Here is a 225444-nt window from a genome sequence, read left to right on the forward strand (position 1 = left end):
GTAGTCGGTGACGTCGAAGCCGGCCGAGTCGTCCGCCAGGACGTTCGAGACGCTGTCGTTCAGCGCGCCCCACACGCCCGTGATCTGCATGACGGTCCAGAAGACGGCCACCGCGACGACGCTGACGATCATGAGCGCCACCGAGACGACGAACGCCATCTTCGTGACGGTCCACGGCTCGACGTGCTTGACCTTGAGCTTCGCCGAGCGGCCCGCGGCGGGGTCGGTCGCGACGGCGGGCTTCGCCTGCTTGGCGGGCTGCGCCTTGGCCACGGGCGCGGCCTTCTGCTCCGGCTGCGGGGTCGCCGGCGCGGGCGTCGGTGCCGTCGGCGTGGGTGCCGTCGGGGTCGGCGCAGGAGGCGGCGGTGCGACGGCCGGAGCCGTCACGGCAGCAGCAGCCGCGGCGGCCGCGGGCTTGGCACCCTTCGCCGGGGACTTCTTCGACACAGGAGCGGGCTTGGTCGGCTCGGGCTTCGCCGGCGCGGCCGACTTCGGCGCGCCGTCGGCGTCCACGGCCGACTGCAGTCGGGTGTCCTCGTCGACGGAGGTCTTCGGAGCCGGCTGGTCGTCACGCACCGCCGGGATCACCGCGGTCGAGTCCGGTTCCGCCTTCGTGGTGCGGGCGTACTCGTCCTTGCTGATCGGGCGGCGGGCCGTCACGGTCGGAGCCGTGCCATTGGCCTTGGCGCCCTTCGCCGCGGCGATGGCGTCCTTCTGGCCGCTGCGCTGCTGCTCGTCAGTCACTGTCATCCCCGCTCACGGTCGGCTGCTGCTCGTCAGGGGCCTCTTCCACGTCCTCACCATCGCTGACCGACACGTCGGTGTTGCGGGCGATCGTGACCACGCGGTCGTTCCCCTTGAACTTCACGAAACTCACCCCCATGGTGCCACGGCCCTTCACAGGAACGCCGGACACGAGGCTGCGAGTGATCTGGCCCGACTCCGTCACGCTGATGACGTCGTCGTCGTCGCGGAGCACCAGGCCCCCGACCAGTTCACCACGCGATTCGGTGATCTGCATGGCCTTGATGCCCAGGCCGCCGCGGCCCTGGAGGCGGTACTCGTCGATCTTGGTCTTCTTCGCGAAACCACCGTCTGTGACCGTGAAGACGTACAGCTGACGCGAGGCGTCCTCGCTGCCCTCCTCGTCGGCTCCGGCCCGGATGACGTTCATCGACAGCAGCGAGTCGTCGCCGCGGAACTTCATGCCCGTGACGCCGCCGGTGGCCCGACCCATCGGCCGGGTGTCGGTCGCGCGGAACCGGATCGACTGCGCCTTGCGGCTGATCAACAGGATGTCGTCGTCGTCCGAGACCAGCTCGGCACCGATCAGCTCGTCGTCCTCATGACGGAAGTTGATCGCGATGACGCCGGCCTGCCGCGGGCTGTTGTAGTCCGACAGTCGCGTCTTCTTGACCAGGCCCTGACGCGTCGCGAGGACGAGGTACGGCGCCTGCTCGTAGTCGCGGATCGCCAGCACCTGCGCGATCTGCTCATCGGGCTGGAACGCGAGCAGCCCGGCGACGTGGCCGCCGCGCGCATCTCGGCCGCCCTCGGGCAGGTGGTACGCCTTCGCCCGGTAGACCCGGCCTGCGGTCGTGAAGAACAGGATCCAGTGGTGCGCCGTCGTGGAGAACACGTGGTCCACGACGTCCTCGCCGCGCAACGACGCACCGCGCACGCCCTTGCCGCCGCGGTTCTGCACGCGGTACAGGTCGGACTTGGTGCGCTTGGCGTAGCCGCCCTTCGTGATCGTGACCACGAGCTCCTCATCGGGGATGAGGTCCTCGTCGGACAGGTCGCCGTCGGCCGCGATGATCTTCGACCGGCGGTCGTCGCCGTACTTGTCGACGATCACGGCGAGCTCCTCGCCAACGATCTCGCGCTGACGGACCTCGCTGGCCAGGATCGCCTTGTACTCGGCGATCTCGACCTCGATCTCGGCGAGCTCGTCGATGATCTTCTGACGCTCGAGGGCGGCCAGCCGGCGCAACTGCATGTCGAGGATCGCGCGCGCCTGCAGCTCGTCGATCTCGAGCAGAGCCTGCAGTCCCGCACTGGCCTCGTCGACCGTGGGGCTGCGGCGGATCAGCGCGATGACCTCGTCGAGCTGGTCGAGTGCCTTGGCCAGTCCGCGCAGGATGTGGGCGCGCTCCTCGGCCTTGCGCAGGCGGTACTCGGTCCGGCGCCGGATGACGTCGATCTGGTGGTGGATCCAGTGCGACACGAAGCCGTCGAGCGTCAGCGTGCGCGGCACGTCGTCGACGATCGCCAGCATGTTCGCGCTGAAGTTCGTCTGCAGGTCGGTGTGCTTGTAGAGGTTGTTCAGCACGACCCGCGCGACCGCGTCCCGGCGGACCTCGATGACGATGCGACGGCCGGCGCGGTCGCTCGACTCGTCGCGCAGGTCGCTGATGCCCTGCACGCGGCCCGTCTGGGCCAGCTCGGCGATCTTGCGCATGAGCGCATCGGGGTTGACCTGGTACGGCAACTCGGTCACGACGAGCTGCATGCGGCCCTTCGTGTCCTCCTCGATGTTGACCACCGCGCGCATCGGCACCGAGCCGCGGCCCGTGCGGTAGACGTCCTCGATGCCCTTCGTGCCGACGATCAGCCCGTGCGTCGGGAAGTCGGGGCCCTTGATCCGCTCGATCAGCGCCTCGAGCAGCTCCTCGCGCGACGCCTCGGGGTGCTCGAGCGCCCACTGCACGCCCGCGGCGACCTCGCGCAGGTTGTGCGGCGGGATGTTCGTGGCCATGCCGACCGCGATGCCGGCCGAGCCGTTGACGAGCAGGTTCGGGATGCGCGACGGCAGAACCGTCGGCTCCTGCGAGCGCCCGTCGTAGTTCGCCTTGAAGTCGACCGTCTCCTGGTCGATGTCGCGCACCATCTCCATCGCGATGGGATCGAGCTTGCACTCGGTGTACCGCATCGCGGCCGCGGGATCGTCGCCCGGGGAACCGAAGTTGCCCTGGCCCTGGATCATCGGCATCCGCATCGACCACGGCTGCGCCAGACGGACGAGGGTGTCGTAGATCGCGGTGTCGCCGTGCGGGTGGTACTGACCCATCACGTCACCGACGATGCGGCTGCACTTGCTGAAGCCGCGGTCGGGCCGGTAGCCGCCGTCGAACATCGCGTAGAGCACCCGGCGGTGCACGGGCTTGAGCCCGTCGCGCACGTCCGGCAGCGCGCGCGCCACGATGACGCTCATCGCGTAGTCGATGTACGAACGCTGCATCTCGTCCTGCAGTTCGACCGGTTCGATCCGGTCCCGTTCGGTGGGGGTCTCGGTCACTCTTCGATCCTTCGCTGAGTGTGGATGGGGGCAGGGCGTCTCGCGGCTCGACTAGATGTCGAGGAAGCGGACGTCCTTGGCGTTGCGCTGGATGAACGAGCGCCGCTGGTCGACGTCCTCGCCCATGAGAATCGTGAAGATCTCGTCGGCCTGCAGTGCGTCGGCCAGGGTGACCTGACGCAGGAGGCGGCCGTCGGGATCCATCGTGGTCTCCCACAGCTCGCTGGCGTTCATCTCGCCGAGACCCTTGTAGCGCTGGATCGGGGCTTCCTTCGGCAGCTTGCCGCCGGACGCCAGGCCCGACTCGACCAGCGCGTCGCGCTCGGAGTCGGAGTACGCCAGCTCGTGCGACCGGTTGGTCCACTTGATCTTGAACAGCGGCGGCTGGGCGAGGTACACGTGGCCGGCGTCGATGAGCGGCTTCATGAACCGGAACAGCAGCGTCAGCAGCAGCGTCGTGATGTGCTGGCCGTCCACGTCGGCGTCGGCCATCAGCACGATCTTGTGATAGCGCAGCTTGGCGACGTCGAAGTCCTCGTGGACGCCGGTGCCGAGCGCGCTGATGATCGCCTGGACCTCGGTGTTCTGCAGGATCTTGTCGATCCGGGCCTTCTCGACGTTGAGGATCTTGCCGCGCAGGGGCAGGATCGCCTGCGTCGCGGGATCGCGACCGTTGCGCGCCGAGCCGCCGGCCGAGTTGCCCTCGACGACGAAGATCTCGCACTCCTCCGGGTTGCGGCTGGAGCAGTCGATCAGCTTGCCCGGCAGGCCGCCACCGGAGCCGAAGCCCTTGCGGTTGCGGGCCAGGTCACGGGCCTTGCGCGCGGCGACGCGGGCCGCGGCGGCGTCGATCGACTTGCGGACGATGTTCTTGCCCTCGGCGGGGTTGCGCTCGAACCACGCACCGAGCTCGTCGTTGAGGACCTGCTGGACGAAGCCCTTCGCCTCGGTGTTGCCGAGCTTGGTCTTGGTCTGGCCCTCGAACTGCGGCTCGGCGAGCTTGACCGAGATGATCGCGGTCAGGCCCTCGCGGATGTCGTCGCCGGTGAGCCGGTCCTCCTTCTTCTTGACGAGATTGTTCGTCTCGGCGAAGCGGTTGACCGTCGTGGTGAGCGCGGCACGGAAGCCCTCTTCGTGCGTGCCGCCCTCGTGCGTGTTGATCGTGTTGGCGAAGGTGTGCACCGACTCGCTGAAGCTGTCGTTCCACTGCATCGCGAGTTCGAGCGACAGGCCGTTCGCGTCGTCCTCGCGCTCGAGGCTGATGACGTCCTTGTGGATCGGCGCCTTGCTGCCCACGTTGATGTGGTTGACGTAGTCGACCAGACCGCCGTCGTAGCGGAACGTGACCTCGCGCTCGACCTCGTCGACGACGCCCTCCTTGGGGTCGTCCTCCTCGGCGTGCCGCTCGTCGCGCAGCGTGATCTCGAGGCCCTTGTTCAGGAACGCCATCTCGCGGAAGCGCGTCTTGAGGGTGTCGTAGTCGTACGTCGTCGTCTCGAAGATGGTGTCCGAGGCGTAGAACGTCGTGGTGGTCCCGGTCTCGTCGGTCTCCTCGTGGCGCACGAGCTCGGCGTCGGGCACGCCGTAGGTGAACGACTGGGTCCAGCGGTAGCCGTCGCGCTTGATCTCGACGTACATCTTCGTCGACAGCGCGTTGACGACCGAGACGCCGACGCCGTGCAGACCGCCGGAGACCTTGTAGCCGCCACCGCCGAACTTGCCGCCGGCGTGCAGCGAGGTGAGCACGAGCGTGACGGCCGGGATCTTCTCGATCGGGTGCTCGTCGACGGGGATGCCGCGGCCGTCGTCGACGACCTTGACGCCGCCGTCGGGCTGCAGCACGACGAGGATGTTGGTGGCATATCCGGCGAGGGCCTCGTCGACCGAGTTGTCGACGACCTCGTACACGAGGTGGTGCAGGCCACGCTCGCCGGTCGAGCCGATGTACATGCCGGGCCGCTTGCGGACCGCCTCGAGTCCTTCCAGGACTTGGATGTTGCTTGCGTCGTATGTCGCGGGAGTCTCGGGCGCCTGGGTCACCAATCCAGTATACGGGCCCATTGTGTGCGTCCCACGATGCGACACCTCGTGTGGAGCGTGGGAAGTTCGTCCCCAGATGCCGTTGAACGGCGCCAGAAGGCCGCTGAGACGCGATGCGAGGGGGCCGACCATGGTCCTCATCGCCCGTGGGGCTGTTGGGGCGACCTCGGGCCCGCCTGTGTCCTCGTGGGCTCGGACCGGTCTGGCATCGTGGCGAGGTGAGCACGCAGGCAACCTCGGGCCGATCGGTCACGGCACCCGCCCTGGCCGTGGGCGCGCTGGCGTTCTCCGCCTTCGTGGCACTGGTCGACGTCGCACTCTGGTCGGCCTCCGGCCAGGCCGCGGACGACCGGGCGATGGCCACGGTCGTCGCCGGTCGCGAGGCGCAGCTGACCGTGTTGAGCATCCTCGGTCGCGTCGCGGTGGGGGCCGTCGCGGTCGTCGCCGTCGGCTGCCTCGTCATCGCCGTGGCGCACCGACGCGTGCGGGCCGCGCTCGCCGCGGTGCTGGTCTTCGTGGGCGCGAACCTCACGACGCAGGTGCTCAAGCACGGCGTGCTCGATCGACCCGATCACGGTCTGGGCGTGCACAACTCGATGCCCAGCGGTCACGTCACGATCGTCGCGGCGGCGGTGGCGGCCCTCATGATCATGGTTCCGCCGGCCGCCCGGGCCGCGGTCGCCGGCCTCGGCACCTTCGCGACGGGCCTGACCGGGCTGTCGACGATCGTCGCGGGGTGGCACCGCCCGGCGGACGTCGTCGCGGCGCTGCTCGTGTGCCTGGGCTGGTGCGCGGTCGGCGTGGTCTTCCACGGCGGCACGCGAGGCCGCTCCGACGCGGTCCTGCTCACGGCACTGAGCGGAGCAGTCACCGCGCTGTTCGGCATCGTGCTGATCGGGGTGCGACCGGTCTCCGGACTCGACGGATTCGTCGAGGCCTCGCTCGTCCTCGGTGCCGTCGCGCTCGCGTCGGCGGTCGTGATCTGGCTCATGGCCTGGCTCAGCCCGGCCGTGCCTCAGCCGTAGGTGTCGCGCGGACCGCGGCCCTTGATCGACCGGGGGCCCTTCTTCCAACTGGGTGCCTGCGGTCCCTTCACGTCGATCCGCAGCACCTGACCGTCGCCGAGCTCGTCGTTGAGCTTCGCGACGAGGCGCGGGGCGAGGAGCTTGATCTCCTTGGCCCAGGCCGTTGAGTCGGTGCGCAGATGCACGATGCCGTCCGCGAACTCCCGCACGTGACAGTGCTGCGCCACCTCGGGACCCACGATCGTGGCCCAGTCGGTGAACACGCGGGCCGCCGAGAGTCGATCGCTCCAGCCCTGGTCCGAAACCAGCTCGCCGAGCACGTCACCGAGGGCCACCGCGTCCTCGCGCCCGGGCCGACGGGCCTTCGGACGCTTGCGCACGGGTCGCTTCCGGCCGGTCGCGGCCGGCATACCGGTGCGGTAGGCGTCGGCGATCTCGCGGGCCAGCCGCAGGACGTCCTCGTCCGGGTCGTCAGACACGAGCCGTGACCTCGCCGGCGGCGACCGTGAAGGACCGGCCCACGAGCTCGGCCGGCACGTCACCCTCGACGGCGGCCGTGATGAGGACCTGCTCGGCCGAACCGACCCGCTTCGCGAGCCGCTGGCGGCGATCGCCGTCGAGCTCGGCGAACACGTCGTCGAGGATCAGGATCGGGTCGTCGCCGTCCTCGCGCAGCAGGGCGAACGCCGCCAGGCGCAGGGCGAGCGCAAGCGACCAGGACTCCCCGTGGCTCGCGTAGCCCTTCGCCGGCAGGTCGCCGATCGCGAGGACGACGTCGTCGCGGTGCGGTCCCACGAGGCTGATCCCGCGCTCGAGCTCCTCCCGGCGGCGGCGGCCGATCTCGTCCAGGAGTGCCTTCGCGAGGTCGTCGGGATCGCGCAACTGCTCGATCCCCTCGACGGAGGGCTTGTACGTCAGGGTGACGACCTGCCGATCGGCGGCCGCGCCCGCGGCGACGTCGCGGTAGGCCTCCGTGACGTGGGGACCCATCGCGTCGAGCAGGGCGAGCCGGGCCGCGACCAGCTGCCCGCCGGTGCGGGCCAGGTTCTCGTCCCAGATGTCGAGCGTCGAGATCTCGACGTTGCTGCGCCGGCCGGCCGTCTTCAACAGGGTGTTGCGCTGCTTGAGGACGCGCTCGAAGTCCGCCTTGACGCCCCCGAGCCGGGGCGTCTGCATCACGATGAGGTGGTCGAGGAAGCGCCGCCGGTCCGACGGGTCGCCCTTCACGAGCGCGAGGTCCTCGGGCGAGAACAGCACGGTGCGCACGATCCCCATGACGTCGCGCACCCGCGGCAGGGCGTTGCCGTTCACGCGGGCGCGATTGGACTTGCCCGGCGTGATCTCCAGCTCGACGAGCGCCGATCTGTCCTCCCGCTGCAGGCGGGCGCGCACGATCGCGTGGTCGGCGCCGGCGCGCACGAGGGGCGTGTCGGAGGACACCCGGTGCGAGTCGAGCGAGGCGAGGTAGTCGATCGCCTCGACCAGATTGGTCTTGCCCTGGCCGTTGGCGCCGATGAACGCGACCGGCCCCGGCGCGAGATCGACCTCAGCGGTGGCGTAGGACCGGAAGTCCGTCAGGTCCAGCCGGGTCACGTGCACGGGGCCAGCCTACGGTCGGCTCGTCACGCCGGTGGCACGTCCGGCGACTCCTTCGCGGCCTGCACCGCGTGGCCGCCGAACTGCTGACGCATCGCCGCGACGGCCTGCATCGCGGGCGACTCCGGCTGACGGGACACGAACCGTGCGAACAGCGACGCCGCGATCGTGGGCGCCGGCACGGAGTTCGCGATCGCGGCCTCGACGGTCCAGCGTCCCTCGCCGGAGTCCTCGGCGTAGCCGCGGATCTTCGACAGGCCCGGATCGTCCTCGAGCGCCTTGACCAGCAGGTCGAGCAGCCAGGAGCGGACGACCGTGCCGACGCGCCACGAGTCGAAGACCTCGGTCACGTTCTCGACCATGTCGACCTTCTCGAGCAGCTCGTAGCCCTCGGCGTAGGCCTGCATCATGGCGTACTCGATGCCGTTGTGGACCATCTTGCTGAAGTGCCCGGCGCCGACCTTGCCGGCGTGGACGAAGCCGTTCTCGGCATCGGGGCGCAACGCGTCGAACGCGGGCTGCACCTTCGCGATGTCCTCGGCCGATCCGCCGGCCATGAGCGCGTAGCCGTTCTCCAGGCCCCAGACGCCGCCACTGACGCCGCAGTCGACGTAGCCGATGCCCTTGTCGGCGAGCAGCGCCGCGTGGATCTCGTCATCGGTCCACCGCGAGTTGCCGCCGTCGACCACGACGTCGCCCTCGGACAACAGTCCGTTGAGCTCCTCGACCGTGCTGCGGGTGGGTGCTCCGTGCGGGACCATCACCCAGACCACCTTGGGACTGGGCAGCTGGTCGACGAGTTCGGCCAGCGATCCCACGTCGCTGACGGATGGGTCGCGGTCGTATCCGACGACGGTGAGTCCGGCGTTGCGCATGCGCGTACGCATGTTTCCGCCCATCTTGCCGAGTCCGACGAGTCCGATGTGCATGGCGCCTCCTGACGTCGTGGTGGACGTGCTCAGTTCTGCAGTCGCACGGGCATGATGAGGTAACGGAACGCCCCGTCGGGGTCCGCTCCGACCTCGGCGACGCCCGACATGGCCGCGGGCTTCGTGTGCTGCGTGAACGACAGGTGCACGACGGGCTCGGTCATGACCGAGAGCCCCTCGAGCAGGTAGCCCGGGTTGAAGCCGATCGAGATGTCGTTGCCCTCGATCGTGGCCTCGATCGACTCCGACGCCTGCGCCTCGTCGCCGCTGCCGGCCTCGAGCAGCAGCTGCCCGTCGGCGAACGACAGCCGGACCGGGGTGTTGCGCTCGGCGACCAGGGCGACGCGCTTCACGGCATCGACGAAGGTCTGGGTGCTCACGTAGGCGACGGTCTCGGACTGCGCCGTGAAGAGCTGGCGCACGCGCGGGAAGTCGCCCTCGAGCAGCCGGGTCGTGGTGCGCCGCAGGCCACCGGCGACGGTGCCCTCGAAGCCGATGAGTCCGTCGCCGGCGTCCCCGCCGGACACGGCGATCGTGATGTCGCTGCCCGCGGTGAGTGCCTTGGCGGTGTCGGACAGGACGCGCGCGGGCACGAGTGCGCGGGCCGAGATGTCGGAGGCCTCGGGGTACCAGGCCAGGTCGCGCAGGCTCGCCCGGAAGCGGTCGGTCGCCATGAGCGAGATCGTGGAGCCCTCGAGCTCGAGCCGGATGCCGGTCAGCAGCGGCAGCATCTCGTCGCGCGAGGCGGCGGCGCTGGCCTGGGAGACGGCGGTGGCGAAGTCCTCGGACTTCACGGTGCCCGAGGCGGTCGGCATGGCCGGCAGCTGCGGGTACTCCTCGACGGGCATCGTCTGCAGGCTGAACTTCGCGCTGCCGCACGTGACCTGCACCTTGGTGCCGTCGTGGGCGATGTCGACCGGCTTGCCGGCGGGCAGGGCGCGGACGATCTCGGCGAGCAGTCGGCCCGAGACGAGGGCCTTGCCCTCGTCGACGACGTCGGCCGGCAGCGTCGCGCGGGTCGACGTGTCGTAGTCGAATCCCGACAGTCGCAGCTCGTCACCGGAGGTCTCCAGCAGCAGTCCGGTCAGGACGGGGACGCTGGGCCGGGTCGGCAGACTGCGGGCCGTCCACCCCACGGCGTCGGCCAGGGTGTCGCGATCGATGCGGAACTTCACTGCTGCTGCCTCTCATTCGTCCTGTCGAATCCTGCCACGGCGAGCGGTTCTCCACACTCATGGGTCGTCGTGACTTCTACGTGTTCTGCGGTGTTGTTACTTGTCGTCGTCGTAGTAGGGCCTGTGGATGCTGTGGACAACCACTGTTTCCACTGGTCAGGGGCTGATGGGGCCGTGGACAGCCGTGTGACTCGTGTGGTGCACCGTCACATCGCGCCTGTGGACGAACATCGGCTGTTCACATCGCATTCACATGCTGGCGGTTTCCACCCACGGAATCGGCACGTTCGTGCACAGGTCGATCCCCAGTTGTGTGGAAGGTCGGCGTGCACGGCGGCGTCAGGACTGCCGTGCTTGCTGCCGGATGCGCGCCGTCAGCTCGGTGACCTGGTTGTACACGGCGTGCTTCTCGGCCATGAGCTTGCGGATCTTGCGCTCGGCGTGCATGACCGTCGTGTGGTCGCGATCGCCGAACTCACGGCCGATCATCGGCAGCGACATCTCGGTCAGCTCGCGGCACAGGTACATCGCGATCTGGCGAGCCAAAGCGAGGTTGCGCGAGCGGTTGGTGCCGCACAGCTCCTCGATCGTGAACTCCGAGTACGCGGCCGTCTGCGCCATGATCATGCCGGCGGTGATCTCGGGGTCGTCACCCTCGGCCACGAGGTCCTTCAGGACGATCTGCGCGAGCTGCAGGTCGACCGTCGTGCCGTTGAGGTTCGCGAAGGCGGTGGCTCGGATCAGCGCACCCTCGAGTTCACGGATGTTGGTCTGGACCTTGCTGGCGATGAACTCGAGCACGTCGGCCGGCACCGTGAGCTTCTCGGTCGCGGCCTTCTTGCGCAGGATCGCGATGCGGGTCTCGAGGTCGGGCGGCAGCATCTCGGTCTGCAGTCCCCACGAGAACCGGTTGCGCAGGCGTTCCTCGAGCGTGCGCAGCTCCGACGGCGGACGGTCGGACGTCATGACGATCTGCTTGTTCTCGTTGTGCAGCGCGTTGAAGGTGTGGAAGAACTCCTCCTGCGTCGCGTCCTTGTTCTCGATGAACTGGATGTCGTCGACGAGCAGGACGTCGATCTCGCGGTACTTGCGGCGCAGCGCCGGCGTGCGGTTCTCACCGATCGCGTTGATGACGTCGTTGACGAACTCCTCGCTGCTGACGTAGCGGACGCGCGAGGACGGGTACAGGTTGATGACGTAGTGGCCGATGGCGTGCAGGAGGTGGGTCTTGCCCAGGCCGGAGTCGCCGTGGATGACGAGTGGGTTGTAGGCCTTGCCCGGTGCCTCGGCCGCAGCGACGGCGGCCGCGTGCGCGAACCGGTTGGAGGACCCGATGACGAAGTTCTCGAACTGGTACCGGGAGTTGAGCCGGGCCTCGGCGATGTTCGCGCGGTGGGGCGGTCCCTGCGAGGCGGTCGGCCGGCTGACCCAGCTGGGCGTCAGCGAGTCGTCGTCGTCCTCGAAGTCGTCATCCTTGTCGTCAAGTCTATTTGTCGACTTGTCCACTTGTTGCTCAGCGGCTTCTGTGGGGCGAGGCAGCGCCGTGGCGACGGGATCGGGCGAGTCGTCGATCACGTCGGGATCGATCGTGACGACCAGGCGGGTGTCCTCGCCGACGCGCGTCGTGAGCGCCTGCTCCAGGGCGGGCCTGACGCGCGATTCGAGCTGGGCGCGGGACAGGTCGTCCTGCACCGCGACGATCAGGATCCCGTTGTGCAGCGAGAGCGGTTGGGCGGCATAGACGAAGACCTTCGCGCCGGGGGAGAGGGTTGCGACCGAATCCCGCCAGACGGACTCGAGATCGAGGTGATCCACGTCGTGCACCAGCACAGCCTTCCTGCCCCCGGGCACCCACAAGGCAGCCAGGACGTCCCGAGTCGAGGCGATGGTCGAGGGACCATCGCCGAGTTGTTCACACTGTTGTCCACAAGTTGTGCACGAAGCGTGCGGGCGGCACGTGCGTCGACGCGCGAACACCTGTGGATATCCGGTGACGCTAGCAGTCGTCATCGGTCGGTCACAAGCGAAAGTGCACATTTGTGAAGCACCTTCGGCGTGTCGAGTGGACGATACTCGAGGGGAGACGCTATTGCTGGGGGTTTGGGTCAGTTTGACCCGGTCAGGCCGCCCCCCGTACCGTAAAGGAGTCGTCTCGCACGACGCCCGCCGCGTGCCCGCGAACACTTCCGTCGTGGGCGAGCGGTGGCCACCTCAACACCCCGGCCACGATCCACCGAAGGACCTCTTGTGAGCAAGCGCACCTACCAGCCCAACAACCGCCGTCGCGCCAAGAAGCACGGCTTCCGTCTTCGCATGCGCACCCGTGCCGGCCGCTCGATCCTGTCGTCGCGGCGCAGCAAGGGCCGCTCGAAGCTCTCGGCCTGAGACGCACGGCGAGCCAGCACCGTGCTGCCGCGCGTGCACCGCATGCGCGACGGTGAGGTCTTCCGCCAGGCGATTCGCCGCGGAGGCAAGGGTGTCGAGCCCGACCTCGTCGTCCACGTGGGTGGACCAGTGGAACCGACGGACGTCACGTCCGTCGGTTTCGTCGTGTCCAGGAAAGTCGGTCGTGCCCACGACCGCAACCGCGTGAAGCGTCGCCTGCGTCACCTCATGCGCGACCGGGTGTCCTCGGTTCCCTCGGGCGCGCGGGTCGTGGTGCGGGCGCTGCCCGGTGCGGCGCAGTGCTCGTCGTCCGTCCTCGGTGCCCAGCTCGACCGGGCGCTCGCCACGGCGTCGTCGCGGATCCGGCCATGATGCGCTGGATCCTGGCAAGCCTGCTGCGCGCCTACCGTTTCGCCATCAGTCCGATGTACGGGCAGGTGTGCCGCTACCACCCCAGCTGTTCGGCATATGCTCTCGAGGCGGTCGAGACCCACGGAGCCCTCAAGGGCACCTGGCTCTCGATCCGCCGACTGGGCCGCTGCCACCCGTGGGCCGCCGGCGGGTACGACCCCGTACCGTCCGTCGCCCGTGATCGAGGAGAGGCATGTTCGACTTCCTAGGCGACATCGGCTCGGCCGTCATGACGCCGCTGTACTACTTCGTCTCCGGCATCATGCTGGTCTGGCACCGCTTGTTCTCACTCGTGCTCCATCCCGACTCGGGCTGGACGTGGGCGCTGTCCATCGTGGGTCTGACCATCACGATCCGCGCGATGCTGATCCCGCTGTTCGTCAAGCAGATCAACTCCAGCCGGAACATGCAGCTGATCCAGCCGCAATTGCAGGAGCTGCGTAAGAAGTACGGCCACGACCGTGAGCGCTTCGCCCAGGAGCAGATGAAGCTCTTCCAGGAGACGGGCACCAACCCGTTCTCCTCCTGCATGCCGTTGCTGCTGCAGATGCCGATCTTCTTCGCCCTGTTCCGGGTGATCAACAAGGCGGCGCACAACGAGGCGCTCGGCTTCCTGAGTCAGGCCGACGCTGAATCGCTCTCGTCGGCGAAGTGGCTCGGCGGCGACCTCGCGTCGTCCTTCACCTCGAGCGACAACCTCGAGACGAAGATCATCGCGATGGGCATGGTCATCGCGATGTGCCTCACGCAGTTCTTGACGCAGAAGCAGCTCATGACCAAGAACATGACGCCCGAGGCATTGAACGGGCCGTTCGCCCAGCAGCAGAAGATGCTGCTGTACATCCTGCCGGTCGTCTTCGCGGTGTCCGGTGTGGCATTCCCGCTGGGCGTGCTCGTGTACTGGACCACCTCGAACCTGTGGACGATGGGCCAGCAGTTCTGGGTCATCCGGAACAACCCGGCTCCGGGCACCCCGGCGTTCGCGGCGAAGCAGGAGCGTGACCGGGCCAAGGGCAAGAAGGTCCAGGAGGATCCACTCAAGAGCCCTGCGCCCGAGGTCGAGGAGAAGCCGAAGAACCCGCCGCGGCAGCAGCCGAAGAAGAAGACCCGCGATCAGCGACGGAAGTCGACCGGGTCGAATCCCCCACCGAACACGAACGACTCGAAGAATGACGACGCCAAGGAGGACGGCGATGAGTGACAACGACCTGGAGCGCGAGGGTGACATCGCGGCGGACTTCCTCGAGGAGCTCCTCGACATCGCGGACCTCGACGGCGACATCGACATCGACGTGGACGGCGATCGTGCCGCCGTCGAGATCATCGGCGGCGAGCTGACGCACCTCGTGGGTCGCAACGGCGAGGTGCTCGATGCCCTGCAGGAGCTCACGCGCCTGGCCGTGTACCGCGAGACGGGTGAGCGCAGCCGCCTGATGCTGGACATCGCGGGCCATCGCGCCACGCGCAAGACCGCTCTGGTCGAGGTCGCGGGTGACGCGATCGCCAAGGTCCAGGCCGGCACGGAGTCCGTGAGCCTCGAGCCCATGTCGCCGTTCGAGCGCAAGGTCGTCCATGACGCCGTCGCGGCCGCCGGTCTGCGCAGTGAGTCCGATGGCGCGGGCTCGGATCGTCACGTCGTCGTCCTTCCGGCCGAGTGACTGTTTCACGTGAAACAGCGTTCGGCGAGCGGTTACCGCTCGCTGAGCAGTACGTCGAGCTCCTCGCCACGGGCGGGGTCGAGCGTGGTCTGATCGGTCCGCGCGAGGTTCCCCGCCTGTGGGACCGGCACGTGCTGAACTGCGCCGCGCCCGTCGTCCGGGTGCCCGAGAACGCCACCGTGGCCGATGTCGGCTCCGGCGCCGGCCTCCCCGGACTGGTCTGGGCGATCGCGCGACCCGACTTGCACGTGACCCTGATCGAGCCGCTGCTGCGCCGAACGTCCTTCCTGGAGGAGGTCGTCGAGGAGTTGGGTCTGGACAACGTGGCCGTCCTCCGGGCTCGGGCCGAAGACGTTCACGAGCAGTACGACGTCGTCACCGCGCGTGCGGTGGCCGCTCTGGAGAAGCTCGCGCGGTGGTGCATGCCCCTCGTGCGGCCGGGCGGCGTGCTGCTGGCCCTCAAGGGCCGCACCGCTGCTGAAGAGATCACGTCCGCGCGCGCCACCCTCGGTCGACTGAAGGCCGGGGATATCGTGGTGGCCACGTACGGGGAGTCGTGGGGGCTCGAAGTTCCCACGACCGTGGTCGAAGTTCAGTGTCGATGACCGACGGTACGTGGGCCGATGTTCCACGTGAAACACGACAGGAGCAGGAGTGAGTATTCCGACAGCAGCGGACTTCGCCGATGAGTTCGCCGACACCGAGAGTTCCACTCCCCTCGCCGACCAGGCCGGCCACCATGTCGAACTGATGGAGCGTCTCGCCCGGTCCGGCCGCTACGAGAAGCCGCGTCGCACCCGGGTCTTCGTCGTCGCGAACCAGAAGGGCGGGGTCGGCAAGACGACGACCTCTGTGAATCTCGCCGCCGCGATGGCCGCCCGTGGACTCAGCGTCCTGATGATCGACCTCGATCCCCAGGGCAATGCCTCGACCGCGGCCGGCATTCCGCACGCCTCCGGTACGCCGGGCACGTACGAGGTGCTGCTCGACGAACTGCCGATCGAGCGGGCGATCCAGACGAGCCCGGACGTTCCGGGACTGCACGTCGTTCCGGCCACGATCGACCTCGCCGGCGCCGAGATCGAACTCGTCGGGCTCGAACAGCGCGAACGGCGCCTCCGTGGCGCGATCAGGCGCTATCTCGCGGGTGCCGGCGCCGGAATCGACTACGTCTTCATCGACTGCCCCCCGTCCCTGGGCCTGCTGACCGTCAACGCGATGGCCGCCGCCCGGGAGGTGCTCATCCCGATCCAGTGCGAGTACTACGCGCTCGAGGGCCTGAGCCAACTGCTCAACAACATCGGACTGGTGCAGCAGCACCTCAACCCCGACCTCGACGTCTCGACGATCCTGCTGACGATGCACGACGCCCGCACGAATCTCTCCTCGGACGTCGCGAACGAGGTGCGCAGCCACTTCGGCGACCGGGTGCTCTCGACGGCGATTCCCCGGTCGGTGCGCATCAGCGAGGCGCCCGGGTACCAGCAGACGATCATCACGTACGACCCCAGTTCGACCGGAGCCCTCTCGTACCTCGAGGCAGCCCGCGAGATCACGCAGCGTGGCGCCCCGAGCGTCGACCAAGGAGGCCTGTCATGAGCAACTCCCGTCCCGGTCCCAGCCGTCCCGGCCTGGGCCGAGGCCTCTCGGCGCTGATCCCGACCTCGCCGGCGGCGGCGCAGAAGGCCGGACTGGCCGAGGTCGAGGGCGCTCACCTGCGGGAGATCCCGGTCGGGCAGATCCAGCCGAACCCCCGCCAGCCGCGGACGGTGTTCGACGAGGAGGCGATGGCCGAGCTCGTCCACTCGATCACCGAGATCGGACTGCTCCAGCCGATCGTCGTGCGCCAGACGGATCCCGAGCGGTACGAGCTCATCATGGGCGAGCGGCGCTGGCGGGCCACCCAGAAGGCCGGCCTGGCGACGATCAGCGCCGTCGTGCGGGAGACCACCGACGAGGACCTGCTGCGCGACGCGCTCCTGGAGAACCTGCACCGGTCACAGCTGAACCCCTTGGAGGAGGCGGCCGCCTACCAGCAGCTGCTGGAGGACTTCGGCTGCACGCAGGAGGAGCTGTCCGAGAAGATCGGACGCTCCCGGCCGCAGATCACGAACACGATCCGGCTGCTGAGGCTCCCCCCGGCGGTCCAGCGCCGCGTGGCGGCGGGCGTGCTGTCGGCGGGCCATGCCCGAGCCCTGCTGAGCGTCCCCAACCCGGAGCTGCAGGACCGGCTGGCCTCGCGAGTCGTCGCGGAGGGCATCTCCGTGCGGCAGTTGGAGGAGATCGTCCGGTTCGGCGACGAGGACTCCACGCCGGCGGCGCGAAAGCTCGCGACCCGGCCGACCTCACCGCGCCTGGGTGAGCTCGCACACCGGCTCTCCGAGCGCTTCGACACCCGTGTGAAGGTCGATTTCGGCAAGTCGAAGGGCAAGATCATCGTCGAGTTCGCCACGATCGGCGATCTCGAGCGCATCGTCGAGCTGATGGACCCGGCGGCGCCCACCACCTAGGCATCGATACATAAACAAATCCCCTTGTCGACAAATCGACAAGGGGATTTGTTTATCAGTTTCAGGTCAGGAGACGAACTCCGAGAGCTCGGTGAGGATCGCCGACTTGGGCCGGACGCCCACGATCGAGCGGACCAGTTCTCCCTTGTAGTAGAGGTTCATCGTCGGCAGGCCCGTCACGCGGTACTGCGCGGGGGTGACCGGGTTGGCGTCCGCGTCCATCTTGACGATGGTCAGGGCGTCGCCCTTCTCACCGGCGATCTCCTCGAGGATCGGGGCGACCTGACGGCACGGGCCGCACCAGGACGCCCAGAAGTCGACGAGGACGGGCCCGTCGGCCTGCAGGACCTTGCTCTCGAAGTCGGCGTCGGTGACGGCTGCGATGTCTGCCATGTGCTGCTCCTTGCTGGTGCTGGTGGTCTTGGATGGGTCAGTCGGTGAGGGCGACGGCCCGCTCGGGCAGGCCGGCGGCCTCGAGGTCGGCGAGGAACCGCTCGGCGTCGAGCGCCGCCTGGCACCCGGTGCCCGCGGCGGTGATCGCCTGGCGGTACGTGTGGTCGACGAGGTCGCCCGCGGCGAAGACGCCCGTGAGGTTGGTCGCCGTCGAGCCGGGCTGCGTCAGGACGTAGCCCTCGTCGTCGAGGTCGACCTGGCCGACGAGCAGCTCCGAACGCGGGTCGTGACCGATCGCGATGAACAGTCCGCTGACGTCCAGGCGGCGGGTCTGACCGGTCTCGGTGTCGCGCAGGACGACGCCCTCGAGCAGTCCGTCGCCCACGAGCTCGGCGACCTCGCTGTTCCACGCGAACTCGAGCTTGTCGTTGGCGTACGCGCGGTCGGCCATGATCTTGCTCGCGCGCAGCTCGCCGCGGCGGTGGATGAGCGTGACCTTGTCGGCGAACCGGGTCAGGAAGGTGGCCTCCTCGACGGCGGAGTCGCCGCCGCCGACGACCGCGATCTCCTTGCCGCGGAAGAAGAAGCCGTCACACGTCGCACACCAGCTGACGCCATGGCCGGACAGGAGGTCCTCGCCCGCGATGCCGAGCTTGCGGTAGCCCGAGCCCATGGCCAGGATCACCGCACGCGCGCGGTACTCCGAGCCGTCGGCCAGGCGAACGGTCTTGATCTCACCGGTCAGATCGGCCGAGACCACGTCGTCGGCGATCAGCTCGGCGCCGAAGCGCTCGGCCTGTGCCCGGAGGTTGTCCATGAGCGCCGGGCCCATGATGCCGTCGGGGAAGCCGGGGAAGTTCTCGACGTCCGTCGTGTTCATCAGGGCGCCACCGGCGGTGACGGAGCCCTCGAAGACGAGGGGCTCGAGGTTGGCGCGTGCGGCGTAGATCGCCGCCGTGTACCCGGACGGGCCGGAGCCGATGACGATGAGGCTGCGGACGGTGTCCGTCGTGGTTTCGGTCATGAAGAGGTGCTTTCGATCGGGTTCACGTGGTGCAACGGATTCTAGGTGGTGGTTGTTCCCCGGCGGCGGTCCGTCCGGCTAGCGTCCACGCACGGTGGCACCGCGGATCTCACCGCGGTACTCGCCCTCGCCGACCTGCGGGAGGGCGCGCAGCCACACGACGACGTAGCGCGTCCGGATGTTCGCCGGCAGCGCGACCGAGACGTCCTCGCCGGCGCCGTTGAGGGTGGACACCTCGCGGAGGTCCTCGAGGTCCTTCGGCGGGGCGGTGATCGTCGACGGCGGGGTCAGGATCGACAGGTCCGTGGGACTGCCGGCGAGCCGCAGGCGCACCTGGTCGACCTCGCGCGTGGTGCCGAGGTCGAGCACGACCCCGACGCCGTCCTTGAGACCGCCGAGGTCGGGCCGCCCGAAGTACGTGTTGGTCTGCCAGCCCGTCGACGGGTCGTCGTCGATGATCGCCGCGGTCTGGTCGGGGTTCTCCTCCTGATCCTCGCCCTGGGGGTCGAAGTCCAGCACCCGGTCGATCGGCAGGACCCGCACCGGGGCGTCCGGCTCGCTCTGCGAGTACGGGTCGCCCTGTTGGCCGGACTCGCGTCCGACGAGGAAGGCCAGTACGCCCGAGAGCACCGCCGCGGTCAGCAGGCCCAACAGGATGAGCGCGCGATCGCCGTGGGTCATCTGCCGCGCGCGTGAGCCGAGCCGTTCGAGCGCCGTGGGCGGCTTGGGATCGTAGGCCTTGGGTCGCCGGCGCGGCGGCTCGAGGCCGGGCGGGGGCCCGGAGGGCTCGATCACGGGGTCGAGGCGCAGCAGGTCGGGCGACGTCACGTAGCCGACGGAGTCGTCGACGAACTCCTGGCCCTCACGCGCACCGTAGAGCGCGCGGGAGATCTCCGAGGCCGTCGAGAGGGCGGAACGCTGGTGCCGGGCGGGCTCGAGGATCCGGTCGCAGATGTCGTCCACCTCGCGCACGACCCCCGCGCGCACCTGCCGGGGCCGCAGCAGGTGGCCGTGCTCGGTGGGTGCGGCGCGGAGCCCGTCGACGTGACCGCCCGGCCAGCGACTGACGAGGCAGGCGTAGAGCAGCTTGCCGAGCGCCGCCACGTCCGCGGCCCGGTAGGCGGCCACGTCGTCGGCGGAGTCCTGGTGGTCGACCGGCGCGAGCGCCGTCGCGACGCCGAGACCGACGATCCGGACGGCGCCGCTCTCCTTCAGCAGCACCTGGTGGGGCGTGAGGCGACGGTGGACGAGCCCGTGCTCGTGGGCGTGCGCGATCGACTCGGCCACCTCGGCGACGATCGCCGCGGCGCGTTGGTTCGGCAGCGGGGACTGGGCCAGCAGGCGGCTCAGCGGCGTCGCCTTGGCCCACTCGCGCACGACGACGTGGACGCCGTCCTCGTCCTGCAACAGGTCGAGGACGCGCAGGAACCGGTGGTCGGTCACGGTCGTGGAGTCACGCGCCGCCTGCAGGAAGTTCGCGCCTCGAGGATCGTCCGACGGCAGCAGCTCGACGCGCACGTTGCGGTGCAGCACGAGGTCCACGGCCCGCCAGTTCGACGCGCCGAGACTCTCTCCGACGAGGTCGGCCAGCTCATAGCGCCCCGCGAGGACGTCACCGGAGACGTGGGGTCGCCGGTCGCTCATTCCAGGGCCTCCTCGGTACGGCACGTGCCGACCCTGCCATCGTACGTTCGTCAGTTGCGTCGCAGGACCGTTGCGACGACATAGCGCAACTCTTCGATCCGCAGCAGCCGCGCACCGACCACGACCGTGGCGGCTCCCGCGAGGCCGATGACGAGCAACTCGATCAGGGACCAGGCCCAGCCCGCGTCCGGCCACGAGAGCGGACCGGCCCACAGCCAGCGGCCGGCGAGCATGACGGCGGCGGCGCCCGCGCACACGAGGGTGATGCGGACCAGGAAGCGGACGGTCTCGGGGTCGGCGAGGCGGCCGATCCGCCGGGACAGCAGCGACGCGGAGAGGATGAGGCCGAGCGTGTAGGCCAGGCCGTACGACAGGGCCAGCCGGGTCGACACCTCGATGGGCTCGGCGCCGCGCGTCATGAGCAGTGCCAGTCCGATCGAGGCGCCCGCGATCACGGCCTGGACCCAGAACGGGGTGCGGGTGTCCTCGAGCGCGTAGAACCCGCGCAGCACGAGGTAGTGGATGCTGAACATCACCATCGACAGCGCGAAGGCGGAGATCGTCGTGCCGATCGCGTGGGTGTTTCCACGAGCCGCCCCGAAGCCGGCCAGCACGGCCGCGATCTGCTGACCCATGCAGGCGACCGCCACGGCGATCGGCAGGATGAGGACGAGCGTCAGGCGGATCGTGCGACCCAGCTCGAGCCGGAGCCGTTCCAGCCGGTGGTCGGCGGCCAGCGCCGCGAGGGTCGGGATCACGGCGGTCGCGAGCGAGACCGTGATGACGCCGTGCGGGACCTGCGTGATGAGGAAGCCCACGTCATAGACGACCTGCCCGGCCCCGTCGACGTTGCGCTGCGCCGCCTCGAGGTCGGCGCCGCCGGCGATGCGGATGATCGCGAAGTACGAGATCTGGTTGACGACGATGAACGCCAGGGTCCACGCTCCGAGCCGCAGCGTGTGCCCGAGCCCGACCCCGCGGAAGTCGAAGCGCGGTCGGTACGTGAAGCCGACCTGGCCCAGGTACGGCACGAGCACGAGCGCCTGGACGACGATGCCGAGCGTCGAGCCCACGCCGAGTAGCCACACCTCGCCGCTGCTGAAGCCTCCGGCGGCGCCCGGCTCGGCGACGCCGAACACGAGCGCGTACAGCACGAGGGCCGCGAGGGCGACGAGGTTGTTCACGATCGGCGCCCACATCATCGGGCCGAATCGCTGCCGCGAGTTGAGGATCTGGCCGACCAGCACGAACGCGCCGTAGAAGAAGACCTGCGGCATGCACAGCAGCATGAGCAGCTGGGCGGACTCGCGCTGCTGCGTGAACTCGTCGGTGAACATGTACTGCTTGAACACAACGTGCATGAGCACCGGCACGGCCACCATGAGGACGACCGTCGCGACCGCCAGGACGGTCAGGCCGAGCGTGATGACCCGGTTCGCGTAGGCGTCGCCGCCGTCCTCGTCGAGCTTCATGGCCCGCACGAGCTGCGGCACGAGCACGACGTTGAAGATGCCCCCGGCCACGAGGATGTAGAGCGAGTTCGGGATCGAGTTCGCGACGTTGAAGATCGTGCCGTTGAGCGCCGTGCCGATCACCGCGAGCAGCATGAGCGAGCGCAGCAGGCCGGTGAAGCGCGACACGATCGTGCCCAGCGCCATCCACGCGGAGGCCCGCGCGAGGTTCGGGTCGCTCATCCGTGCCCCTCGGTGCGCCGCCGCCGGCCCAGGAACCGCCGGGCCCACGTGGCCACGAAGAGCACACCGGCCGCGGCCATCGTGATCCACACGATGAGGCCCACCTTGCTCGACCGGATGTTGAACACGGCGGGACTGCCGAACGTGTCGCCGTCGGACGACATAAGGCGGGCCGTGACGGTGCTGGACGTCTGCTCGCCGAGGTCGACCTCGACCGTGACCGTGTGCCGCTCGCCTGCCGCCAGCTCGACCGGGGCGACGTCGTCGAGCTCGAGCGACGGGTTGTCCGCATCGAGGTCGAGCCCGACCTGGACGGTGTGGTCGGTGGCGTTCGCGATCGTGAGTGGGAAGCCGCCCTTGCTGCTGCTGAGCGTGATGGTCGAGGGGCTGTCGATCGAGATCCCGGCCAGCTCGCGGTCGATGTCGGCCACCTGCCGGCGCACCTCGTCCGCCGCCTGCATCGGGTGGGACCGCCACCGGACCGAGAGCGTCGCGGCGATGTCGCGGTCGAACGTCGGCTTCTCGTCGTCGACGACGAGGTCGGTGGCCAGGTCGGCGCGGTCGGAGAGCGTCGACACGAGGTCGAGGTGGGCGCTGCTGAGCGACTCGGTGTCGACCCGCTTGGGGACGTCGCCGGTGTAGCTGACGGGCGACGATCGCACGAGATCGCCCGCCGTGACGGGCCGGGTGAGGCCCGAGCTCCCCTGGGTCGTCAGGGCCCCCGAGAGGACCGGACCGGCACCGGCGCCCGGGTCCCAGCTGGGATCGACGAACGTCAGGGCGTCGGCCCGCGAGCTGGAGTCGGCCGAACGCGAGAGGACGCCGAGCGAGGCATCGGTGAGGACGCGCTGGCGCAGGGTCACGGGCGTCTCCGCGCCGGGCGTGTCGGGCAGCGCGCCGTTGACGACGAGCGGCAGCGGTCCGTGCGTGGTCTCAAGGTTCACGACCGAGCCCAGTCGGGGCTCCCAGTCGGGAACGGCCTGCCGTGAGACGACGGTCGGGGTGTCGCCGCGGCCGCGGATGTCCTCGAGCATGCCGATCGTCGTGCCGGCGATCGTGGGCCACTCGGCCCGCGAGCCGCTCAGCGCGTGCTCGGTGAGCGCCTCGTTCGTGGCGTCGTCCACCCGCGCCCACAACTGGTCGGCGTGCTCGGGGTACCGGCTGAGCGCGAGCGTGTCGGGTCGGGCGTAGCCGACGATCCAGGTCGTGGAGGACAGCGCCAGCTCGCGCAGGTCGTCGAGCCACGTGGTGACCCCGTCGGCCTGGTCCTGCGAGATCTCGACGTCCTCGGTCGTGTTCGCGGGATCGGTCAGCTCGGAGAGGACGTCGAGCAGGGACGGGTCGAGCACGACCGTCCGCCCCTCGCGGGGGGTCTGGGTCGCCGCGTCGAGGTAGTGGCGCAGTTGCCCGGACCCGGCGGAGGACGCGACGGCCGCCAGATCGGGGTCGGCGGCGTCCCACGTCGGCGTGAACGCCCACACGAGGCCCGCCGCGATCGGGGTCTCGGGATCGGCGACCCACGGCAGGAAGGTCGTGGCGCGGGTGACCGCGGTGTTCGAGCGATCGCCGTCGTCGTCGGTGGCGAGGACCTGCACGCCGACGGGATAGACGCCCTCGGCGCCGGTGAGGCCGAGCTGCGACACCGGCACGGTGACCTCGAAGCGGACCTCGGCGCCGGGCGCGAGATCGCCCACCTCGTCGAACGTCCCGGCTTCGACGACCCGCTCGCCCGTGTAGGACTGGCCGTCCTCGATCGCCTGCTCGATCTGCTCGCGGCTCGTGAACGGGCTGCGGGGGATCACGAGGTACGCCTGGACGGCGGTCCACGGCGTCGAGCCGGTGTTGCGCACGACGCCGCCCATCGTGATGGTGGCGCCGGCAGACAGTCGTGACGGCGTGAGCTGGTCGATCCGCACGGCGAGCGACCCGTCGGCCGCCGATGCCGACGACGCGGGGACCGCGATCACGGCCGACAGGGCGACCACGAGGGCGGTCAGCCAGGCGCGGATCGTCACGACGTCATCGTAGAGGGCTGACCGGCGGTGTCCCGGCGACCTCAACGGGCCGCCCACCAGGCCTTCAACGCCTCGATCGCCTGCTCCTCGGGCAGCGGCCCGAGATCCATCCGCAGGTCGAGCAGGAATCGGTACGCCTCCCCGACCTCCCGGCCGGGACCGATCTGCAGCAGCTCCATGATCTGGTTGCCGTCGAGGTCGGGGCGGATCGACTCGAGCTCCTCCTGCGCGGACAGGTGTGCGATCCGGGCCTCGAGGGCGTCGTACGTGCGCTGCAGCTTCAGTGCCTTGCGCTGGTTCCGTGTCGTGCTGTCGGCGCGGGTCAGGATGTGCAGTCGCTCCAGCTGGTCACCGGCGTCGCGGACGTAGCGTCGGACGGCCGAGTCGGTCCAGTCGCCGGAGCCGTAGCCGTGGAACCGCAGGTGCAGCTCGACGAGGTGCGAGACGTCGTCGACGATCTCGTTCGGGTGGCGCAGCGCGCGCAGCCGCTTGCGGGTCATCTTGGCGCCGACGACGTCGTGGTGGTGGAACGTCACGGTCCCGTCGTCGAGGAAGCGCCGCGTGCGGGGCTTGCCGATGTCGTGCAGCAGCGCCGCGAGCCGGATCGTCAGATCGGGGCGCTGGTCGAGCCGGTACTCGAGCTCGATCGCCTGCTCCAGCACGGTGAGCGAGTGCTCGTAGACGTCCTTGTGCCGGTGGTGCTCGTCGCGCTCGAGCCGCAGGGCCGGCAGTTCGGGCAGCACCCGATCGGCCAGGCCCGTGTCGACGAGCACCCGCAGGCCCAGGACCGGATCGGCCGACAGCAGCAGCTTGTTCAGCTCGTCGCGGACCCGCTCCGCCGAGACGATCTCGATCCGGTCGGCCATCTGCGCCATCGCGCTCGTGACGTCGGCCGCTGCGACGAAGCCGAGCTGGCCGACGAACCGTGCCGCGCGCATCATCCGCAGCGGGTCGTCGCCGAACGAGACCTCGGGCCCGATGGGGGTGCGGATCGTGCGGTCGGCGAGGTCGTCGAGTCCGCCGTGCACGTCGACGAACTCCAGGCCCGGGAGGCGGACGGCCATCGCGTTGACCGTGAAGTCGCGCCGAGCGAGGTCGTCCTCGAGCCGCCGGCCGAAGGCGACGACCGGCTTGCGTGAGGTCGGGTCGTACTCGTCGGCGCGGTAGGTCGTGATCTCGAGCTGGTGGTCGTCCTTGCGCAGCGCGATCGTGCCGAACTCGCGTCCCACGTCCCATGTGGCGTCGGCCCAGCCGGCGACGACCTGCTCGATCTGCTCGGGAGTGGCCGACGTCGTGAAGTCGAGGTCGGTCACGGGCCGGCCGAGCAGCGCGTCGCGGACGGGTCCGCCGACCAGCGCGAGCTCGTGCCCGGCCTCGGCGAACCGGCGACCGACGTCGAGGAGAACGGGGTGCGCCCCGACGAGCTCGTCGACACGGGTGCGCTCGTGCGCGGTCATCTCGGCCACAGCAGTCCAGTCTACGGGAGGCGTCATCCACCAACTCCTGGAACACGTCCCGCCTCGCGCGGCCCGATCGGCGTCGATCCCGCCCCAAATGTCGTGGCCGAGCGGGCGCGGGCGTCACGTAGACTGGACCCATGGACTCCTGATCTGCCGCCCGCCCACCCGCGACCCGGAGATCGTCCATGTCCTCCTCACCTTCCCTGACCCTGTCCCACGTCTCGTTCGCGCTGCCGACCGGCCGTGTCGTCCTGCGTGACCTCTCGTTCGCGATCGGACCCGGTCGCCACGGCATCGTCGGCGCCAACGGCAGTGGAAAGTCCACGCTGCTGAAGCTCCTGACCGGCGAGCTCGTGCCCACGTCGGGCGTGGTGACGCGACCCGACGACGTCGAACACCTGCGGCAGGACCCGGCCGTCGACCCGGACGCGAGCGTGGCGGACCTGCTGGGTGTCGCGCCGGTGCTCGCTGCCCTCGCCGCGATCGAGGCCGGATCGGTCGACCAGCGCGACTTCGACACCGTCGGTGACGACTGGGACCTGCGGGCGCGCATCGAGGCACTGCTCGACCGGGTGGGCCTGGGTGCGATCACCCCGGATCGTGCTGCGCGGTCCCTGTCGGGAGGCGAGCTGATCCTGGTCTCGTTGACGGCGCGGCTGCTGCGGCGGCCGGCGGTCCTGCTGCTCGACGAGCCCACGAACAACCTCGACGCGGCGACTCGGCAGCGACTGCTCGACGTCGTCGACGACTTCACCGGCACGCTCGTGGTGGTCAGCCACGACCGCGAGCTGCTCGACCATGTCGAGGACGTCGCCGAGGTGCACGACGGTCGGGTGCGCTGGTTCGGCGGCGGGTTCGCCGGCTACGAGGAGGCGATCGAGGTCGAGCAGGAGGCCGCCCGCCGGGCCGTCGCCAACGCCGAGGCGGACGTGCGCCGGCAGCGCCGCGACCTGATGGAGCAGCAGACGAAGCAGGCCCGCCGCGATCGCCAGGGCCGGGCGCACGGCGCCGACCTGCCCAAGATCGTCGCCGGGGCCTACCAACGCCGCGCCGAGGTGACCGCGGGACGGTTGCGCGGCATGCACGAGCAGCGGCTCGACGACGCCCGGTCCCACCTCTCGGCGGCCGAGGACCGGGTCCGCGACGACGACGAGATCCGCGTCGACCTGCCCGGCACGGCGGTCCCGCCGCGGCGCGAGGTCGCGCGGGCCGTGGGCCTGCGGCCGGCCCACGGCGATCTCGTGCTGGACCTCGACCTGCGTGGTCCCGAACGGGTCGCGATCGTTGGTCGCAACGGGGTCGGCAAGTCGTCGGCTCTGCGGGCGTTGCTCGGACTGGAGCCGGCGTGGTCCGGGTCCGCCGAGGTGCTCGTGCCGTGGCGGTACCTGCCGCAGGACCTCGCCGTGCTCGACCCGGCACTCAGCGTCGTGGACAACGTGCGCCGATTCGTCCCCGAGGCCGAGGAGCGGCAGGTGCGGGCCCGACTCGCGCGGTTCCTGTTCCGGGGGCGGTCGGCCGAGCAGGTCGCCGGGACGTTGTCCGGCGGCGAGCGCTGGCGGGCCACCCTCGCGGCGCTCCTGCTCGCCGAGCCCGCGCCCCAGCTGTTGGTCCTCGACGAGCCGACGAACAATCTCGACCTCGCCGGCCGGCGCCACCTGACGGAGGCCCTCGACTCCTACGAGGGTGCGCTGCTCGTCGTCAGTCACGACGAGCCCTTCCTCGCCGACCTCCATCTGGATCGCCGCATCGAGGTCTGATGCGGGGCCGCGGGCGGACATGACGAAGGGCCGGTCCCGTGCGGAACCGGCCCTTCGACGTGATCAGCCCTGCAGGGCGAAGCAGGGCTCGGAGTAGTCGTAGCCCTCGGCCGTCGGTCCGGCCTTCATCTCCTGCGTGATCGAGACGCCGGTCGGCGCCTTCGCGTCGACCTTCGAGATGACGCTCTGACGCCACGCGACGTCGTTCGGCTCACCGGTCTGGTTGAAGGCGTCGTCGGGCAGGATGCCCTCGTAGTCGACGCTGTCCAGCTCGGTCGAGGCCTTCACGAGGTTCTCGCGCGAGATGCCGCCGTCCATGTCGGCCGCGGCCTTGAGCGCCGCCAGCAGCGGGTACTCCCACACCCAACCGGCGGTGTAGCCGTCGCTCGGGGCCTCGACGTCGCCGAGGGCCTCGCGCATCGCCGCGTGCCCGTCGGTCTCGGTGCCCCACGGACCCCACGGACCGGCCTGGAAGTACATCGCCTCGAGCGCCGGCTTGGCCTCGGTCTGCAGCAGTGCCGGGTTCCACGTCGGGCTCGAGCCGACGACCGTGCCCTGCCAGCCCTGCGCGGCGGCGCCGCCCAGGATCGTGGCCATCTCGGCCGGGCCCGTCGTGACGTAGACGAGGTCGGGCTTCTCCTTGAGGACCGCCGCGACCGCGCCGGCCTGGTTGTCCTGACCGGTCGCCGTCTCGATGTCGACGAACTCGAGGCCGTGCGCCTCGGCGGCGACCTTGACGCCCGCGGACGCGTCTCCGCCGTAGTCGTTCGGGTAGTGGATCGCGAGCACCTTGGCCTTGACGCCACGGTTCTCCACGGCCCAGTCGACGCCGTTCATGGCCTCGAAGCAGTAGTTCGCGCCCGACTGCAGGATCTGGTCCTCGAAGTCCCACGCCGAGTTCCACGACGCCGGGATGCCGATGACGTCGTCGGACTTCATGTCGTCGAGGATCGCGAGGGTCTGCGACGAGCCGAGGGTCTGCGCCAACGCGAGGATGTCGTCGCGCATCTCCTGGTACTTCTTGTTGTGGATCTCCGGGTTGTACTCCGCGTCCGCCACGTACTTCTCGACGTTGACGTCGTAGCCGCCGACGCCGCCGTCCTTGTTCACCTTGTCCCAGAACGCCTTCTGGGCGTCGGTGATCGGGACGGCCAGCGGCGCGAACGGACCCTTCGTGAGGTCCGAGATCACGCCCAGGTAGATGCAGCCGTTGTCCTTGTTCACCGCTTCGGGGCAGGCCTCGTCGGTGATGCCCGGTCCCGCTGCGCTGCTGTCGTCGTCGCCTCCGCCTCGACAGCCGGTCAGCACGAGGGCCGCCACCGCCGCACCGGCGACCACGCGGGTCAACTTTCGGTGTTGCTTCATCGTTTCTTCCTCCTGGGTGTGGGTGACGCGACGTGCGCCACTCGTGACGGCCTCCCTGATGACAGAGCGCCGGGTCTAGTAGGAGAAGGGCCAGCCCTTCCAGTAGTTGCGGATCCGGGTCCAGATGCCGAAGAGTCCGCGGGGTTCGAAGATCAGGAAGCCGATGATCAGCGCGCCGTAGAGGATCGCCTCGAGCTGGAACACCGTCAGGACGCTCTCCAGACCGGGGATCTGGTGCGCGATGGCCTGCGAGATCTTCGGCAGCAAGGCGATGAAGAGGGCACCCATGATCGAGCCGCTGATCGTGGCGACACCGCCGATCAGCACCATCGCGAGGTACTGGATCGACAGCAGCAGGCTGAACGCACCGGGTTCGAAGACGCCGACGACGGCGTAGTACAGCGCGCCGGTGACGCCGGCGAAGAACGACGACATCGCGAACGCCATGAGCTTGTACTTCGTGAGGTCGACCCCGACGACCGCGGCCGCCACGTCCCGGTCGCGGATCGCACCGAACGCCCGGCCGATCCCCGAGCGGGCGATGTTGCGGCCCAGGATCGCGAACACGATGAGGAAGACGAGCGCGAGGAAGAACTGCGCCTGGTAGCGCGAGAGGCCCTCGATCGGCTCCATCGAGGCGAAGTCGATGCCGAGGATCTCGAGCTGGGCGCCGCGACGTCCGACGCCCGGACCGCCGGTGATCGACCGCGCCTCACGGAAGATGTGGTCGCCGATGAACACCAGGCCGAGGGTCACGATCGCGAGGTAGAGCCCGCGCAGCCGGACCGCGAGCGGTCCGACTAACAGGCCCGCGAGCGCCGCGACGATGCCGGCGGACGGCAGCCAGATCCAGATCGGCAGGCCGTAGCCGACGAGCTGGCCGTCGGGGTCGCCGCCGAGGACCGCGCCGGTGTACGCGCCGACGCCGACGAAGAAGGCGTGGCCGAGCGAGACCTGCCCCGCGTAACCCGTGACGAGGTTCAGACCGATCGCGCCGACGGCCGAGATCATGCCCAGGATCAGCACCTGCAGGAGGTCGTCGGTCAGCAGGAACGGCACGAGGAACGAGGCGATCACGAGGCCGACGACTCCGCGCCGCTTGGCCGGGGTGTTGGCCAGGGTGAGGTCCTGCTCGTAGCTCGTGCGCAGCAGCGGGCGGCCACGGACGCCGGTGGACCGGCGAGCCTGCGTCGAGTTGCTCATACGCGCTCGACCTCCTTCGTGCCGAAGAGGCCGTAGGGCCGGATGAGCAACACCACGAACATCAGGGCGTAGGGCGCGACGAGCGCGAAGTTGTTGCCGAGCCACGGCGCGACGTCCGGCTGGTAGACGGCGGTGAGCGACTCGACGATCCCGACGGCCAGGCCACCGATCACGGCACCCTGGATGCTGTCGAGTCCGCCGATGATGATCGCCGGCAGCGCCTTGAGCGCGATGATCCAGGTGTTCTGCTCGAGCCCGGCGCCGCTCGTCGCGACGAACGTGCCCGCGATCGCCGCGAGACCTCCGGCGATCGCCCACGCGAGTGCGAAGATCGCGCCGACCCGGATGCCCTGTGCGAGCGCCGTCTCCTGGTTCAGCGCGGTGGCGCGCATCGCCAGGCCGGCCTTGGCGTAGCGGAAGAACAGCGCCAGGGCGACGACCGTGATCGCGGTGACGATGATGAGCGCCATGCGCTGGTGCGAGATCGACAGTCCCCAGAACTCGTAGCGCTCGCTGCCGTTCGGGAAGGCGATCGACCGGGGGTCCGGGCCCATGTAGCGGTTCGCCAGGATGCGCAGCACGATGTCGACGCCGATCGTGATGATCGCCAGGGTGAACACCGGCTTGCCGACCATGGGGCGCAGCGCGAGCCGCTCGACGATCATGCCGAGCACCGCGCCGAACACGATCGCGACGGCCAGCCCGGGCCAGAACGACAGACCCCACACGGACGTCGCGTGGTACGCGGCGAGTCCGCCGCAGACCATGAGCGCCGGCTGGGCGAAGCTGATGACGTGGGTCGCCTTGTAGATCATGACGAACCCGAGCGCGAGCAGCGCGTAGATGGAGCCCTGCGCGAACCCGTTCAACAGGGACTGGAAGAACGTCGTCATGCCCTCACCCCCGCCTCCGAGGTCGTGTACATGCCCTCGATCTCGTCGTGGAAGCGCTCGGCGATCGCGGAGCGCTTGATCTTCTGGGTGGCGGTCAGCTCGCCCGTCTCGTGGTCGAGCTCCTTCGGCAGCATCGAGAACCGCTTGATCGTCTCGACGGCGGCGAACTTGCGGTTCGTCTCGTCGACGATTTCCTGCACGAGCGCGACCACCTCGGGCTTCTCGGACAGGTCGCGATAGGTCGTGAACGCGAGCTTGCGCTCCTGCGCCCAGTTGCCGACCGTGTCGAGCTCGATCCCGATGAGAGCCGTCAGGTACTTGCGCCGGTCGCCGATCACGATCGCCTCCTTCACGTAGGGCGATGCCTTGAGGCTGTTCTCGATCTCGCTCGGGCTGATGTTCTTGCCGCCGGCCGTGATGATGATGTCCTTGATCCGATCCGTGATCTTGACGTGCGTGCCGTCGACCCACTCGCCGACGTCGCCCGTGTGCAGCCAGCCTTCGGCGTCGATCGTGCGCGCCGTGGCCTCGGGGTTGTTCCAGTAGCCGGCGAACGTGCCCGCGTGGCGGGTGAGGATCTCGCCCGACTCGTCGTCGATGCGGACCTCGGCGCCGACCTGCGGCTCGCCGACCGTGCCGACCTTGACCCGGCCGGCCATGTTGGCGGTGGCGATCGCGGAGTTCTCGGTCATCCCGTAGACCTCGTGCATCCGGATGCCGATGCCCATGAAGAACTCGAGCACCTCCGGCGCGATCGGGGCGGCGCCCGATGCCGCGTAGCGCACCTTCGCCAGGCCGAGTCGCTCGCGCAGTGGCCGGTAGAGGCACACCCAGCCGACGGCGTAGACCGCCCGGGTGGCGCCGGTGTGGCGACCCTCGTTCGCCACGAGGGTGCGACCGATCCACGCCGCGCGCGACATCCAGAACTCGAAGCTGCGCCGCTTGAACCACGAGGCGCCGCTCATCCGGATGTGCACGCCGGCCGCGATCTTCTCCCAGATCCGCGGGACGCCGAACAGGATCGTCGGCTGGACCTCGCGCAGCGCCTGCTGCACCGTCTCGATCGACTCGGCGAAGTTCACCTGCGAGCCGACGGCGGCGTTGAACCACGTCGTGAAGACGCGTTCGGCGACGTGGCACAGCGGCAGGTACGACACGACGAGGTCGCGGTCGCTGGCCGGCGGGTCGACGAAGGCACCCCCCGACTGCAGGGTCTCGATGACGAACTCGATGTTCGAGATCGTCAGCATCGCGCCCTTGGGCGGGCCCGTCGTGCCGGACGTGTAGACGAGCGTCGCGAGGTCGTCCGAGGTCGCCGCCTCGATCCGCTCGGTGAGCGCGTCGGGGTGGTCGGCACGGTGCTGCTCGCCGAGCGCGATGAAGTCGTCCCAGAACAGCAGGCGCTCGTCCTCGTAGCGCCCCCGGATACCGCGCGGCTCGAGGTAGACGACGCTGCGCAGGGCGGGCAGGTCGTCGGCGATCTCGAGCCACTTGTCGACCTGCTCCTGGTCCTCGGCGATGAGCACGCAGGTGCCGGAGTCGCGCAGGACGTGCAGCACCTCGGGCGCCGGGTTCGTCGGGTAGAGGCCGACGGTCGCCGCGCGCGCGGCGGTGATGCCGATGTCGCTGAAGAGCCACTCGCGCCGGTTCTCGCTGTGGATCGCGACCCGGTCGCCGGGCTCGACGCCCAGGGCCAGCAGGGCGTGCCCGACGAGTGTCGCGCGGTCCCAGTAGCGCGCCCAGGACACCTCCTCCCACAGTCCGTGGTCCTTCTCGCGCATCGCGACGCGGTCGGGCGTCTCCTGCGCGCGGGTCCTGATCCGCTGGGCCAGGGTGTTCCGGGCCACGGTGCTCGTCATGCGAGTTCCCCCTGCACCTGCTCGACGACGGAGTCCTCGACGGGCCCGAGATAGGCCCGGATGACGTCCGGATGGTTCTGCACCTCGAGTGGGGTGCCGGTCGCGACGGGCTTGCCGAAGTCCATCGCCATGACCCTGTCGGCCAGTCCCATGACCAGTCCCATGTCGTGCTCGACGAGGATCATCGGAACGTGCAGCTCGTCGCGGATGTCGAGGATGAATCGCGCCATGTCCTCGGTCTCCTCGCCGTTCATGCCGGCGACGGGCTCGTCGAGCAGCAGCAGCTTCGGCTCCATCGCGAGCGCGCGGCCCAGCTCGATCCGCTTCTGCACGCCGTAGGGCAGCATCCCCACGGGCAGCTGGCGGTAGCTCTCGATCTCGAGGAAGTCGATGATCTCCTCCACGCGACGCCGGTTGACGACCTCGTGGCGCTTGGCCTTGCCGAACCAGGCCACGGCGGACGGCCAGCCGTAGCCGAGGTGGCCGTGCCGGCCGAGCATGAGGTTGTCGACGACGTCGAGGTTCTCGAACAGCTCGATGTTCTGGAACGTGCGCGCCATGCCGAGGCCGGCGATCTGGTGGGGCCGGAGCCCGCGCAGGTCCTGGCCGGCGAAGTCGACGGTGCCCTGCTGGGGCCGGTACACGCCCGAGAGCACGTTGAAGATCGAGGTCTTGCCGGCGCCGTTCGGGCCGATGACGGCGAACAGCTCGTCCTCGAAGACGTCGAAGTCGACGCCCTGCAGCGCCTTCACGCCGGAGAAGCTCAGCGAGACATCCCGGACGGAGACAACAGGTTCAGACATCGGTACTCCCGAGAACGGATGGACGGTTGGTCGGCTCACCCGAGCGGGCCGGACCACGGCTCAGCCAGAGGGAGGCGGTGTGCGTACCGGGGAAGCGCCACGGGGCCAAGGGCGTGTCGGCCAACTGCCGACGTTCAGGTGACGGCATCAGGACAACCAGCGCTTCCTGCGCTTGTAGTGCTTGATGTCGCGGTAGTTGGTGGCCAGCTCGCCGCGACCGAGGTAGAAGTCGCGGATGTCCTCGTCGTCGAGCAGTTCGGCGGCGGGCTTGTCCATCACGACCTTGCCGTGCTCCATGACGTAGCCGTGCTGGGCGATCGACAGCGCCATCGTGGCGTTCTGCTCGACCAGCAAGACGGTCGTGCCGCGCTCGTTGACCTGCACGACGATGTCCTTGATCTGCGAGACGATGCGCGGGGCCAGGCCCAGGCTCGGCTCGTCGAGCAGGATGATCTCGGGCTGGGCGACGAGGGCGCGGCCCATCGCGAGCATCTGCTGCTCGCCGCCGGACAGGTAGCCCGCCGTGTTGCGACGCCGCTCCTTGAGCACGGGGAAGAGCTCGTAGACCTCCTCGATCCCCTCGGCGAGTCCGCCCTTGCGGGTGTGGCCGCCGACGCGCAGGTTCTCCTCGACGGTGAACTCGGCGAACACGCGCCGGCCCTCGAGGACCTGCCCGAGCCCGGCCGACACGATCTTCGGCGCGTCCCACGTGGTGATGGGGGTGTCCTTGAGCCGGACCTCGCCCTTGGTGATCTCTCCGTCGTGGATGTCGAGCAGGCCCGACAGGGCCCTCAGCAGCGTGGTCTTCCCGGCTCCGTTGGCGCCCAGGAGCGCGACGATGCTGCCGTCCGGCACCGTCAGGCTCACGCCACGAAGGACCAGGATGACGTCGTTGTAGACGACTTCCAGGTTCTTGACCGTCAGCAAGCGTTTTCCTCCTCGACGATCGACTTCTCGATCGAAAACGTGAGCACATCCTCACACAGGGTGTGAGTCAAGTCACCATCTATCCTCACATAGTGTGTAAATAGTTTCGCCCCGGGCTCGTCCGGGACGGAGGACGATGGAGCGGTGAGCACCATGGAGTACCGGCAGACCGACGGCCGCATGCAACGCAGCGAGCGCACCCGGGCCCAGATCGTCGCGGCGCACGCGGCTCTGCTGCGTGAGGGCGTCCTGCGGCCCACCGCCGCGCAGATCGCGGACCGGGCCGGTGTCTCGCGCCGCACCCTGTGGTCGAACTTCAAGGACATGGAGGGCCTGCTCCAGAGCACCGTCGAGCACTGGTTCCGCCTCGATGACGAACTGCGCGCCGAGATCGACCTCGACGCCCCGCTCGACGAGCGGATCACCCAGTTCTGCGCCGAGCGCGAGCGCCGCCTGGTGAACATCTCCCCGGCCGCCCGGGCGGCACTGCTGGCCGAGCCGTGGTCAGCGGCCCTGCGCGACAGCCGCGACGGGCACATCGGACGGGTGCGCGCCGACCTCGAGCGAGCCTTCGCCGCCGAGATCGACCGGGCCGCGGAGCCGGACCTGCTGCTCGACGCCCTCACGGCCGTCACGAGCTGGAACGCCTGGTCGCTGCTCGCCGACGACCACCACTACTCGTCGCAGCGGTGCCGCCAGATCATGGAGCTCTCGCTGCGCTCGCTGCTGTCCGCCTGAGGGCGGTCGACCCGAGCTCGGGTCAGCCGCGGGCGCCGAGCGTGGCGGCGCCGATGATGCCCGCGTTGTTGCGGTGCGTCGCCGGGACGATCGGGGTGCGCAGGTTGAGCAGGGGCAGGAAGTCGTCGGCGTTCTTGCTCACGCCGCCGCCAACGACGAACAGGTCGGGCGACAGGATCTTCTCGAGGTGCGCGAAGTAGACCTGCAGGCGCTCGGCCCACTCCTGCCAGGAGAGTTCCTCGCGCTCGTGGGCGCTCGCGGCGCACCACTTCTCGGCGTTCGGGTGCCCGGCGACCTCGAGGTGACCGAACTCGGTGTTCGGCACGAGGGTGCCGTCGGCGATCAGCGCCGTGCCGATCCCGGTGCCGAGCGTCACGACGCAGACGACGCCGTCGACGTCGCGCGCGGCACCGTGGTCGTTCTCGGCGACCCCGGCGGCATCGGCGTCGTTGACGACGTGGACGGGCCGGCCCAGCACCTGGGTGAACAGGGCATCGACGTCGGTGTCGATCCACGACGGGTCGATGTTGGCCGCGGAGCGCGCGACGCCGTGCTGCACGACCGCGGGGATCGCGACGCCGATCCGGGCGGAACCCTCGGCCTCGGGGAAGTGCGCCACGATCTGGGCGGCGACCTCGGCGACCGCCTCGGGCGTGGCCGGGCGCGGCGTCGGGATGCGGAAACGCTCGGCGACGAGCGTGCCCTCCGTGAGGTCGACGGGGGCCCCCTTGGTGCCCGTTCCGCCGATGTCGATCCCGAACCCGATGACCATGGCAGCACCCTAGCGGGCAGGCGTGTCGCAGGGGCGGGACCGTAGGGTGTGCCCATGGCTGGTGGACTGGTGGCACTGCTCGACGACGTCGCCGCGCTCGCGCGTCTGGCGGCCGCCTCGATCGACGACATGGGTGCCGCCGCGGGCAAGGCGAGCGCGAAGGCGGCCGGCGTGGTCGTCGACGACGCCGCCGTGACCCCGCGCTACGTGCACGGCGTCGATCCGAAGCGTGAGCTGAGCATCATCGGGCGCATCGCGAAGGGCTCCCTGCGCAACAAGATGCTGTTCATCCTGCCGGGCCTGCTGGTGCTGAGCCAGTTCCTGCCGTGGGTGCTCACGCCGCTGCTCATGGTCGGCGGCACGTACCTGTGCTTCGAGGGTGCCGAGAAGGTCTGGCACGTCCTGCGCCCGCACCACGAGCACACCGAGGAGCCGCGCAGCGCCCACGGCCCCGAGGCGGAGAAGGAGGTCGTGTCCGGCGCGATCCGCACCGACTTCATCCTGTCCACCGAGATCATGGTCATCGCGCTCAACGAGGTCGCGCACGAGCCGCTCGTCTCCCGCGCGATCATCCTGGCGATCGTGGCGCTGCTCATCACGGCACTCGTCTACGGCGTCGTCGCACTCATCGTGCGGATGGACGACATCGGCGTGGGGCTGGCCGAGCGCCGGTCGAGGTTCGCGCAGCGCTCGGGCCGCGTGCTGGTCAAGGCCATGCCCAAGGTGCTCTCGGCGCTCTCGACGATCGGCATCGTCGCGATGCTGTGGGTCGGCGGGCACATCCTGCTGGCCGGCTCCGACGACCTCGGCTGGCACTGGCTCTACGGCAAGGTGCACGACCTCGAGCACTGGATCGCCGACGTCATGCCGTTCGCCGACGGCGCCTTCGAGTGGGTCGCCAACACCCTGGCCTCGGCGACCCTGGGCCTCGTGGTCGGCGCCGTCGTCGTCGTGATCGTCACCTCGATCAAGCGACTTCGCCCCCGCTCGGCTCACTGAGCGTCTGCGGCTCACGGAGCCCGACATGTGTAGCGAAACCCACCCTTTCGCAGTCGTGTGAGACCGGAAGGGGTGGGTTTCGCTACACATCTGGCGCGCGGGTGCGCGCGGGGGTCAGCGCTCCTCGGTGCCGGCGATGAAGGCCTCGAGGCGCACGCGGCCCTCGGTGTCCTCACGCTGCTCCGGCGGCGACTTCATCAGGTACGACGAGGCCGACAGGAGCGGGCCCGCGATGCCGCGGTCCTTGGCGATCTTCGCCGCGCGGATCGCGTCGATGATGATGCCCGCCGAGTTCGGCGAGTCCCACACCTCGAGCTTGTACTCCAGGTTCAGGGGCACATCGCCGAACGCGCGACCCTCGAGGCGGACGTACGCCCACTTGCGGTCGTCGAGCCACGCGACGTAGTCCGACGGACCGATGTGGACATTCTTGTCCTCGATCTTGCCGGCCAGCGGACCGTTGAGGTTCGACGTGACGGCCTGCGTCTTCGAGACCTTCTTGGACTGCAGACGCTCGCGCTCGAGCATGTTCTTGAAGTCCATGTTGCCGCCGACGTTCAGCTGGTACGTGCGATCCAGCGTGACGCCGCGGTCCTCGAACAGCTTGGCCATGACGCGGTGCGTGATGGTCGCGCCGACCTGGCTCTTGATGTCGTCGCCGATGATCGGGACGCCCGCCTCCTCGAACTTCGCGGCCCACTCGGGGTCGGACGCGATGAACACCGGGAGCGCGTTGACGAACGCGACCTTGGCGTCGATCGCGCACTGCGCGTAGAACTTGTCGGCCGCCTCCGAGCCCACGGGCAGGTAGGAGACGAGGACGTCGGCCTGCGTGTCCTTCAGGACCTGCACGACGTCGACCGGCTCGGCGTCGGACTCCTCGATCGTCTCGAGGTAGTACTTGCCCAGGCCGTCGAGCGTGTGACCACGCTGGACCGTCACGCCGGTCGGCGGGACGTCGGCGATCTTGATGGTGTTGTTCTCGCTGGCCTGCGTCGCCTCGGCGAGGTCGAAGCCGACCTTCTTCGCGTCGACGTCGAACGCGGCGACGAACTCGACGTCGTTGACGTGGTACGGGCCGAACTGGACGTGCATGAGCCCGGGAACGGTGCCCTCGGGATCGGCGTCCTTGTAGTACTCAACGCCCTGGATCAGGGACGTGGCGCAGTTGCCGACGCCCACGATGGCCACGCGGATCTTGTTCTCCGAACTCATGGAGACCTCACTTTTCCTTGTCTGTCGTGATGCTGTCTTCGTGCTCCGTGAACGCGTCCGCGCGCTCCCGGTCGATCAACTCGGTCAGCCAGCTGATCTCGCGCTCGACCGACTCGAGGCCGTGGCGCTGCAGTTCTCGGGTGTAGGCGTCCATCCGCTCTCGGCGACTGGCCGCTGCACCCCGGACGTTCTCGAGTCGTTCCTCGAGGCGGGACCGGCGCCCTTCGAGGATCCGGACCCTGGTGGGCGAGCTGGTCCGCGCGAAAAGCGCGAACCGCACCCCAAAGTTCTCGTCGTCCCACGCCGACGGACCGCCGTCCTCGAGCAGCGAGGTGAAGTACTCCTTGCCCTCGGCGGTCAGCCGGTAGACGATCCGCGGGCGCTTCGTGCGCAGCGGAGCCTCCGTGTCGGCGGTGATGAGGCCGGCACGCGTCAACTGCTTGAGGCAGGGGTAGAGCGTGCCGTACGACAGCAGTCGGGTCCACCCGAGCAGGGCGTTCACGTGCTTGCGCAGCTCGTAGCCGTGCATGGGCGAATCCGCGAGCAGGCCGAGCACGGCCAACTCCAGTGCTGCTCCCCGCCGGGCCATCTCGCCTCCTCGTACTGACATGTCGACACGTTTGTCTGTATCGAGACGATACATCGTCTCGTTGTCTCGAGTGAAGAGGCTCGGCGATGTGACGCACGTCGCACCAACCGGTCGGTCATCCGTTTCTCAGGAACACCCGTCACACTGGATCGCTGGCACGACTGTCGTGGAAAGGACCCGATTCGTGGCGAAGAAGCGCGCGACGACGAAGAAGCGCCCCCTGTCCCGGTTCGTCCGGGCGATCGGTGGCAACGGCTCATGGCCGGTGCGCACCCTGAGGTGGCTGCTCTTCCTGATCGTCACCGGCACCATCGCCGGTGCCGCACTGATCGCGGTGCTGTACGCGACGATCGACATCCCCGACCCCAACGCCGACTTCCAGACGCAGACGACGAACGTCTACTACGCCGACGGCAAGAGCAAGATCGGCAGCTTCGCGACGCAGGACCGCGAGAGCCTCGACTACGACGAGATCCCGCAGGTCATGAAGGACGCGGTCGTCGCGGCCGAGGACCGGACGTTCTGGGAGAACCAGGGCGTCGACGTCAAGGGCATCGTCCGCGCGGCGCGCGACAACGCCACGAGCGGCCAGATCACCGGCGGCGGCTCGACCATCACGCAGCAGTACGTGAAGATCCTCTACCTGACCCAGGAGCGCTCCTACACGCGCAAGGTCAAGGAGGCCATCCTCTCGGTCAAGATCCACAACCAGCTGTCCAAGGAGGAGATCCTCGGCGGCTACCTCAACACGATCTACTACGGCAACGGCGCGTACGGCGTCGAGGTCGCCTCGCAGACGTACTTCGGCAAGCCGGCCGCCGAGCTCAACACGAAGCAGGCCGCCTTCCTCGCGACCGTCGTCAACAGCCCCTCCTACTACGACCCCTACGTCGAGGGTGCCGAGGAGCGGATCATCCCGCGATACAACTACGTCATCGACGGCATGGTCAAGAAGGGCGCGATCACGGCCGAGCAGGGTGCGAAGCTCACCGACCACCTGCCGAAGTTCAAGAAGCAGAAGGCCAACGAGCGCTACCGCGGCACGAAGGGCTACCTGCTCGAGCTCGTCCGTCAGCAGATGCGGTCCGTCGGCTTCTCCGACCCCGAGGTCGACGGCGGCGGTCTGCGGATCGTCACGACGTTCGACAAGGAGAACCAGGCCGACGCCGTGGACGCGATGAAGGAGGTCCGTCCCGACGGCCTCAAGGAGCTCAACACCGCGCTCGTGTCCGTCGAGCCCGGAACGGGTGCCGTCAAGGCGCTCTACGGCGGCCCGGACTACCTCGAGAACCAGTTGAACTGGGCGACGCTGCGTACGCAGCCGGGCTCGACGTTCAAGGCCTTCGCCGTCGTCGCGGCGCTCGAGAACGGGTACAGCCTGCAGTCGCGGCTCAACGGCAACTCGCCGCTCAAGATCGGCGACGCCGAGATCGAGAACCAGGGCGACAGCGGCGGCAGCTCGTACGGTTACATCAGCCTGGAGAAGGCCACCGAGCACTCGGTCAACACCGCCTTCGCCGACCTCACCGACCAGATGGACGACGGCGCCGAGAAGATCCTCGAGTCCGCCCGCGAGGCCGGCATCCCGCAGGCGACGATCGACACGATCGAGCCGGTCATCAGCACCTCGCTGGGCTACGCGCCCGTCTCGCCGATCGACATGGCGAACGCCTACGCGACGATCGCGGCCGAGGGCAAGCGCGCCGACTGGTACGTCATCGACACGGTCGAGGACGCGCAGGACGCGCAGGTCTACAAGCACTCCGTCTCGACGACGCAGGCGATCGACGAGGAGGTCGCGGCGGACACGATGGCGGCGCTGCAGACCACCGCGAAGACCGGTACCGGCGTGAAGGCGCGCACCGTGTGCACGATCGGCGGCAAGACCGGAACGGCCACCGCGACGGACTCCAGCGGCGAGAACACCCGGGTCTCGTCCTCGTGGTTCATCGGCACGTCGCCGAAGCTCACGACCGCCGTGATGTACAACCGCGGCAAGGGCAACGAGCAGCTCGAGGGCTACCTCAACCCGTTCTACGGCGGCACGTACCCGGCGCTGACGTTCAAGGCCTACATGGACCAGGCGCTCGACCCGAGTGACTGCGGCGAGTTCCCCCCGCGCGCCAACATCAAGGCCGACGAGGGCACGACGATCCGCGACTCCGGCGACGACAAGAAGAAGGACGACTCGCCGAAGACGAAGAAGACGACGTCGCCCAAGACCGAGGCGCCGACGACCCCGGCTCCGACGACGCCGGCTCCGACGACGCCCGCGCCCACCACGCCGCCGCCGACGACGGACCCGACGCCCGATCCGACGGTGCCGACGATCGACGCGCCCGGGTCGGGCGGCTGACGGTCAGACCTCGGTGATCGTGTCGAACGACGCAATTGTGTAGCGCACCTGCGCTGCGACGGTGTCGCCGACGAGCGGCACCGTCGCTCCGCGCGGCAGCAGGATCATGCTGGCCTGCATGTGCGGCGGCTCGACGAACCAGCGCTGCCTGCCGTCGACCACGAAGGGCGAGAGCGCCAGGCCCGCGGCGGCGAGTCCGCCCTTGGCCGCCGCCTTGCCGCGTCCGGCCACGCCCGACACCGCACGCGGTGCCTCCAGGCCGATGCCGTGGCTCGTGCCGCCGGCCACCACGAGCAGGTGACCGTGGGCGGGAACGCGGCCCTGGCGGTAGCCGACCCGCTCGCCACGCTCGACCGCGTGCACGTCGAGGACGGTCGAGCGCACCTCGAACGTCGAGAGCTCACCGAGCCACAGCGACGTGCCCACCCGGGGGCGGATCGTCAGGTGCGGGCGCAGGGCGCGCAGGTCCCCGAGCTCCATGGGCGTCAGGTGCGAGCAGAAGACCGTCGTGGTCGCCAGCGCCGAGGCCTCGAGGACGGCGCACCACTGCTGCGCCTCGGCGAGGTTCGCGCCCGCCATCGGCAGGTGGATCGCGAAGCCCTCGAGCACGAGGCCGGAGTCGGTGATCGCGCGGGCGGCGTCGGCGAGGTGGTGACGGTCGAGGCCGTGCCGCGCCATCGATGTCTCGGCCTCCACGACGACCCGCGCGCCGGGCTGCTGCGCGGCCAGTGGGGCGATGTCCTCGACCCGGCTGACGGTGTGCACGAGCCGGGGGTCGACGACGCGCGGCGAGAACGGCCGCCACGGCGTGAGCACCTGGATGTCACCGGGGAACGCGCCGAGCACCTCGGCGGCCTCCTCGTACGTGCCGACGGCCACGAGGTCGACGCCGAGCCGGAACGACTCGCCCGCGATCCGCTGGCGTCCCAGGCCGTATCCGTTGCCCTTGATGACCGGAACCAGCCCCGGGACGGAGGCGTGGACGCGCTCGAGGTGGGCCCGCCAGGGCAGGGCACTGATCGTGAGGTCGAACGCCATGGGTCCATCATGACCGAGGCCGCCCGCCGGCGACCGACCAGCAGGTCCACCGGTGGTCGAGCAGCAGTCGCTCCCGGTGATCGAGTAGCCGCGGCGAGGACCAGGAGGTCCCGGTGATCGAGTAGCCGCGGCGAGGGACGAGCCGGGCGTATCGAGATCACCTTCGCCTCGCGTCTGCGCCCTCGTCCTCCGCTCGCCTCGATCCACCGGTGGTCTCGGTACGCGTCTCGCTGCGCTCGCCGCTACTCGACCCGCCGACGTCCTCGCGCGCGGAGCGCGCTCAGCGTCGGCGCATGTACGCGGTGAAGGCGGCGTAGAGCGGCGTGTTGAGGACGAGATCCCACTCGCCGAGGTACTCCACGGCCTCCCCGCCCGTGCCGACCTTGAACTGCAGCAGGCCGACGTGCGAGTCGTTGCTGTCGAGGGTGTCGGTGATGCCGCGCAGGTCGTAGACCTCGGCCCCGGCGGCGAGCGCGTCGCGCACCATCTGCCACTGCACGGCATTGGACCCGCGGACCTCGCGCTTGGCGGTGGTCGATGCGCCGTAGGAGTACCAGGCGTGCGTGCCGACCCGCACGAGCGTCGTGGCCGCGACGAGATCGCCCTCGTGGTGGGCCAGGTAGAGCCGCAGCCGCTCCGGATCCTCGGCCGTCATGGCGTCCCACATCGTCTCGAAGTACGACAGCGGGCGGGGGGTGAAGTGGTCCCGCTCGGCGGTCTCGGCGTAGACCCGGTGGAACTCGGCGAGGTCGGCGCGGGTGCCCTGCGTGACCTCCACGCCGAGCTTCGCGGCCTTGCGGATGTTGCGCCGCCACAGCTGGTTCATGCCGGCGAGCACGTCGTCCTCGGAGCGACCGGCGAGGCGGACCTGGAAGTTGTACTTCGGCTGGCCGGCCGAGAAGCCGGACTCGGTGGCCTGCTCGCGCCAGCCGAGTCGGCGCAACTGCTCACCCACGGCGATCGCGGCGTCGTCGCGCTCGTCGGCCGGGACGTCCGCGAGCCGTGTGAGTGCCTCGTCGGCGAGCGCCGCCTTGAGCGTGGCCGCACCCCATCGCCGCGTCACGACCGGGGGCCCGATGCGGATGCCGAACGCGCCGGCGGCCTTGAGGTGCCGGCGCAGCGCCTCGAGCGCCGGCGCGACGTCGCCGCCGGTCCAGTCCAGGACCGGACCCTCGGGCAGGTACGCCAGGTACCGCTTGAGCCGTGGCACCTTCCGGTAGAGCACCAGACCGACGCCGACGAGGTCGTCGCCGACGAACCAGCCGATCGACTCGCCACGCCACTCGGGCTTCACGGCGGCCCACGCGGGGGTCTGCAGGAAGCTGGCGGTGCCGCGAGCGGCGACGAACGCCAGGTGCTCGTCTGCCGAGATGGTCCGCACGTCCCAGGTTCCGGTCACCCCCTGAGGCTATCCAACGGGTCTTGTTAGGCTGGCCTAACCAACCATCGGAGGGAATCCCGTGAAGAGCTTCGCCGCGACCGTGCTCGGTCGCCGAGAGTTGACCCCGCACCTCGTCTCGATCACGTTGGGCGGCCTCGACGGCTGGAGATCGACGGGGATCCCCGACGAGTACGTGCGACTCCTGCTGCCGCCGCGGCCGGGCGTCGAGGTGCAGTTGCCGCAGATCGGCGACGACTACTCGTTCACCTACCCCGAGGGTGCCGAGGAACTGGCATTGCGCGTCTACACGATCTCGGACCACCGCGTCGTCGACGGCGACGTCCGGGTCGACGTGGACATCGCGCTGCACGAGCACGGAGTCGGTTCGGACTGGGCGCGCTCGTGCCGTCCGGGCGACGTCGTGGGGATCATCGAGCCGCACGGCCTCTACAAGCCGGCCGAGGACGCACTGCACCAGATCCTCGTGTGCGACATCACCGGCGTCCCGGCACTCGCGCGGATCCTGCGCGACCTCGATCCCCGGGTGCGCGTCGAGGCGCACGTCGTCATCACCGACCCGGCCGACGAGGTGCCGCTGCCCACGCGCGCCGACCTCACCGCGACGTGGCAGGTCGTCGAGGACGATCACCTGATCCCCGACGCGCTCGAGCTGGCCGTCCGGACCCGCGACCTGCCCGTCGATCCGGCCGGTCACTACGTGTGGCTGGCCGGCGAGGCCCGGGCCAACCGCGGCGTGCGCAAGCACCTGCGGCGCGAGCTGGGCTGGCCGCAGTCGGCGTTCTACACGTGCGGCTACTGGCAGATCGAGGCCGAGAAGTGGAACGCCCGCTACGAGCAGGTCGCCGTCGAGGTCCAGGCCAAGGCGGAGGCCGCCTACGCGCGGGTGGGCGAGGACGAGGGCGCGTACCTCGACGAGCTCATCGAGATCTACGAGTCCGCCGGCCTCTGACACGTCGGCCGCGGCGGCGCGACCGACCGCGGCGGCCGGGGGTCACGCCACGTACGAGACCGGGCGCGCGGGGGTGATCAGCAGCGGCATGCCCGCCTCGCTCGGCGTGCGGTTGCCCTTCTTGTGATTGCAGCGCAGGCAGGCCGCGACGGCGTTCTCCCACGTCAGCGTCCCGCCGCGCGAGCGCGGCACGACGTGGTCGACGGTCTCGGCGTGACCGCCGCAGTAGGCGCACGCCTTGTCGCGGGCCTTGATCGCGCTCTTGGTGCACAGGTGGGACCGGCGATGCATCCACCGGGCCACGACGTAGCGGACCAGGCGCAGCACCTTGGGACGGGGGAAGGGACCGAACGTGCCGTCGCCCAGCTCCTCGATGACGGCCACCTCGCGCACGAGCATCTTGATCGCGTGGCGCAGGGACACGCGTTGCAGCGGCTCGTAGCTCGCGTTCAGCACCAGGACGTCACCAGCGGTCATGGGCGGGCCCCTTTCCGCTACGAAGCGTAACCGCCGCGCTGCAATCGCAGGCACAACTCGCGCTGAAACACGGAAGTGACAAACCCGCCCTAGGGTGGTCCTCGTGACCGAGGCGAAGCTGTTCGACGGATATGGGCCGGTCGCGGGCTACGACGAGATGTACGCGCAGTCAGGAGTCCGCGACGTGTACGCCGCGGTGTACGCGGCGTTCGAGAAGATGCCCTCCGAGGAGGTGCGTCAGCGCGCCGAGGGACTGGCCTCGTCCTACCTCGAGCAGGGCATCACGTTCGGCGTCGCCGGCGAGGAGCGCCCCTTCCCGCTCGACATCGTGCCGCGCATCATCGAGGCCGACGCGTGGGACCACGTCGAGTCGGGCGTCAAGCAGCGGGTCAAGGCGCTCGAGGCCTTCCTCGCCGACGCCTACGGCTCGGGAGACCTGTTCAAGGACGGGGTCGTCCCGCGCGACACGGTCGTCACGTCGACCCACTACCACCGCATCGTCGCCGGCATCGAGCCCGCGAACGGCGTCCGCGTGCACGTCTCGGGCATCGACCTGATCCGCGACGGCAACGGCGACTTCCGGGTGCTGGAGGACAACGCCCGGGTCCCCTCGGGCGTCTCGTACGTCATGACCAACCGTCGAGCGATGTCCGGCGGCCTGCCCGAGGTGTTCGCGCACCACCGCATCCGCCCGGTCGCGCGCTACTCACGCCAGCTGCTCGCCGCCCTGCGCGCCGCGGCACCGGCCGGCATCAGCGATCCGACGGTCGTCGTGCTGACGCCGGGCGTCTACAACTCGGCCTACTTCGAGCACACCCTGCTCGCGCGCACGATGGGCGTCGAGCTCGTCGAGGGCCGCGACCTCGTGTGCCACGGCGGTCGCGTCATGATGCGCACGACCGACGGCCTCGCGCCCGTGCACGTGATCTACCGCCGGATCGACGACGAGTTCCTCGATCCGCTCGCGTTCCGCGCCGACTCGGCGCTCGGCGTGCCCGGGCTCATCAACGCGGCGCGGGCCGGCAACGTCACGATCGCCAACGCGGTCGGCAACGGCGTCGCGGACGACAAGCTGCTCTACACGTACGTGCCCGACCTGATCCGCTACTACCTGGCGGAGGAGCCGATCCTGCAGAACGTCGACACGTGGCGCTGCGGTGATGCCGACCAGCGCGAGGAGGTGCTCGACCGGCTCGACGAGCTCGTCCTCAAGCCCGTCGATGGCTCGGGCGGCAAGGGCATCGTGATCGGCCCGGCGGCCACGCGTGAGGAGCTCGACGAGCTGCGCGTCAAGGTGCTCGAGGCGCCACGCGACTGGATCGCCCAGCCGGTCGTCTCGCTCTCGACCGTGCCCACCCTCGTCGAGGACGGCATCCGGCCGCGCCACGTCGACCTGCGGCCGTTCGCGGTCAACGACGGCGATGACGTGTGGGTCCTGCCGGGCGGACTGACCCGGGTCGCGCTGCCGGAGGGCGAGCTGATCGTGAACTCCAGCCGCGGAGGCGGGTCGAAGGACACGTGGGTGCTCGCGCGGCCGACCGAGCCGGTCGAGGAGCCGGACGACGACGACCCGGTGACCACCACCATGACGCAGAGCATGGCTCCCATCACCGTGCCGCTGAGGGGTGACGACTGATGCTCAGCCGGATCGCCGAGTCCCTGTTCTGGATCGGGCGCTATCTCGAGCGCGCCGACTCCACCGCCCGCCTGCTCGACGTGCAGATGCAGGTGCTGGTCGAGGACCCCGCCACCGACGAGGTCAGCAGCTGCCAGCAGCTGTTCGCCGTCATGGGCGTCGACGACTTCGCGGGCGTGCCGAACCGCTGGTCGATGCTCGACCTGCTGGCCTACGACCAGCAGGCGCCCACGTCCATCGCGGCCGTCCTCGGGTCGACGCGCGAGGCCGCCCGCAGCGCCCGCGAGACGCTCTCGACCGACATCTGGTCCGCGATCAACACGACGTGGCAGGGCGTTCCCGCAGCCACGTCGATGCGCCCCGTCGAGATGTTCAACTGGGTCCGCCGGCGCACGGCCATGATCGCCGGCACGGCCGACGCGTCGATGCCTCGCGACCAGGGCTGGTACTTCTACGTGCTGGGTCGCAGCATCGAGCGCGCCGACATGACCGCCCGGCTGCTGTCCACCGCGGCGAGCGCGGGCGGCTCGGGCGTCGCATGGCCCAACGCCCTGCGCGCCTGTGGCGCCTACGAGAGCTTCCTGCGCACCTATCGCGGCATCGAGCGCGACCGCGCCGCCGCCGAGTACCTGCTGCTCGACCGCTGGTTCCCGCGCTCGGTCATCTCGAGCCTCAACGAGGCCGAGCGTGCGCTGGCCCGGCTCGACGTCGTCGGCCGGCGGGCGGGCTTCTCCGACGAGGCGCTGCGCCTGCTGGGCCGCGCCCGCACCGAGATCGAGTACCGGCCACTCGGCGAGATCCTCGACACGATGCCGTTCGAGATGGAGCGGCTGCAACGCGCCTGCTCGGCGGCCAGCGATGCCATCACCTCGCGGTACTTCGCGCAGGAGGACTGGCACGTGTGGAAGGGAAGGGTGTCGTTGTGAGGGAGTTCGCATGAGCATGCAGATGCGCGTCCGGCACGCGACGACCTACACGTACGAGGAGCCGACCGGCGCGTCGTACAGCGAGGCGCGGCTGACCCCGCAGACGACGGCCGACCAGTACGTGCGGCGCTCGCGGCTCGACGTCTCGCCGACGGCGTGGTCGCAGGAGTACCGCGACTACTGGGGCGCCACCGTCACGGCGTTCGAGGTCACCGAGCCGCACGAGGAGCTGACGGTCGTCGCGACGTCGATCGTCGACACCGCCGACCGCGCCCCGAAGGGCTCGTCGATCACGTGGGACGACCTCGACGCGAAGACGCTCGACCGGTTCTGCGAGTTCGTCAGCCAGCAGGTCAAGGTCGCCCCGCCCGCCGAGCTCGTCGCCGAGCTCGACACGATCCGGGCGGGTGCGCCCACGCCCGGCGCCTACGTCGCCGGCGTGTGCGAGCTGCTGCGGTCGCGGATCAAGCGGCTCGTCGCGGCCACCCACGTCACGAACTCGGCGCAGGAGACGTGGACGCTCGGCAAGGGCGTCACCCACGACATCACCCACGTCGCGATCGGGGCGCTGCGGCACGCGAACGTCCCGGCCCGGTTCGTCGCCGGGTACGTGCATCCCGACGCGGACCCCGAGATCGACGCCACCGTGACGACCGAGCCGCACGCCTGGCTCGAGTGGTGGGACGGCCGTTGGGTCGGCTGGGACGTCACGAACGGCGAGGCGCCCGGCGAGCGCCACATCGTGGTCTCGCGCGGTCGCGACTTCGACGACAACCCCAACCTGCGCGGCATCTACGCGACCGAGGGCACGGTGCACACGACCGTTGAGGTGGAGATCACCCGGCTGGCCTGAAACAGTGAGGTCATGAGCACCGAGTGGACCAGCAATCGCGTTCCCGAGACCCATCGGCCGTGGCAGGCCGATGCCGATCGCTACCAGGGCCTGGAGTACCGACGGGTCGGCCGGTCCGGACTGCTGCTGCCGCCGATCAGTCTCGGCCTGTGGTGGAACTTCGGCGACAACCGCACGTTCGACGCCCAGCGCACGGTCCTGCGGCACGCCTTCGACCTCGGCATCACGCACTTCGACCTGGCCAACAACTACGGCCCGCCGTACGGCTCGGCCGAGGAGAACTTCGGCCGCATGCTGCGGGGTGACTTCGGTCCGTACCGCGACGAGCTCGTGATCTCCTCGAAGGCCGGCTGGGACATGTGGCCCGGACCGTACGGCTTCCTGGGCTCGCGCAAGCACCTACTGGCGAGCCTCGACGCCTCGTTGCAGCGCATGGGCCTGGACCACGTCGACATCTTCTACTCGCACCGCGCGGACCCGGACACGCCGCTCGAGGAGACGATCGGCGCCCTCGACACCGCCGTCCGCCAGGGCAAGGCGCGGTACGTCGGCATCTCCTCCTACTCGCCCGAGCGGACGCAGCGGGCCGCGGAGATCGCCGCCGACCTCGGCACGCCGCTCGTGATCCACCAGCCGTCGTACTCGATGGTCAACCGGTGGGTCGAGGACGGCCTGTTCGACACCCTCGAGGACGTCGGGATGGGCTCCATCGCGTTCACGCCGCTCGCGCAGGGCCTGCTCACCGACCGGTACCTCGGCGACGAGCCCGTCGACCGGGCCGGCGGGCGCACGTCCTTCGACGCGAGCGTGGCGGAGGCGAACCGCGACCGGCTGCTCGGCCTGGCCGACCTCGCGGGCGATCGCGGCCAGACCCTCGCGCAGCTCGCGATCTCGTGGGTGCTGCGGCCGGGAGCGGCGACGTCCGCCCTGATCGGGGCCTCGCGCGTCGAGCAGCTTGACGAGAACGTCGCGGCCGCGGCGAACACCGACTTCACCGACGACGAGCTCGCCCGCATCGACGAGCTGACGGGCCACGACGGCGACTCGCGCATCGACCTGTGGGGCGGATCGGCCGAAATCGTGTAACTCACAGTGACACCCTGCTGATCCGAGTGGGCCGGTCGCATAGGCTTCCGCCATGGAGCAGACCGTCGCGGCCCACGCACTCGACCTCGTGAAGACCTACGGCAAGGGCGATGCCGAGGTGCGCGCCCTCGACGGCGTCTCCGTCGAGATCTACGCGGGCGAGTTCACCGCGATCATGGGGCCGTCCGGCTCGGGCAAGTCGACGCTCATGCACTGCATGGCCGCGCTCGACGCGCCCAGCGGCGGTCGCGTGACGATCGGCGAGACCGCGCTGGCCAAGCTCGACGACAAGGCTCTCACGCTCATGCGCCGCGAGAAGATCGGCTTCGTCTTCCAGGCCTTCAACCTCGTGCCCACGCTGACGGCCGAGGAGAACATCCTGCTGCCGCTGTCGATCGCGGGGAAGAAGCCCGATCCGGACTGGTACGCGAACGTCATCGAGGCCGTCGGCCTGGCCGACCGGCTCAAGCACCGGCCCAACGAGATGTCGGGCGGTCAGCAGCAGCGCGTCGCGTGTGCCCGCGCGCTCGTCAGCCGGCCGTCGATCGTGTTCGCCGACGAGCCGACCGGCAACCTCGACTCGACGTCGGGCGCCGAGGTCCTGTCGTTCCTGCGCCACAGCGTCGACGAGTTCGGCCAGACGATCGTCATGGTCACCCACGACCCCCACGCCGCGAGCTACACCGACCGCGTGGTCTTCCTCGCCGACGGCCGGGTCGTGTCCGAGCTGCGCGAGCCGACCGCCGAGAAGGTGCTCGAGCGCATGAGCGCGGTCCAGCGCCGGATCGGGTTGTGACGTGCGGAGGGTCACCTGGCGCAACCTCGTTGCGCGCAAGCTCCGCCTGCTGCTGAGCGCCTTCGCGATCGTCCTGGGCATCGCGTTCCTGTCCGGCTCGCTCGTCTTCACCGACACGATCGGCAAGAGCTTCGACCAGATCGCGTACGGCACGGTCACCGATGCGGCCGTCCGGCCCATCACCGACACGAGCGACGCTGTCGCCTCGAGCATCAACCTCGATGCCCGCACGATTCCGGCGAAGTACGTGGACAAGGTCGCGGCGCTGCCCGACGTGGCGCGGGCCGAGGGTGCGATCAACGGCGTCGGCCTGTTCGTCGTCAAGCGCGACAACCACCTGCTCGGCGGGACGGGCGCGCCGACGATCGCGCTCAACGCCGGCACGGGAGATCCGATCCCGAACGCCGCCGGCGAGCAGATGATCACGTGGAAGTCCGGCGCGATGCCGACGAAGGCCGGCGAGATCGCGCTGGACGCCCGGTCGGCCGACGTCGCCGGCTACGGCCTGGGCGACACCGTCAAGCTCGCGATGCCGAGCGATCCGCCGATCCTGGAGGCGAAGCTCGTCGGCATCTTCGAATTCTCCGCCGGAGGACTGGCCGGCGCGACGCTCGTGATCTTCGACGACGCGAGCGCCCAGAAGTACTTCACCGACGGCAAGGACGCGTTCACCCTGATCCAGGTCGAGGGCAAGGCCGGGGTCTCGCAGAAGCAGCTCGCCGAGCAGGTCTCCACCGTCATCCCGAAGGGCACCGAGGCCGTCACGGGCGACCAGGTCGCGCAGGAGTCGAAGGACCTGTTCGACCAGTTGCTGGGCTTCCTGAACACCTTCCTGCTCGTGTTCGCCGGGATCGCGCTGGTCGTCGGCACGTTCCTGATCGTCAACACGTTCTCGATCCTCGTCGCGCAGCGCAGCCGCGAGCTGGCCCTGCTGCGCGCGCTGGGGGCGTCGCGGCGTCAGGTCAGCCGGTCCGTCCTGACCGAGGCGTTCGTGATCGGTCTGATCGGATCGACGGTCGGTCTCGGGCTCGGCTTCGGGCTCGCGCTGCTGCTCAAGGTGCTGTTCAGCAACTTCGGTCTCGACCTGTCCGGGACGCCGCTCGTGTTCCGGCCACGGACGATCGTCGTCTCGTACGTCGTCGGCGTGCTGGTGACGATGCTCGCGGCGTGGATCCCGGCGCGCCGGGCCGCGAAGGTGCCGCCCGTCGCCGCGATGCGCGACGACATCGCGATGCCCGAGTCGTCCCTGCGCTGGCGGCTGCTGCTGGCGATCGTGTTCGGCCTCGTCGGTGCCGCCGCGATGTCGGCCGGGCTGTGGCTCGACGTCCCTCGCCCGGTCATCTGGGTGGGCGCGGGCATCTTCGGCGTGCTGATGGCGGTGGCGCTCGGCAGCCCGCTCGTCGCCGTGCCGGTGCTCGCCGCGTTCGGCGTCGTGTACCGCGGCGTCTTCGGCGCGGTCGGCCAACTCGCCGCGCAGAACGCGCGCCGCAACCCCCGCCGTACGGCCGCGACGGCCTCGGCCCTCATGATCGGTCTCGCGCTCGTCACGACGATGTCGATCCTCGGCGCCTCGATCAACAAGTCCATCGACGCGGCCGTCGACAGCGAGTTCTCCGCCGACTTCGTCGTCCAGAACGTCAGCGGCCAGCCGTTCTCGACGCAGATCGCGAAGGACCTGGCCGAGGTGCCGGGCGTCGCGGCGGTCTCGCCGGCGCAGCTGATCGTGCTCGACGTGAGCCCGTCGGGATCGGACGGATCCGGATCCCAGGTCTTCGCCTCGGCGATCGAGCCCGACCAGTTCGCGAAGGTCTTCACGCTCGACTACTCCTCGGGCGGCGCTCCCACGCAGGAGAACACGATCGCCGTCAGCGAGACGACCGCGGAGGACCTCGGCATCTCGGTGGGCGACCAGGTCGACCTCGCGTTCACGGCGGGCACCCTGCCGACCGAGGTCACCGGCGTGTTCGCCGACAGCCAGATCGTCGGCGGGGCCGTCGTCCCGATGTCGACCGTCGGCGCGGCCGGCATCAAGCGCGCCGACACGTCGCTCGCGATCAACGCCGAGCCGGATGCCGGCAAGGCCACGCTGCGGGCGAACCTCGAGCGCGCCGTCGGCGACAACCCGACGGTCGTCGTGCAGGACAAGGAGAGCTTCGCCGAGGCGCAGCGGGCGCAGGTCAACACCTTGCTCTACCTCATCTACGCGCTGCTGGGCCTGGCCATCGTGATCGCCGTCCTCGGCATCATCAACACGCTGGCGCTGAGCGTCATCGAGCGCACCCGCGAGATCGGTCTGCTGCGCGCGGTCGGACTCACCCGCTCGCAGTTGCGGCGGATGGTGCGGCTCGAGTCCGTCGCGATCGCGATCCTCGGAGCCGTCCTGGGCATCGGAGCGGGTCTGCTGTTCGGCCTGGCCTTGCAGCGCTCGTTCGCCGACGACGGCATCACGGACCTGGCGATCCCGGTCGGCTCGCTCTCGATCTTCGTGCTCGTCTCGGCGGTCGTCGGCGTCCTCGCCGCCGTCCTGCCCGCCCGCCGCGCCGCCAAGCTCGACGTCCTCACGGCCATCGGCGGCGAGTAGGGCTCGGGGTCGAGCGGTTTACCACGGTCCCTTGGTTTCCCCGTTCCTCCCTCGGTGAATTCACCGAGGGAGGAGCCAACGAACCGAGGGACCGTGGTAAACCGTCGGCCGGCGACCCCACGATTGGTCTGGAACCACGGGCCGCTGCTAGACTCGTGAGGTTGCCGTTCATGGCGACCACTCCTGTGACGGAAAGCCCGTCACCGCTCAGTCCGAAGGAGAAACCGCAGTGTCACTGCGCAAGTACGAAGTCATGGTCATCCTCGATGCCGAGGTCGACGAGCGCTCCGTCGAGAAGAGCCTCTCGACCTACCTCACCAACACGATCGTCAGCGATGGCGGTTCGGTCGATCAGATCGACGTGTGGGGCAAGCGCCGCCTCGCGTACGAGATCAACAAGAAGAACGAGGGCATCTACGCCGTCATCGACTTGTCCGCCGAGCCTGCCTCGGTCAAGGAGCTGGACCGTCAGCTGTCGCTGAACGAGTCCGTCGTCCGCACGAAGGTCACGCGTCCCGACGTCAAGTGATCCTCGGCCTGTGGACATTCGGTCCCGAATGTCTGACAGGTCCGACACACTCGTCGCAGACCACTGCTCGAAAGGCTGATCACCCATGGCAGGCGAAACCACCATCACCCTCGTCGGAAACCTGACGCGCGATCCGGAACTCCGGTTCACGCCGTCGGGAGCGGCCGTCGCCGACTTCACCGTCGCGTCGACGTCCCGCACGTTCGACCGTCAGACGAACGAGTGGAAGGACGGCGACTCGCTGTTCATCCGCTGCTCGGCCTGGCGCCAGCTCGCCGAGAACGTCGCCGGCTCGCTGACCAAGGGCACCCGCGTCATCGTGACCGGTTCCCTGAAGGTCCGTGAGTACGAGCGCCAGGACGGCGGCCGCGGCACCAGCGTCGAGATGACCGTCGACGAGGTCGGTCCCTCGCTGCGCAACGCGACCGCCCAGGTCACCCGCACGTCGGGTGGCGGAGGCGGTCAGGGTGGCGGCTTCGGCGGCGGCAACGCCGGCGGTCAGGGCGGCGGTTGGGGCGGCGGACAGCCCGCGCAGTCCGCACCGCAGTCCGACGCGAGTGCCTGGGCCCAGCCGGCCCAGCCGCAGACCGGGGGCAACGACCCCTGGGGCGGCGGCGGCAACGCCGGCGGCGGGTCCACCGACGAGCCCCCCTTCTGATCCACACATACGTACGCAATACATCCAGGAGCATCATGGCCAAGCCAGTTGTCCGGAAGCCGAAGAAGAAGAGCAACCCGCTCGCGGCCGCCGGCGTCACCACCATCGACTACAAGGACACCGCCCTGCTGCGGAAGTTCATCTCCGACCGCGGCAAGATCCGCGCCCGTCGCGTCACCGGCGTCTCCGTGCAGGAGCAGCGCCAGATCGCCAAGGCGATCAAGAACGCGCGCGAGATGGCGCTGCTGCCCTACACGTCCAGCGGTCGCTGAGTCAGGAGCAGATTCGATGAAGCTCATCCTCACGCACGAGGTCTCGAACCTCGGCCAGCCCGGCGACATCGTCGAGGTCAAGGACGGCTACGGCCGTAACTTCCTGCTGCCCCGCAACTTCGCGGTCCGTTGGACCAAGGGTGGCGCCAAGCAGGTCGAGTCCATCAAGGCCGCTCGCGATGCGCGCGCGGTCCACGACCTCGAGACCGCCCAGTCCATCAAGGGCAACCTCGAGTCCACGGTCGTCAACGTCCCCGCGCAGGCGGGCGACGCCGGCCGGCTCTTCGGCGCCGTCACCGTCTCGGACATCGCGGACGCCTTCGCCGGCGTCGGTGCCCAGGTCGACAAGCGTCGTATCGAGGTCGGCAACCCGATCAAGAACCTCGGCCCGCACACGGTCACCGTGCGCGTGCACCCCGAGGTCGTCGCGACGGTCAAGCTGAACGTCGTCGCTTCGAAGTGAATCCAATGCCGCCGGGTCCCGCTGCACGCGGGGCCCGGCGCGTTGCTTTCTGGGGGGCGGCCTGCCTCCTGGCGGCCGGCTGCTTCGGTGACGACCCGTCGGAGCCGAAGGAGTCGAGCGGCCCCACGGCACCGGCCATGACCGACCTGCACCCCGCCAAGGCCGACGCGGTCGCCGACGGTGGCACCCTGACGCTCGGCCTGGAGTCCTTCCCGGCCACGTTCAACCCCGTCCACGCCAAGGGCGCCGAGAGCAGCGCTCCGCAGATCCTCGCACCGACCCTCGGCTCGGCGGTCGCGGTCGAGGCCGACGGCTCGTGGCGGGTCGACCCCGACTACGCCCACTCGGTCGAGGTCACCGACGACGATCCCCTCACCGTCCGGGTCGAGCTGAACCCGCAGGCGGTCTGGCAGGGCGGCACCCCCGTCACCTCGGCCGACATGGTGTCGTTCGTCGCGGCGATGCAGGACGACGACTACGCCGCCGCCGCGTCGCCGGTCTACGAGGACGTCGACACGGTCGAGCCCGACGGCGACTTCGCCTACGACGTCGTCTTCGACGAGCCCAACGCCGACTGGCCCGCAGCGGTCTACCCCACCCTGCCGAAGGCCATCACGAAGTCGGCGGACACGTTCAATCGCGGCTTCACGGGCCGCGCCACGTCGGCCAACGGCCCGTTCCGGGTCGCCGCCATCGAGCGCGCGACGGGCACGATCACGCTCGAACGCAACCCGCGGTGGTGGGGCCGAGCCCCGCGGCTCGACTCGATCGTGTGGCGCATCGGCGAACCCGACGTGCTCGCCGAGGCCTTCCGCGCCGGTGAGCTGGACTCCGTGCCGATCACGCCCGCCAACCGCGCCGCCCTGGCCAAGGAGCACCTGCGCGCTTCGAGCGGATCGGACTGGTCGCACCTGACGATCAACGGAGGGTCAGGACCCCTGGCCGACGCCGACGTCCGCCGCGCCGTGACCCTCGCCGTCGACACCGATGCGATCGTCGACGCCACCTCGAAGCGCTACGGCGTGCCGGCCGAGGCGATGGACTCGGTCGTGCTGCTGCCCGGCCAGGTCGGCCACCGTGACGCCGAGGGCACCGGTCGCGATCTGGCCGCCGCCGAGAAGCTGCTCTCCGGGGCCGGCTGGAAGCGTGAGGGCGACACCGGCTGGGTCACCAGGAAGGGCGCGGCACTGAGCCTCACGATGCCCGTCCCCGACACGATGTCCGGGGCGGTGGAGCGGGCCCAGTTGGTCGCCGACGACCTCGCGGACGTCGGCATCCAGGTCAAGGTCGTGCAGGTGCCCGGCGCGACGTTCTTCGAGAAGGTCGTCATCCCCCTCGACTTCGACCTGACGACGTTCACGTGGCAGGGCTCGGCCTTCCCACTGACCACCACCGAGCGGCTCTTCACGCCGATCGACAGCCCGCTGAACTTCACGGGCAAGGCGTCCGAGGCGATCGCCGAGGCGTTCGACGCCGCGATCGGGACGATCGACGACGGCGACCGCGCCGGCCGGATCGCCGAGGTCGACGAGGTGGCCCGCGCGCAGGCCTCGATCCTGCCGCTGTCGGTGCTGCCGCGGGTCATGGCGGTCGATCCCGACGTCGTGAACTACGGTCCGACGGCCCTGGCCGATCTGGACTGGACGGTCGTCGGCTTCGCCCAGCGAGAGAAGAAGGACTGATGGCGCGCACCCGGCGAGTGGCCGTCGCGTGGCCCACGATCCTGCGTGAGCTCGAGGTCGTGCGGGTCGCCGACGTCACGGCCACGACCCGTCGGGTCACGCTCGCGGGCGATCAGCTCGACGCGTTCGCGGTCGCCGGCGGCACCGCTCCGGCCTTCCGCAGCGACGGCTTCGACGACCACGTGAAGCTGCTGGTGCCACTCGAGGGAACGACGCGGCCGCCGCTGCCCGTGCAGGGACCCGATCGGCTCGAGTGGGGCGGAGCCGGTGGCCGCCCGGTCGCCAAGGACTACACGCCGCGCCGGTTCGCCGACGGCGAGCTCGATCTGGACTTCGTGCTGCACGAGGGTGGCTTCGCGGCGGGTTGGGCGCGTCGGGTCCGGCCCGGCGAGCCCGCGTGGATCGTGGGCCCGACCCGCTCGCTGCTCGTCCCGACAGGTGTCGACCACCTGCTCGTGGCCGGCGACGAGACGGCACTGCCGGCGATCGCGCGGCTCGCGGAGCAGTGGCCCGATGGGGTGACGGGCGACGTCGTCGTCGAGGTCGCCGGGCCGGCATCGGAGCAGGAGATCGGCCTTCCCGCGGGCGTCACGCTGACGTGGGCCCACGGGCTCGATGCGTGGGTGAAGGCCGTCACGGCGCGACCCGTGGCGGCCGGCACGACCTTCGCGTGGCTCGCCGGCGAGGCCGCGGCGGTGCGCGATCTGCGCCGTCATTGCGCGAGCGACCGCGGCATCGCCCGCGACTGCCTCGACGCGACGGGCTACTGGCGGGCCTGACGCGCCGGCGGGATCGGCCGCCGAGGTCAGCGTGCCCGCGCGGCGACCGGGTGGCCGTGCCACCAGAGCGCCTGGTCCAGCTCGGAACCGTCCCGCGGGGACCACGTGCGGACGACGACCCGGTCGGTGCCGAGTTCGTGGTCGAGCTGCGCGGTGCCGTTGTCGAGGCTCAGCTCGATGCGCTCGACGTCGCCGCACATGACGTGCCGCGGCCGGCGGATCAGCCGACGCAGTCCGCCGGACGGGCGCGTCGTGCCACGAACGATGTGGCTGCGCAGTCCCTCGCGGGAGATCACGGCGGCCTGGGTGCCGAGCTCGTGCAGGGCCGCGGCGATCTGGTCGGTGCCGAGGACGTAGACGCGACCGACGCGTCCGATGTGGGGGGTGGCGATGTCCGACTCGGTGCCGAGACGCGCCAGCGCGTAGGTGACCTGTGTCGTGCTCATGGATCAAGCGTGGGCGGGCTGACTGTCCTGCGGCTGAGGATCGGGTGAACGTTCGGTGAGGAGTCAGCGAGCGCCCAGCACGAGCCACCGGTCGCTGCGCTGACGGAGCCACAGCATCACCCAGCGGGCGAGCTGGAACACGCAGTACGCCGCCCACAGCCACGTGAAGCCGGCGTCGGTGGCCTGCACGAGCAGTGCGAGCGGCGTGTAGACGGCGAACGTGACGAGTCCGGCCCACGCGAGGTAGACGCCGTCGCCGGCCCCGATCAGGACGCCGTCGAGGACGAAGACGATGCCTGAGACGGGCTGGATCGCCGCGACGAGCAGCAGTGCCGGCACGGCGGCCGCGCGGACGTCCGCATCGGACGTGAAGACGCGGGCGACCCACGGCGAGGCCACGGCGAGCAGGACCCCGGAGGCGATGCCGAAGCCCAGCCCCCATGCGATGACGCGCCGGGTGATGGCGCGCGTGCGGGTCGCGTCGCCCGCGCCGAGGGAGTGTCCGGTCAGCGTCTGCGCGGCGATCGCGAAGGCGTCGAGGGCGAAGGCCAGGAACGTCACGATCGTCGTCGCGATCTGGTGCGCGGCCAGTGCCGCGTCGCCGAACCCGGCCGCGACGAGGCTCGCGAGCAGCAGTACGGCGCGCAGGCTGACGGTCCGCAGCAGGAGCGGGACCCCGTCGACCGCGGCGCGCGCGACCTCACCCCCACGGGGCCGCGGGGAGGCGTGCACCGCCCGGCTGCGGCGAACCACGACCGCGACGAGCCAGCCGGCCGCGACCCACTGCGCGAGCACGAGGCCGAGCGCGGCGCCCTGCAGGTCCAGTCCGGCGCCGTAGACGAGGGCGACCGTGAGGACGACGTTGAGCACGTTGGCCACGACCATGACGACGAGTGGGGTGCGCAGGTCGAGGACGCCGCGCAGGGCCCCCGTGGCGGCCAGGACGAGCAGGATCGCCGGGATGCTGGCGGACGCGATGCGCAGGTACTCCGTCGTGAGGTCCGCGACCTCCGGTGAGCTGGCCAGGGTCGTGCCGATGGGGCGGGCGAACACCGCCGTCAGGCCGCCGAGGACGATGCCGAGCAGCAGGGCCAGCCAGACGCCTCCCAGGGCGGACTCGAGGGCCTGCCGGTGCTCCCCGGCGCCCTGGTGCCGGGCGACGGTCGCGGTGCTGCCGTAGGCGAGGAAGACGCACAGGCCGACGACCGTCGTCAGGATCGTCGAGGCGGCGGCGAGGGCGGCCAGCGGCTCGCGTCCCAGGTGTCCCACGATGGCCGTGTCGGCCATCAGCATGAGGGGCTCGCAGATGAGTGCGGCGAAGGCCGGAAGGGTCACCGCCAGGATCTGACGGTCGAGGGTGGGAGCCCGCACGGCTGCGACGATACTCCTGTGACACCTGAGGTTGCTTTGTCGACAAGTCCCCGAAGGCCGTGCGAGGACCCGTGGAAAACCCGTCCTGCCGAATTGGTCCTCGGGAAATGTCGCTCCACATCTGGTGACGGACGTTTACGCAGGTCAGAGCCTCTGTGACGCCCGTCACGTCGCGGCTTTCCACAGACTCGTCCACCGACTGTGCACATCCTCATGCGGCGTTTTCCACAGGCGGACGGGGTTTGTGCACACCCCCTGTGTGTGTTCATCTCGACGCCCTCTCCGCGGGCCCGTAGGGTCGCCCAGGTAGGTGCTCCGGAGTTGAGGGGAGACGGCTTCTGTCGGTGCCTGACCGTAGTCTCCTGACAGCTGCCGATCACGTACGAGGAGTGCCGTGAGCGTTACCGATCTGTACGAGCCCGACCAGGGCGAGTCAGGCGTATCGGGCTCCGCCGGATCGGGCTACGTGCCCCCGCAGGACATGCCTGCCGAGCAGAGCGTCCTGGGCGCGATGCTGCTGTCCAGGAACGCGATCGATCCGGCCGCCGACCTGCTCGAGGGACGTGACTTCTACCGTCCCGCGCACGAGGTCATCTTCGACGTCATCACCGATCTGTCGGGACGGGGCGAGCCGGCCGACGCGATCACCGTCGCGGCCGAGCTGACCCGACGCGGTGAGATCGGCCGGATCGGCGGCGCGGCCTACCTGCACGACCTCGTCCAGGGCGTCCCGATCGCGGCCAATGTCGACTACTACGCGCAGATCGTCCACGAGAAGGCCGTGCTCCGTCGCCTCGTCGAGGTGGGTCAGCACGTCGCCCAGCTCGGCCAGTCCGGCACGGGCGAGCTCGAGGACATCGTCGACCGGGCCCAGAAGGCGGTCCTGGACGTCGACGGCTCGAAGTCCGCCGAGGACTACAACGTCCTGTCCGACCTGATGTCGTCCACGATCGACGAGCTCGAGGAGCTCGAGACCCGCTCCGGCGAGGTCAGCGGCGTGATGTCGGGCTTCGCCGACCTCGACCGGCTCACGACGGGCTTCCGTCCCGGCCAGATGATCGTCGTCGCGGCGCGCCCCGGTGTCGGCAAGTCCACCCTCGGCCTGGACTTCGTGCGTCAGGCCTCGATCCGCCAGGGCCTCACGTCGGCGATCTTCAGCCTGGAGATGACGGGCGCCGAGATCGCGATGCGTCTGCTCTCGGCCGAGGCCAAGGTCGCGATCCACCACATGCGCGCCGGCTCGATGTCCAGCCGCGACTGGGACGCGATCGGCCGCGCGATGGCGACGGTGCAGGCGGCGCCGATCGTGATCGACGACAGCCCCAACATGACGATGCCCGAGATCCGCTCGAAGGCCCGCCGCATCAAGAAGCAGCACGGCCTGGACTTCATCGTGCTCGACTACCTCCAGCTCATGACGTCGGGCAAGCGGGTAGAGAACCGCCAGGTCGAGGTCTCGGAGTTCAGCCGTCAGATCAAGCTGCTCGCCAAGGAGCTCGAGGTCCCCGTCGTCGCGATCAGCCAGCTGAACCGTGGCTCGGAGCAGCGCACCGACAAGACGCCCCAGCTGTCCGACCTGCGCGAGTCCGGCTCGATCGAGCAGGACGCCGACATCGTGATGCTGCTCAACCGCCCCGACGCCCACGGCGCGGGCGAGTCCGAGCGACCCGGCGAGGCCGACATCATCGTCGCCAAGAACCGCTCCGGCCCGGTCAACAAGGTCGCCGTCTCCTTCCAGGGCCACTACTCCCGCTTCACCCCGATGGCCCGCGAGCCCGAGACCACCGCCGGCGGCGCCTCGGCCGCCGACTTCGCCTGATCGTCGGCCGTCGAGATGCAGCGAGATGGCAAACGGCTGAACGTTTGAAACAAACAGGGTTGATTGTTCTCTCGTCGTGAGTTGCGGATTGGTCCGAGGGCCGGTTTCCAGCTCGGTCTCGGGTGTTTTGGGGAAGTTGACGGGCGCAGCGGAACGGCCACGCGATCCGTGGATGGGAGAGATGCCGGGCAGGAAGTGCACCATTGGCGGAATCTGACTGAGGATTGGGCATCCCATGGACACGTACGAGTTTCGCCTTTCGTTTGCACAGATCGAATGCACCCGTTGTCACGCCGATCGCCTCCGGGGTGTCGTGTGTCCCGAATGTGGCCAGGCGCCGGCGGCTTGGGAGGTGGACGGCACTCTGCAGCGAAGGCAGGCCCTAGTCGAAGAGCTGTTAGGAACACTTGAAGACCCCGACCCGTCGATGAGGGCGAGCTTCTCGGGTATGACGGCTCTCGGCATCCCCAGCGCGATCGCGGCATTGCTTCCGGAGTTCCTAGGTGCTCTCCAGCTTGCCGCTAAGTCGGACTTCAGAGAAACGGTTCTTCTTCGCGAGGCGGTAGGTAAGTGTGCCGGACTTCGGGAAGTCGCCAAGGACATCAAACCTCAGCGACCGTTCGGAAGGGCTCATGAGCTAACGCAGGTTGCGCTTAAGCAAATGGGACTCCTCATGCGTGAGTACCTAGTTGTCTTTGCTGCACGAACGCCGCTGGAGGCTCAGTCGCGAGGTCGTCTTGCCCAGCGGAGGATGGACGACCTGCGGGATGTTGGCGCGCAACTCAACGAGTGGCTCTCGCGTCGCAATAGCCTCGACGAGGCCGAAGTCGTCGCAGATGCGCTCAAGTGCCTCGTGTCAGATGCCGCGGCTGCCGTCGGCGTGTGTTCGCTCCTGGACTTGGCTAAGCACCACCAGACGGGACTCATTGAGATCGTCGGGACCGCGGTGGATCCCGGGATCGCTCTCAGTTTTGCGATGCAATCGTCCGTCGCTGACTTGTTCCTCGACCTTGATGGCTATCGAGACAAAGTCCGACTCGCCGCAAGGTCGTTTCACGAGGCCGGCATGGAATTCGACAATCTCGTGCGCCATCCCGATTTCCGAACTGACCTTGCTCGGCTTGAACTGGACCTATTCGACTCTGCATTGCAATGCCAGCACGTGCTCGCGAAGGCGACCGTGCCCCGCCAAGCGGCAAAGGCCCTTGTTGCGCTCAATAAGTCACTGGTGGAGGCCAGCGGACGGGTAGTCGCCGCTCCGCTCTTGGTTGCGGTTGGCGCCAAGTCGAAGCCCTACTCCAAGCTGCGCCACGACAACGCGACAGAGTTAATTGATCTCGTGCGGACTCAGACGCACTTGGGAATCCTTGTTGCGGGACTCGATCCGCATCTGAGGACAGCTGAAGCACATTCAGCCATTGCGTACGGTGACGACCGTTTGACCACCGATTTGTCCGCGCGGAGCGAGGTGTATGAGTATGAGGCTCTCGCCGGCACGATCTTCGAAGCGTGGGAGTCGTGCATGGCGGTCATGCTTGGAGTGCGTCACGCGATCGCCACGCGAGGGATCGATATCGATGACGTGGGTCTCGGGTCGCTGGGCCTAGTGCCAGAGGAGATCGCGGATTTTGGACTCCGTGCCTCCGGTGTGGCGATGCGCGCTGCGACTTTGAAAGACGGTGTTCTCCGAATCTGCTCGGAGGGTGACATCCCCGTTGGGCTATCGGTCGCTCTAGCGGGCACATTGGCGTTACTTCGACCCGCTGACGTGGCGTCGATCGAGCTCGTCCTTGCGGACGGCCAGCGATGGGCTATCCCGGCGTCGGAGTATCGAAGCGCAACAGGTCAAGGAGACGGCTTCGCGGGTCAAATGGCGGTCATTCGCGTGCAGACCCGGTGGCGAGATGACCTCGGAAGAAGCTACCTGAGCGAGGAGGCCTTCCGGAAATGGTCCGCCGTTCAGGCAAGTCAGGCGTTGGATCTACCGATTCGTGACAAGTTCGCGCAACTCGCGGCCCTGGGGAACTTGGCTGCCGACTTCGGCGACGCCGAATGGGCAAACACCCTCAAGAAGTTGAGGACCGTCGTCCGTGTGCGGGAGCAGGGTCTGCAACCGAGCGACCCGGAACTGTCGTCGCTCGACACGATTCGCGAGTGGATCCGCAGGGACATCGAGGTCCAGTTGCTGTAGCCCTCGGGAATGAGCGGTCCTGAAACGAGCCGCGCTTCGCTGACGATGGGCCAGTTAGCCCAACAGAACCGCTGCGAACCCGGCCGAGAGTAGGAGCCATAGGCCGATTGCCCATACAAAGTGGGAAATCGTCTGCCCCCAGTCGTGCGCCGCCGACCAACCGGAGCTGTCGATCACCCCAGCCGCTCCTCGAAGAGCCCCGAGTCCGCGGAACGGGTTCGTGACCTCCGCCCACGCGATTCGGGGCAGGTCTCCCAAGTAGGCTCCAATGCTCGGTTTGCGTCCAACGTGCCCGCCGAGTCTCCACGCGATCGCTCCCACGATGTAGTTCAAGCAGTGCATTAGAGGGAGAGCCGGCACGGAGAGGAGCATGTACGCGTAGAACCAGCCGGTGAGGCTCGATCGGCTACGGGCACCCTCCGCGATGTCCGACAGACTCACATTGAGTGCGAACAAGCAGATCAAGAGCGCGGCAATACCGTACAGAGCAGCAGACGCGAGGAGCCCGATGTAGAAGCGCACGCCGCTGAGTATCTCGGTACTAGACCTCGAGGTAGACCCACTCGCGAGAACTGCTCCCCTTCGCCCTGATCAGCGAGGAAGGAATGTGTCTGCTGCACGGATGAGTGGCATCTGATCTGCGATCTTCAGTGCGTGAAGTTGTGCAATCTCCGCTGCACCTGACCTTCGGCTCAGGCGCGCTGGTGCGTGTGCGCGATGTAGACGTCGCAGGGCGCGTGGGCGGCGACGTCGCGCGCGATGCTGCCGAGGATCCGCGAGAGTCCCTGGACGCGCTTGTTGCCCACGACGATGACGTCGGCGCCGAGCTCCTCGGCGGCGTTCACGAGGGCGTCGGCGGGGCTGCCCTCGGCGGCGGCGTAGGTGACCTTGAGGTCGGGGAACTCCTTGCGGATCCGGGCGAACACGTCGCTCGCGACGCCTTCGGCGGTCTGCTCGTTGGTGATCAGCAGCTCCTCGGGCCCGACGCTGATGCGCTCCGCGTCGAGTCCCTTCCCGTACGCCGACAGGATGTGGAGCCGGGCGCCGAGGCCTGCGGCGAGCTGCGCGGCCTTGTGCGCGGCGGCAGCGGCCGGCGCGGTGTTGTCGACGCCGGTCACGACGATCTTCGACATGGAGTCCCCCTGTCCCGCCGGCCAGGAGCGCCAGCATCCGCACAGAGCGTAACTACCAGTTGCACCGTCGTGCACCGATCGCCCGCGTGATCTCGGTCGGTGGGCACGGCGCCCCGGACCAGAGGTGCGATCCCCCCGGTTTCCGGGGTGGGCGCATGGTCGCGTCGCGGCGAGAGTTTCGGTGGACGGCACGCATCGACGCGGGCCGCGGACGAGGGGAGTCCTCATGAACGTTCTCAGCCCATGGCGCCGCACGCTGCTCGGCGCCACGACGGCCGTGCTGGTGGCGACGGGGATCGCGGCATCAACGGGGTCGCCGGCCCAGGCCACGGCGTCGTCGAGCCTGTGCGCGAACGTCATCGCGCTGTCCGTGCGCGGCAGCGACGAGGCCGCCGGGACCAAGATCGTCCGCGCCGGCGTCACGCCCACGGCGTACGAGGAGTGGTACGTCTACCGCACGGGCATGGGCAGGCCGGGCGCGGTCGCCGCGGACCTGCTGACAGTCAGTCGCAAGACCGTGCACGCGACGGGCCTGAACTATCCGGCAGCCATCGGCTGGGCCGGCACCGCGTACTTCGCGAGCGAGGACACCGGGGTGAAGAGGCTCGCCAGTGGCCTCAACCGCCTCGCGACGAAGTGCCCGTCGTCCAAGTTCGTGCTGATCGGGTTCTCCCAGGGCGCCCACGTCATCGGTGATGCCCTCGCCAAGAGCAGCGGCACCCGGCCGAACGGCACGGCGCGCGGACGGATCGCGGCCGTCGTGCTCTACGGCGACCCGATGTACAACCCGGCGGAGTCGTTCACGGCGATCAAGACCTCGAAGAAGTACGGCATGCTCGGCACCCGGACGCTCGGCGATCTCTCGGAGTTCCAGTCGCGGATCAAGTCCTTCTGCCTCGCCGGCGACCCCGCGTGCCAGGGCTCCTCGACGAAGGACGGCAAGAACCTGGGCGCCCTCGACAACAACGCCTCGGGGCTCGCGATCCACCGCTCCTACTTCGCGACGAACAAGTCCACCCGCACCGACGGGGACAACTTCATCGTCGGCAAGACCGGCTGACGGGCCACCCCGCGAAGGATCGTCGAAGGTTCCCGTCATCTGGTGACGGGAACCTTCGACGTTCGTACCCTGAGTCCATGCATCCCGTAGGTGTCCTGCTGGCCGGTGTGGTGAGTGGGGCGCTCGCGCTGTCCGCTGCCCCGGCATCCGCCCAGAACGCGTCGTTCCCCGACGCCTCCCACGACGTGGTCGCCGTGCCGTACCTCGACCTCAAGGCCGTGAAGGTCAAGAACACGAAGAAGTCCATCCAGGTCACCTACTCCAGCCGCAGTCTCGGCAACGTCAACGGCACCGAGGTCGTGCTGCTCGACACGAACGCGAAGAAGCCCGGCCCCGAGCTGCAGGTCGGCTTCGGCCGCTACAGCGAGGGCTGGGTGACCCCGATGAAACGCTGGAAGGCCGATCGGTCGAAGGCGGCCAGGCGCAAGTGGAACCCGAACGTCTACGGCAAGCCCGGCACGTGCGACGCGACCGTGCGCATCAACTCCCGCTGGCAGCGCGGCTTCACTCCCGTGACGGTCACGGTGCGCAAGAAGAAGGGCTGCATCACGAGCACACGGGTCCGGGTGCAGGTCGCCACTGCCACGAACGGGTACCACGACCTGTCCCGCTACGACCAGTTCGGCTCGGTGCTGCGCGACACCCTGCCGAACGGCTCGAAGTCGTTCACCGGCTGGGTGAGGCAGCGTTCGACGAAGGCTCCGGCCCGGCGATTCGTCGACGGTCGCGACGCGATCACGTGGTGGTCGGACGTGCGGTCGGTCGCGGTGACCCACACGACCGACCGGCTCACCGTCAGCGTGCGACACCTCGCGCGACCGGTGTACCGCCACGGGGTCATCAAGGTCCACCTCGACACGAACGGCGACGGCGTCCCGGACTACCTCGTCGAGCTGGGCACCGGGCTCCCGGTCGTCCGCGCCGCCACGGGATGGGGCCAGTACGGTCCGCCCCTCGCGTGCTCGATCGACGGAGGCCTCGCCCCGACCGGCCTGGCCACGTCGACCTTCTCGATGCCGACCGCGCCGTGCTTGGGTGACCCCACGTCGGTGGGGGTGGCGGTCAGTTCGGAGGACCGCACGACGAGCACGTACACGCCGACCGACTGGCTCGGCGGCACGCGGACGTGGAGCGCGCCGGTCGCACGGGGCTGAGGAGGCTTTACACAACTCATATGTTGTGAAACCGTGGTGTTGTGGAAACCGAGAGCCTGACGCGGACCTTCGCGGCGCTGTCCGATCCCACCCGGCTTGCCATCGTGGGGCGGTTGGCGGCCGGGGACGCCACGGTGCGCGAGCTCACCGAGCCGTTCGCCCTGACGCAGCAGGCGGTGTCGCGCCACCTCAAGGTGCTGGAGGAGGCGGGTCTGGTGTCCCGGCGCAAGCAGGCGCAGTCCCGGCCGGCGAGCCTCGAGGTCGACCGCCTCGTCGAGGTGCTCGCGTGGGTCGACGCGCAGCGCCGCGAATGGACCGACCGGCACGATCGCCTCGGGGCGCACCTGGCCCGCCTGCAGGAGGACCGATGACCGAGCCGTCCACCGGCGAGAACTTCAGCGTCCGGGTCGTCCACGACGCTCCGTGCGCGCTCGTGTTCGAGGTCATGACGCGGCCCGAGCACCTAACGCACTTCTGGGGCCCGACCGGCACCCACACGCCACTGGCCGGCATCGTCGTCGACCTGCGTCCCGGCGGCGCCTTCGAGACCACGATGGTCAACAACGCGGATGCAGGCACCTTCACGATGCGCGCCGTCTACCTCGACGTCGAGCCGCCGGAGTACCTGTCGTGGCGCGAGGTCGAGTCCGGGGTGATCACCGAGATCACGTTCACCGCCCTGGACGAGCACACGACCGAGGTCGTCACGACCCAGCGCGGCGTGCCACCGCACCGCCGCACCCCGCAGGCCCAGGCCGGATGGCGCACCGCCCTGGACCGCAACGCCGCCTACCTCGCCATCCTCACCACCCGGGAGAGCCCATGACCACGACCGATCACGACGTCCAGGACCTCGTGGGTCCGCAGTTCACCGCCCTGGCGGACCTCCTGACCGACCAGCCGGAGACCCTCGCCGAGGCACCGTCGCTGTGCGAGGGGTGGGCCGTCCGCCACGTGCTCGCCCACGTCACGATGGCGGCGCGCTACGACGGCCCGGCCTTCATGGCGGAGCTCGCCGCGGCCGGCCACGACTTCGGCGCGCTCTCGGAGACGATCGCCCGGCGGGACGGCGAGCTGCCGTTCGGTCGGCTGCTCGCCGACCTCCGCACCGACACGATGGCGCAGTGGGCCCCACCCGGCGGCGGTCCGGGCCGGTGCGCTGAGCCACGTCGTCATCCACGGTCTCGACATCACCTCCGCGACCGGCCTGCCACGCACCGCGACGGACGAGGCCACCGCGGTCGTGCTCGGCTCCCTGGTCGCCGGCCGAGCCGCGCACTTCGGCGTCGACCCGTCGGGACGCCGGCTCGTGGCGACCGATCTCGACTGGTCGTGGGGTGAGGGCGAGCCGGTGCAGGCGCCGGCGGCCGACCTCGTGCTGGCGCTGGCCGGACGCGCACGACCCGGCGTCGCCCTGACCGCGGCCTGAGTCGCCGGGCCACGTCCCCGCCGCGCGGTGCGATGCTGTCGCGTCTGGGACGATGAGGCTCGTGAGCAGTCGACCGGTGCCGATCGACGCCGCGCACGAGCGGTCCTCGGCACGTCGCGCCGAGCGTGGGATCGCCCTCGTCGCGCCGGCGATGCGAGCGATCGTGGTGCTGCAGATCCTGGTGAGCCTCGTCTCCGGCATCCGGCTGTCGAACCATCCCGGCGTGTACGCCGGCCTCACCCTGCTGTGCGTCGTGGTGTCCTGCGTCCTGATCGTGCAGTGCCTGCTGACCGGATCGGTCAGGCGCGGGATCTGGCACTACCCGGACCTCGTCCTGGCGTGGGTCGCGATCCCGGCCATGCCCCTGCTGCTGCCGGCGTCGCACGTCGTGGGCCACTGGGAGTCGTGGGCCGCGGGGTACGCCATCAACGTCGCCGCCCTCGCCGGTGCGTGGCTGCGGCCCACGGTCGCCTCGGTCCACGGCCTCGCCCTCGGGATCTGGTACTTCGCGTGGATGTGGTCCGGCGACGACACGAGCCTGTGGCAGACGAACCTCAACAACGCCCTGACGATCCCGGGCTACGCGGTCGTCGTCGCGCTGCTGGCCCACTACCTGCGAACGCTCGCGGCCGACGCCGACCAGTCCCGTGAGGACGCGATCGCCGCGACGCGGGCCCTGGAGCTGCAGCGCTACCAGCTGACGGTCCACGACGCGACGAGCATCCTGCGCCTGCTGTCCGACGTCGACACCCCCGCGGAGGTGCTGCCCGGCCTGCGGGTCCAGGCCGACCGCGAGGCCCGTCGCCTGCGGAACTACCTCGGCGCACAGGCCCAGCAGCCGACCGGGCGCCGGACCGTGGGGACGATGCTCGACGCATCGCTGGAGGGCTTCGACGACCTGCCGCTCGAGCCCGCCGTGGAGCTCGGTGCCCACGTCGTGCTCGACGAGGAGGTGTGGCAGGCGACCCGCGGCGCCGTCACGACCGTCCTGCACAACGTGCGCATCCACGCCGACGCCCAGCAGGTCGTCGTGCACGCCGACACCGACGGCGAGACGTGGGAGGTCGTCGTCTCCGACGACGGCGCGGGCTTCGACCAGGCCAGCCAGCCGCTCGGCTTCGGACTCAGCACCCAGGTCCGGGACGCGCTCGCCGCCCACGACGTCTCCGCCGAGATCCGCTCGGCCCCCGGCCGTGGCACCACCGTGACGATCGTCGGCACCGTCCGCCGACAGGAGGAAGCTTCGTGACCCCACTGCCCCCGACCGGCACCCGACCCCGCGTCGTCGTGATCGACGACAGCACCGTGATCCGTGGCGGCTTCGCGACGGTCCACCCCGGCCTCGAGGTCGTCGCGACGTTCGCGAGCGTCGAGGAGTTCGAGGCAGCCCCCGTCCCGTGCGACGTCGTGATCCTCGACCTCCTGCTGCGCGGACCGCAGGGTGTCGCGTCGTCGACGAAGCAGGGCCGCGCCGCGATCCGGGCGGTCCGTGAGCTCGGGCGTCCGGTCTGCCTCTACACCGACGAGCGGCGACCCGTCGTGCTGGCGCTGTGCCTGCGGGCGGGCGCGAACGGCGTCGTGCACAAGTCCGATCCGCCGCAGTCGACCGTGACCGCCGTCGACCTGATCGGCAGGGGCCAGGTCGCGATCACCCAGTCGCTCGTCGGCCTGACGGAGCTGCTCGACCGCCGCGATGCCCGGCTCGACCTCACGCCGCGCCAGCGTCAGGTCATCTCCGCTCGCGCCCGCGGACGGCACTGGGCGGACATCGCGGGCTCGCTGTTCATCACCGAGGACACCGCGCGCGAGCACTACCAGGCCGCGTGCCAGAAGCTGCGCGACTACCTCCAGCACACGAGCGCCGGCGACATCGAGCGCGCCGTGGGACTCGCCCCGGGCGACATCCTCGACGAGGGGTGATCCCCCCGCTTCCGGGGGTTCCCGGCCGGGCCCGTCGACCGCGAGGGTGGGAGCGTCAGCCCACGTCCCGGTCCCGAGGGGAGTCCACATGCGCGTCGCGATGCTCGTGCGACGAGCCCTCCTCGGCGCTGCGACCGCGACCCTGATCGCGACGGGCCTGCCCGAGGTCGCCCTCGGCAGCTCCGCGGGCGGGACGTGTCGGGCCTTCACCGTGATCGGCGTCCGCGGGACCGATGACGGCACGCGGGAGTCCATCGGCGACCGGCTGCCGGTGGCGGTCTCGGCGTTCGCGTCGGTCAAGGGCGCCGCGAACGTCACGGTCGACCACGTCGCCTACCCGGCCTCGGTCGTCTACCCCGTCTCGACGGCGCTGGGCCGGCACCGCCTGCGGGCGAAGGTCGACACGTACGCCGCGGCGTGCCCGCAGACCCGGATCGTTCTGTTCGGCTTCTCGCAGGGAGCCCACGTCGTCGGCGACGTCGTCGTATCCCTGCCGAGGGCCGAGCGTGCACGACTGCAGGGGGTCGGCCTGATCGGCGACCCGATGTTCAACCCGCGGCTGACTGGCAGTGTCAGCGCCAACTCGCTGCATCTCGGGGGGATGTGGGGACGGCGCTCGGCCTGGCCGGCGGACGTGTTCGTGTCCGACGTGTGCAACACCGGGGACCCGGTGTGCGCGTCGCGCGGACTGGTCGCCTCGCTCGGCGATCTCGACGCGCTCGCGCACCAGGACTACGTCACGGCGGCGGCCTCGCCCGTGCACGGGATGTCGTCGGCGTACGCGATCGGCGTGCGCGTCGCGCAGCGGGACGGCTGACCGGGCGACACCGGAGGGACTCGGGGGGAGCACGGGGGACTCGGCCGGGGCGCGCGAGAAGCGCGTTCCGGCCGGGGCGGCATACAATTTCCGCCATGCCGTCCCCCGACACCCTGGTCGCGTTCGCGCTGGCCTCGCTGCTGCTGATCGTGCTGCCGGGGCCCAGCGTGCTGTTCGTCGTCGGGCGGTCGCTCGCGCTGGGTCGTCGCGCCGGGATCCTGAGCGTCCTGGGCAACGAGCTGGGCGGTGTCCCGCTCGTCGCGGCGGTGGCCCTGGGCGTCGGCACGATCGTCGCCGAGTCGGTCATGGTCTTCACCGTCATCAAGGTCGTCGGAGCCTGCTACCTCGCCTACCTCGGCTGGCAGGCCCTGCGTCACGGGCGCGACCGGATGCAGGTCGACGCGGACGTCGCGGAGGCCCCATCGGCGTGGCGGATCGTCGGCCAGGGCTTCGTCGTCGGCATCACGAACCCGAAGACGATCGTGTTCTTCGTCGCCGCACTGCCCCAGTTCGTGGACTTCGGAGCCGGTCACATCCCGGCGCAGATGCTCGTGCTCGGCCTGATCTTCCTGACGATCGCGTTCGTGTGCGACGCGATGTGGGCGATCGCCTCCGGCGCGGCGCGCGACTGGTTCGCGCAGTCGCCCGACCGGCTCGCCACGATGCGGCGGACCGGCGGCGGCATGATGATCGGCCTCGGCGGGGTCCTGCTGCTCACCGGCAACCGGCACTAGTTCACGGCGTGCCCTTGCGGGCGCGAGGCGATGCCGTGCACCGGGGCGGAATGACCGGACCGTCCCGCGCCTTCTGACGATCGTGGACACGACGCGAACCTCGGCCCGCCCGCTCGCCGGACGGACCCTGCTGCTGCTCGCGTTCATCGCGGCCGCGTCGCCGCTCGCGGTCGACCTGTACCTCGCCAGCTTTCCGGCGATCGTGCGAGATCTCGACACGACGCCGGCGATGGTGCGGCTCACGCTGACCGCCTACCTCGCGGGCGTCGCGATCGGGCAGCCGATCTGGGGCCCGCTGTCCGACCGGTTCGGACGGCGGCGGCCCCTGCTCGTGAGCAACGCCCTGACGGTCGTCTCGTCGGTCGCCGTCGTGTGCGCGCCCACGATCGAGTTCCTCGTGGGAGCCCGGTTCGTGCAGGCGCTCAGCGCGGCGTCGGGCATGGTGATCGCCCGCGCGATGGTCTCCGACCTCGCCCGGGGCTATGCCGGGGTGCGCGCCCTCTCGCTCATGATGACCGTCCATGCGGTCGTGCCGGTGCTGGCGCCGGTCCTCGGCGGCGTGCTGGCGACGTTCATGTCGTGGCGCGGGGTGCTCGCGGTGTTCGCGGGGATCGTCGTGGTCCAGCTGCTCGTGACGATCCTGCTCGTGCGCGAGAGCCTGCCGCGCGAACGGCGGGCGCCCCGGCTCGCGTACGGCGACCTCGCCCGGGTCGCGCGACGTCCTGACTTCCTCACGACGACCCTCACGATCGGACTCGGGGTCGGCGTGATGATGACGTACGTCGCGAACGCCTCCTTCGTCTACCAGGACGTCCTGGGCCTCTCGCCGATCGTCTTCGGCCTGAGCTTCGCCCTGAACGCCGGCGCGATGATCGCCGCGGGACTGGTCTCGGCCCGGCTCGCCGCCGGTCGCCGGCACCCCGCCCGGACCATGGCGCTCGCGTTCCCCGGAGTGGTCGTGAGCTGCGCGCTGGTGCTCGCGTCCGCCCTGTCGCCGTGGCCCGCACTGCTCGTCGGCGGGGTCCTGCTGAACGCGTTCTTCATGAACTTCATCGTGAGCAACGGCCTGGGACTGGCGATGGAGCAGGCGCGTGGCCTCACGGGAGCCGGATCGGCCGTGGTCGGCCTGTCGATGTTCGGCGTCAGCGCGATCACGTCGCCGCTGACGGGCGTGGTCGGCGGCGACCCCGCCGTCGCGATGGGCGCCGTGATGGTCGTCCTCGCACTCACGGCCTGGACGGTGTTCGCCGCCGGGCGGCGCTGGAGCGCCCGCACCGCCCCCGCGGAGGTGGCGTTCGCGTCGGCGGCCTGAGGTCAGCCGGTCCGGCGACCGAGCTCGTGACCGTGCCGGACGAGGTGGTCGACGAGCGCGATCGACGCCGCCGTCGGTCGGGCGCCCCGGCGGCGCAGCAGCACCATCCGGATCACGGTGTCCTCGTCCCGGATCGGCCGCACCACGAGCGTCCCGTTCTCGACGAGCGGGTCGCCCATGATCGCGAACTCGGGCATGAGCGAGACCCCGAGGTTCGAGCCGACCATTTGCTTGCTGATCTCGGCGCCGTCGGCGATGTGCCACTTCAGCGGCGCCTCCGCCCCGAAGACCCGGCGGGCGACGCGATGCATCAGGTAGCCCTCGTGGGCGCCGATGAACGGCTCCTGGCGCAACTGGTCGACGGTCACCGAGGCACGCGCCGCCAGCGGGTGCCTCCCCGAGAGCACGGCGACCGGCCGGCCGTGGACGAGCTCGGTCGGCTCGAGGTCCGGGTGGACGTCGTCGCCGGGGAGCAGGTTGACCAGGCCGATGTCGAGGGTGCCGGAGCGCAGGCCGCCCTCAATGGCGTCCCGGTGCAGCTGGCGCAGCTCGAGCGGGGTGTTCTCGTGCTCGGCGTCGTGGCCCCGCAACGCGGGCAGCACGACGGCCGTGACGCCGAAGTAGACGCTGCCGACCCGGGTGGGCCGGTGGTACTCGGCCTCGCCGCGGGCGGCCGATCGCAGTCGCTCCACCGACTCGAGCACCTCGGAGATCCGGGGCAGCAGCTCGCGCCCGTGCTCGTTGATCCGGGTGCCCGTCTTGAGGCGGTCCAGCAGGGTGATGCCGAGCTCGCGCTCGAGCTTGCCGATCGCCTCGCTCAGGGCCGGTTGCGAGACGTGCAGGTGCTCGCCCGCCCGCCGCAGTGAGCCGTGCTCGGTGACCGCGCGGACGTACTCCAGTTGCTCCAGGCGCATGCTCTCCCCCTCGGATTGCGCCGAGACTACGTGATCGGTCGGGCCTATCACCCGATCTCCCGGTGGGTGAGATCGCCGTCCCACGGGCAGTCCGCTTCGTAGGTTCGACGTCGTTCCGCGCCGGACTTCGGCGCCCGACCGAAACCCACGAAGAGGCACATCATGACCCACGCTCGCACCGGACGCTTCCGGCTCCTCACGACCATCGCCGCCACGGTGATCGCCGCGGCGGGCCTGACGGCCTGTGGCAGCGCCAGCGCCGGGTCAGGGGACGGGGAGGAGACCACGATCCGCTACCAGAGCTACGCGGGTGCGGTCGACACGTTCCTGCTCGCCGACGCACTCGGCGAGTTCAAGGGTCTGACGCTCAAGCGCGTGGGCGACATCACGGGCGGTCCGCAGGCGCTGCAGGCGCTCGTCTCGAACCAGACCGACATCGGCGGCTCGGCCTTCTACGGCGCGATCGCCCAGCTGGTCGCCACGGGCGCGCCGATCAAGGCCGTCATCCCGTTCTACGGCTCGAACGACAAGACCAACTCCAAGCTCGTCGTCCTCGACGACGCGAAGATCCACTCGGCCCACGACCTGATCGGCAAGAAGATCGCCGTCAACACGCTCGGCGCGAACGCCGAGGCCGTGCTCGACACGTGGTTCGAGCAGGAGGGCCTCAGCAAGGCCGAGCAGGACAAGATCACGCTCGTCCCGCTGCCGCCGCTCAACACACCCGAGGCACTCGGCAACGGCAAGGTCGACGCCGCCGTCGTGAGCTTCCTCGGCTACCAGCAGACGGCCGCGCAGTACAAGGTCCGTGAGCTCGTCAACGACATCCAGGTCGTCGGGGGTCCGTACTCCGGCGGTGGCCTGACGCTGCGCAACGACTTCATCAAGAAGAACCCCACGACGTCGCGCCAGCTCGTCGAGGGGGTCGCGACGGCGATCGAGTTCCTCGAGACCCACGACAAGCAGGAGGTCTTCGACGTCTACTTCCCGTACCTGGAGGAGAACGGCTACGGCGACTACATCGAGCCGATCAAGACCAACTTCCCGGGCAGCCTGGGCATCGACCCGCACCCCGTGATCCACGACGAGGACATCCAGCGCTGGGTCGACTGGCTCGACAGCCGTGGCGACATCGACGCCGGCGACCTCGACGTGTCCGACGTGTACACCAACGAGTTCAACCCGAACGCGTAGAGGACGGCGACCATGAGTTCACGCATCGAGCTGAGCAACATCGGCCAGACCTTCTGGGTCCGTGGCGACGAGGACCGGCAGTTGCGGGAGTTCGTCGCGCTGGACGGGCTGGACCTCGAGGTCCGGGCCGGGGAGTTCCTCACGATCGTCGGCCCGTCCGGGTGCGGCAAGTCGACCGTGCTGGACCTGATCGCCGGGCTGGCCCAGCCCACCACGGGCCGGATCACGATCGACGGCACGCCGATCACCGGACCCGGGCTCGACCGCAGCGTCGTGTTCCAGCAGTACACCCTGCTGCCGTGGCGCACGGCCGCCGCCAACATCGAGTTCGCGCTCGAGGCCAAGGGCGGACTGTCGAAGGCCGAGCGGCGCGGGATCGCCCGCGACTACCTCGACCTGGTGGGGCTCGGCGAGTTCGCGAACCGGTACCCGCACGAGCTGTCCGGCGGCATGAAGCAGCGCGTCGCGATCGCCCGCAGCCTGTCCTACCAGCCGCAGGTGCTGCTGATGGACGAGCCGTTCGGTGCGCTCGACGCCCAGACCCGCGAGCGCCTCCAGGAGGAGCTGCTGGGGATCTGGTCACGGACCGGCACGACCGTCGTGTTCATCACGCACGACATCGAGGAGGCGGTCTTCCTCGGCCAGCGCGTCGCGGTCATGAGCGCACGGCCGGGCCGGCTCAAGGAGGTCATCACGATCGACCTCGCCCGGGCCGTCGACGAGGACGACGACGTCCGCGCCTCGCGGGAGTTCGCCGAGTACCGCCACCGCATCTGGTCCCTGCTGCGCGAGCAGCACGCGGCCGAGGCGCCGGAGAAGGAGCTCGCCCATGTCTAGCCTCATCGCCGAGAAGACCGAGGCCCGGCCGAACCCGCGCCAGGAGGAGTCGGTCGGCGCGAAGGGCGCCTCGCCGCGTCGCACGCGCGCCACTACGGTCATCCGCGGAGCGGCCGGCGTGCTGGCCCTCGCGCTCGTGTGGGAGTTCGCGCCGCGGCTCGGGCTGGTCGACGCGTACTTCATCCCGCCGTTGCACGTCGTGCTGGCGGAGTGGTGGTCGATGGTCCTGAGCGGCGAGCTCGCCCGGCACGTCGCGGCGAGCCTGACCCGGTCGGCGATCGGCTTCGCCCTGGCGATCGTCACCGCGATCCCGTTGGGTGCCGCGATCGCCTGGTACCGCCCCGTGCGCGAGTTCTCGACGCCCGTGCTCGAGCTGTTCCGCAACACCGCGGCGCTCGCGATCCTGCCGGTGTTCATGCTGATCCTGGGCATCGGCGAGACCTCGAAGATCGCGATCGTCCTGTACGCGTGCTTCTTCCCGATCCTGCTGGCCACGATCTCCGGCGTCGCGACGGTCGACACACAACTGCTGCGCTCGGCGCGCGTGCTCGGACTGTCGCCGATCGCGACGTTCCGCAAGGTCGTGTTCCCCGCCGCGGTGCCCACGATCTTCACGGGCATCCGGATCTCGGGCGCCGCCGCCATCCTGGTCCTCATCGCCGCCGAGATGATCGGCGCGACGGCGGGCCTGGGCTTCCTCATCAACTACGCGCAGTTCAACTTCCTCATCCCGAAGATGTACGCCGCGATCCTCACCACGTCCCTCATCGGTGTGGCCGTCAACTACGGCCTCGTCGCCCTCGAGCGCCGCTTCTCGCGCTGGCGCGCCTGACCCCAGGAGCCACCATGTCCCACCCCCTCACCCGCACGCTGAGCCTCAACGCCTTCCTGCACGACACGGGCCACCACGAGGCCTCGTGGCGGCACCCGCAGTCGTCGGCCGAGCGCGCCTTCGACGTCGAGTTCGACGTCGAGAACGCGAGGATCGCCGAGGCGGCGAAGTTCGACGCGATCTTCTTCGCCGACATCCCCGGTGTCTGGGCCGCCACGCCGTACCGGCCCACCTCGCACCTCGAGCCGATCACGCGGCTGGCCGCGGTCGCCGGCCGCACCGAGCGGATCGGTCTGATCGCGACGGCCTCGACGACCTTCTACGAGCCCTACAACTTGGCCCGCCTGTTCTCGTCCCTCGACACCCTGTCGCGGGGGCGGGCCGGCTGGAACATCGTCACGACGCAGTCCGAGGTCGCGGCGCGGAACTTCAGCCTGACCGAGCTGCCGAGCGCCGCCGAGCGCTACGCCCGGGCGCAGGAGTTCATCGACGTCGTCACGAAGCTCTGGGATAGCTGGGAGGACGACGCGATCCTCGCCGACCGCGAGTCCGGCGTCTTCTTCGACCAGGAGAAGGTCCACGCGATCGAGCACGTCGGACGGTTCTTCCAGGTCGAGGGGGCGCTCGCCGCGCCGCGCTCGCCGCAGGGCCGCCCGGTCTACATCCAGGCCGGCTCGTCGAACGACGGCCGCGCCTTCGCCGGCCGCAACGCCGAGGCGATCTTCACGGCCCACCAGACGCTGGGCGACGCGCGAGCGTTCTACGACGACATCAAGGCCCGCGCCGTCTCGTTCGGCCGGTCGCCCGACGACGTCAAGATCCTGCCGGGCATCAGCCCGTTCATCGCCGACACGCACGCCGAGGCCGTCGAGCTGCAGGAGTACGTGAACTCGCTGACCGTCCCGGCGTACGGGATCGCGCAGCTGGAGGGACTCGCGGGCGTCTCGCTGGCGCACCTCGAACTCGACGAGGAGGTCCCGCGCGAGGTCTTCGGCCAGGCCGGCGACGTGCTCGACAACCAGCGCAGCCGGCTCCAGGTGATCGCGAACATCGTCGAGCGCGACCGCCCGACGCTGCGCCAGCTGCTGCACCGGCTCGCCGGAGCGCGCGGACACCACGTCCTGGCCGGCACGCCGACCGAGATCGCCGACGTCATCACGCAGTGGTTCACCCAGGGTGCCGCCGACGGCTTCAACGTCATGCCGCCGCTGTACCCGCAACTGCTGCAGGAGTTCGCCGAGAAGGTCGTCCCGATCCTGCAGGACCGCGGCCTGTTCCGGACCGAGTACACGGGCACGACGTTGCGCGACCACTTCGGTCTGGACCGCCCCGAGTCGATCTACGCCGCACGGCGACAGGAGGACCTCGCATGAGCAGGCGACTGCACCTCAACGCCTTCCTCATGGAGGCCGGTCACCACGAGGCGGCCTGGCGGCTGCCGGAGTCGAACGCCGGAGCGGGACTCGACGTGGGCCACTACGTCGAGCTGGCCCGGATCGCGGAGGCGGCGAAGTTCGACTCGATCTTCTTCGCCGACGGCGTCGCGACGCAGGGCACCGGGCAGTTCCGGGTGCCCGGCCAGTTGGAGCCGCTCACGCTGTTGACGGCGGTCGCCGCGGCCACCGAGCGGATCGGCCTGATCGCCACGGCGTCGACGACCTACAACGACCCCTACACGCTGGCCCGCCGGTTCGCGACGGTCGACCACGTCTCCGGCGGCCGCGCCGGGTGGAACATCGTCACGTCGGCCACGCAGGAGGAGGCAGCCAACTTCTCCCTCGCGGAGCGGCCGCTGCAGGCCACGCGGTACGAGCGCGCCGACGAGTTCGTCCAGGTCGCGCAGCAGCTGTGGGACTCGTGGGCCGACGACGTGTTCCTCGGCGACAAGGAGCGCGGCCGCTGGGGCGACCCCGCGGGGCTGCGGCCGATCCGCCACGAGGGCACCCACTTCCAGGTCGAGGGCGCGCTCAACGTGCCGCGGTCGCCGCAGGGCTACCCGCTGCTCGTGCAGGCCGGCGCGTCCGCGCAGGGCAAGGCGTTCGCCGCCAAGTACGCAGAGGCGATCTTCGTCGCGCACCAGACGCTCGCCGAGGCGCAGCGCTTCTACGCCGAGATCAAGCAGTTGGCCGCCGAGGCCGGCCGCGATCCGGCGCAGGTGCTCGTGCTGCCCGGCATCGTGCCGATCATCGGTGACACCGAGCAGGAGGCGACGGCCCTCGCCGCGCGTCTCGACGACCTGCGGATCCCCGAGTTCGGGCTGCAGGCGCTCGCCCGCATCCTCGAGGTCGACGAGTCCGACCTCGAGCTCGACCGGGCCCTGCCCGCGGCCGTCGTCGCGCGCACGCACCGCGAGGGCTTCGACTCGCGCGCGCGGCTCGTGATCGACCTGGCCGAGCGCGATGGTCTCACGGTGCGTCAGATCCTCGGCCGCCTCGGGGGCGGGCGAGGTCACTTCGTCCTGATCGGTACGGCCGTGCAGGTGGCCGACACGATCGAGACGTGGTTCACGCAGGGCGCCGCCGACGGCTTCAACGTGATGGGCGCCGCGCTGCCGAGCGGCCTCACGACCTTCGCCGACACGGTCGTGCCGATCCTGCAGGAGCGGGGACTGTTCCGCACCGAGTACCACGGCACGACGCTGCGTGACCACTACGGTCTGCCGCGCCCGGCGAACCAGTTCGAGCAGGAGTCCTCCCTTGTCTGAGTCGATCCGTGTCGCCGTCGTCGTCGGCAATCCCAAGCCCGCCTCGCGGACGCTCGCCGCGGCGACCCACGTCGCGCGGGAGCTGTCAGGGGCCGAACCCGACCTCGTCGTCGACCTGGCGAGCCTCGGTGCGGCCCTGCTCGACTGGTCCTCGCCGGACGTCGCCGCCCTCGTGGCCCAGGTGGGTGAGGCCGACCTCGTCGTCGTGGCCTCGCCGACGTACAAGGGCACCTACACGGGGCTGCTCAAGCTGTTCCTCGACCGGTTCGCCGGCGACACCGGTCTGCGCGGGCTCGCGGTGCCGCTGCTGCTCGGCGGCTCGCCGGCGCACGCGCTGGCCCCCGAACTGACGCTGCGTCCCGTCCTCACCGAGCTGGGCGCGACCGTCCCGGGCCGAGGCCTGTTCGTCGTCGATCGCGACCACGAGGACCCGGCCGCGTACGAGCCCTGGCTGTCGCGCACCCGACCGATCGTGCAGGCGTTGCTGCGAGAGTCGATCTCGTGACCGTCGTCTTCCCCACCAACCAGGATCTCGATCCGGCACGGCTCCGGCGCGCGTTCGGCGTCTTCCCGACCGGCGTCGTCGCGGTCGCGGCGGAGGTCGACGGGATTCCCGTGGGCCTGGCCGCGAGCAGCTTCACGAGCGTGAGCCTCGAGCCGCCGCTCGTGTCGATCAATCTCGCGGCCAGCTCGATGACGTGGCCGGACCTGCGCCGGGCCAAGCACCTCGGGCTGACGGTGCTGGCGGACCACCACGGTCCGCTGTGCCGCCAGCTCGCCGGGCCGGTCGAGACCCGCTTCGACGGCGTCGAGCTGACCGTGACGTCCGAGGGCGCGATCCTCGTCGACGACGGGCTCGCGAAGTTCGACACGACGATCTACCGCGAGGTGGAGGCCGGCGACCACCTCCTGGTCCTGCTCGAGCTGCACGCCGTCGACCACTCCGACGAGAGCGGACCGCTCGTCTTCCATCGCTCCGCGTTCGGGCGGCTCGCCTGAGCCTCGCGCGGGGGCACCGCGCGTCGGGGCGTGATGTGATGGCCGGGTGGAATCGGTCATCCGGCGCGTGGCGCTCGACGACGCGGCGGAGCTCGCGCGACTGGTGGCCGCGAACCGGGTCGCGATGGCGCCGTACGAGCCGTTGCGCCCGGACTCCTTCTACACCGAGGCCGGCCAGCGCGAGACGCTCCACGCCCTGATCCAGCAGGGCGAGGCGGGCACGGGCGAGGCCTTCGTGATCCTCGACGAGGGGCGGATCGCGGGACGGATCTCGCTCAACACGATCGTCCGCGGTGCGCTCCAGTCCTCGACGGTCGGCTACTGGGTCTCGGCCGACCGGACCGGGCGTGGCCTCGCGACGCGGGCCGTCGCCGCGCTCGCGGAGCACGCCTTCGCGGACCTGGGACTGCACCGGCTCGAGGCCGGCACCCTGCCCGACAACGTCGCGTCCCAGCGGGTCCTCGTCAAGAACGGCTTCGAGCGGTACGGGTACGTGCCGCAGTACCTCAACATCGCGGGGCGGTGGCAGGACCACGCGCTGTTCCACCGGTTCGCTCCCGACTGGAAGGCCTGACGTGGCCGCGCCGGTCGTCCTGGACTTCCCGTTCACGGGCCGGTGGCGCACGGAGCGGAGTCCGGCCCGCCGGGTGCCGAGCCACGGGACCGACCTGTTCGGGACTTCGTGGTCGATCGACTTCGTCCCCGTTGACGAGCACGGCCGGTCCGCCCCGCGCACGTGGCGCTCGCTGCTCTGGACCGAGCCGCTCGAGCGCTTCGTCGGCTTCGGACGAGCGATCTTGGCTCCCGTCGACGGCACCGTCGTGATCGCCCACGACGGGGAGCCGGACCACGAGGCGCGCCGGTCGGTGGTGACCCTCGTGCCGTACGCGGTGACGCAGGGGCGCCGGGTGCGCGGCGGGATGTCCGCGGTGGCCGGCAACCACGTCGTGATCCGCATCGGGGACGCCGGGCCGTACGTGGCGCTCGTGCACCTGCGCCACGGGTCGGTCGGCGTGCGGGTGGCCGACGTCGTCGTCGCCGGGAGTCCGGTCGGCGCGTGCGGGAACTCCGGCAACAGCACCCAGCCGCACGTGCACGTGCAGGTCACCGACTCGGTCGACTGGTCGTTCGCCCGCGGTCTGCCGCCGGCCTTCCGCCGCCGGGGGGCCACGCCGTACCTCCCCGCCGAGGGTGAGGTCGTCGACGCCCCGTGAGTGCCATCGACGTGAGTGGGCTCGCGCGCCGGGTCGAGGCGCGCCGGCGCGAGCTCGGCCGCCCCGTCGTCGTCGGGGTCTCGGGGTACGGCGGCAGCGGGAAGTCGACCCTCGCCCGGGCGCTCGTGGCTGCGCTGCCCGATGCGGTCCGGGTGCGCGGCGACGACTTCCTCGACCCGCATCGCGCCCACGACCGGTCCCCGGACTGGGGCGGCGTCGACCGGGAGCGGCTCGCCACCGAGGTCCTGCGTCCGTTCCGTGCCGGCGAGGCCGGGGAGTTCCGCCGCTACGACTGGGACAGCGGCCGGTTGCGTGATCCCGAGCCGCTGCCCCGTGCCGCCGTGGTGGTCGTCGACCTCGTGGGCCTGTTCCACCCGGACACGCTGCCGCTGCTCGACGTCACGGCATGGTGCGACGTCGACCTCGCCACCGCGACGCGGCGCGGGACGGAGCGCGACCGGCTCGCCGGGAACGACCACGACCGGCTCTGGTCCGAGGTGTGGGCCCCGAACGAGCGCGACTTCGACCGGACGTTCGCGCCGCGCGCCGCGGCCGACGTGCTCGTCCCCAATCCGTGAGTCAGAGCACCACGATCGCCAGGAGTCCCAGCAGCCCGGCGCCCGCGGCGGTCACGGCGAGCGCGGCGATCGGCGCGCCGCCGACGCGGAAGCCCTCCGGCTCCTCGAGCAGGTGGTCGCGCCACCGCCGATAGCGCACGGTCGGCAGCGACCACGACAGCCCCACGGCGACGAGACCCAGGAGCCCGACCGCCACCGCGATCGCGCCGAGCTGCTCGGACAGCACCCGGATCCACACGACGTAGCCGACCGCGAGGGTCAGGCACGTGCGTCGCCAGGCCAGCAGCGTGCGCTCGCCCTGCAGGCCCGGATGCGCCGGCTGCTCGTCGGTCATCGCACGACGTCGAAGGCGAGGGCGAGCCCGGCCGCGACGAGCACCACGACCGTCACGAACGAGAACGCGGGCCCCGGCAGCGCCAGGTTCAGGCGCAGGGCCCGCTCGGTGCGGCACCACGCGAACCACGCGTGCAGCGCCGCGGCGATGCCGAGCAGGACGAGCGCGACGGCCGAGATCGACCCGAACGGCTCGCGGACGTCGACCGGCAGCACCTCGAGGGCCACTCCGGCGGCGACGAGACCCAGGGCCGTGCGGATCCACGCCAGGAAGGTCCGCTCGTTGGCGAGGCTGAAGCGCGGATCGGGGTCGTGCCCGTGCTCGTACACCGACCGCGGGAAGCGCGGTCGTTCGTCCTCGGTGCCCATGGAGGCATCATGGCCGACCGCGAGCGGATGCGGAGGGTGCGGGGGGAATCTAGCGTGATGGGATGACCGAGACGACGACGCGGACCGATCGACGACTCGGCTGGGCGCTGCTCGCGGCAGCCGTCCTGCAGGTCGTGGCGCCCACGGTGCAGGCCCTGCTCGACGTCTCGCAGCCCGGGGACGGCAGCGAGGACCTGCTCATCACCCCGGCGGGCTGGACGTTCTCCATCTGGGGACTGATCTACCTGCTGGCGATCGTGCACGCGATCGTCGCGCTGCGGCGTGGCGACGGCACCGGGAGTCGCCGCTTCGTCATCGACCTCGTGGCGCTCTACCTCGGCGCCGCGGCCTGGATCGGGGTGTCCGCCATCGGCTGGAGCTGGGCGACGTTCCTCGTCCTGCTCGTCATGACGTGCCTCGCCGTCGACGCGGCCCTGATCGCCGCGCGGGCCGGCACCTCGGCCGGCTGGGTGACGACCCTCGCCCGGGCGACGAGCGGCATCTACGCCGGCTGGGTCGGTGCGGCCGTCTTCCTCAATCTCGGGACGGCGGCCATCGAGCAGGACCTCGCCGATCCCGCGGACCACGCGTGGCAGGTCGCCCTGCTCGCCGTCGCCGCGGTCTTCGCGCTCGCGGTCAACACGCGGCTGGCCCGCAGCCCGGGCTTCGCGGCTGCCGTCGCGTGGGCGATGGTCGGCGTGATCGCCGCCGTCGCCGGGACCTCGACCGCGGCCGTCGTCGTGGCCGTCGTCGCGATCATCGCGCTGGCCGCCCAGACGCTCGTCGCGACGGTGCGCGACCGCCGGTGAGGTCGGACCGTTCGGGTCAGCTCTGCTCGGACTCCCACTGGCCCTGCTCCCACTGGGACTTCACGCGCAGCTGGGCGACCAGGCCGACGATCACGAACACGAGGTAGACCGCGTACCACCACCAGTCGTGCGGGACGTCGGACGTCACGCCGGCGTCGTCGAAGTCGGCGCTGTCGATCGCGCCGGTCAGCAGCATGAGGCCCGTGACCACGGCGGACGCCCCGCCCAGGCTCGACAGCAGGACCAGCAGCACGTACGGCAGGTTCGCCACGATCGCGCCGATGCCCAGCAGCACGCCGACGAGCACGCCCACGAGGGCGATCGCCCAGTTCCACGTGACGCCGAACGCCCCCATGACCGCCGCGCCGATCGCGAAGCCGAGGGACGCCGTCGCGAGCAGCACGGCGACCCAGAAGTAGAGGTAGGACAGCGCCCCGAAGACGACCGCCAGGACGAAGCCGACGAACCAGCCCGTCGCCTCGGAGAGGAACCCCTGGTCCCAGATCGCCGCGACGAGTCCCGCGCCGACCGTGAACCCGATGAACGCGCCCCAGATCGCGATCACGAAGCGCAGGGCGGTGGCCCCGAAGAAGCAGAAGAGCAAACCGACCGCGATCGCGGCGAGGCCAAGCAGCACGTCGTCCATGCCCGCCATCGTAGGGCCCGCCGTACGGCTGTCACGCGACCACGCCCGACGCCGCCGAGCCGCGGCTCGAGCGGAATCCGCGCGCGTCCCGGTGGATACTTGACCGGTGTTCGACCGCACCGACGAGGCCCTGCGCGACCGCGACAACATGAAGTGGACGACGACCGACCCGGACGTCCTGCCCGCATGGGTCGCCGACATGGACGTCGAGGTGCCCCCGGTGGTCGTCCGCCGACTGCAGCAGCGGCTCGCGAGCGGGGACGTCGGCTACCCGGACTTCGACGCGCCCGATCCGCTCGTGGCCGCGTTCGAGCACCGCATGAGCGCCCGCTGCGGCTGGACCCCCACACCCGGTCGGGGCCGACTCTTCACCGACGTGATCCAGGCGTTCCAGGTGCTGACCGACCTGCTGACCGAGCCCGGCGACGGGATCGCGGTGCACGTGCCGGCCTATCCGGTCTTCCTGAACTCGATCGCCGACGCGGGCCGGCGCATCGTGCCGATCCCGTTCGGCGCGCCGGCCGACGAGCTCGTCAGCACGTGGCGCCGCGAGCGGGTGCGTCTCGTCGTCGTGGTGAATCCGCACAACCCGCTCGGCCGCATGCTCACGGCCGACGAGCAGCTCCCGATCGCCGAGGCCGCGGCGGCGCTCGACCTCACGGTGCTCGCCGACGAGATCCACGCCGACCTCGCGCTCGACGGCCGCCGCCACGCGCCGTTCGCCTCGCTCGGGCCGGAGGTCGAGGCGCGTACGGTCACGGTGACGTCGGCCTCGAAGGCCTTCAACCTCGCCGGTCTGCACTGTGCCGTCGCGCACCTGGGCGACGACCGGGTCAGGTCCGCGCTGGCGGAGCTGCCGTTCGCCTACCTCGGTGGCGTCAGCACGCTGTCGCGCGCGGCGTCGGTGGCCGCCTGGACCGAGGGCGACGCGTGGCTCGCGGAGCTCGTCGCGGCGCTGAAGCGGAACCGCGATGCCGTCACGGCGTGGGCCGCCCAGGTCGGCGTGGGCGTCGTGGCCGCCGAGGCGACCTACCTCGCGTGGCTCGACTTCGAGCACACCGCGATCGCGACCGACCCCGCCGGCTCGCTGCTCGCGGCCGGGGTGCGCCTCTCGCCGGGTCCCGAGTTCACGGCCCACACGGGCCTGCGGTCCCCGGGCTTCGCGCGCCTGAACTTCGGCACGAGCCCGGAGCGGCTCGACCGGATCCTCGACCGGATCGGCACCGTCCTGTAGCGGTCAGCGCAGGCAGGCCTGCGGCAGGGCGAACCAGCGCAGCCGCTCGAAGTCGGCGCTGATCCCGTCGGCGGGGGTGTCGGGCTCGGCCGGCGCGAGCTGCTCGAGCAGGCGGTGCGCGTCGGCGAGGTGACCGGCGAGGGCCGACTCCGGCACGGGCTCGTCGTGGCGCGGGTAGGTCATCTCGCCGGTCTGCGGATCGTAGGAGATCTGGTCGAGCCGCAACGGCGGCTCGACCTTGCCGTCACGGTGGTGCCACAGTCCGGCGGCCACGTCGAAGCGGTAGTCCGGCAGGAAGCGCGCGCCGTGCTCGGCGACGAACGCGACCGCCTCGATGACGTAGTCGACGACGGCGTCGGACACGAAGTAGTTGAAGTTGACCCGCACCCAGCCCGGCTTGATGCCCTCGCAGCCGCCGCTGATCTCGCGCTCGAACTCGTGCGAGCGGTCGAGGTCGATGCCGAGCAGCCGATGGCCGTACGGCCCGGCGCACGAGCAGCCACCGCGCGACTGGATGCCGAACAGGTCGTTGAGCAGCGAGACGACGAAGTTGTGGTGCAGGTGGCGTCCCGGACGGCCGTCCGGACCGGCGGCGCGCACGATGAAGGACACGATCGAGAGCCGCTCGGCCTCGACGTTGCCGAGGATCTCGATGCCCGGGACCTGCTGCCAGCGCGAGACGACCCGGCGCAGTAACTGCTCCTCCCGGGCCCGGATGACGTCGACCCCGACGGCCTCCTTGAGCTGGAAGACCAGGCCCGCGCGGATCGACTCGATGATCGCGGGGGTGCCGCCCTCCTCGCGATGCTCCGCGTCGGCGAGGTAGCGGTGCTCGGTCGGGTTCACGTAGACGACGGTGCCGCCGCCGGGGACGACCGGGACGCGGTTCGTCAGCAGCGCGCGGCGCACGGCGAGCACGCCCGGGGTGCCGGGTCCGCCGATGAACTTGTGCGGGGACACGAACACGGCGTCCTTCGAGCAGTCCTCGTGGTCCTCGCAGGCCGGGTCCATCTCGATCTGCACGTAGGGCGCGGCGGCCGCGAAGTCCCAGAACGACAGCGCGCCGTGCCGGTGCAGCAGGTCCGCGATCGCGTGGGTGTCCGTCACGATCCCGGTGACGTTGGACGCCGCCGAGAACGAGCCGATCTTCAGCGCGCGGTCCGCGTGCGCGACGAGCGCGGCCTCGAGGGCGGCGAGGTCGACGTGACCGTCGGGATCCTCGGGAATCGTCACGACGTCGCAGATCGACTCGCGCCAGCCGAGCTCGTTCGAGTGGTGCTCGAACGGACCGATGAACACGACCGGCCGGTCCGCCTCGGGGATGTGCGCCGAGAGCCCGTGACGGGCGTCGAGGTCGGCCGGGATGCGCAGGTTCAGCAGGCCGATGATCTTGTCGATCGCCGCCGTGGAGCCGGAGCCGCAGAACAACACCGCGACGTCGTCGCCGGCCCCGAGGCCGCGCCGGATGATCTGTCGGGCGTCCTCGCGCAGCCGGGTCGTCTGCAGGCCGGTGCCGCTGGACTCGGTGTGCGTGTTGGCGTACCGCGGCAGCACCTCGGACCGCAGGAAGTCCTCGAGGAAGCCCAGCGACCGGCCGCTCGCGGTGTAGTCGGCGTACGTCACCCGCCGCGGTCCGTACGGACCGTGCATGACCTGGTCGTCACCGATCACCGACTCGCGGATGCGACGCAACAGGGCAGGCTCGGTCATGCCCCCACGCTATCTTTCCGCTGGTCTCGATACGCGTCTCGCTGCGCTCGCCCGCTACTCGACCACCGCCGCGCGCCCTCGGTGATCGAGTAGCGGGCCGAGGCACGAGGCCGCGTATCGAGATCATTGGTAGGTGATGAGGTCCGGGTGGGGGCGGACCCGGCGCCAGGTCTGCTCCGCGGTGAGCATCGGCTCGTCCTCGTCGACGAAGTTCTTCCAGCCCCAGAAGACCCGGTCGGGGGCGTGCTTGCGGATCATCCGCCACGTGCCGTGCTTGGCGCCGGTCGGGCCCTGCCCGTCGACGTGGATCACGGTCGCCAGCTCCGGGTGGGTCGTCACGAGCCGTGCGCGGTGGCGCACCATCTGCGGCTGGAACTGGTGCACCACGAACAGCTTCTGCGGCAGCGTGCTCTCGCGCGTGAGGCGGGCCAGCCATGTCGAGACGCGATTGATCTCGCCGGCCGACATGTGGCCGATACGCTGCAGCGGCTTGCCCCTGCGGCCCAGCTTCCACTCGGGGTCGATCGCCAGTCCGACGTGGGGCTCGCGCAGGAGGTCCTCGTAGGCGCGGGCCTGGTCGAGGGCGTTCCCGCGCCCGGGCTGCAGGTCGAGGATCACCGTGACACGCGCCTTGCGGGCGGCGTCGACGAGTGGCCGCAGGTCCTCGACCGGCGTGCGCTGGGAGTAGTCGCCCCGCTTGCCCTTGCTCGCACTCGCGACCGTGGCGATCACCTCGAACGCGGGGGCGAACGACACGCGGGGCGCGACCCGCTCGTACTTGCGCACGAGCGTGCGGACGCGCCGCACGGAGGCCTTCGGTCCCTGTTCACCCAGGACCCCCAGCGCCCCGGTCGCCGGGTGTCCGTACATCGCGAGGTAGTGGTGTCCCGGCAGGGCGAGGTAGCCGCCAGCGATCGTCTGGGCGCCCGCCCGCACGACCTTGACCGGGTACTCCCGGGCGCCGATGGCCAGCAGCGGCCCCTCGGGCGCGGCGCGCAGGGCCGCGATCGAGGCCTTGTCGGTGCGCGGATCGGGGCGGATCCGGCTCACGGTGGCATCGCCGACGGCGGCCAGCTGGGCCACCACGGGGGACGTGTCGGAGGTGAGGGCGATCGTGGCGGGGGCCTCGCGGTCCACTGCCGGCGCCGGGCCCTCGACCTCGTCGGCGCGCGTCACGGGCGTGGCGCCGAGTCGCTTCGCCTCGGTCCGGCCGGCCTTGGTGTCCGGCAGGGCGGGCAGTCGGAGCCGCCGGGCCAGCCGCAGCGCGGAGTCCGCCGCGCCGCCGCCCCCGGTGGGCACCAGCACCACGGTGGTGGCCCGGTCGAACAGGAAGCGCGACACCGTGACCGCGTCCTCCCCGGTCCGGGCGACGCTGGTGCCGGTGGGCTCCGCGAGGTGGACCGATGCCGGTGGTGGGGTCTGCTCGCAGCCGGTCAACGACGTGGTGGCGACCGCGGCGAGAAGGGCGACGGTGAGGGTCCGCCAAGGCGTCGTACTCACCTGCGCGACGCTACACGGAGGGCGCAGGCCGCCCGGCGCTCGGCTACTCCTCGACGTCGTCGCCGAGCTCGGCCGCAAGATCGGCGGCCTGCCGGCGGTGACGCCACCACTCGAAGACCATCGGCAGCACCGAGAGGAAGACGATCACCATGATGGCGATGTCGATGTTCTCGCCCAGGCTCGGGAAGGCCTTGCCCAGGAGCGCGCCGGTCGTGACCAGCAGGCCGACCCACAGCACGGCGCCGATGCCGGACCAGAGGAAGAACCGTCGGCGATCCATGCGGCCGACGCCCGCGACGAGCGTGATGAAGGTGCGCACGATCGGTACGAACCGGCCGATCACGAGCGCCTTGTTGCCGTGCCGGTCGAAGAAGGCATGGGTCTGGTCGATGTACTTGCGCTTGATGATGCGGCCGTCGCGCTCGTAGATCGGTGCCCCGACCGCGCGACCTATCTCGTAGCCCACGACGTTGCCGGCGAAGGCGGCGAGCATGAGCGCCGGCACGGCGAACCAGAACGGGATGTCGATCTGGTCGGTGGCGATGAACAGCCCGATCGCGAACAGCAGCGAGTCGCCCGGCAGGATCGGGAAGAGCAGGCCGCACTCGACGAAGACGATCACGAGCGAGATCCAGAAGAACGCCTGTCCGAAGTGGTCCAGGAGGTAGTTCGGGTCCATGTACTCCGGGCCGAGGGTGTGGATCACGCCCACAGCCTACGGGCAGAGCAAGAAGTAGTAGCGTCGCGAACATGGCTCACCAACTGCTCATCAACGGTCAGTGGCGCGACGCCGAGGGCGGCGCGACGTTCGAGGTCGAGAACCCCGCCACGGGGGAGGTGCTGGCCACCGTGGCCGACGCCTCCGTGGCCGACGGCCTGGCCGCACTCGACGCGGCCGTGGCCACGCAGGCCGAGTGGGCCCGGACCGCGCCCCGCCACCGCGGCGAGATCCTGCGACGTGCGTTCGAGATCATCACCGATCGCGCGGACGAGCTCGCCGAGCAGATGACGCACGAGATGGGCAAGCCGGTCTCGGAGTCGAAGGCCGAGATCGCCTACGGTGCCGAGTTCTTCCGCTGGTTCGCCGAGGAGGCCGTCCGGATCAGCGGCCGGCACTCGGTCGCCCCCAACGGCCTGACCCGCCTCGTCACGATGAAGCAGCCGGTCGGCCCGTGCCTCATGATCACGCCGTGGAACTTCCCGCTCGCGATGGGGACCCGCAAGATCGGCCCGGCGATCGCGGCGGGCTGCACGATGGTCGTCAAGCCGGCCGCACTGACCCCGCTCACGATGCTGAGCCTGGGCGAGATCCTGATCGAGGCCGGACTGCCCGAGGGCGTCCTCAACATCGTCACGACGAAGAACACGGGTCAGGTCATGGAGCCGCTGATCCGCGATCCCCGCCTGCGCAAGCTCACGTTCACGGGGTCCACCGAGGTCGGCCGCACGCTGATCGAGCAGTCGGCGCAGGGCGTCCTGCGGGTGTCGATGGAGCTGGGCGGCAACGCGCCGTTCCTCGTCTTCGAGGACGCCGACCTCGACAAGGCGGTCGAGGGCGCGATGCTCGCGAAGATGCGCAACATCGGCGAGGCGTGCACGGCGGCGAACCGCTTCATCGTCCACGAGTCCGTCGCCGACGAGTTCTCGCGCCGGTTCGCCGAGCGGATGGCCGAGACCGAGGTCGGCCCGCTCGTCGAGGAGAAGCAGCGTGCGAAGGTCGCCGAGCTCGTCGACGACGCGGTGGCCAAGGGCGCCGAGGTGCTGACCGGCGGGGCGGTGCCCGAGGGTCCCGGCTACTTCTACCCGCCGACGGTCCTGACCGAGGTGTCGCCGGACGCCAAGGTCTGGCAGGAGGAGATCTTCGGCCCGGTCGCCCCCGTCTTCACGTTCACCGACGACGACGAGGCGGTGCGGATGGCCAACGACACCGAGTACGGCCTCGTCGCGTACGCCTTCACCGAGAGCTACTCGCGCGCGATCAAGGTCTACGAGGGCCTCGAGACCGGAATGGTCGGCATCAACCAGGGCATCGTGTCGAACCCCGCGGCCCCGTTCGGCGGCATGAAGTCCTCCGGCTTCGGTCGCGAGGGTGGCGCGGAGGGCATCGAGGAGTACCTCGAGACGAAGTACGTCGGCCTGGCCCTCTGAAACGAGTCCAGTGCGTTTCAGATCGACTCATGTGACTCATGTGTCGTAGGACATAACACTTCGGTCCCGTCTTCATGGCTCGTTCGGGTGGTGTTGCCGGGTTCTGACCAAGTGCTGGCAGAACTCTCGACATGCTCGATGAGGCTCGCCGCCCCTCTGGCGACGCCGCCGATCGGGACCGCGTCTCCGGGCGCATTGCAGGAGACTCCATGCCGACGCCCTTGCGTCTTCGCAGCGCCGCTCTCGCGCTGGCCCTCACGGCCGTACTCGGGACCGCCGCGTGCGGCTCCGACGACGCCTCGGCCGCGAAGGAACCCGCCGCCACCTCGACCGTCCCCAGCGGTGCGGAGGACTCGGAGCTCGACGCCCCCGTCGGCGCGGTCGACATGCTCACCGACTTCTCGTGCGCTCCGCACGACGGCTCCTGGAGCGGCACGGCGACCCTCACGAACACGACCGACGCGCAGGCGTCCTTCGAGGTGACGTTCACCGTCATCGAGACGAAGGGCAACGGCGTCGTCGGCGAGAAGACGAAGACCTACGACCTCGCGGCCGGCGACACCGCCGCAGTGAAGCTGACCGACCTCCACGACGGCGACCCCGACGGCCTGCAGTGCGTCCGCCGCGTCCTCAAGAGCTCCTGACCTCTGCACCGACGAACGGAAAGTCCGACGTGACGACGCCCTCCCCCCTGCGCCGCTGTTTCTCCCTGCTGCTCCCCTCGCTGCTGATCGCGGCACTGATGGCGATCGTGCAGACCACCGTGACGGCCGCCCCGGCCGCCGCTGCCACCGGCGACTACGCCTGTGTCGATGCCGTCTACGGCACGACCGGCGCGTCGCTGTACCGCGTGGCCACGGGCACCGGCGCCGGCACGGTCGTGGGCGCGTTCAACACCACGAGCACGACCGTCAATGGTGTGGCGGTCGCCCCGCGCGGCGACGCCGTCTATGCCATGGCCTCGTCGATCAGCAGTCAGGGCCGGGCGAACCTCTACAAGTACGGCACGACCACCGCGTTCAAGGAGATCCGCGGCCTCTCCGCGAGCGCCACGGTGGTCGGCGGCGCGTTCAACCCGTCGACGGGCCACTACTGGATCTCGGTGGCGAACAGCGACAACTCGATCAACTTCTACGACATCGACCTCACGCTCGCCAGCCCGATCACCGTCAGCACGCAGATGGTCGCCCAGTCGGGGATCCCGACCAGCCAGAGCATGAGCACCGACCTCGCGTTCGACGCGCGGGGCAACGCGTACGTCGTCTACTCGAACGCCGACACGTCGTTCCAGAACAAGCTCGTGCGCTTCAAGGCATCACAGCTGACCAGCGGCGGGACGCAGGTGGGCACGACCGTCACGAACCTGTCGCCCAACAACGTCGGCTACCCGGGCATCGCGTTCGGCTCGGACAGCAACATCTACGTGCAGGGCGGATCGAACCTGTACCGACTCAACCCGACGACCGGCGCGGTCTCGGCCACGCTCGCCGCCGGCCAGTCCTACAACGACCTCGGGTCCTGCGCGACGCCGACCGTGATGGACAGCGTCGTCAAGAACGTGGTCGACCGCAAGAACACCGGCGACCAGTTCACGGTGAGCTTCAGTGGCGGCGCGCTGTCGGCGGCCATGACCGGCACCACGACCGGATCGGACACCGGCGCACAGACCAATGCCGCCGAGGTGGCCGGCCCCGTGCTCGTGAGCGCCGGCACCACCTACTCCTTCGGTGAGACGGCGTCCGGCACGACCGACCTGGCCAACTACACCTCGTCGTACTCGTGCGTGAACGACAACGACGACTCCGTCGTGGCCTCGGGAACCGGCACGAGCGGCACGCTCGTGGCGCCCCAGTCCGACCAGTACGGCACGGGCGCGGTGATCGTCTGCACGATCACCAACGCGGTCAGGAAGCCGGCGATCACGCTGACGAAGTCCGCATCGGGGACGCCCACGAAGGCCGGCGACCAGATCACCTACTCGTTCACCGCCAAGAACACCGGCAACGTCGCGCTCACGGATGTCGGCGTGACCGATCCGCTGTTGTCCGACAAGACGATCACGTGTGCCTCGACGAGCCTGGCCGTCGGCGCCTCGACGAACTGCACCGTCTCGAGCGCCTACTCCGTGACCCAGGGCGACGTCGATGCCGGGACGGTCGCCAACACCGCGACGGCCACCGGCACGGCCGGGGGGACCGTGGTCACCTCGATCGCGACGACCTCGACCCCCATCACGCGCACGGCCCAGCTCAAGATCGTGAAGGCCGCCTCGGGCACGCCCACGCAGGCCGGCGACAAGATCACCTACCGCTTCACGATCACCAACACGGGCAACACGACCGTGACCGGCGTCGGCGTCAGTGACGCCCTCGTCACCGGCGAGACCTGCTCGACGACGACCCTCGCGCCCGGTGCCTCGGTCACCTGCAGCGCGGACCAGTACAGCGTGACGCAGGCCGACGTGAACGCCGGCACCGTGAACAACACCGCGTCGGTGGTCGGGTCCGGTCCGAGCGGGACGACCCTCGTGACCGACTCGACGTCGACCACCTCGACCGTCACCTCGCTCGTCCGCACGACGCGGCTCAAGATCGTGAAGTCCGCCTCGGGCACGCCGACGAAGGCCGGCGACAAGATCACCTACTCGTTCACGGTCTCGAACACGGGGAACACCACCGTGACGAACGTCGGAGTCAGCGACGACCTCGTCACCGGCGAGACCTGCGCGACGACGACGCTGGCCCCGGGCGCGAGCACGACCTGCACCGCGTACCAGTACACCGTGACGCAGGCCGACGTGGACGCCGGGACGGTCGTCAACACGGCCACGCCGACCGGCACCGGCCCCTCCGGCGCCGCGACGGTGACGGTCAACCCGACCTCCACGACGCAGACCACCACGGCGATCGCCGCCGCCGGCGCGCTCGACGTCACGCTCGCCCAGTCGTCGGCCGCGGTCACGACGAGCGGTGACCTCGTCACCTACACCTCCACGGTGACCAACAACGGCAACGTGACCGTCGACCAGATCGCCGTGACCGACTCACTCGGCTCCACGATCACGTGCGCGGCCACCTCGCTGGCCGCCGGCGCGTCGACGACGTGCACCACGACGTACACCGTGAAGCAGTCCGACGTCGATGCCGGAAAGGTCGACAACACCGCGTCGGTCTCGGGCCGGACGCCCGCCGGCGCCACACTGACGGACTCCTCCGACAAGGTCTCGAAGTCGATCGCGGCGGCGGCGACCCTGACGACGACGCTCGCGCAGTCGACCACCGCGGTGACGAAGAAGGGTGACCAGATCACGTACACGGCGACCGTGGAGAACACCGGGGCGGTGACGATCCACGGGCTGGTCGTGACCGACGACCAGGGCTCGACGTACACGTGCGTGGCCACCTCGCTCGCCCCGGGCGTGACGACCACCTGCACCGTGACGCACACGGTCACCCAGGCCGAGGTGGACGCCGGCTCGATCACGAACGTCGCCACGGCGGACGGGCTGACCCCGGCGGATGCGGCCGTGTCCGACGCCTCGAACCAAGTCTTCAAGGCGATCGCAGCGGCTCCGAAGCTGACCACGAAGCTGGTCGCCTCGGGCACCCCCACGCACGACGGTGACGAGATCGCCTACACGGCGACGGTCGAGAACACGGGCAACACGACGGTCGACCACCTGGTCCTCACGGACGAGCTGGGCAACACCTACGAGTGCGACGTGACGTCGCTCGCTCCGGGTGACAGCGCGACCTGCACCGCGACGTACGTCGTGACGCAGGACGACGTGGACGCCGTCGAGGTCCGCGACACGGCCTCCGCGGAGGGCACGGACCCGTCCGACGCAGCCGTCACGGACGACTCGGCCGAGGTCGCGACCACGATCGCGGCCGCACCGGCCGTGAGCATCGTCCTGACCCAGTCCGCGGCGGCAGTCACGAAGAAGGGCGACGGCGTCCTCTACCAGTACGCCGTCACGAACGACGGCAACGTCACGCTCGACGACGTCGACGTCACCGACGAGCTGGGCAGCACGATCACGTGCGCCTCGCCGATCGCCCCCGGCGCCACCGTCCTCTGCTCGACCACCTACACGGTGAAGCAGTCCGACGTGGACGCCGGCGAGGTCGCCAACACGGCGAGCGTCACGGCGACCGCGCCGGACGAATCGCCGGTGGACGCCGACTCGGCCGAGGTCGTGAAGTCGATCGCGTCGGCCCCGGAGCTGACCACGAAGCTGGTCGCCTCGGGCACGCCCACGGCGAAGGGTGACGAGATCACCTACACCGTGACGGTCGAGAACACGGGCAACGTGACGGTCGACCACCTGGTCGTGACGGACGAGCTGGGCAACACCTACGAGTGCGGCGCGCGGTCGCTCGCGCCCGGCACGACGACGACCTGCACCGCCACCTACGCCGTGACCCAGGACGACGTGGACGCCGGCATCGTCCGGAACACCGCGACCGCCGCGGCGACGACCCCGGCCGACGTGCCCGTCTCGACGGACACCGCCGAGGTCGAGACGACGATCGACCAGCACGCCGAGCTGAGCACGACCCTGCTCGACTCGGGTGCGCCGAAGAAGGCCGGTCACCAGATCACCTACACGATGACGGTCGAGAACGTCGGCACCGTGACGGTCGACGACGTCGTCGTGACCGACGACCTCGGCAACACCTACGTGTGCGACGTGACGTCGCTCGCGCCGGGCGACCGGGCGACCTGCACGGCCACGTACGCGGTGACGCAGGCCGACGTCGACGCCGGCACCGTCGTCAACTCCGGCCTTGCCGAGGGCGACGATCCGGCGGATGCCCCCGTCGCGGATGCCTCGAACGACGTGGACACGACGATCGACGCCGCCACCGCGCTGAGGACGGCCCTCGTGCCCTCCGGCTCGCCGACGAAGAAGGGTGACGAGATCACCTGGACCGCGACGGTCGAGAACACCGGCGACGAGACGGTCGACGCGATCACCGTGACGGACACGCTCGGCAACTCGTACGTGTGCGACGTGACGTCGCTCGCGCCGGGTGACAGCGCGACCTGCACCGCGACGTACCGCGTGACGCAGGCCGAGGTGAACGCCGGTGAGGTCGTCTCCACGGCGACCGGCACGGGCGAGGACCAGTCCGGCGACCCGGTCGCGGACGAGTCCCCCGAGGCCGAGGTCACGATCGAGGCCGGTCCGGCGCTCACGGTGACGCTGCAGCAGTCGACGGGTGCGATCACGAAGAAGGGCGACACGATCACGTACACGTACGCCGTGACGAACACGGGCAACGTGACGATCGACGACCTCGTCGTGACCGACGACCTCGGCAACACCGTCACGTGCGACTCCGTCTCGCTGGACGAGGGTGACTCGACGACCTGCACGGCGACCCACACGGTCACGCAGGCCGAGGTGAACGCCGGCGAGGTCGAGAACACGGCCGACGCGGCAGGGAAGTCCCCGGCCGATGCCGATGTCGACGGTCGGTCGAACACGACGCGCAAGGCGATCGCCGCGGCACCGGCGATGACGACGACGGTCGAGCCCTCGGGCGAGCCGACGAAGGCCGGTGACGAGATCACCTACACGGTGACGGTGGAGAACACCGGCAACGTCACGGTCGACGAGGTCGTCGTGACGGACACGCTCGGCAACACGTACGTGTGCGACGTGACGTCGCTCGCGCCGGGCGAGAGCGCCACGTGCACCGCGACCTACGAGGTCACGCAGGACGACGTGGACGCCGGCGAGGTCGTCACCACGGTCACCGCCGGTGGCGAGACGCCGTCCGGTGGTTCGGTCTCCGACGATGCGGAGGAGGTCGAGATCGCGACGCCGATCGAGGCCGCGCCCGAGTTGACGACGACGGTCGAGCCCTCGGGTGAGCCGACGAGGGCCGGTGACGAGATCACCTACACGGTGACGGTGGAGAACACCGGCAACGTGACGGTCGACGAGGTCGTCGTGACCGACACGCTCGGCAACACGTACGTGTGCGACGTGGCGTCGCTCGCGCCGGGTGAGAGCGCCACGTGCACCGCGACCTACGAGGTCACGCAGGACGACGTGGATGCCGGTGAGGTCGTCACCACGGTCACCGCCGGTGGTGAGACTCCGTCCGGCGATCCGGTCGAGGATGCCGCCGACGAGGTCGTCACGGACATCGACGCCGCCCCCGGCCTGGCGATCACCGACGCGAAGGCCGGTGGGCTTGTGGACGCCGACGAGGACGGACGCGACAGCGCGGGCGACACGGTCGTCTACACGTACACGGTCGAGAACACCGGCAACGTCACCCTCCGCGGCGTGCAGGTGGCCGACATCCTCGGCAACGAGATCGACTGTGTGCCGGCCGACCTCGCGCCGGGCGCCTCGGCGACGTGCGTCTCGGTCGCGACCCCGGTCACGCAGGCCCAGGTCGACGCGGGCGAGGTCGTCACCCACGGCACGGCCACGGCGACGACGACGGCCGACCGCCCCGTGGTGTCCGAGCGCTCGGAGGACCTCGTGGTCGAGCTCGACCCGCAGGACGAGCTCGCGATCGTCACGCGCATCGCGTCGTGGCAGGACGTCAACGACGACGACCTGTTGAACGCCGGCGACACGATCTTCTACGCCTATGACGTCACGAACGTCGGCACGACGACGGTCCACGCGATCGGCGTCTCCGACGACCGGGTCCGACAGGCCGGCCACGCGATCGCCACGGTGCACAGCCAGCTGCGCCTCGGTGCCGGTGCGGTGGCCGACCCGACGGGTCCGACCCTGGTCCCGGACGCCTCCGTCACCTTCGTGGGCACGGGCGGCTACGTGGTCTCGGCCGCCGACGTCCAGTCCCGCGTGATCCCCAACCAGTCCACCGCGAAGGGTCTGAACCCGAAGGACGATGACGTGGTCGCGACCTCGAACGTCGTCCGGTCCGTGCCCGACGCGCGCGCGAAGCTGTCGCTCGCGGTGCACTCCGCCGTGGACGACGTGAACGGCAACGGTGTGACGGATGCCGGCGACGAGGTGACGTTCGGCTTCACGGTCACCAACACCGGTGACGTCACGGTCGAGGACGTCACGGTCACCGACGCCCGGTTGGCCGCACAGGGGATCACGATCACCTGCACGCCGACGACGCTCGCCCCGGGTGAGTCCGCGACGTGCACGACCTCCACGCCCTACGTGGTCACGGCCGCCGACGTCGTGAACGGCTCGGTCGTCTCCGAGGCGGTCGCCACGGGCGTGGACCCGGTCAACGTCGAGCAGGCGTCGGTGTCGTCGGACGCGGTCGAGACGGTCGTCGTCACCGAGGCCGAGGTGGCCGACGTCGAGGAGACCGCCGATCCGGTCGACGAGCCCGAGCAGGAGCCCGCCGACGAGCAGGCGCTGGCCGACACCGGCGGCCCCATGGTCGCGGTCGGTGCGCTCGGCGTCGCGGCGCTCGGCGTCGGGGTGACCCTGCTCGGTGCCGCTCGTCGTCGGCGCGAGGACGAGGCCGCCTGACGGTCAGCGGTGCACCAAGGCAACGGCCCGGAGTCACCAGACTCCGGGCCGTCGCCACTCAGGTGCCGTGGGCGACGTCGCGGGGCCGGGGAGTGGCCGTGACCCGGCGCAGGAAGGCGTCGGGGTCCTCGGTGACTCCCGGCTCGTACGGGGTGACCGTCAACGTGATGCCGAGGTCGTCGACGTCGACGCGCATCGGGATCGCGCCGTCCGGCGGGTTCTCGCGGACGACGGTGACGAACGTGCGGGTGTCCAGCCGCGCCCAGTCGAGTCCGGACCAGCCGAGCTCGGCGCTGCGGGCCTCGAGCCGGCGGGCGACGAGGAACATCAGGTCGTCGGGCCGGGTGTCCCGGCCGCCCAGGACGTCGACCCGCAGGACCCGCGCGCCGTCGACCGCGGCGCTGCGGACGTGGTCGGCGGCAGCCCGGCGACCGAGGGTCTGGGTCGCGGGATCGTGACCCTCGAGCTCCCCCGAGATCGTCGGGAACGGCGAGTCGGCGAAGGAGGACGCGGTCGGCCGGAACATGAGGACGTGGTCACGGTCGCGGGCGAGTGGGTCGACCGGGTGCACGGTCAGCTCGGTGCGCAGCGTGCCACCGTCGATCTCCAGGTCCGCCAGGTGCCGGTCGCGCAGGGGCGGGGCCAGGGCGAGCGCGTGCGCGAGGTCGAGTCCGCGCTCGGGGGCGTGTCCGCGCAGGCGTAGCAGGCTGGCCCCGGGGCCGTTCCAGTCGACGAGCTCTCCCTCGTCGTTCGTCACGAACACGAAGACGCCGATCGTGTCGAGCAGCCGGTCGGCGGGGGTGGCGCTGCGGTCCCACTCCTGGGCGTGCCGGCTGATCCACACCGCGATCAGTACGAAGGGCAGAGACACGATGCTCGTGATCACGGGAACCGTGCTGACGAGGATCAGGATGACGACCGCGTCGACCTGGATGAGCCGCACGGCGATCCGGACGTGCCGCGACGGGTCACTCTGGCGTTGGGTGAACAGCGACACGCAGGCGACCAGCGTCGCGAATCCGTAGGCCAGGTGCGCCGCGTACAGCACCCCGCTGCGGAAGTTGTCCGGCGCCAGTCCCACGCCGGCGCTCGCGAGGACGAGCACCACCGCGGGGAAGCCGAGCAGCGCGCCGACCAGGTACCGGGGCATGCGCCAGCGCGGCAGGACCAGGCGAGCCGCGATGAGGAACACGAGCAGCCCCCCGATCTCGGCGAGCACGAGGAGGACGGCATTGGCCGGTCCGGGCGTCGTGTCGTCGAGGTCGATCAGGAAGCGCCAGAGATTCCACGCGCAGACATCGGCCGCCAGACCCAGCGTGAGCGCGGCCACTCCCGGTCTGCGAAACCGGATACCGAGCATCGACGCGGCAGCGAGCACGGCAGCCGCGAGGTACGCGGCACTCATGGCGGCCATTCTCGCAGCAGGAGGGGCTCCACCTCCACCACCAGAATTCGGGGACCTCGCAGGGTTCGTCAGAGCGAGACGTCGGCCCGCAGGAAGCCGACGGCGCCGGCGGGCGCGGGTGCCGGCTCACGTCGGCTCGCGAACTGCTCGCGGTAGAGCCGGGCGTACAGTCCGTCCTCGTCGGCGAGCAGCTCGTCGTGGGTGCCCTGCTCGACGAGGCGGCCGTCGACGAGGCCGAAGATCACGTCGGCGTTGTGGATCGTGCTGAGCCGGTGCGCGATCGCGAGGGTCGTGCGTCCCGTCGTGGCCCGTTCAAGGGCCTCCTGCACGAGCCGCTCCGTCTCGTTGTCGAGCGCGCTCGTGGCCTCGTCGAGGATCAGGATCCGCGGGTTCTTGAGCAGCACGCGGGCGATCGCGATGCGCTGCTTCTCACCGCCGGACAGCCGGTAGCCGCGTTCGCCGGTCACGGTCTCGTAGCCCTCGGGGAAGCTCATGACCCGGTCGTGGATGTTCGCGTCCTTCGCGGCCTGCACGATCTCGTCGGCCGTGGCGCCCGGCTTGGCGTAGGCGATGTTCTCGCGGATCGTGCCGTGGAACAGGTAGGGCTCCTGCGTCACCATGCCCACGCAGTCGGCGAGGGAGGACAGGGCGATGTCGCGCACGTCGATGCCGTCGATCAGCACCTGCCCGCGACTGACGTCGTAGAAGCGGGGCACGAGGTACGTCGCGGTCGTCTTGCCCGATCCGGACGGCCCGACGATCGCGGCGAGCTGGCCGGGCCGGATCGTGAGGTCGAGGGCGGTCAGCGTCCACGCCTCGTCGTCGGCGGTGGACTCGGCGTCGATCGGGCCCGACGAGTCGTCGAACCGGTCCTTCGCGTGGTCGCCGCTGAGCGATCGGGGCTCGGGGTAGCGGAACCACACGTCGCGGAACTCGATCTCGCCGCGCAGCTCGCCGGGGGTCACGCGCTGCGCGCCCGGACGGTCGACGATCGCGGGCTCGAGGTCGAGGTACTCGAAGATCCGGCGGAACAGCGCGAGGGAGGTCTGCACGTCGAGCGACACCCGCATGAGCTGCAGGAGCGGCATCTGCAGGCGCGCCTGCACGGTCGTGAACGCGACGAGCGTGCCGGCGGTCAGGGTGGCGGGGTCGCCGGGCAGCCGGCCGGCCATGATGAGTCCCGCGACGAGGTAGATGATCGCCGGCGTGATCGCGAAGAACGTCTGGACCGTCGCGAAGAACAGGCGGCCCGTCATCGCCTGCTCGACCTGCAGGCGGGTCTGGTCGAGGTTGGCCTGCCGGTAGCGCTGGGCCTCGGAGCCGCTGCGGTTGAAGACCTTCGACAGCAGGATCCCCGAGACGCTGAGCGACTCCTCGGTGATCGCCGTCATCTCCGACAGGCTCTCCTGCGTGCGGCGGGCGAGCTGCTGACGGCGCTTGCCGACCTTGAGCTGCAGCCAGATGAACAGCGGCATCAGGACGAGGGTCAGGACGGTCAGCTCCCACGACAGGATCACCATCGAGATGAACGCCGCGGTGACGGTGACCGAGTTCTGCAGGATCGACGTGGCCGTGTCGGTCAGCACCGTGCGGACGCCCGCGACGTCGTTGGCCAGTCGCGACTGGATCGCCCCGGTCTTCGTGGTCGTGAAGAACGCCAGCTCCATCTTCTGCAGGTGGGCGAACAGCTCGCTGCGCAGGTCGGCCATCGCCGAGTTGCCGATCGTGGAGGTCAGCCAGTTCTGCGCGATGCCCAGCATCGCCGCGAGGATCGGCAGGGCGCACATGCCCGCCACGAGCCAGCCCAGCAGGTTCAGGTCCGGGCCGCCCTCGCCGAACAGCGCATCGTCGAAGACCGCCCTCGTGAGGAACGGGACGATCGAGGAGAGGATCGCCGAGACCACGACGATCGCGCCGACGGCGACCATCTTGCCCGAGTAGGGCTTGAGCAGGGTCGCGATCCGGCGCAGGGTCGGGGCGTTGTTCGCCGCGATCTCCTCGTCGCTCAGGTGGGTGACCGACGCTCCCGGCCGCGGCACGGCGTCACTCCTCGATCCGGCTCAGCACCACCAGGTCCTCGTCGGCCGGGGTCAGCTCGAGCGTCCCCCACAGCCCGGCCTCGGTCCGCAGCATCGCCCACACGAGCAGGTCACCCTTCGCGAGTTCGGGATCGACCGTGACGGTGAACTCGATGGGGACCGCGTCGGCCTCGATCGCCGTGGCCGCGAGCACCTCGCCGCCGGAGTCCACGACCTTGACGGTGGCCACGGCGCCCGGCGGGATCGCGATGCGCTCGCGGATGGTCAGCGATCCGGTGCAGGTGACGAGACTCATGTCCTGAGGCTATCCCCGGGCTGCTCAAGTGCCCCCCGATCGGTGTGGGATGCGTCGCATCGGCGCGGGCATTCCGGCCGATCATGAGGAAACTCTCATCTTCTGTGCGAGGATTTCGAGGTCACGTCTCGGGGTCGATGACGCACGCGTGGAGATCGCGGAGCCTCTCACCCTCGTCCAGCTGTACGACGAAAGGGTGCTTGATGCGCCGCGCGCTGTCCCTCCTGACCGCGATCCTGCTCGGCCTCACGACACTGGCGGTCGGAGCCGTTCCGGCGACGGCCGCCGACCCCACGGCCGACCTGCAGATCCAGAAGACGGTCGAGGCCCCCGGACCCTACGGACCGGGCGACACGTTCAGCTACACGATCGTCGTCGGCTGCTCCTCGACCAACGACCTGGGCTGCTTCAACGCGGCGGTCACCGACGCGCTTCCCGAGCCGCTCGTGTTCGACCCTGACATCCAGAACCCCGTGACGGCGTCCCTGTCGCCGAGCGCCCCGCTCGACGTCGCCGTCGACGGCACGTCGTTCACGGTCACCCCGAGGCAGACGCTGGGCACCCAGGTCGGCCTGCGTGCCGGTGGCTCCCTGACGATCTCGGTCAACGTCAAGGTGCCCGAGACGACGTCGGCCGACTTCGACGGCGCGAAGCCGCTCAACACCGCCGCGGTGGTCGCCGACAACGCCGACCAGATCACGTCGTCGGCCGTCGTCACGCTCGCGGTCGAGACGACGCTCGTGGCCGACCTCGAGAAGTCCGTCCGTCCGGCGAACGTGTCGGCCGTGCCGGGCAAGCCGGTCGACTGGACGCTGCGCCCGCGCAACCAGTCGAACCAGACCGTCGACGAGATCGTCGTGACGGACGTGTTCGACGATCCCGGTCGCGAGTACGTCAGCTTCACGGGGATCGACGCGGATCCGGCCCCGGCGACGACCGCCAGCACGCGGGTCGAGTACCGGGTCGTCGGGGTGTGGACCACCGAGGAGCCGGCCGACCCGTCGACCGTCGGAGGCATCCGAGTCACGTACACGGGCTCGTACGCCCCGGGCGTGGAGGGCGCGGTCGTCGTCCACACGCAGACCAACGCCCGGGTCGAGACGCTCGCTCCCGGCTCCAGCACGCCGGTCACCAACACCGCCGAGTCCACCGTGCGCAAGGGGACCGCGACGAGCGACCCGGCCGAGGACTCGGCCACCACGAACCTGCTGAGGCAGGACCCGACGGTCACGATCGACAAGACCCTCAGCGACACGACGCTGACCGTCGGCCAGCACTTCACGGCCGACGTGCAGGCCCAGGTCGGCGACCTCGACGTGCACGAGCTCGTGATCCACGAGCCCAGCGACGGCTCCGCCGACTTCGCCGAGCAGGGCATCGTCTTCGACGGCTTCGGCGACCTCGAATGGCCGATCACCGCAGTGCGCGCCACGGTCGAGTACACCTACTCCGACTGCGCGGACTCCTCCGGGACCACCACGACGAAGGACACCCTCGCGGCGCCGACGGCCGACTGCACGGTCACCGGCTTCACGGTCACCTTCACGGCCGCCGACGGTCGGGACGGCATCGAGAGCTCGGCGTACGCCTCCCTGCCGATGAACTTCACGGCGACGACCGACCTCGAGCAGCGGCTCGACTCGACGAACGTCGTCGACACCACGGTCGCGACGACCGAGGGGGCGACCGGCGCCGACGACGACTCCGTCGACTTCTCGATCCGACCGCTCGAGGTGCTCACCGAGGTCGACAAGGTCATCACGCCGAGCCGGATCTGGGCCCTTCCGGGTGCGAACGCCAACATCTCGCTGCCGGCCAAGGTCAGCACGGACTCGACGATCGGCTCGGACGTCCTCACGATCACCGACCCGCCGCGCCCGCCGTCGGACTTCTACGCCGACTTCACGGTCACCGAGGTCGAGAACACCGACATCCCCGAGTGCACGCAGTTGAGCGTCGACTACTGGTCGACCGAGCAGGGCGCCTGGGCGCCGCTGCCGGGGGCCCAGGACGTGGCCGGCGCCGTCGCCAAGTGGGGGACCGTGATCCCGGGCGACGTGCAGACCGACCTCGGCGGCATGCGGTTCCGGTTCGAGCCCCTGCCGACCAACGGCTGCCCGCAGTTGCTGCCGCCGGGATTCAACGTCATCGCGAACGTCGGCGTCGCCCTGCGGCCAGGCGTGGAGAACGCCGACGCGACGCTGACCAATGACGTCGAGTCGTTCGTCGAGAACGCGCAGATCGACAAGTCCGCCACGGCCAGCGCGACCGACGAGATCGACCTCCGCTCGACCGAGGGAGGCGAGGGCCCCGACCTCGTCGACAAGACGTGGCTCACCGACACCGTCCCGGCGCTGTCGGGCGCGACGCGCACGGCCCGCATCGGGTGGGGCACCGACGGGCTGAACTTCGCGAAGGTCGTCATCAGCGACCCGGCGACGGACGACGACGGCGCACTCCCCGAGATCGCCGACTCGGTCTACGACGCCTTCGACCTCGCGGCGATCACGCCGATCACGCCGGCCACCGATCCCCTGATCGTCAACGACAGGGTGACCAAGGTCGAGCTGTTCCAGCTCGGCGCGTGGACCGACGTCACGGCGGCAGCCTGTTCGACGCAGGCCGCCTGCACGGGGACGTTCCCGGGTCTCGAGCTGAGCGACGAGCAGACGGCGAACACGACCGGCGTGCGGATCACCTTCGAGGAGCGCACCGAGGGGGCGGGCGTCGGCTCGTCGTACGCGCGGCGCCCGTTGGACCTCGACTTCACGATTCGCGACACCCTGCGCAGCGACACCGACGCCTTCGTGCTCGGCACGCTCTTCCCGTACGGCTACAACACCGGCGACGACGGGGTCGTGCGCAACTCGGTGCGCGCGCAGGGATCGGGCGGCACGTCCGGTGACTTCTCGGCCCGCGACGGCGACGACATCACGATCATCGACAGCCCGGTCAACACGTCGATCACGAAGACCTTCGACCAGACCGACCTGGGCCTGCCGGACTCCGGGGTCGCGGCGGGGGACTACCCGCTGATCACGGCGACGATCAATGCGCGCAACACCTCGGCCGTGCGGGTCCAGTCGATGCAGATCACCGACCCGGCGCCCGACCAGGCCGCCCCGAACGCCTACGACGTCCTCGAGCTCTACGACATCTCGGCGATCCGCGTCCCGGCGGGTCTCACGCGCGACGACGTCCAGGTGACGGTGACGTACAGGGACCGTGACCCCCTCGTGCTCGACTACAACGATGCGGTCGCGGTCGACCGTGCCGACCTGGTCGGTGCGATCGGCGTCACGGTGCGGTACCGCGACGACGCGATCCTGATCGAGCCGGGGGCCACCGGCGGGGTCGACCTCGTCTACCAGCTGCGCCAGACCCACCGCGGCTCCGGCGACGCGATCGGCGTGACCACCCAGCCGATCCTCAACGAGGCGGCGGTCGCCCTCGACAGCCCCGGGCGGATCCCCTGCCCGGCCCCCGGCTGCTCGCCGGGCACCGACGTCGACGACGCCGAGTTCAACATCGTCAACGCCGATTTCACGATCACGGGCAGCAAGTCCATCAACCCGCCGTCGATCTTCGAGGACCAGTCGAAGGACTACACGACGTCCTTGGTCGGACAGCCGACGGGCAACGCCCGCGGCACCCTCATGATCCTGACGGACAACACGTTCACGTTCTGGAACGTGATGGACTACGTCGGCTCGTCGATCGTGATGCCGGCGCCGTTGAACCAGACGTCGATGGACGTCCTGACGCGCACGAGCAACGGCTCCTGGATCGAGGCGCCGTGGATCAGCGCGACCCCGGGATCGACCGTCAACTACCCCCTGCCCGCAGGAGTCACCACGGACGAGGTCATCGGTGTCAGGTACTCGTTCCGGCAGGTCGTGAACGGCGAGGTCGTGCAGTGGGAGCGTCCGTGGAACCCCCGCGCCTCCGTCGCCCTGCGGACCACCCGCCGCGACACCCAGCGTGCCAACGGCGAACCGGTCTCGACCACGAGGCCGGGCGTCGCCCCCAACGAGGGGCAGACCGTCCCGGGCCTGATCAGCGACAACCTCGGGATCTACGCCGAGGGCCAGTACGGCAACGGCCAGACCTTCCACCGCGAGGCGACGCGCAACGCCGCGACGATCGTGCGGCACCGGGTCAACGCGATCAAGGTCGAGAAGTCGCCCGGCAACACGACCCGACCGCCGACGTACGCGCCCAGTGGCACGGTCCCCTACCAGTTGGTCGTCACGAACACCGGCGCCTGGCCCATGAAGGACCTCACGATCGAGGACCAGTTCGACCTCGTGAACGGCGCCTCCCCCGTCGTCGAGCCCAGTCCCGCGCAGTACTCCTTCGCGTTGACCTCGACCAACCCCGCGAACCCGGCGCCGATCCCGATCCCCGCCTTCACCGCCACGTTCGACCCGGCGACGGCGAAGCTGACCGTCCACGTGCCCGACGGGTTCGAGTTCAAGCCGGGCTGGACGCTGACGGTCAACGCACCCATGAGGTTCGCCGACGACCTGACGGCCGATCAGGTCGTCGCCAACAGCGTGACGGCGACCGCCGATCGCGACTTCGAGACGTGCGCCTACACGGTCGACCGCGCGAGCCAGGACGAGCAGTCCGACGTCTCCACGTGCACCGCCACGACTCACGTCCAGCCGCTCGCCTCGGCGACCCTCGCGATGTCGAAGGGCGTCAAGGGCGACGGCGCGGGCGAGCCCGGCTCCGGCGAGGATGACCTCGGCGTCGTGCACACGGGCGGCGTCGCCGCGAACTGTGCGGCACCGCAGGCCGACGGCTTCTACCGTGGCCTGTGCGTCCCCGTGATCCGGCCCGGTGGCGAGCAGACGTGGCGGCTGTCGTTCCTCAACACGGGCAACACGAACGCGAAGGTCGTCGCCGCGGTGGACACCCTTCCGGCCCTGAACGATCGCGGCGTCATCACCTCCGCGGCGCGCGGCTCGCAGTTCGCCGTGGGGCTGCGCCACCAGTTCAGCGCGACGCTCTCGGGTCTCACGTTCGGCAATGCCGTGGTGCGGGGCTACTACTCGACCGCGCGGCTGAGCACGGCGTGCAACACCAACGCGATCCAGGTCCAGACGACCAACGCCACGCCGGACCCGGTGTGTGCGTTCAACTGGATCGAGTACACGCCCTCGACCCCGAACTCGGCCCTCGCGACCGCCCAGTCGGTCAAGTTCGTCGTGGACTGGTCGTCCGTCCCGGGCGCCGGACTGCGGCCGGGCGAGACCGTGAACCTCGACTTCAACACGCGGACGCCGGCGCAGATCACGCGCGGGTACAACACGACGTCGACGCTGCCCATCGCCTACAACTCGTTCGCCGGGTCGTCGCGCACCGTCGCGACGGCGACCCAGGCCGAGCGCGGCGAGATCGTCCTCGAGCCGACCAAGGTCGGTGTGGCCACGCCGCTGGGCCATCTCACGCTCGCCAAGCGCGTGGTGGCACCGAACTTCTCGGTCCCGATCACGATGCCGGGCGGTTACGCGTTCAACGTCCGGTGCACCTCCAACGGTGAGCCGGTGACCCTGCGCAATGCCGCCGGGAACGTCGCCAACGGTCCGTTCACGGTGTTGGTCGACTCCAGCGGACAGGGCACGACGATCCTGAACTCGGCCGGCACGCCGCTGTCGGTGCCGCTGTTCGCCGAGTGCACCGTCGCCGAGGCCGGCGTCCCCGCGGGCGCGACGGTCGCGCTCGATCCCGCCGACGGGGTCGTGATGGCCGACGCGACCCTCGCGACGGTCACCGGCATCTCGGACCCCTACGTGGGCGCCGTGTCGGGCGAGCGGGTCACGGCCACCAACACGTTCACGGCGGGTGGGTTCACGCTCTCCAAGACCGTCGAGACGGGCGATCCGGTCGACCAGGACGGCGATCCGATCGACTTCGACCGGACGTACACGTTCGGTGTCTCGTGCACGTATCGCGGGACGGTGATCCTCACCGAGACCGTCACGCTCAAGGACGGCGGGACGAAGTCCTGGACCGACCTGCCGACCGCCACCTCCTGCACCGTCAACGAGACGAACGCGCAGGGTGCGACGGTCTCGGTCGAGGTCGACGGCGTGACGAGGTCCCACCCCGCCACGTTCGTGATCGGCGACGGCACGGACGTCGCGGTCGACGTCACGAACACCTACACGACCGGCTCGGTCGCGATCGTGAAGTCCTTCACCGGTGCGGGGGCTCAGGACTGGGCCGACCATCCGGTCACGGTGCGGATGGTGTGCACGCTGAGCGGCGTCACGCCGTCGACGGTCTTCGACGACACCGAGGAGCTGCAGGCTCCCGACGACCTGGAGTGGACCGTCGAGCGCCTGCCCACGGGTGCGTCCTGCACCGTCACCGAGCCGAGGAACGGCGGTGCGAACGAGGTCGTGATCACCGATCCGACCCTCACGGTCGGCGCGGGGACGACGGTCGACGTGGCCATCGAGAACCGCTTCGACGAGGGCTCCCTGACCGTCGTGAAGAACCTGACGGGTCCTGGCGCGGGCGCCACGCCGGTGACCAGCGGCTCGTACGTCGTGTCGCTGGCCTGCACGCGTGAGGTCGACGGCGAGACCGAGACGATCGAGGTCCCCGGCGGTGCCGAGCGGACGATCATCGGTGCAGGGGACGTCACGTACACGGGCCTGCCGACGGGCGCGACGTGCGTCGTGTCCGAGGTGTCCAGCACGCCGAACGCCGATGACGTCACGCTCGACCCGGTCAGCGGATCGGTCACGATCCCGGCCGGTGCCGCCGATCCCGTCGAGGTGAACGTCGACAACCTCTTCGACGAGGGCTCGGTCACCGTCAACAAGACCCTGTCGGGTCCGGGCGCGGACGCCGATCCCGTCGTGAACGGCTCGTACGTCGTGTCGCTGGCCTGCACCCGCGAGGTCGGCGACGACGACGTCGAGGTGCCGGTCCCCGGTGGAGCGGAGCGCACCATCGCGGGTGCGGGTTCGGTGACGTACTCGGGTCTGCCGACGGGTGCGACGTGTGTCGTGGCCGAGGAGTCGAGCACGCCGGAGGCCGACGGGTCGACGCTGTCGCCGGTCGACGGGACGGTCGTGGTGTCGGCGGGTGCCGCCGATCCGGTCGAGGTCACGGTCGACAACGTCTTCGACGAGGGCTCGGTCACCGTGAACAAGACCCTGTCCGGTCCGGGCGCCGACCAGACGCCCGTGATCTTCGGCCAGTACGTGGTCTCCCTGGAGTGCACGCGGGTCGTCGGTGACGACGACGTCGAGGTGCCAGTGCCCGGTGGTGCGGAGCGCACCATCACGGGTGCGGGTTCGGTGACGTACTCGGGTCTGCCGACGGGTGCGACGTGTGTCGTGGCCGAGGAGTCGAGCACCCCGGAGGCCGACGGGTCGACGCTGCTGCCGGTCGACGGGACGGTCGTGGTGCCGGCGGGTGCCGCCGATCCGGTCGAGGTCACGGTCGACAACGTCTTCGACGAGGGTTCGCTGACCGTGAACAAGACCCTGTCGGGTCCGGGCGCGGACGCCGATCCCGTCGTGAACGGCGCGTACGTCATGACGCTCGAGTGCACGCGGGTCGTCGGTGACGACGACGTCGAGGTGCCGATCCCCGGTGGTGCCGAGCGCACGATCACGGGTGCAGGCTCGGTGACCTACTCGGGTCTGCCGACGGGCTCGACGTGTGTCGTGGCCGAGACGTCCAGCACGCCCGAGGCCGCCGAGACGACCCTCACCCCCGAGGACGGCACGGTCGTCGTCCCGGCCGGGGTCGCCGATCCGGTCGAGGTCACGGTCGACAACGTCTTCGACGAGGGCTCGGTCACGGTCACCAAGAAGCTGTCCGGACCCGGTGCCGAGTTCGATGCCGTGAAGAACGGCACGTACGTCATGACGATCGCGTGCACCCGGCCCGTGGGTGACGAGGACGTCGAGGTGCCGATCCCCGGCGGTGCGGACCGCTCGATCACCGGCGCGGGCGAGGCGACGTGGGACGAACTGCCGACCGGCGCACACTGCGTCGTCAGTGAGAAGTCGTCGGTCCCGGAGCCGCAGGACGTCGAGATCACGCCGGAGGGCGGGACCGTGACGGTTCCGGCCGGCGACGCGGCCGCGGCCGCCGTCACGGTCGAGAACCGCTTCGGCATCGGCTTCATGAAGATCCTCAAGACGATCGACGGACCCGGTGGCGGCGTGTTCTCCACGCAGCCGCTGACGTTCCACACCACGTGCGCCCTGCCGAACGAGACGGTCGAGGAGTCGGACGTCACGCTGACCCCCGAGTCGGGCCAGGTCTCGGTCGAGTCCGACGTGCTGGGACCCTTCCCGGCCGGCACCTCGTGTCACGTCGTCGAGACGGACGCGGCCAATGCCGACGCCTCGACGGGGGAGGCGACCGTCGTGATCGTCGAGGGCTCCCGTGACGGGGCGGTCGTCGCGACGATCGCGAACACCTACGGTGCGGGTCTGGTCGACGTCACGAAGGAGGCCTCCGGTGAGTACGCCGACCGGGCCGAGGTGCAGCGGCTCAGGTTCCCGATGACGCTCACGTGCGAGCTGGAGGCGACGGACGAGCAGGGTGCCACGGTGCGCGGCACCGTCCTGACGGCCGAGTTCGCGCTGCGCGCGGGCGCGACGAAGTCGTTCTCCCAGTTGATGCCGACCGGGACGCACTGCTTCGTGGAGGAGACGGACGACGGCGGCGCCTCGGCGGTCCGCATCGACCACGACTCGTTCGAGACGGGAGCGGTCATCGCGTCGACCGACGAGACGGCGCGACTGTCCCTCGTCGTGGAGAACGTGTTCGACACCGACGTCTGGACGCAGGACGCACAGGCGTGCCCCGACTGCGGCCTCGCGGACAGCGGATCGGACGTCTCGCCGGGCTGGATCGCGCTGGGCGGTCTCGGCATCGTGGCGGGTGCGGCCGTGCTGGCCGTCCGGCGCCGCCGCGACGACGCCGCCTGATCACCGGTACGACGCAGCCCCCATCCACACGGATAGGGGCTGCGTCGGGTGACTCACTTGCAGAGCTCGTCGAGCCGCTCGCCCTTCTCCTGCACGGCGGTCGAGATCGCCGTCAGGTCCGAGGAGACCTCCTTGAGCTTCGCCGAGTCGCTGCCGGCGGCCTTGAGGTCGGTGAACGCCTGACCGAGCTTCTCGAACTCCGTCGTCATGTCGGCGAGCGCCTCCTTGACCTCGGTGTTCTCGACCTTGTCGCCCGCGGACTCGAGCGTCTCGGTCATCGTCGTGATCCGGGCGGCGGCCGCCTCGGTGTCGGAGGCGTCGATCGAGCCGAGGTCGCCCATGGCCGACGAGACCTCCTTCGTGGCGGTCTTGCACCCCTCGGCGACGGACTGGCTGTCGTTGCCGCAGCCGGTCAGGCCGAGGCAGAGCGCGATCGCGGCGATGCCGGCAGCGGGCTTGCGGAAGTTCATGGGTGTCCCTCGGGTCGTCGGCGCCCACCCCGATGCGGGCGCCGGATGCCCGAGCATCCTCCCACGCCGCCCACCGGTGGGGTGGGTCAGCGGCCGAACCGGCGCAGCCGCAGCGAGTTGGTGACGACGAACACCGAGCTCGCTGCCATCGCCAGGCCCGCGATCATCGGGCTGAGCGCGCCGGCCGCGGCCAGCGGGATCGCCGCCACGTTGTAGGCGAACGCCCAGAACAGGTTGCCCTTGATCGTGCGCAGCGTCGCCCGCGAGAGCCGGACGGCCGTGACCGCCGTGGCGAGGTCGCCGTGCACGAGGGTCAGGTCGCTCGCGGCGATCGCCACGTCGGTGCCCGTGCCCATCGCGATGCCCAGATCGGAGCCGGCGAGGGCGGCCGCGTCGTTGACGCCGTCGCCGACCATCGCCACGACCCGGCCCTGCTCGCGCAACTCGCGCACGACGTCGAGCTTGTCCTGGGGCGTGACGTCGGCATGGACCGTCTCGATGCCGACCTCGGCGGCGACCGCCTCGGCGACGCGACGGTTGTCGCCCGTCAGCAGGATCGGCTCGAGGCCGAGGTCGCGCAGTGCGGTGACGGCCTGCCGCGAACTGGGCTTGACCGTGTCGGCGACGGTGATCGTGCCCAGCACCCGCTCTCCGGCCGCCACGGCGATGACCGTGCCGATCCGGTCGGTGAGGTCGTCCACGCCGATCCACGCGGGACGGCCCGCCCGCACGCGGACCCCGTCGACGACGCCTTCGACGCCCTGGCCCGCGTGGTTCGCGAAGCCGGTCACCGTGGTGGTCTCGGCGAGCGTGGCGATCGCGCGGGCGACGGGGTGCTCGCTCGCGGCCTCGACCGACGCGGCGAGCCGCACCAGCTCCGCCTCGTCGACACCGGGCGCGGGATCGACGTGCGTGACGCTCATCGTCCCGGTCGTGATGGTCCCGGTCTTGTCGAGCACGATCGTGTCGACGGCCCGGGTGGACTCGAGGACCTGGGGACCCTTGATGAGGATGCCCAGCTGGGCGCCGCGGCCCGTGCCGACCATGAGGGCCGTCGGCGTCGCGAGTCCGAGCGCGCACGGGCACGCGATGATCAGCACGGCGACGGCGGCCTCGAAGGCGTCGACGCCGGGAGCGACGAGCAGCCAGACGAGCAGGGTCAGCGCCGCGATCACGATGACGGCGGGGACGAACCACGCCGAGATCCGGTCGGCCAGGCGTTGCGCCTGCGCCTTGCCCTCCTGGGCCTCCTCGACGAGCCGCGCCATCTGCGCCAGTTGCGTGTCCTGGCCGACGGCCGTGGCCCGCACGACGAGCCGGCCGGACTGGTTCACGGTCGCGCCCGTGACGGTGTCGCCCACCCGGACGTCGACCGGCACCGACTCGCCGGTCAGCATCGACTCGTCGACGGCCGAGGAGCCCTCGACGACCTCGCCGTCGGTGGCCAGCTTCTCGCCCGGCCGGACGACAAACAGGTCCCCGGCGTGCAGGTCCTCGATCCCCACGAGGGCCTCGCGGCCGTCGCGCACGACGGTCACCTGCTTGGCGCCGAGATCCATCAGCGTGCGCAGCGCGGCGCTCGACCGGCGCTTCGCGTTCGCCTCGAGGTAGTGCCCGGCGAGGATGAAGGTCGTGACCGCCGCCGCCGTCTCGAAGTAGTAGTGCATGTGGTCGACGCCGTGGCCGCCGGTCAGGCCGAGCCACAGCTGCACGAGCGACCACACGTAGGCCGCGCCGACGCCCATGCTGACGAGCGTGTCCATCGTGGCCGCGCGGTGCCTCAGGTTGAGCCAGGCCGACCAGTGGAACGGGTACGCGCACCACAGCACGACGGGCGTCGTGAGCGTGAGCGCGACCCACGGCCATCCCGCGAAGTGCAGCGCCGGCACCATCGAGATCGCCATGACCGGGACCGTCAGGATCGCGGCCACGATCAGGCGCCGGCGCATCGACTCGGCCGAGTGCAGCCCGCCGTGGGCAGCGTGCGACCCGTGGCTCGCCGGATCGTGCAGGTGGGCCGTGTAGCCCGTCTGCTCGACCGTCTGGACGAGGGTCTGCGGGTCGACCTCGCCGTGCGCGTGCACGGTGGCCTTCTCCGTCGCGTAGTTGACGGTCGCCTCGACGCCGTCGAGTCGGTTCAGCTTCTTCTCGATGCGTGCCGCGCACGAGGTGCAGGACATGCCGCCGATCTCGAGTCGGTACGTGGTGCCGGTCTCCGTGCGGGTGCTCATGCGAGGGGCAGGTCGCGCGGTCCGGCGAGGGCGTAGCCGGCCTCGTCGACCGCGGCGGCGACCGCGGCCGCCTCGAGGGGTGCGTCGCTCGTGACGGTGACGGCGCCCGAGGCCAGGTCGACGTCGACCTGCTCGACGCCCGCGAGCGCCGAGATCTCCTCGGTGACGGCCGCGACGCAGTGGCCGCAGGTCATGCCGGTGACGGTGTACGTGGACGTGGTCATGCTCAGCTCCTGACCAGACGCGCGATCGCGTCCGATGCTTCCTTGATCTTCAGTTCGGCCTCGGGCCCGCCCTTCGCGGCGGCGTCGGCCACGCAGTGCGCGAGGTGCTCGTCGAGCAGCTTCAGCGCGACGGACTCGAGGGCCTTCGTCGTGGCGCTGATCTGGGTCAGCACGTCGATGCAGTACGTGTCCGACTCGACCATGCGCGTGATTCCGCGGACCTGTCCCTCGATGCGGGCCAGGCGCTTGAGGACCGCCGTCTTGTCGGCCTCGTAGCCGGGGTGTGCGTGGCTCATGCTTCGACCATACCCCCACGGGGTATCCAGATCAACCGGTCGGGGGCGGCCGTGAGGCGGTGGATAGAGTCCGAGCCATGACTCAGATTCCCGGACTCGACGGCGTGCTCGGGGTCGAGCACGTCGAGGTCGGTCCCGACAAGGTCGTCGTGCGGTTCACGATCACCGACCACCACCTGCAGCCCTTCGGGATCCCGCACGGCGGCATCTACTGCGCCGTCCACGAGTCGACCGCCAGCACGGCCGGTCAGGTGTGGCTCGGCACGAAGGGTGTCGTCGTGGGCACGAACAACTCGACCGACTTCCTGCGGCAGGCGAAGGTCGGCGACACCATCACGTGCACCGCGACCCCGATCCACCGCGGCCGGACGCAGCAGCTCTGGCACCTCGACTCCGTCAACCAGGACGACCGGCTCATCGCCCAGGGTCAGGTCCGGCTCGCGAACCTCGAGCAGGAGGTCCCGCCGGAGGCGCTCGCGCAGTTCCTCGGGCAGTGATCGCGGCGGCCGGTCACGCGGGCAAATGATTCAGTTGTCGATCCGGTGACCGGCGACGGATACTTGGGCCATGAGCGACCAGGCCGACAGACTCCAGCAGTCCGCGCGTGACCACCTGTGGCTGCACTTCTCGCAGCACGGAACGTCCGACGACATCCCGATCATCGTCCGGGGTGATGGTGTCCACATCGAGGACATCCACGGCAGGCGCTATCTCGACGGCCTCGCGGGCCTGTTCGTGGTGCAGGTCGGGCACGGCCGGGCCGAGATCGCCGAGGCGATGTCGCGGCAGGCGCAGGAGCTCGAGTTCTTCCCGCTGTGGACGTTCGCGCACCCGCGGGCGATCGAGCTGGCCGAGAAGATCGCGCAGCACGCGCCCGGTGACCTGAACCGGGTCTTCTTCACAACCGGCGGAGGCGAGGCGGTCGAGTCCGCGTGGAAGGCGGCCAAGCAGTACTTCAAGCTGGTCGGCAAGCCCGCGAAGACGAAGGTCATCAGCCGCCAGATCGCGTATCACGGCACGACCCACGGAGCGCTCTCGATCACGGGCCTGCCCGGTCTGAAGGAGCCGTTCGAGCCGCTCGTCGAGGGCACGAGGCACGTCGCGAACACCAACATCTACCGCGCTCCGGAGCACGGTGACGACCCGGAGGCCTTCGGCCGCTGGGCCGCCGACCAGATCGAGGAGGCGATCATCGCGGAGGGCCCCGACACCGTCGCCGCGGTCTTCCTCGAGCCGGTGCAGAACGCCGGCGGCTGCTTCCCGCCGCCCCCGGGCTACTTCGCCCGTGTGCGCGAGATCTGCGACCGGCACGACGTCCTGTTCGTCTCCGACGAGGTCATCTGCGCCTTCGGCCGGCTCGGCGAGATGTTCGGCGCCACGAAGTTCGGCTACCAGCCCGACATCATCACGTGCGCGAAGGGCATCACCTCCGGCTACGCCCCGCTCGGCGCGATGATCGCCTCGGACCGCGTGATGGAGCCGTTCCTCCAGCCGGGCGCCAGCTTCGCCCACGGCTACACGTTCGCGGGCCATCCCGTCGCGGCTGCCGCCGCGCTGAAGAACCTCGAGATCTTCGAGCAGGAGCAGATCCTCGAGCACGTCCGCGCCAACGAGGGCGCGTTCCGCGCGACGCTCGACAAGCTGCTCGACCTGCCGATCGTCGGCGACGTCCGCGGCGCCGGCTTCTTCTACGGGATCGAGCTGGTCAAGGACAAGGCGACAAAGGAGTCGTTCGACGACGACGAGTCCGAGCGCCTGCTGCGCCAGACCCTCACGCCCCTGCTGTTCGAGAACGGCCTGTACTGCCGCGCCGACGACCGCGGCGACCCGGTCATCCAGCTCTCGCCCCCGCTCACGTGCGGCCAGGCCGAGTTCGACCAGATGGAGCAGATCATCCGCGCCTCCCTCACCGAGGCCATGAAAGTCCTCTGACCCCGCGCCCCTCCGGGGAAACGGATCTTGATGCCTTCGGGTGACGGATCCTGAGGCATTCGGGTGGCTATGGCCACCGCAACGCATCAAGATCCGTCCCCCGTCAGGCGGCGAGCAGGGTGGCGCGCCGCAGTTGGTCGACGACGGTCGCGGACTCGTGGCGGATCGCGAACGACGAGAAGACGAGGACCCGACGGCCGTCGATGACCAGTTCGTTCGTCCGGTGCAGGTCGCTGCTCCACTGCTCGACGGCCAGATGCGGGATCCCGTGGATCTCGACCGCGAGGTTGAATAGCTCCCACCACACGTCGAGGTAGTACCGGCCGTCCTTGCCCTTGACGCGCTCCTGCCTGGTCGGCGCGGGCAGGCCGGCGAGCACGCGCAGGTCCTCGAAGTCCCGTTCCGGCAACGATTGAATTCCGCCGGCGGCGTCGAGGATCGACTCCGTGATCAGCGCACGGTGCCGGCAGGGGCCACGACGGCTGAGCGCATCGCGCATGCGGCGCACGTTGGTCAGACGCTGCTGGAACGACGCGAGCACGAGGCTGCGGACCCACCGCTGGGAGGTGGCCCAGCTCGCCGCATCGACGAGGCTGCGTTCGAGGCTGGTTCGGCGCGGAGTCCGATGCGGCGGAACGTCGTCCGGGGTCAGCTCGGTGCTCCAGTGGACGATGAGGTCCCCGGGAGGCCGGCGGGCACCGGGTGGCAGCACGATCGCGATCCGCTCGGGCTCGAAGCCCTTGAGTCCCCAACGCCTCGCGGCGGTGAGGCCCGCGAGCGCCGCCCCGCTCGGACTGGCCGCGAGGGCGATGCGCTCGAGCTGGTCCGGCGTCAACGGCCCGTTGTGCGTGACGATCACACCGCGCGTCGGCCGTTGCCACTCGCCTCGGTCCAGGCGGGCCCGCATCGTCGCCCGCCCGAAGGTCGCGACCGCCCGGGCCGTCGTGAGTACGTCCTCCATGGTCCGACGGTCGCGGTCGCGGCGACTCCCGCGCGAGGGCCGCGGCGACGGCTGTGGATGGGCTCGCGGGCGCCCGGGTGCCTGGGGACGAACGGATCTTTAGGCATTGCGGTGGCCATAGCCACCCGAATGCCTAAAGATCCGTCCCCCAGCCGAAGCCCGAAGGCATAAAGATCCGTCCCCCGTCAGGCGGCCCGCCGCGACCGGCGGCGGCCGAGGAACTCGCCGCTGAGGACGATCGAGAGGGCCAGCACGAACATCACGGTGCCGACGACGTTGACCTGCATCGGCACGCCGCGCTGCGAGGCGCCCCAGACGAACATCGGGAACGTGACGGTCTGGCCCGCGTTGAGGTTCGTGATGATGAAGTCGTCGAACGACAGCGAGAAGCTCAGCAGTGCGGCGCCCAGGATGCCCGGGAAGACGAGCGGGAACGTCACGCGCCAGAACGTCTGCCGTTCGTTGGCGTACAGGTCCATCGCCGCCTGTTCGAGATTGCCGTCGAGCCCGCCGAGTCGGGCTTTCACCGTGACGATCACGAACGACAGACAGAACATCACGTGGGCGACGAGGATCGTCCAGAAGCCCAGCCTGCCGCCGAGGCCGACCGCCACGAACAACGACAGCAGCGACGAGCCCATGACGATCTCGGGCGCGGCCATCGGCAGGAAGATGATGATGTTCGCGACGCCGCGACCCGCGAACGAGTGCCGCACGATCGCGAACGCCGCCATCGTGCCGATGATCGTCGCGACGATCGTGGCCAGCAGGGCGATCTGGATGCTCTCGCCGACCGCGGCGCACATGCCGTCGGGCGCACACGGGTGCAACCAGTTCTTGAGCGTGAACGACTGGAACGCGTAGACGTTCCGCGACTCGCTGTTGTCGTTGAAGCTCATCAGCACGACGACCGCGATCGGCACGAACATGTAGATCAGCACGAGCAGACCGAGCGCCATCACGAGGTGCTCGCCGATCCACCGGCCCAGCTTCTGCAAGGGGCTCATACGAGATCCTCCGCTCCGGACCGGCGCACGTAGACCAGCACCATCGCCACGATGATCGCCATGAGGATCACCGACAGCGCGCCGGCCGCGGCGTAGTCGCCGATCGTCGTGAACAGGTTCTGGATGACGTTGCCGACCATCCGTTGGTTCGGGCTGCCGAGCAGCTCGGCGTTGATGTAGTCGCCCGCCGCCGGGATGAACGTGAGCATCGTGCCGGCCACGATGCCCGGCATGGACAGCGGCACCGTCACCTTGAAGAACGTCGTGAACGGCGTCGCGTAGAGGTCGGTCGCGGCCTCGTGCAGGCGGCCGTCGATCTTCTCGAGGCTCGCGTACAGCGGCAGCACCATGAACGGCAGGAAGTTGTAGGTCAGACCCGCGATCACCGCGACCGGGGTCGCCAGCAGGCGCCCGTCCTCACCCAGCAGGTGGACCCACTGCAACGCGTTCACGATCCAGCCGTCGTCGGCCAGGATCAGCTTCCACGACAGCGTGCGGATCAGGAAGCTCGTGAAGAACGGCGCGATCACCGCGACGAGCAGCAGGTTCTTCCAGCGCCCCGCCTTGAACGCGATCGCGTAGGCGAGCACGTAGCCCAGCACGAGGCACAGTGCCGTCGTGACGAAGGCGTACCAGAGGGATCGCCACAGCGGCCCCGCGTAGTCACGGATCGCGTCGACGTAGTTCTGCCAGTGCCACGTGACCTCGTAACCCTCCAGGACCGAGCCGCTCGGGTCGAACAGGCTGGCCGCGATCAGCGAGTAGAACGGGACGAGGAAGAACAGTCCCAGCCAGACCGCACCGGGTAGCAGCAGCCAGTAGGCGGTGACGTTCCGCCGCTCCTTGATCACCGGCGGTGGGCTGTCGGGTTGCTCCTCCGGGATTCCCAGGCCCATGGCCGACGGGCCGGCGGTGCTCATGCCGCGCGGTCCTTGCCTGCGTCGGGGTCCTCGTCGGCGTCGAGCAGGAACGCGAACTCGGGCCGCCACGTGACGTCGACCTCGGAGCCGACGCGCAGCAGGTCCTGGCGTCCGGTGTTCTGTGCGAACGCGCCGATCTCCTGGCCCCACGGCATCCGCACGAGGTACTCGGTGCTGACGCCGACGTAGTTCACGTCGGTGACGACGCCGCCGGAGAAGTGGTTGCCGGGAGCGTCGAGCGGCGAGCCGACCGGCGCGATCAGGACCTTCTCGGGCCGGATGCCGACCCAGACCTTGCCGGAGTCGGAGTGGGCCCGCGCCCTCGGCACCGAGACGACCGTGCCGTACATGTCGGCCTTCACGAAGTCGCCCTCCGTGCCGACGACCGTCGCCGCCATGAGGCTCGACCGGCCGAGGAAGTTCGCCACGAACGTCGTCCGGGGGTTGTCGTACAGCTCGACCGGGGCACCCATCTGCTCGATCACGCCGGCGTTCATGACCGCGATGGTGTCGGCCATGCTCATGGCCTCCTCCTGGTCGTGCGTGACGTGGATGAAGGTGAGGCCGACCTCGGACTGGATCCGCTTGAGTTCGGACTGCATCGACCGGCGCAGCTTGAGGTCGAGGGCGCCGAGCGGCTCGTCCAGCAGCAGCAGCTCCGGCCGGTTGATGAGCGCCCGGGCCAGCGCGACACGCTGCTGCTGGCCGCCGGAGAGCTGCGCCGGCTTCTTCGACGCCTGCGCGGTCAGCTCGACGAGCTCGAGCATGTCGTTCACCTGCGCGTCGGTGTTCTTCACGCCGCGGCGCTTGAGCCCGAACGCGACGTTCTCGGCGATCGTCATGTGCGGGAACAGGGCGTAGCTCTGGAACACCGTGTTGACCGGGCGTTTGTACGGCTTCTCGAACGTGACGTCGGTGTCGCCGAGAAGGATCTGCCCGCTCGTGGGCAGGTCCAGGCCGGCGACCATCCGCAGGGTCGTGGTCTTGCCGCAGCCCGACGGGCCCAGCAGGGCGAAGAACTCGCCCGGCGGCACGTCGAGGTCGAGGCTCTTGACCGCGGTGAACGTGGTGAACTCCTTCGTCACCTGCCGCAGCGTCAGACCTCGTGACTTGTCAGCCTCCGGAGACATCGGCGAACTCCCTTTCGTAGGTGCGGATCTCTGCTTCGGTCAGCGCCTGGAACGCGTGGGTCTGCGCGAGCGTCTGATCGTCGGGGAAGATCAGTGGGCTGTCGACCAGTTCGGGGTCGATCTTCTCCATCGCCTCGCGTCCACCCTTGACCGGACAGATGTAGTTGACGTAGGCCGACAGCCGGGCGGCGGTCTCGGGCTCGTAGTAGTAGTCGATCCACTTCTGGGCGTTGATCTGGTGCGTCGCCAGGTTCGGGATCAGCATGTTGTCGGCCCAGATCATCAGCCCCTCCTCGGGGGTGACGAACTTGATGTTCTCGTCGCCGGCGGCGATCACGTCACCGGACCACGCGATGCAGGCGGCGATGTTGCCGGCCGACAGGTCCTGCACGTACTCGTTGCCGGTGAAGGCACGGATCTGGCCGGCCGTCCGGGCCTTGCGCAGCTTCTCGAGCGCCCCGTCCCAGTCGTCGCTCGTGAACTTGGACGGGTCCTTGCCGTCCGACAGCAGCATCAGTCCCATCGTGTCGCGCATCTCGGTGAGCACCGTGATGCGCCCCTTGAGGTCGCTGCGGGTCAGCAGGTCGTCGATCGTGCGCACCTCGGGGACGAGGTCGGCGCGGTAGGCGATGCCCGTGAAGCCCGACTGCCACGGGGCCGAGTACTCGCGGTTCGGGTCCCAGTCCACGCCCTGCAGCGACGAGATGAGGTTGGCGTGCAGGTTGTCGACCGTGCCGGGCTGGAACTTCTGGATCCAGCCCATCGAGATCATGCGGGCCGCCATCCAGTCGGTCAGCATGAACATGTCGCGCTTCGTCGTCTGGCAGCTGCCGAGCTGGTTGACGACCTTGGCGAAGAACTCGTTGTTGTCGTTGACGTCGGCCGTGTAGCTGACGGCGATGCCCGTCTGCTCCTCGAACAGCTGGATCGTCGTCGGCTCGTCGGTGTCGATGTACTCGGGCCAGTTCGAGATCACGAGCCGTTTGTCGGTGTCCGAGACGTCCTTCGCGAAGCACGTCGTCGGGTCCTGCTTGCGGTCGGGGGTGCCGAACTGGGGGATGGCCCAGCCGCTCACCCCGAGGAACGCCAGGCCGCCAATGCCCTTCAGGGCGGTCCGCCGGTTGAGTTGTGCCACTTCCTCACCTCCTGGGGTGTATGGAATCCTTGCACCAAGACGTGCGAAACAGAAGAAAAATTCGTGACAAGCGTGTTTCGACATTGAACCGGCTTCGAAGAGGGACGGGGGCACCATGCAGTTGGACGAGATCTCCAAGCGCATCATCGAGTTGCTGCAGGAGGACGGTCGGATGTCCTACGCGACGCTCGCGCAGGACGTGGGCCTCTCCGAGGCGGCGGTCCGACAGCGCGTGCTGAGGCTCATGGACGCCGGCGTCATGCAGATCGTCGCGGTCACCGACCCGCTGAAGCTCGGCTTCGCCCGGGAGGCGATGCTCGGGGTGCGGGTCGACCGCGACGCCCGCGAGATCGCCAAGGCGATCAGCGCGATCGACGAGATCAACTACGTCATCATCGGCAGCGGCCGGTTCGACGTCCTGTGCGAGGTCGTGGCCGTGAGCGACGACGACCTGCTCGACGTCATCGGCCGCGTGCGTGCGCTCGACGGTGTCGTCGCCGTCGACACGTCGGTGTACCTCAAGCTGATGAAGCAGACCTACGCGTGGGGCGTCCGCTGAGGCCCTGATGGGACCCGGCTACTGGTGGCGTGAGGTCGGCGCGGATCGCGCCCGGCCTCGCCTCGACGCGTCGACCCGGGCCGACGTCGTGATCGTCGGCGCGGGATTCACGGGCCTGTGGACGGCCTGGTACCTGACCGAGATCGCGCCCGAGCTCGATGTGCTCGTGCTGGACCAGCACGGCGTCGGGTACGGCGCCTCGGGCCGCAACGGCGGCTGGCTCGTCAACTCGATGACGGCGGGTCGCTCGGCCTACGTGCACACCCACGGACGCGACGAGACGCAACGCTTCCAGGCCGCCCTCGACGCGACGGTGGACGAGGTCGTCGGCGTGACCGAGCGCGAGGGGATCGACGCCGACGTCGTCCGTGGCGGTGAGCTGGAGGTGGCCCGCAACCCGGCCCAGCTCGAGCGGTTGAGGGCCTCGTTCGCCGAGGCCGCGTCGTGGCCGGGCCACGACGTCGAGTGGCTCGAGGCTGAGGCCCTGGCCGAGCGACTCCGGATCGCCGGGGCGCTCGCGGCCACGTGGAACCCGCGCGCCGCCCGGATCCAGCCCGCGAAGCTCGTCACGGGGCTGGCCGAGGCCGTCGAGCGGCGGGGAGTCCGGATCCTCGAGGGCACGCGGGTCGACGCGATCGCACCACGGCGCGTGCGCGTCGGCGAGCTCGAGGTGACGGCATCGCGCGCCGTCGTCCGGGCGACCGAGGGCTTCACCGCGCGGCTCGCCGGCGAGCGCCGGACGTGGCTGCCGATGAACTCGTCGCTCATCGTGACCGAGCCGCTGCCTCAGTCCGTGTGGGACGAGATCGGCTGGACCGGTGCGGAGGTGGTCGGCGACGCGGCGCACGCCTACATGTACGCCCAGCGCACGGCCGACGGCCGGATCGCACTCGGCGGTCGCGGCAAGCCGTACCGGTACGCGTCGCGCACCGACCAGGACGGCGCGACCCCGCCGGAGACCGTGGCCGAGCTGACCCGGATCCTGCACGACTTCTTCCCGTCCGCGGCGGGCGTGCGGATCGACGACGCGTGGTCCGGGGTGCTCGGGGTGCCCCGCGACTGGCGTGCGACGGTCGGCTTCGACCGTGCCTCGGGAATCGGCTGGGCGGGCGGCTACGTCGGCACCGGGGTGGCCGCGACGAACCTCGCCGGACGCACCTTGGCCGACCTCGTCCTCGACCGCGACACCGACCTCGTGACGCTGCCGTGGGTCGACCACCGGGTCCGGCGCTGGGAACCCGAACCGCTGCGCTGGATCGGCGTCCAGTCGCTCTACGTCGCCTACCGGGCCGCCGACCGTACCGAGGCCCGCGGCAAGCACTCCCGGCTGGCCTCCCTCGCCGACCGCGTGGCCGGCCGGGGGCACTGACCGGCGACTCTGCGCCTCACGAGTCGAAGCCGAGCCCGGCCCGGTCGAGCGTCCGCAGGAAGAGGTTGCGACGCCCCTCGCGGTGGTCGGCGCGCGCGAGGGACCACCGGGTCGCCTCGATGCCGACCGTCTTGAACGGCTCGGGCGGGAACGGCAGCGGCTTCCTGCGCACCATCTCCAGCTGCGTCCGCTCGTTCGAGATCCCGTCCAGCCGGTCGAGCATGACCTCGGCCGCGAACCGGGTGGCGCCGACGCCCAGGCCGGTGAACCCCGACGCGTACGCGACGCGGTCCTGCCAGGCCAGTCCGTGGAACGCGCAGAACCGTGTGGACGTGTCGATCGCGCCCGCCCACCGGTGGCTGAACCGCACGCCGGTCAGCTGCGGGAACGTCGTGAGGAAGTGCGACGCGAGCGTGCGGAACGTCTCGGGCCGGTCCTCGTGGGCGGGGTCGACGCGACGGGTCCGGATCGCGTCGTAGCCGCCGAACAGGATCCGGCCGTCGGCGGTCGGCCGGTAGTAGTGGAAGTGGTTCGCGAGGTCGCCGACCCCCTGCCGGTTCCGCCACCCGATCGCGTCCCACTGGGCCTCGGTCAGCGGCTCGGTCATCAGCGCGTAGTCGTAGACCGGGACCATGAGCGGCGCGTAGCGCTTGAGCAGCGGCGGGAACACGTTCGTCGCCAGGGCGACCCGCTCGGCGCGCACCCGGCCGCGCGGGGTGGTCAGCGTGACGTACCGACCGTCGTCGAGCGACGTGACCGGGGTGTGCTCGAAGACCTCGACGCCGAGCTCGGTCGCCGCCTTCGCGAGGGCCGCGGCCAGCTTCGCCGGGTGCACGAGCGCGCAGTCGTCGCGGCTCCACTGGCCGGCGAGGAACGTCGGGCTGTCGATCTGCGCCCGCACGGCCTCGGCGTCGAGGAAGCCCTCCTCGCCCGCGATCCACGCGACCTCGTGCGGCTCGACCGCGACCGCCAGCTGTCCCGTGCGCTCGAACTCGCAGTCCAGCCCCAGCTCCGCGACATCGGCCTCGAAGGCGTCCAGGTTCTCGGCGCCGAGCCGTTGCAGCGTCGGCATCTCGTCGGGCCAGCGCGCCTCGCCGTTCGGCTCGCCGTGGGTCAGCGACGCCTCGCAGAAGCCACCGTTGCGACCCGACGCGGCCCAGCCGACCGTCCGCTGCTCCAGCAGCACGACCCGCTGGCCGGGGTCGCGGCGCTTCGCGTGCACCGCCGTCCACAGCCCGAGGTAGCCGCCGCCGACGATCGCGAGGTCGGCCGTGGTGTCGCCGACGAGCTCGTCATACCGGTCGCCGGGCGCGTCCTCGAGCCAGAAGGTGCCGAAACGGGTGTCGGCCAGCGCCGCGGACACGGCGCCGGCGTCGGGGGCCTGTCGTTCGAAGACGGTCGATCGCGATCCGGACACGCTCTCCATCCTCCCCGACTCCCGGTACGATGGAACAGTCCGAACGCGACTGGCGTTGAGGTGGTTACCACCAGGGAGCATTCGGGCAGCACGACTTCGGGACCGTTCGCCTGGGCCCCGCGTCAGCCCGAGACCCGCTGACCGGAGGACCCCCAACGATGACGATGATGACCATGCCTGCACATTTCGAGTTGGGCGATGCTGCCCACGAGCCGATCGCCGCGATCGAGGACAAGGACGTCAAGGTCCTGCTCCTGGAGAACATCCACGCCGACGGCGCCGATTTCCTGCGCCACAAGGGCTACCAGGTCGAGACGCGCACCGCCGCGTTGGGCGAGGACGACCTGATCGAGGCGATCCAGGGCGTCCACCTGCTCGGCATCCGCTCCACGACGTACATCACCGAGCGCGTCCTCGAGCACGCGCCGGACCTGCTCGCGATCGGCGCCTTCTGCATCGGCACGAACCAGATCGACCTCACCGCCACGAAGCGGCACGGCGTCGCGGTGTTCAACGCGCCGTACTCCAACACCCGCAGCGTGGTCGAGCTCGCGATCGCCGAGATCATCTCGCTGGCGCGCCGCCTGCACGAGAAGTCCACCGCGATGCACAGCGGCGTCTGGAACAAGTCGGCCGCCGGCAGCCACGAGGTGCGCGGACGCACGCTCGGCATCGTCGGCTACGGCAACATCGGCAGCCAGCTCTCGGTGATCGCCGAGGCACTGGGCCTGTCGGTCGTGTTCTACGACATCGACGACAAGCTCGCGCTCGGCAACGCCAAGAAGTGCGCGACCCTCGACGAGCTGCTGGCCACCGCCGACGTCGTCTCACTGCACGTCGACGGCCGCCCGGGCAACGCGGGCCTGTTCGGCGACGAGCAGATGTCGATGATGAAGCCGCGGTCGCTGTTCCTCAACCTCTCGCGCGGCATCGCCGTCGACACCGCCGCGCTGCGCAAGCACCTCGAGTCCGGGCACATCGCGGGCGCTGCGCTCGACGTGTTCCCCGTCGAGCCGAAGGCGCAGGGCGACCCGTTCGAGTCCGACCTGCGCGGCCTGGCCAACGTCATCCTGACCCCGCACGTGGGCGGCTCGACCGAGGAGGCCCAGCAGGACATCGGTCGCTTCGTGGCCTCGAAGCTGCGGGCGTACGCCAAGGCGGGCACGACGAACCTGTCGGTCACCTTCCCCGAGTTGAACCTGCCCAGCGATCCCGCCCGGCACCGCCTCGCGCACGTGCACGAGAACGCGCCCGGTGTGCTGGCCACGATCAACACGATTCTGGGCGACCACGGCGTCAACATCGAGGGCCAGCAGCTCGCCACGAAGGGCGAGCTCGGCTACGTCGTCACCGACGTGTCGGCCGAGGTCGGCGGGGACGTGCTGAAGGAGCTCGCCGCGCTGCCCGAGACGGTGCGCCTGCGCCAGCTCAGCTGACCTGCGGGCTCAGGTCCCGCAGCGTCTCGGCGACGCCTGCGTCGATCCGGACGGAGGCGAGCTCGTCGCCCCGGGTCGGGCCGCGATTGACGATCACGACCTCGATGCCGTCCTTCGCGGCGCGCTTGACGAACCGCAGTCCGCTCATCACCTGCAACGACGAGCCGAGCACGACGAGCGCGGCGTCCTCGCGGCCGGCCCGGTCGACGAGGTCGAAGCAGTGCGCGACCTTCGGCTTCGGGACGGACTCGCCGAAGAAGACGACGTCGGGCTTGAGCCGGCCTCCGCACTGCGTGCAGTCGGCGAGGACGAAGGCCTCGGTGTCCTCGAGGTCGACGTCCCCGTCGGGGGCGAACGTCACCTCCTGGTCGGCCCAGCCGGGGTTGAGTGCGTCGAGCCGCGCCTGCAGCTCGTCGCGCGCGGAGCCGTCGCCGCAGTCGAGGCAGACGACCTTGTCGATGCGGCCGTGCAGGTCGACGACGTCGAGGGAGCCGGCCTTCTCGTGCAGGCCGTCGACGTTCTGGGTGATGAGGCCGACGAGCCCGCCCTGCCGCTCGGCGAGGAAGCGGTGGGTGAAGTTCGGTTCGGCCGATCCCATGCGGGTCCAGCCCACGTGGGCGCGGGCCCAGTAGCGCCGGCGGTTCGCCTCGCTCGCGATGAAGTCCTGGTAGGTCATCGGCGTCCGGGCGACGGAGTCGGGTCCGCGGTAGTCGGGGATGCCGGAGTCGGTGCTGACTCCCGCCCCGGTCAGCACGAGCCAACGCCGCTCGAACCAGTCAGTCATCGACGATCTCGATCAGCTTCTTCACGGTGTTGAGGTTGCGGGCGGTCGCGGGGACGGCGAGGGCACGACCGATCGAGGCGTCCTTCATCTGGGAACGCCCGGCGCCGTCCTCGTACCGGATGTGCAGCTCGCGGCCGAGGACCTCCCACCGGTCCTCGCCGGTCTCGAAGGTCCGAGCCTTCGCGACCGCCTCCGAGGTCGGCTCGGCGGCGAGGAAGCTGACGTACGAGAAGCGCGGATCGGTGACCTCGAACGGGTGCGCGTCGAGCGCGGCCCGCAGCTCCTCAGGAGTGCGGCTGATCGCCTCGCGGAAGAACCCGAACCGCTTCTCGACGGCCTTCTCGAGCGCCCGGTCGAAGGTCTCGGGGTCGTCCACGTCCACGATCAGGTTGCCCGAGGCGATGTACGTCGACACGTCCGTCGCCCCCAGCTCCTCCGCGACCTCCCGCAACTGCGCCATCGGCAGTTTCGCGCCGCCCACGTTCACCGCCCGCAGCAGCACGACTCGCTTGGTCATGGTGCCGGTTTACCACGGTCCCTCGGATCCTTGGATCCGCCCTCGGTGAATTTGCCGAGGTAGGACAAGGAAACCGAGGGACCGTGGTAAACCGTCAGAGGCGAGCGGCCAGCTCGGTCGCCTGCTTGATCGCCCGCTTGGCGTCGAGCTCCGCGGCGACGTCGGCGCCGCCGATGACGTGGACGCCCACGCCGGCGGCCTCGAGCGGCTCGATGAGGTCGCGCACCGACTCCTGGCCCGTGCACAGGACGATCGTGTCGGCCTCGATGACACGCGACTCCGGAGCGTCGCCGTCGCCGCCGATCGTGACGTGCAGGCCGGCGTCGTCGATGCGGTCGTAGCGGACCCCACCGACGAACTCGACGCCCGAGTCCTTGAGCGTCGTGCGGTGGACCCAGCCGGTCGTCTTGCCGAGGTCCTTGCCGAACGTCGAGGTCTTGCGCTGCAGCAGCGTCACGGCGCGCTTCGGGACGGTCTCGACCTTCGTGGCGAGCCCGCCGCGCTCCAGCGCGGGATCGGTGACGCCCCAGCGCTGCATCCAGTGCTCGAGCGGCTCGTCCGGGTCGTGCAGCAGGTACTCGGCGACGTCGTAGCCGATGCCACCCGCACCGAGGACGGCCACGCGCTCGCCGGCAGGCGCCTGCTCGCGGATCAGCTGCTGGTAGGTGACGACCTTCGGGTGGTCCACGCCCGGGATCGCCGGGACCCGCGGGGTGACACCCGTCGCGAGGACGACCTCGTCGAACGCGGTCAGGTCCTCCACCGACGCCCACCGGTTGAGGTGCAGCACCACGCCGCGCCGCTCGATCAGCGTCGCGTAGTAGCGGACCGTGTCGGCGAAGTCCTCCTTGCCGGGGATCTGCATCGCGAGCCGGAACTGGCCGCCGATCTCCCCGAGCGCCTCGAAGAGCTCGACCTCGTGGCCGCGACCGGCCAGCTCGACCGCCGCGGCGAGCCCGGCCGGACCCGCGCCGACGACGGCGATGCGCTTCGCCTTCCGGGTCGGCAGCAGCACGAGCTCGGTCTCGTGACCCGCGCGCGGATTGAGCATGCAGGACGCCCGCTGGTTGCGGAACGTGTGGTCGAGGCAGGCCTGGTTGCACGCGATGCACGTGATGATCTCGTCGGAGCGTCCGGACTCGGCCTTCGCGACGAAGTCGGGATCGGCGAGCAGCGGACGGGCCATCGAGATCAGGTCGGCGTCGCCGCGGGCGAGGATCTCCTCGGCCAGCTCCGGTGTGTTGATGCGGTTCGACGCGACGACCGGGACCGAGACCTCGGCCCGGAGCTTGCCGGTGACCCACGCGAACGCACCGCGCGGCACGCTCGTGACGATCGTGGGGATGCGGGCCTCGTGCCAGCCGATCCCGGTGTTGAAGATCGTGACGCCCTCGGCCTCGAGCGCCTGCGCGAGCGCGACGGTCTCGTCCCAGCTCTGGGCGTCGTCGACGAGGTCGAGCAGGCTGATCCGGTACTGGACGATGAAGTCCTCGCCCACGAGGTCACGGGTGCGCCGGACGATCTCGATGGGGAACCGCATGCGCTTCTCGACGCTGCCGCCCCACGCGTCGGTGCGGTCGTTCGTGCGCGCCGTGAGGAACTGGTTGATGAGGTAGCCCTCGGAGCCCATGATCTCGACGCCGTCGTAGCCGGCGCGGCGCGCGAGGGCGGCCGACTTCGCGAAGTCGGTGGCCGTGCGGTCGACCTCCCGCGTCGACATGGGCGAGACCTTGAACGGCGTGATGGGGCTCTTGACCGACGACACGCCCTTCTTGAACGGCGAGTAGCCGTAGCGGCCGGCGTGCAGCACCTGCAGCGCGATCTTGCCGTCGTGCTCGTGCACCGCGTCGGTGACGAGGCGGTGCCGGTCGGCGTGGCGCTTGCGCGACATCTCCGAGCCCATCGGCAGCAGCCAGCCGCGCCAGCTCGGCGCGAAACCGCCCGTGATCGACAGCGCGACGCCGCCCTTGGCGCGCTCGGCGAAGTAGGCGGCCAGCTTCGGCAGGTCCTTCGCGTGGTCCTCGAGGCCCGTGTGCATCGAGCCCATCACGACGCGGTTGCGCAGGGTCGTGAAGCCGAGGTCGAGCGGGCTGAGCAGGTGGGGGTACTCGGCCGCGGTCACCGCTGTGCCTCCATGAACGCGATCGCGTCGGCCTCGATCTGCGGGAACTGCGCGGCCATCGCGTCCATGAGCGCCGTCGCGCCCGACATCGGCCGCACCATGACCGTGAACTCGCTGATCAGGCCCTCGTCGTTGGTCGTGATGAAGTCGCAGCCGTTGACCGACACGTCGCCGATCCTGGCCTCGAACACGAGCGCGCTGCGGTCGTCCTGCTCGATCGTGCTGACGTAGCGGAAGTCCTCGAAGACGCGCGAGACGCCGTTCAGGATCGCCTGCGTGATCGCCTTGCCGGGGTACGGCTTGAACGCGACCGGGCTGCGGAAGACGACGTCGTCCGCAAGCAGCTTCTCGACGCCGGCGAGCGTGCCGGACTCGATGCTGCTCTCGACGAGTTCGCGGAAGGCCTTCATCGTGGGGGTCCCTTCGGGAGAGTCATGGGATCGGGGGAGGATGGGCGGGTGATCGGGAAGTTCGCGGCATGGCTGCTCATCGCGGCCGGGGTGTTCAACATCGTCATCTGGCCGCGCTTCTTCGCGGCGATCGTCGATGACGAGCGGGCGTGGGGCGGCTCGAAGTGGCACGACCCCCAGGCCTTCTTCTGGGTGCACCTCGTGCTGATCGCGACGGCCATGACGTTCGGCATCATCGTGCTGGTCATCGGCGTTCGCGCCCTTCGAGGGCAGTGAGGATCTCCTCGCACCACTCGATGCCCTGACGTTCGGTCAGGATGCCGCCGCGTAGCGCCAGCCACGCGCCGAGGTCGGCACCCGTCAGCGACGTGGGCTCGGGATAGAAGCGGGCCTCGCTCGCGAGGTACTCGGCGAGCCGCTGCTCGTGGTCGGCCTTGCGGGCCCGCGCGTCCTCGGTCAGGGCGGCCGGGTCACGGAATCCCCGCAGTCTCACGGCGAACTCGCTGCGCACCGCCTCGCGGCTGCTGGGCTCGGCGGACCAGCGGTCGAGCTCGGCGAGTCCGGCCTCGGTGATCGCGTACGTCTTCTTGTCGGGCCTGCCCTGCTGCACGTGAGTCGTGGACTCGACCCAGCCGGCACCCTGCATGCGGCCGAGCACCTTGTAGATCTGCTGGTGGCTGGCCGGCCAGAAGAACGCGATCGAGGCGTCGAACCGCCGGGCGAGGTCGTATCCGCTGGCGGAACGCTCCGCCAGGGAGACGAGGATCGCGTGCTCGAGCGCCATGCGCCGAGAGTAGGGGCACATCCCGGTCATATGCAACTCATTTCATAACCCGCGCTGCGACGCAGCGCCGCCTGCGCCCGGGAGCCCTAGGGTTTGGCCATGGCAGGCACGCCGTTCTCGGTCCTCGTGGCGACCGAGGCGTGGCGTGCGGAGGCCACCGCGTGGGCCCGCGCGGCACTCGCGGAGGTCGGGATCGCGATCACGGGCGACGTCGAGCAGCCGCGCATCCGGCCGTGGTCGACGCATGTGACCGTCCCGACGGACCAGGGGCGCTTCTGGCTCAAGGCCTGCTGCCCGGCGATGGCGTTCGAACCGGCGTTGCAGCGGCTGATCGCGAGGTTGGCGCCGGGAGCGGCACAGGATCCGGTGGCGATCGACGACGCCCGCGGCTGGATGCTCACGGCCGACCACGGGCCGAGCCTCGGCGAGGTGCGGACACCCACGGTCGAGGACTGGAGGGCAGCGCTCGCGGGGGCCGCGACGGTGCAGCGGGAGCTCGCCGGACACGGCGAGGAGCTGCTCGCGACCGGCCTACCTGCCGCCGCTCCCGACCAGGTCGTCGCCCGCTTCGACCGGATCCTCGACCTGCAGGAACCCGACCTCGCTCGCCGCCTGCGTGCCCGGCGCCCCGACCTCGTCGACGCATGTGCCGTGCTCGCCGGATCGCGCGTGCCGGCGACGTGGCAGCACGGCGACCTGCATCCGCAGAACCTGTTCGGCGACGCCGGCGCGGTCGAGTTCTTCGATCTCGGCGACGGTTCGTGGGCGCACGCGGTCGAGATCCTCTCCGTTCCGTACGGGATCGTCAGCAACGACGGGGCGCTCGACTGGCCCGCGATCGTCGGCGCCTGGACCGACGTGTGGGAGCTGGAGTCCGACGAGTTCGACGAGCTGTGGCGGGCCAGTGCGTTCACGCACGCCGTCAACCGTGCGATCACGTGGCACGGCGCGCTCGCGAACGCGACATCGGCTGAGATCGACGACTGGGGAGACGCCGTCACCCACCACCTGACCCGCATGCTGGACGCATGAACAGCCACTCGGCGGGGCCGGAGCCGCGATGAGTCCCGCAGGGGGCCCGGTGTCGCTGCCGCCGTCGCGCTGGGTGTTCGACCCGGCCGAGTGGCCTGACGACGACTGCATCGCCGGTGGAGCGGACCTCGAGCCCGAGACGCTGCTCGACGCCTACCGGGCGGGGGCGTTCCCGATGCCGCATCGGCGCCAGATGCTGTGGTGGTCTCCGCTCGAGCGCGGCGTCCTGGGGCCCGGCGACCTGCGGGTCTCGCGCTCGCTTCAGCGCTCCGCGCGGCGGTTCACCACGAGCGTGGACACCGACTTCGAGGCCGTCATCGACGCCTGCGCCGACCCCGGCCGCGAGGGCCACTGGATCACCCGCTCGATCAAGGCGGCCTACCTGCGACTCCACGACCTCGGCTACGCGCACAGCGTCGAGACCCGGACGCCGGACGGCCGCCTCGTCGGCGGTCTCTACGGGCTGTCGATCGGATCGCTGTTCGCGGGCGAGTCGATGTTCCACCACGAGACCGACGCGTCGAAGGTCGCGTTGATGGGTCTCGTCGGGCGGATGGAGCCGCTCGGGGACTGGCTCGTGGACACCCAGTGGCTCACCCCGCACCTGGCGACCCTGGGCGTGCGCACGCTGTCGCGGGATGCCTACCTCACGGTGATCGACGGCCTCGTGGACGGCCCCGAGGCCGATTGGGACTGAAATCTCGCGACACGCCGGGGTACCCCGGGGTCGGGCGCGGTGGCGGCGTCCCTAGACTGACGGACGTACCCGTCAAACTTTGATCAGGAGCAGAATCGTGGCACTTTCCCGCAACGATCTCGTGGCCGCTCTGGCCGCCAAGACCGGCAGCACGAAGAAGGACGTCGACGAGTTCGTCACGGCCTTCGCCGATCTGGTGATCGACTCGGTCGCCAAGGGCGAGAAGGTTTCGATCCCCGGCGTCCTCTCGGTCGAGCGCGTCAAGCGCGCCGCTCGCACCGGCCGCAACCCCGCCACCGGCGAGACCATCGACATTCCGGCCGGCTTCGGCGTGAAGGTCAGCGCCGGCTCCCGCCTGAAGGCCGCCGCGAAGTAAGTTCGCGCCTCGACGCCCCCGCCCTGTGGACACACGGGGTCGGGGGCGTCGTGCGTGTGAGGATGCCGTGGTGACTCCCTACCAGCGGCTCGCCCGCGAGACTCCCGGCTTCGAGCACTGGCGACTTCCCGTCGCGGCCCTCGTGGGAGGCGGCGCCGTGGGCGTCGTGAACCTCGCAGTGGTGGTCGCGATCGTCGTGTACCTCGTGCTGATCGGCACCGACGTCCAGAATTGGGCCGATTCGCCGGCCGCGTCCGCCGTCTCGCTGGACGACCCGGTCGTCCTGTTCCTGCAGCTCGCCTCCCTCGCGGTCCTCGTCCCGATCGTGCTGCTGTCGGTGCGACTCGTGTGGCCCCGGCACACCCGGTACGTCCACTCGGTCGAGGGCAGGTTCCGCTGGCGCTGGCTGCGCAGCTGCCTGCTGTGGGCGTTCGCCGTCGTCGGCGCCAGCATCGCGCTCTCGGTCGTTCTCGCCGCGGCCTCCGGTGACGACTCGGTCAGCCCGGAGCTGCCGACCGGAGCCCGCCTCGCCTCCCTCGTCGTGGTGCTGCTCGTCGTGCCCTTCCAGGCGGCCGGGGAGGAGTACCTCTTCCGGGGCGGCCTGATGCAGCTGATCGGCTCCTGGACCCGCTGGGCGTGGGTGCCCGTCGTGGCCACGAGCGTCCTGTTCGCCGCGGGTCACCTCTACGACTTCTGGGGCCTGGTGTCCGTGGGCCTGTTCGGGATCGTCGCGGCGATCCTGGTGATCCGCACCGGCGGGCTCGAGGCCTCGATCGCACTGCACGTCGCGAACAACGTCGTGCTCATGACGTTCGATCTGTTCGGGCTCGTCGACTCCAGCGGTGAGGGTGCCGGACTGCTGAACGAGGTCGTCCCGTCGACCCTCACGTGCCTCGTGTTCTGGGCGGCCGTCGAGTGGGCGGCTCGCCGGGCCGGGCTGCCACGCATGCGGCCCCCTCTGCCCGAGCCCGCACCCGTTCCGCGGCTCGTGCCGCCCCCGCCGTACCTGCCCCCGGGCGGCCCGCCGGCCCCGCAGTGGGCCCCGGTCGCCCCCGCCGTACCGCCGAATGCGCCGCCCTACCCGGGCGACCCCGGCGTCTGGGGACGCTGAGCATCGACGCCGTGGCGCCGCCGCCGGGTCCTCGCGTTTCCTTGATTCTCACCAGATTGAATGGTTAATTGGTACTAGTCATGTGCGCGTGACCGCTGTTCGGTGCGCGCCTTGCAGGCCGTGAGGTCGGGGAAAGCTCGAAGGGAGAGCGCATGGTCCACAGTCGCGACGTCGTGCGACTGCCGTTCGAGTCATCCACGCCGGGCATCGCCCGCACGAAGCTGGCGGCCTTCCTGACCCTCAACCGCACCGATCTGGGCCTCATCGACAACGCCCTGATCGTGCTGAGCGAGATGATCGCCAACGCGGTCATCCACGGGGCCCCGGACAGCGACGGCACGATGGAGATCCGCTGGAGCATCGACAACGGACGGCTCGAGTTGAGCGTCCGCGACTCCGGCCGCGGCAGCGACCTCACGCCGCGGCCGTTCGACGAGGACTCCCTCGGCGGCCGCGGCCTGTCGATCATCAGCCGGGTCGCCGACGACTGGTCGGTCGACCTCACCGAGGGCACGTGCGTGCGAGCGCAGCTCGCCCTGGCCTGAGCGCCCTGACCTGAGCGCACCGGCCTGATCGCCCCCTCGCCCGACCCGGCGGCTACCGTTGTCGGCCATGGGCAAGAAGTCGAGGCGGATCAAGCCGGCCAAGGAACGCATGCCGTTCGTCGCACGCACCTTCGAGGGGCTGCCCTCCGAGGGTGACTGGGTCGCCCTGCGCGAGTTCGTGCCGTCCGCGACGGCCGTCGTGCGGCTCAAGGACGGCGGCTCGCTCCGCGTGTGCTCGCTGCTGCCGGGTGCCGGCGCGGGTCTGGTCCGGCCGGACGGTGAGATCTGGGTCGGGCTGCAGGTCCTGCACAACCACGGCGACATCAGCCGCGACCTGGCGCACGTCGTCGAGGTCGCGCAGCAGACGCCTCCCGGCACCCCGATCCGCATGACGCAGCCCGGCGTGGGCGCACGCCTGCAGGAGCTCGTCGACCCCGACGGCGGCTTCGAGCTCGAGGTGCACGACGGCTTCGACTGGTGGCTGCTCGAGGAGGATCGCGGCTCGTCAGCCGCCGCCTCGGCCCTCGAGGAGGCGAACGCGACCGTCGCGCCGACCACGCGCCTGACCTCGGTCGACTCGGCCTACGTCACGGAGATGGGCGACCACACGTACCTGCGCTGGATCATGGCCCGGGACGAGGAGCGCCTGCTCGACGGGTTCGCCCGACTGCGTGCCGCGGACCGCGACGCGATCGTCGACGGCACGAGCCTCATCGGCATCTTCCGGGCCCACGGCCTGCTGGCGCCGGTATGGGAGATCGACGACGACGTCGACGTCGAGGCGCTCGACGCCGCGGCCTCCGCGTTCGCCGCTCGCATCGACGAGGCGGTCGAGGACGCGAGCGACCTGACCTCCGCCGAGCGCGCCGCCCGCCGCGACCTCTCCAGCCGGCAGGTCACGATTCGCTGATCGCTGTTTGGGCCCGGTTGTTAGGGTAAATCGTCGCTGTCCGGCGGCCCGTGTGACACATTCTCGGAGGAACCGCCGTGACCCGCTCCGCCGCGGCCTGGCTCGCTGCCCTGCTCACCCTGGCGACCGTCTGCGCTGCTCCGGCCGCGAGCGCCGCGCCCTCGGATCAGCCCCCGGCCACCCCGACCCACCTGGTCGTGGACGCGAAGGCACTCGAGGCGACGAGTGCTCGCCTGACCTGGGAGGCCGCGCCGTTCGCGACCGACTACGTGGTCCTCTACTGGTCGGGATGCCGGTCGTTGGAGACGTGCGATGACGAGCCCAACTACGCATTCCCCGAGTCGCCGTCCGTCTTCCTGACGGGCCTGAGGCCCCATACGTCCCAGTTCGCCGTCGTGTTCGCCGCGAACGACGTCGACCTCTCCGACGACTTCGCCGAGGTCGAGTTCCGCACGTACGGGATCGACCGACCCCAGGTAGCGTCCGTCACCTCGACGGCCCGGGCTGTCACGCCGACGTGGAAGGCCGTCGTCGGCGCCGAGCACTACGTGGTCACGGTGCGGGACGCCGTCACCCAGGAGAGCTTCGCCTACCAGTTCGGCCCGAGCGAGCGCACCGCCACGCTCACCAACGGTGGTTCACGCCCGACCGGGTGGCTTGACTACGAGATCCCGCTCGCGTCGGACCATGCGTACGAGGTCAGGGTCGACGCCGAGGCCAACGGCAAGGAGGCCAACGACGCCGAGTGGCATCCGTTCACGACCAAGCCGGTGGGCGCCTTCAAGGCGCCGTTCAATGCTTCGTCCAGCACGAGACCCACGACCTACCGGACGCTGGTGCCGTTCCTCGATCCGTGGGCGACGACGCGCATCACCCTGCGGACCACGGCCGGCCGGGTCGTGGCGGTCAAGGACTTCACGTGGGCCAGCGGCAGAGGGCAGTGGCCGACCGCGACGTTCGGTGGTCTGAAGGCCGGTGCGGTCTACCTGGCCTCGGCGCAGACCGTCTCCGCGCGCGGCACGGTCTCCGCGCCGAGCGTCGCGCAGCGAGTCAGGCCGGTTCCCGCGATGCCCCGGAAGGTGCGGCTGGCCAAGCGCACGGCCGCGTCGGCGACGCTCCGCTGGAACGCCTCGCCCGGTGCGACCTCCTACATCGTGTACTGGAAGGTCAAGGGCGTGAAGGCATGGAAGACCCGACAGGTCGGCGGCCCGAGCGTCACATTCAAGGGCCTGCGGGCGAACACCGCCTACGCCTACCGGGTCCAGGCGAAGGCCACGACCCCGTTGGTCTACTCGCCCACGACGCAGACCGCGGGGTTCCGAACGGCGAGGTGACGCTGCGGCGTTCACGGCGTCGTCACGATGTGGCCCTACGCTGGAAGACGTGGACTGGACCGACTACGACGCCGCGCTGTTCGATCTCGACGGAGTGATCACCCCGACCGCGGAGGTCCACATGCGGGCCTGGGGCCGGATGTTCTCCGATTTCCTGGCCGACCATCCCGGTGCTGCTCCCTACTCCGACGACGACTACTTCGCGTACGTCGACGGCAAGCCGCGCTATGAGGGCGTCGCCTCGTTCCTCGCCTCCCGCGACATCGAACTGCCGTACGGCGACCCGTCCGACGAGCCGACCGCCGAGACGGTGTGCGCGCTGGGCAACCGCAAGAACGACTACTTCGCGGCGGTGCTGCACTCCGACGGCGTCGAGGGCTACCCCGGCTCGGTGCGGCTGCTCGACGCGCTGCAGGAGCGCGGGATCCACCTCGCCGTCGTCTCCAGCTCGCGCAACGCGCGGATGGTGCTCGAGGCGGCCGGACTCATCGACCGGTTCGAGGTCATCGTCGACGGTGAGGTCGCGGCGGCCGAGGGCATCGCCGGCAAGCCCCAGCCCGACACGTACGAGGCCGCGGCGCAGCGCGTCGGCGTGCCCACGCAGCGCTCCGTCGTCCTCGAGGACGCGGTCTCGGGCGTGCAGGCCGGCGCGGCCGGCGACTTCGGGCTCGTGATCGGTGTCGACCGTGGGGCGGGCGCCGACGTCCTGCGCCAGCAGGGCGCGGACCTCGTCGTCGACGACCTTGCGGAGTTGATCTGAGCATGAGTTCTCACGAGGCACCCCACGTCGAGGACTTCCTGGACCGGTCGCGGTGGCCCGTCGACGAGTGGCGACTCGTCGAGGCGCACCCCGACGACGCCGATCTCGGCGTCACCGAGACCCTCTTCGCGGTCGGCAACGGCTACCTCGGGATGCGCGGCAACGTCACCGAGGGCCGGGACTCGCACACCCACGGCACGTTCCTGAACGGCTTCCACGAGACCTGGCCGATCCGGCACGCCGAGGAGGCGTTCGGCTTCGCGCGCGTCGGTCAGACGATCGTCAACGCGCCGGATGCGAAGGTCATCCGGCTGTACGTCGACGACGAGCCGCTGCTGCTGAGCGTCGCCGACCTGATGCAATACGAGCGGTCGCTCGACTTCCGCGACGGCGTCCTGCGGCGCGAGATCGTGTGGCGCACCCCCGCGGGCAAGCGCGTGCACGTCGTCTCGACCCGCATGGTGTCGTTCGCGCAGCGGCACCTGGCCGTCCTGCAGTTCGAGGTCACGATGCTCGACGACCACGCGCCGATCGCGATCTCGTCGCAGATCCTCAACCGCCAGGACGGCGAGGACGAGTACCACGTGCGGTCCAAGGCGATGGGCGCCGGCCACGACCCGCGCAAGTCCGAGAACCTCAACCGGCGCGTGCTGGAGCCGCGGCACAGCTGGGGCAACGCGGCCGAGGGCCGGGTCGTGCTCGGCTACCGGTGCGTCGACAGCGGGATGACCCTCGCGGTCGCGGCCGACCACCGGCTCGAGACCGCGAACAACTACACGAAGCGCGTCCAGGTCGAGGACGACCTCGCGAAGATGACCTACCGGGTCGACGCCGAGCCGGGCAAGACCGTCCGGCTGACCAAGCTCGTCGCCTACCACACGTCGCGCGGCGTCCCCGTGCGCGAACTGGTCGACCGCTGCCGGCGCACTCTCGATCGCATCCACGAGGAGGGCGTGCCCGCACAGTACGAGGCGCAGGCGCGCTGGCTGTCGGACTTCTGGGCGCGGTCGGACGTCGAGGTCCCCGGCCATCCCGAGATCCAGCAGGCCGTGCGCTGGAACCTGTTCCAGGTCGCCCAGGCCAGCGCGCGCGCCGAGGGCGCGGGCATCCCCGCCAAGGGGGTGACCGGCTCGGGCTACAGCGGTCACTACTTCTGGGACACCGAGGTCTACGTCCTGCCGTTCCTCACGTACACGACGCCCGCGGCGGCGAGGAACGCCCTGCGGTTCCGGTACAACCTGCTCGACGCGGCGCGACGGCGGGCCCGCGAGGTGTCGCAGGCCGGCGCGCTCTTCCCGTGGCGCACGATCAACGGCGAGGAGGCCTCCGCCTACTACGCGGCCGGCACCGCGCAGTACCACATCGACGCCGACGTGGCGTACGCCATGACCCAGTACTTCCTGGCCACGGGCGACGAGGACTTCCTCGTCCGCGAGGGCATCGACGTGCTCGTCGAGACCGCCCGGATGTGGGTCGACCTCGGGTTCTGGCGCGACGAGGAGGTGGGCACGTTCCACATCCACGGCGTCACCGGTCCCGACGAGTACACGACCGTCGTCAACGACAACCTGTTCACGAACGTTATGGCGCGGTTCAACCTGCGCGCGGCCGCGACCGCCGTGCGGCGGCTCGCGGACCGCGACGGACTCGCGTACGAGCAGCTCGTCAACCGTCTCGAGCTCGACGACCTCGAGGTCGACGCGTGGGAGCGGGCGGCGCGCGACATGGCGATCCCGTTCGACGAGCACCTCGGCGTGCACCCGCAGGACCAGCACTTCCTCGAGCGCGAGGTGTGGGACCTCGACAACACGCCGCTGGACATGCGTCCGCTGCTGCTGCACTACCACCCGCTCGTGATCTACCGCTTCCAGGTGATCAAGCAGGCCGACGTCGTGCTGGGCCTGTTCCTGCAGGGCAACCACTTCTCGGCCGAGCAGAAGCGCGCCAACTTCGAGTACTACGACCCGATCACGACGGGCGACTCGACGCTCTCGGCGGTCGTGCAGTCGATCATCGCGGCCGAGGTCGGCTATCACGACCTGGCGTTCCGCTACTTCCTCGGCGCGCTGTTCGTCGACCTGGCCGACCGGCACAAGAACGCCACCGACGGCGTCCACGTCGCCTCCACCGGCGGCGTGTGGAGCGTGCTGGCCGGCGGCTTCGGCGGGTTCCGTGACCACCAGGGCGAGTTCACGATCGACCCGCGCCTGCCCGACGCGTGGCACGAGCTGACCTACCGCGTCACGATCCACGGCACCCGCGTGCGGGTCACGGTCCGGCGTGACGAGCTCGAGCTCACGGTCGAGGACCAGCAGCCCGACGCGCTCGGTCAGCTCGTGAACCCCACGTTCGTGGTGCGCGGCGAGTCCGTCACGGTGGCGCCGGAGGCGCCGGTCACGGTCGCCCTCGCGGACCAGGGACCTCGCATCGAGGGCACCCCGCCGCCCGTGCCCGGCCGACGCCGCTCCGACGGCACGGTCATCACCGCCATCGTCCCCGGGACCTGACCAGCTCGACGGCGACGAGGTTGGGCACCCAGCACAGCCACGCCGCGACGGGATAGGCCTGCTCGAACTCGATGCCCAGCGACCCCGCGACCCCGAGGTACAGGCGGAGCGTGACGGCGGCGAACGTGAGCGCGAACGAGCGGACCATCCACGCGCGGTGATCGGCGAACCGCCGGCACAGGGCGTGGCGGAAGGCGATGGCCGTGGCGCCGAGCCACGCGACCGCCAGCAGCAGGAACCCGGTTCCCGCGACGAGTCCCTGGGTCGTGGTCAGCGCGACGAGGCCGCCGGCCGTGCCGCCGACGAGGCAGGCCGCGACGTACGTGCGACCCAGCGCGCGATGCAGTCCGGGCCGACGAGCTCGCAGGCTCGGCCGGAACTGCCAGGGGCCCACCAGCAGGGCGATCCCCGACGCGACGATGTGCAGGCGCAGCGCCCACGGCGAGGGGAACGAGTTCGCGGCGATCTCGCCGGGCAGCAGCCGGAACCCCGAGGCCACCACCGCGACCGCGTACGCGCCGACCAGCGTCGACAGTCCGGTCATGAGGGTCCAGCCGCGCGGCGGGCGGAGCAGCGTCTGCGTCGTCATGACGCCAGCCTCGGGGCTGGCGGGTCGTGCGGGAATCGGTGAAGGCCCCGACGGGACCCGGGTCGCGCCCCTACTCGACCGGGGGAAGGGTGGCCGGGACGCGGACCAGCACGACGCCCGGCCGGACCTCGGCCGTGATCTCCGAGCCCTCGCCGGCGGGATCGCCGTCGAGCTGCATCGGCACGGGCTTCTCGGCCCGGATGTGGACCTTCTGGCCGCTGAGCCGGGTCAGCCGCTTGTCGTTGGCCTGGTGGCGGAAGAGGACCCGCACGACGATCGCGAGCCAGCCCAGGAAGCGCTTCGGCGCGACGACGACGACGTCGAGCAGGCCGTCGTCGATCTTCGCCTCGGGGATGAGCGGGATGCCGCCCTGCAGGAAGCCGACATTGCCGACCACGACGGTGCGCGCCTTGAAGCGGTGCGGCTCGCCGTCGTCGATCGTGATCTCGACCTTCGTGCGCGGGAAGGTGATGGCCTTGACCCCCGAGACGAAGTACGCGAGGTAGCCGACCTTCTTCTTCAGGTCCTCGTTGACGCCGGTCATGATCATCGCGTCCATGCCGAGCCCGGCCATCACGAGGAACGACGTGTCGGTGCCCCCGTCGGTCGTGAACGAGGCGAGGTCGATCGCGCGGTCCTGGCCGCTGAACACGACATCGAGGGCGTCGCGCGTGTTGACCGGGATGTCGAGGTTGCGGGCCAACAGGTTCCCGGTGCCGTGCGGCAGCACGCCCACGGCGACACCGGACCGGGTCGCGACCTCGCACACGGCGCGGACGGTGCCGTCTCCGCCGGCAGCGATCACGAGGTCGACCCCGGAGTCCAGCGCCGCTCGGGTCTGGCCGTAGCCGGGATCCTCGATCGACGTCTCGTACCAGCGCGGCTCGCTCCAGCCGTGCGCGGCGCCGACCTGGCGGACCTTGGCCTTGAACTCCTCGATGTCGCCCACCTTGACCGGGTTCAGCACGACCGCGGCACGGCGACGGCCGGAGCCCGTGAGGATCGCGAGCTCGGCGGGCAGTCGCCCGCGACCGCTGACCAAAAGCACCCACAGCAGCAGCGGCACGAAGCTGCCGAACGCCAGTCCGGCGACGACGTCGCTGAGGTAGTGCACGCCCAGCAGCACGCGGTCGGCCGCGGTGAGCAGCGCGAGCGCCGCCCAGAGCGCGAGCCACAGGCGGCGCTTCAGGCCGCGTCCCGTGACGACGATCGTCAGCAGGCTCAGGACCGTGAAGAGCACCCCGGCGCCGGCGGAGTGGCCGCTCGGGAACGACCAGCCGCCGATCTCGTGCAGCGGCAGGTCCCACACGGGCCGGTCGCGCTGGACGAACGCCTTGATGATCGCGTTGCCGGCGATCACGATGACACCGCTGGCCACGACCCAGGTCGAGAGGAGCCGCTCGTTGCGCCACCACAGGAGCCCGGCGAGCACGGAGAGGGCCAGGCCGACCCCCCAGTTGCTCAGCACGGCCGCGAGGAAGTCCAGCACCTCGACGAGCCACGGGCGGGCCGCGGTGAAGTCGTAGGCGCTCTGGGCGACCGACTCGTCGAGACGCATGAGCGGCGGCCACTCGATCACGACGAGCACCGTCAGCAGGACGAAGACGGTCGCCTGGATGGTCAGCAGCACGTGAGCCAGGAGCGGCCGGTCGCCGTCAGCGCGGCGCAGGTCGATCGTCACGTGGTTCGTCTCCTCGATGTGGCTGGTGTGGCGCTCGGCATACTTTAGCCGCGGCACCGCAGGGAGTGCCCGGTGAGCCTCGCTAGGCTGGCGCCGTGATCGATCCTCGAATGTTGCGTGACGAACCCGACCTGCTGCGCGCCGCCCAGGAGCGCCGCGGGGAGTCGTCGCAGCTCGTGGACGACCTCGTGTCGGCCGATGAGGCCCGCCGGGCGGCGATCGTCCGGTTCGAGGCCGTGCGCGGCGAGCAGAAGCAGCTCGGCAAGCAGATCCCGCAGGCGCAGGGCGAGGAGAAGCAGGCGCTGCTGGCGCGCACGAAGGAGCTCAGCGCCGAGGTCAAGGCCGCCGAGGCCGCCCAGACCGAGACGGCGCAGACCTTCGAGAGCCTCATGAAGGCGCTGCCCAACCCCACGGTGGATGCGCCGCCCGGCGGCGAGGACGACTTCGTCGTGCTTGAGGAGATCGGCACCCCGCGCGACTTCGCCGCGGAGGGCTTCGAGCCGCGCGACCACCTCGAGCTCGGCGAGCTGCTCGGCGCGATCGACATCGAACGCGGCGCGAAGGTCAGCGGCTCGCGGTTCTACTACCTCACCGGCGTCGGCGCCCAGCTCGAGCTCGCCCTGGTCCAGCTGGCGATGTCGACGGCCGCCGAGTGGGGCTTCACGCCGATGATCCCGCCGGCACTGGTCAAGCCACAGGCCATGGAGGGCACGGGCTTCCTCGGCCAGGCGGCCGACGACGTCTACCACCTCGAGAAGGACGACCTCTACCTCGTGGGCACCTCCGAGGTGCCGCTCGCGGCCTACCACGGCGGCGAGATCCTTCCGACCGAGTCGCTCCCGCGCCGCTACGTCGCATTCAGCCCGTGCTTCCGGCGCGAGGCCGGCTCGTACGGCAAGGACACCCGGGGCATCTTCCGCGTGCACTGGTTCGACAAGGTCGAGATGTTCGTCTACACCACGCTCGACCAGGCGGCCGCCGAGCACGAGCGGCTGCTGGGCTGGGAGAAGGCCTGGTTGGCCAAGCTCGAGCTGCCGTTCCGCGTCATCGACGTGGCCGCCGGCGACCTGGGCCTGTCGGCCGTGCGCAAGTTCGACTGCGAGGCGTGGATCCCGACGCAGGAGAAGTACCGCGAGCTGTCCTCGGCGTCGAACTGCACCGAGTTCCAGGCCCGCCGCCTCGACGTCCGCACGCGCGGCACCGCCGACGAGGCCACCTCGCACGTCGCCACGCTCAACGGCACGCTGTGCGCGATGACCCGCACGATCGTGGCGCTGCTGGAGAACGGTCAGCAGGCCGACGGTTCCGTGCGGCTGCCCGCGGCACTGCACCCGTTCCTCGGCGAGGTGCTCCGGCCGACAGAGCCGCGATGAGCTGGACCCCCCGGCTCGTCGCCCTGGACGTCGACGGCACGATCGTCGACCACCGGAACCAGCTCAGCCCCGCGGTCAAGGACGCGGTGCTGGGTCTGCGTGAGCAGGGGGTGCCGATCGTCATCGCGACGGGCCGTGCCGTCCCGGGGGTGTACGACGTGCTGGACAAGCTCGGCTTCCGCGAGGGGCTCGGCGTGGCCAGCAACGGCTCGGTCGTGTTCGACGTCGACCCGTTCGAGGTCGTGCACACGACCACGTTCGACGCGCGCGAGGCGGTGCGCCGCGTGCTCGAGCGCGTCCCCGAGGCACTCGTCGCGGTCGAGGAGGTCGGCGTCGGCTACCGCGTGAACCGGGCGTTCCCGCACGGCGAGATCACCGGCGAGATCATCCTCGACGAGGTCGAGCGCATGGTGTCGCAGCCCGTGACGCGCGTCGTCGTGCGCGCCCCCGACCACGACCGGGACGAGTTCTCGTCGCTCGTCGGCGACCTCGGCCTCGACGGCACGAACTACTACATCGGTTACACCGCGTGGCTCGACCTCGCGCCCGAGGGCGTCTCGAAGGCCTCGGGCCTCGACGTCGTGTGCCGCCGGCTCGGCATCGCCCCGGCCGACGTCCTCGCGGTCGGCGACGGCAACAACGACGTCGAGATGCTGGCGTGGGCGGGCCGCGGCGTCGCGATGGGCCAGGCCCCGGAGGAGCTCAAGACGGTCGCGAACGCCATCACGGGCGGAGTCGAGCAGGACGGGCTCGCCGACGAGCTCCGTCGCTGGTTGGTCTGACTTCGACGCGGTGCTGCGTCTGTCGGTTTACCACGGTCCCACGGTTGCTCCTCGCCTCCCTCGGTGAAATCACAGCGGGAGGACCACGAACGCCGAGGGGAGTGAAGCGCCAGGCTGGATCGCCGAAAGGGTGGGACCGGCGTCGCCGTCGACACGAACTCTGGCCAGCGTGGCCGCATCCTCCCGTGACGATTCCTCTCTTCCCTCGGTGAATTCACCGAGGGAAGAGGCAACGAACCGTGGGACCGTGGTAAACCGACCACACGGGGCCCGTTCCCACCACCGCCCACCGCACGAGAGGCACCGCTCGTCGGCCTGCGGTGGCGCGGACCCGCAACGATGCGGCAACCTGCAGGGGTCGAGGATTGGTGACCTGCGACACACTGTGTTGAACCGCGCCCAGGAGGCATTCCCGTGACCCAGACCGGCATCGACAACCTCGCCCACGAGGACCGCATCTTCGAGCCGCCCGCCGAGTTGGCGCAGCACGCGAACGTGAAGGCCGAGGCCTACGACCGCGCCGCGTCCGACCGACTGGGCTTCTGGGCCGAGCAGGCCGAGCGGCTGACGTGGGACACGCCGTTCACCGAGGTCCTCGACTGGTCGAACCCGCCGTTCGCGAAGTGGTTCGTCGGCGGCAAGTTGAACGTCGCCTACAACTGCGTCGACCGGCACGTCGAGAACGGCCTGGGCGGCAAGGTCGCGTTCCACTTCGTCGGCGAGCCCGGCGACACGCGCGACCTCACCTACGCCCAACTCAAGGACGAGGTCTGCAAGGCCGCCAATGCAATCGAGGAGCTCGGCATCGAGGCCGGCGACCGCGTCGCCATCTACCTGCCGATGATCCCCGAGGCCGTCATCGCGATGCTCGCCTGCGCCCGCCTCGGCGCCCCGCACACGGTCGTCTTCGGCGGCTTCAGCTCCGATGCGCTCGCGAGCCGGGTCGAGGACTGCGAGGCCAAGCTCGTGATCACCGCCGACGGCGGCTACCGCCGCGGCTCCCCGAGCGCGTTGAAGCCCGCCGTCGACGAGGCGATCGCCAAGCTCGGCGACGCGAGTCCCGTCGAGAACGTCCTCGTGGTGCGCCGCACGGGCCAGGAGGTCGCGTTCGACCAGGACATCGACGTGTGGTGGCACGAGCTGGTCGACGAGTCCTCGACCGATCACACGCCCGAGGCGTTCGACGCCGAGCACCCGCTCTACGTCATGTACACGTCCGGCACGACCGGCAAGCCCAAGGGCATCCTGCACACGAGCGCCGGCTACCTGACGCAGTGCGCGTACACGTTCTTCGCGACGTTCGACCACAAGCCGGACACCGACGTGTACTGGTGCACGGCCGACATCGGCTGGGTGACCGGCCACTCGTACATCGTCTACGGGCCGACCGCGAACGCCGCGACGCAGGTGCTCTACGAGGGCACCCCCGACAGCCCGCACAAGGGCCGCTGGTGGGAGATCATCCAGGACCACAAGGTCACGTTGTTCTACACGGCCCCGACCGCGATCCGCACGTTCATGAAGTGGGGCGACGACATCCCCGCGAAGTTCGACCTGTCGAGCCTGCGGATCCTCGGCTCGGTCGGTGAGTCGATCAACCCCGAGGCCTACGTCTGGTACCGCACGAACATCGGCGGCGACCGCACCCCGATCGTCGACACGTGGTGGCAGACCGAGACCGGCGCGCACATGCTCAGCCCGCTGCCGGGCGTCACCGCCGCCAAGCCGGGATCGGCCATGGGTCCGCTGCCGGGCATCGGCGCCGAGGTCGTGAACGACGAGGGCAAGCCGGTCGGCAACGGCGAGGGCGGCTACCTCGTCCTGACCGAGCCGTGGCCGTCGATGCTGCGCACGATCTGGGGCGACGACCAGCGGTTCAAGGACACCTACTGGGCCCGGTTCCCGGGCATGTACTTCGCCGGCGACGGCGCCAAGAAGGACGATGACGGCGCGATCTGGCTGCTCGGCCGCGTCGACGACGTCATGAACGTCTCGGGCCACCGCCTGTCGACGACCGAGATCGAGTCGGCCCTCGTGTCGCACCCGACCGTCGCCGAGGCGGCCGTCGTCGGCGCGACCGACGACACCACGGGCCAGGCCGTCGTCGCGTTCGTCATCCTGCGCGAGTCCGCCGTCGGCGGCGACAACGACGAGATCGTCGCGACCCTGCGCAACCACGTCGCCAAGGAGATCGGCCCGATCGCCAAGCCGCGTCAGATCATGGTCGTGCCCGAGCTGCCCAAGACCCGCTCAGGCAAGATCATGCGGCGACTGCTGCGCGACGTTGCGGAGAACCGCGAGGTCGGCGACGCCACGACGCTGGCCGACTCCTCCGTGATGGACCTCATCACGTCCGGACTGCAGAAGCCGACCGCGGCCGACGACTGACCTCAGCGCAGGGCGAGACCGGACCGCACGAGCACGACGACGAAGCCGAGCCACAGCGCGGTGTGCGCTCCGGTCAGCCCGCGTTGCAGGGTGCGGGTCCGGTCGGCGAAGGGCGCGGGCTTGTCCGCGAACTTGCCCGGCGCCCGACCGGCGAGATACGTCTTGTAGGTCTCGATCACCGCGACGGACGCGCCGCCGGAGGCGAGCACGAGCCACGCGAGATCGTCGGTGAACAGGGCCAGGGGCACGGCGCACGCCGTGGCGACGACGGGACTGCGCAGGAACTTCCAGCCGCTGAACCCCTCGACCGGGGCGTCCTTCCAGGCGCCACCGCCGGCGATGAACCAGCCGCTCGTCCCGCCGGCGAGCGCGAGCGCCCACCACGGCCAGCCGTCGGCGGGGATCCGCGCCACGACCGCGCACAGGACCGCGAAGCCGAGCGCCACGAGCACGCCGACCGTCCAGCGGATCCTCCGGTCGTCGACCGGCCTGCCGCCGACACCGAGCCGCATCGGGATCGAGTACGCGGACTGGTCGTCCTCGCGCACGATCGTCTTCCACCACTCCGTCGCGAGTCGCTCGCCCGTGTAGAGCACGCAGATCGCGACGGGCAGCGGGACGGTGCGCAGCAGTGGCCACAGCACCAGCGCGGCCGCGACGCCGAGCACCATGCTCCGCACGAAGCTCGCGGAGTGGAACCCCTCGAAGGGCGAGTCCTTGTGGGCTCCCCACGTCGCCGCGTGGGCGCCGGTCGCCAGGCCCGCGAGCAGGAGCAGCCAGAGCGTCATGAGAGCACCTCGGCGCGGGGCCGCGCGACGAGCCGGCGCAGGCCGGCGAACACGCCGACGAGGGCGAGCGTCGCGGCCGCGAGCTGCCACGGCGCGCTGCTCACGTGCTCGCCGAACACGAGCACGCCGAGGGTGAACGCCCCGAGCGCGGTCACGACGTTGAGCATCGGCATCGTCTCGGCGAGGCGACCGGCCCGGTAGGACTGCTGGTTGGCCATGACGCCGAGCAGGCCACACCCGATCAGGACGTACGTCGACCACGCGGTCAGCAGGGCCAGCGGCCCGCCGTCCGCGATGACGCCGCCACTGATCTTGAGCAGCGCGGCGGTCGTGGCGAAGGTCCAGCCCGAGGCGACGGCCAGCCATGCCGCGGGGACGGCGTCGGCGCGGACGGCGGACCGCACGAGGAGTGCCGCGGTCGCGGCCATCGAGAGCGCGGCCGCCAGCGCCGCCACGACGGGGTCGGGCGGACCCGAGCCGGGCACGACGGGGCACATGGCCAGGAACAGGGTCAGCGAGCCGAGGGTCACGACCGTCGCGCCCAGCTCGACCCGGCTCGGCACGGTGCGATCGAGCGCCGCCCGGACGACGAGGGCGAAGACCACGGTGCTGAGCATGAGCGGCTGGACGATCGCGAGCTCGCCCAGGCTCAGGGCGACGGCGTGCAGCATCCACGCGCAGAACCCGACGGCCGCGCCGGCGCACCACGCGGGGTGTTGCGCGAGCCGCAGCAGCAGCGTCGGGCCGGTCGCGGCGACGGAGCCGGCGGCCTGGTGCTGGACCGACGTCGACACCGCGAAGCCCATGGCCGAGACGAGGGCCAGCACGACGGGAAGGGCGGTGGATTCGGTCATGTCTTCGACGCTACGCATCGCGAGTCCCCACCACGATCGGGCCAACCCGCCTCTTCGGGGTGGGGTCAGCCCCACCGTCAGTGCGACTGCAGGTACGTGAGCACGGCGATGACGCGACGGTTGTCGTCAGCCGTCGGCAGCAGGCCGAGCTTCGCGAAGATGTGCCCGATGTGCTTGTCCACCGCCTTCTCGGTGACGAAGAGTGCGGCAGCGATCGCGGCGTTCGACCGCCCCTGCGCCATCTGGTCGAGCACCTCGCGCTCGCGGGCGGTCAGCTGGGTCACGGGGTCGTCGTGGCGCGTGGCGCGCATCAGGGCGCCGACGACCTCGGGGTCGATCACGGTGCCGCCGGCGGCGATCTGCCGCACGGTGTCCACGAACGCCGTGACGTCCATGACCCGGTCCTTCAGCAGGTACCCGACCCCACCGCGCCCGGCCGAGAGCAGTTCCCGGGCGTACACCTGCTCGACGTGCTGGCTCAGGACGACGACGGGCAGGCCCGGGTGCGCCTGCCGCAACGCCACCGCCGCCTCCAGCCCCTCGGTCGTGAAGCTCGGTGGCATCCGCACGTCGGTGAGCACGACGTCGATCGGGCGGTCGGCGGCCAGCTCCTGCTCGACGGCGGCGACGAGGGCCTCGGCGTCGCCGACCGCCGTCACCTCGACGTCGTGGGACGCGAAGATCCGGGTGAGGCCCTCGAGCAGCAGGGCGTTGTCCTCGGCTACGACAGCGCGCACGGCACCTCCACCCTGAGCCGGGTCGGTCCACCCGGAGGACTGTGGACGGTGAGCGTCCCGTCGAACGCGGCGAGCCGTCGTGCCACGCCCTCGATCCCGCTGCCGTCCTCCATGCGGGCCCCGCCGTGGCCGTCGTCGACGACGGTGATCGTGAGCCGTTCCGCGTCGTGCGCGAGGTCGACGAACGCGTGGCTCGCGCCGCTGTGCTTGACGATGTTCGCGAGCGCCTCGTTGACCGCGAACCAGGCGGCGGCCTCGAGCGGCTCCGGCACCTTGCCCGGCACGTGCGCGGTGACCGTGACCGGCAGCGCGACGTCCAGCGCGAGCGCCTCGACGGCTCCCACGAGGCCACGATCGGCAAGCACCGGAGGGCGGATGTCCCGGACGACCCCGCGCAGGTCGGCGAGCGCGCCGGCGGTGCTGCGGGAGGCCTCGTCGAGCAGGTCGCGAGCGGCCGCCGGATCGGTCTCGAGCAGTTCGCGGGCCAGCCCGAGGTTGATGCCCAGCGAGACCAGGCGGGCCTGCGGTCCGTCGTGCAGGTCGCGCTCGATGCGCCGGATCTCCGCCGCGGCGAGGTCGAGCGACGCCGCCCGCGTGCGGGTCACCTCGGCGACCCGGCGCTCGAGCTGGGAGGCCCGCGTCCCACCGAGGACCGCGGCCTCGGCGAGGTGTCGGGCGTGGTTCAGTCGGGGGGTGAGGAGCCACCACGCGGCGAGCGCGGCGACCAGGACGAGTCCCACTCCGAATCGCGCCCACGTCCCCGACCCGCCCACGGACAGGTCGACGAGCAGGTAGGCCATCGCGCCCGCGCCCACGAGCAGCGCGACGGGCACCGCCGCCATGAGCCAGCCGCCCGAGCCGGCGAAGCCCAGGTGCGCGAGGTTCCGCCAGCGGACGGGATCGGTCGCCCACACGCGCAGGCGCCGACCGAGCGGACCCGGTGCCGCGGCCGGCGGGGCGGGGATGTCGCGGTCGAGCAGCACCCCGAGCCGCCGTCGCCACGCCAGACCCCACCGATCGGTCACCGCGACGACCGGATCGATGAGCAGCAGTCCGATGCCGAGGGGCGTGAACGCGATGACGAGCAGGGACGCGGCGAACAGCGCCAGGGCGACCACGCCGATGGCGAGGCCGACCATGGCGTCGGCCGTGGCCCGCACCCGGAGCATGTCCATCAGCCTAGTGCGGGCCGCCGGACGGCGACCCGACTCGGCGATGGGTAGGCTCAGCGCATGACCAAGCCCACGGACGACCCCACGATCGGTCGACTCGTCGCGGACGTCACGCGTGACCTCTCGGCGATCGTCCAGCATGAGATCGCCCTGGCCAAGTCCGAGCTGCGGGTCAGCGTCCGGGCCGGCGGCCTCGGCGCGGGGCTGCTCGCGGCGGCGCTCGTCCTGGTCCTCCTGGCCGTCGTCCTGCTGCCCATCACGCTCGCGTACTTCCTCGTCATGGCCGGGCTCCACCCCGCGTGGGCGTTCCTGATCGTCATGATCTTCCTGCTGCTGGTCGCCGGAGTCGTCGGCTGGGTGGGGGTGACCCGGTTCAAGAAGGTCACCGTGCCGGAGAGGACGATCGAGAGCGCGCGGCAGCTGCCGACCGCGCTGAAGCCGGGCACCGGCCCGAGCTCGCGGGTCAGCCCGCCGAACGGGGCTCCGAACGGGACGCCAGGGCCCGGCCCGACAGGCCCAGCAGCACCATCACGCCACCGCTGACCGCGACCCACCGCAACGTCGTGTCGAGCGACGCGACCGCGCGGTCGACGAGCACGTCGCGCAGCGTGCGCTCGTAGGCTCCCGCCACCGCGTACTGGTCGAGGAATCGAGGCAGGCCCTGACGCCCGGCCAGCCACCAGAAGCCGGCGGCCAGCGCCACCGCGACCCCGAGCATCGCGAACGTCGTCGAGCGACGACGCGAGAACCCGAGCGCGAGCAGGGCGGCGATCACGGCGGTCCCGCCGGCGACGACGGCGATGCTGCCGGCCCGCGCGACGGTCTCCACGGCCTCGGTCGGGTCCTCGTCGCTCACGGTCACGAGGAGCTCGTCGGGCGCCGGCAGGTCGATCGGCAGCTTCGAGGAGATCTCGTCGAGGGCGACGCCGACGAGGGGAGCCACGTCGATCTCGACGGTCGTCGGGGTGGGCTCGCCGAAGAGGTCGGCGTGGGTGCGGCGCATGGTCTGGCTCCAGGCGGACTCCCAGCCGTCGGCCGCGGTCAACCGGACGATGGCCTGCGTCACGAGGTCCTGGACCCGGTCGCGCAGGAAGTCCGGGACGTTGCTCTGGTCGACGAACGCCTCACCGGCGAGGTCGGCCGCCGCCTGCTGGACCTCGGGGTCGGTGCCCATCTCGGAGGTCAGCGCGACGAAGCCGTCCTCACTCTGCAGGTTGGCCGCCGTCCACCCGGCGCCGATGGCCACGACCGTGGCCAGGGTCGTCACGAGCCACAGCAGCACGGTCATCGCGGTACGCATCACGCACATCCTCCCGTGGACACGGCGACGGTCGCGCGGGCCCCCTCGCGGGCCACCGGGAGGGCCTCCTCGGCGGTGACCGCGTAACCGGTCTCGGGGTCGGAGACGGACGCCGCGAAGACGACTCCGACGACGTCCCCCGACGTCGAGACGACGGGTCCGCCAGAGTTGCCGGAGCGGACGAGGCCACGCAGCGCGAAGACGTCGCGGTCGGCGCGTCCCTGGCCGTAGATGTCGGGGCCGCGCAGGTCGAGGCGTTGGCGGATCCGGGCGGCGCGGGCGTCGAACGGGCCGTTCTCGGGATAGCCGAGGATCGCCGCCGAGTCGCCCTTCTCCGCCGTCGCATCGAAGCGCAGCACCCTGGCGTCGAGCCCGGGTACCGCCAGGACCGCGAGGTCGAGCACCGGGTCGAAGGCGACCGGTCGCGCGTCGTACGTGCGGCCGCCGATCGTGACGGTCGGCTGGTCCACGCCGGCGACGACGTGCGCGTTCGTCATGATCCGCTCGGCGGCGACCACGAAGCCGGAGCCCTCGATCGTCCGGTGGCACTCGGCGTCGCCGAGGATCCGCGCCACGCTGCCGCGAGCCGACTTCACGGCGGGCAGGTTCAGCGTCGCGGCATCCGGTGGCGAGGTCGCCGTGATGACCTCCGTCTCGAAGGGATCGAGGTAGCGCGGGAAGACGTCGCCGGTGAGTGTGTCGGTGAACGAGCGCAGCGCGTCGCCCGCCCGCTGGGGCATGAGGGTGTCGACGCGGGCGAGCACGACCGAGTCGCGCACGGCCGAGCTCACGTACGGCAGGGTCGACGCGCTGACGGCGTACCCGATCGCCCAGGCCGCGGCCATCACGACCGCCGCGCCGAACGCCGCCCCGAGGACGGCGTCGACGGTCCGGCCCGCGCCGGACGGCACGCGCAGCCGGCGGCCCAGCAGGGAGCCCAGGAGGTTGCCGATCGCGGCGAGCGCGAAGACGATGACGATCGAGAGCACCGCGGTGTCGATCCCGCCCGTGCCCGAGCCGACGAGCGCGGGCACGAAGACGATGCCGGCGAGGAAGCCGAGCAGCAGCCCACCGGCGGAGAACAGGTTGGAGACGAAGCCGTGCACCCAGCCGGCATACGCGTAGACGGCGAGCAGCACCAGCAGGACGGCGTCGAGCCAGTTCACGAGCTCACTCCGGCAGGGGTCGGGTCCGCGAGGCGTCCCAGGGGCGGTCCCACCCGAGGCGCTCGAAGAGACGGGAGATGATGCCGGCCGTGAAGCCCCACAGGGGGACGTCGGTGCCGATGTCGAACGCCGGCCCGACCCACCCGGACGGATGGACGACGCTGAAGCGGCGCTCGGGATCGACCAGCAGGTCGAGCGGGAGGGACAGCACCTGCTCGACCTCGGCCGCGCTCACGGGCTCCAGCTCGTGGGGCGTGGGCCAGTAGCCGAGCACCGGGGTCACCGCGTGGTTGCTCGGCGGCAGCCACAGCGTGGGCAGCGTCCCGAACACGACCACCTCGTCGGGATCGAGACCGACCTCCTCGTGCGCCTCGCGCAGGGCGGTGTGGACGGCGTCGCGGTCGGTCGCGTCGGTGCGCCCGCCGGGGAAGGAGATCTGACGGGCGTGGCTGCGCAACGTGGCCGCGCGCTCGGTCAGCAGCAGCCGGCGACCGTCCGGGCCGTCGGAGAACAGCATGAGCACTGCGGCGGGCCGGGCGCCCTCGGGCGGGCTCGGGAACCGCGGCGCGAGGTGCTCGGCCTCGACGGAGTCGAGCAGGTCCGCGAGCGGCCGCAGCCACTTCGGCAGCTCCACGGTCGTCATGCGGGGCCCTGCGTCGTGACGAGCGCCTCGGCGACCTCGGGGTCGGTCGGACCGATGCCGAACGAGGGGCACCACTGCGACACCGGGCACGCGCCGCACGCGGGCCTCCGCGCGTGGCAGCGGCGACGGCCGTGCCAGATCAGGTGATGGCTCAGCATCGTCCAGTCGCGACGGGGGAAGAGCGCACCGACGGCGTGCTCGGTCTTCACCGGATCCTTCGCCGTGGCCTCGTCGACCCACTCGAACCGGCGCACGAGTCGCGCGAAGTGCGTGTCGACCGTGATGCCGGGGACGTCGAAGGCGTTCCCGAGCACGACGTTGGCCGTCTTGCGGCCCACGCCGGGCAGCGAGACCAGGTCGGCCAGGCGTCCGGGCACCTGCCCGTCGTACCGCTCGACGAGCGCCGCGGAGAGCCGCTGGATGCTGTCGGTCTTGGCGCGGAAGAATCCCGTCGGCCGGATGATCTCCTCGACCTCGGTCCGATCGGCTCCCGCGAGCGCGGCGGCATCGGGGAACGCGGCGAACAGCACGGGCGTGACCGCGTTGACGCGACGGTCGGTGGTCTGCGCCGAGAGCACCGTCGCGACGAGCAGCTGGAACGGGTCGGCGAAGTCGAGCTCGCACCCCGCCTCGGGGTACGTCTGTGCCAGCACCCGGTCGATCCGGCGCGCACGACGCACGAGCGACGTCGCGGGTCGCGCGGTCGCGGGGGTCGATTCGGCGGGCACGCTCAAACCGTATCCCGCGACTTCAACGGCGAAGCCGCGACTAGCGACGTGATATTCGGCGTCGATGTGGGAAACTACACACGTGACCGACGACGTGCTGCGCCAAGCCCCTCTCTTCAACGGCCTCGACGACGACGCCTCCGCCGCCCTCGAGTCGTCCATGTCCGCCGTGAGCCTGCGCCGCGGCGAGATCCTCTTCGACGAGGGCGACGACGGCGATCAGCTGTACGTCGTGATCGAGGGCAAGATCAAGCTCGGCCGCCGCTCGGTCGACGGACGCGAGAACCTCATCGCGATCCTCGGCCCCGGCCAGATGTTCGGCGAGCTGTCGTTCTTCGACCCGGGCCCGCGCTCGGCCACCGCCACCGCCGTCACCGACACCGAGCTGCGCAGCCTCGGCCACAGCGCGCTCAACCCCGTCCTGCAGTCGCACCCCGACGTCGCCTACGCCCTGCTCAACCAGCTGGCCGGCCGGCTGCGCCGCACGAACGAGGTCGTCGGCGACCTCGTGTTCTCCGACGTCCCGGGCCGCGTCTCCAAGGCGCTGCTCGACCTCGCGGGTCGCTTCGGTCGCCAGGCCGACGACGGCATCCACGTCAACCACGACCTCACGCAGGAGGAGCTGGCCCAGCTGGTCGGCGCCTCGCGCGAGACGGTCAACAAGGCCCTCGCCGACTTCGCCTCGCGCGGCTGGCTCCGCCTCGAGCCCCGCTCGGTCATCATCCTCGACCTCGAGCGCCTCAAGCGCCGCTCGCGGTGACGGACGGTTTACCACGGTCCCTCGGTTGCTTCGCTCCGCCCTCGGTGAGCTCACCGAGGGCGGAGTCGTTTTGCCGCGGGCAGACGTGAGCGGAGATCGGTTTACCACGGGACCGTGGTAAACCGTCAGGCCTCGCGCAGGTAGTCCAACTGCGCCCGCACCGAGAGCTCGGCCGCGTCCCACAGGATCGGGTCGACGTCGGCGTAGACGCGTTCGACCACGTCGCGAGCGGTGTCGGCTCCCTGGGCGACGGCACCGCGGACCTGCTCCAGGCGCTCCTCGCGGTGGGTCAGGTAGAAGTCCAGGTGGCCCGCGGGATCGGTCACGACGGGCCCGTGCCCGGGCAGGATCGTCGACACGCGGCCGTCGGTCACGAGTTGGCGGAAGGCGCGGATCGACTCGAGGTACGGACCGAGGGCTCCGTCCGGATGGGCCACGACGGTCGTGCCGCGACCCAGGACCATGTCACCGCTGAGCAGTGCCGAGTCCTGCGGCAGCACGAAGGCGACCGAGTCGCGCGTGTGGCCGGGCGCCGCGAGCACCTCGAGCACCAGCCCGTCGACCTCGATCGTCTCGCCGTCGGTCAGCGGATCGGCCCCGCGGCTGTACTCCGCTGCGATCGCGCGTGTGGGCGCGCCGGTGGCCGCCACGATCGACTCGAGGGCGTCGGTGTGGTCCCAGTGGTGGTGCGTGAACAGCACGAGCGCGATCTCGCCTGCGGCCGCGACGACCGCGTCGACGTGCTCGGCCAGGTCGGGGCCGGGATCGACGACCACCGACCGCGCGGCACCCGGCTCACGCAGGATCCACGTGTTCGTGCCGTCGAGCGTCATGATCCCCGGGTTGTCCGCCAGGACGAAGGAGGCCCGATCGGTGACGGGGGTGGGTGCGCCGCTCATGTGTCCTCCGGTCGGTCGACGTCGAGCCACCACTGGCCGTCCTGCTGCACGGGGCGCGGCTCGATCGGGACGATCCGTCGCTGCTCCGAGGCCGCCAGCACGCCGGTCGCCGAGAGCGGGGCCAGCTCGCGGCACGTGACGGCGGTCGGCGGCAGCATCGCCGCCTTGCCGGCGTCGACGAGGGCGAGCACGTGCGACAGCGGCGCCCACAGCGACTGGTCGGCCTCGGTGCTGACCGAGGCGATGCGCTGGCCCGCGGGCAGGGTGGCGACGAAGAAGCGGGTGTCGTAGCGGCGCGGCTCGAACGCGGGCGTGATCCAGTGCGCCCACGCGCCGAGCAGGTCGGCCCGCAGCACCAACTGGCGCTCGGCCAGGAACGCGGCGAACGAGAGCTCCTTCGCCTCGAGAGCGCCGCGCGCGTCGTCGAGGTGGGTGGTGTCGGCCAGGACGGTGTGCTCGTCGCTGCCGGCGAGCAGCACGCCGGTCTCCTCGAACGTTTCGCGCACCGCCGCGACGACGAGCCGGTGGGCGACGTCCGGCGGGCACGAGAAGCGCTCGGCCCAGGCCTCGGGGGGCGGGCCGACCCAGTCGACGGGAGCGCCGTCGTCGGCCTGCACGCCACCGCCGGGAAAGACGTACATGCCCGGGGCGAACGCCATACCGGTGTGGCGACGCATGAGGAAGGCCTCGAGGCCGTCGTCGCCGTCGCGCACGACGGCGATCGTGGCCGCGTCCTTCGCGGGGACGGCCGTCGTCGGGTCGAACCCGGCGAGCCGGTCCCGCAGCATCGCGGGAACGGGAACCAGCACGTCAGGCCACTTCGACGACGGCGTCGATCTCGACCGGGGTGTCGAGCGGCAGCACCGCGACGCCGACGGCGCTGCGCGCATGCGCACCGGCCTCGCCGAACGCGGCGCCGAACAGCTCGCTCGCGCCGTTGGCGACGCCCGGCTGTCCCGTGAAGTCGGGGGCGCTCGCGACGAAGACGCCCAGCTTGACGACCCGCACGACGGAGTCGAGGTCGACGACCGAGCCGATCGCGGCGATGACGTTCAGGGCGGCGAGGCGCGCGTACTTCTGTGCGTCCTCGGGGCTGACCTCGGCGCCCACCTTGCCCGTCGCCGGCAGCACGCCGTCGACGAAGGGCAGCTGGCCCGACGTGTACACGTACTGCCCGCTGCGCACCGCCGGGACGTAGGCCGCGACGGGCGCGGCGACGTCGGGGACGGTCAGGCCGAGCGCGGCGAGGCGGTCGACGACGGCGCCCATGTCAGGACACCGGGCGCTTGAAGTAGGCGACGAGGTTCTCCGGGTTCATGCCGGGGACGATCTGCACGAGCTCCCAGCCGTCGGATCCGAAGTTGTCGAGGATCTGCTTCGTCGCGTGGACGAGCACGGGCGCCGTCATGTATTCCCACTTGGTCATGGCCCGACTGTATCCCGCCACCCGACGGACATCCCCGGGCGTCGGTAGGCTCGAACTCGTGGCGAACTCGACCCCCTTGCACGTCGTGACGGGCAAGGGCGGAACCGGCAAGACCACGGTCGCGGCCGCGCTCGCCCTCGCGTTGGCGGACCGGGGCCGCACCGTCCTGCTGTGCGAGGTCGAGGGCCGCCAGGGCATCGCGCAGCTCTTCGACGTGCCGCCGCTGCCCTACGAGGAGCGTCTCGTCGCGACGAGCGACACCGGCGGCCATGTGCGCGCCCTCGCGATCGACGCCGAGGCGGCGCTGCTGGAGTACCTGCAGATGTACTACCGGCTGGGTCGTGCGGGTCGGGCGCTCGACCGGTTCGGCGTCATCGACTTCGCGACGACGATCGCGCCGGGCGTGCGCGACGTCCTGCTGACCGGCAAGGTCTACGAGGCCGCCAAGCGGCGCCGCGGCGACAAGTCGTCCGAGTTCGTCTACGACGCGGTCGTGGTCGACGCCCCGCCGACCGGGCGGATCACGCGCTTCCTCGGGGTCAACGACGACGTCGCGGGACTCGCGAAGGTCGGCCCGATCAAGTCGCAGTCCGAGTCGATCATGTCGATGCTGCGCGGGCCGCAGACGGCGGTGCACCTCGTGACGGTGCTGGAGGAGATGCCGGTGCAGGAGACCCTCGACGGGATCGCCGACCTCACGAAGGCCGGTCTTCCGGTCGGGCACGTCGTCGTCAACCTCGTCCGGCCGAACCTGCTCTCGCCCGACACGGCCGAGGCGCTCGAGGCGGGCCGGCTCGACGTCCGGGCAGTCGCCCCCGTCCTCACGGCGGCAGGGCTGCCGCGCGACGCCGCGGCGACCCTCGTGGACGACGGGTTCGGACACCTCGAGCGTCAGCGGCTGCAGACCGCGCAGCAGGAGATCGTCGACGAGGCCGGCCGGCCGCACGTCGAGCTGCCGCTGTTCACCGACGGGATCGACCTCGGCGCGCTGCAGGAGCTGGCCACGCGTCTCGCCCCGCTCCTGGAGGACGCCCGGTGACCCGGCCGCCCACGACGACGGCGCGGGAGCGCCGACCGCGCACCGAGCGACGCTTCTCGACGGCGGACGATCCCGCTCCGATCGACGTGGACGCGCTGCTCGCCGAGCCGGCGACGAGGATCATCGTGTGCTGCGGCTCCGGAGGGGTCGGCAAGACGACGACGGCGGCCGCGATGGCGCTGCGGGCCGCCGAGCAGGGTCGCACCGTGTGCGTCCTGACGATCGATCCGGCCCGCCGGCTCGCGCAGTCGATGGGCCTGGTCGAGCTGGACAACACGCCCCGGCCCGTCGCGGGGGTCGACCAGTCGGCGGGCGGTTCGCTCGACGCGATGATGCTCGACATGAAGACGACCTTCGACGAGGTCGTCGAGGCGCACGCGTCGCCGCAGAAGGCCGCCGAGATCCTGGCCAACCCGTTCTACGTCGCGCTGTCGAGCTCGTTCGCCGGCACGCAGGAGTACATGGCGATGGAGAAGCTCGGCCAGCTGCACGCCGAGGGCCGCTGGGACCTCATCGTGGTGGACACGCCGCCGTCGCGGTCCGCATTGGACTTCCTCGACGCCCCCGAGCGGCTCTCGTCGCTGCTGGACGGGCGATTCATCAAGCTGCTGCTGGCCCCGGCGCGGGGACCGGCGCGACTCCTGACGGCCGGCTTCGGTCTGGTCACGAGCGCGCTCAACAAGGTGCTCGGCACGCAGGTGCTCACCGACATGCAGACGTTCGTCGCGGCGTTCGACACGCTCTTCGGCGGCTTCCGGCAGCGCGCCGAGGCGACGTTCTCGCTGCTGCAGGCCGAGGGCACGGCGTTCTTCGTGGTCGCCGCCCCGGAGTCGGCGGCGATGCGTGAGGCCGCGTACTTCGTCGAGCGGCTCGCCGCCGACGACATGCCGCTGGCCGGTCTCGTCGTGAACCGCGTCCACGACGAGAACGCGGCGGGGGTCAGCGCGGCGGACGCCGAGTCGACGTCACCGCGGCTGAGTGGGGGGAAGGCGGCGGAGCGGCGCACCGCCGAGCTGCTCGACGTCCACGCCGAGCGGATGCGGCTCGCCGAACGCGAGAACCGGCTGCGTCAGCGGTTCAGTGCCGCGCACAGGAACGTCGAGGTCGTCCCCGTGCCCGCACTGGACACGGACGTGCACGACCTCGACGGTCTGCGCAGGATCGGGGAGTACCTCAGCTCGCCTGGACGAGCACTTCGCGCCACGTCCTGACGTTCGGCTTGCGGCGCAGCAGCGCACGGCGCTCACGCTCGGTCATACCGCCCCAGACGCCCCACTCGATCTTGTTGTCGAGTGCTTCGGCGAGGCATTCAGCGCGCACCGGGCAGCCGTTGCAGACCATCTTGGCGCGGTTCTGCTCGGCACCCTTGACGAAGAGATCGTCGGACTTGCCGAGGCAGGAAGCCTCCTGAGACCAGTTTTCGTTCCACATGGCAGACCCTTCCCGAGAGACTCCGATCCCCGTGACCGGAAGAAAAATTCTGCTGTGCCATGAGCGTATGCAGCCCGGGCGCAAACGGACAGAGTCCTCCGGGTAGTTGAGGCATAGTTCCAAGTAGTCACTTCCTGCCCTCTGTTCCCGGTGTTGTCCACCGATCGGGGGACACCGCGGGCGGCTGCCACGGGCACCGCCGAGGACGGCGCGCACCGAGCGCGCGATGCGAGGTCGCCTTGCCGAACTCCCGTATCCTCGGCCCATGGTGTGGCAGGATCTCGGCGACTCGATCAAGAAGGTGGCCGAAAGCGAACCGCGGCCGACGTCCAAACTGGGGGCGATCGGTTCGATCGCGTGGCTCTCGGTGCTGGCCGGCGTGATCGTCGCCGCGGTGTTCGTGCCCGGGACGGCGTTCCTGGCCTCCACCACCAAGACTGCGAGCAAGGACATCATCGACCTGCCGCTCGCACTGCAGGACCTGCCCAATCCGCAGACCACGCGCGTGCTCGCGTCGAACGGCCAGCGGATCGCGTACTTCTACCAGGAGAACCGGCAGGACATCCCGCTGGAGAAGATCGCCCCCATCATGCAGACGGCGATCGTCTCGATCGAGGACTACCGGTTCTACGAGCACGGCGCGCTCGACCTCAAGGGCACGCTGCGCGCCCTCATGAACAACGCGTCCGACGGCAACACCCAGGGTGGCTCGTCGATCACGCAGCAGCTCGTCAAGCTGACCCTCGTCCAGCAGGCCACCTCCAAGGAGCAGCAGGCCGCCGCGACCGAGGTCTCCACGGCCCGCAAGATCCGTGAGCTCAAGCTCGCGATCAACTACGAGAAGAAGTACTCCAAGGACGAGATCCTCGAGCACTACCTCAACATCGCGTACTTCGGCGACGGCGCCTACGGCATCAACGCGGCGGCGTACCACTACTTCTCGGTGAGCCCCGACAAGCTCTCGGCCGCGCAGGCCGCCACGCTGGCGGGACTCGTGCAGAACCCCGAGCAGTACAACCCGCGGATCTACCCCGAGCGCGCGCTGCAGCGCCGCAACATCGTGCTGGGCGTCATGGGCCGGCTCGGCAAGATCCCGCCCGCCGACGCCGAGAAGCTCGCCGCGACCCCCATCGGCCTGAAGGTCACGTCGTTCCCGAACGGCTGCGTCGACTCCAGTGCCGCGTTCTCGTGCGACTACATCCGTCGATTCCTGCTGCAGGAGCCGGCCCTCGGCGAGACCGTCAAGGAGCGTCAGGCGCTGCTCGAGCGTGGCGGTCTGACGATCAAGTCCAACATCGACCTGTCGATGCAGAAGGCGGTCAACAAGGCTGTCACGAAGTACGTCGGCTCGACCGACAAGGCGATCGGCGCGATGGCGCTCGTGGAGCCCGGCACCGGCAAGGTGCGCGCGATCGGCCAGTCGCGGTCGATGGGCAAGAAGAAGGGCGAGTCGTACATCAACTACGTCGTGCCCAAGAAGTACGGCGACTCGAACGGCTTCCAGGCCGGCTCGACGTTCAAGATGTTCACGACCGCGGCGGCCCTCAAGGAGGGCATCTCGGCGGGCAAGTCCTACAACTCGCCCCAGACGATGACGATGCCCTCGGGCACGTACTTCGACTGCGAGGGCGGCGGCACCGGGTCGTGGAACATCAAGAACTCCACGGGTCAGGGCGGCTTCAACATGGTCACCGGCCTGCGCAAGTCGGTCAACACCTACTTCGCCCAGCTCGAGCGTGACGCGGGCCTGTGCGAGGCGGTCGAGGCGGCCGAGTCGATGGGCATTAACGTGCCGTTCAAGAACGAGGACGGCTCGGCCCGTGACGACAACGCCGTCACCCCGTCGTTCACGCTCGGCACGATGGACGTCAGCCCGCTCGACATGGCGGCCGCCTACGCGACCCCCGCCTCCGGCGGCCAGTACTGCGCGCCCGCGCCCGTCGCGGAGATCATCGACCGCAGCGGCAAGACGATCAAGAAGTACAAGACCGACTGCAAGCGGGTCATGAGCAAGGAGACCGCCGCGACGATCAACGCGATCCTGACCGGTCTGCAGCAGCCGGGCGGCTTCGGCTACAGCAACGGCACCGGACTGGACATCCCGTCGGCCGCCAAGACCGGTACGACCAACGACGCGAAGGCCGTCTGGTACGTCGGCTACACGCCCGAGATCGCGGCGGCGTCGATGATCGCGGGCATCAACTCCAAGGGCCAGCCCAGCGGCCTGGTCGGCACGACGCTGCGCGGCCTGCCGGTCAGCTTCGCCCAGGCCGGCGGCTCGTCGCTGGCCGGACCGCAGTGGAAGGCGGCGATGGGCAAGATCCAGGAGGATCTGACGCCCGCGAAGTTCGACGCGGCGAGCCTGCCGACGTACAACCCGAAGAAGGAGTCCAAGAAGAAGAAGGACGACGACTGACGTCGTCCCGGGCGGGTCTCACGCGCCGAGCTGGCGCCTGACCTCGGCGGCGACGGCCGCTCCGTCCGCACGGCCCTTCGTGCGACCGGTGACGATCCCCATGACCTTGCCCATGGCCTTCATGCCCTCGCCGGCGGCACCCGTCTGCTCGATCGCGTCGGAGATGATCGCCGCGACCTCCTCGTCGGAGAGCGCTGCCGGCAGGTAGTCCGCGAGGATCGCGGCCTCCGCGCGCTCCTTGTCCGCCAGTTCGGGACGGTTGCCCTCGTCGAAGGCCGTCGCGGCCTCGCGCCGCTTCTTGGCCTCGCTCGTGAGCACCCCGAGGACGTCCTCGTCGGACAGCTCCTTGGCCTCCTTGCCGGCGACCTCGGCCGTCGTGATCGCGGCCAGGGCCATGCGGATCACGGAGGTGCGCAGGCTGTCGCGAGCCTTGAGCGCGGTGTTGAGGTCGTCGCGGAGCCGATCCTTCAGTGCGGACATGGCACCTACCCTAGTCTCGTGAAGCCTCTCCACCTCGCCGCCGGCGTCGCCGGCGCAGCCGCGACCGCGCTGGCGTACGCGCGGTGGGAGGCCGAGTGGTTCACGGTCCGCCACGTCACGGTTCCGGTGCTGCCGGCGGGGCACGAGTCGATCCGGGTGCTGCACCTGTCGGACATCCATCTCGTACCCGATCAGCGCCGCAAGCGCGCGTGGCTCGCCTCGCTGGCCGACCTCGCCCCCGACCTCGTGGTCGACACGGGGGACAACCTCGCGCACCACGACGCGGTCGGCCCGCTCGCGGCGAGCCTGGGACCGCTGCTGGACACGCCGGGCGTGTTCGTGTTCGGCTCGAACGACTACTTCTCGCCGCGCCCCAAGAGTCCGACCGCGTACCTGCGCGGCGGCACGGGCGTCGACACCGGCGGTGGTTGGCAACGCGAGCGGGACCTGCCGTACGAGCAGCTGCGCAAGGTCATGGGTGACAGCTGGCTCGACCTGAACAACGCCCGCGGTGAGCTGACGGTCAAGGGCACGAGGATCGCGTTCACGGGGGTCGACGACCCGCACCTGCGCTACGACGTGCTGGACGCCGAGCCCGCGGACGCGACCGCGGACCTGCGTGTGGGTGTCGCCCACGCCCCGTACCTGCGGGTCCTGGACGCGTTCAACGCCGCCGGTGACGAGCTGATCCTGGCCGGGCACACCCACGGCGGCCAGTTGCAGGTTCCCGGCTTCGGGGCGCTCGTGACCAACTGCGACCTCGACCGACGGCGCGCGAACGGCCTGCACACGCATCGGACCGCAGGCCACCCGTCGTCGTGGCTGCACGTCTCGGCGGGCTGTGGCACCTCTCCGTACACGCCGTTCCGGTTCAGCTGCCGACCCGAGGCGACAGTCCTCACGCTGACCGGGTAGACTCTCGGAGGTTGGATCCCAGATCCACGCGGGGTGTGGCGCAGCTTGGTAGCGCGCATCGTTCGGGACGATGAGGCCGCAGGTTCAAATCCTGTCACCCCGACCAGAGGATGTCCTCGGACATCGATGAGGGCCGAATCCGGTGGTGCCGGGTTCGGCCCTCTTCGTCGTTCATGGCCGGCCCGCGGCCGCTACTTCCCAGTAGAAACATGAGCCACATCTGTCACGCCTCAGGCGTAGATTCGCGTCACCTCCGTCACATTTCCCGGATTTTCAGGCGAAATGCCCACATGTAACTCCGAGTTAGTTCATGATGGCGGGCAAGCCGGACCATTTCGGCTCAGGGGTAGGGGGACTTCGGGTGTCGCCGGGTGGGCGGCACGTCGAGAGGAGTGGCATCGTGGAACCCTTCTACCGCTTGATCCTGCGGCGCTCGGAATGCGTCGGAGTCGTGGGTGGCACGGCCGCCAACGTCGAGGTCATCGCCGAGATCCCCGGCGACATCGCCGCCGCCGACCGGGTCGCCGCCGCGGTTCCCTCCCACGCTGACAGCCTCGACACGTGGTTCGACGCCCTGGAGGCCGCGTTGCCGATGACCTACCGGCTCGGCGACATCGTGCCGCTGCGCGAGATCACGACCGAGGCCATCACGGGCCCGTCGAGGATCCCGGCCGCGCGCGCGGCGGAGCACTTCCTGAGTGAGACGCTCTCGACGAGGCTCGCCACGTCGCGCATGGTCGCGGCGGCCACGATCGAGTGCACCGACGAGTTCACCCCGCTCGGTGTCCTGCGCCAGTGGTACCTGCTGCTCGAGGACTGGCAGGGCACGACCGTCGTCGCCGCCGGCGACCGTCGGGCCTTCGACCTCGTCGGACGGGCCGCGTCGGCGGGCCTCGGCGCCGCGATCGAGGCGGCCGTGCCGCGGCACGCGACCAATCTCGAGCACTGGATCACCGAGCTCGTGCGAGCCCTCCCGCACGGCGTCTGGCTGCGCGCGTTCGGTGACGCCACGTCGCTCACGGAGTTCGCGCTGGAGAACCCCGACGAGGTGCTGCGCGCGACGCTGGCGCGCTTCGGCGCTCCGTCGACGAGCCACCCCTACGCGTTCGAGGTCGCCGCGGCCTTCGCGCGGGATCACTCGGTCCCCCGCGAGCCCGTCGCCGTCTGACGCCGCCCTAGACTGCGGCCATGGCCGCTGACGTCCTCTGGGAGCCGCCGCGCGCGGGTGACACCGCGATCGAGCGCTTCGCCGGATGGGTCCACGCGACCCGTGGGCTCGAGGTGTCGGACTACGAGCGGCTCTGGCAGTGGTCCGTCGACGACGTGGCCGGTTTCTGGGGTGCGTGGTTCGAGTATCTCGACCTGCCGCACGACGGCTCGCCCGAGCCGGTCCTGCCGGACGCGTCGATGCCCGGTGCGGTGTGGTTCCCCGAGCTGCGGCTGAACTACGCCGAGGCGATGCTGCGGATGCCCGGACGCGCGGACGACGACGTCGTCGTGATCGGCCGGTCGCAGAGTCGCGACGAGGTCGCGCTGACCGCGGCAGAGCTGCGCGACCTGGTCGCCCGGGCACGGCGCGGCCTGCAGGACCTCGGCGTCGGCGCGGGGGACCGGGTCGCCGCCTACGCCCCCAACGTCCCCGAGACGCTCGTGCTCCTGCTCGCCGCCGCGAGCCTCGGCGCCGTCTTCTCCTCGTGCGCCCCCGAGTTCGGCACCCAGAGCGTGATCGACCGCTGGCAGCAGACCCGGCCGAAGGTCCTGCTCGCGGTCGACGGCTACCGCTACGGCGACAAGCCGATCGACCGTCGCGACCAGGTCGCGCAGATCCGCGCGGAGCTGCCCAGCCTCGAGGCGGTCGTGTGGCTGCCGTACCTCGACCCGGAGCAGCCGGTCGCCGACACGATCACGTGGGCGGACTTCACGTCCCGTCCCGGACCGCTCGAGTTCGACCGCGTCCCGTTCGACACGCCGCTGTACGTCCTGTTCTCGTCCGGCACGACGGGCCTGCCCAAGCCGATCGTCCACGGACACGGGGGCATCACGATCGAGCACCTGAAGGCGCTCAGCCTGCAGAGCGACCTGGGACCCACGGACCGGTTCTTCTGGTTCTCCACGACCGGCTGGATGATGTGGAACTACCTCGTCTCGGGCATCGGCGTGGGTGCCACGATCGTCATGTTCGACGGCAACCCCGCAGCCCCCGACCTCGGCGCGCTGTGGCGCCTCGCGGGTGAGCTCGAGGTCACCTACTTCGGCACCAGTGCACCCTTCCTGCTGCAGTGCCGCAAGGAGGAGTTGCATCCCGCCCGCGAGGCGGACCTGTCGGCGCTGAGGGGGATCGGCTCGACCGGAGCGCCGCTCCCGGAGGCGGGCTTCCGCTGGGTGTACGACGAGTTCGACCCGTCCGTGCAGCTCGGATCGGTGTCCGGCGGCACCGACACGTGCGCGGCCTTCGTCGCCTCCGCGCCCACGGTGCCCGTGTACGCGGGCGAGATCTCGTGCCGCGCCCTGGGCGCGGACGTCGACGCGTTCGACGCCTCGGGACAGCCCGTGCGCGATGAGCTCGGCGAGCTCGTCATCAAGCAGCCGATGCCGTCGATGCCGGTCGGGTTCTGGGGCGACGACGACGGCTCGCGCTACCGGGCGGCCTACTTCGAGGACTTCCCGGGCGTGTGGCGGCACGGCGACTGGATCACGATCACCGCCTACGGCTCGTGCACGATCACCGGCCGCAGCGACGCCACGCTCAACCGCGGTGGCGTGCGGCTCGGCACGTCGGAGTTCTACGCCGTGGTCGAGGCCCTGCCCGAGGTCGCCGACAGCATCGTCGTGCACCTCGAGGACTCCGAGGGCGGAGCCGGACGGCTGCTCCTGTTCGTCGCGCTGACCGACGGGCACGTCCTCGACGACGCGCTCACGCGCAAGATCGCCGGCGAGCTGCGGTCCAAGCTCTCGCCGCGACACGTGCCCGACGAGGTGCACCAGGTGCGCGCGATGCCCCGCACTCTCTCGGGCAAGAAGCTCGAGGTGCCGGTCAAGAAGATCCTGCGGGGCACGCCCGTCGACGAGGCCGCCGCCAAGGGCGCCCTGCAGAACCCCGAAGTCCTCGACGACTTCGTGGGCTTCGCCGGCCCCTGAACGAGATTTGCTCCATTTCTCACCTCAGACGGAGCCGTCTGGGTGAGAAATGGAGCAAATCTCGGGGCGGGGGTCAGACGAGCAGTTCGGCGATCTGGATCGTGTTGAGCGCGGCGCCCTTGCGCAGGTTGTCGCCGGTCACGAACAGCACGAGACCCTTGTTGCCCTCGACGGACTGGTCCTGGCGGATCCGGCCGACGAAGGACGGGTCCTGGCCGGCCGCGTCGAGCGGGTTCGGCACGTCCGCCAGCTGCACGCCGGCGGCCTTCGAGAGGATCTCGGTGGCCTGCTCGGGCGTGATGTCGTTCGCGAACTCCGCGTGGATCGACAGCGAGTGGCCCGTGAAGACCGGCACCCGCACGCACGTGCCCGCGACCCGCAGGTCGGGCAGGCCGAGGATCTTGCGGGACTCGTGGCGCAGCTTCTGCTCCTCGTCGGTCTCGTTCGAGCCGTCGTCGACGATCGAGCCCGCGAGGGCCACGACGTTGAACGCGATCGGCTTGACGTACTTGACCGGCTCGGGGAACGCGACCGCGTGGCCGTCGTGGGTCAGCGCGTCGGCCTTCTCCACGGTGGCGAGGGCCTGACCGTGCAGCTCCTCGACGCCGGCGAGCCCGGAGCCCGAGACCGCCTGGTAGCTGGACACCGTGAGACGGACGAGGCCCGCCGCGTCGTGCAACGGCTTGAGGACCGGCATCGCGGCCATCGTGGTGCAGTTCGGGTTGGCGATGATGCCGCGACCGGCGGGGCCGTCGCCGGCCGGGATGTGGTCGGGGTTGACCTCGCTGACGACGAGGGGGATCGACGGATCCTTGCGCCATGCCGACGAGTTGTCGATGACGGTGACGCCGGCCTCGGCGAAGCGCGGTGCCTGCACCTTGCTCATCGTGGCGCCGGCGCTGAACAGTGCGATGTCCAGTCCGGAGGGGTCGGCGGTCGAGGCGTCCTCGATGACGATCTCCTCACCCCGGTAGGGCAGGGTCTTGCCGGCCGAACGGCTGGACGCGAAGAAGCGCACCTCGCTGGCCGGGAAGTCCCGGTCCTCGAGCAGCTGACGCATGACGGCGCCGACCTGGCCGGTCGCGCCGACGACTCCGATGGCGGTCATCGTCCGGTACCTCCGTACACGACGGCCTCGGTGTCCTCGGTGCCCAGGCCGAAGGCCGCGTGGGCGGCGTTGACGGCCGCGTCGACCTGGCCCTCGGCGACGACGACCGAGATCCGGATCTCGGAGGTCGAGATCATCTCGATGTTGACGCCCGCGGCGGCGAGCGCCTCGAAGAACGTCGCGGTGATGCCCGGCTGCGAGCGCATGCCCGCGCCGACGATTGAGACCTTGCCGACGCTGTCGTCGTACTGGAGGCGCTCGAAGCCGATCTCGTCCTTGAGCCGGGCGAGTGCGGTCATCGCGGTCTGCCCGTCGGCGCGCGGCAGCGTGAACGAGATGTCGGTCAGCGCCGTGGCGGCGGCCGACACGTTCTGCACGATCATGTCGATGTTGATGCGGGCCTCGCCGAGCGCGCGCAGGATCGCGGCCGCGTAGCCGACCTTGTCGGGCACCCCGACGACCGTGATCTTGGCCTCGCTGCGGTCGTGCGCGACCCCGGAGATGATGGCGTCTTCCATCGACATCGTCTGGCCCTCTTCCGTGTACTTCGAAACGTCTTCGGCTGCCACGACCCACGTGCCGGTCTTCTCGCTGAACGAGGAGCGCACGTGGATGGGCATGGAGTTGCGGCGCGCGTACTCGACGCAGCGCAGGTGCAGGATCTTCGCGCCGTTGGCGGCCATCTCGAGCGTCTCCTCGTAGGAGATCGCCGGGATGCGGCTGGCCGTGGGCACGATGCGCGGATCGGCGGTGAAGATGCCGTCGACGTCGGTGTAGATCTCGCACACGTCGGCCTTGAGCGCCGCGGCGAGCGCGACGGCCGTCGTGTCCGAGCCGCCACGACCGAGCGTCGTGATGTCCTTCGTCGTCTGCGAGACGCCCTGGAACCCGGCGACGATCGCGATCGCGCCCTCGCCGAGGGCGGACTGCAGGCGGCCGGGCGTGACGTCGATGATCTTCGCCTTGCCGTGCACGTCGTCGGTGATGACGCCGGCCTGCGAGCCCGTGAAGCTGCGCGCCTCCTGGCCGAGCGTCTCGATCGCCATCGCGAGCAGCGCCATCGAGATGCGCTCACCGGCGGTGAGCAGCATGTCGAGCTCGCGGCCCGGCGGCAGGGGGGAGACCTGGTTGGCCAGGTCGATCAGCTCATCGGTCGTGTCGCCCATCGCCGAGACCACGACGACGACGTCGTGACCCGACTTCTTGGTCGCCACGATGCGCTGGGCGACTCGCTTGATGCTGGTGGCGTCGGCCACCGACGAGCCGCCGTACTTCTGCACGACGATGCCCATGGGGGAATCCTTGCTGTGGTGTTTGCCTGCGAACGCAGTCGGACCGGCGCCACGCTGCGCCCGGACAAGTCTACGGGACCACCGCGGGTGGCTCGGGCGGCGTCCGGCAGGGGAATCCGAAACGTCAGCCGACGGCCGTGCGGCCCTCGAAGGCGCGGCCGAGGGTGACCTCGTCGGCGTACTCGAGGTCGCCGCCAACGGGCAGGCCGCTGGCGAGCTTGCTGACCTTGATGCCGAGCGTGCCGAGCATGCGGATGAGGTACGTCGCGGTGGCCTCGCCCTCGAGGTTCGGGTCGGTCGCGATGATGACCTCGGTGACGGTGTCGTCCTGCAGGCGACCCAGCAGCTCCTTGATCCGCAGCTGGTCCGGGCCGATGCCCGCGATCGGGCTGATCGCGCCGCCGAGCACGTGATAGCGGCCGCGGAACTCGCGGGTGCGCTCGATCGCGATGACGTCCTTGCTCTCCTCGACGACGCACAGCACCGAGGGGTCGCGACGCGGGTCGGCGCAGATCCGGCACTGCGTGTCGACCGTGACGTTGCCGCACGTCGCGCAGAAGTGCACCTTCGTCTTCGCGTCGACGAGGGTCTGCGCGAAGCGCTTCACGTCCTCGGGATCGGCGTCCAGCAGGAAGAACGCGATCCGCTGGGCGCTCTTCGGACCGATGCCCGGCAGTCGACCGAGCTCGTCGATGAGGTCCTGGATCACGCTTTCGTACACGCGTCCCAGCCTAGTCAGTGGGCGAGCATCTTGAGCCCGGCGACGCACCCGACGAGGCCGGCGATGAGCAGGATCTTGGCGATCGAGACCGATTCGGTGCCGGTGGCCATGGCCCAGCCGACGGTGCAGACCGCGCCGACGCCGACCCAGACCGCGTAGGCGGTGCCGATCGGCAGGTCGCGCATGGCCCAGCCGAGTCCGGCCATGCTGATCACGAGCGCGCCGCCGAACACGAGGGAGGGAGTGAGCCGGCTGAGGCCGTCGCTGCGGCCGAGCGCGGTGGCCCAGACGGCTTCGAACAGGCCCGAGACGATGAGGACGATCCACGACATGACGTTTCCTTCGTGGTCGTCTTGTCGCGTGCCGGGTACGACTCCACTCGTCCGGTGGCCGGGGATCCCGGCGCCCCTCGATTCTCTCACGTATGCCGCGGGGGACCAAAGCGCGATGCAACGTTCGTGACACCTTCGCGGCCTAGCGTCGAAGGCGAGAGGACTGATTCGCCATGACCAATATCCCCACCACGATGCGCGCCGCCGTCAGTGCCGAGGCGGGCGCGCCACTGACCATCGACGAGGTGCCCGTGCCGACCCCGGGAGCGGGCCAGGCACTCGTGCGCGTCATCACGTCCGGCGTCTGCCACACCGACCTGCACGCCGTGAACGGCGACTGGCCCGTCCCGCCGAAGCGGCCGCTGATTCCCGGTCACGAGGGCTTCGGCGAGGTCGTCGCCGTCGGTGAGGGCGTCACCGGACTGTCCGTCGGCGACAAGGTCGGCAACGCGTGGCTGTGGTCCGCGTGCGGCACGTGCCAGTACTGCCGCCAGGGCTGGGAGACCCTGTGCGAGCAGCAGCAGAACGGCGGCTACGGCGTGGACGGATCGTTCGGCGAGTACATGCTCGTCGACGAGCGCTTCGCGGCGCGCGTGCCCGACGGTGTCGACCCCGTCGCGGTCGCGCCGATCCTGTGCGCGGGCGTCACGGTCTACAAGGGCCTCAAGGTCGCGAACACCCACCCCGGCCAGTGGATGGTCGTCAGCGGCATCGGTGGACTCGGACACATCGCCGTCCAGTACGCGGTCGCGATGGGCATGCGCGTGATCGGGGTCGACGTCGACGACGCGAAGCTCGACCTCGCGACGAAGCACGGCGCCGAGCACGTCGTGAACGCGACGACCCAGGATCCCGTGGCGTTCGTGCAGGACACCGTCGGCGGCGCGCACGGCGTACTGGTGACGGCCGTGCACCCGGAAGCGTTCGGTCAGGCCACGGGCATGACCCGACGCGGCGGGACGGTCGTGTTCGTGGGCCTTCCGCCGGGCGACTTCCCGGCGAACATCTTCGACATCGTGCTGCGCGGGATCACGGTGCGCGGCTCGATCGTGGGCACCCGGCAGGACATGGTCGAGGCGCTCGAGTTCTTCGCGGCGGGCCGGATCCATCCGACGGTCTCGACCCGATCGCTCGACGAGATCAACGAGATCTTCGACGAGATGGAGCACGGCCGGATCGACGGCCGCGTCGTCATGCAGTACTGACTCAGCGCCGCAGGAAGTTCGCGAGCAGTTCGTGGCCGTGCGAGGTCAGGATCGACTCGGGGTGCATCTGGACGCCCTCGACCGGCAGGCTTCGGTGGCGCAGGCCCATGACGATGCCCGAGCCGGTCCGGGCCGTCACGGTCAGTTCCGGGGGGACGTCCTCGACGACGAGGGAGTGGTAGCGCGCCGCGACGAGCGGTGACGGCAGCCCGGCGTACACCCCGAGCCCGTCGTGGTGGACGAGCGAGGCCTTGCCGTGCACGACGCGGTCGGCGCGGACGACGCGCGCGCCGAAGACCTCGCTGATCACCTGGTGGCCCAGGCACACGCCGAGGACGGGCGTCGTGGGAGCGAAGGCGCGGACGACGTCGGCGCTGATCCCCGCATCGGCGGGGGTGCCGGGGCCGGGCGAGACGACCACGTGCGTGAACGCGCCGGCGAGCAGGTCGTCGACGGCGGCCGCGTCGTTGCGGACGACCTCGGTCTCGGCGCCGAGCTCGCCGACGTACTGGACGAGGTTGAACACGAACGAGTCGTGGTTGTCGACGAACAGGACGCGCGGCCTCCCCCGGGGAGACGAAAGTTTAGGCATTCGGGTGGCCTGAGCCACCCGAATGCCTAAAGATCCGTCCCCCTCGGCGAGACGGGCCGTCAGCGGGCCCACGGGCCATGCACCGACGCCGTCGCAGGCCGTGACGGGGACGATGCCGCGCACCGAGTTGGTGGCGAAGACCTCCGACGCGCCCGCGAGGTCGGCGGTCGTGAGCCGGTGCTGGAACACGGGCACGCCCATCGTCGCGGCGAGGTCGATGACCCGCGCCCGCACGGTGCCCGGGAGGATCCGACCGTCGAGCGCCGGCGTGTGCAGGCCGTCGTCGAGGACGAGGAACAGGCTGGCCCGCGCGGTCTCGAGGACCGAGCCGTCGGAGTCGATCAGCAGGGGCTCGTGACCGGCGCTCGCGGTGAGTCGGTCGCGGTCGGCCCACTTGTGCTCGCCCTGTCCGCCGGGCACGACGCGAGGCACGAGCGTCCAGTTCTCGGCGTGGTCGGCGACCGGGGCGACCACCATCGAGACCCGCACGTCGCCGTCCCTCGGCACCGCGTCGATCCGCAGTCGGTGTCGTCCCGGCAGTCCGGCGACCCGCCCCCGCACGGCCTCCTCCAGCCCCTCGCGCACGGTGGACCCGAAGACGGCGCGGACGCTCGCGTCGAGCCGCGCGAGGTGGGCGTCGAGGTCGACCGGCCGGCCGTCGACGACGAGCAGCGTCTCGAAGACCCCGCGCGAGGCGTCGACCGCCGCGCGGGGAGCGTCGATCCGCAGCCCGGGATCGGCCGCCGTCGGGATCGGCGGGGCGTCGTCGGCGAGTCGGCCGCCGATCGCCTCGACCAGCGGACGCGCCTTGACGAGGCACTCGGCGTACTCGTCGTCGGGATCGGAGTCGGCCACGATGCCGCCGCCCACGCCGAGCCACACCCGGCCCTCGGCGAACTCGAAGGTGCGGATCACGACGTTCAACTCGAGCCCGGCGGTCGCGCTGACGTGGCCGATGGCCCCCGTGTAGGCCTCGCGCCCGGTCGTCTCGAGTTCGGCGATCAACTCCATCGCGCGCACCTTGGGGGCGCCCGTGACCGAGCCGGGCGGGAACGTCGCCCGCAGCAGGTCGCCGTCGCCCGTGCCCCGGGGCAGGTGGGCGACGACGTCGGAGACGAGGTGCCACACGGCGTGCCGTTCGACCCGGGTGAGCGCAGGGACGCGGACCGAGCCCGGCACCGCGACCCGGCCCAGGTCGTTGCGCATGAGGTCGACGATCATGACGTTCTCGGCGCGGTTCTTGGCCGACGCCGCGAGGTCGTCGGGATCGGCGGACAGCGGCGCGGTGCCCTTGATGGGCGAGGTCAGCACCTCGTCGCCCGTGCGGCGCAGGAACAGTTCGGGCGAGAGGCTCGCGAGTGCCCCTTCCGGCGAGGACACGTAGGCGGCGTACGCGGGGTGCAGTGCGTCGACGCCTGCGCAGAACGCGTCGAGCGGGTCGCCGTCGAAGCCGGTCTCGAGTCGCGCGCACAGGTTGACCTGGAAGATGTCGCCGGCGGCGATGTGGTCGAGCGCTCGACGCACGGCCGCGCGATGTTCCGCAGGCGACGGCGTCATCGTGAACTCGCCGACCGTGAACGGGGCGGGGGCGGCCTCGTGGGAGATCGCGGCGAGCAGGTCGGCGACCCGCGCGGGGTCGGGCTCGCCGAGCGACTCGAGCCACCACGTGCCGCGCGTCCGGCGCAGCACGAGGTCGTAGAGGCCGACGCGGTGGTCGGGCTGGGGGATCGGACGCGGAGGACCGTCGGGGAGGGCCTCGACGTGACGTCCGAGGCGGTAGCCCCAGGCTCCGATCCAACCGCCGCCGAAGCCGTCGCCGGGCTGTCGATCGAGGTCGACACCGTCCCAGTCCTCAAGCAGCTGGACCGGCTCGCACGCGATGAGCGCCTCGCCGTGGTGCCACGCGCCGATCAGGGCGACGAGGCGGTCCCGCCCTCGCAGCCGGCGCACCATCTCGGTGGGGGTGGCGTCGAGGTCGAGCCGGCGCCGGACGGGCGCGGAGCCGGGCTCAGCCGCGGGACTCGTCAATGATCTCGGCTCCCAGGTGCTCGACGAGGAGCGCCTCGGCGTCCTGTGTGCCGTCGTCGACCACGGGATCGTTCGGGTCGACGTCCGCGTCGGGGTCGACCGGACTGGTCGCGACGGGGCCCGTGCGCAGCGCCTCGCGCACGGACTCGGGGACCCGGGACGGGGCGGGGGCGGCCTCGGGTGCCGGGGTGGCCGTGGGAGCGGTCGGCGCGGCCGGTGTGGGCGTGGCCGACGGATCGACGATCGTCTCGACGGTCCACTGGACGGCCAGCACGTCGGTGAGGGCCTGGCGCACGATGGCGTCGTTGCCGCTCTTGACGAACGAGTCGCGCGCGCCGGGGTTGACCAGAGCGATGGTCAGGGTCGACCCGTCGAGCGCGGCGACCTGCGCGTTCTGGCTGAGCATGACCCACGTGAAGCGGCGCAGCTGCTGGACGCGATCGAGCACCTGCGGCCACATCCGCCGCACGTCGGCCGTGGTGAGCTGCCCCGCCGGCGCGGGGGTCTCGACACCCGGCTCGCTGCGCTCGTCTGCTGCTCGACCAGCGGGTTCTGCGGCGGGAGCGGGTTCGGCGACGGGCTCGGGAGCCGGCTCGGCGATGGGCGCGGCGGGCTCGGGCGTGGGGCTGGGCTCGGGCGCGGGGCTGGGTGCCGGAGCGGGACTGGCCTCAGGTGCGGGGCTGGCCTCAGGTGCGGGGCTGGCCTCAGGCGTGGGACTGGGCTGAGGGGCCGGGCTGGGCGCGGGCTCGGGCGCCGCGGCGACCGGGGCCGGGGTGGGGACCGGCGCCGCGGGTGCCGGGACCGGAGCGGCCCCGGAGAGCCGCCGCTCGAGCCGGTCGAGTCGGGCGTGGAAGCCCTCGACCGAGTTGTCGGCGCCGGGCACGAGGATCCGCGCGCACATCAGCTCGAGCATGAGCCGCGGGGCGGTGGCGCCACGGAACTCGGTGATCGCGTCGTTGACGATGTCGGCGGCCCGGGTCAGCTCGGTGGGCTCGAAGCCGGCGACCTGACGCTGCAGTGCCGCCGTGCGGTCGGCGGGGGTGTCGATGAGGCCGGACTCGGCCGCGTGGGGCACGGCCTTGAGGATCACGAGGTCGCGCAGCCGCTGCAGCAGGTCCTCGGCGAAGCGGCGAGGATCCTGTCCGGACTCGATGACCTTGTCGACGACGCCGAACACGGTCGCGCCGTCGGAGGCCGCGAACGCCTCGACCGCCTCGTCGAGCAGCGAGTCGGGCGTGTAGCCGAGCAGCTGGACGGCCAGGTCGTACGTGACCCCGTCCGGACCCGAGCCGGCGAGGAGCTGGTCGAGCACGCTGAGCGTGTCGCGCACCGAGCCACCACCGGCCCGCACGACGAGCGGCAGCGCGGTGGCCTCGAGGGCGACGCCCTCGCTGTGGCACAGCTGCTGGAGGTAGTCGCCGAGCTGCTTCGGCGGCACGAGCCGGAACGGGTAGTGGTGCGTCCGCGAGCGGATCGTCCCGATGACCTTCTCGGGTTCGGTCGTGGCGAAGATGAACTTCAGGTGCGGAGGCGGTTCCTCGACGAGCTTGAGCAGTGCGTTGAAGCCCTGCGTGGAGACCATGTGGGCCTCGTCGATGATGTACACCTTGTAGCGGCTGCTGACGGGCGAGAAGAACGCCCGCTCGCGCAGGTCGCGGGCATCGTCCACGCCGCCGTGGCTGGCCGCGTCGATCTCGATGACGTCGATGCTGCCGGGACCGCCGCGGGCGAGGTCGCGACAGCTCTGGCACTCGCCGCACGGGTCGGAGATCGGCGCCTTCTCGCAGTTGAGCGCGCGGGCCAGGATGCGCGCGCTCGTGGTCTTGCCACAGCCGCGCGGGCCGCTGAACAGGTAGGCGTGGTTGACCCGGTTGTTGGCCAGTGCGTGACGCAGCGGCTCGGTGACGTGATCCTGGCCGATGACCTCGGCGAACGTCTCGGGCCGGTAACGGCGGTACAGGGCCAGGGGTGCATCCACGGTGACCACCCTAGACGGCACCTCGGACAGCCGTCAGCGGTGACGGGTCACCCGATGAGGAGGTCCGGCACGGAGTGCAGCGACGCCACGGCCGGGTCGGCGCCGGCGTCGCGCAACTCCTCCCGCGAGCACGGTCCGGTGGCCACCCCGATCCCGCGGATGTCGGCGATCCGCGCGGCGTCCATGTCGTGCACGTGGTCGCCGACGTACGTGTCGGCACCCTCGCGGACGAGCACCTCGGCCTTCTGCTCGCGCCACGCGTCACCGACCAGCAGGTCGCACGGCAGGCCGAGCGCCTCGAGGTGCAGGGCCGCGTTGGCCGTGGCCTTGGCGGTGAGCACCATCGCGCGCCCGATCCGCCCCGCGGCGGTCAGCGCCTCGACCGCGCCGGGCAGCGCCACGACGCGCGGGATCGCGATCTCGGGGTACATCGCGCGGTACCGGTCGGACATCTCCGGGACGGCGTCGGCGGGGAACCAGTGCGCCAGCTCCCACGTCAGCGGTGGGCCCAGCCGCGACGTCACGAGGGCGACGTCGACGAACACGCCGGTCTGACGCGCGAGCTCCTCGTAGACCGCCCCGATCCCCGGCCGCGAGTCGATCAGGGTCATGTCCAGGTCGAACCCGATCGTGCGTGCCGTCACGCGATCCAGCGGTCCAGCCACTCGGCCGTGAGCCGGTAGGCCTCGGCGCGGGGCTCGTCGTTCGAGAGGTAGACGTCGTGCCGCGCGCCGTGGACCGGCAGCGACGTGACGGCGTCGCCCAGGCAGCCCGCCCAGCGCGCGATCTGCTTGACGTCGAGCACGGCATCGCTCGAGTCGGTCTTGCCGTGGTGCTTGCTGCTGAACCACGTGCGGTGCGAGCGCAGCACGAGCGACGGCACGCCGATGTCCAGACCGCGATGCAGCTCGGCGTGACCGCGGCGCACCGCGTTGAGCCAGCCGTACGTGACGGGGAACCCCTGCAGCGGCTTCCAGGTCAGGTCGTAGTCCCACGGCCCGCCCTCGGACACGTGCAGGCTGACCCCGTAGGCGTCGGTGAACGGCAGCTTCATGGGCGTCTTGGCGCGAACCTTCGAGACACCGCGGATGACCTGTGTGCCGATCGACCGCATGACCGGCGGGCCCTGCAGGTCGAACCACGGGCTGTTCAGGACGAGGCCGGCGACGCCCCGAGCGCGGGTGCCGCCCGGCAGCAGGTTCAGCCGGTCGAGCCACAGCGGCAGGATCAGGCCGCCGGTCGAGTGCGCCGACAGCACCACCGGGACGTCAGGGACCTCCGAGCGGACGATGCGCAGCGCCTCGGACAGCTCGGCGTCGTAGAGGCCGAGGTCGGAGACGTAGTGCGGCGTGTGGCCGGGAGCCAGCGAGCGTCCGCACTTGCGCAGGTCGAGCGAATAGAAGGCGTAGCCGCGGTCGGCGAAGAACTCGGCCAGCTCGGTCTGGAAGAAGTAGTCGGTGAATCCGTGCACGTAGATCACGGCCCGCGTGGGCTCGCCCTCGAAGCGTCGGCGCACGAGGGTAGCGACGATCCGCCCCTCGCCGTCGGGGTCGTCGCCCAGCTCGATCGTGCGTCGTTCGTACGGGTCCCCGAGGATGTCCTCGCTCCAGTCGCCCATGGTTCCTCCCTCGTGCCGTGTTGCGTGACCACAATAGGCACGTGACGTCGTCGGCACCGCACACCCTGCGGATCATGGACCTGGCGCTGCGCGTGGGCGAGATGTTGCTGTCCAACGGCGCCGGCGCAGCGGACGTGACGGCGACGATGTCGTCGATCTGCCGTCACCTCGGGCTGCGTGGGACGTACGTCGACGTCACCTACATCATGCTGACGATGGTCCACGACCAGGAGCTGGACGAACCGCCGCTCGTGCTGCGCCGCAACGTGTCCCGGCGCGAGACGGACTTCGAGGACGTCACGGCGATCGACCGGCTCGTCGCGGACATGCTCGCCGACGAGATCGACCTCGACGAGGCCCGCCGCCGGCTCGCCGCGATCACGACCGGTGGCCACGCCCGTCCTCGCTGGCTCGTGGTCGGCGGATCCGGCCTCGTCGGTGCGGGCGTCGCGATGATGCTCGGCGGCAACGCGGCCGTCACGGCGATCGCGTTCCTCGCGGCCGTCGCCATCGAGCTGTTGCGCCGGCCGATGGAGGTGCGCCGGCTGCCGGACTTCTACATCCAGGTCGTCGGCGGCCTGTGCGGCTCGCTCATCGCGGTGTCGGCCGCGGCGCTGTCCCTGCCCGCGCCCCCGTCGCTGGTCATCGCCTCGAACATCGTCGTCCTGCTGGCCGGACTCGGGCTCATGGGTGCGATCCAGGACGCGCTCTCGGGCTACCACCTGACGGCCGTCGCCCGCCTGCTCGAGGTCCTGCTCGCGACCGCGGGCATCGTCGCGGGCGTCAGCGGCGGGCTCATGGTCGGCCGGATGCTGGGCGTCGACCTGGGCTCCGGCGCGAGCCTGCCCGACCTCTCGCACCTGCCCTTCGTCACGGCGGGCGCGGGGCTCGCGGCGGCCGGGTTCGCGGTGCAGTCGTACGCCCCGTGGTCGGTCGTGCCGGGGATCGCGGCGATCGCGGCGGGCGCGGGCGCCCTCTCGGCGACGATGACCCAGAACGGCCTCGACCGGCCGTGGTCGGCGGGAATCGTGGCGGTGCTGATCGGCATCGCCAGCTATCCGGTGTCGCAGTGGCTGCGGGTGCCGGCGCTGGTCATCGTGGTGTCGGCGATCGTGCCCCTGCTGCCCGGTCTGACCGTCTACCTCGCCCTCGCGCAACTGGCGGAGCAGAACCTCTCGGGCATCTTCGCCGGCATCACCGCCGCCGCCGTCGCGCTGGCGCTCGCGGCGGGCGTGATCCTCGGTGAGTACGTCGCGCAGCCGCTCGGCCGCGAGACCCGCCGGCTGGAGCGCCGACTCGCCGGTCCGCGCCTCGTGGGCCCGTTCCGGGCGCGCAGTCGTCGGCGGCGTGACTGAGACCTCGCCCGACCGGACTGGTGTCGACGTGGCCCGGTGGCGTACCGTGGGCCACTAAGCAAGCGCTTAGTGTGCGAAGGGGCACCCATGAGACTTCAGTTGTCCGCCGAGGACCAGGCCTTCCGCGAGGAGATGCGGGAGTTCTTCACCACCCAGGTGCCGCAGGACATCCGCGACACGATCATCAATCACGGCGAGATCGCGCGCGACCAGATCGTGCGCTCCCAGCAGGCCCTCAACGCCGGCGGCCTGGCCGTCCCGGGCTGGCCCGTCGAGTGGGGCGGCAAGGACTGGACGCAGCTGCAGCGCCACATCTGGCACGAGGAGATGCAGCTCGCCGGCGTCATCCCGCCGCTCGCGTTCAACGCGTCGATGGTCGGTCCGGTCATCGCGGCGTTCGGCTCGCAGGAACTCAAGGAGCGGTTCCTGCCGGCCACCGCCAACCTCGACATCTGGTGGAGCCAGGGCTTCTCCGAGCCCGACGCCGGCTCCGACCTCGCGAGCCTGCGCACGACCGCCGTCCGTGACGGCGACGAGTACGTCGTCAACGGCCAGAAGACGTGGACCACACTCGGTCAGTTCGGCGACTGGATCTTCACCCTCGTGCGCACCGACCCGAGCGCGCCGAAGAAGCAGCAGGGCATCAGCTTCCTGCTCATCGACATGAAGACCGAGGGCCTGACGGTCCGCCCGATCGAGCTCATCGACGGCGGCCACGAGGTCAACGAGGTGTTCTTCGACAACGTGCGCGTCCCGGCCGAGAACCTCGTCGGCGAGGAGAACAAGGGCTGGACGTACGCGAAGTTCCTGCTCGGCAACGAGCGCGTCGGCATCGCCCAGGTGGGCGCCAGCCAGCGCAACCTCGCGACCGCCAAGGCCAAGGCCCGCGAGTTGGGCGTCTTCGACCAGTACGTGCCGCGCTTCGTGGAGATCGAGAACCAGCTGGTCGCGCTCGAGCTGACCGCGCTGCGTGTCGCCGCCGGATCGTCCGCCGGCAAGCCGCACCCGGCCTCGAGCGTCCTCAAGCTCAAGGGCTCGGTCCTGCAGCAGCAGGTCTCCGAGCTGTTCACCGACCTGGAGGGTCCGTCGGCGCTCACGAGCCGCGAGACCCGCATCTTCCTCAACAACCGCAAGGTGTCGATCTACGGCGGGTCCAACGAGATCCAGCGCACGATCATCGCCGGCACGATCCTGGGACTGTGACATGGACTTCACCATCGACTCCGAGCAGAAGGCGCTCGTCGGCGCCGTCAAGAGCCTGATCAGCGACGTCTACGACTCGTCCGAGACCCGCCGTGAGATCACCAAGTCCGACCCGGGCTTCGCCGCGTGGGAGCAGCTCGCCGAGATGGGCGTGCTGAGCCTGCCGTTCGAGGCGTCGCCCGTCGAGGTGTCGCTCGCCGCCGAGGAGCTCGGCAAGGTCATCGCGCCGGACCCGTTCGTCGAGGCGATCGTGCTGGCCGGCGGACTGATCGACGCGATCGGCACCGACGCGCAGAAGAAGCAGTACGTCGAGGCGATCGCCGGTGGCGAAGTGCTGCCGATCCTCGCGTGGATGGAGCCCGGCCGTCGCTGGGCCACCGACGCGACCGTGACGTTCGCCGACGGCCGGCTCAACGGCGTCAAGGCGCCCGTCGTGCAGGCCGAGCGCGCCGATCTCCTCCTCGTGACCGCCGCGCTGCCCGAGGGCGGCACGGGCGTGTTCCTCGTCGAGGGCGCCACGGCGGTCGAGACCGTCGTGACCAACGACGGCTCGCGCGCGGCCACCGTGACGTTCGGCGACACCCCCGCGGTTCCGCTGGGCGAGGGTGGCGACCAGTCGGCCGCGATCGAGGCCGCACTCGACCGCGCTCGCATCGCCTACGCCCACGAGGCGCTCGGTGCGATGCAGACCGCGCTCGAGACCACGGTCGGCTACCTCAAGACGCGCAAGCAGTTCGGCGTCACGCTCAACACGTTCCAGGCGCTGAACTTCCGCGCCGCCGACATGTACGTCGCGCTCGAGCTCGCCCGGTCGGCGATCACGTGGGCCACGATCGTCGCGGCCGACGAGAGCTCGACGCCCGCGGAGATCTCGACCGCCGCCTCGCACGCCGCGCTGCAGGTCAGCGTCGCCGGCCGCCACATCGGCCCCGACGCGATCCAGCTGCACGGCGGCATCGGCATGACGGCCGAGTACTCGGTGGGTCACTACGCGAGCCGCCTGATCTCGATCGAGCACCTCATCGGCGACGGCGACTTCCACCGGGCGCGCCTCGCCGCGACCGTCGGTGACCACGACGTCTTCGACCCGATCGGCTGACGGTTTACCACGGTCCCTCGGTTGAGCAGTTCCTCCCTCGGTGAGTTCACCGAGGGAGGAGCCAAATAACCAAGGGACCGTGGTAAACCGACCTACGGCACCCGGTGGGTCCACTCCCGCGTGGAGAACCTCTCCGCGACGAGGCGCTGCGCCTCGGCCAGCTCGACGTCGGTGTAGTCCGAGTCGTGGGTGGCGTAGCGACGCTCGAACGTGCCCAGGAACGAGCCGATGATCGCCTCGCGCGACAGGCCGGTCTGCGAGCGCATCGGGTCGACGCGCTTGTTCGCCGACCGGGTGCCCTTGTCGCTCATCTTCTCGCGACCGATCCGCAGCACGCGGGTCATCTTGTCGGCGTCGATGTCGTAGGCCATCGTCACGTGGTGCAGCACCGCCCCGCCGGCGAACCGCTTCTGGGCGGCGCCGCCGATCTTGCCGTCGGCGCTCGCGATGTCGTTGAGCCCGACGAAGTGCGCCTCGACGCCGACCTCCGAGAGCGCCTCGATCACCCAGTCGTCGAGGAACGAGTAGGAGCGCTCGAAGCTGAGCCCCTCGACGAGGGAGGCGGGCACCACGAGTGAGTACGTGATGCAGTTGCCCGGCTCCATGAACATCGCCCCGCCGCCGGAGACGCGGCGCACGACGTCGAAGCCGTACCGCTCGGCGCCGTCGTGGTCGATCTCGTTGACGTAGCTCTGGAACGAGCCGATCACGACGAGTGGACTGTCCCACTCCCAGATCCGCAGCGTCGGCGGGCGCCGGCCGTCGGCGACCTCGCGGCCGATGACCTCGTCGAGCGCGACGTGCACGGCGGGATCGAGGGTCACCGGGCCGATGACGTCGAACTCGTGGTCGTGCCACGCGGTGGCCTTGCCGAGCGCCCGGCGGACGGCGATGCCGACGGCCTCGGGGCTGAAGCCGATGAACGACGTGTCGGGACCGACGGCCGCCGAGATCGCCGCGGACAACTCGTCGACCTGGGCGTTCACCGAGACGCCCGTGAGCGCCGCGTTGAGGTCCAGCAGCGCCTCCTCGGGCTCGAGGAAGAAGTCACCCGAGACGCTGACGTCCGTCAACCGGTCGCCGGCCACCTCGAGGTCGACCGCGACGAGCTTGCCGCCCGGGACCTTGTACTCACCACGCATGGTGATTCCAACAATGCTCCTCGCGGGTTGCTTCCGCGGGCATTCCCGCCGAGTCGGCGGACCTACTTGGTCCAGTAGAGGTACGTCCAGGCGCCGTGGGTCGTCGTGTTGACCGAGTCCCCGGAGCCGTGCCGGATGTACGAGGAGCGAACCCGCGCCTTGATCCCGGTACGGTTCGGCGAGGTGACCCCCACCGCCACCCGTCCGGCACGGTCGAGGTCGAAGTACTCGTGACCGGCCGAGCGCCAGGCGCCGTTCAGGCGGATCTGGAAGTCCATGCGCACGTCGCGCCCGGGGTACGGCGACATCGTGGTCCTCACGACCGGTGCCGTCCGCTTGTGGAACCAGTGGTACTTCTGGCCCCCGATCTTCGCCTTCTTGTAGTGGCGCGACACCGCGACTTTGAGTGCCACGCGCACGTTGGCCGTGACCGAGACGGTCCGCGTCGCGGTCCGGGCGTCGCCGGCGTAGACCGCGCTGACGACGCTGTTGCGTCGAAGGGTCCCGGTCCAGCTCAGGTCGCCCTTCGCGTTGACGGTGCCGCTTCGGACCAGCGTGCGCGGCTTGTCGCCGCCGGCGGGGTCGACCCACAGCTCGAGCTTGCGGTTCTGGTAGGTCGACCCCAGGTGGGCCGTGAAGGTGACCTTCTTGCCGTATGCGTAGGTCGCCGTCCCGGGTCGGAGTGTCACGGCCGGGGTGTTCCGCGAGACGGAGACCTTGGCCGAGGAGGTCACGGGACGGTGGTCGGCGTCACCGGCGTACGACACGACGTACGTGACGGGCCCGCCGACCGTCGGCGTGTCCGTCAGGGTCCAGGATCCGTCGGAGCCGACGGCCACGGCAGGAAGCGCAGTGCCGTTCGGGTGCTCGATGTCCTTGCGCAGCACGTCGAGGGAGACGCTGGAGGCGAACGGCGTGCCCGCGGTGAGCCTGCCGTGAACGGTCAGCTGCTGGGCGCGGGGTGCCGTCGCGGGTGCGCTCACGGTCAGCGTCGGCTTGGCCAGCGTCGGCGCCCCGATGACGCTCAGGGTGAAGGGCCCGCTGCCGTTCAGCACGAACAGTCGCGACTCGTCGGCCGCCCAGGACACTGCGGTCGCCTTCGCGGCGAAGGTGTTGACCGGCAGTGAGACGTTGGGGCGGAAGATCGTGACCTGGTCGTCATCGGCCGTGGCCACCATTCCGGTGCCGGAGATGTCGGCAGTGGTGCCGCTCGGGTACGCGCCGCCGGCCGAGAACTGGCCCGCGGCGTACGGCTGGCGCTCACGTCCGTTGACCAGGACCTGGGCGGCGCCGGGAACGAGGTCGATGTCGCCGATGCCCTCGTTGAGGGTGTAGTTCCCCTTGTGAAAGGCCACCTCGGAGGGTGCCGCGCCGGAGACGTCGAGAACGGCCATCGAGTCCGTGGAGATTCCTGTCTGGCCCACGGCCAGGAGGTCGGGCTTGGCCGTCGAGCCGTCCAGGAGCGCCTGGCCCCAAACGCGTTTGGGGTACTGGTTCATCGTGACGGTGCCGGTACCGGGGTCGATGGACCCGAGATTGCCGTCCCACTGGTCGCCGTACGAGAACCAGACCTTCCCACCGGCGAACGCCAGGTGTCGGGGCCCGTGGGTCGTCGCCGCCGTGTAGCGGGTGATCTCGTCCAGGGTGGCCGCGTCGAGGGCCACGACCTCGTGGGTGGTCCAGGAGGCGGCGTACAGGACCTGACTGTCGGCGGAGAGCGCCAGGCCGGAGACACCCGCGATGCCGGACGCCGAGTCGACGAGGTTGCCCGAGTAGTCAGCGGCCAGGATCGACCCGCTGGTCCGGTCGCCGACGAACACCCGCTGGTGGACGTCGTCGGCAACGAAGCCGCCGATCGACGACACGGACACGGTCGCCGCGGTGGCGGGACCCGCACCGGCGACGAGGCCGGAGGGGACGGCGATGAGCAGGGCAAGGACCCCGATGGCGCTGCGGCGCATGACCTACCTCGTGAAGCTGGGACGGATCGCGGATCGACACCGCTTGGAGCAGGCTAGGGGGTTTCCGGGGCGGGGGGAGCGGAATGCCGCGCCCGGGCCGGACGGGTGGGCGCGATGGTGGTGCGTACCGCCCGTTGGCTTCGTCCTTGGTGGCGGAGGCAAGCCTCCGCCCTGGTGCCTTGGGAAGACACCAGCGGGCGGCACGCTGTGCGTACCGCCCGCTGGCTTCGTCCTTGGTGGCGGAGGATAGGGGATTCGAACCCCTGAGAGCTTTCACTCAACCCGCTTTCCAAGCGAGCGCACTAGGCCACTATGCGAATCCTCCGCGGGTGAGTTTACGGGGTGGCGGGCTCGCCGTCCCCATCGGGCCGTCAGTCGTGGGTCTGGCCGTCGCATTCGAGGTCCTGGCCGTCGTATCCGAGCGGCGTCAACTCCAGCTGCTGGGCGCGGGACCGGCCGAGGTTCCACTCGAGCCAGTCCCCGCCACCGGCGTCGACGGTGAGGACGCACACCCGCACGTCGGCGGGCAGGGTCGCGAGCGTCGGGACGGCATCGTCGGACAGGGTCGCCAGATAGTGCCAGTCGGCATCGCCGCTGGACTCGTACCGGTCGACGTTGTGCCGGGCGATCCACGCGTCCGGGTTGATCGCCGCCAGCCCCAGCAGCAGGGCCACTCCGGTGGCGAGACCGAGGCGGGGGAGCCACGTCGCGCGCAGGGCGATGCCGCCCGCCATCGTCGCGAGCACGAGCAGGCCCAGCCAGCCCTCGAACACATCGACGAGGAGCCGCAGCCGGGTGAACCCGTACGCCTCCTGGTAGACGTGCATCCGGTACAGCGCCGAGGCCACGACGACGAGCGTCATCGCGCACAGCAGACCGAGCGAGACCCGCAGCCACAGCCGGTCGGCCTCGGCGTCGCGGGACGCCTTCCTCGACGCCGCCCACAGGACGAGCAGCGTGAGCGCCGTCGCGACCGTCAGCTGGCCGAAGCCCTGGTGCACGTACTCCGCGTACGTCAGCCCCGTCGTGCGCTGGAGGTAGTCGTGACCACCGAAGATGACGGTCGCCTGCGCCGCCAGGAACACGGCGAAGACGGCGTCGACGACGAGGACCGGCACGAGCCACTCGAATCGCTGCGCGGCCGGCCGCGTGGGCAGGATCAGGCCGTCCACGTGCGGTGGGTTCAGCGCCAGGTACGCACCGGCGAGCGCGACGCCGCCGACGAAGACGGCCACGAACACGCGGAAGGCAAAGTCCGCGGAGCCCAGGTCCGGGACGAGGGCGTCGAACCAGCTGGCGAACAGCGCGTCGGCCGAGGCGAAGAGCAGGGCGAACACGACGAGCCCGAGCACCGACCACACCGCGGTCCGCAGCAGCGCCGCGCGGTGGCCACCGCCGGCCACGCCGCGCATCGTCCGGCCCAGCCACGGGAGCCCGCGCAGGCTCGCCGTGGGCCACGCCACGACTGCCGCGGCGAAGGCCGGGACGGAGCGGCCCCGCGTGAGGCCGACCGCCGTCAGCACGGCGCCGGCGAGCAGGCACAGCACGACGATCCACTCCGCGTCGCGCAGCACGGGCACGAACGCCAGCAGGGCGCACCCGGCGGCGCAGGCGAGCGTGAAGACGTCGCGTCGGTGCCGGCTCACGCCGAGCAGCAGGCCGCCGAGCGCGAGCAGCACGACGAAGGTGCCGAGGCCCAGCTCGCGGAACGGGAGCACGACGCCGGCCAGCACACCGACGCCGACCGCGCCGAGCAGGGCCCAGCGGTTGGCCGGGATGCCCGGATCGGTCCACAGGGAGCCGAAGAGCGAGTCGGTCATCGAGGGCACGGCAGGGCGGGAGGGGCCGCGCTCGGGCGCAGTCGTGGTGGTCACGGGAGCCTCCTGGGGAAGGGGAGCGGGGACGGGGGACGGGGTGCCGGTCTCGGCACGTGGCGGGACGGAGCGAGGCAGGGCGACCCGCACCCGGGCACCGGTCTCGCCGTCGCGCGGGTCGACGAAGTGGATCCGGCCGCCGTGCAGGTCGGTGACCCAGCGGGCGATCGCGAGGCCGAGTCCGGTGCCACCGCCGCCCTCGGTCTCGCGGAGCGTGCCGAAGCGTTCGAAGGCCCGCTCCCGGTCGGCCGCCGCGACGCCTGGACCCGCGTCCGCAACCTCGAGCCACCACGAGTCGGCCGCCGCGCCGACCGTCACCCGGACGGTGCCGCCCGTGGGGCTGTGCCGGATCGCGTTGTCGACGAGGTTCGCCACCAGCTGGTGCAACCGGGCGGGGTCACCGTCGACGTGCAGGTCCTCGGGGTCGACGGCGACCGCGACGGACACCTTCCGGTCGCCGTAGCCGAACTCGCTCACGACCGCCCCGAGCAACTCGCGCACCGCGACGGGCTCGCGCCGAAGCGCCACGGCGCCGGCATCCACGCGCGACAGGTCCAGCAGGTCGTTCACGAGCGCCGCGAGCCGTTCCCCCTGGGCCAACGCCGCACGCAGCGCCTCGGGATCGGGTTCCGCGACACCGTCGGCGAGGTTCTCCAGGAGGGCGCACAGGGCGGTCAGCGGCGTGCGCAGCTCGTGGCTGACGTTCGCGACGAGCTCGCGCCGCTGCCGGTCCACCTGGTCGAGGTCCGCCGCCATCTGGTTGAACGCGCGAGCCAGCTCGCCGATCTCGTCGCGCGACGTCGCGCTGACCCGCACGGCGTGCTCGCCCCGCGCCATCTGCCCGGCCGCCGCGGTCATCTCGCGCAGGGGCGAGGTCATCCCGACCGCGAGCAGCTGTGTCACGGCCAGCGCCAGGGTGATCGTCACCGGGACGCTCAGCCAGAGCGGCACTCCGGCGCTCGAGCCGATCGTCGCGACGACCATCGTGACGGCGGCGCTCGCGGCGACGAGCAGCCCGAGCTTGACCTTGACCGACCGCACCGGGTCGAGCGGCCGCGGGCTCACGACGTCGCTCCGGACTCGAGCGCGTAGCCGACGCCGTGCACGGTCCGGAGCCGTTCCGCGCCGATCTTGGCCCGGAGCGCCTTCACGTGGCTGTCGACGGTCCGCGTGCCCGAGGCGTCGGACCAGCCCCACACCTCGGCCAGCAGGCGCTCGCGCGTCAGCACGGTCCCCGGGCTCGACGCGAGCAGGCCGAGCAGGTCGAACTCCGTCGGCGTCAGGTGGACCTGCTCGTCGTCGACCCAGACGCGTCGGGCGGCGAGGTCGATCCGCAGGCCGTCCGCCTCGATCGTCGTCGGCGCACCCAGCTGGGCGGCCCGCTCGACGCGGCGCAGCAGTGCGGCGACGCGAGCGACGAGCTCGCGCATGCGGAACGGCTTCGTCAGGTAGTCGTCGGCGCCGACCGCGAGGCCGACCAGGATGTCCGCCTCGTCGTCGCGCGCCGTCAGCATGAGCACCGGTACGGGACGCGTGGCCTGGATCCGTCGGCACACCTCGTGGCCGTCGAAGCCCGGCAGCATCACGTCGAGGACGACGGCATCGGGCTGCTCCTGCTCGCACATCGCCACGGCGCCGGGCCCGTCGTGCGCCCGCAGCACCTCGTAGCCCTCGGCGGTCAGCCGGTCGGCGACGGCGGCGGCGATCGTGGGCTCGTCCTCGACCACGAGGATCCGGCGGCGGCTCATGCACCCAACCTAGGTCTGCGGGTGCGTGGGACGGGGGCGGGATGTGTGAAGATCCCGTGCAGGTTCACGGGTCGGTGGGGGATGGCTGGAGGGCCCTGCAGGCCGCCCCGTATGCTGGTTGCCAGCCCCTCGCGTGGCGGCACATCACCCAACTCCCCCAGGGCAGGAATGCAGCAAGGGTCAGTGGTCCCTGCCGGGTACGCGAGGGGTCCTTCATGTCCGCAGGTGGCGTCAGCGGTGCACCTTCGCGGCGCGGAAGATGCCGTGTGCGGCCTTCCGGCCGGCGTACGCCTTCGAGGGGCTGCGGCCGAACTCCACCGTGATCGCGGTGCCGTGCCGGCCGAGCACGTCGTTGTACCAACCGGTCAGGGTCGGTGACACGCCACTGCCCTGCGCGACGCCGAAGTGCTTGCGCTTGAGGCCGAGCTGCTTGGCCAGCCGCTTCTCGAACGCGACGTCCTTGCCGGACTTGCCGACGCCCTTGAGCGGCTGGTGCAGCGACACGATGTAGTCGGGCTTGTACTTGCGGAGGAACTTCATCATGGCCCGGGTCTCGCGCTCGCTGGCCTTCTTCGGCCCGCCGTACGTGCGCGAGCCCTTGGAGCCCTTGATCCAGCCGCTCGTGGGCCAGTTCCGGTTGAGGTCGACGCCGCGGGCGTTCGTGCGGGTGCCGCGGGCGTGCCCGTCGGGGTTCATCGTGGGCACGACCCACACGGCCGTCCCCGCCTTCGGCCGCAGCCGCTGCACGATGTGGCGGGCGGTGAGCCGGCCGGCCTTCTCGTCGCCGTGCATCTGACCGATCACCAGCATTACGCGCTTCGCATCGGGGTCACCCCGGAAGTACGCGACGATCTTGCGTCCCTTGACGGTCGTGCCGACCGTGACCTTCTTCTTGACGTAGGTCGTCTCGGCCGCGCTCGCGGGCGCCGTCGCCGGTCCCGTGAGCAGCCCCGCCGTCAACGCCAGGGCGACCAGTGCCGCCCGAACCCCCGATGCCATCGACTCACCGCTTCCTTCCGAAGATCGTCTTGATGAGTTCGCGTGCCGCGGTGCGGCTCGCCTCGCCGATCGCCCGGTCCATGGGCGACATGCGCGTGGAGCCGGTCTTGCGGCGATGACCGGTCGTCGTCTTCGAGCGCTTCGCGAGCTCCGTCTCGAGCCGCTCGGCCTCGTCGGCAGCGCGTTGGCGCTCCTGCTCGGCAGCCGCGGCCTCGGCAGCCGCCTTCTCCTGCGCGTCGAGCGCGGTGGCCGCACCCGTCGTGGCCGCGACGGCGCCGTACTTGGCCGAGAGCGGCGACGCGGTGATCGCCGCGGCCATCGCCTCGGCGGGCGTCGGCTCCATCGAACCGCGGGGCGCGCGGACGCGGGTCCACGCGACGGGGGACGGCGCCCCCTTCTCGTTCATCACCGTGACGATCGCCTCGCCGGTCGCCAGCTGGGTCAGCACCTCCGCGAGGTCGTACCCCGAGTTCGGGTACGTGGAGACCGTCGCCTTGAGCGCCTTCGCGTCCTGGGGCGTGTGGGCGCGCAGCTGGTGCTGGACGCGCGAGCCGAGCTGGGCCAGCACGTCGTCCGGCACGTCCTTCGGGGTCTGGGTCACGAAGAAGATCCCGACGCCCTTGGAGCGGATCAGCCGGACGGTCTGCACGACGATCTCGAGGAAGTCCTTCGACGCGTCCTTGAACAGCAGGTGCGCCTCGTCGAAGAAGAACACGAGCCGGGGCTTGTCGGTGTCGCCGACCTCGGGCAGCGCGGCGAACAGCTCGCGCAGCAGGTACATGAGGAACGTCGAGTACAGCTCGGGCTGGTCCTGCACGCCGGGCACCTCGAGCAGCGACACGATGCCCTGCCCGGACGCGTCGGTGCGCAGGACGTCGCCGACCTCGAACGCCGGCTCGCCGAAGAAGACGTCGGCTCCGGTGTCGGCGAACGTGATCAGCTCGCGCAGGATGACGCCGACCGTCGCGGTGGACAGGCCGCCGATCTCCTTGAGCTCGGCCTTGCCCGCATCGCTGTCGAGGAACGCCACGACGGCGCGCAGGTCCTCGAGCGTCACGAGGTTGAGCCCCGCCTTCCGCGCGTAGTGGAAGACCAGCGCGAGCGAGGACTCCTGCGTGGGGTTGAGGTCGAGGACCTTCGAGAGCAGCGTCGGCCCGAACGACTCGACCGTCGCCCGGATCGGCACGCCGGTGCCCTTGCCACCGAGCGAGTAGTACTCGGTGGGCGCGGCGGCGGGCTGCCAGTCCTGGCCGATGCCCCGGGTCCGCGCGAGCAGCTTCTCGTTCGGGGTGCCGGGCGTGGCGATGCCGGACAGGTCGCCCTTGATGTCGGCCGCGAACACGGGGACGCCACCCGCGCTGACCTGCTCGGCGAGAACCTGCAGCGTCTTGGTCTTGCCCGTGCCGGTCGCGCCGGCGACGAGGCCGTGCCGGTTGAGCATGCCGAACGGGATCCGCACGGGCACGTCCGCGCGGGGCTCGCCGCCCTCGACGAGCGCGCCGATCTCGAGGGCGGGGCCGTCGAACGCGTACCCGGCCCTGACGGCTGCGACGATCTTGGAGTCGCCCTCGGGTGCGGCGACCGGCTCGGACGCAGGGGTGGGAGCGGCGTCGTCCTCGGCGGCCTTCCTCGCTGCCGCCTCGGCCGCCGCGGCCAGTTCGTCGGCCCGGCGCTGGGCCTCCCGGGCGGCGGTCTGCGCCTCGGCGGCGGCCTGCGCGGCGCTGGCGGCGGCCTCGTCGGCGGCGTCGACGGTCGGATCGCTCTCGGTCATGCGTTTCAGGCTAGTCCCGCTCGTCGCGAGGGGCGCGCGGTCCGTCGCGGGCAGGCCGCGGATTCGGTGGCGGGCTGTGGGCGAGTGCTTAGACTGACCGGGTGATCTTTCGCCGCGTGGGGGACGGGCGGCCCTACCCCGACCACGGATTGACCCAGAGCGACTGGGCGGCCATCGCGCCGACCCAGGTCCGCCTCGACGACCTCACCACGACGAAGACCACGCTCGACCTCGAGACGCTGCTCGACAGCGACTCCACGTACTTCGGCGACCTGTTCGCCCACGTCGTGAGCTGGCACGGCGAGATGTTCCTCGAGGACGGCCTGCACCGGGCCCTGCGCTCGGCCCTGCAGCAACGCACGATGGTGCACGCGCGGGTCCACACGATCGGGAAGCAGGCATGAGCAAGGCGATCGAGCGTCTGGTCGTCGCGGGCGCTGCGGGCGTCTTCGTGGTGGGCACGGGCCTGGGCGTCAACCTCGCGTTCTCCGAGACGGCGCCCGTCGCCGAGCAGCAGGAGGAGTGCGAGGCCAGGACCGTCGCCAAGGGCGAGCAGCTGACCAGCAACCTCGTGATGGTGCACGTCTACAACACGAGCGAGCGCGCCGGCCTGGCCAACCGGGTCAAGATCAACCTCGAGCGGCGCGGCTTCCTCGGCGGCATGGCCAGCAACAACCCCGGTCGGCTCAAGGCGAAGAACGTCACGATCCTGACCACCGACCCGAACGACCCGACGGTCAAGCTGGTCGCCGCCCAGTTCAGGGGCAAGGTCGCGACGCAGGCGCCGGACTTCACGACCGAGGACCACGGCGTCTCGATCCTCGTGGGCCCGGACTACGCGGGCTTCAAGAAGGGTGCGAAGACCAAGCTCGCGGTCGGTCAGGACGTCGCGGTGTGCGTCCCGACGATCACGTTGCCCTAGGTCGGCGGTCCCAGCCGGCGAGACGGCCGCTGCGGGCGACCTCGCGCAGGCGCTCCTCGACCTGCTCGCGCAGCTCCCGCGTCGTCACGATGAGCAGCTCGTCGTTGACCCGGATGCGCGTCGTGCGGTGCGGCACGATCGTCTCCTGGTCGCGGACGACCATCGTCACCGAGGCGCCACGGGGCAACCGCAGCTCGTCGATCTCGACCCCCGCGAGCTTCGAGCCCGGCGGCACGTGGATCTGCAGCAGGTCGGCGGAGATCCGTTCGAGCGGCGCGGCATCGATCTCGACGTCGCGTCCGCGGTCGGACAGCACACCGCACCACCGGGCCAGCCGGCCGAGCGGCGCGGCCTGGATGATCGTGTAGACGACGACCGCGACGAACGTCATGTTGAACAGGTCGACGGACTCGTCGACCGCGTTCGCGAGCGGGATCGTCGCGAGCACGATCGGGACGGCCCCGCGCAGGCCGGCCCAGCCGATGAACAGCTGCTCGCGCCAGCCGACCCGGAACCACGTCGCGCACGCGGCGACGGAAGCCGGCCGCGCGACGAACGTCAGCAGGGCGCCGATGCCGACGCCCGCGACGACGTGCCAACCCTCGATGTCGCTCGGGTGGACGAGCAGGCCGAGCATGACGAACAGGCCGATCTGCGCGAGCCAGCCGATCCCCTCGACGAACGACCGCGTGGCCGACCGGTGCGGCAGCTCCGTGTTGCCCAGGACCACGGCGGCGACGTAGACGGCCGCGAAGCCGCTGGCATGGATCGTGGCCGCGAGCGAGTACGCCAGGACGGTGACCGCGAAGACGACGAGGGGGTAGAGGCCCGCGGCCGGCAGCGCGACGCGGCGCAGCAGGCGGGCGCCGCCGAAGCCGACGGCCAGGCCCAGCAGCGATCCGACGACGAGCTCGAAGAGGATCAGGCCGGCGAACGCGAGCACGCCGTGGTCGTGGATCTCGCCGATGCTGATGGCGGTGACCAGCACGACGATGGGGGCGTCGTTGAGGCCCGACTCCGCCTCCAGGACGCCGGAGACGCGCGACTTCAGTGGCACCGACCGCAGGACAGAGAACACGGCAGCGGCGTCGGTCGGCGAGAGCACGGCGGCGATCAGGACGGACAGTTCCCACTCGAGCCCGAAGATGTAGTGCGCGCCCATCGCGACGATGACGACGCTGATGGCGGTGCCGAACGTGGCCAGCAGCAGTCCCAGTCCGAGCGACGGGCGCACGTTGGCCCACGTCGTGGTCAGACCGCCCTCGGCGAGGATCAGGATCAGCGCGGACAGGCCCAGGACGAGGGCGGTGTTGTAGTCGGCGAAGTCGACGCCGTTGCCGTCGTAGCCGATCAGGACGCCCAGGCCCAGGTACATGAGCAGTGAGGGCAGGCCCACGCCCACGGAGAGGCGGACGGCCAGGACAGCGAGGATCAGGACCCCCGACCCCGTCAACAAGATGACGTCGAGGTCGTGGGAAGTCACCTCATCTCCCTCCCGCGCTCGCCGGTGGAACGGATTCTATCGGTCACCGATCGTCGTGATGAGGCGGTCGACGGCCGTGCGATAGCCCTCGACGCCCTCGCCGACGACGTGGACGACCGCCACGTCCGCCACGTAGGAGTGGTGCCGGAACGACTCGCGGGCCATGACGTCGGAGATGTGGACCTCGGCGACCGGCAGGGCCACGCCGGCCAGCGCGTCCCTCAGCACGACCGACGTGTGGGTGAGTCCGCCGGGGTTGATGACGATGCCGGCGCAGTCGTGGCGGGCGTGGTGGATCGCGTCGATCAGCACGCCCTCGTGGTTGCTCTGGAGTGCGCGGACCTCGAATCCCCGCTCGGCGGCCACCTCGGTGACGAGCCGCTCGACGTCGGCGAGCGTCTGGGCTCCGTAGATCTCGGGCTCGCGGGTGCCGAGCAGGTTCAGGTTCGGTCCGTTGACGAGCAGCAGGCGTCGGTCGGTCACGGGCTCACCGTATCGCCGTGCCGAGGCCTCGACCCCCGCGTACGCGAAACGGCCAGCCTCCCGCCGAAGCAGGAGGCTGGCCGTTCAGCCGACTCGGATCACTTGAACGAGATCGGCTGGCCTCCGATGACGACCTTCGTGAACTCGATCGTGCCGGTGCCTTCGTAGATCAGCGACGCGCGCGTGACGGAACCGTTCGGGTTCTGGCGAGCCGAGTTGTCGTTCAGGCTCGTCGCGATCGCCGCGACGGTGAAGGTGCCGTCGCCGTTGTCGTGACCGTAGTCCGGGTTGATCTGGTGGACCGACGAGTACGCCACACCGTCGATGACGATCTTGAGGCGCGGGGCGCCGGCGGCCGGAACCGCACCGTCGGACAGGCGGTAGGTGTACTCGATCACCGTGGACGCCTCGACCTGCAGGTCCAGGTTCTTGATGCTCGCGTACGAGTAGCCCTGGTCGGCCGAATCGAGCTTCACGGTGCTCGGGTCGACGATCGTGGCCGGGCCACCATCCTCGCCCTCGACCCAGTTGGTGTTGATGTCGTGGCCGGTGGCGGCGTAGCCCTCGAGGGCGTCGAGCCGGTCCCGAAGGTCCTGGAGCACGGACGCGTCCACGTCCGTACCGTTCTTGCCGTTGACACCCGCCTTGCCCGCCTTGCCGGCCTGGGCGACGATCCATGCCCGAGCGCTGGGGGTGAGGTCGCGCAACCGGATCGTGCCGTCGCGGACGTCGCGCCCGGTGAGGCTGCCGTTCTTGACGTCGACGGCCCGGATGGTGCCGTCCTTGATGTCGGTGCTCGTGATGAGCGAGCCGGCGACCGCGCCTCCGGCGGTGCCGATGACGAGGATGATCGCGCCACCCGCGGCAACGGCGATGGTCTGCTTCTTCATGCTTCTCCTTCTCGGGGGTAGGTGTGCTGGGCAGTTCGGGTCCGCTCACTCGTCCCGATCGGGGTGGTGCCGCCCTCGCGGATCCGCGGCTGACCCAGCCCGCGGACTCTATACGATCCTTATACGACTTTTATAATTCTCGGCACTGTGTTCTAAGTCTCACCTATCGGTCGCGTGACCGATCGGACTGGTACGCTCCGGCTCATGGCGCGTCCTTACGGAGATCCAGTGGAGATCGTCACCGGCCCTGTCCCCGCCCAGTCGCCCTTCATCCCGACGGATGCGAAGGTCGTCGCCGGGGTGGTCGCTCCGGCGTCCCCGGACCCGATCCCCGTCGTACTGCTCCCGGGTTTTGAGTACCGGATGCGCGAGTGGCGGCACCCGGACACCTACGAGATCCACTGGTTGCTCGAGCGGAGGAAGTCCGGCCTGCTCGGCGACACCGACGCGTAGCCCACGGCCACCCGGGCCCACACCGCGAGGCGCTCGCCCGCTGACCCGGTCGGCCGGGCACTTCACCACTAGGGTCGGGACCATGCCCCGACTCCTCGCGATCAGCAACGCCGATGCCGGATCGTCCGATGCCGAGATCGTCGAGGCCTGCGTCAGCGCCCTGCGCGAGACGGCCGAGGTCACCCACGTCGCGACGAAGGACCCGGACGATCTCGCGGCGACGCTCGAGCGACACCCCGAGGCCGAGATCGTCGCCGCGCTCGGCGGCGACGGCAGCCTGCACGCCGTCGTCCAGGCGCTGTACGACGCGGGCCGGCTGCCCGCGACGGCCGTCGCCCTCGTGCCGCTCGGGACGGGCAACGACTTCGCGCGCACGATCGAGCTGCCCGAGGACGCGGTCGCGGCCGCGACCGCCGTGGCGCACGGGACGCTGCGCGAGATCGACCTCGTCGTCGACGGCGACGGCACGGTCGTGGTCAATGCCGCCCATGTCGGGATCGGCGCCGAGGCGGCCGCCCGTGCCGAGCCGGTCAAGCCGATCCTGGGGCGGTTGGCCTACGCCCTGGGGGCGGTCTCGACGCTGTTCACCCGCTCCGCCGACGTGCGCGTGACGATCGACGACGACACGCTGCAGGGTCGCGTCGCGCAGGTTGCGGTCGGGAACGGGCGGTTCGTCGGCGGCGGCGGTGAGCTGTTGCCGCACGCGGTCGTCGACGACGGGAAGCTGGACGTGGCCGTGGCATTCGCCTCGACCGTGCCGAAGCGGATCGCCTACGCCCTGCACCTACGCCGCGGGACGCACCCGGAGCAGGACTTCGTGCACTACACGCAGGCCCAGCGCGTGCACGTGATCGGCGACGGGATGCGCTGCACGACCGACGGCGAGCTGACCGAGGCCCAGCGGGAGCGCACGTGGCACGTGCAACCCGGCGGTCTGGTCATGCAGTTGCCGAGCTGAACGGCGCCTACCGGACGAGCGCGTCGTAGCCCTCGCGGCTCGACTCGCGCAGGAACTCGCGACAGCGGTGCGCCTCCTCGACGTCACCGAGTCGCTCGCTCGCGGTGGCGAGGGCGGCGAGGGCGTGCAGGAAGCCCCGGTTGCCGTCGTGCGACCACGGCACCGGGCCGTGACCGCGCCAGCCGTTGCGACGCAGCGCGTCGAGCGAGCGGTGGTAGGACGTGCGCGCGAAGGCGTAGCCCTCGAGGTCGCGTCCGTCGGCCAGGGCGGCATCGGCGAGCAACGCCCAGGCGAGCGTGGAGTCGGGGTGCTGTCGCGCGACCTCGGCGGGCTCGACACCCTCGCCGAGCAACGCTCCGCCCGGGTCGTCGGGAAGCAGGGTCTCGGGCGGTTCTCCCAGCAGGTTCGTCACGGCCGCCAGCCTACGCGGCCGCAGGTCGCCGGAGGACCTGCGGCCATCAGCGGACCCCTCAGCCCTTCGTGCCGGCCGAGCGGAGGTTCTGGCAGGCCTCGACCACGCGGGCGGACATGCCCGCCTCGGCGGCCTTGCCCCACGCGCGCGGGTCGTACTGCTTCTTGTTGCCGACCTCGCCGTCGACCTTCAGGACGCCCTCGTAGTTCGCGAGCATCCACCCCGCGATCGGGCGGGTGAAGGCGTACTGGGTGTCGGTGTCGACGTTCATCTTGACGACGCCGTAGTCGACCGCCGCCGAGATCTCCTCGGGCAGCGAGCCCGAACCGCCGTGGAAGACGAAGTCGAAGAAGTGGTCGCGGCCGTACTTCTCCTTGATCGTCGCCTGCGCGGTCTCGAGCACCTCGGGGCGCAGCTTGACGTTGCCGGGCTTGTAGACGCCGTGCACGTTGCCGAACGTCAGTGCCGTCAGGTAGCGGCCCTGCTCGCCTAGGCCGAGTGCCTCGACGGTGGCGACAGCGTCCTCGGGCTTGGTGTAGAGGTTGTCGTCGATCGCGCCGGTGACACCGTCCTCCTCGCCGCCGACGGCACCGATCTCGACCTCGAGGATGATGTTCGCGCTGTGCGCCTTGGCCAGCAGTTCGCGGGCGATTTCGAGGTTCTCACCGAGGTCGATCGCCGAGCCGTCCCACATGTGCGACTGGAAGTAGGGCAGGCCGCCGGCCTGCACGCGCGCGATCGACTCGTCCAGCAGGGGGCGGACGAAGCCGTCGAGCTTGTCCTTCGGGCAGTGGTCGGTGTGCAGCGCGACGTTGATCGGGTACTTCTTGGCGACCTCCTGCGCGAACGCGGCGAAGCCGAGCGCACCGCTGACCATGTTCTTGATCGTCGGGCCGGACCAGTAGTCGGCTCCGCCCGTGGAGACCTGGATGATGCCGTCGCTCTCCGCCTCGGCGAAGCCGGCGAGCGCGGCGTTGAGGGTCTGGGACGACGAGACGTTGATCGCGGGGTAGGCGAAGGACTCGGCCTTCGCCTTGTCGAGCATCGCGGCGTAGATCTCGGGAGTGGCGACGGGCATGGGTCCTCCTGCTGGGAGCGGCTGTCGCTGTCAGTATTCCACCGGAGGGGGTTCGGCGTGATCGCGGATCCAGGCGTGCATCGCGACGGCCGCCGCGGCGCCCGCGTTGATCGAGCGCGTCGACCCGTACTGGGCGATCGCGACCATCAGCTCGCACGCCTCGCCGGCCTCCGGTGACAGGCCGGGTCCCTCCTGGCCGAACAGCAGGACGCAGTCGCGCGGCAGGTCGGTCGACTCGAGCGCGACGGCTCCCGGCAGGTTGTCGATGCCCACGATCACGACGCCCGCCTCGTGCGCCCACTGCGCGAAGGCGGCGACGTCGGTGTGGTGGTGCACGTGCACGTAGCGATCGGTCACCATCGCACCGCGACGGTTCCAGCGGCGCCGCCCGATCACGTGGACGCCGGCGGCGTTGAAGGCGTTGGCGGTGCGCACGATCGAGCCGATGTTGAAGTCGTGCTGCCAGTTCTCGATCGCGACGTGGAAGCCGTGCCGGCGCGTGTCGAGGTCGGCGACGATCGCCTCGACGGTCCAGTAGCGGTACCGGTCGGCGACGTTGCGCGCGTCGCCGTCGCGCAGCAGCTCGGGGTCGTAGCGGTCGTCGTCCGGCCAGGCTCCGACCCAGGGGCCGACCGTCACGCGACGCCGTAGCGGTCGCGGTAGGCGCGGACCGCGGGGAGGTGCTCGGCGAACCGGCCGGTCTGCTCGAGGTACTCGATGATGTCGTCGAACGAGACGATTGCGTGGACGGCGAGGCCGAAGTCGCGCTCGACCTCCTGGATCGCCGAGAGGTCGCCCGTCCCGCGCTCACGCCGGTCGACCGCGACGAGCACGCCGGCGACCGATGCGTCGAGACCGTCGACGAGGGCGATCACCTCGCGGATCGCGGTGCCCGCCGTGATGACATCGTCGATCACGAGCAGCCGGCCGCGGGGCGCGGCGCCCACGAACAGGCCGCCCTCACCGTGGTCCTTGACCTCCTTGCGGTTGAAGCACCACGGGACGTCGCGGCCGTGACCCTGCGCGAGCTGCACCGCCGTGGCGGCCGCGAGCGGAATGCCCTTGTAGGCCGGACCGAGGAGCACGTCGAACTCCACCCCGGCAGCCGTCACCGCGTCGGCGTAGAACCCGCCGAGCGCCGCGAGTCGGGCGCCGGTGTCGAAGGCTCCCGCGTTGAAGAAGTACGGCGAGACGCGTCCGGACTTGAGCGTGAACTCACCGAACGTGAGCACGTCGTGCTCGAGGGCGAACTCGATGAAGCGGCGTTGGTAGTCGTGCACCCGACAAGGGTAGAGGCGGTCAGTCCGCCTGCTTGTCCACCGTCGTGACCAGATCGCCCACGACGACGCTGCGGTCGTCGGTGTGGAACAGCTCGGAGCACGTCACGAGCGTCACGACGGCCTTCGTCGCCGGCTCGCCCTCGGCGTCGGGGTCCGGCACGGGCCACAGCGGCCACGACGTCGTGAACGGGACACGGATCTCGTCACCGTCCTGGCGCAACCGATAGGTGTAGATGTATCGCTGCGTCTCCACGACGACCTCGTCGCCCTTCTTCAGCTCGAGGAAGTCGCGGAACGGCTCGCCGTGCGTGACGCGGTGGCCGGACAGCACGAGATTGCCGATCTGGCCGGGCTCGGCGCCGTCCTCGTACCGGCCGACGCCCTTCGCGAGCGTGGCCGGGTCGTCGCCGTCGAGGATCGGCACCTCGTACTCGTCGCCGAAGCGCGGGACGCGCAGCAGGCCCACACCCGCGATGGACTTCTCGCCCTGGGCCCAGTCGTGCGTGATCTCGGTCCGGATCCGCTCGTGCTCGCGCTGCGACACCACGTTCGTGCCCCAGTACTGCCACGCCACCCAGCCGAGGATTCCCACACCGGTCAGGACCAGCACGAGACCCAGGACCAGGAGCAGGCGCGAGCCGGTGCGGCGCCGTGTCGAGGAGGCCATGGCCCTCATTGTGCCTTTCGTGAAGAATTCAACGAATCGACTCCCGGCCTCCGCGGACGGCATGTATGCTGGAAGCGCAGGTTTGAGGAGCCTCAAGGCCGTTGATCCTGCCGTCGGTCCGCCGTTTCACCCCCCGAGAACGGCGGGCCGACCTATATCTTCAGGGTGTGAAGCACCGGAGCGCCCGCCTCGACGGTCTCGGCACCACGATCTTCGCCGAGATGAGCGCGCTCGCGGTCGCGACCGGCTCGATCAACCTCGGCCAGGGGTTCCCCGACGAGGACGGACCGGACGAGATCAAGGCGGCCGCGATCGCCGCGATCGAGTCGGGTCACAACCAGTACCCGCCCGGCATCGGCATCCCGGAGCTGCGCGCGGCGATCGCGAGACATCAGCGGCGCTTCCACGGCATCGAGCTCGACCCCGACCGCGAGGTCGTCGTGACGACGGGCGCCACCGAGGCGATCGCCGCGGCGCTGCTCGGCCTCGTCGACCCGGGCGACGACGTCCTCGTCCTCGAGCCGTACTACGACTCCTACCGCGCGATGATCCAGATGGCCGGCGCCCGGCATCGTGCGGTCACCCTGCGGGCCCCGGACTTCCGGCTGCCCGTCGACGAGCTCCGGGCCGCCGTCACGGACCGCACGACGGCGATCGTGCTCAACAGCCCGCACAACCCGACCGGCGCCGTGCTCACGCGCGACGAGCTCTCCGCCGTGGCCGCGGTGGCGATCGAGCACGACCTCGTCGTGATCAGCGACGAGGTCTACGAGCACCTCACCTTCGGCGTCCCGCACGTGCCGATCGCGACGCTGCCGGGGATGGCCGAGCGCACCGTCACGATCGGCAGCGCGGGCAAGACGTTCTCGTTCACCGGCTGGAAGGTGGGCTGGGCGACGGGGCCGGCCGCGCTGGTCTCGGCCGTGATGGGCGCGAAGCAGTTCCTCAGCTACACCTCGGGCGCACCGTTCCAGCCCGCGGTCGCGATGGCTCTCGACCTGCCGGACGCCTTCTTCACCGACGTCGCCGACCGCCTGCGGGAGCGCCGCGACCTGCTGTGCGCCGGACTCGCCGACGTCGGCTTCGAGGTGTTCGTGCCCGACGGCACGTACTTCGTCACGACGGACGTGTCGGGCCTGGGCTTCACCGACGGCCTCGAGTTCTGCCGGGCCCTGCCGCGACACGCCGGGGTCGTCGCGATTCCCCATCAGGTGTTCCACGACGACCGTCCGGACGGCACCAATCCGGGCCGCAGCCTCGTCCGTTGGGCCTTCTGCAAGAAACCCGAGGTGCTCACCGACGCGCTCAGCCGATTGCGGGCCGCGGCTGAGACAATGACTGCGTGATCGGCGCGGACCTGGTGGCAGCGGCGGTCGCCGTGGTGTGTGCCCTGCTCGTGCCCGTGCGCAAGTCGCCCGCCGGGATCCCGGTCGTCATGCTGTGCCTCGGCGCCGCCCTCTGGTCAGTGGCCGCGGCCTGGGTCACCGCGGGTCCCGATTCCCCTCTGGCCGGGAACGCCTGCGCCCTCGCGGCCGCGTCGATCTCCGCGTCGTCGGCGTACGTCGCGGCCCAGCGACTCGTGGCCGGCGCATGGCGGATCCCTCCGCTGCTGGCGGTCATCTTCATCGCCGAGCCGGTGCTCATCGTCCTCGCCCGCGTCGTCGTGTTCCCGGACCTCGAGTCGACCGACTTCCGCGAGACCCCCGTGTTCATCGTGCACGTCGCGTACTGCTTCGTGCTGCTGCTGAGCGTGATCCTGACCCTCAACGCCCGCCAGCGCGATCCGGAGCGGCGGGTGCGGATCTTCGTCCTGATCTCGCAGGTGATCGTGATCTCGATCATCGCCCTCGAGGTCGCCGGGAGCGAGCGGACGCACTTCGTCCTCGTCCTCGGTGCGGCGTTCTCGGTCTGGGTGGCGCGGCACCCCGAGGACTGGAGCACCTCGATCGCCCGCGCGGACAGCCTGTTGAACTCGATCGGCGTGTTCCTGTTCGTGTTCGACGGCGGCGGCCACCTCAAGGACTGGAACGGCACGGCGGGCCGCCTCATCGAGCTGATCACGGGCCTGAGGCCGAGCCGCGCGATGACCTCGATGCAACTCCTCGGACGCCCGGTGCCGTTCGAGGACGGCGTCCAGATCGACCTCGAGCTGCGCAGTGGGCGCATGCGCACGGCGGCACACGTCCACTCCGTCGACCCGACCGCCCGCGCCGAGCGGCGCAGCTGGGTCGTGATGCTGCGTCCCGTCCGGTCGAGCGTGGACCAGGAGTCCTTCCCGGCCGTCTCGGGCGCGCTGGCCGGTCACGATCCGGGCACCCAGACGCTCGGCCGACGCGCCCTCGTGACCCTGCTGCGCGACGCCGTCGACGGCGGTGGCGCGGCCGTCCGCGTCGACGTCCTGCCGTCCGATCCCGGCGCGCGCGAGGACGAGGTGATGTTCGTGGTCGCGCGGCGACTGGAGATGATGTTCCCCTCCGCCCGCTGGGGCCGGCTCGGCACCTGGACCTACGCCGCGGTGTTCGACCTCGACGACGCGTGGCCGGCGAAGCGGACGATCGACATCGAGACGCAGACCGCCGTGGGCCTCGCGGCCACGGTCGAGACGACCGTCTGCGCCCCGACCCGCGGCGAGGACCCGGATCGCTTCGTGGGTCGCGTCGACGGCCTGCGAGGACCGCAACCGGGCGTCGCGAGGTACTGAAGAAGGCGTCCCACTGCCAGCATGGAGCCCATCTGCTTCATCTGACGAAGGGACTCCGTGCATGACCCCCACCCGAACCACCGCCCCGAAGGTCCGCGCCGCCGCCGTGACGGACGTGCCCCGACTCGTCGAGATGATCCACGCCCTGGCCGATTTCCACGGAGAGGGCACCCGCTGCCGGATGGACGGTCCCACCCTGCGCAGCCAGCTGTTCGGGACCCGTCCCGTCCTCGGTGCGCACGTCGCCGACGTCGACGGACGGGTCGCGGGAATGGTCCTGTGGTACCGCACGTACTCGACGTGGGACGCCGCTCCGGGCCTGCACGTCGAGGACTTCTACGTCGACCCCGCCATCCGCGGCCATGGCGCGGGACTCGCCCTCATGACCGAGCTCGCACGCTTCGCCGTGGGCCACGGATTCAGCCGGGTGGAGGGCCAGGTCCTGCACCGCAACACCCTGCGCCAGGCCCTCGTCGACCACGGCGGCGAGCAGATGGAGGTCTGGGAGACGTACCGGATCGACGGCGACGAACTCCTCGCACTGTCGGGTCGACTGCCGGCTTCGGCGGTCGCGGGGTGAGTCCGCGTAGGCGGGGTAACTCGCAGTTGGCATGTGACGCGGGTCACCCCTAGAGTCCCCTCAGGGGAACTGGGGATCGAGGGGTGGACATGGGACGCACGCTCAAGGCCATGCTGATCGGGGCGCTCGGCGCACTGCTGCTGGTGGCAGGTGGCGCAGCCGCGTCGGCAGAGTCGGGGTGGTGGGTCGCGACGTCGACGCCCTCGCCCGAGTCCGAGGTCGACGCGACGGGCGAGCCGCATCGCGGGACCGACGCGAACGGCGATGTCGTCGGCTACGTCGACGCGCACACCCACATGTTCATGAACCTCGGGATGGGCGGCAACGCCGTCTGCGGCGCGGTCTGGAGCGAGCGCGGCATCGCCGACGCGCTCAAGGACTGCCCGAACCACCGGGTCTCGATCCTGGAGAACCTCACCAACTCGGCGGCCGGTCGCGGGATCCTCGATCCGCACGACACGACCGGCTGGCCGACGTTCAAGGACTGGCCGACCTACTCGTCGCTGACGCACCAGCAGATGTACTACAAGTGGGTCGAGCGGGCGTGGCGCGGCGGCCAGCGCATCATGGTCAACGACATGGTGTCCAACCCGGGCCTGTGCCCAATCCTGGGCGTCGTCGCCGGACCCAACACGTACAGCTGCGACGACATGGACTCGGTACGCCGCGAGATCAAGTCGACGTACGACCTGCAGGACTTCATCGACCGGCAGTACGGCGGCGCCGGCCAGGGTTGGTACCGGGTCGTGAAGACCCCCGCCGAGGCGAGGTCGGTCGTGGAGCAGGGCAAGCTCGCCGTCGTCCTGGGCGTCGAGGTCTCCGAGCCGTTCGGCTGCAAGCAGACCCTCGGCGTGCCGAACTGCACGAAGGCCGACATCGACAAGGGCCTCGACGAGCTCCGTGGCAAGGGCGTCTCGAGCATGTTCCTGTGCCACAAGTTCGACAACGCCCTGTGCGGCGTCCGGTACGACGCCGGGACCACCGGGCTGCTCGTCAACGCCGGCCAGTTCCTGACGACCGGGACGTGGTGGAACCCCCAGCCGTGCAAGGCCGGCGAGGTCCCCGACAACACCGTGATCGGCGGGGTCCTGCCGAAGGAGCTGAGCGTCCCGGGCCTGCCGGCCGCGGTGCCGCTCTATCCCGCGGGCCCGCACTGCAATCCGAAGGGCCTGACCGAGCTGGGCGAGTACGCCCTGCGCGGCATGATCAAGCGCGGCATGATCGTCGAGCTCGACCACATGAGCGCGAAGGCGGCCGGGCAGTCCCTGTCGATCCTGGAGTCCGCGGGCTACCCCGGCGCGGTGTCGAGCCACGACTGGATGGCCACGACGTACATGGACCGGCTCTACTCGCTCGGCGGCTTCGCGACCCAGTACGGCCACGACGCCGAGTCGTTCGTGAAGGAGTGGGCCGAGACGAAGGCGCTGCGCGACCAGTACGGCGTCGGCTACGGCTACGGCACCGACATGAACGGCTTCGGCGGCACCGCGGCACCGCCCGCCACGGCCGCCGCGAAGATCAGCTACCCGTTCACCACCCCCGACGGCACGACGATGACGAAGCAGGTGACGGGCCAGCGGACGTGGGACTACAACACCGACGGCGTCCCGCACTACGGCCTGCTGCCGGACTGGGTCGAGAGCCTGCGCCAGCTCGCCGGCTCGCCGATCGTCGACGACCTGAACGCGGGCGCGGCGTCGTACCTGCGCACGTGGAACGCGACGAGTTCCTACGTGCCCGGCGCGAACCTGGCCCGCACGGGCACGACGACGGCGAGCTCCTACGAGTGGAGCCTGCTGGCCAACTACAAGGCCGACCGCGCGACCGACGGCAACCTGTCGACCCGCTGGTCCAGCGCGTGGGGCAAGAACCAGGAGTGGCTGCAGGTCGACCTCGGCGCGACCCGCCAGGTCTCGAAGGTCACGATCGACTGGGAGGCCGCGTACGCCAAGGCCTACCGGATCCAGGTCTCCCAGAACGGCACCGACTGGACCGACGCCGCCACCATCACGAACGGCGACGGCGGCACCGACACGATCCGACTGTCGACGTCGGCGCGCTACGTCCGTTTCAAGGGGAACACCCGTGCCACGATCTACGGCTACTCGATCAAGGAGTTCGGGATCTACAGCTGAGGCTGAAAGCCGGATCCGGCGTGGAGCCGCCTGTCGGAATCGAACCGACGACCTTCTCATTACGAGTCGCGACGACGATGTGATCGGCGGTGACCCGGAATGACCGGACCTGCTCTCACCGCTCGGATTCCAGCGATCTCGTGCTCTGCCGTCATCGCGACAGATCGGTCGTCATCGCGGGTCTGTGACCAATCCGTGACCATGTTGGGACTGTCGGTGCTCACCGGAAGGGTGGGGCCATGACCAATCTGAATGAGCGGCACTGGTTCGGCGTCGCGCAGGCCGCCGAGTACGCCGGCGTGTCCGTCTGCACGGTCCGCCGCGCGATCGCGAACGAGTCGCTCAGAGCCACTCAGCACGTCAAGGCCGGGAAGCTCCACATCCGCCGCACCGACGTCGACGCCTGGCTCAGCGGCGAGGTGACGGCATGAACGGCCGCCCGTCGCCCGAAGCGATCCGCAAGGCCGGCGAAGTCCTCGCTGTCGGCGAGATCGCAGCGGCCCAGATGACGCCCCGCGAACTCGCCGAAGCCTGCTACACGCCCACCGGTCCGCCGGTCGACGAGCTCGAGGACCTGATCCGCGCCGACCGCGGCCTGCCCCCGCTCACACGAGGAAAGAGGTCCGACCCCTAAGCCGCAAGACGGCCCCGACCCAGCGTTGCAGCGCCAGGACGAGGCCTTGATCCGAACCTTCAGAGACAAGGAACGAACCCATGAAGAACCGTAGCGACGACGTCCGACAGGACGTCCCCACCTGCACGACCACCTTCGAGCGACTCTGGCTGCGATTCGGCGGAGGAGAGGCCACGGTCGACCTGCGCTGCAGCGACGATCTGGTCGGAACCCTGGTCGGAACCCTGGTCGACACCCGATTCGACGACTACGCGACGAGTGTCGACCGCGTGGGAGATTCGAACGTGCTGGTCCGATACTTCGGACCGATCGACCACACGATCCTCTACGTCGACGCCGGCGACAACAGCAATGCCGAGACTCTCGCCGCACTCCGAGCGTCTGCGGCAGCTCTCCTGCGCGCAGCGGCCGAAGTGGAGCGGCTCATGAAGGCGGTCGAGCGATGATCACCGACATCAGCGAAGCAGTGCGCACCGAGCCGGAGACCCCGGAGGCCGACGACAGCGACAACCACCTGTACCCCGTTCACGAGCTGCGGACCGCGCTGTACCTCGGCGTGGAAGTGCGCAGCTTCTGCGGGCGATGGGGCCAACCGTTCGACCCGACGGAGAGGCTCGTGGACGTGGCGCGGGACCCCGATGGCATCGCTTGGCCGGTGCCCGAGGAGGACGATTGCCGCCAGTGCGTCGCGATCCTTGAGGACATCTCCGTTCGCCGCGCGGCATGGCGCAAGGGTGGCTCGCGATGAGCCGCGGCGTGGGCGCAGCCGCGTGCCCGTTCTGGTGCGAGCAGCGCGGGCGTGGCCGGCGGCGGGCGCACACCGGCGCGTGCCGGTCCACAGCTACAGCGGTCGCGGGCGTCACGCTGCGCCTTGTGCGGCCGCTCCGGGGACGTGCGGCCGTCGTGGAGGTCCGCGTGGGTACAGAGATGGCCACAGTGCCGCTGCACGAGGTGCAGGCGCTCATGGACGCTCTGCGCCTGTTCGTAGGCACGGCCCAGCGGTCAGGGGCTGCGTGATGGCCGCCGAGATCGTCGAGCGCGTGCCTCTGGCGGTACGCAAGCGCGAGGAGGCGCTGCAGGTCCTGTCCGGCGACTACGCCGGGCAGGGCCTGGCCAGGGTGCTGCCGATGGAACCACTCGCTCAGCAAGTCGGTCTGGCCGGCGGTTGGGCGACCGTGCGGGCGACGCTTGACGGGCGCCGATTGATCCGCTGCGAGCGAGCGTGGTGGCGTGGCCTCGAGGCGGGGTACCTGTCGTGGAGGCTCGCCGACCAGCTCGCGATCGAGTTGCTCGGGATGCACCCGTTCCAGGTGTGGGGTGATGCGTGGTTCGGCCTCTGAGAGACGAGTCAGTTTGCCTGAACCCCTGCCCAGCTTTTCATCCAGTTTCGACCGCTCCCTGAAGAGAGAATCCTCGTGGTCTGGGTTTGCTCAACCAAGATCGTGAGGAAATGGTAGAGCGTCAGGACTGTCTCTTGGAGCTTCTGATTGTCCTCAAGCTGCTCGACCAGCAGGCCCTGGGCCTTCGCTTCCTCGATCCCGATGCGCTTGTCGTGGCTCTTGTGGTGTGAGGCGTCGTTGAAGAAGTTGGCGACTGCGTTTGCCTTCGCGGAGTCTCCCTCGAACATGTAACTCGCCAACCAGCCAGCGACCATCTTTTCCGAGAACTCAAGCTGATCGTTCGCGAACTGAAGCAGAGACGGTGCGAACGAACCAAGCACAGGTGCCCACAGGTTCGCAGCGGCCGGATTGGCCGGTGCTCCCTTGTCCGGATCGCCGACGATCTCTCGGCGAGCCTGTTCGAACTGCTCGACGATAGATCTTGCCGAATGCTGGCGGCCGCCGAATGAGAGCTGCGGGTCGATGGGCCCAAGCTGGCTCTGGCGACCCAGAATGATCCGGTCGGAAGCCAACGCAAACATAGTTCCAGCTGACATCGCGAACGCAGGAACGATGACCTCTACGTCATCAAACTTCGAGCGGGTGTACTCGACCAGACTCTGCACTGCCATGGTGGCGCCGCCCGGCGTATGCATAAGGACCGTGAGCCCCTTGGATGGGTCCATGCCGTGGAAGCACGCCATGAAGCCATTCACGTCCTCGGGCATCATGATGATGTGCCCAGGTGGAACATCGCCCTTCTGCAGGAACGCTGAGAAGTAGACGAGCACGTTTCGGCCGCCACGCTCCTCCGAGAGCTGCGCGATGGACTCGCTCAACTTGGTACTGAACCATTCGTCGCGCGCGGCTCCCCCGAGCCTGTTGACTTCGTTCAGCAGTTCATTCCACGTGGCCATTCGAAGTTCAGACGCGCGCCGTGAGAGTGAGAGGTGGCGGTGCCGGTGCCCAATAGCTGACGATCTCCGTTCGCGATCCGTTTGCGAGTTCGACCGCCGTCGCGTACTCCTGATAGAGGTTTTCCAGATTCGCCATCGGATCGACGGGTGCGCTCATGCGGGTGAGTATTGCACGCGCAGCTTGGCAAAGACTGAAGATTTGCCCACGCGGTCCCGTAAATCGGCCATGATCGGCGACGGCGGGTGAAGGTCACGAGAGACCTCCGTCGGGGTGGGGATGGCGTTCTCGTACTCGCGACAGTCGACACGTGACAGCGGGCGATACACGTCTCGCGACAGGTTTCTGTCAGTGCGCGCTGCTCTCATGTTCTCGATCGAGAAAACCGACCCAACCCAAGGAGGAACTGATGGCCGTAAAGGTAGTCACTCAACTGGAGAGCCCCACGTCGGGCCACGAAGTCTCGAGATCGTTCGAAGCTGGCACCTATCTGGATGCTCGGGACGGGCACCTGTACGTGATGAGGTTCGCCAACGGCGGAGAAGATGTGGTCGCCCTATTCGCGCCTGGATCTTGGAAGGCCGCCTCGGTCACCTCCAACTAGCGTTGTGGAGTTCCCCGTCGGAGCGGGCACTCTGGATCCATGACCGCCCAGCACCCCTCCCGCTCGTTCAAGGGCTGCCCCTTGTGCAAGCCGCACAAGCGCCGCGGCGCTGGTCGTGCGGCGCGTGAGCCGGTGTCGGTGCGCCGGCAGCTCGGGAAGGCGCGTCGGCTGTCGCGCGGCTACGTCAGCGAGGACTGAGGAGCACCGAGAATCTCAGGACAGGCCCCCGTCGGGGGACGGAATGTTGTTCTCGTACTCGCGGTAGTCGACCGTCCGGACGCTGATGTTGCGCGAGCCAGCGACCACCGCGTCGGCGACCGCCTGAACAGACTTGGGCGAGAGCTCGACAGTCCCGATTCGCGTCCCGCCGCCGCCGAGTCCATCGAATGGCCCGGCCTCGATCGGCGAGCCGCCCGACAGGGACCCGATGACGCCCATCTGGGCGCTGCCGGTGAGCGGCGCCAGCGCCATCCCGGCCATCGCCTCGACAGCGGACCGGACCTCGGGCGTCCCGCCGACGATGCCCTCGGCGACGCCCGCGGGGATCCACTGGCCGACCTCGTCGCGCATCACCCTCGACGGGGAGTTGATCCCGAGGACCTTCTTCAGCCAGCCAGGGATCATGCCGCCGACTCCGGAGAGCTTGCTCCGGACCCACGCGAAGCCGTTCTCGATGCCTTGGATGAGGCCGTTCATGATGTCTTCGCCGACGCCGATCAGCCACGATGTCGCGCCGGAGATCGCGCCGGTGACCTTGCTCTTCAGCCCGGACACCAGAGAGACGATCTTGTCGATCCCGGCGGAGAACACGGCCTTGATCGTGGCCCAGTGCTTGATGATCAGGCCGGGCAAGGACCAGTTCAGAAAGAACGACAGCATCTTGCCCGGTGCGGCCTTCACGACCCCGACGATCCATTCCCACGCGGCCTTGGTCTTGGCCTTGATCCAGTCCCAGTTCTTCACGATCAGGATGGCGATGGCGACCACGGCGGCGATGACGAGCCCGATGGGCCCGAGCGCGATCAGCCAAGCCGCGGCGACGCGAGCAGCGCCGAGGAGCGACTGCGCCCCCATGAGCACCCACATCGCGGCGATGTAGATCAGTCCCGCGCCCTGCACTGCAATCGACTTGATCGCGGACCACTGGGAGAGGGTCCACGCGACGACGGACTTCGCGCCGGCGACCGTCGACTGCACACCCCACGCGATCAGGGCAGGGACCAGCACGGTCATGAGTGCCCCGCCGAGGAACAGGGCAGCGTTCTTCGCTCCGCCGATCGGCTCGAGGATGCTGTTCGTCTTGCGGCCGACATCGGCGAACCAGCCGCTCACCGAGGAGAGCGCCGGCCCGAGCTTCTCGTCGAGCGCGATCGCGGCGTCGTTGATGGCCGGGATGGCCCAGTTGCCGAGGCCGAGGAAGGCGAGCTCGGCGCGGTTCTTCCACTTGCCGAACGTGGCCGAGGCGTTGTCGTTGAGGGTGTGGTCGAGGCGCTTGGCCGCGCCGGCGACGTCGTCCATGCCTTGGCCGCCGTCGTCGAGGGCCTGCAGGAACGCCGGAATCTTGTCCGTGCCGATCTCGGTGAGCGGGTCGCCGAACAGATTGATGGCGGCGGCAGACTGCTTGGCGGGGTCCTTGAGCAGTGAAGACGCGCCGCATGTCCTTCAATCCGGCGGCGCATGTCGATCTGCCTGCGGCCAGGCGGCCCGAGGTCGACCCCTGGCAGCCCGCCGAGCTGGGCCAGTTCCTCGACCACGTCGTGACCGACCGCCTCGGCAGCCTGTTCGAGACGATGGCCTCCACCGGGCTGCGACGCGGCGAAGCACTGGGCCTTCGCTGGGCGGACGTCGATCTCACAGCTGGTCGGCTCGTCGTTCGTCAGCAGCTGCTCGGGTCCATGCGCTTCGCACAGCCGAAGACCGATGCCGGTACGGGTCGCATCGTCGAACTCAACTCGCACACGGTCGGAGCCCTGCTCGCCCACCGACTCACTCAGGACGCGGAACGCGCGAAGTGGGCGGAGGCGTACGAGGATCACGACCTCGTGTTCGCCCAAGAGAACGGACGACCCTACGACCCGTCGCGGATCTCGAAGCGGTTTGGCGACCTCGCCAAGGCCGCCGGCGTGCGGCAGGTGCGACTGCACGACCTGCGGCACGGCGCCGCGTCCCTGATGCTCGCCGCCGGGACGCCAATCGAGGTCGTATCGAAGCTCCTCGGTCACTCGTCACTCGCCATCACCCTGGACACGTACAGCCACCTGCTCGAGGGCGTCGGCCGCGATGCCGCCGAACGGGCTGCCGCGCTGATCCCCCGCAGGGCCTCGGAGCAGCCGCGTGACCATTCTGTGACCGCCTCGGCCCCAAATGACGAAGGCGCGGACCCTGCGATTGCAGGAAATCCGCGCCATTCCAACGAGCTTCGTGGAGCCGCCTGTCGGAATCGAACCGACGACCTTCTCATTACGAGTGAGATGCTCTACCGACTGAGCTAAGGCGGCACGATCCGGCGAGGATCGCCCGCCGAACCAAGTGGGAACTATACCCGCCCGACGGGTCCGGCGGGAAACCGGGTGTCCCACCGTATGATCGGCGCGTGGACGCAGCGACCAGGGCCGAGCTCGACGACATTCGCGGCAGCATCGACAACATCGACGCCGCACTCGTGCACCTGCTCGCCGAGCGCTTCAAGTGCACCAAGCGGGTGGGTCGGCTCAAGGCCGACCATGACCTGCCGCCCGCCGATCCCGACCGCGAGTCGCGTCAGATCGAGCGGCTGCGCGAGAAGGCGATCGAGGCCGACCTCGACCCCGCCTTCGCCGAGAAGTTCCTCAACTTCATCATCAGCGAGGTCATCCGCCACCACGAGGCCATCCGCGACTGACCGGACCTCCCAGCGCTACTCCGGGCAGACCGTGCCGTCCGCCGGGACCGTGCCGTCCTCGAGGTAGGCGTCGACCGCCTGGGTGATGCATGAGTTGCCCGACGTGTAGGCCGTGTGGCCGTCGCCCTCGCGGGTGAGCAGGACGCCCGACTGCAGTTGTGAGGCCATCGCCTGCGACCACTCGTACGGGGTCGCGGGGTCGCGGGTCGTGCCGACGACGAGGATCGGGGGTGCGCCGGCCGCCGTGACCGCCTGCTGGGGGTGCTCGCCCTTGATCGGCCAGTCGTGACACGCCATGACGCCCCAGCCGAGCGCGGCGCCGAACACCGGCGAGACCTTGCGGAACTCCGGCAGCGCCGCCTGGGTGCCCGCGACGCCGGGAGCGTCGTTGGTGTCGAGGCAGTTGACGGCGTAGATGACCTGGCCCGAGTTGTTCGCGAAGGTCCCGTCGGACTGTCGCTCGAAGTAGGCGTCGCTGAGCAGGAGCAGCACCTGCCCGTCGCCCTTGACGAGCCCGTCGAGGGCCTGCGTCAGGTAGCCCCACGACTCCTGGGAGTACAGGGCCATCGCCATCCCGTAGAAGGCGCGGCCCTCGGTCAGCTGACGGCCACCCTCGACGGCCAGCGGCTGCGCGCTGAGTTGCTGCATGAGGCCCGTGATCGTGGTCATCCCCGCCTCGACCGAGTCGCCGACGGGACAGTTGCCCTTGTCGATGCAGTGCGCCAGGTACGACTCGAGCGCGAGCTGGAAGCCCTTGGCCTGGCCGAGGCCGGAGTGGACCGCGTCGAGGGTGACGTCGATCGCCCCGTCGAGGACCATGCGGCCGACCTTGTCGGGGAACAGGTCGGCGTACGTCGCGCCCAGCTGCGTGCCGTACGAGAAGCCGAACCAGATCATCTTCTCCTGCCCGAGCAGGGCCCGGACGACGTCCTGGTCACGGGCAGCCTCCTCGGTGGAGACGTGCGCGGCCAGCGCGCCGGAGTTCTGCTCGCACGCGGCCCCCATGCCACGGACCGACGCGGTGAGCGCCGCGATCCCGGCCGCGTCGTCGGGATCGGGGTCGGTGTCGATGAAGGCGTCGAACTTCTCGTCGGAGAGGCACTCCAGTGGCGTGCTCTCGCCGACTCCGCGCGGATCGACGCCGACGACGTCATGCGTGCTGCGCAGGTCGTCGGACAGCTCGGACGCGAGGTAGCCGACGAAGTCCTGCGCCGAACCTCCCGGACCACCGGGGTTGGCGAAGATCACCTGGCCACCGTCCCCCGTTGCCGGGACCCGGCGGACCGCGAGCCGGAGCGTCTCGCCGTCGGGCTGGGCGTAGTCGACCGGCACCTCGACGGTCGTGCACCTCTCCTCGCCGCAGTTCGACCACGACAGCTTCTGGTCGTAGAAGCGCTCGAGGCCGGCCGGTGCCTGCTCACCCGTGGCCGGCGGGACCTCGGCCGCGTGATCGGTGCCGGCGATCAACGACACCCCCGTGCCGACGAGCGCGAGGGCCAGCAGCACGACCATGAGGATCACGACGAGACGCTTCATCCGAGGAACCTCGCCATCATGTGCTCGAGAGCCAGCTGCGGAGCGGCGTTCGCCTCGAGCGCGTCACGGCAGCCGACGATCGCGTCGATCGACGCGAGCGTCCGTTCGGGTGTCGTACGCCCCGCCATCGTGCTCACGTCGTCGGCGACATCGGCGTTGATCGGCTCGACGCCCGTGCCGAGCTGGAGGGCCAGCACGTCACGCTGGAACGACAGCAGATCGAGCAGCACGCCGTCGATCGCGTCGCGCGCCATGCGCTTGCGGCGGCGCTCCTGCTCCTTGGTCATCGACGAGAGTGCCCCGGCGTAGCCGGCCGGCCGGCGGCCGCGGTCCTCCACGCCCCAGGACTCGCGCAGGTCGGACAGCTCGCGCGCGTCGAGCGCGTCGCAGCGCACCTCGGCGCGGGCCGAGGCCTCCTGGTCGATCCGGCGGGCCGCCTCGAGGCAGTCGCCCAGACCGCGCAGGCCGACCGGCAGCGCGAGGATCTCGGCCCGACGCTCCCGCGCCTGCGGGTCGCGGGCGAGACCGCGGGCTCGACCGATGTGGCCCTGCGAGGCGGCGGCGGCACGGCGGGCGACGTCGGGCTCGACGCCGTCGCGCTCGTGCAGCAACCGGGCGATCGCCGCGGCCGGTGGCGTGCGCAACAGGACGGGACGGCACCGCGAGCGGATCGTCATGATGACGTCCTCGATCGCCGGGGCGCACAGCAGCCACACCGTCGCGGGGGCCGGCTCCTCGATGGACTTGAGCAACGCGTTGGCGGCCTGGTCGGTCAGCCGGTCGGCGTCCTCGACGATCATCACCTGGTGGCGGCCCACCGACGGGTGCAGCGCTGAGCGGCGGACCGCGTCACGGGCGGCGTCGACGCCGATGCTGAGGCCGTCGGTGTTGATGATCGCGATGTCGGGGTGGCTGCCGGCCGCGGCCGTGACGCAGGACCGGCACGTGCCGCAGCCGCCCTGCTCGCACTGCAGCGCGGTCGCGAACGCCACCGCGGCGTTCGATCGACCGGAGCCCGGCGGCCCCGTGAACAGCCACGCGTGCGTCATCTGGCCGGCGACGGCGGCGCTGAGCGTCTCGACGACCTGGTCCTGACCGACCAGCTCGGACCACACGGGCGCCGTCACGAGACCTCCAGCCGGGCCTGCGTGAGCCACGGCTCGACGGCGGCGCGGACGGTCTCGTGGATCTGCTCGGGCGTCCCGCCGGCGTCGACCACGACGTAGTGCGCCGGATCGGCCGCGGCGAGGTCGAGGAAGTGGCGGCGGACGCGATCGTGGAACTCGACCGGCTCGCCCTCGATCCGGTCGGGCTCGCCGGCCCGGCCGAGGCCGATGCGCGGATCGACGTCGAGGACGACCGTCAGGTGGGGTCGCAGGTCGGCCGTGGCCCAGCGTGCGAGCGGTTCGAGCTCGCCGACGTGCAGGGCACGGCCCGCCCCCTGGTAGGCGAGCGTGGAGTCGACGTACCGATCGGTGATGACGACGGCGCCGTCGGCCAACGCGGGCAGGATCATGGTGTCGACGTGCTCGGCCTTGTCGGCGGCGTAGATGAGCGCCTCGGTGCGCGGGGAGAGGGCGCCCGTGGCCGGGTCGAGCAGGATCGCACGCAGTCGTCCGCCGACCTCGGTGCCGCCGGGCTCGCGCGTGAGCACGACGTCGTGGCCGCGCGATCCGATCCACTGCGCGAGCAACTGCGACTGGGTGGACTTGCCCGATCCCTCGCCACCCTCGAAGGCGACGAAGACGCCGATCTCGGTGACCAGCGGATCCGGTGACGGCTGCATGGGGGCGAGCCTAGTCGGGGATCCCGACACCGACCCGGGCCGGGGCGAGCCGCAACTCGGCGACGAGCAGCAGGACGCAGACCAGCCCAGCCCACAGCTCCGAGTAGGGCAGCCACGTGACCGCCACGAGCACCGCGACCAGCACGACGAGCGGTCCCCACGAGCGCACGCTCGCGTCGTGCATGCGGATGACGCACACCCACAGCGACACCAGGAAGACGATCACCGGACCCGTCACAAAGGCCGACGTGACGAGGTCCGACACCTCGGAGTGGTGGTCGTAGTAGTCGATGCGGGCCGCCAGTCCGGCGCCGAGGGCCGCGGCCGCCGCGAAGATGAAGTAGTGGCCGAACCCCCAGGCGAAGCCCACGCGGTTGTCGGTCAGCAGCGGCGCCGCCTCGCGGGCGAAGTACAGCCACCAGATGCTCATCAGGATCAACAGGCCGCCGATGATGACGAACAGGACCTGCGCGCCGATGGCCTCGTCGTCGAGGGCGGTCTGGATCGCGACGGTCGTGGACAGGATCGTCTCGCCGAGGACGATGATGAACATCAGCCCGTACCTCTCGGCGATGTGGTGCGGGTGCCACGGCGTCGTGCCGGTGCGCTCGGCCCACGCCGGCACCGACAGGTCGAGCGCGGCGAGGACGAGGAAGACCGGCGCGCCGAGGTCGTGCGGCACGAGCAGGAAGAGCACCCACAGGGTCTGGACGGCGGCCAGGCCACCGGCGTACCGCAGCGCCGTCCGCCGGCCCTCCGGGTGACCGGCCGCCGCGCGCAACCACATCGCGAGCAGGCCGATGCGCATGATGACGTAGCCGCAGACGCCCAGCACGAAGTCGCCGTCGAAGATCCGCGGCACGCCGGCGGCCAGCACGAGCGAGCCGAGGATCTGCAGCATCGTCAGCAGCCGGTGCACGACGTCGTCGTTGTCGTACGCGGAGTTGAACCACGCGAAGTTCAGCCAGGCGAGCCAGATCGCGAACATCGCCATCGCGAAGTGCACGAGTCCGTCGCGGAGGTGGTCCTCGCTGATCGCGTGGTGCAGGCCGAGCGCCGCCTGGGCGATCGCCACGACGTAACACAGATCGGTGAGCAGCTCGAGCGGCGTGGCGGTGCGGTGCGACTCGCCACGATCACGCGGGGCACCGGACGGATGAACGACACGGGGGTCAGTCCACCAGAACGAGGAAGGGCGCACCACCGGACCCGGTGGTGCGCCCTGTTCGAGCAGTCCTCAGTCGATGTCGGGACCAAGCAGGAACGCGTGCACGAAGCCCGCGATCGCGGCACCCAGGACCGGGGCGAGGATGAACACCCAGACCTGCTCCATCGCGTCCCCGCCGGCGAACCAGGCGACGCCGAGCGACCGCGCCGGGTTCACCGACGTGTTCGAGATCGGGATGCTGATCAGGTGGATCAGGGTCAGCGCGAGGCCGATCGAGAGCCCTGCGAAGCCCACCGCGGCGCGCTTGGCGGTCGCGCCGAGGATGACGAACAGGAAGACCGCCGTGAGCACGACCTCGGCGACGATCACCGACGTCAGGTTGTAGTGCATCGGCGAGCGGTCGCCGAAGCCGTTCGTCGCGAAGCCGGTCGCGACCGGGTCGAAGCCGCCGTCGATGCCCTTGGCGACCACGAGCAGCACGGCGCCCGCGATCGTCGCACCGACGACCTGCGCCACGACGTACCCGGGCAGGTCCTTCCACGCGAACCGCTTCGCGACGGCGAGGCCGACGGAGACGGCGGGGTTGAAGTGGCCGCCCGAGACGGGGCCGAACGCGTACGCGCCGGTGAGCACGGTCAGGCCGAACGCCAACGCGACGCCGAGCCAGCCGACGTTCACGAACGAGGTCGCGCCCTGCGGGACGGGGGTTGCGGCGAAGATGGCCGTGCCACAGCCGCCGAACACGAGCCAGAACGTGCCGAGTGCCTCGGCGCCCAGCTTCTGGGCCATTGTGTAGGTCGTGGCGGTCGGTGGGATGTCGGCAGGCGATTCGACGACCTCTTCGAGTGAGGCGTCGGGGGCCTGGTCGTTCGGTGCTTCGGACATGATGAGCACTCCTTCGGTGGGGAAGTGCACAACACGTTAGGGCACCACGACCGGCCAACGGTGGGATCTCACCGCTGACACGAGTCGCGTCGCACCCGTCAGGACTTCTTCGCGGGTGCCTTCTTGGCGGCGGCCTTCTTCGCCGTCTTCTTCGCGGGCGCCTTCTTGGCCGTGGCCTTCTTGGTGGTCTTCTTCGCGCCCTTCTTGGCCGGGCCCTTCGCGCGACGCTCGGCGAGCAGCTCGACGGCACGCTCGTGCGTCAAGGTCTCGAGATCGTCGTCCTTGCGCAGCGTGGCGTTGTACTCGCCGTCGGTGACGTACGTGCCGAAGCGACCGCTCTTGGCCACGATCGGCTTCTTGCTCGTCGGGTCCTCACCGAGCTCCTTGAGCGGTGCCGCGGCGGCCCTGCGGCCGTACGACTTCGGCTGCGCGTAGATCGCGCGGGCCTGCTCCTCGGTGATCGTGAGCAGCTGGTCCTCGGTGTCGATCGAGCGCGAGTCGGTGCCCTTCTTGAGGTACGGCCCGTAGCGACCGTTCTGGGCGGTGATCTCGGCGCCGTCGACGTCGGTCCCCACGACACGCGGCAGGGTCAGCAGCTGCACGGCCTCGTCGAGGCTGACCGAGTCGAGGTCCATCGACTTGAACAGGCTCGCCGTGCGCGCCTTCGCGCCCTTCTTGGCGTCCTCGGGCAGCGCCTCGGTGACGTAGGGGCCGTAGCGGCCGTTCCGCGCGACGATCTCCAGGCCCGTCTCCGGGTGGGTGCCGAGCTGCTTCTCGAGTCCGGCCGGCGTGGCGAGCAGCTCCTTGGCCTTCTCGAGGGTCAGCTCGTCGGGCGGCAGGTCCTCGGGCACGTTCGCGCGCGTGGGCGTGAGCTCGCCGCCCTCCTTGGCGGGAACCATCGGCGGGCCCTCGACGTACGGGCCGTAGCGACCCACCCGGACCGCGATGTCCTCTCCGAGGTCGAACGTCGCGAGTCCGCGCGCGTCGATGTCGGGCAGGTTCTCGATGAGCCGCTTGAGCCCGGTGTTGCCCTCGCCCTCGCCGGCCCAGAAGCTGCCGAGGACGGCGAGGCGCTCCTCGCGCCCGTGCGAGACCTCGTCGAGCACGTCCTCGAGCTCGGCGGTGAACTCGTACTGGATGAGCCGGCCGAAGTGCTGCTCCATGAGCCGGATGACGCTGAACGCGACCCAGGCCGGCACGAGCGCCGTGCCCTTCTTGTAGACGTAGCCGCGGTTCTGGATCGTGTTGACGATCGAGGCGTACGTCGAGGGTCGACCGATCTCGCGGTCCTCGAGCTCCTTGATGAGGCTGGCCTCGGTGAAGCGCGCGGGCGGCTTGGTCTGGTGGCCGGCCGCGGCCAGCTCGACGGCGGTGACGAGGTCGCCCTCGCTGAGGTTGGGCAGCTTGGTCTGCTGGTCGTCGCCCTCGGCGTCGGGGTCCTCGGTGGTCTCGACGTACGCCTTGAGGAAGCCGTGGAACGTGATCGTGCGGCCCGACGACGTGAACTCGACGTCCTCACCGCTCGTGGCCTGCGCACCGATCCGGATCGAGACCTGGTTGCCCTTCGCGTCCTGCATCTGCGAGGCGATCGTGCGCTTCCAGATCAGGTCGTACACCCTGAGCTGGTCGCCGGACAGGCCCGTCTGCTGCGGCGTGCGGAAGGACTCGCCGGCGGGACGGATGGCCTCGTGCGCCTCCTGGGCGTTCTTGACCTTGCTGCTGTAGACGCGCGGCTTGTCGGGCAGGTAGGCGTCGCCGTACAGCTCCTTGACCTGGGCGCGCGCCGCCGTGATCGCGGTCTGCGAGAGCGTGACCGAGTCGGTACGCATGTAGGTGATGTAGCCGCCCTCGTAGAGCGACTGGGCGATCGACATCGTGCGCTGGGCACCGAAGCCGAACTTGCGCGACCCCTCCTGCTGCAGCGTCGTGGTCCGGAACGGCGCGTACGGACGGCGCGTGTAGGGCTTGGACTCGACCGAACGCACCGAGAAGTCGCGGCCGTCGAGGGCGGCGGCCAGGGCGCCGGCGCGCGCCTCGTCGAGGTGGACGACGTCGCCCTTCATCGTGCCGGTGTTGTCGAAGTTCGAGCCCGACGCGACGCGCTTGCCGTCGACCGTGGCCAGCTTCGCCGGGAACTGCGACGGCTCCAGGTCGCAGCCGAACGTGGCCTCGAGGTCCCAGTAGGAGGCGGCGCGGAAGGCGATCCGCTCGCGCTCGCGCTCGACCACGAGCCGGGTCGCGACGGACTGGACGCGGCCGGCGGACAGACCGCTCATGACCTTCTTCCACAGGACCGGGCTGACCTCGTAGCCGTAGAGGCGGTCGAGGATGCGGCGCGTCTCCTGGGCGTCGACGAGGTCCTGGTCGATGTCACGGGGGTTGGCGATCGCGCGCTGGATCGCCTCCTTCGTGATCTCGTTGAAGGCGATCCGCTTGACCGGGACCTTGGGCTTGAGCTCGTCGAACAGGTGCCACGCGATGGCCTCGCCCTCGCGGTCCTCATCCGTCGCGAGAACGAGCTCGTCGGCGTCCTTGAGCAGCTTCTTCAGCTTCGTGATCTGGGCCTTCTTCTCGGCCGGAACGACGTAGACGGGCTCGAAGCCGTTGTCGACGTCGACGCCGAGTCGCGCCCACGACTGACCCTTGTACTTCGCCGGGATCTGGTCGGCGTTCTGCGGCAGGTCGCGGATGTGTCCCACCGACGAGTCCACGACGTAGCCGTCGCCCAGGTACGCCTGGATGCTGCGCACCTTGTTGGGCGACTCGACGATCACGAGAGAGGTCATGGGGGTCCTTATGGAGGGGCGTGGCTGGCGATCCGGGCCAATCGACGCCCACCGTAGCGCTTCCTGTCAACCATTTTTGCCACAGGTGCGGTCGGTGGGATCATGGACCGAGTGGAGAAGGTGACGTACGCGAGGGTCCTGCGCACACCCGGAGCCGTCCCTCTCTACGTGGCGGCGTTCCTCGCCCGGATCCCCATGATGGCGCTGCCGCTCGTCCTCACGCTGCTCGTCGTGGAGGGGCTCGGCGGCTCGTACGGACAGGCCGGTCTCGTGGCCGCCGCCGAGACCGTGGGGGTCGCCCTCGGCGCACCGTGGCGTGGGCGGTTGATCGACCACTTCGGCCTGCGACGGGCCCTGCTCCCGTCGATCGTGGCGCTGTTCGTCGTGTACCCCCTCGCGGCCACCGCCTCCTACGTGTGGCTGCTGCCGCTGGGGTTCGTGGCGGGACTGTTCATGGCGCCGGTCCACTCGATCGTGCGGGTCTCGCTCGCCGCGCGGCTGCCCCGCGAGATGCACCGCAGCGCCTTCGCGCTGGACTCCGTCACGGCCGAGGCCTCCTTCATCATCGGCCCCGCCGCCGCCGGCGCCCTCGTGGTGCTGGCCTCGCCGCAGGTCGCCCTGCTCACGGTGGCCGCGACCGTCGCGGTCGGCCTGGGCATCCTGTGGTGGGTCGACCCGCCGACCCGCAGCCACGACGCGCCCGCGCGACCCGACACCCCTGCCCGGGGCCTGGGCTGGATCAACGCCGACCTGCTCTTCCTCTTCCTCGTCTCCGGCGGGTCGATGGTCGCGCTGATGGCGACGGACCTGGGGATCATCGCGGCGCTGCGCGAGCTCGGCGCGGTCGAGCTGGTCGGCATCGTCTACCTCGGGTGGGGGCTGTCCTCGCTCGTGGGCGGTCTCGTCTACGGCGCCCGGCCCGCCTCGATCCGGCCGTCGCACCTGCTGCTGGCGATGGGTCTGCTGACGATCCCGATCGGCATCGCCCACGCCCCGTGGACGCTCGCGCTCGCGTGCATCCCGGCCGGCATGCTGTGCGCACCGATCATGACGGCGAGCACCGAGTGGATCGCGCGGCTCACGGACGAGTCGCGCCGCGGCGAGGCGATGGGCTGGCAGGCGACGGCGTTCACGATCGGCGGTGCGATCGCCGGCCCGTTCATCGGCACCGCGATCGACCGCTGGGGTGCGGCGGCGGGATTCGCCGCGGGAGGCATCGCGGGCGTCCTCATCGCGGTCGCGTCGCTGGCCGGCCAGGCCCGGTACCGCGGGCGGCCGGGTGGTCAGGCGGTCAGGAAGCCGTCGGCCACGAGCTCGGCGACCATCGGCGAGTAGGTGCGGCGCACGTCGTGCGCGTCGCGGTCGAGCAGCTGCGCGAGCGCGTCGAGGATCTGGCCGGCCGTGAGGTCGCCGTCGCTCGCCGACAGCAGGCCCGCCTCGATCGTGTCGACCTGACGCACGGGACGCAGGCCCCCGGTGCGCTGGACCCGGATCACGGCGGGGTCCTCCGCACCGACCGGACCGGCGGTCTCCTGCAGGACGTCGGCCCCGAGGCGCCAGCGCACGTCCAGCAGGTCGCCGGCCGCGAGGGCGTCGGTCCGTCCGCCCCACGCCAGGAAGTCGGCACCGACGGGCTGCGCCACGGGCGCGGTCCACTCCTCGATGCGGACCTGCGGGGTCTCGCGACCCGCCTTGCGCAGGGTGATCCAGCCGAAGCCCATCGCCTCGATCCCGGCGTCCGCGAACCACGACAGCCAACGGTCGTAGCGCTCGACGTGGTCGGCGCGGTGCCGCAAGCCGGCGTCGGCGAGCCACATCTCGGCGTACTCGGGCAGGTCGACGCGCTCGCGCTGCACGACCCACGCGTCGAGTCCGGTCGGCTCGATCCAGCCGCCGAGACGCTCGCGCCAGTCGATCCCGTCCTCGTGGATCCACGCCGCGAGCAATTGGCACCAGCCGCCGTCGTTGAGCCGGTCGGACGCGCCCGCGACGATCCGCCGGACGACGTCGTCGCCCTCGAAGCCGGTCTCGCGGTAGACGAGCCGGTCGCCCTCCGGCGGCGAGACGACGAACGGCGGATTCGTGCAGATCAGGTCGAAGCGGTCGTCGGCGACCGGATCGAAGAGACTGCCCTCGCGCACGTCGACGTCGATCCCGTTCAGGGCGGCCGTGAGCCTCGCGAGTCGCAACGCGCGCGGATTGACGTCCGTCGCCACGACCTCGCTCGCGTGACCGGCCAGGTGCAGGGCCTGCACGCCGCACCCCGTCCCGAGGTCGAGCGCGCGGCCCACGTGCGGGCGAACGGTCAGTTGGGCCAGGGACGACGACGCCTCACTGATCCCGAGGACGTAGAGCGGGTCCTGCGGGTTCTCGCGGCCGTCGAGTCCGGGAGTGAGGTCGCACAGCACCCACCAGTCGTGCTGCTCGTCGCCGTAGGGCCGCACGTCCAGCAGGGCGCGCGCCTCGTCGCCGTCGACCGCCACGAGGCCGAGTTCGCGGGCGTCGGGCCACGCGTCCCCGAACGCGGCCTCGGCGGCGGCGCGCGGGACCGGCGCCTGCAGCTGGAACAGCCGGACGAGCGTCGACAGCGGCGAGCCGTCGGCGGCGGCCCGCAGGCCGGGGGCGGTCTCGCCTCGGGCGAGTGCGCGCCACGCGGGCGTGCCGAGGAGGTCGTGGACGGCGTCGACCGTGAAGCCCTCGATCGCCGCGCGCAGGCGTGCGATGCCGTCCGTCACGTCAGGAGACGATGTCGTCGACGGACGCGTGCAGGCCGAAGACCTTGTCCAGTCCGGTGATGCCGAAGATCCGCAGGAGTCGCTCGCTCGTGCACACGATGTCGAGCGAGCCGTTGTCGGCGCGCACCCGCTTGAGGGCGCCGACGAGGACACCGAGGCCGGTCGAGTCGAGGAATGCGACGTCCTCGATGACGATGACGAGCCGCGTGTGGCCCGCCTCGATCGCTCCGACGACGACCTCGCGCAGCCGCGGCGCGGTGTAGACGTCGATCTCACCCGCGACCTCCACGATGTGGAAGGGCGGAACCTCCCGTTCCGAGAGCGTCAGGTCCATGGCGAAATCCAACCACACCCCGCGCAGTTCGGCGGACCGTGGCGGCGTCGGTGCCGTGGGGGACACTGGCGCCATGGAGCTGCACCCGGTCCTGGCGCGTCACGCCGAGCGCCTCGTCCACGTGGAGCACCAGCCTCCCGCCGAGGCCGTCGTCGAGCCGTGGCCCGCGTGGATCGACCCCGAGGTCCGTGCCCTCTTCGCCGGCGAGGGTGCCGACGTCCTGTGGGCGCACCAGGCCGAGGCGCTCGCCGCACTGCACGGCGGCGACGACGTCGTCGTCGCCACCGGCACGGCCTCGGGCAAGTCGCTCGTCTACCAGGCCGCGGCGCTCCAGGCCCTGCGCGACGGGCGCGCCGGGTCCGCCCTCGCGGGGGCCCGCCGCCCCACGGTGCTCTACCTCGCCCCGACCAAGGCGCTGGCCGCCGACCAGCTGCGGCGGCTGCCCACCGCGGCACCGGGGCTCCGGCCCGCCACGGTCGACGGTGACAACAGCCGCGAGCAGCGGGTCTGGGCCCGCGACCACGCGAACTGGGTGCTGACCAATCCCGACATCCTGCACCGCACGCTGCTGCCGGGACACGAGCGCTGGGCCCGCTTGCTGGCCGGGCTGCGGATCGTCGTCGTCGACGAGTGCCACCACTACCGCGGCGTGTTCGGCGCGCACGTCGCCCAGATCCTGCGCCGCCTGCGACGGGTGTGTGAGCACTACGGTGCCGACCCGCGCTTCGTGCTGTCGTCGGCGACGGTCGCCGAGCCGGCGGTGTCGGCCGAGCGCCTGCTCGGGACCCCCGTCACCGCCGTGACCGCCGACGCGTCCCCGCGCGCCGGGCGCACCGTCGCCTTCTGGCAGCCGCCCCTGCGGGCCGACCGCGAGGGAGTCGAGGTGCGCCGCGCGGCCGGTGCCGAGGCGGCCGACCTGCTCACCGACCTCGTCGTGGGCGGGACCCGCACGCTCGTGTTCGTCCGGTCGCGCCGCGGCGCCGAGCAGCTCGCGCTCACGACGCGGCGGGCGCTCGAGGAGGTCGACCCGTCGCTGCCGGACCGCGTGGCCACGTACCGCGGCGGCTACCTGCCCGAGGAACGACGCGAGCTGGAGCAGCGGCTCCGCTCGGGCGACCTGCTCGGACTGGCCACCACGAACGCGCTCGAGCTGGGGATCGACATCGCCGGACTCGACGCGGTCGTGACGGTCGGCTTCCCCGGCACCCGGGCGGCCCTGTGGCAGCAGCTCGGCCGCGCCGGACGCGCGGGGGCCGAGAGCCTCGGGGTCATGGTGGCGCGCGACGACCCGCTCGACTCGTTCCTCGTGCACCACCCCGAGGCCGTCCTCGGGGCGCCGGTCGAGGCAACGGTGTTCGATCCGGAGAACCCCTACGTCCTGGGTCCCCATCTCGCGGCCGCGGCCCAGGAGCTGCCGCTGACGGAGGCCGACTTCGGGCGCTTCGGCGACCGCGCCGCCGAGGGGGTCGCGGCGCTCGAGGCCGCCGGTCTGCTGCGACGCCGGGCCGGCGGCTGGTTCTGGACCAGCCGCGACCGGGCCGCCGACCTCGCCGACATCCGCTCCTCGGGCGGACACCCCGTGCAGATCGTCGAGGCCGGCACGGGCCGGCTCGTCGGCACGGTCGATGCGGCCTCCGCCGACGCCGAGGTCCACGAGGGCGCCGTCTACGTCCACCGCGGCGAGGACCACCTCGTCGAGGAGTACGACCACGAGCACGGCACGGCCGTCGTCCGCCGCGCCGACGTCCACCACACGACCAGCGCCCGCGCGGACACGACCGTGACGATCGTCGACGAGCGCCGCAGCACCACGTGGGGGCCGGCGACGATCGCGTTCGGCGATGTCGAGGTCTCCAGCCAGGTGATCGGCTACCAGATCCGCGACCGCCGGAGCGGACGCGTCATCGGCGAGGAGCCGTTGCACCTGCCCGAGCGGACGCTGCCGACCACGGCCGTCTGGTGGACCCTCGATCCCGACGTCGCGAACGCGCTCATGGACCCGGAGCGTCTGCCCGGCGCGGCGCACGCCGCCGAGCACGCCGCGATCGGCATCCTGCCGCTGCTGGCCACGTGTGACCGCTGGGACATCGGCGGTCTCTCGACCGCCCACCACGTCGACACGGGACGGCTCACGGTGTTCGTCCACGACGGGCACCCGGGCGGCGCGGGCTTCGCCGAGCGGGGCCACGCACGCATGGCCGAGTGGCTGCGGATGACCCGTCAGACGATCGCGGACTGCACGTGCCGCGACGGCTGCCCGTCATGCGTCGTCTCACCCAAGTGCGGCAACGGCAACCACCCGCTGGACAAGGCCGGCGCCGTCCTGCTCCTCGACGCGGTGCTGTCCCAGCGCCACGTCACGCCTACCGGTTCATGACCTCGCCTCGTGGCGTCGCCACAGCAGCCAGGAGCCGACCGCCGTGGCCACCGCGACCACGCCGAGCACGATTGGGACGGCGGGCCTCGTGTCGCCCTCGTCGTCCTGGGTCATGTCCCTGGCCTGGGCCAGCCACGCCGATCCGTGCGAACGCGCGGCATCGACCTGGACCTCGGTGCGGTGCCTGACATCGGCCATGCGGTCCTTCGCCCGGGTCTTGACGTCGAACTTGCGCGCCAGGGCGTCGACCGTCTCGCCCAGCTGCTCCCGGGTGCGCTCGATGTCCGCCTCGATGTCGTCGGCCGTGACGGCCTGGTCGGACGATGTGCTCATGTTCATCGAGACTCTGCCGTCGAGCGGCCGCCGGGCTGCGAGTCGCTCGAGGAGTTCGGGGTCTGGCCGAACTGGCTCGGCGTCACCTCGTCGTCGGAGTCGGTGACCTTCGCGGCCGTCTGCTTGACCCGATCGGTGGCCTTCGCCGTCTGCTCCTGGACGCGGAGGTCGTTCCACAGCCTCGCGACCTGACCGGTGATCTGCTCGTAGCGCTCGGTGCCTGCCTTGGCGCCGAGCAGGTAGGCGCCGCCGGCGATGGCCAGCATGATGATCTTGCTCATGGGTTCTCCTCTGGGTGGGTCTCGTCCACGACGTACCCAGAGCGGGAGGTTCCAGAGGCCGGTCACCAGTGCGAGTCGTACAACGCTCGGCACTGCACCTTCTCGTGAGACGTCTAGGCTGCAGACATGGGGCTTTCGCTCCCGTTGCCGTGCCGTGGACGACGAGAGGGGTCCTGGTGACAGCCTCCTTGGATGCCATGAGGTCGGAGTTGAGCGCCGCCGTCGCTGGCCCCTCCGCGGCCGACACCCTGTGCACCTCCTGCGTGGACCTGTTCGGCGTGGACGGGGCCGCGGTCTCCGTGATCTACGACGGCGCCTCGACCGGAACGTTCGGCTCCAGCAGCGAGGCCAGCCGACTGCTCGACGAGTACCAGTTCACGTTCGGCGAGGGTCCCTGCCTGGACGCGGTCGCGTCACGCGCCCCGGTCCTGGCACCGGACCTCGGCTCGGCGCGGGAACAGCGCTGGCCCGCCTTCCGGGGAGCCCTGCTCGACGACGGCATCCAGGGAGTGTTCGCGCTGCCGATCATGATCACGTCGGTGTGCGTGGGAGCCCTCGACCTGTTCCGGGTCCGGCCGGGCCCCTTGGCGGGGAACG

Annotated in this window: 207 protein-coding genes, 3 tRNA genes, 1 other RNA gene, 1 pseudogene and 2 riboswitches (2 of these 214 running past the window's edge); of the genes and pseudogenes, 105 read left to right on the forward strand and 107 right to left on the reverse strand. The window is 70.4% G+C overall.

Features of this window, described 5'->3' with window-relative positions; genetic code table 11:
- The 3 genes in view from ACT26F_RS13585 to gyrB are tightly spaced (at most 51 nt apart) and all read right to left on the reverse strand, a layout consistent with a single transcriptional unit that may run on beyond the window.
- Positions 1 to 750: the 5' portion of a DUF3566 domain-containing protein gene (locus ACT26F_RS13585; protein ID WP_471671080.1), read on the reverse strand. It extends 153 nt beyond the left edge of the window; 750 of the gene's 903 nt are visible here — the first part of the coding sequence; the start codon lies at positions 748 to 750; the stop codon falls past the left edge of the window.
- Positions 737 to 3298, reverse strand: coding sequence for a DNA gyrase subunit A (gene gyrA, locus ACT26F_RS13590; protein ID WP_471671081.1), 2562 nt, complete (start codon positions 3296 to 3298; stop codon positions 737 to 739). Before gyrA ends, ACT26F_RS13585 begins: the two co-directional genes overlap by 14 nt.
- Positions 3299 to 3349: 51 nt before the next feature.
- Entirely contained in the window at positions 3350 to 5359 is a 2010-nt protein-coding gene (gene gyrB / locus ACT26F_RS13595) for a DNA topoisomerase (ATP-hydrolyzing) subunit B (protein ID WP_471671082.1), read from the reverse strand.
- 197 nt (positions 5360 to 5556) lie between these two features.
- Here gyrB and ACT26F_RS13600 point away from each other — a divergent pair, with 197 nt between their 5' ends.
- Positions 5557 to 6363: a phosphatase PAP2 family protein gene (locus tag ACT26F_RS13600; protein ID WP_471671083.1), complete on the forward strand. Its 807-nt coding sequence runs from the start codon at positions 5557 to 5559 to the stop codon at positions 6361 to 6363.
- On the opposite strand, the gene ACT26F_RS13605 is transcribed toward ACT26F_RS13600, so the two are convergent.
- The 5 genes from ACT26F_RS13605 to dnaA form a co-directional block, all read right to left on the reverse strand.
- The gene (locus tag ACT26F_RS13605) at positions 6354 to 6842 is read right to left on the reverse strand and encodes a DciA family protein (protein WP_471671084.1); all 489 of its coding nucleotides are present in this window, start codon (positions 6840 to 6842) and stop codon (positions 6354 to 6356) included. The genes ACT26F_RS13600 and ACT26F_RS13605 overlap by 10 nt on opposite strands.
- A complete protein-coding gene (gene recF, locus ACT26F_RS13610; protein WP_471671085.1) occupies positions 6835 to 7962 on the reverse strand; it encodes a DNA replication/repair protein RecF in 1128 nt (375 codons plus the stop codon). Before recF ends, ACT26F_RS13605 begins: the two co-directional genes overlap by 8 nt.
- A 23-nt stretch (positions 7963 to 7985) precedes the next feature.
- Positions 7986 to 8888 carry a phosphogluconate dehydrogenase (NAD(+)-dependent, decarboxylating) gene (gene gnd, locus ACT26F_RS13615; protein WP_471671086.1) on the reverse strand — a complete coding sequence of 301 codons (903 nt, stop codon included), beginning with the start codon at positions 8886 to 8888 and terminating at the stop codon, positions 7986 to 7988.
- Between the two features lie 29 nt (positions 8889 to 8917).
- On the reverse strand, positions 8918 to 10063 hold the full coding sequence (dnaN, locus tag ACT26F_RS13620) for a DNA polymerase III subunit beta (protein ID WP_471671087.1): 1146 nt from the start codon (positions 10061 to 10063) through the stop codon (positions 8918 to 8920).
- A gap of 339 nt (positions 10064 to 10402) precedes the next feature.
- Complete coding sequence (dnaA, locus tag ACT26F_RS13625; protein WP_471671088.1) at positions 10403 to 11887, reverse strand: chromosomal replication initiator protein DnaA; 1485 nt, start codon at positions 11885 to 11887, stop codon at positions 10403 to 10405.
- Positions 11888 to 12310: 423 nt separating this feature from the next.
- Here dnaA and rpmH point away from each other — a divergent pair, with 423 nt between their 5' ends.
- Genes rpmH through ACT26F_RS13665 form a run of 8 tightly spaced genes read left to right on the forward strand, consistent with a single transcriptional unit; the run spans position 12311 to position 17027 of the window.
- Positions 12311 to 12448, forward strand: a complete 138-nt coding sequence (rpmH, locus tag ACT26F_RS13630; protein ID WP_471671089.1) for a 50S ribosomal protein L34 — start codon at positions 12311 to 12313, stop codon at positions 12446 to 12448.
- A 33-nt stretch (positions 12449 to 12481) separates the two neighbouring features.
- Positions 12482 to 12820, forward strand: a complete 339-nt coding sequence (rnpA, locus tag ACT26F_RS13635) for a ribonuclease P protein component (protein ID WP_471671090.1) — start codon at positions 12482 to 12484, stop codon at positions 12818 to 12820.
- Entirely contained in the window at positions 12820 to 13068 is a 249-nt protein-coding gene (yidD, locus tag ACT26F_RS13640) for a membrane protein insertion efficiency factor YidD (protein ID WP_471671688.1), read from the forward strand. Before rnpA ends, yidD begins: the two co-directional genes overlap by 1 nt.
- A complete protein-coding gene (gene yidC / locus ACT26F_RS13645; protein WP_471671091.1) occupies positions 13053 to 14060 on the forward strand; it encodes a membrane protein insertase YidC in 1008 nt (335 codons plus the stop codon). The genes yidD and yidC overlap by 16 nt, the downstream gene beginning before the upstream one ends.
- On the forward strand, positions 14053 to 14517 hold the full coding sequence (locus ACT26F_RS13650; protein ID WP_471671092.1) for a Jag family protein: 465 nt from the start codon (positions 14053 to 14055) through the stop codon (positions 14515 to 14517). Before yidC ends, ACT26F_RS13650 begins: the two co-directional genes overlap by 8 nt.
- Positions 14514 to 15122 carry a 16S rRNA (guanine(527)-N(7))-methyltransferase RsmG gene (rsmG, locus tag ACT26F_RS13655; RefSeq protein ID WP_471671093.1) on the forward strand — a complete coding sequence of 203 codons (609 nt, stop codon included), beginning with the start codon at positions 14514 to 14516 and terminating at the stop codon, positions 15120 to 15122. The genes ACT26F_RS13650 and rsmG overlap by 4 nt, the downstream gene beginning before the upstream one ends.
- 49 nt (positions 15123 to 15171) lie before the next feature.
- On the forward strand, positions 15172 to 16116 hold the full coding sequence (locus tag ACT26F_RS13660; RefSeq protein WP_471671094.1) for a ParA family protein: 945 nt from the start codon (positions 15172 to 15174) through the stop codon (positions 16114 to 16116).
- Positions 16113 to 17027 carry a ParB/RepB/Spo0J family partition protein gene (locus ACT26F_RS13665; RefSeq protein ID WP_471671095.1) on the forward strand — a complete coding sequence of 305 codons (915 nt, stop codon included), beginning with the start codon at positions 16113 to 16115 and terminating at the stop codon, positions 17025 to 17027. Before ACT26F_RS13660 ends, ACT26F_RS13665 begins: the two co-directional genes overlap by 4 nt.
- Positions 17028 to 17093: 66 nt before the next feature.
- Here ACT26F_RS13665 and trxA read toward each other — a convergent pair whose 3' ends face one another.
- From trxA to ACT26F_RS13695, 6 genes are all read right to left on the reverse strand, one after another.
- Positions 17094 to 17420 (reverse strand): thioredoxin, encoded by a 327-nt coding sequence (trxA, locus tag ACT26F_RS13670; protein WP_471671096.1) that lies wholly within the window; start codon positions 17418 to 17420, stop codon positions 17094 to 17096.
- Between the two features lie 37 nt (positions 17421 to 17457).
- Positions 17458 to 18444, reverse strand: coding sequence for a thioredoxin-disulfide reductase (gene trxB / locus ACT26F_RS13675; protein ID WP_471671097.1), 987 nt, complete (start codon positions 18442 to 18444; stop codon positions 17458 to 17460).
- A 78-nt stretch (positions 18445 to 18522) separates the two neighbouring features.
- Positions 18523 to 20088: a protein kinase domain-containing protein gene (locus tag ACT26F_RS13680; RefSeq protein WP_471671098.1), complete on the reverse strand. Its 1566-nt coding sequence runs from the start codon at positions 20086 to 20088 to the stop codon at positions 18523 to 18525.
- Positions 20089 to 20138: 50 nt separating this feature from the next.
- Positions 20139 to 21782 carry a murein biosynthesis integral membrane protein MurJ gene (gene murJ / locus ACT26F_RS13685; RefSeq protein ID WP_471671099.1) on the reverse strand — a complete coding sequence of 548 codons (1644 nt, stop codon included), beginning with the start codon at positions 21780 to 21782 and terminating at the stop codon, positions 20139 to 20141.
- Positions 21779 to 23797 (reverse strand): DUF6049 family protein, encoded by a 2019-nt coding sequence (locus tag ACT26F_RS13690; protein WP_471671100.1) that lies wholly within the window; start codon positions 23795 to 23797, stop codon positions 21779 to 21781. Before ACT26F_RS13690 ends, murJ begins: the two co-directional genes overlap by 4 nt.
- Before the next feature lie 41 nt (positions 23798 to 23838).
- Complete coding sequence (locus ACT26F_RS13695) at positions 23839 to 25290, reverse strand: CCA tRNA nucleotidyltransferase (RefSeq protein WP_471671101.1); 1452 nt, start codon at positions 25288 to 25290, stop codon at positions 23839 to 23841.
- Positions 25291 to 25442: 152 nt separating this feature from the next.
- Between ACT26F_RS13695 and ACT26F_RS13700 the strand changes: the two genes are divergently transcribed.
- Positions 25443 to 27014 carry an ABC-F family ATP-binding cassette domain-containing protein gene (locus ACT26F_RS13700; RefSeq protein ID WP_471671102.1) on the forward strand — a complete coding sequence of 524 codons (1572 nt, stop codon included), beginning with the start codon at positions 25443 to 25445 and terminating at the stop codon, positions 27012 to 27014.
- 63 nt (positions 27015 to 27077) lie between these two features.
- Here the strand turns inward: ACT26F_RS13700 and ACT26F_RS13705 are convergent, their stop codons facing one another.
- From ACT26F_RS13705 to ACT26F_RS13730, 6 genes are all read right to left on the reverse strand, one after another.
- Complete coding sequence (locus ACT26F_RS13705) at positions 27078 to 28379, reverse strand: ABC transporter substrate-binding protein (RefSeq protein WP_471671103.1); 1302 nt, start codon at positions 28377 to 28379, stop codon at positions 27078 to 27080.
- A 75-nt stretch (positions 28380 to 28454) separates the two neighbouring features.
- On the reverse strand, positions 28455 to 29582 hold the full coding sequence (locus ACT26F_RS13710; protein WP_471671104.1) for a branched-chain amino acid ABC transporter permease: 1128 nt from the start codon (positions 29580 to 29582) through the stop codon (positions 28455 to 28457).
- Positions 29579 to 30475: a branched-chain amino acid ABC transporter permease gene (locus ACT26F_RS13715; RefSeq protein ID WP_471671105.1), complete on the reverse strand. Its 897-nt coding sequence runs from the start codon at positions 30473 to 30475 to the stop codon at positions 29579 to 29581. The genes ACT26F_RS13710 and ACT26F_RS13715 overlap by 4 nt, the downstream gene beginning before the upstream one ends.
- On the reverse strand, positions 30472 to 32334 hold the full coding sequence (locus ACT26F_RS13720; protein WP_471671106.1) for an AMP-dependent synthetase/ligase: 1863 nt from the start codon (positions 32332 to 32334) through the stop codon (positions 30472 to 30474). The genes ACT26F_RS13715 and ACT26F_RS13720 overlap by 4 nt, the downstream gene beginning before the upstream one ends.
- Complete coding sequence (locus ACT26F_RS13725; protein ID WP_471671107.1) at positions 32331 to 33137, reverse strand: ABC transporter ATP-binding protein; 807 nt, start codon at positions 33135 to 33137, stop codon at positions 32331 to 32333. The genes ACT26F_RS13720 and ACT26F_RS13725 overlap by 4 nt, the downstream gene beginning before the upstream one ends.
- A 147-nt stretch (positions 33138 to 33284) precedes the next feature.
- Positions 33285 to 34064, reverse strand: a complete 780-nt coding sequence (locus tag ACT26F_RS13730) for an ABC transporter ATP-binding protein (protein WP_471671108.1) — start codon at positions 34062 to 34064, stop codon at positions 33285 to 33287.
- A 153-nt stretch (positions 34065 to 34217) separates the two neighbouring features.
- Here ACT26F_RS13730 and ACT26F_RS13735 point away from each other — a divergent pair, with 153 nt between their 5' ends.
- A complete protein-coding gene (locus ACT26F_RS13735; protein ID WP_471671689.1) occupies positions 34218 to 34802 on the forward strand; it encodes a TetR/AcrR family transcriptional regulator in 585 nt (194 codons plus the stop codon).
- A gap of 22 nt (positions 34803 to 34824) precedes the next feature.
- Here ACT26F_RS13735 and ppgK read toward each other — a convergent pair whose 3' ends face one another.
- Complete coding sequence (gene ppgK / locus ACT26F_RS13740; RefSeq protein WP_471671109.1) at positions 34825 to 35574, reverse strand: polyphosphate--glucose phosphotransferase; 750 nt, start codon at positions 35572 to 35574, stop codon at positions 34825 to 34827.
- A 54-nt stretch (positions 35575 to 35628) separates the two neighbouring features.
- Here ppgK and ACT26F_RS13745 point away from each other — a divergent pair, with 54 nt between their 5' ends.
- The gene (locus ACT26F_RS13745; protein WP_471671110.1) at positions 35629 to 36573 is read left to right on the forward strand and encodes a DUF808 domain-containing protein; all 945 of its coding nucleotides are present in this window, start codon (positions 35629 to 35631) and stop codon (positions 36571 to 36573) included.
- 114 nt (positions 36574 to 36687) lie between these two features.
- On the opposite strand, the gene ACT26F_RS13750 is transcribed toward ACT26F_RS13745, so the two are convergent.
- Together ACT26F_RS13750 and ACT26F_RS13755 are read right to left on the reverse strand one after the other, a co-directional pair.
- Positions 36688 to 37788 (reverse strand): inositol-3-phosphate synthase, encoded by a 1101-nt coding sequence (locus ACT26F_RS13750; protein ID WP_471671111.1) that lies wholly within the window; start codon positions 37786 to 37788, stop codon positions 36688 to 36690.
- A gap of 7 nt (positions 37789 to 37795) precedes the next feature.
- Positions 37796 to 38377, reverse strand: a complete 582-nt coding sequence (locus ACT26F_RS13755) for a helix-turn-helix transcriptional regulator (protein ID WP_471671112.1) — start codon at positions 38375 to 38377, stop codon at positions 37796 to 37798.
- A 184-nt stretch (positions 38378 to 38561) separates the two neighbouring features.
- Here ACT26F_RS13755 and ACT26F_RS13760 point away from each other — a divergent pair, with 184 nt between their 5' ends.
- Positions 38562 to 40733 carry a transglycosylase domain-containing protein gene (locus tag ACT26F_RS13760; RefSeq protein ID WP_471671113.1) on the forward strand — a complete coding sequence of 724 codons (2172 nt, stop codon included), beginning with the start codon at positions 38562 to 38564 and terminating at the stop codon, positions 40731 to 40733.
- 3 nt (positions 40734 to 40736) lie between these two features.
- Here ACT26F_RS13760 and ACT26F_RS13765 read toward each other — a convergent pair whose 3' ends face one another.
- A complete protein-coding gene (locus ACT26F_RS13765) occupies positions 40737 to 41771 on the reverse strand; it encodes an alanine racemase (RefSeq protein ID WP_471671114.1) in 1035 nt (344 codons plus the stop codon).
- 280 nt (positions 41772 to 42051) lie between these two features.
- Positions 42052 to 43170 carry a lipid II:glycine glycyltransferase FemX gene (locus tag ACT26F_RS13770; protein ID WP_471671115.1) on the reverse strand — a complete coding sequence of 373 codons (1119 nt, stop codon included), beginning with the start codon at positions 43168 to 43170 and terminating at the stop codon, positions 42052 to 42054.
- A gap of 61 nt (positions 43171 to 43231) precedes the next feature.
- Here ACT26F_RS13770 and ACT26F_RS13775 point away from each other — a divergent pair, with 61 nt between their 5' ends.
- Positions 43232 to 44122 (forward strand): siderophore-interacting protein, encoded by an 891-nt coding sequence (locus tag ACT26F_RS13775; protein ID WP_471671116.1) that lies wholly within the window; start codon positions 43232 to 43234, stop codon positions 44120 to 44122.
- 42 nt (positions 44123 to 44164) lie between these two features.
- Here ACT26F_RS13775 and ACT26F_RS13780 read toward each other — a convergent pair whose 3' ends face one another.
- On the reverse strand, positions 44165 to 44599 hold the full coding sequence (locus tag ACT26F_RS13780) for an HNH endonuclease (protein ID WP_471671117.1): 435 nt from the start codon (positions 44597 to 44599) through the stop codon (positions 44165 to 44167).
- Positions 44600 to 44702: 103 nt separating this feature from the next.
- On the opposite strand from ACT26F_RS13780, the gene ACT26F_RS13785 reads away from it, so the two are divergent.
- The 12 genes from ACT26F_RS13785 to ACT26F_RS13840 all read left to right on the forward strand — a co-directional run bounded on the left by ACT26F_RS13785 (position 44703) and on the right by ACT26F_RS13840 (position 56860).
- Entirely contained in the window at positions 44703 to 46235 is a 1533-nt protein-coding gene (locus tag ACT26F_RS13785; RefSeq protein ID WP_471671118.1) for a circularly permuted type 2 ATP-grasp protein, read from the forward strand.
- Positions 46235 to 47161, forward strand: a complete 927-nt coding sequence (locus tag ACT26F_RS13790; RefSeq protein WP_471671119.1) for an alpha-E domain-containing protein — start codon at positions 46235 to 46237, stop codon at positions 47159 to 47161. The genes ACT26F_RS13785 and ACT26F_RS13790 overlap by 1 nt, the downstream gene beginning before the upstream one ends.
- A 10-nt stretch (positions 47162 to 47171) precedes the next feature.
- On the forward strand, positions 47172 to 48014 hold the full coding sequence (locus tag ACT26F_RS13795) for a transglutaminase family protein (protein WP_471671120.1): 843 nt from the start codon (positions 47172 to 47174) through the stop codon (positions 48012 to 48014).
- Positions 48015 to 48026: 12 nt separating this feature from the next.
- A complete protein-coding gene (gene mgrA, locus ACT26F_RS13800; protein ID WP_471671121.1) occupies positions 48027 to 49100 on the forward strand; it encodes an L-glyceraldehyde 3-phosphate reductase in 1074 nt (357 codons plus the stop codon).
- 52 nt (positions 49101 to 49152) lie between these two features.
- On the forward strand, positions 49153 to 49896 hold the full coding sequence (locus tag ACT26F_RS13805; protein WP_471671122.1) for an ABC transporter ATP-binding protein: 744 nt from the start codon (positions 49153 to 49155) through the stop codon (positions 49894 to 49896).
- Between the two features lies 1 nt (position 49897).
- Positions 49898 to 52477, forward strand: a complete 2580-nt coding sequence (locus ACT26F_RS13810; protein ID WP_471671123.1) for an ABC transporter permease — start codon at positions 49898 to 49900, stop codon at positions 52475 to 52477.
- A 235-nt stretch (positions 52478 to 52712) separates the two neighbouring features.
- Positions 52713 to 53006, forward strand: a complete 294-nt coding sequence (gene rpsF, locus ACT26F_RS13815; RefSeq protein ID WP_471671690.1) for a 30S ribosomal protein S6 — start codon at positions 52713 to 52715, stop codon at positions 53004 to 53006.
- An 85-nt stretch (positions 53007 to 53091) separates the two neighbouring features.
- The gene (locus ACT26F_RS13820) at positions 53092 to 53664 is read left to right on the forward strand and encodes a single-stranded DNA-binding protein (protein WP_471671124.1); all 573 of its coding nucleotides are present in this window, start codon (positions 53092 to 53094) and stop codon (positions 53662 to 53664) included.
- A gap of 35 nt (positions 53665 to 53699) precedes the next feature.
- Positions 53700 to 53936 (forward strand): 30S ribosomal protein S18, encoded by a 237-nt coding sequence (gene rpsR / locus ACT26F_RS13825; RefSeq protein WP_067861076.1) that lies wholly within the window; start codon positions 53700 to 53702, stop codon positions 53934 to 53936.
- Between the two features lie 16 nt (positions 53937 to 53952).
- Positions 53953 to 54399 (forward strand): 50S ribosomal protein L9, encoded by a 447-nt coding sequence (gene rplI / locus ACT26F_RS13830; protein WP_471671125.1) that lies wholly within the window; start codon positions 53953 to 53955, stop codon positions 54397 to 54399.
- Positions 54400 to 54536: 137 nt separating this feature from the next.
- Positions 54537 to 56081 (forward strand): ABC transporter family substrate-binding protein, encoded by a 1545-nt coding sequence (locus ACT26F_RS13835; protein ID WP_471671126.1) that lies wholly within the window; start codon positions 54537 to 54539, stop codon positions 56079 to 56081.
- The gene (locus tag ACT26F_RS13840; protein WP_471671127.1) at positions 56081 to 56860 is read left to right on the forward strand and encodes a siderophore-interacting protein; all 780 of its coding nucleotides are present in this window, start codon (positions 56081 to 56083) and stop codon (positions 56858 to 56860) included. Before ACT26F_RS13835 ends, ACT26F_RS13840 begins: the two co-directional genes overlap by 1 nt.
- Positions 56861 to 56886: 26 nt before the next feature.
- Here the strand turns inward: ACT26F_RS13840 and ACT26F_RS13845 are convergent, their stop codons facing one another.
- Complete coding sequence (locus ACT26F_RS13845) at positions 56887 to 57306, reverse strand: hypothetical protein (RefSeq protein ID WP_471671128.1); 420 nt, start codon at positions 57304 to 57306, stop codon at positions 56887 to 56889.
- Between the two features lie 63 nt (positions 57307 to 57369).
- Positions 57370 to 58677 carry an MATE family efflux transporter gene (locus ACT26F_RS13850; RefSeq protein WP_471671129.1) on the reverse strand — a complete coding sequence of 436 codons (1308 nt, stop codon included), beginning with the start codon at positions 58675 to 58677 and terminating at the stop codon, positions 57370 to 57372.
- Between the two features lie 481 nt (positions 58678 to 59158).
- Here ACT26F_RS13850 and dnaB point away from each other — a divergent pair, with 481 nt between their 5' ends.
- Positions 59159 to 60496 carry a replicative DNA helicase gene (gene dnaB, locus ACT26F_RS13855; RefSeq protein WP_471671691.1) on the forward strand — a complete coding sequence of 446 codons (1338 nt, stop codon included), beginning with the start codon at positions 59159 to 59161 and terminating at the stop codon, positions 60494 to 60496.
- A gap of 235 nt (positions 60497 to 60731) precedes the next feature.
- Positions 60732 to 62687: a hypothetical protein gene (locus tag ACT26F_RS13860; RefSeq protein WP_471671130.1), complete on the forward strand. Its 1956-nt coding sequence runs from the start codon at positions 60732 to 60734 to the stop codon at positions 62685 to 62687.
- A gap of 692 nt (positions 62688 to 63379) precedes the next feature.
- On the opposite strand, the gene ACT26F_RS13865 is transcribed toward ACT26F_RS13860, so the two are convergent.
- Positions 63380 to 63820 carry a universal stress protein gene (locus ACT26F_RS13865; RefSeq protein ID WP_471671131.1) on the reverse strand — a complete coding sequence of 147 codons (441 nt, stop codon included), beginning with the start codon at positions 63818 to 63820 and terminating at the stop codon, positions 63380 to 63382.
- A 226-nt stretch (positions 63821 to 64046) separates the two neighbouring features.
- Here ACT26F_RS13865 and ACT26F_RS13870 point away from each other — a divergent pair, with 226 nt between their 5' ends.
- The 10 genes from ACT26F_RS13870 (at position 64047) to ACT26F_RS13915 (ending at position 72246) form a co-directional block, all read left to right on the forward strand.
- The gene (locus tag ACT26F_RS13870; RefSeq protein WP_471671132.1) at positions 64047 to 64880 is read left to right on the forward strand and encodes a cutinase family protein; all 834 of its coding nucleotides are present in this window, start codon (positions 64047 to 64049) and stop codon (positions 64878 to 64880) included.
- 77 nt (positions 64881 to 64957) lie between these two features.
- Entirely contained in the window at positions 64958 to 66034 is a 1077-nt protein-coding gene (locus tag ACT26F_RS13875; protein WP_471671133.1) for a hypothetical protein, read from the forward strand.
- Positions 66035 to 66075: 41 nt separating this feature from the next.
- Positions 66076 to 66405 (forward strand): ArsR/SmtB family transcription factor, encoded by a 330-nt coding sequence (locus ACT26F_RS13880; protein WP_471671134.1) that lies wholly within the window; start codon positions 66076 to 66078, stop codon positions 66403 to 66405.
- Positions 66402 to 66860, forward strand: a complete 459-nt coding sequence (locus ACT26F_RS13885; protein ID WP_471671135.1) for an SRPBCC family protein — start codon at positions 66402 to 66404, stop codon at positions 66858 to 66860. Before ACT26F_RS13880 ends, ACT26F_RS13885 begins: the two co-directional genes overlap by 4 nt.
- Complete coding sequence (locus ACT26F_RS13890) at positions 66857 to 67375, forward strand: maleylpyruvate isomerase N-terminal domain-containing protein (protein ID WP_471671136.1); 519 nt, start codon at positions 66857 to 66859, stop codon at positions 67373 to 67375. The genes ACT26F_RS13885 and ACT26F_RS13890 overlap by 4 nt, the downstream gene beginning before the upstream one ends.
- Before the next feature lie 149 nt (positions 67376 to 67524).
- Positions 67525 to 68712 (forward strand): ATP-binding protein, encoded by a 1188-nt coding sequence (locus tag ACT26F_RS13895; RefSeq protein ID WP_471671137.1) that lies wholly within the window; start codon positions 67525 to 67527, stop codon positions 68710 to 68712.
- The gene (locus ACT26F_RS13900) at positions 68709 to 69383 is read left to right on the forward strand and encodes a LuxR C-terminal-related transcriptional regulator (protein ID WP_471671138.1); all 675 of its coding nucleotides are present in this window, start codon (positions 68709 to 68711) and stop codon (positions 69381 to 69383) included. Before ACT26F_RS13895 ends, ACT26F_RS13900 begins: the two co-directional genes overlap by 4 nt.
- 88 nt (positions 69384 to 69471) lie before the next feature.
- The gene (locus ACT26F_RS13905; protein WP_471671139.1) at positions 69472 to 70200 is read left to right on the forward strand and encodes a cutinase family protein; all 729 of its coding nucleotides are present in this window, start codon (positions 69472 to 69474) and stop codon (positions 70198 to 70200) included.
- Between the two features lie 95 nt (positions 70201 to 70295).
- Positions 70296 to 70934: a LysE family translocator gene (locus tag ACT26F_RS13910; RefSeq protein ID WP_471671140.1), complete on the forward strand. Its 639-nt coding sequence runs from the start codon at positions 70296 to 70298 to the stop codon at positions 70932 to 70934.
- 82 nt (positions 70935 to 71016) lie between these two features.
- Positions 71017 to 72246, forward strand: coding sequence for a multidrug effflux MFS transporter (locus ACT26F_RS13915; RefSeq protein ID WP_471671141.1), 1230 nt, complete (start codon positions 71017 to 71019; stop codon positions 72244 to 72246).
- Positions 72247 to 72248: 2 nt separating this feature from the next.
- Here ACT26F_RS13915 and ACT26F_RS13920 read toward each other — a convergent pair whose 3' ends face one another.
- A complete protein-coding gene (locus ACT26F_RS13920) occupies positions 72249 to 73160 on the reverse strand; it encodes a LysR family transcriptional regulator (protein ID WP_471671142.1) in 912 nt (303 codons plus the stop codon).
- Between the two features lie 162 nt (positions 73161 to 73322).
- Here ACT26F_RS13920 and ACT26F_RS13925 point away from each other — a divergent pair, with 162 nt between their 5' ends.
- The 10 genes from ACT26F_RS13925 to ACT26F_RS13970 are packed head-to-tail and all read left to right on the forward strand — an operon-like array spanning position 73323 to position 81518.
- Positions 73323 to 74354, forward strand: coding sequence for an ABC transporter substrate-binding protein (locus tag ACT26F_RS13925; RefSeq protein WP_471671143.1), 1032 nt, complete (start codon positions 73323 to 73325; stop codon positions 74352 to 74354).
- A 12-nt stretch (positions 74355 to 74366) separates the two neighbouring features.
- Positions 74367 to 75191: an ABC transporter ATP-binding protein gene (locus ACT26F_RS13930; RefSeq protein ID WP_471671144.1), complete on the forward strand. Its 825-nt coding sequence runs from the start codon at positions 74367 to 74369 to the stop codon at positions 75189 to 75191.
- Positions 75184 to 76023, forward strand: coding sequence for an ABC transporter permease (locus ACT26F_RS13935; protein WP_471671145.1), 840 nt, complete (start codon positions 75184 to 75186; stop codon positions 76021 to 76023). The genes ACT26F_RS13930 and ACT26F_RS13935 overlap by 8 nt, the downstream gene beginning before the upstream one ends.
- Positions 76024 to 76037: 14 nt before the next feature.
- Positions 76038 to 77396 (forward strand): LLM class flavin-dependent oxidoreductase, encoded by a 1359-nt coding sequence (locus ACT26F_RS13940; RefSeq protein ID WP_471671146.1) that lies wholly within the window; start codon positions 76038 to 76040, stop codon positions 77394 to 77396.
- The gene (locus tag ACT26F_RS13945; RefSeq protein WP_471671147.1) at positions 77393 to 78727 is read left to right on the forward strand and encodes an LLM class flavin-dependent oxidoreductase; all 1335 of its coding nucleotides are present in this window, start codon (positions 77393 to 77395) and stop codon (positions 78725 to 78727) included. Before ACT26F_RS13940 ends, ACT26F_RS13945 begins: the two co-directional genes overlap by 4 nt.
- The gene (locus tag ACT26F_RS13950; RefSeq protein WP_471671148.1) at positions 78720 to 79232 is read left to right on the forward strand and encodes an NAD(P)H-dependent oxidoreductase; all 513 of its coding nucleotides are present in this window, start codon (positions 78720 to 78722) and stop codon (positions 79230 to 79232) included. Before ACT26F_RS13945 ends, ACT26F_RS13950 begins: the two co-directional genes overlap by 8 nt.
- Positions 79229 to 79726: a flavin reductase family protein gene (locus ACT26F_RS13955; RefSeq protein WP_471671149.1), complete on the forward strand. Its 498-nt coding sequence runs from the start codon at positions 79229 to 79231 to the stop codon at positions 79724 to 79726. The genes ACT26F_RS13950 and ACT26F_RS13955 overlap by 4 nt, the downstream gene beginning before the upstream one ends.
- A gap of 46 nt (positions 79727 to 79772) precedes the next feature.
- Entirely contained in the window at positions 79773 to 80300 is a 528-nt protein-coding gene (locus tag ACT26F_RS13960; RefSeq protein ID WP_471671150.1) for a GNAT family N-acetyltransferase, read from the forward strand.
- A gap of 1 nt (position 80301) precedes the next feature.
- Positions 80302 to 80940, forward strand: coding sequence for a peptidoglycan DD-metalloendopeptidase family protein (locus ACT26F_RS13965; protein ID WP_471671151.1), 639 nt, complete (start codon positions 80302 to 80304; stop codon positions 80938 to 80940).
- Positions 80937 to 81518 (forward strand): uridine kinase family protein, encoded by a 582-nt coding sequence (locus tag ACT26F_RS13970; protein WP_471671152.1) that lies wholly within the window; start codon positions 80937 to 80939, stop codon positions 81516 to 81518. The genes ACT26F_RS13965 and ACT26F_RS13970 overlap by 4 nt, the downstream gene beginning before the upstream one ends.
- Position 81519: 1 nt before the next feature.
- Here ACT26F_RS13970 and ACT26F_RS13975 read toward each other — a convergent pair whose 3' ends face one another.
- Entirely contained in the window at positions 81520 to 81852 is a 333-nt protein-coding gene (locus ACT26F_RS13975) for a DUF202 domain-containing protein (RefSeq protein ID WP_471671153.1), read from the reverse strand.
- The gene (locus ACT26F_RS13980; RefSeq protein ID WP_471671154.1) at positions 81849 to 82220 is read right to left on the reverse strand and encodes a YidH family protein; all 372 of its coding nucleotides are present in this window, start codon (positions 82218 to 82220) and stop codon (positions 81849 to 81851) included. Before ACT26F_RS13980 ends, ACT26F_RS13975 begins: the two co-directional genes overlap by 4 nt.
- Positions 82221 to 82282: 62 nt before the next feature.
- On the opposite strand from ACT26F_RS13980, the gene ACT26F_RS13985 reads away from it, so the two are divergent.
- Positions 82283 to 83029, forward strand: a complete 747-nt coding sequence (locus ACT26F_RS13985) for a hypothetical protein (protein ID WP_471671155.1) — start codon at positions 82283 to 82285, stop codon at positions 83027 to 83029.
- 16 nt (positions 83030 to 83045) lie between these two features.
- Here ACT26F_RS13985 and ACT26F_RS13990 read toward each other — a convergent pair whose 3' ends face one another.
- The gene (locus ACT26F_RS13990; RefSeq protein WP_471671156.1) at positions 83046 to 83675 is read right to left on the reverse strand and encodes a TM7S3/TM198-like domain-containing protein; all 630 of its coding nucleotides are present in this window, start codon (positions 83673 to 83675) and stop codon (positions 83046 to 83048) included.
- Positions 83676 to 83781: 106 nt separating this feature from the next.
- Here ACT26F_RS13990 and ACT26F_RS13995 point away from each other — a divergent pair, with 106 nt between their 5' ends.
- Positions 83782 to 84909, forward strand: coding sequence for an aminotransferase class I/II-fold pyridoxal phosphate-dependent enzyme (locus ACT26F_RS13995; RefSeq protein ID WP_471671157.1), 1128 nt, complete (start codon positions 83782 to 83784; stop codon positions 84907 to 84909).
- A 3-nt stretch (positions 84910 to 84912) separates the two neighbouring features.
- Here ACT26F_RS13995 and ACT26F_RS14000 read toward each other — a convergent pair whose 3' ends face one another.
- The 3 genes from ACT26F_RS14000 to ACT26F_RS14010 form a co-directional block, all read right to left on the reverse strand.
- Positions 84913 to 86619 carry an aminotransferase class V-fold PLP-dependent enzyme gene (locus ACT26F_RS14000; RefSeq protein WP_471671158.1) on the reverse strand — a complete coding sequence of 569 codons (1707 nt, stop codon included), beginning with the start codon at positions 86617 to 86619 and terminating at the stop codon, positions 84913 to 84915.
- 123 nt (positions 86620 to 86742) lie between these two features.
- Complete coding sequence (locus ACT26F_RS14005; protein ID WP_471671159.1) at positions 86743 to 88119, reverse strand: hypothetical protein; 1377 nt, start codon at positions 88117 to 88119, stop codon at positions 86743 to 86745.
- A 43-nt stretch (positions 88120 to 88162) separates the two neighbouring features.
- Entirely contained in the window at positions 88163 to 88825 is a 663-nt protein-coding gene (locus tag ACT26F_RS14010; protein ID WP_471671160.1) for a DedA family protein, read from the reverse strand.
- A 44-nt stretch (positions 88826 to 88869) separates the two neighbouring features.
- On the opposite strand from ACT26F_RS14010, the gene ACT26F_RS14015 reads away from it, so the two are divergent.
- The 3 genes from ACT26F_RS14015 (at position 88870) to ACT26F_RS14025 (ending at position 97756) form a co-directional block, all read left to right on the forward strand.
- Complete coding sequence (locus ACT26F_RS14015) at positions 88870 to 90267, forward strand: NAD-dependent succinate-semialdehyde dehydrogenase (protein ID WP_471671161.1); 1398 nt, start codon at positions 88870 to 88872, stop codon at positions 90265 to 90267.
- A 209-nt stretch (positions 90268 to 90476) separates the two neighbouring features.
- A complete protein-coding gene (locus tag ACT26F_RS14020) occupies positions 90477 to 90911 on the forward strand; it encodes a hypothetical protein (RefSeq protein ID WP_471671162.1) in 435 nt (144 codons plus the stop codon).
- Between the two features lie 29 nt (positions 90912 to 90940).
- Positions 90941 to 97756: a DUF7507 domain-containing protein gene (locus ACT26F_RS14025; RefSeq protein ID WP_471671163.1), complete on the forward strand. Its 6816-nt coding sequence runs from the start codon at positions 90941 to 90943 to the stop codon at positions 97754 to 97756.
- 58 nt (positions 97757 to 97814) lie between these two features.
- Here ACT26F_RS14025 and ACT26F_RS14030 read toward each other — a convergent pair whose 3' ends face one another.
- The 3 genes from ACT26F_RS14030 to ACT26F_RS14040 all read right to left on the reverse strand — a co-directional run bounded on the left by ACT26F_RS14030 (position 97815) and on the right by ACT26F_RS14040 (position 101495).
- A complete protein-coding gene (locus ACT26F_RS14030; protein WP_471671164.1) occupies positions 97815 to 99161 on the reverse strand; it encodes a hypothetical protein in 1347 nt (448 codons plus the stop codon).
- A 68-nt stretch (positions 99162 to 99229) separates the two neighbouring features.
- Complete coding sequence (locus ACT26F_RS14035) at positions 99230 to 101200, reverse strand: ABC transporter ATP-binding protein (protein WP_471671165.1); 1971 nt, start codon at positions 101198 to 101200, stop codon at positions 99230 to 99232.
- Between the two features lie 4 nt (positions 101201 to 101204).
- A complete protein-coding gene (locus ACT26F_RS14040) occupies positions 101205 to 101495 on the reverse strand; it encodes a YbaY family lipoprotein (protein ID WP_471671166.1) in 291 nt (96 codons plus the stop codon).
- A 203-nt stretch (positions 101496 to 101698) separates the two neighbouring features.
- Between ACT26F_RS14040 and ACT26F_RS14045 the strand changes: the two genes are divergently transcribed.
- Positions 101699 to 110464, forward strand: coding sequence for a DUF5979 domain-containing protein (locus ACT26F_RS14045; protein WP_471671167.1), 8766 nt, complete (start codon positions 101699 to 101701; stop codon positions 110462 to 110464).
- Between the two features lie 53 nt (positions 110465 to 110517).
- Here the strand turns inward: ACT26F_RS14045 and ACT26F_RS14050 are convergent, their stop codons facing one another.
- The 4 genes from ACT26F_RS14050 to ACT26F_RS14065 all read right to left on the reverse strand — a co-directional run bounded on the left by ACT26F_RS14050 (position 110518) and on the right by ACT26F_RS14065 (position 113685).
- Positions 110518 to 110934: a hypothetical protein gene (locus tag ACT26F_RS14050; protein ID WP_471671168.1), complete on the reverse strand. Its 417-nt coding sequence runs from the start codon at positions 110932 to 110934 to the stop codon at positions 110518 to 110520.
- An 86-nt stretch (positions 110935 to 111020) separates the two neighbouring features.
- Complete coding sequence (locus tag ACT26F_RS14055) at positions 111021 to 113165, reverse strand: heavy metal translocating P-type ATPase (protein WP_471671169.1); 2145 nt, start codon at positions 113163 to 113165, stop codon at positions 111021 to 111023.
- On the reverse strand, positions 113162 to 113389 hold the full coding sequence (locus ACT26F_RS14060; RefSeq protein ID WP_471671170.1) for a heavy-metal-associated domain-containing protein: 228 nt from the start codon (positions 113387 to 113389) through the stop codon (positions 113162 to 113164). Before ACT26F_RS14060 ends, ACT26F_RS14055 begins: the two co-directional genes overlap by 4 nt.
- Before the next feature lie 2 nt (positions 113390 to 113391).
- Complete coding sequence (locus ACT26F_RS14065) at positions 113392 to 113685, reverse strand: metal-sensitive transcriptional regulator (protein ID WP_471671171.1); 294 nt, start codon at positions 113683 to 113685, stop codon at positions 113392 to 113394.
- A gap of 77 nt (positions 113686 to 113762) precedes the next feature.
- Between ACT26F_RS14065 and ACT26F_RS14070 the strand changes: the two genes are divergently transcribed.
- Together ACT26F_RS14070 and ACT26F_RS14075 are read left to right on the forward strand one after the other, a co-directional pair.
- Positions 113763 to 114182, forward strand: coding sequence for a PaaI family thioesterase (locus ACT26F_RS14070; protein ID WP_471671172.1), 420 nt, complete (start codon positions 113763 to 113765; stop codon positions 114180 to 114182).
- Between the two features lie 70 nt (positions 114183 to 114252).
- Positions 114253 to 115617, forward strand: coding sequence for an aspartate aminotransferase family protein (locus ACT26F_RS14075; RefSeq protein ID WP_471671173.1), 1365 nt, complete (start codon positions 114253 to 114255; stop codon positions 115615 to 115617).
- Positions 115618 to 115720: 103 nt separating this feature from the next.
- On the opposite strand, the gene ACT26F_RS14080 is transcribed toward ACT26F_RS14075, so the two are convergent.
- The 5 genes from ACT26F_RS14080 to ACT26F_RS14100 all read right to left on the reverse strand — a co-directional run bounded on the left by ACT26F_RS14080 (position 115721) and on the right by ACT26F_RS14100 (position 120770).
- The gene (locus ACT26F_RS14080) at positions 115721 to 116578 is read right to left on the reverse strand and encodes a hypothetical protein (RefSeq protein ID WP_471671174.1); all 858 of its coding nucleotides are present in this window, start codon (positions 116576 to 116578) and stop codon (positions 115721 to 115723) included.
- Between the two features lie 185 nt (positions 116579 to 116763).
- Complete coding sequence (locus ACT26F_RS14085) at positions 116764 to 117585, reverse strand: ABC transporter permease (protein ID WP_471671175.1); 822 nt, start codon at positions 117583 to 117585, stop codon at positions 116764 to 116766.
- The gene (locus tag ACT26F_RS14090; protein WP_471671176.1) at positions 117582 to 118505 is read right to left on the reverse strand and encodes an ABC transporter permease; all 924 of its coding nucleotides are present in this window, start codon (positions 118503 to 118505) and stop codon (positions 117582 to 117584) included. Before ACT26F_RS14090 ends, ACT26F_RS14085 begins: the two co-directional genes overlap by 4 nt.
- Positions 118502 to 119590, reverse strand: coding sequence for an ABC transporter ATP-binding protein (locus tag ACT26F_RS14095; protein WP_471671177.1), 1089 nt, complete (start codon positions 119588 to 119590; stop codon positions 118502 to 118504). Before ACT26F_RS14095 ends, ACT26F_RS14090 begins: the two co-directional genes overlap by 4 nt.
- Positions 119591 to 119618: 28 nt before the next feature.
- Complete coding sequence (locus ACT26F_RS14100; RefSeq protein WP_471671178.1) at positions 119619 to 120770, reverse strand: polyamine ABC transporter substrate-binding protein; 1152 nt, start codon at positions 120768 to 120770, stop codon at positions 119619 to 119621.
- A 115-nt stretch (positions 120771 to 120885) separates the two neighbouring features.
- On the opposite strand from ACT26F_RS14100, the gene ACT26F_RS14105 reads away from it, so the two are divergent.
- Together ACT26F_RS14105 and ACT26F_RS14110 are read left to right on the forward strand one after the other, a co-directional pair.
- Positions 120886 to 121329: an Lrp/AsnC family transcriptional regulator gene (locus tag ACT26F_RS14105; protein ID WP_471671179.1), complete on the forward strand. Its 444-nt coding sequence runs from the start codon at positions 120886 to 120888 to the stop codon at positions 121327 to 121329.
- Between the two features lie 7 nt (positions 121330 to 121336).
- Positions 121337 to 122698: an NAD(P)/FAD-dependent oxidoreductase gene (locus tag ACT26F_RS14110; RefSeq protein ID WP_471671180.1), complete on the forward strand. Its 1362-nt coding sequence runs from the start codon at positions 121337 to 121339 to the stop codon at positions 122696 to 122698.
- 16 nt (positions 122699 to 122714) lie between these two features.
- On the opposite strand, the gene ACT26F_RS14115 is transcribed toward ACT26F_RS14110, so the two are convergent.
- Entirely contained in the window at positions 122715 to 124124 is a 1410-nt protein-coding gene (locus ACT26F_RS14115; RefSeq protein WP_471671181.1) for an NAD(P)/FAD-dependent oxidoreductase, read from the reverse strand.
- 26 nt (positions 124125 to 124150) lie between these two features.
- A riboswitch (ZMP/ZTP riboswitch) is annotated at positions 124151 to 124238 on the forward strand.
- Between the two features lie 50 nt (positions 124239 to 124288).
- On the opposite strand from ACT26F_RS14115, the gene serA reads away from it, so the two are divergent.
- A complete protein-coding gene (gene serA / locus ACT26F_RS14120) occupies positions 124289 to 125551 on the forward strand; it encodes a phosphoglycerate dehydrogenase (RefSeq protein WP_471671182.1) in 1263 nt (420 codons plus the stop codon).
- Here the strand turns inward: serA and ACT26F_RS14125 are convergent.
- The 4 genes from ACT26F_RS14125 to ACT26F_RS14140 form a co-directional block, all read right to left on the reverse strand.
- Positions 125544 to 126335, reverse strand: a complete 792-nt coding sequence (locus tag ACT26F_RS14125; protein WP_471671183.1) for a Sir2 family NAD-dependent protein deacetylase — start codon at positions 126333 to 126335, stop codon at positions 125544 to 125546. The two genes, serA and ACT26F_RS14125, sit on opposite strands and share 8 nt — an antisense overlap.
- Entirely contained in the window at positions 126328 to 126852 is a 525-nt protein-coding gene (locus ACT26F_RS14130) for a DUF1697 domain-containing protein (RefSeq protein ID WP_471671184.1), read from the reverse strand. Before ACT26F_RS14130 ends, ACT26F_RS14125 begins: the two co-directional genes overlap by 8 nt.
- Positions 126853 to 126946: 94 nt before the next feature.
- Positions 126947 to 128974 carry an oxidoreductase gene (locus ACT26F_RS14135; protein WP_471671185.1) on the reverse strand — a complete coding sequence of 676 codons (2028 nt, stop codon included), beginning with the start codon at positions 128972 to 128974 and terminating at the stop codon, positions 126947 to 126949.
- Entirely contained in the window at positions 128971 to 129384 is a 414-nt protein-coding gene (locus tag ACT26F_RS14140) for a nuclear transport factor 2 family protein (protein ID WP_471671186.1), read from the reverse strand. Before ACT26F_RS14140 ends, ACT26F_RS14135 begins: the two co-directional genes overlap by 4 nt.
- Before the next feature lie 48 nt (positions 129385 to 129432).
- On the opposite strand from ACT26F_RS14140, the gene ACT26F_RS14145 reads away from it, so the two are divergent.
- Complete coding sequence (locus ACT26F_RS14145; RefSeq protein ID WP_471671187.1) at positions 129433 to 129660, forward strand: SCO4848 family membrane protein; 228 nt, start codon at positions 129433 to 129435, stop codon at positions 129658 to 129660.
- Here ACT26F_RS14145 and ACT26F_RS14150 read toward each other — a convergent pair.
- Positions 129629 to 130168: a PadR family transcriptional regulator gene (locus ACT26F_RS14150; protein ID WP_471671188.1), complete on the reverse strand. Its 540-nt coding sequence runs from the start codon at positions 130166 to 130168 to the stop codon at positions 129629 to 129631. The genes ACT26F_RS14145 and ACT26F_RS14150 overlap by 32 nt on opposite strands.
- Positions 130169 to 130267: 99 nt before the next feature.
- Between ACT26F_RS14150 and ACT26F_RS14155 the strand changes: the two genes are divergently transcribed.
- The 9 genes from ACT26F_RS14155 to ACT26F_RS14195 all read left to right on the forward strand — a co-directional run bounded on the left by ACT26F_RS14155 (position 130268) and on the right by ACT26F_RS14195 (position 139440).
- Positions 130268 to 131200, forward strand: a complete 933-nt coding sequence (locus ACT26F_RS14155) for a hypothetical protein (RefSeq protein WP_471671189.1) — start codon at positions 130268 to 130270, stop codon at positions 131198 to 131200.
- Positions 131201 to 131228: 28 nt separating this feature from the next.
- Positions 131229 to 131897, forward strand: coding sequence for a leucyl/phenylalanyl-tRNA--protein transferase (gene aat / locus ACT26F_RS14160; RefSeq protein ID WP_471671190.1), 669 nt, complete (start codon positions 131229 to 131231; stop codon positions 131895 to 131897).
- A gap of 97 nt (positions 131898 to 131994) precedes the next feature.
- Positions 131995 to 132273: an HU family DNA-binding protein gene (locus ACT26F_RS14165; RefSeq protein ID WP_471671191.1), complete on the forward strand. Its 279-nt coding sequence runs from the start codon at positions 131995 to 131997 to the stop codon at positions 132271 to 132273.
- Between the two features lie 70 nt (positions 132274 to 132343).
- Entirely contained in the window at positions 132344 to 133384 is a 1041-nt protein-coding gene (locus ACT26F_RS14170) for a lysostaphin resistance A-like protein (protein WP_471671192.1), read from the forward strand.
- Positions 133385 to 133536: 152 nt separating this feature from the next.
- A complete protein-coding gene (locus ACT26F_RS14175) occupies positions 133537 to 133929 on the forward strand; it encodes an ATP-binding protein (RefSeq protein WP_471671193.1) in 393 nt (130 codons plus the stop codon).
- Positions 133930 to 133996: 67 nt separating this feature from the next.
- Positions 133997 to 134839 carry a DUF5926 family protein gene (locus ACT26F_RS14180; RefSeq protein WP_471671194.1) on the forward strand — a complete coding sequence of 281 codons (843 nt, stop codon included), beginning with the start codon at positions 133997 to 133999 and terminating at the stop codon, positions 134837 to 134839.
- A 77-nt stretch (positions 134840 to 134916) separates the two neighbouring features.
- Entirely contained in the window at positions 134917 to 136173 is a 1257-nt protein-coding gene (locus ACT26F_RS14185; protein ID WP_471671195.1) for a fibronectin type III domain-containing protein, read from the forward strand.
- A 40-nt stretch (positions 136174 to 136213) separates the two neighbouring features.
- Positions 136214 to 136933, forward strand: coding sequence for an HAD family hydrolase (locus ACT26F_RS14190; protein ID WP_471671692.1), 720 nt, complete (start codon positions 136214 to 136216; stop codon positions 136931 to 136933).
- 2 nt (positions 136934 to 136935) lie between these two features.
- Positions 136936 to 139440 carry a glycoside hydrolase family 65 protein gene (locus ACT26F_RS14195; protein ID WP_471671196.1) on the forward strand — a complete coding sequence of 835 codons (2505 nt, stop codon included), beginning with the start codon at positions 136936 to 136938 and terminating at the stop codon, positions 139438 to 139440.
- Here ACT26F_RS14195 and ACT26F_RS14200 read toward each other — a convergent pair.
- Entirely contained in the window at positions 139415 to 140029 is a 615-nt protein-coding gene (locus ACT26F_RS14200) for a DUF2306 domain-containing protein (protein WP_471671197.1), read from the reverse strand. The genes ACT26F_RS14195 and ACT26F_RS14200 overlap by 26 nt on opposite strands.
- A gap of 70 nt (positions 140030 to 140099) precedes the next feature.
- Positions 140100 to 141767, reverse strand: coding sequence for a bifunctional phosphatase PAP2/diacylglycerol kinase family protein (locus ACT26F_RS14205; protein ID WP_471671198.1), 1668 nt, complete (start codon positions 141765 to 141767; stop codon positions 140100 to 140102).
- 38 nt (positions 141768 to 141805) lie between these two features.
- Here ACT26F_RS14205 and serS point away from each other — a divergent pair, with 38 nt between their 5' ends.
- The 3 genes from serS (at position 141806) to acs (ending at position 146253) form a co-directional block, all read left to right on the forward strand.
- Positions 141806 to 143083 (forward strand): serine--tRNA ligase, encoded by a 1278-nt coding sequence (gene serS / locus ACT26F_RS14210; RefSeq protein WP_471671199.1) that lies wholly within the window; start codon positions 141806 to 141808, stop codon positions 143081 to 143083.
- Positions 143080 to 143865, forward strand: coding sequence for an HAD family hydrolase (locus tag ACT26F_RS14215; RefSeq protein ID WP_471671200.1), 786 nt, complete (start codon positions 143080 to 143082; stop codon positions 143863 to 143865). The genes serS and ACT26F_RS14215 overlap by 4 nt, the downstream gene beginning before the upstream one ends.
- Positions 143866 to 144279: 414 nt before the next feature.
- Complete coding sequence (acs, locus tag ACT26F_RS14220; protein ID WP_471671201.1) at positions 144280 to 146253, forward strand: acetate--CoA ligase; 1974 nt, start codon at positions 144280 to 144282, stop codon at positions 146251 to 146253.
- Between the two features lie 2 nt (positions 146254 to 146255).
- On the opposite strand, the gene ACT26F_RS14225 is transcribed toward acs, so the two are convergent.
- The 4 genes from ACT26F_RS14225 to ACT26F_RS14240 all read right to left on the reverse strand — a co-directional run bounded on the left by ACT26F_RS14225 (position 146256) and on the right by ACT26F_RS14240 (position 149801).
- Positions 146256 to 147041: a hypothetical protein gene (locus ACT26F_RS14225; RefSeq protein WP_471671202.1), complete on the reverse strand. Its 786-nt coding sequence runs from the start codon at positions 147039 to 147041 to the stop codon at positions 146256 to 146258.
- Positions 147038 to 147895: a DMT family transporter gene (locus ACT26F_RS14230; RefSeq protein ID WP_471671203.1), complete on the reverse strand. Its 858-nt coding sequence runs from the start codon at positions 147893 to 147895 to the stop codon at positions 147038 to 147040. The genes ACT26F_RS14225 and ACT26F_RS14230 overlap by 4 nt, the downstream gene beginning before the upstream one ends.
- Before the next feature lie 77 nt (positions 147896 to 147972).
- Complete coding sequence (locus tag ACT26F_RS14235; RefSeq protein ID WP_471671204.1) at positions 147973 to 148632, reverse strand: response regulator transcription factor; 660 nt, start codon at positions 148630 to 148632, stop codon at positions 147973 to 147975.
- Complete coding sequence (locus ACT26F_RS14240) at positions 148617 to 149801, reverse strand: sensor histidine kinase (protein WP_471671205.1); 1185 nt, start codon at positions 149799 to 149801, stop codon at positions 148617 to 148619. The genes ACT26F_RS14235 and ACT26F_RS14240 overlap by 16 nt, the downstream gene beginning before the upstream one ends.
- Positions 149802 to 149864: 63 nt before the next feature.
- On the opposite strand from ACT26F_RS14240, the gene ACT26F_RS14245 reads away from it, so the two are divergent.
- Entirely contained in the window at positions 149865 to 150347 is a 483-nt protein-coding gene (locus ACT26F_RS14245; RefSeq protein WP_471671206.1) for a phage holin family protein, read from the forward strand.
- On the opposite strand, the gene ACT26F_RS14250 is transcribed toward ACT26F_RS14245, so the two are convergent.
- The 4 genes from ACT26F_RS14250 to nth are packed head-to-tail and all read right to left on the reverse strand — an operon-like array spanning position 150268 to position 153641.
- On the reverse strand, positions 150268 to 151104 hold the full coding sequence (locus ACT26F_RS14250) for a hypothetical protein (RefSeq protein ID WP_471671207.1): 837 nt from the start codon (positions 151102 to 151104) through the stop codon (positions 150268 to 150270). The genes ACT26F_RS14245 and ACT26F_RS14250 overlap by 80 nt on opposite strands.
- Positions 151104 to 152270, reverse strand: a complete 1167-nt coding sequence (locus ACT26F_RS14255; protein WP_471671208.1) for a MarP family serine protease — start codon at positions 152268 to 152270, stop codon at positions 151104 to 151106. Before ACT26F_RS14255 ends, ACT26F_RS14250 begins: the two co-directional genes overlap by 1 nt.
- Before the next feature lie 4 nt (positions 152271 to 152274).
- Positions 152275 to 152913: an NUDIX hydrolase gene (locus ACT26F_RS14260; RefSeq protein WP_471671209.1), complete on the reverse strand. Its 639-nt coding sequence runs from the start codon at positions 152911 to 152913 to the stop codon at positions 152275 to 152277.
- Entirely contained in the window at positions 152910 to 153641 is a 732-nt protein-coding gene (gene nth, locus ACT26F_RS14265) for an endonuclease III (RefSeq protein WP_471671210.1), read from the reverse strand. Before nth ends, ACT26F_RS14260 begins: the two co-directional genes overlap by 4 nt.
- An 82-nt stretch (positions 153642 to 153723) precedes the next feature.
- Between nth and ACT26F_RS14270 the strand changes: the two genes are divergently transcribed.
- Complete coding sequence (locus ACT26F_RS14270; protein ID WP_471671211.1) at positions 153724 to 154401, forward strand: Crp/Fnr family transcriptional regulator; 678 nt, start codon at positions 153724 to 153726, stop codon at positions 154399 to 154401.
- Positions 154402 to 154526: 125 nt separating this feature from the next.
- On the opposite strand, the gene ACT26F_RS14275 is transcribed toward ACT26F_RS14270, so the two are convergent.
- Genes ACT26F_RS14275 through ACT26F_RS14290 form a run of 4 tightly spaced genes read right to left on the reverse strand, consistent with a single transcriptional unit; the run spans position 154527 to position 156726 of the window.
- Positions 154527 to 155300 (reverse strand): MBL fold metallo-hydrolase, encoded by a 774-nt coding sequence (locus ACT26F_RS14275; protein ID WP_471671212.1) that lies wholly within the window; start codon positions 155298 to 155300, stop codon positions 154527 to 154529.
- Complete coding sequence (locus ACT26F_RS14280; RefSeq protein ID WP_471671213.1) at positions 155297 to 156109, reverse strand: NUDIX hydrolase; 813 nt, start codon at positions 156107 to 156109, stop codon at positions 155297 to 155299. The genes ACT26F_RS14275 and ACT26F_RS14280 overlap by 4 nt, the downstream gene beginning before the upstream one ends.
- A gap of 1 nt (position 156110) precedes the next feature.
- Complete coding sequence (locus ACT26F_RS14285; RefSeq protein WP_471671214.1) at positions 156111 to 156569, reverse strand: RidA family protein; 459 nt, start codon at positions 156567 to 156569, stop codon at positions 156111 to 156113.
- Between the two features lies 1 nt (position 156570).
- Positions 156571 to 156726, reverse strand: a complete 156-nt coding sequence (locus tag ACT26F_RS14290; protein WP_471671215.1) for a DUF4177 domain-containing protein — start codon at positions 156724 to 156726, stop codon at positions 156571 to 156573.
- A gap of 58 nt (positions 156727 to 156784) precedes the next feature.
- Here ACT26F_RS14290 and bagA point away from each other — a divergent pair, with 58 nt between their 5' ends.
- On the forward strand, positions 156785 to 157765 hold the full coding sequence (gene bagA / locus ACT26F_RS14295; protein ID WP_471671216.1) for an ATPase BagA: 981 nt from the start codon (positions 156785 to 156787) through the stop codon (positions 157763 to 157765).
- 80 nt (positions 157766 to 157845) lie between these two features.
- Positions 157846 to 158976: an ATPase BagB gene (gene bagB, locus ACT26F_RS14300; RefSeq protein ID WP_471671693.1), complete on the forward strand. Its 1131-nt coding sequence runs from the start codon at positions 157846 to 157848 to the stop codon at positions 158974 to 158976.
- Here bagB and ACT26F_RS14305 read toward each other — a convergent pair.
- A complete protein-coding gene (locus tag ACT26F_RS14305) occupies positions 158939 to 159196 on the reverse strand; it encodes a WhiB family transcriptional regulator (protein WP_471671217.1) in 258 nt (85 codons plus the stop codon). The genes bagB and ACT26F_RS14305 overlap by 38 nt on opposite strands.
- Before the next feature lie 265 nt (positions 159197 to 159461).
- On the opposite strand from ACT26F_RS14305, the gene ACT26F_RS14310 reads away from it, so the two are divergent.
- Positions 159462 to 161612: a transglycosylase domain-containing protein gene (locus ACT26F_RS14310; RefSeq protein ID WP_471671218.1), complete on the forward strand. Its 2151-nt coding sequence runs from the start codon at positions 159462 to 159464 to the stop codon at positions 161610 to 161612.
- A gap of 18 nt (positions 161613 to 161630) precedes the next feature.
- Here the strand turns inward: ACT26F_RS14310 and ACT26F_RS14315 are convergent, their stop codons facing one another.
- Entirely contained in the window at positions 161631 to 162092 is a 462-nt protein-coding gene (locus ACT26F_RS14315) for a GatB/YqeY domain-containing protein (protein ID WP_471671219.1), read from the reverse strand.
- A gap of 18 nt (positions 162093 to 162110) precedes the next feature.
- Here ACT26F_RS14315 and ACT26F_RS14320 point away from each other — a divergent pair, with 18 nt between their 5' ends.
- The 4 genes from ACT26F_RS14320 (at position 162111) to ACT26F_RS14335 (ending at position 166145) form a co-directional block, all read left to right on the forward strand.
- The gene (locus ACT26F_RS14320) at positions 162111 to 163007 is read left to right on the forward strand and encodes a metallophosphoesterase (RefSeq protein WP_471671220.1); all 897 of its coding nucleotides are present in this window, start codon (positions 162111 to 162113) and stop codon (positions 163005 to 163007) included.
- A 29-nt stretch (positions 163008 to 163036) separates the two neighbouring features.
- A tRNA-Pro gene (locus ACT26F_RS14325) sits at positions 163037 to 163113 on the forward strand.
- A 294-nt stretch (positions 163114 to 163407) separates the two neighbouring features.
- Positions 163408 to 164175, forward strand: coding sequence for a hypothetical protein (locus ACT26F_RS14330; RefSeq protein ID WP_471671221.1), 768 nt, complete (start codon positions 163408 to 163410; stop codon positions 164173 to 164175).
- 20 nt (positions 164176 to 164195) lie between these two features.
- The gene (locus ACT26F_RS14335; protein ID WP_471671222.1) at positions 164196 to 166145 is read left to right on the forward strand and encodes an acetoacetate--CoA ligase; all 1950 of its coding nucleotides are present in this window, start codon (positions 164196 to 164198) and stop codon (positions 166143 to 166145) included.
- Between the two features lie 73 nt (positions 166146 to 166218).
- On the opposite strand, the gene ACT26F_RS14340 is transcribed toward ACT26F_RS14335, so the two are convergent.
- The 4 genes from ACT26F_RS14340 to ACT26F_RS14355 form a co-directional block, all read right to left on the reverse strand.
- On the reverse strand, positions 166219 to 167253 hold the full coding sequence (locus ACT26F_RS14340; RefSeq protein WP_471671223.1) for an aspartate-semialdehyde dehydrogenase: 1035 nt from the start codon (positions 167251 to 167253) through the stop codon (positions 166219 to 166221).
- The gene (locus tag ACT26F_RS14345; protein WP_471671224.1) at positions 167250 to 168545 is read right to left on the reverse strand and encodes an aspartate kinase; all 1296 of its coding nucleotides are present in this window, start codon (positions 168543 to 168545) and stop codon (positions 167250 to 167252) included. The genes ACT26F_RS14340 and ACT26F_RS14345 overlap by 4 nt, the downstream gene beginning before the upstream one ends.
- A gap of 124 nt (positions 168546 to 168669) precedes the next feature.
- Positions 168670 to 169266 (reverse strand): recombination mediator RecR, encoded by a 597-nt coding sequence (recR, locus tag ACT26F_RS14350; RefSeq protein ID WP_471671225.1) that lies wholly within the window; start codon positions 169264 to 169266, stop codon positions 168670 to 168672.
- A 14-nt stretch (positions 169267 to 169280) separates the two neighbouring features.
- Complete coding sequence (locus ACT26F_RS14355; RefSeq protein WP_471671226.1) at positions 169281 to 169598, reverse strand: DMT family transporter; 318 nt, start codon at positions 169596 to 169598, stop codon at positions 169281 to 169283.
- 9 nt (positions 169599 to 169607) lie between these two features.
- Positions 169608 to 169675: riboswitch (guanidine-III (ykkC-III) riboswitch) on the reverse strand.
- Positions 169676 to 169771: 96 nt separating this feature from the next.
- Between ACT26F_RS14355 and adhP the strand changes: the two genes are divergently transcribed.
- Positions 169772 to 170803 carry an alcohol dehydrogenase AdhP gene (adhP, locus tag ACT26F_RS14360; RefSeq protein ID WP_471671227.1) on the forward strand — a complete coding sequence of 344 codons (1032 nt, stop codon included), beginning with the start codon at positions 169772 to 169774 and terminating at the stop codon, positions 170801 to 170803.
- Between the two features lies 1 nt (position 170804).
- On the opposite strand, the gene ACT26F_RS14365 is transcribed toward adhP, so the two are convergent.
- Genes ACT26F_RS14365 through ACT26F_RS14380 form a run of 4 tightly spaced genes read right to left on the reverse strand, consistent with a single transcriptional unit; the run spans position 170805 to position 177019 of the window.
- Positions 170805 to 173423, reverse strand: a complete 2619-nt coding sequence (locus ACT26F_RS14365; protein WP_471671228.1) for an aminodeoxychorismate synthase component I — start codon at positions 173421 to 173423, stop codon at positions 170805 to 170807.
- Positions 173404 to 175431 (reverse strand): DNA polymerase III subunit gamma and tau, encoded by a 2028-nt coding sequence (locus tag ACT26F_RS14370; protein WP_471671694.1) that lies wholly within the window; start codon positions 175429 to 175431, stop codon positions 173404 to 173406. The genes ACT26F_RS14365 and ACT26F_RS14370 overlap by 20 nt, the downstream gene beginning before the upstream one ends.
- Positions 175432 to 175448: 17 nt before the next feature.
- Complete coding sequence (locus ACT26F_RS14375) at positions 175449 to 176045, reverse strand: HAD family hydrolase (protein ID WP_471671229.1); 597 nt, start codon at positions 176043 to 176045, stop codon at positions 175449 to 175451.
- Positions 176042 to 177019 carry an alpha/beta hydrolase gene (locus ACT26F_RS14380; protein WP_471671230.1) on the reverse strand — a complete coding sequence of 326 codons (978 nt, stop codon included), beginning with the start codon at positions 177017 to 177019 and terminating at the stop codon, positions 176042 to 176044. The genes ACT26F_RS14375 and ACT26F_RS14380 overlap by 4 nt, the downstream gene beginning before the upstream one ends.
- A 41-nt stretch (positions 177020 to 177060) precedes the next feature.
- On the opposite strand from ACT26F_RS14380, the gene ACT26F_RS14385 reads away from it, so the two are divergent.
- From ACT26F_RS14385 to ACT26F_RS14395, 3 genes are all read left to right on the forward strand, one after another.
- Complete coding sequence (locus ACT26F_RS14385) at positions 177061 to 178374, forward strand: threonine/serine exporter family protein (RefSeq protein ID WP_471671231.1); 1314 nt, start codon at positions 177061 to 177063, stop codon at positions 178372 to 178374.
- An 87-nt stretch (positions 178375 to 178461) separates the two neighbouring features.
- Positions 178462 to 179577, forward strand: a complete 1116-nt coding sequence (locus ACT26F_RS14390) for an acyl-CoA dehydrogenase family protein (RefSeq protein ID WP_471671232.1) — start codon at positions 178462 to 178464, stop codon at positions 179575 to 179577.
- A 1-nt stretch (position 179578) separates the two neighbouring features.
- Complete coding sequence (locus ACT26F_RS14395; protein ID WP_471671233.1) at positions 179579 to 180676, forward strand: acyl-CoA dehydrogenase family protein; 1098 nt, start codon at positions 179579 to 179581, stop codon at positions 180674 to 180676.
- A gap of 92 nt (positions 180677 to 180768) precedes the next feature.
- Here ACT26F_RS14395 and ACT26F_RS14400 read toward each other — a convergent pair whose 3' ends face one another.
- The 5 genes from ACT26F_RS14400 to ACT26F_RS14420 form a co-directional block, all read right to left on the reverse strand.
- A complete protein-coding gene (locus ACT26F_RS14400; protein ID WP_471671234.1) occupies positions 180769 to 181818 on the reverse strand; it encodes a lipoate--protein ligase family protein in 1050 nt (349 codons plus the stop codon).
- 62 nt (positions 181819 to 181880) lie between these two features.
- Positions 181881 to 183779: an NHL repeat-containing protein gene (locus ACT26F_RS14405; RefSeq protein ID WP_471671235.1), complete on the reverse strand. Its 1899-nt coding sequence runs from the start codon at positions 183777 to 183779 to the stop codon at positions 181881 to 181883.
- Between the two features lie 237 nt (positions 183780 to 184016).
- Positions 184017 to 184104 (reverse strand) — tRNA-Ser (locus ACT26F_RS14410).
- A 46-nt stretch (positions 184105 to 184150) separates the two neighbouring features.
- Positions 184151 to 186718 (reverse strand): DUF4153 domain-containing protein, encoded by a 2568-nt coding sequence (locus tag ACT26F_RS14415; RefSeq protein WP_471671236.1) that lies wholly within the window; start codon positions 186716 to 186718, stop codon positions 184151 to 184153.
- Positions 186715 to 187401 (reverse strand): response regulator transcription factor, encoded by a 687-nt coding sequence (locus tag ACT26F_RS14420; protein WP_471671237.1) that lies wholly within the window; start codon positions 187399 to 187401, stop codon positions 186715 to 186717. The genes ACT26F_RS14415 and ACT26F_RS14420 overlap by 4 nt, the downstream gene beginning before the upstream one ends.
- Positions 187402 to 187521: 120 nt before the next feature.
- Between ACT26F_RS14420 and ffs the strand changes: the two genes are divergently transcribed.
- Positions 187522 to 187618: signal recognition particle sRNA small type (ffs, locus tag ACT26F_RS14425), an RNA gene on the forward strand.
- 14 nt (positions 187619 to 187632) lie between these two features.
- Here ffs and ACT26F_RS14430 read toward each other — a convergent pair.
- Together ACT26F_RS14430 and ACT26F_RS14435 are read right to left on the reverse strand one after the other, a co-directional pair.
- Entirely contained in the window at positions 187633 to 188400 is a 768-nt protein-coding gene (locus tag ACT26F_RS14430) for a M14 family zinc carboxypeptidase (RefSeq protein WP_471671238.1), read from the reverse strand.
- Positions 188401 to 188404: 4 nt separating this feature from the next.
- Positions 188405 to 190171, reverse strand: coding sequence for a helicase HerA-like domain-containing protein (locus tag ACT26F_RS14435; RefSeq protein WP_471671239.1), 1767 nt, complete (start codon positions 190169 to 190171; stop codon positions 188405 to 188407).
- Positions 190172 to 190272: 101 nt separating this feature from the next.
- On the opposite strand from ACT26F_RS14435, the gene ACT26F_RS14440 reads away from it, so the two are divergent.
- The gene (locus tag ACT26F_RS14440; RefSeq protein ID WP_471671240.1) at positions 190273 to 190575 is read left to right on the forward strand and encodes a type II toxin-antitoxin system VapB family antitoxin; all 303 of its coding nucleotides are present in this window, start codon (positions 190273 to 190275) and stop codon (positions 190573 to 190575) included.
- The gene (locus ACT26F_RS14445) at positions 190572 to 191093 is read left to right on the forward strand and encodes a LytR C-terminal domain-containing protein (protein ID WP_471671241.1); all 522 of its coding nucleotides are present in this window, start codon (positions 190572 to 190574) and stop codon (positions 191091 to 191093) included. Before ACT26F_RS14440 ends, ACT26F_RS14445 begins: the two co-directional genes overlap by 4 nt.
- On the opposite strand, the gene ACT26F_RS14450 is transcribed toward ACT26F_RS14445, so the two are convergent.
- The 3 genes from ACT26F_RS14450 to ACT26F_RS14460 form a co-directional block, all read right to left on the reverse strand.
- Positions 191080 to 192576 (reverse strand): potassium/proton antiporter, encoded by a 1497-nt coding sequence (locus tag ACT26F_RS14450; protein WP_471671242.1) that lies wholly within the window; start codon positions 192574 to 192576, stop codon positions 191080 to 191082. The two genes, ACT26F_RS14445 and ACT26F_RS14450, sit on opposite strands and share 14 nt — an antisense overlap.
- Before the next feature lie 36 nt (positions 192577 to 192612).
- A complete protein-coding gene (aroQ, locus tag ACT26F_RS14455; RefSeq protein WP_471671243.1) occupies positions 192613 to 193059 on the reverse strand; it encodes a type II 3-dehydroquinate dehydratase in 447 nt (148 codons plus the stop codon).
- A gap of 98 nt (positions 193060 to 193157) precedes the next feature.
- A complete protein-coding gene (locus ACT26F_RS14460; RefSeq protein WP_471671244.1) occupies positions 193158 to 193949 on the reverse strand; it encodes a hypothetical protein in 792 nt (263 codons plus the stop codon).
- Between the two features lie 204 nt (positions 193950 to 194153).
- On the opposite strand from ACT26F_RS14460, the gene ACT26F_RS14465 reads away from it, so the two are divergent.
- Together ACT26F_RS14465 and ACT26F_RS14470 are read left to right on the forward strand one after the other, a co-directional pair.
- Positions 194154 to 194402: a hypothetical protein gene (locus ACT26F_RS14465; RefSeq protein ID WP_471671245.1), complete on the forward strand. Its 249-nt coding sequence runs from the start codon at positions 194154 to 194156 to the stop codon at positions 194400 to 194402.
- 82 nt (positions 194403 to 194484) lie between these two features.
- Complete coding sequence (locus tag ACT26F_RS14470; RefSeq protein ID WP_471671247.1) at positions 194485 to 195360, forward strand: diacylglycerol/lipid kinase family protein; 876 nt, start codon at positions 194485 to 194487, stop codon at positions 195358 to 195360.
- Between the two features lie 7 nt (positions 195361 to 195367).
- On the opposite strand, the gene ACT26F_RS14475 is transcribed toward ACT26F_RS14470, so the two are convergent.
- The 5 genes from ACT26F_RS14475 to ACT26F_RS14495 are packed head-to-tail and all read right to left on the reverse strand — an operon-like array spanning position 195368 to position 198797.
- Entirely contained in the window at positions 195368 to 195772 is a 405-nt protein-coding gene (locus ACT26F_RS14475; RefSeq protein WP_471671248.1) for a DUF3151 domain-containing protein, read from the reverse strand.
- Positions 195773 to 195830: 58 nt separating this feature from the next.
- The gene (fbaA, locus tag ACT26F_RS14480) at positions 195831 to 196850 is read right to left on the reverse strand and encodes a class II fructose-bisphosphate aldolase (protein WP_471671249.1); all 1020 of its coding nucleotides are present in this window, start codon (positions 196848 to 196850) and stop codon (positions 195831 to 195833) included.
- 30 nt (positions 196851 to 196880) lie between these two features.
- Positions 196881 to 197489, reverse strand: a complete 609-nt coding sequence (locus tag ACT26F_RS14485) for a TrmH family RNA methyltransferase (RefSeq protein ID WP_471671250.1) — start codon at positions 197487 to 197489, stop codon at positions 196881 to 196883.
- The gene (gene pyrE, locus ACT26F_RS14490; protein WP_471671251.1) at positions 197486 to 198130 is read right to left on the reverse strand and encodes an orotate phosphoribosyltransferase; all 645 of its coding nucleotides are present in this window, start codon (positions 198128 to 198130) and stop codon (positions 197486 to 197488) included. The genes ACT26F_RS14485 and pyrE overlap by 4 nt, the downstream gene beginning before the upstream one ends.
- A gap of 19 nt (positions 198131 to 198149) precedes the next feature.
- The gene (locus tag ACT26F_RS14495; RefSeq protein ID WP_471671252.1) at positions 198150 to 198797 is read right to left on the reverse strand and encodes a sortase; all 648 of its coding nucleotides are present in this window, start codon (positions 198795 to 198797) and stop codon (positions 198150 to 198152) included.
- A 167-nt stretch (positions 198798 to 198964) separates the two neighbouring features.
- Here ACT26F_RS14495 and ACT26F_RS14500 point away from each other — a divergent pair, with 167 nt between their 5' ends.
- The 9 genes from ACT26F_RS14500 to ACT26F_RS14540 all read left to right on the forward strand — a co-directional run bounded on the left by ACT26F_RS14500 (position 198965) and on the right by ACT26F_RS14540 (position 206187).
- Positions 198965 to 200143, forward strand: coding sequence for a pyridoxal phosphate-dependent aminotransferase (locus ACT26F_RS14500; protein WP_471671253.1), 1179 nt, complete (start codon positions 198965 to 198967; stop codon positions 200141 to 200143).
- Positions 200140 to 201498, forward strand: coding sequence for a hypothetical protein (locus tag ACT26F_RS14505; RefSeq protein ID WP_471671254.1), 1359 nt, complete (start codon positions 200140 to 200142; stop codon positions 201496 to 201498). Before ACT26F_RS14500 ends, ACT26F_RS14505 begins: the two co-directional genes overlap by 4 nt.
- Positions 201499 to 201559: 61 nt before the next feature.
- A complete protein-coding gene (locus ACT26F_RS14510; protein WP_471671255.1) occupies positions 201560 to 202078 on the forward strand; it encodes a GNAT family N-acetyltransferase in 519 nt (172 codons plus the stop codon).
- A gap of 89 nt (positions 202079 to 202167) precedes the next feature.
- Positions 202168 to 204213, forward strand: coding sequence for a galactose-binding domain-containing protein (locus ACT26F_RS14515; RefSeq protein ID WP_471671256.1), 2046 nt, complete (start codon positions 202168 to 202170; stop codon positions 204211 to 204213).
- 239 nt (positions 204214 to 204452) lie between these two features.
- Positions 204453 to 204644, forward strand: a complete 192-nt coding sequence (locus tag ACT26F_RS14520; protein WP_471671257.1) for a helix-turn-helix domain-containing protein — start codon at positions 204453 to 204455, stop codon at positions 204642 to 204644.
- Entirely contained in the window at positions 204641 to 204847 is a 207-nt protein-coding gene (locus ACT26F_RS14525; protein ID WP_471671258.1) for a hypothetical protein, read from the forward strand. Before ACT26F_RS14520 ends, ACT26F_RS14525 begins: the two co-directional genes overlap by 4 nt.
- 80 nt (positions 204848 to 204927) lie before the next feature.
- Positions 204928 to 205293, forward strand: coding sequence for a hypothetical protein (locus ACT26F_RS14530; protein WP_471671259.1), 366 nt, complete (start codon positions 204928 to 204930; stop codon positions 205291 to 205293).
- A complete protein-coding gene (locus ACT26F_RS14535; protein WP_471671260.1) occupies positions 205290 to 205595 on the forward strand; it encodes a hypothetical protein in 306 nt (101 codons plus the stop codon). Before ACT26F_RS14530 ends, ACT26F_RS14535 begins: the two co-directional genes overlap by 4 nt.
- Before the next feature lie 268 nt (positions 205596 to 205863).
- Positions 205864 to 206187, forward strand: a complete 324-nt coding sequence (locus ACT26F_RS14540; protein ID WP_471671261.1) for a hypothetical protein — start codon at positions 205864 to 205866, stop codon at positions 206185 to 206187.
- A gap of 8 nt (positions 206188 to 206195) precedes the next feature.
- Here ACT26F_RS14540 and ACT26F_RS14545 read toward each other — a convergent pair whose 3' ends face one another.
- Positions 206196 to 207143: an SDH family Clp fold serine proteinase gene (locus ACT26F_RS14545; protein ID WP_471671262.1), complete on the reverse strand. Its 948-nt coding sequence runs from the start codon at positions 207141 to 207143 to the stop codon at positions 206196 to 206198.
- Positions 207144 to 207150: 7 nt separating this feature from the next.
- Positions 207151 to 207300, reverse strand: a complete 150-nt coding sequence (locus ACT26F_RS14550) for a hypothetical protein (RefSeq protein ID WP_471671263.1) — start codon at positions 207298 to 207300, stop codon at positions 207151 to 207153.
- 484 nt (positions 207301 to 207784) lie between these two features.
- Here ACT26F_RS14550 and ACT26F_RS14555 point away from each other — a divergent pair, with 484 nt between their 5' ends.
- Positions 207785 to 207943: a hypothetical protein gene (locus tag ACT26F_RS14555; RefSeq protein WP_471671264.1), complete on the forward strand. Its 159-nt coding sequence runs from the start codon at positions 207785 to 207787 to the stop codon at positions 207941 to 207943.
- Positions 207944 to 207958: 15 nt separating this feature from the next.
- Here ACT26F_RS14555 and ACT26F_RS14560 read toward each other — a convergent pair whose 3' ends face one another.
- A complete protein-coding gene (locus tag ACT26F_RS14560; protein WP_471671265.1) occupies positions 207959 to 209263 on the reverse strand; it encodes a hypothetical protein in 1305 nt (434 codons plus the stop codon).
- 137 nt (positions 209264 to 209400) lie between these two features.
- On the opposite strand from ACT26F_RS14560, the pseudogene ACT26F_RS14565 reads away from it, so the two are divergent.
- Positions 209401 to 209997 (forward strand): annotated as a pseudogene (locus ACT26F_RS14565) (tyrosine-type recombinase/integrase); the annotation flags it as partial.
- 170 nt (positions 209998 to 210167) lie between these two features.
- Here ACT26F_RS14565 and ACT26F_RS14570 read toward each other — a convergent pair.
- Positions 210168 to 210243: transfer RNA gene (locus ACT26F_RS14570), tRNA-Thr, on the reverse strand.
- A gap of 95 nt (positions 210244 to 210338) precedes the next feature.
- Between ACT26F_RS14570 and ACT26F_RS14575 the strand changes: the two genes are divergently transcribed.
- On the forward strand, positions 210339 to 210626 hold the full coding sequence (locus ACT26F_RS14575) for a chorismate mutase (protein ID WP_471671266.1): 288 nt from the start codon (positions 210339 to 210341) through the stop codon (positions 210624 to 210626).
- A gap of 15 nt (positions 210627 to 210641) precedes the next feature.
- Here ACT26F_RS14575 and ACT26F_RS14580 read toward each other — a convergent pair whose 3' ends face one another.
- From ACT26F_RS14580 to topA, 6 genes are all read right to left on the reverse strand, one after another.
- Positions 210642 to 212162, reverse strand: coding sequence for an alpha/beta hydrolase (locus ACT26F_RS14580; protein ID WP_471671267.1), 1521 nt, complete (start codon positions 212160 to 212162; stop codon positions 210642 to 210644).
- Positions 212159 to 213289: a DNA polymerase III subunit delta' gene (locus ACT26F_RS14585; RefSeq protein ID WP_471671268.1), complete on the reverse strand. Its 1131-nt coding sequence runs from the start codon at positions 213287 to 213289 to the stop codon at positions 212159 to 212161. Before ACT26F_RS14585 ends, ACT26F_RS14580 begins: the two co-directional genes overlap by 4 nt.
- A complete protein-coding gene (gene tmk / locus ACT26F_RS14590) occupies positions 213286 to 213948 on the reverse strand; it encodes a dTMP kinase (protein ID WP_471671269.1) in 663 nt (220 codons plus the stop codon). Before tmk ends, ACT26F_RS14585 begins: the two co-directional genes overlap by 4 nt.
- A gap of 10 nt (positions 213949 to 213958) precedes the next feature.
- Positions 213959 to 215152, reverse strand: a complete 1194-nt coding sequence (locus ACT26F_RS14595) for a low temperature requirement protein A (protein WP_471671270.1) — start codon at positions 215150 to 215152, stop codon at positions 213959 to 213961.
- 33 nt (positions 215153 to 215185) lie between these two features.
- Positions 215186 to 216001 (reverse strand): aquaporin Z, encoded by an 816-nt coding sequence (gene aqpZ, locus ACT26F_RS14600; protein WP_471671271.1) that lies wholly within the window; start codon positions 215999 to 216001, stop codon positions 215186 to 215188.
- Positions 216002 to 216099: 98 nt separating this feature from the next.
- Positions 216100 to 218787 carry a type I DNA topoisomerase gene (gene topA / locus ACT26F_RS14605; RefSeq protein WP_471671272.1) on the reverse strand — a complete coding sequence of 896 codons (2688 nt, stop codon included), beginning with the start codon at positions 218785 to 218787 and terminating at the stop codon, positions 216100 to 216102.
- A 102-nt stretch (positions 218788 to 218889) separates the two neighbouring features.
- Here topA and ACT26F_RS14610 point away from each other — a divergent pair, with 102 nt between their 5' ends.
- The gene (locus ACT26F_RS14610; RefSeq protein WP_471671273.1) at positions 218890 to 220122 is read left to right on the forward strand and encodes an MFS transporter; all 1233 of its coding nucleotides are present in this window, start codon (positions 218890 to 218892) and stop codon (positions 220120 to 220122) included.
- Here ACT26F_RS14610 and ACT26F_RS14615 read toward each other — a convergent pair.
- Together ACT26F_RS14615 and ACT26F_RS14620 are read right to left on the reverse strand one after the other, a co-directional pair.
- Positions 220071 to 221522, reverse strand: a complete 1452-nt coding sequence (locus ACT26F_RS14615; RefSeq protein ID WP_471671274.1) for a DUF7059 domain-containing protein — start codon at positions 221520 to 221522, stop codon at positions 220071 to 220073. The genes ACT26F_RS14610 and ACT26F_RS14615 overlap by 52 nt on opposite strands.
- Before the next feature lies 1 nt (position 221523).
- A complete protein-coding gene (locus ACT26F_RS14620) occupies positions 221524 to 221856 on the reverse strand; it encodes an STAS domain-containing protein (RefSeq protein ID WP_471671275.1) in 333 nt (110 codons plus the stop codon).
- Positions 221857 to 221929: 73 nt separating this feature from the next.
- On the opposite strand from ACT26F_RS14620, the gene ACT26F_RS14625 reads away from it, so the two are divergent.
- A complete protein-coding gene (locus ACT26F_RS14625; protein WP_471671276.1) occupies positions 221930 to 224233 on the forward strand; it encodes a DEAD/DEAH box helicase in 2304 nt (767 codons plus the stop codon).
- Here the strand turns inward: ACT26F_RS14625 and ACT26F_RS14630 are convergent.
- Positions 224228 to 224566 (reverse strand): DUF3618 domain-containing protein, encoded by a 339-nt coding sequence (locus ACT26F_RS14630; RefSeq protein WP_471671277.1) that lies wholly within the window; start codon positions 224564 to 224566, stop codon positions 224228 to 224230. The genes ACT26F_RS14625 and ACT26F_RS14630 overlap by 6 nt on opposite strands.
- 2 nt (positions 224567 to 224568) lie before the next feature.
- Positions 224569 to 224847 (reverse strand): hypothetical protein, encoded by a 279-nt coding sequence (locus tag ACT26F_RS14635; protein ID WP_471671278.1) that lies wholly within the window; start codon positions 224845 to 224847, stop codon positions 224569 to 224571.
- A 176-nt stretch (positions 224848 to 225023) separates the two neighbouring features.
- Here ACT26F_RS14635 and ACT26F_RS14640 point away from each other — a divergent pair, with 176 nt between their 5' ends.
- Positions 225024 to 225444: the 5' portion of a GAF and ANTAR domain-containing protein gene (locus ACT26F_RS14640; protein ID WP_471671279.1), read on the forward strand. Its footprint extends 356 nt past the window's final position; 421 of the gene's 777 nt are visible here — the first part of the coding sequence; it begins with the start codon at positions 225024 to 225026; its stop codon lies off the right edge, out of view.

It is taken from the genome of Aeromicrobium sp. SP1 (assembly GCF_055663785.1).

What these genes read in the sequence shown, in the direction of transcription:
- gyrB (WP_471671082.1), bottom strand. Translation starts at nt 5,359, where the DNA reads ATGGGCCCGTATACTGGATTGGTGACCCAGGCGCCCGAGACTCCCGCG.
- gnd (WP_471671086.1), bottom strand. Translation starts at nt 8,888, where the DNA reads ATGCACATCGGACTCGTCGGACTCGGCAAGATGGGCGGAAACATGCGT.
- yidD (WP_471671688.1), top strand. Translation starts at nt 12,820, where the DNA reads ATGCGCTGGATCCTGGCAAGCCTGCTGCGCGCCTACCGTTTCGCCATC.
- yidC (WP_471671091.1), top strand. Translation starts at nt 13,053, where the DNA reads ATGTTCGACTTCCTAGGCGACATCGGCTCGGCCGTCATGACGCCGCTG.
- ACT26F_RS13650 (WP_471671092.1), top strand. Translation starts at nt 14,053, where the DNA reads ATGAGTGACAACGACCTGGAGCGCGAGGGTGACATCGCGGCGGACTTC.
- ACT26F_RS13665 (WP_471671095.1), top strand. Translation starts at nt 16,113, where the DNA reads ATGAGCAACTCCCGTCCCGGTCCCAGCCGTCCCGGCCTGGGCCGAGGC.
- trxA (WP_471671096.1), bottom strand. Translation starts at nt 17,420, where the DNA reads ATGGCAGACATCGCAGCCGTCACCGACGCCGACTTCGAGAGCAAGGTC.
- trxB (WP_471671097.1), bottom strand. Translation starts at nt 18,444, where the DNA reads ATGACCGAAACCACGACGGACACCGTCCGCAGCCTCATCGTCATCGGC.
- ACT26F_RS13680 (WP_471671098.1), bottom strand. Translation starts at nt 20,088, where the DNA reads ATGAGCGACCGGCGACCCCACGTCTCCGGTGACGTCCTCGCGGGGCGC.
- murJ (WP_471671099.1), bottom strand. Translation starts at nt 21,782, where the DNA reads ATGAGCGACCCGAACCTCGCGCGGGCCTCCGCGTGGATGGCGCTGGGC.
- ACT26F_RS13695 (WP_471671101.1), bottom strand. Translation starts at nt 25,290, where the DNA reads ATGACGCCTCCCGTAGACTGGACTGCTGTGGCCGAGATGACCGCGCAC.
- ACT26F_RS13700 (WP_471671102.1), top strand. Translation starts at nt 25,443, where the DNA reads ATGTCCTCCTCACCTTCCCTGACCCTGTCCCACGTCTCGTTCGCGCTG.
- ACT26F_RS13705 (WP_471671103.1), bottom strand. Translation starts at nt 28,379, where the DNA reads ATGAAGCAACACCGAAAGTTGACCCGCGTGGTCGCCGGTGCGGCGGTG.
- ACT26F_RS13710 (WP_471671104.1), bottom strand. Translation starts at nt 29,582, where the DNA reads ATGAGCAACTCGACGCAGGCTCGCCGGTCCACCGGCGTCCGTGGCCGC.
- ACT26F_RS13715 (WP_471671105.1), bottom strand. Translation starts at nt 30,475, where the DNA reads ATGACGACGTTCTTCCAGTCCCTGTTGAACGGGTTCGCGCAGGGCTCC.
- ACT26F_RS13720 (WP_471671106.1), bottom strand. Translation starts at nt 32,334, where the DNA reads ATGACGAGCACCGTGGCCCGGAACACCCTGGCCCAGCGGATCAGGACC.
- ACT26F_RS13725 (WP_471671107.1), bottom strand. Translation starts at nt 33,137, where the DNA reads ATGTCTGAACCTGTTGTCTCCGTCCGGGATGTCTCGCTGAGCTTCTCC.
- ACT26F_RS13735 (WP_471671689.1), top strand. Translation starts at nt 34,218, where the DNA reads ATGGAGTACCGGCAGACCGACGGCCGCATGCAACGCAGCGAGCGCACC.
- ppgK (WP_471671109.1), bottom strand. Translation starts at nt 35,574, where the DNA reads ATGGTCATCGGGTTCGGGATCGACATCGGCGGAACGGGCACCAAGGGG.
- ACT26F_RS13745 (WP_471671110.1), top strand. Translation starts at nt 35,629, where the DNA reads ATGGCTGGTGGACTGGTGGCACTGCTCGACGACGTCGCCGCGCTCGCG.
- ACT26F_RS13750 (WP_471671111.1), bottom strand. Translation starts at nt 37,788, where the DNA reads ATGAGTTCGGAGAACAAGATCCGCGTGGCCATCGTGGGCGTCGGCAAC.
- ACT26F_RS13755 (WP_471671112.1), bottom strand. Translation starts at nt 38,377, where the DNA reads ATGGCCCGGCGGGGAGCAGCACTGGAGTTGGCCGTGCTCGGCCTGCTC.
- ACT26F_RS13765 (WP_471671114.1), bottom strand. Translation starts at nt 41,771, where the DNA reads ATGGCGTTCGACCTCACGATCAGTGCCCTGCCCTGGCGGGCCCACCTC.
- ACT26F_RS13780 (WP_471671117.1), bottom strand. Translation starts at nt 44,599, where the DNA reads ATGACCGCTGGTGACGTCCTGGTGCTGAACGCGAGCTACGAGCCGCTG.
- ACT26F_RS13790 (WP_471671119.1), top strand. Translation starts at nt 46,235, where the DNA reads ATGCTCAGCCGGATCGCCGAGTCCCTGTTCTGGATCGGGCGCTATCTC.
- ACT26F_RS13795 (WP_471671120.1), top strand. Translation starts at nt 47,172, where the DNA reads ATGAGCATGCAGATGCGCGTCCGGCACGCGACGACCTACACGTACGAG.
- mgrA (WP_471671121.1), top strand. Translation starts at nt 48,027, where the DNA reads ATGAGCACCGAGTGGACCAGCAATCGCGTTCCCGAGACCCATCGGCCG.
- ACT26F_RS13805 (WP_471671122.1), top strand. Translation starts at nt 49,153, where the DNA reads ATGGAGCAGACCGTCGCGGCCCACGCACTCGACCTCGTGAAGACCTAC.
- ACT26F_RS13820 (WP_471671124.1), top strand. Translation starts at nt 53,092, where the DNA reads ATGGCAGGCGAAACCACCATCACCCTCGTCGGAAACCTGACGCGCGAT.
- rpsR (WP_067861076.1), top strand. Translation starts at nt 53,700, where the DNA reads ATGGCCAAGCCAGTTGTCCGGAAGCCGAAGAAGAAGAGCAACCCGCTC.
- rplI (WP_471671125.1), top strand. Translation starts at nt 53,953, where the DNA reads ATGAAGCTCATCCTCACGCACGAGGTCTCGAACCTCGGCCAGCCCGGC.
- ACT26F_RS13835 (WP_471671126.1), top strand. Translation starts at nt 54,537, where the DNA reads ATGACCGACCTGCACCCCGCCAAGGCCGACGCGGTCGCCGACGGTGGC.
- ACT26F_RS13840 (WP_471671127.1), top strand. Translation starts at nt 56,081, where the DNA reads ATGGCGCGCACCCGGCGAGTGGCCGTCGCGTGGCCCACGATCCTGCGT.
- ACT26F_RS13845 (WP_471671128.1), bottom strand. Translation starts at nt 57,306, where the DNA reads ATGAGCACGACACAGGTCACCTACGCGCTGGCGCGTCTCGGCACCGAG.
- dnaB (WP_471671691.1), top strand. Translation starts at nt 59,159, where the DNA reads ATGCCTGCCGAGCAGAGCGTCCTGGGCGCGATGCTGCTGTCCAGGAAC.
- ACT26F_RS13860 (WP_471671130.1), top strand. Translation starts at nt 60,732, where the DNA reads ATGGACACGTACGAGTTTCGCCTTTCGTTTGCACAGATCGAATGCACC.
- ACT26F_RS13865 (WP_471671131.1), bottom strand. Translation starts at nt 63,820, where the DNA reads ATGTCGAAGATCGTCGTGACCGGCGTCGACAACACCGCGCCGGCCGCT.
- ACT26F_RS13870 (WP_471671132.1), top strand. Translation starts at nt 64,047, where the DNA reads ATGAACGTTCTCAGCCCATGGCGCCGCACGCTGCTCGGCGCCACGACG.
- ACT26F_RS13875 (WP_471671133.1), top strand. Translation starts at nt 64,958, where the DNA reads ATGCATCCCGTAGGTGTCCTGCTGGCCGGTGTGGTGAGTGGGGCGCTC.
- ACT26F_RS13885 (WP_471671135.1), top strand. Translation starts at nt 66,402, where the DNA reads ATGACCGAGCCGTCCACCGGCGAGAACTTCAGCGTCCGGGTCGTCCAC.
- ACT26F_RS13890 (WP_471671136.1), top strand. Translation starts at nt 66,857, where the DNA reads ATGACCACGACCGATCACGACGTCCAGGACCTCGTGGGTCCGCAGTTC.
- ACT26F_RS13905 (WP_471671139.1), top strand. Translation starts at nt 69,472, where the DNA reads ATGCGCGTCGCGATGCTCGTGCGACGAGCCCTCCTCGGCGCTGCGACC.
- ACT26F_RS13910 (WP_471671140.1), top strand. Translation starts at nt 70,296, where the DNA reads ATGCCGTCCCCCGACACCCTGGTCGCGTTCGCGCTGGCCTCGCTGCTG.
- ACT26F_RS13920 (WP_471671142.1), bottom strand. Translation starts at nt 73,160, where the DNA reads ATGCGCCTGGAGCAACTGGAGTACGTCCGCGCGGTCACCGAGCACGGC.
- ACT26F_RS13925 (WP_471671143.1), top strand. Translation starts at nt 73,323, where the DNA reads ATGACCCACGCTCGCACCGGACGCTTCCGGCTCCTCACGACCATCGCC.
- ACT26F_RS13930 (WP_471671144.1), top strand. Translation starts at nt 74,367, where the DNA reads ATGAGTTCACGCATCGAGCTGAGCAACATCGGCCAGACCTTCTGGGTC.
- ACT26F_RS13935 (WP_471671145.1), top strand. Translation starts at nt 75,184, where the DNA reads ATGTCTAGCCTCATCGCCGAGAAGACCGAGGCCCGGCCGAACCCGCGC.
- ACT26F_RS13940 (WP_471671146.1), top strand. Translation starts at nt 76,038, where the DNA reads ATGTCCCACCCCCTCACCCGCACGCTGAGCCTCAACGCCTTCCTGCAC.
- ACT26F_RS13945 (WP_471671147.1), top strand. Translation starts at nt 77,393, where the DNA reads ATGAGCAGGCGACTGCACCTCAACGCCTTCCTCATGGAGGCCGGTCAC.
- ACT26F_RS13975 (WP_471671153.1), bottom strand. Translation starts at nt 81,852, where the DNA reads ATGACCGACGAGCAGCCGGCGCATCCGGGCCTGCAGGGCGAGCGCACG.
- ACT26F_RS13980 (WP_471671154.1), bottom strand. Translation starts at nt 82,220, where the DNA reads ATGGGCACCGAGGACGAACGACCGCGCTTCCCGCGGTCGGTGTACGAG.
- ACT26F_RS13985 (WP_471671155.1), top strand. Translation starts at nt 82,283, where the DNA reads ATGACCGAGACGACGACGCGGACCGATCGACGACTCGGCTGGGCGCTG.
- ACT26F_RS13990 (WP_471671156.1), bottom strand. Translation starts at nt 83,675, where the DNA reads ATGGACGACGTGCTGCTTGGCCTCGCCGCGATCGCGGTCGGTTTGCTC.
- ACT26F_RS14000 (WP_471671158.1), bottom strand. Translation starts at nt 86,619, where the DNA reads ATGACCGAGCCTGCCCTGTTGCGTCGCATCCGCGAGTCGGTGATCGGT.
- ACT26F_RS14015 (WP_471671161.1), top strand. Translation starts at nt 88,870, where the DNA reads ATGGCTCACCAACTGCTCATCAACGGTCAGTGGCGCGACGCCGAGGGC.
- ACT26F_RS14020 (WP_471671162.1), top strand. Translation starts at nt 90,477, where the DNA reads ATGCCGACGCCCTTGCGTCTTCGCAGCGCCGCTCTCGCGCTGGCCCTC.
- ACT26F_RS14030 (WP_471671164.1), bottom strand. Translation starts at nt 99,161, where the DNA reads ATGAGTGCCGCGTACCTCGCGGCTGCCGTGCTCGCTGCCGCGTCGATG.
- ACT26F_RS14040 (WP_471671166.1), bottom strand. Translation starts at nt 101,495, where the DNA reads ATGAGTCTCGTCACCTGCACCGGATCGCTGACCATCCGCGAGCGCATC.
- ACT26F_RS14045 (WP_471671167.1), top strand. Translation starts at nt 101,699, where the DNA reads ATGCGCCGCGCGCTGTCCCTCCTGACCGCGATCCTGCTCGGCCTCACG.
- ACT26F_RS14050 (WP_471671168.1), bottom strand. Translation starts at nt 110,934, where the DNA reads ATGAACTTCCGCAAGCCCGCTGCCGGCATCGCCGCGATCGCGCTCTGC.
- ACT26F_RS14055 (WP_471671169.1), bottom strand. Translation starts at nt 113,165, where the DNA reads ATGAGCACCCGCACGGAGACCGGCACCACGTACCGACTCGAGATCGGC.
- ACT26F_RS14060 (WP_471671170.1), bottom strand. Translation starts at nt 113,389, where the DNA reads ATGACCACGTCCACGTACACCGTCACCGGCATGACCTGCGGCCACTGC.
- ACT26F_RS14065 (WP_471671171.1), bottom strand. Translation starts at nt 113,685, where the DNA reads ATGAGCCACGCACACCCCGGCTACGAGGCCGACAAGACGGCGGTCCTC.
- ACT26F_RS14070 (WP_471671172.1), top strand. Translation starts at nt 113,763, where the DNA reads ATGACTCAGATTCCCGGACTCGACGGCGTGCTCGGGGTCGAGCACGTC.
- ACT26F_RS14075 (WP_471671173.1), top strand. Translation starts at nt 114,253, where the DNA reads ATGAGCGACCAGGCCGACAGACTCCAGCAGTCCGCGCGTGACCACCTG.
- ACT26F_RS14080 (WP_471671174.1), bottom strand. Translation starts at nt 116,578, where the DNA reads ATGGAGGACGTACTCACGACGGCCCGGGCGGTCGCGACCTTCGGGCGG.
- ACT26F_RS14085 (WP_471671175.1), bottom strand. Translation starts at nt 117,585, where the DNA reads ATGAGCCCCTTGCAGAAGCTGGGCCGGTGGATCGGCGAGCACCTCGTG.
- ACT26F_RS14090 (WP_471671176.1), bottom strand. Translation starts at nt 118,505, where the DNA reads ATGAGCACCGCCGGCCCGTCGGCCATGGGCCTGGGAATCCCGGAGGAG.
- ACT26F_RS14105 (WP_471671179.1), top strand. Translation starts at nt 120,886, where the DNA reads ATGCAGTTGGACGAGATCTCCAAGCGCATCATCGAGTTGCTGCAGGAG.
- ACT26F_RS14110 (WP_471671180.1), top strand. Translation starts at nt 121,337, where the DNA reads ATGGGACCCGGCTACTGGTGGCGTGAGGTCGGCGCGGATCGCGCCCGG.
- ACT26F_RS14115 (WP_471671181.1), bottom strand. Translation starts at nt 124,124, where the DNA reads ATGGAGAGCGTGTCCGGATCGCGATCGACCGTCTTCGAACGACAGGCC.
- serA (WP_471671182.1), top strand. Translation starts at nt 124,289, where the DNA reads ATGCCTGCACATTTCGAGTTGGGCGATGCTGCCCACGAGCCGATCGCC.
- ACT26F_RS14125 (WP_471671183.1), bottom strand. Translation starts at nt 126,335, where the DNA reads ATGACTGACTGGTTCGAGCGGCGTTGGCTCGTGCTGACCGGGGCGGGA.
- ACT26F_RS14130 (WP_471671184.1), bottom strand. Translation starts at nt 126,852, where the DNA reads ATGACCAAGCGAGTCGTGCTGCTGCGGGCGGTGAACGTGGGCGGCGCG.
- ACT26F_RS14140 (WP_471671186.1), bottom strand. Translation starts at nt 129,384, where the DNA reads ATGAAGGCCTTCCGCGAACTCGTCGAGAGCAGCATCGAGTCCGGCACG.
- ACT26F_RS14150 (WP_471671188.1), bottom strand. Translation starts at nt 130,168, where the DNA reads ATGGCGCTCGAGCACGCGATCCTCGTCTCCCTGGCGGAGCGTTCCGCC.
- ACT26F_RS14155 (WP_471671189.1), top strand. Translation starts at nt 130,268, where the DNA reads ATGGCAGGCACGCCGTTCTCGGTCCTCGTGGCGACCGAGGCGTGGCGT.
- aat (WP_471671190.1), top strand. Translation starts at nt 131,229, where the DNA reads ATGAGTCCCGCAGGGGGCCCGGTGTCGCTGCCGCCGTCGCGCTGGGTG.
- ACT26F_RS14175 (WP_471671193.1), top strand. Translation starts at nt 133,537, where the DNA reads ATGGTCCACAGTCGCGACGTCGTGCGACTGCCGTTCGAGTCATCCACG.
- ACT26F_RS14180 (WP_471671194.1), top strand. Translation starts at nt 133,997, where the DNA reads ATGGGCAAGAAGTCGAGGCGGATCAAGCCGGCCAAGGAACGCATGCCG.
- ACT26F_RS14195 (WP_471671196.1), top strand. Translation starts at nt 136,936, where the DNA reads ATGAGTTCTCACGAGGCACCCCACGTCGAGGACTTCCTGGACCGGTCG.
- ACT26F_RS14200 (WP_471671197.1), bottom strand. Translation starts at nt 140,029, where the DNA reads ATGACGACGCAGACGCTGCTCCGCCCGCCGCGCGGCTGGACCCTCATG.
- ACT26F_RS14215 (WP_471671200.1), top strand. Translation starts at nt 143,080, where the DNA reads ATGAGCTGGACCCCCCGGCTCGTCGCCCTGGACGTCGACGGCACGATC.
- ACT26F_RS14225 (WP_471671202.1), bottom strand. Translation starts at nt 147,041, where the DNA reads ATGACGCTCTGGCTGCTCCTGCTCGCGGGCCTGGCGACCGGCGCCCAC.
- ACT26F_RS14230 (WP_471671203.1), bottom strand. Translation starts at nt 147,895, where the DNA reads ATGACCGAATCCACCGCCCTTCCCGTCGTGCTGGCCCTCGTCTCGGCC.
- ACT26F_RS14240 (WP_471671205.1), bottom strand. Translation starts at nt 149,801, where the DNA reads ATGCTCCGGGTGCGGGCCACGGCCGACGCCATGGTCGGCCTCGCCATC.
- ACT26F_RS14245 (WP_471671206.1), top strand. Translation starts at nt 149,865, where the DNA reads ATGACCAAGCCCACGGACGACCCCACGATCGGTCGACTCGTCGCGGAC.
- ACT26F_RS14250 (WP_471671207.1), bottom strand. Translation starts at nt 151,104, where the DNA reads ATGCGTACCGCGATGACCGTGCTGCTGTGGCTCGTGACGACCCTGGCC.
- ACT26F_RS14260 (WP_471671209.1), bottom strand. Translation starts at nt 152,913, where the DNA reads ATGACGACCGTGGAGCTGCCGAAGTGGCTGCGGCCGCTCGCGGACCTG.
- ACT26F_RS14275 (WP_471671212.1), bottom strand. Translation starts at nt 155,300, where the DNA reads ATGAGCGGCGCACCCACCCCCGTCACCGATCGGGCCTCCTTCGTCCTG.
- ACT26F_RS14285 (WP_471671214.1), bottom strand. Translation starts at nt 156,569, where the DNA reads ATGGGCGCCGTCGTCGACCGCCTCGCCGCGCTCGGCCTGACCGTCCCC.
- ACT26F_RS14290 (WP_471671215.1), bottom strand. Translation starts at nt 156,726, where the DNA reads ATGACCAAGTGGGAATACATGACGGCGCCCGTGCTCGTCCACGCGACG.
- ACT26F_RS14305 (WP_471671217.1), bottom strand. Translation starts at nt 159,196, where the DNA reads ATGTGGAACGAAAACTGGTCTCAGGAGGCTTCCTGCCTCGGCAAGTCC.
- ACT26F_RS14310 (WP_471671218.1), top strand. Translation starts at nt 159,462, where the DNA reads ATGGTGTGGCAGGATCTCGGCGACTCGATCAAGAAGGTGGCCGAAAGC.
- ACT26F_RS14315 (WP_471671219.1), bottom strand. Translation starts at nt 162,092, where the DNA reads ATGTCCGCACTGAAGGATCGGCTCCGCGACGACCTCAACACCGCGCTC.
- ACT26F_RS14335 (WP_471671222.1), top strand. Translation starts at nt 164,196, where the DNA reads ATGGCCGCTGACGTCCTCTGGGAGCCGCCGCGCGCGGGTGACACCGCG.
- ACT26F_RS14340 (WP_471671223.1), bottom strand. Translation starts at nt 167,253, where the DNA reads ATGACCGCCATCGGAGTCGTCGGCGCGACCGGCCAGGTCGGCGCCGTC.
- ACT26F_RS14345 (WP_471671224.1), bottom strand. Translation starts at nt 168,545, where the DNA reads ATGGGCATCGTCGTGCAGAAGTACGGCGGCTCGTCGGTGGCCGACGCC.
- ACT26F_RS14355 (WP_471671226.1), bottom strand. Translation starts at nt 169,598, where the DNA reads ATGTCGTGGATCGTCCTCATCGTCTCGGGCCTGTTCGAAGCCGTCTGG.
- adhP (WP_471671227.1), top strand. Translation starts at nt 169,772, where the DNA reads ATGACCAATATCCCCACCACGATGCGCGCCGCCGTCAGTGCCGAGGCG.
- ACT26F_RS14380 (WP_471671230.1), bottom strand. Translation starts at nt 177,019, where the DNA reads ATGGGCGACTGGAGCGAGGACATCCTCGGGGACCCGTACGAACGACGC.
- ACT26F_RS14390 (WP_471671232.1), top strand. Translation starts at nt 178,462, where the DNA reads ATGAGACTTCAGTTGTCCGCCGAGGACCAGGCCTTCCGCGAGGAGATG.
- ACT26F_RS14395 (WP_471671233.1), top strand. Translation starts at nt 179,579, where the DNA reads ATGGACTTCACCATCGACTCCGAGCAGAAGGCGCTCGTCGGCGCCGTC.
- ACT26F_RS14400 (WP_471671234.1), bottom strand. Translation starts at nt 181,818, where the DNA reads ATGCGTGGTGAGTACAAGGTCCCGGGCGGCAAGCTCGTCGCGGTCGAC.
- ACT26F_RS14405 (WP_471671235.1), bottom strand. Translation starts at nt 183,779, where the DNA reads ATGCGCCGCAGCGCCATCGGGGTCCTTGCCCTGCTCATCGCCGTCCCC.
- ACT26F_RS14420 (WP_471671237.1), bottom strand. Translation starts at nt 187,401, where the DNA reads ATGAGCCGCCGCCGGATCCTCGTGGTCGAGGACGAGCCCACGATCGCC.
- ACT26F_RS14430 (WP_471671238.1), bottom strand. Translation starts at nt 188,400, where the DNA reads ATGGCATCGGGGGTTCGGGCGGCACTGGTCGCCCTGGCGTTGACGGCG.
- ACT26F_RS14435 (WP_471671239.1), bottom strand. Translation starts at nt 190,171, where the DNA reads ATGACCGAGAGCGATCCGACCGTCGACGCCGCCGACGAGGCCGCCGCC.
- ACT26F_RS14445 (WP_471671241.1), top strand. Translation starts at nt 190,572, where the DNA reads ATGAGCAAGGCGATCGAGCGTCTGGTCGTCGCGGGCGCTGCGGGCGTC.
- ACT26F_RS14460 (WP_471671244.1), bottom strand. Translation starts at nt 193,949, where the DNA reads ATGAAGAAGCAGACCATCGCCGTTGCCGCGGGTGGCGCGATCATCCTC.
- ACT26F_RS14465 (WP_471671245.1), top strand. Translation starts at nt 194,154, where the DNA reads ATGGCGCGTCCTTACGGAGATCCAGTGGAGATCGTCACCGGCCCTGTC.
- ACT26F_RS14470 (WP_471671247.1), top strand. Translation starts at nt 194,485, where the DNA reads ATGCCCCGACTCCTCGCGATCAGCAACGCCGATGCCGGATCGTCCGAT.
- fbaA (WP_471671249.1), bottom strand. Translation starts at nt 196,850, where the DNA reads ATGCCCGTCGCCACTCCCGAGATCTACGCCGCGATGCTCGACAAGGCG.
- ACT26F_RS14495 (WP_471671252.1), bottom strand. Translation starts at nt 198,797, where the DNA reads ATGGCCTCCTCGACACGGCGCCGCACCGGCTCGCGCCTGCTCCTGGTC.
- ACT26F_RS14510 (WP_471671255.1), top strand. Translation starts at nt 201,560, where the DNA reads ATGACCCCCACCCGAACCACCGCCCCGAAGGTCCGCGCCGCCGCCGTG.
- ACT26F_RS14515 (WP_471671256.1), top strand. Translation starts at nt 202,168, where the DNA reads ATGGGACGCACGCTCAAGGCCATGCTGATCGGGGCGCTCGGCGCACTG.
- ACT26F_RS14520 (WP_471671257.1), top strand. Translation starts at nt 204,453, where the DNA reads ATGACCAATCTGAATGAGCGGCACTGGTTCGGCGTCGCGCAGGCCGCC.
- ACT26F_RS14525 (WP_471671258.1), top strand. Translation starts at nt 204,641, where the DNA reads ATGAACGGCCGCCCGTCGCCCGAAGCGATCCGCAAGGCCGGCGAAGTC.
- ACT26F_RS14530 (WP_471671259.1), top strand. Translation starts at nt 204,928, where the DNA reads ATGAAGAACCGTAGCGACGACGTCCGACAGGACGTCCCCACCTGCACG.
- ACT26F_RS14535 (WP_471671260.1), top strand. Translation starts at nt 205,290, where the DNA reads ATGATCACCGACATCAGCGAAGCAGTGCGCACCGAGCCGGAGACCCCG.
- ACT26F_RS14540 (WP_471671261.1), top strand. Translation starts at nt 205,864, where the DNA reads ATGGCCGCCGAGATCGTCGAGCGCGTGCCTCTGGCGGTACGCAAGCGC.
- ACT26F_RS14545 (WP_471671262.1), bottom strand. Translation starts at nt 207,143, where the DNA reads ATGGCCACGTGGAATGAACTGCTGAACGAAGTCAACAGGCTCGGGGGA.
- ACT26F_RS14550 (WP_471671263.1), bottom strand. Translation starts at nt 207,300, where the DNA reads ATGAGCGCACCCGTCGATCCGATGGCGAATCTGGAAAACCTCTATCAG.
- ACT26F_RS14555 (WP_471671264.1), top strand. Translation starts at nt 207,785, where the DNA reads ATGACCGCCCAGCACCCCTCCCGCTCGTTCAAGGGCTGCCCCTTGTGC.
- ACT26F_RS14560 (WP_471671265.1), bottom strand. Translation starts at nt 209,263, where the DNA reads ATGGACGACGTCGCCGGCGCGGCCAAGCGCCTCGACCACACCCTCAAC.
- ACT26F_RS14580 (WP_471671267.1), bottom strand. Translation starts at nt 212,162, where the DNA reads ATGAAGCGTCTCGTCGTGATCCTCATGGTCGTGCTGCTGGCCCTCGCG.
- tmk (WP_471671269.1), bottom strand. Translation starts at nt 213,948, where the DNA reads ATGCAGCCGTCACCGGATCCGCTGGTCACCGAGATCGGCGTCTTCGTC.
- aqpZ (WP_471671271.1), bottom strand. Translation starts at nt 216,001, where the DNA reads ATGTCCGAAGCACCGAACGACCAGGCCCCCGACGCCTCACTCGAAGAG.
- topA (WP_471671272.1), bottom strand. Translation starts at nt 218,787, where the DNA reads ATGACCTCTCTCGTGATCGTCGAGTCGCCCAACAAGGTGCGCAGCATC.
- ACT26F_RS14610 (WP_471671273.1), top strand. Translation starts at nt 218,890, where the DNA reads ATGGACCGAGTGGAGAAGGTGACGTACGCGAGGGTCCTGCGCACACCC.
- ACT26F_RS14620 (WP_471671275.1), bottom strand. Translation starts at nt 221,856, where the DNA reads ATGGACCTGACGCTCTCGGAACGGGAGGTTCCGCCCTTCCACATCGTG.
- ACT26F_RS14625 (WP_471671276.1), top strand. Translation starts at nt 221,930, where the DNA reads ATGGAGCTGCACCCGGTCCTGGCGCGTCACGCCGAGCGCCTCGTCCAC.
- ACT26F_RS14630 (WP_471671277.1), bottom strand. Translation starts at nt 224,566, where the DNA reads ATGAGCACATCGTCCGACCAGGCCGTCACGGCCGACGACATCGAGGCG.
- ACT26F_RS14635 (WP_471671278.1), bottom strand. Translation starts at nt 224,847, where the DNA reads ATGAGCAAGATCATCATGCTGGCCATCGCCGGCGGCGCCTACCTGCTC.